Origin of the sequence: Microvirga sp. VF16 (assembly GCF_016864375.1) — a bacterium.
Taxonomy (GTDB): Bacteria; Pseudomonadota; Alphaproteobacteria; order Rhizobiales; family Beijerinckiaceae; genus Microvirga.
Map to the genome: position 1 here is coordinate 689,664 of NZ_CP069355.1, position 230,686 is coordinate 920,349.

Below are 230,686 nucleotides of genomic sequence, written 5' to 3' on the forward strand. Positions count from 1 at the left end.
TTGCCGCTGCTCGTATGGTTCATGAGCAGGCCGAGATGCGGGTTCTGGTAGACGATGCCGATATGATGGGCACGCAGCATGCGCCGGTGGAAACGGTCGAGCGTAAAGAGGTCTCGATCTTCCTGCCCGGGCAGCGCCAGAGTATAAGTGCCGGTGTCCGGCGTGTCTTCCAGGTTCATCATGCGCAGCAGCGTCGACTTGCCCGAGCCGGATTCGCCGACGATGCCGAGCACCTCGCCCGGATAGACGGTGACGTCGACGCCGCCGAGCGCCTTGACATTCCCGAAGGTCTTGGTGATGCCGCGCATGGTCAGCATCGGCTTTGTCAGCATGAGGCGCGGCGGCTGGCGCTTGATGCCGGCCGGATTGTCCAGATTAAGCGCGCTCATCAGTCATCCTTCCGTTTTTGTACCAGGTGTCGCCCATCTCCACCGGCTCGCCTTCCGCCTTGCGAATATGCTTGGCGGCAAAATTGCTGTCGGAGAGTTCGAATTTCGAGGAACCGTCCTCTTGCGGCAGTTCGTTCATGAAGAAGCCGGTCACATGGCTGCGGTAACAGGTCTTGTCCTGGTGATCCTCGACCCGGTAGGGCACGTCGTCGAAGACCAGAGGCTCGACCTTCGTGTGCGGGGGAACCGCGTAAAGCCGCTTCTCGCGGCCGGCGGACAGAATGGTCAGGTGGTCCGCCTGGTTGAGCTTTTTGACGTCCCAGCGGGGGATCGGTGACGGCGAGATGACATAGCGGCCGTTAACGAGGCTAGGATATTCTGTGTATTGCATGATGCGCCCTGCCTTGACGAGTTGTTCGTAAAGCACGAGCCACATCTGACCGTAATCGGCGTCGCCATGCATTTCGCGCGCGACCGAGATATCCGACTGGACGGTGCGCAAAGGTTCGGGATCGGGCACCTGCAGCACGAGCACCTGATCATCACGGAGTTTTTCCTCCGGAATGCGGTGGCGCGACTGGATGATCGTTGCCTTCGTCGTATCTTCCGTCTCGACGGCACCGCCGACACGGCCGAAGAACTTGCGGATGCTGCAGGCATTGACGGAATCGTCCGCCCCCTGGTCGATGACCTTGATGACTGCAGTCGGCTTCAGGAGGGTTAGAGTCACCTGCAATCCGCCGGTCCCCCAGCCGCGTGCCATCGGAACCTCGCGGCTGGCATAGGGCACCTGATAGCCCGGAATGGCGATGGCCTTCAAAATGCGGCGGCGCAGTTCACGCTTGGCCGATTCATCGAGGAAGCCGTAGTTGAAGGCCGCCCAGGGCCTGGTCAGTTCCTGAAGTTTCACAGCGCGGCCTCCTGTTCCTTGGTTGAATGCTGATTTCCATCTTCGGCTTGTGAAGGCGCGGCTTTACGATCAGCCTTGACCCGCCGATAAGAATCGAGGGCAGACTGGAACGTCACATAGTGCGGAAGCTTGAAGTGGTTGCAGAAGCCGGAGCTTTCGACTGGCTCGGTGTGATAGAGGATGAATTCCTCCGTTGATGCGGCACCAGGATTGGGTTGGCTTGACGTGATGTCCAGCGTGGCTGCGGCAATCACTTTCACCTCGTTCCAGCCGAAGGTGGCCGAAAAGCCGAGTTCCAGGTTCTTTGATTTGGAAATGATCTCCACCTGGCTGACGCGGACTCGGCCGGCACTGAAGATCGTGCCGCGCGGATGGCGTAAGCGAACAGGAGCCTCGGCAAGTCGCAATTCGTTGACGGTTGGGTGAACGTCGCCATAACCGCGCATCGTCGCATAGCCGAGCGCCAGCGTGCCGCCGGTGTCTGCCCTCGCCAGGCTTTGGAGCTTGTGTGCCCGCGGCACGGGGAAGAGTAGCGGCTCACGGGTCAAGTCCGGTATTTCTTCCGGTTCGACCGCCTTTATTGGATGATCCGGGACTAAACCTTGCGCTTTCTGCCAGGCAATTATGGATGGTTGTGTAGCCGGCGCAGGCTTTGCGGCCGCGACCACCGGCTCGGGCGTATAGTCCTGACCCGTCAGCACACCGACCTGCAAGAGGCGATGCGAGTAATCCAGCGTCGGACCCAGGATCTGGCCGCCCGGAATGTCCTTGAACGCCGCGGAGATACGCCGAACCGTAAAGAGATCGGCTTGAGCGACGGGCTCGGCGATGGCGATGCGCGGCTGCGTGGTTCGGTAGGCGCGCAGGAGCAACACCGCTTCGTAGAGATCGCCGCCGGCCTGCGCCAGTGCGAGTGCGGCGAGATCCGGCTCGTAGAGCGAGGCCTCGCCCATGAGGCGGTCGACGAGATAGGGAAGGCTGTTGCGAATGCCTTCGACACGATCCCGACTGATCGTGCCGAGATCGCTGCGGAACAGGCGCTCTGCCTGCTCGATGGCGTGTTCGCCGCCACGCGTTGCCACATAGGCCATCAGAGCACCTCGATTTTTGTAGAACGGGGAAGGCCGACGATGCGGTCGCCGTCGACGAGATAGACATCGAAGCCGAGCGGATAGCGGATCGCTTGCTCGCGCATGTGCCAGAAGGATGGATCGATGCCGTTGAGCGCGATCGTTACACTGTCCTTGATGCCGGGGCCGGTCAGTCGCAGCCTTTGGCCGAAGCCGAGGCAAGCAGGAGCCAACAAGGTGGTAGACTCATCGGGATGGGCGAGTGTGCCGATGCACAAAGGCGCCAACCCTGCAACCTTGTCTGCGGTGTCGATCGCTGCGAACACATATTCGGCCTCACCGATCGAGACCGCCCGGGCGCCGCTGCGCTTCAAAGTCGCCTCGAAATCTACATCGTCCGCGATGTGGAAAGAGCATTCGCGGTCGAGCAGGCTCTCCGCAATGACTGCCAATCCGCCGGCGGGTAGCGTTCGCACAAGGCCGGGACGGGAGAGCGCCCACATGAGCTCGTCGAACGCGGCATTGGTGCGGCTGTCGTCGACTGTGGGAAGAGCGAGGGTCATCAGAAGGTCTCCATCTGCACGCGGGTCGCCTCGACTTTCCTCAGCCGTTCCCGGTCGCTATCGCGCTGATGCGCATGTTCGGTATCGAGAAACTCAAGGATGGTGTCGGTGCGATGCCCGGCGGCAATTGCCGCATCGATGACGGCCATGGCCATGGCATGCTCGAGATCACGACCGACAACCGCTCCAAATCCGTCGACGCCGCGATCCGGCACCTGGATATGCGCTTCGGCGACAAGGACCTCGCCGAGGTGAAATGCCGTACCTTTCACCGTGTCCTGGTAAGGCAGCATCGCAAGGCCGGTCCGGTTGGTGATGACGCTCACGTCTCCCAACTCATCCAAAATCCGCTCTGCCAGAGCCTTTGTCTCCGCCGGCCGGCTGGCGGCCAGTATGTCGAGCGCTTGCCCGTGATCGTATTGCCCGATGACAGGGCAAACGGTTCGCTTTTCAGTCATAGTCGTTTCTCTTTCCATGTGCCGCGATCGAGTTTGGTTTTGGACCGCGCAGCGGCTCTCCAATCGCCCGAAACATTCGAATATCTATAATAATATTCGAATGTCATGTCCACCATCTATCCTCGATTGCAGCCAATTTCAGCAAGGTTGTTGAGTTTCGGTCGCCCTTCACGCGACATCCCTTCCCGCGTTCAACTCGACAAGCCGGCGGGCGCGCTCAAGGGACGCGGGCTGCTCGTCGGCAAATCTGTCTGCCTCGATTTCCATGATCAGCATCGTGTCCGGAAGGAATTGTAGCTCCGAGAAAATTGCCTCCCACGGAATGTCGCCCCAGCCGATGGGCAGATGAAGATCGCCCAGGCCGTAAGCGGTCGCCTCAGCCGGCCGGTAAACCGTCATGCTCCTCGGCAAACCATAGCTGTCATGAACGTGGAGATGACCGGTCACAGGCGCGACCGCGCGCAGTTCATCGCGGAAGTTCAGCTTTTTGAGCGTCGACTGGAGATAGGCATGGGAAAAGTCGAGCACGGCAACGACATGAGGCGATCCAACCGAGCGGACGGTCGCCGCAAGCTCGGTCGGCGTCTGCACGTATTGGCCCTCGGCCGTCGCGAAGATGGTCTCAAGTCCAATGCGGACGCCGTAGCGCTCGGCCACGACAGCCATTTCAGCCAGTGCTTCGCGTTCCATGCTGTCGTAGTCCGAGACGGCCTCACCGGGAGCGGGACGCGCGTGCCCGCCGTGTTGGACGAGCAGCCCTGCACCGAGCTGGTCGCACAATTCGAGATTGGCCCGCATGACAGCTTTCTGGATATCGAGATGCTCGCGATCCATGAAGTTCGAAACCAGAGGTCCGTGCAAAGATAGTTTCTTGAAATCGTAACCCTGGACGATCTTGGCGATGCGGGCGGAGCGGTCCTTCATGATCTTTCCGCCGGACACCACTTCAAGGCTGTAGCCGGCAATTTCGCAGGCGTCCGCGCCGGTATCAGCGACCTCACGAAGAGACAGGTCGAAGTGGTTGAGGTCACCCGTGCCAACCCGGCCGTAAAAGCCGATCGCGGTGATATTGGAACTCATTGTCTTGTCCTTTTTGCAAGTTCGTTCAGGAACAGAGGGTCAGCAGCGCGAACACGCTCGGTCGCCGCTGACCCGAGCCGACCGTTGCTGTGAACTTCGTCAGTCGTTCTCCACGGCATCGCGCGCCCAGTCTCCCAGGACCGAGATGGACACCGTGGTGATCAGGATGATGAAGCCTGGGATCAGGGCGACCCAGGGCGCCTTGAAGAGCTGGTCTTTGCCGATGCCAATCAGGAGACCGAGCGAAACGTCCGGAGGCTGAATGCCGACGCCCAAAAAGCTGAGCGTCGTCTCCGTCAGGATCGTCTGCGGGAAATTGATCGACATGTTGACGAGGAGCACCGCCATGGCATTCGGCAGGACCGACCGCATCACGATTCTCAGCGCCGAGGCGCCCAGCACCTGTTGAGCCTGTATGTAAGGCTGATTCTTGGCGGCAAGCGCGATAGCACGCGCCAGACGCGCGTATCGGTCCCACCCATGAAAGATCATGATCGCCACGAACACGGTAAAATTCGCGCTCGGCAGAACGGTGATGAGTGCGAGTATCAGGATCAACGTCGGTATCGTCGCCTGGAAATCGATGAGCGTCCCGATGATGGTATCAACAACGCCCCCGACCCAAGCCGAAACCAATCCAAGAGCTGTTCCGACCACCGCTCCGCCAATCGTGCCGATCAGGGCAATCGTCATCGAGACCTGGATGCCGCGCAGAACCAGCGCGAGCATGTCACGGCCCAAAGCGTCGGTCCCGAGAGGATACTGCCACGTACCGCCCATGAAGACCGGCGGGGTATAGCGGTTTAGCAGGTTGAGCTCCGAAATATCCCTTGGCGAGAGCCAGGAAGCGGCAAGCACCAGGACTACCAGCACGACAAGAATGCCAAAGCAGCCGACGATAAAGGGAGAAAAGCTCTGTCGTAGGGTCATCAAATCAACTCTCGCTTTCGCGATTTCCAAATGCTGCTGCGGCGGCTCGATAGGCGGCGCATGTCCCGTATCCTCGGATCGATGAGGCCATAGGAGAGATCGGCCAGCAGGTTGCCGACGATCATGGTCGCGCCGGTGATGATCAGGATTGCTTGTACAACCGCGAAGTCGCGCGCGCTCACGCTTGCGACCAGCAAAGACCCGGCCCCCTGCCAGCCGAAGACGTTTTCGATCACAGCGGCGTAGCTGACAAAATTCCCGAACTCCAATGCGGTAATGGTGATCAGGGGCAAAAGCGCATTCGGCAGTGCATGGACCCGGTGAATGATCCCTTCGGTGAACCCGCTGGCTCTGGCGGTCTCGATCATCGGGCGGGCCATCACCTCGACCATGGCCGACCGCGTAAAACGCGCGTAGGTCGCAATGCCCACTGTGGACAGAGTCACGACCGGCATGATGTAGGAGGTCCAGTCTACGTAGCCGATCGGTGCCAGCCATCCGAGTTTGACGGAGAACAGATACATCGCAAGGACACCCAGCAGGAATGGCGGAATTGCTAGGCCGATCACCGAGAGGATGATGGCGAATCTGTCGATGAAACGCCCTCGGTGCATCGCGGAGACAATGCCGAGAGGCACACCCACGGCGATGGACAGCAGGATCGTTGGAAAGACCAGCGACAGCGTCAGAGGAATTCGATCCAGCACCAGACGCAGTGCCGACTCTCCCGAACGATAGGAAAGACCGAAATCCAGGTGCAGCAGCCCGTTGAGATAGATCAGAAACTGCTGCCATAGCGGCAGATTGAGACCCCACTTTTCGCGGAAGACGTCGATGGCGGCTTGGCTTGTGTCGGGTCCCAGCAGGATAACGGCCGGGTCTCCGCTTGCAGCGAGCGCAAAGAAGGCGAAGGCAATGAGAAGAAGGATCGTGATGCACGCGCGCCCTAGTCGAACGACATACCAGTTCATTGCGTGACCTCCAGCTGTTTTCGCTGGACCAGCAGAGCCTCGGGAAGGCTTGGGAGTGAGACGATCAAGTTCTTGGTGTAGCTTTCGGTCGGGTTGCGAAAGAGTTCGCTTGTCTCGCCTTGCTCCACCACCGCTCCGTGCCGCATGACGACCACCCGATCACAAATGTGCTGGATGACCGAGAGATCATGGCTGATGAACAGGATGGCGAGCGAGTATCTGTCGCGGAGGTCGAGCAGCAGATCCAGGATTTTGGCCTGGATGGAGACATCGAGGGCTGACACGCTTTCATCGCAAATCAACACGCGCGGCCGTACCGTCAGAGCTCGTGCGATTGTCGCCCTTTGCCGCTGGCCGCCAGAAAGACTGCCGGGCTTGCGCAGGAACAGCTTCTCATCGAGGTGGGTTTCGAGGAGCCTTGCCCGGGCGACCTCTTTGCGTTCATCCCTGTTTCCCAGTCGATGGATATCCAGCGGCTGGCGGACTTGATGGATGATCCTGCCCAGTGGATCGAGCGCGCCGCGTGGATCCTGAAAAATATACTGAATTTCCCGCCGCCACGAAGGTTCGGGCTTGCTCCAGTCGACCGTCTGTCCATTGAGGAAAATGCGCCCTGCGGAAGGCGTCACGAGGCCGACAGCGGCTTTGGCCAGCGTGCTTTTGCCGGAGCCGCTCTCGCCGACGAGCCCGACAACCTCGCCCTGTCGGACTTCCGCCGTGATGTCTTGGACGGCATGGAACACGCTTCCATCCGCCTTCTTATATCGAACGGATATATTCTCGAGACGCAGTGCTGGCTGACTGACGTCAGAGATGACACATGGGCTCGACAGGTGTGAAGTTGGGAGCGCCAACTCGGAACTGAGCCACCGCGGGCGCGGCATGGATGCCAGTAGCTGCCTGGTGTAATCGGCACGTGGGGCTGTGAGAACGGTGTCGGCGGAGCCATTCTCTACGATTGCCCCGTTTCTCATGACGATGATGTGGTTGCACAACTGATAGGCCACCGCCAGGTCGTGCGTGACGAATATGATCGCCATGCCTCGTTCCGAGGCAATTGACTTCAGGCGAAGAAGGATACCGGCTTGAACAGTGACGTCGAGTGCGGTCGTGGGCTCATCGGCAATGAGGAGACGAGGTTCACGTGCCAAGGCGCAAGCGATTGCCACCCGTTGGCATTGTCCGCCGGACATTTGATGGGGATAGGCATCCAGGATTTTTTTCGGGTCGTCGAAACCCGCTATCGCCAGCAGCGGCTGGGGATCGGCCTTGGTCCGCAGACCAAGATGCCGCCTGACCGACATCAGCGGATCCAGAGCGCTCATGGGATCCTGGAAGATCATGGCCACGCCATGCCCGCGGAGCTTCGCCAGCGCTCGACGATCAGCAAGCCGATATGGCCGCCCCTCGAAGCTCATCTGTCCCTCGACCAGCGCTGCCGGCGGCAGCAGACCGGCGATGGCTCGGCACATGATGCTCTTGCCCGATCCGCTTTCCCCCACGATACCAAGGATTTCACCGGGCATGAGATCGAAAGCGATGTCATGCAACGCGAAGTCGCTCTGCCGCGCGGAAAATTTAACATTCACCCCCTGAACTGAAAGCAGGGGGTGAGCGCGATGTTCTTTGTCCGGATACACCTGCATGTTACTTGAAGCTCACGCCCGTTGTCGTGAGGTCCAGGTATTCCGTCGGCAGGGCCTTATAGGTCAGACGATCCTTGCGGATCCCGATGAAGTGAGCGGCGGTGTAAAGGTTGGCCGAATTCGGATCCTTTTCAAACTTGTCCAGCATCTGCGCAAAGACCTGCCGGCGATGAGCCGTGTCGATCGATGTCGCGAGGTCCTGGCCGAGCGCGACCATGTCAGGCGAGACAGTGAAGAATTTTTGCGCTGCGAACGACCCGCTCGGTCCGAGTCGACGCCAGAATTGACCCAGCGGATCGGGATAGTAGGCGCTTGAAGACGCGTCGATGATAGCTCTATCGGGTGTATCGGCGAGAACCTGCGTCCCGTTTTCCTTGAACTCCAGCTTGATGTTTAGTCCAACAGCCTTCCACATCGACTGAACGACTTGTGCGGTTTCGCCTTGCTTCGTGTAGTAGTTGTGCTGGGTGCGCCAGACGATCTCTTGGCCATGATAGCCGGCTTCCTTGAGAAGCTGCTTGGCCGTCTCTGGATTGTATTCGTCGATCGGACGGTCCTGCAGATACATATCACCGAAGGTTTTCACCTGCCAGCCATGCGGGACATCCGTGCGCCCGTCGTATAGGCTCTTGACCAGCGTCTCGCGGTCGATCGCGAGATTCATGGCACGGCGAATGCGCGGATCGGAGATCGGACTGTCGATGCTGTCGTAAATCAGGCCGCGGATGGTCTCGATTGGACCACCTGCGACCGCGCCGTTCGGGTTACTTTCGATCTGTGCGAATTCGTCGGTGCCGACTTCCGTGATCATGTCGAACTGGCCCGACAAGAGACCGGCGACACGCGTCGACAGCTCAGGAACCGTGACAAATGTTACCTTGTCTGCAGCCGCCTTCGCATCGCCCCAGTAGTTATCGAACTTTCTGAGGACGGTTTTTCCGCCGAGGTCATGGCTGACGAGCGAGTAAGGCCCCGAGCCCGCGTCGAGCTTGGTGAAATCATTATATGTCGGAGCCTGCTTCAAGGCGGTCTCCGAGATGATCTGGGCAGGGTAGGTCGCAAACCGGTAAAGCGCGATCGGGTCGGCCGTCTTCGTGTGGATCCGCACTGTCATGTCGTCGACGGCTTCGATGCTTTCGATGCCGCCGAGAAATTCTTTGGACTGCGTAGGCACGCTCTTGTCGCGTCCCAGGCGTATGTCCGAGAAGGTCGCCAGCACATCGTTGGCGTCGAAGGTATCGCCGTTGTGGAAGCTCACTCCCGGCCGCAGTTTGAATTCGATGGTCTTGGGATCGATGATCTGCCATTCGGTCGCAAGTGCCGGAACGACTTTGCCGCCCTTGCGGTAGTCGAATTTGACGAGCGTGTCATAGAGAGAAAGCATCATTCGCAGGTTCGGATTTGAATTCTCCGTCACCGGGTCCAGATTGTCCGGGTTCTTCGGAACTGCGATCGTCAGGTCATGCGCAAACACTTGAGCGTTGCCGGGCAGAACGGCGGTACCGGCGCTCAGTGCCGCCGCCAGCATTGTGATCTTGGTTTTCCTTAAGGTCTGAGTCACTCGGGCTCTCCTGGATCCTGGGTTCAGCAGTGTTGCAAGCGTCTTGCAGCGTAGGTGTCCGACCTGGTGCTGCACGCTGTCTCATTTGAGGCAGGCGGAACATGCCAAAGATATGTGACATTCGAATGACATCATGATATTCGAATATCATTACTGGCGCGATTGCTCATATTGTCGGGCGGCAATATGCGCTGAAGGCTGGATTGACGAAGGCCCGCGTGGGGAAGGCAGGAGATGACAGCCATCCACCGGTTAGTAATGACACGTTGAGGTACATTCCGACACCTCAGGGGCTGCTTTTTGGTTCATCGGAGTTGTCAAGGAAATCAAACCGTTTATATACTTATTCGAATATGTTGGTCGTTGGTCGACCGCTCACGAAGGATGGAATGACCCGACAATGCCAAACAAAATTATGCATGGTCAGTGGCAAGAAGTTGAGGAGGAGCTCGCTGCTGATATCGCGACTGGCCGGTTCGCCAAGGGAGCACCCCTTCCTAAAGAGGCGGAACTGATGAAACGGTTTGGCGTCGGGCGCCATAGCGTCAGACGTGCGATAGCGCAGCTTCAGAGTCGCGGGCTTGTCCAGATCGAGCATGGGAAAGGGACGTTCGTCGATGACGGGCGACTGAACTATAGACTGTCCGAGCGCACGCGATTTTCCCAAAACCTTTTGGAGCAGGGGCGTGAGCCCTTTGGGAAAGCGATCAAAGAGCGGGTAATCGTGGCTCCTCGCCGGGTCGCTGAAGCTCTGAGGCTTCCCCCCGAGGAACGGGTCTACCACATCGTTCGCGTTGAATACGCGGACGAGGAGCCGATCAATTTTTCGAACGCGTTCTTTCCAGTCAGACGTTTCCCCGGTTTTGACAAAGCAAGACGCGAAGGCCGACCGGTTAGTGCCATTCTGGCTCACTACGGCGTCACGGATTACATCCGCCTCCGCACCGATTTTATCGTCCGGCTCCCGACTAAAGAGGAAGCGCGTCAGCTAGGGCAGTCTGAGGCACAACCTGTCCTGCATCAGAAAAAAGTTGACGTGGATATGAAGGGCACGCCGGTCTCTTACTCGGAGTCAGTCTGGGCCGGCGAGCGAGTGCAGTTCTCGATCGATAACACGAGTCAGTTGCTTAACTCGTTGGCCCAGAACTCGTCTTAGTTCATGATTACATCTACGCCTACCGCTTCATGGGACTAGAACAAGAGCTGTTCCACGAGACAAACTAAATTCGAACAAAGCCTGAACCTTCATCTCGGACACGCAGGATCGGCTGCCGGGAAGTCGCGAACTTCCTGGCGACGGCCGAAACACTCATCCCCGCCACGAGATCGTCGCGCATCCGGTTTCTGTTTTTCCTTTAGGGTTGTCGCTAGGCACTTTGGCGTGAAATTCCCGATTTTGGAGCAGTCGTGGGCATTTTGACCTGAGACTCTGGGAGCGCGGAGTCTCACGTTAACTCTGATGTTCGTTGTCAAAGGCTTTGAACGCAACAATGCGCTCCCTGCAACGATCCGGGCACTCAACGATAGAGCGATTGCGCAGGGCCGGAGGCAGAGCCGTCAAGACGACGGTTGAGCAAACTCTGATGCGCGGGTTGATCACCGCATTTCCGTGTGTTCGTCCGGGGCTGCCTCGATCTGCCAGCGGGCGTCGATGATCCATCATCGGCCACACAGTTAACCCGAGGGTTCCCCACCGAGGCCCTGCCTCCGGTGCTGCGCAAAAGCAGATGTCAATCCAAGCTGATTGGGTCCTCCACGACGACCGTGAATGTGGTTGGCGCTAGGCGGCCGAGCGCGGGTTCACCTCGCGGCCGATCGCCCAGAGAAAGGCCGCCATTTCTCGCGCGATCGCGGTGGTGACCACGGTCTGGCGCTTGCCGGCCGCCATCAGCCGACGATAGCGGGCGCACAGCCGCACCTGCGCCTTCCAGGCGATCGCCCGCACGATTGCCGGCAAGCCCTCTTGGCGCTTCTGTAGCACTCGGCTCATCCGCGCCGGAAAGCGATAGGTCCAGGCGCCCTCGATCAGCACCCGCCGCACTCTCGGGTTACCAGCCTTGGTAAGGCTGCCCCGCCGCACCCGCTCGCCGGTCGAGCTCTCGCACGGCACCAGGCCGAGATAGGCCATCAGTTGCCGTGGGCTCTCGAAGCGGCGCACATCGCCGATCTCGGCCACAAAGGTCACCGCGGTCAGAAGCGCTACCCCGCGCAGGGCCTGATACGCCTCGACTACCGGCGCCATCGACCAGGTCGCGACCACCTCAGCGACTTGCTGCGTCAGGCGCTCGAGGCGGGCCTCGGCGTCTTCGATCGCCTGCCGGTACTCGCGCAGAACCAGATACTGGGCCGGATGCTCAAAGATGAGTTCGGACAGCCATCGTGCATGCGCCCGGGTCCAAGGCTGACGGCCAGGGAAGACCCGCCCATGGCGCAACAGAAACGACTGCAGGTGCTGGCGCTTCTCGCGCAGATCTTCCATCGCGGCCTCCCGCGCCCGCACCAGCTCACGCACGGCCTCATGGCCTGGATCCGGCACCCAGATGGCGGTCAGTTCACCGGCCCGATGCAGTCGGGCCAGGCTCAACGCATCGCGCCGATTGGTCTTGACGCGCTCGCCTGGGCGTTTCGGGATGAGCGAGGGCGCGATGACCGCGCACTCATGACCGAGCGCGGAGATCTGGCGCTGCAGGCCATAGCCGGTCGGACCGGCCTCGTAGCAGAACAGCAGCTCACCGTGCCGGCTCGCCAGTTTGTGGACCAGGCGCCGCACGGCCTCGGGTGTGTTGCCAATGTCGCCGAGAAAGCGGACCTCGCCTTGGCGACCGTCTTCGGCCACAGCGACGGAGATCTTCAGCTTGGAGATGGGATATTCGGCCCGCTGCGGAGCCCTCCACTGGTTGATGGGGGCGGCGCGTCTGGCTGATAGTACAACGAGAGCGGTTGAGAACGACTTCGGGTCTCAGTAGAGGAAGCGCAGCATGAAGCACTACGTGGGTCTGGATGTTTCGGTCAAAGAGACATCCGTGTGCATTGTCGACGAGGCAGGGAAGATCTGTCGCGAGTTGAAGGCCACCAGCCATCCGGAGGACCTTCTCCAGATCCTGCAAGATCCTGCCTGGCGGATGGAGCGGATCGGCCTTGAGGCAGGCCCGCTCTCCCAATGGCTCTTCGATGGGCTCGCCAGGGCAGGCTTACCCGTCGTGTGTATCGAGACCCGGCACACTAAGGCCTTCCTCAAGGCCCAGGTCAACAAGACCGACCGGAACGATGCCCGCGGCATCGCCCAGATGATGCGGGTCAATCTGTTCCGACCTGTTCACGTCAAGACGCTGGCGAGCCAGAAGCGCCGTGCGCTGCTGACCGCCCGTAAGCTCCTGCAGGAAAAGGCCATTGCCATCGAGAATGATTTACGCGGTCTGCTCCGCAACTTTGGCCTCAAGGTCGGAGTTGTCGGTGCGCTCAAGTTCGAGGGGCGTATTCACGAACTCGTGGCAGGCATGCCGGATCTGGCCGAGATCACCAAGCCGCTTCTTGATGCTCGCCGGACCCTGCGCGAGCACTTTGCGAGCCTGCACCGCAAGCTTCTGGAGATTGTGCGTGGCGACGAGGTCTGCCGCCGACTTATGACCGTCCCTGGGGTAGGGCCTGTGGTCGCTCTGGCCTTTGTCGCCACCATCGACATCCCAGCCCGGTTTCGGAATTCCAAAGCGGTGGGACCTGCTCTGGGCCTCACGCCCGTGCAGCATCAGTCCGGCGAAAGCAAGCGCGTTGGCAGGATTTCGCTGTGTGGTGATGGCATGATGCGAACGCTGCTGTTTGAAGCCGCTCAGACGCTGCTCACGCGGGTGACGAAATGGTCGTGGCTGAAAGCATGGGCGATGAACGTGGCCAAGCGGCGCGGCGCGAGAAAAGCAATCATTGCGCTGGCCCGGCGCCTGGCTGTCATCCTGCATCGCGTGTGGAGCGACGGAACCGAGTTCCGTTGGGCTAAGGCAGCATCGGCCGCCTAATACACGATCACGATTCGAGAAAGTCTCGGAACTTCGCCCGCTGGCGGAGCGGCGTCCCTCGCGGGACGACGAATGAAGTGAGTTCGCTGGATACCTGGTGTCCTTCGCAAGGTGCGAGAGAACGCCTTCGAGATTGTTCCACTTCATTCTTCTGATCCCATTATGGAAGGGCGTTGATGCCGATTCCGGAAAGAAGCGAGAGCCTGCAGGGACCACTGCACCGATCGACGCGATGGATCTAAAGACGCTTGACTGGAACCAGCCGAATAAAGAAGGTATCCAGACCGACAAACACTTTGCTATTCTGCTGCATGGCTCGTCCCCTGTGCGGGAGGCTCGGCGCCGGCCCATCCGGCGCAACCCTCGCAATCGCACAGCTTGGGACGAGCCACCTCCGCCAGCAACGAACATACGGTCTGCCAATGTAAGGCGGCTTCGGGAATTCCCTTCCCCTGCTCCATGCCGGCTAAGGCGATGCACTGCTTGGCGTTTTCGCGCGATCAGAAGCGCCAATCAACTGCTGACCTGCCAGGCTTAGCCCACTCCAAAATTAGACAACGTTTGTAAGCCGGAATCTCACGCTAACGGCCCAGAGCCAACGAGAATCTCAGGTTAAGTGCCCAAACATTTGTCTTGCAGTACATGCTAAGCCACTGAAATTATTAGATCGTCTGTCTCGCGCCAAAATGCTCAGTGACACCGGCCCATCATGAGGACGGACTATGAAGCGTTCACGGTTTTCGGAAGGACAGATCATCGGGATCCTGCGGGAGCAGGAAGCTGGCGCCAAGGCAGCCGACCTGTGCCCCTGTCATTGACCTGAACGATTCCGTCTTCCAGAACACCCGCCGTGAGCCATTTGCGGATCAGGCGGAGGATACGCGGATCGCCGACGCGGTGCTCCACGAACCGGAGGAGCCATGCTTGGTCCACCGTGTCGAACGACAGCGTCAGTTGATACCCCCTTCCACAACCCGGCGGATCGGGATTCGATTGAGATCGAGGTCACTGATTCGCGGCACTCGCTCTTCGGCCGTCGGTTCCTGCTGGTCTCGGTGAGCGCGCGCCGGAGTGACGGCCACGCTCTCGTCGCTTATCCGTTAATTACCTCCTGCCCTACCTTCTCAGCACAGCAGAAGCGGCATCGATCTCAGCCAGGCTCCTCTCATCTAACTTCTCCGAACGTCGCGCATTCCCGAAAGCGTAAGTGGGGCAGATTACTTTCAATTACCCACATCTCCGGGGTGTCGGCCGCTCCAGCTTGCAAGACGTGGCTTGGGCGTGATTCCTTGTTGGGCACCCGTTCAGATGGAGGGGTGCCATGGATCCGATGCTCGAGGGTGCCGCGTGGCTCGATGAGGAATTGGCCGGATCGACCTTTGCCGATGCCCGGCTGCACCAGCGGCTGCGGCGGCTCCTGGAGCAGCTCGGCGGGGCGATGGGAGCAAGCCTGCCGCTGGCCTGCCAGGACTGGGCCGCCACCAAGGCCGCTTATCGCTTCTTCGACAACGATCGCGTCAGCGAGGCTCAGATCCTGGCCGGCCACTTCGCCGCAACCGCCAGCCGCCTGGCCGTGACTGAGGGGCCGATCCTCATCCTTCATGACACCACTGAGTTCGTCTATCACCGGGTCCGGCCCGAGCCGATCGGCCTGACCGGGCAATATCCCTGCCGTAACACCAGTTACGATCGCCGCCAGTTCTATAGCGTCTGCGGTCTTCTGATGCACTCAAGCCTCGGTGTCACGCCGGACGGGCTGCCGCTGGGACTGTGCGCGATCAAGTTCTGGACCCGCGCCAGCTTCAAAGGCACGAGCACCCTCAAGCGGCATATCAACCCGACGCGGGTGCCGATCGAGCAGAAAGAGAGCCTCCGTTGGCTCGAGAACATGCGCCAGGCATCCGTACTTGCTGCCGATCCGGCGCGGTGCATCCACATCGGCGATCGCGAGGGCGACATCTATGAGCTGTTCGTCACGGCGCACGAACTCGGCACGCACTTTCTCGTGCGCAGCAGCGTCGACCGGCGGGCGGATGACGGCACCCGAACGATCATCGCAGCCATGGACGAGGTGCCGGGCTTAGGCGAGCACTGGATCGAGGTGCGCGACGACAAGGGCAAGAGCAGCCGGGCCCACCTTACCATCAAGTACCAGCGCCTTCATGTGTTGCCGCCCCTCGCCAAGCAGAAGCGCTATCCTGCTCTCGAACTCACCGTGATCTGCACTGATGAGCGAGGGACGCCCGAGAACCGCCCGCCGATCCACTGGCGCCTCATTACTGATCTGCCCGTCACGTGCGTTGACGAGGCGGTCGAGAAGATCGGCTGGTACGCCCTGCGCTGGAAGATCGAGCTCTTTCACAAGATCCTGAAATCGGGCTGCCGCGCCGAGGATGCGAAACTCCGCTCGGCCGAGCGGCTGGTCAATCTGCTGGCGCTGTTCTGCATCCTGGCATGGCGGGTGTTCTGGCTGACGATGCTCAACCGGACGGCACCCACGGCATCCCCACGCCTGGTATTCACCCCGCTCGAGATCCGCCTGCTCGATCAGCTGGTCAAGGACAAGGCGTCGTCACCGGCGCCAACACTGTCCCACTATCTGACCAAGATCGCCCAGCTCGGCGGCTATCTCGCGCGCGCCAAGGATCCGCCGCCCGGCAGCATGGTCCTGTGGCGCGGCCTCTCGCGCCTCACCGATCTCGGGCTCGGCGCCTCCCTCGGCATGAGGCTTGTGGGTAATTGAAAGGGCAGATTAGGGGGCAAGGGATCCCTGCAGACCGGCCTTCGTGATCCAATCGATGGATGATCGTGCCGACTGGTAGTTCCGGCTCTCCACCTGAGCCGATGGGAACCCTCCCGGCCCTGACGTTTCCCCATAGCCGTAAGCGATCATCACAAACAGCACGGCGGCCAGGGCAACCACCAGCCCCATGAAGATGAGGACCATAGCAGTGCGGGTGGTGGGACTGTCCTCGTGCATGATGTGTCTCCTTGGGATGCTAGCGGATAACACCTGAACGTCAGCAGACCAGATTGCGGGCGGGCCTCAGGTCGCCCGAGCCACAAGAATGGCCAGCGGCGGGATCTTCGGCTGACCCGGGTTCAGGCCGAGCCGGTCCCCAAGATAGGTGAAGAACGACAGCCGGAGCTTGCGGCAGGTCTTCGAAAGCCCAAGCATCACATCCCGTGCGACACGGCCATCCACACTCATGGTGCCACCGGAGACCTTCCGCTTGATCACCCAGGCGCGCAGGTCGTTCTCGGAGGCATTGGTGTGCAGCGGGATCTCGGGCCGCGCGAGCACCCGCAGCAATTCGTTCTTCCTCCGCGCCAGACGGGCCAGCAATTCGTCGAGTTCCTTGTAGCCCGTGCGCTGGCCAAAGATCCGGTTGAACTGTCGCCTGAACGACGCCTCAGCGCCCGGTGCGGGGCTCTGCTTCCACAGCTTCAGACCGCGGTAAAAACACCAGATGGTCTCGCGCACCAATTCCACTGCCTTGGCCTGCTTCGGTGACGCCGGCATCAGCTTCTGCAGGTGGCGCTCCGCGTGGATCCAACACAGCGCGTGCTGGGCAATGCGGAACTGCCCGGCATCGTCGGAGACCACGACCGTGTTGTCCATCAGCCCGTGATGGCGGATCGCACCCCAGGTGGCGGCTTCGTTCAGCGTCTGCAGCAAGGGCCGATCGAAAATGTTGATCGAGCACCGTGCAAGATGCTCCAGCCAGTCCAGATCCGAGCGAAACACTTGGCCCTGGAGCTTGGTCAACCGGGCGACCACGGCAGCCTCGACCGGCTGCCGGCGCAGATAGTCGAGCGCGGCCTCGTTGACGACATAGTCCTCGCAATCACCTCGCAGCAGCGACAGGAAGTTCAAGCGCGATTTCGACCGCCCGGTGCGAAAGACGCAAAACCGCTCGCCGCCGATCTGGGTGGTGACACCCGGGCGGCGGGCATGCCGTGCACCGGTGTCGTCAACCGTGATGTACGGCGAGGAAGTCAGGCCCGTCTGCAGGACCGCGCGGTCCTCCTGTTCGAACAGCTCCAGATCGGTGGTCAGCAGACGCACCACCTCCCGCTTGGAGATCGACAGGCCGATGCCGTTCAGCAGATCGGTCAGGCGCTCGGTGGTGACCTGACCTTGCGTGTGCAGGGCGAGGCAGAACCGGCGCACGCCGGGCCCATACCCGCCAGTGACGCCAACTGGCAATGGCGCGATGATGGTCTGGCCTTCGGGCGTCACCCAGCGTTCCCGCTTGTAGCGCACGACCTCCGCGGTCAGGATTAGATCCCGCTGCACCACCGTCTTGTAGCCTTTGAAGCGCGAGCCAGGTGGCACCTCGACCTGCAGCGTGACCTCGCGGGTGACCCGATCCCGTTTGGCGCCGCGGCCTGGACGCCGTCCCGAACCCGTGGGCCGCGGCTCGGTGGCTTTCTCCATACCGGACGGTTTGAACGGCGGGCGTGGCGGCAGGTGCTTGAGCCTTGCGATCTCATCCTTCAGGGCCTGGTTGTCGCGGCGCAGGTTGCTGTTGTCGAGGCGCAGCTGCTCGACTTCTTGCTCCAGTCGATCGATCTTGCCGGCCAGATCCGAGACCAACTGGCGCAGGGCCGTCGAGGACAGAGGCTTGCTGGACCTACCGGGCGGCGATGTCATGCCGGGATTGAATCATGAATGCCCGTTTGGAGGAATCCCTGCCCCCCAAAATGCCCCGGTTACCGAAAGCTACGCTTCGTCCGGACGGCTAAGCTGTTGATATAGTTACCTGTGATTGCAGAAGATGTAGCTAAACAGGAATTGACTACGACGTGCCCTTAGAATGCGCGCTGTTTTGGCGGGCGGCATCATGAGCAGCTTCGTTTGGGATCTGCTCACGGAGGCTTGTGTCGGCCTCTCCTTGTCAGCCGAGGCGCTAAATCCCTTGTTTCTAAAGCATTTTCACCCGCTCTGGGGAAGCCTTTCACTCTCCAGCTGGTTAACAAAATGGCTTGAGAAACGTTTTCAAACGATCGGTTGCTCATGATAACTGAAAGTGTACAGAGGCGTTTTATGACAGGCCTATATTCCTTATATTCTCGTTCCCCATCCGGTAGCTGGGAGTTCGGTTGAACATCTCAACCACAGAAGACGTGGGTGAGGTAATTATCTGTTGAATCAAGCGCCAAGATCGTGAGGGCATTTCTGTCGACATCATTTGATGCTATATTAGATGCCCTAATGATGGAGGCACTGGCGTGAGGACAACGATTGCCCTGGACGACGAACTTGTCGCAAAGGCGCAGGCATTTACGGGCTTGCAGGAGAAATCGGCCCTGGTTCGCGAAGCATTGAAGGCTCTGATTGAGCGGGAGAGTGCCCGACGGCTCGCTCGCCTCGGCGGCACCGAGCCTGACCTTAAGCCTATTCCGCGCCGACGGACGGATGCTCAGTGATCATCGTCGATACCTCGGTGTGGATCGACCATCTGAAGAGCAGCGATCCCGTGTTGGCAGATCTCCTCGGAAAGGGGCGGGTACTGGCGCATTCCTTTGTCACAGGTGAGCTTGCCCTCGGCGGTCTTCGCCAGCGCAGGACCGTGCTTGAGTCCCTACGCGATCTGCCCCAGGCCACCGTTGCCAGCGATGATGAGGTCATGATGCTGATTGAGCGGGAGCAACTCTACGGACTTGGGATTGGCTTTGTCGATGCGCACCTTTTGGCAGCGGTGAGACTTACCCTTGGGGCCCTGCTCTGGACCCGGGATCGGCGGCTGCGGCAGGCAGCTATGCGCCTGGGACTTTCCGCAGACTTCACTTAACCAGCGAAGAACGATGGCCCCCTCCCCTTCCAGGAAGCGCCTGATTGGCTACGCCCGCGTGTCCACCGAGGATCAGGTGCACGATGCCCAACTCGATGAACTGCGCGCTGCCGGTTGTGCCGAGATCCACCAGGAGCATCGCTCCGGGGCAAATCGAGCTCGGCCGGTGCTGGCGCGGTTGCTGCGTGAGATCAGGCCGGGGGAGGTGTTGGTCGTCGTGCGCCTCGATCGCCTGGCCCGTTCGGTGAGCCACCTCCTTGAGGTGATCGAGATGCTGGAAGCTAGGAATGCCCATTTCCGCTCTCTCCGGGATCCGATCGACACCTCGACGCCGCAAGGCATGTTCTCGCTGCAGGTGCTCGGCGCAGTCGCGCAGCTGGAGCGCTCTCTCATTTCAGAGCGCACGAAGGCAGGGATCAAGGCTGCCAAGGCGCGAGGCAAGAAGCCGGGCAATCCGGGGATGCGTGAACGTCAGCCCGAGGCCATCCGCAAGATCGCCCTCGCCCGGGAGAGGGTCTACCTTGATGAGTTGATCGCGGGCGCGGATCAATGGATGCCGATGGTTCGGCGCATGCGCCCTCAGCACCCTTGGGAGGATGTTGTGCGCGTGCTCGCCGACAGCGGGCAAGCGTGGTCCGTGGCCCGGCTGCGCCGGGCGGTCGGCAAGCTCGTGTCGCAGCACATGGCGGACCCTACCCTTCTCCGCCCTGCTCCGCGCAAGAACCCTGAGGACCGTCTCATGACGCTGATTGCCGGCATCGCCATGACCGACCCGAGCCTCTCGCTGCGGGATATTGGCGCGCAGCTGGAGCGCATGCGGGAGCGGACCCCGCGCGGGGGCCTCACATGGTCAGCCTCCTCGGTGAAGAAGCAACTCGACCGAGCGCGCAAGGCTGGGCTGGCCTAGCCGGCGTCGCTGCAGCGTGTGGTCTAACCGCTCCAGTGGCCAGCAAAATTCACCGGGTAATCGAGGCCAAGAGGGTCGAGGATCGCCTGACTATTATCGACTGGGCAGAAAGGGAGCCACCGCGAGCGGGATGCTCAACTTAGCCTCCCCTCCCCACTCGTTGACATGGACCCGGCACTTCGATGCTCTCCGACATCAAGTGCATAGGTTGATGCTGTAAATAAAGTCGTCGAAAGCTATCCGGCTGCATCCGTAATGGTCCCCGTGGGTGGCGGACCAGATCACTCCGCGTCTGTAGCGGTAGGGCGCTCATTTGGTGAACAAAGGGGGCCGGGGAAAGGGCGATCATCTATTGGGGGACACTTCTGCTCCTCATAGCAGCATAGCTAATACGAGACGCGTTATCAGGTGCGCAGTCGAAGGTTTGTCGCGGCAAACTTTCTGGATAGCGTCTCTAATAGAACTCGATTAGCTTTACCCCTGCCCTACCCCGGCTCCGGGTCATCGGGTAGCAGAGCCGATTGCAGACTATCTGGATCTCGTGTCTGTCGTTGTCTGTCGCGACGTGATCAAGCGGCACTTGCACGGGACCATGAATCCAGAACGAGTTTCTGGAAAGTGGCTCGAAGCAAGTTTGTTTACGAAAGCGCGTTCAACAAGCTGCTCTCAAAATCCTCGTGGAGATGACGACTCGGCCCTCGTCGGATCAAGGAAGCTGAGACGCGCCAGGTGGAGATCGTTTCGCTTTTTGGCAGTCACGCCTTCAATCATGTGGACGTCGGGAAAACGAGTGGCTTCCAGAATGGCGTTCCGGCTTTACAAGCCCGGATTAATTGCCGCGATAGACGTCACATCCTTGGATTGTGAACACCTCGCCACCATCCTTCAGAAAGCGCGAACCATAAAAGTCTCGATCTCCGCTTACGTGGATCGCGGCATGCCGGGTTGGCCCTCAATCCGTACAATCGCCTAGGACCAGATATCGGGATCTGAGTGCTTATCCGGTCAAGACGAACATGTCCGCTGCGGTAAAGGAAGGCTTTCATGATCCTGGAACCTGCCTTCAGGCGTACTTAAGAGTGATGGCTTGGTTCGCTTGTCGAGATAGAGGTCAGATATGTAGGCGATGCGGACCATTAGACGAGATTGCAATTAGCCTTCAGTTACAATCTATCAGATAAGCAGGGCCCGCGCCACGCCACACGCACGAAGTTCGATGCTTGGACGAAAGTTTGCCGTAGCAAACTGCCAATGTTGTGCCACCTATTTGGGTTCGTGAGTGATGCTATTCGTGCGAACTGATCATCTAAATAAAAAATTGACCCCGAGAGTAAGCAACGAGCGTTGCGAGCGGGTTGGTCTTCCATCTGACCTTCTGACGTCGCTTCTCCACGGCAGACTCTTCTGAAGGCGGCGCAAGTTTGCCGCGGCAAACTTTTCAACCCATGTTACATGACTGACGTTACACCGATCAGGGCCGTTGCGTGGCCGAGGCCCTCGTGCGCTGATCAAATCCAACGTCCGATGGTGAGCTAAACACGATGGATCCGAAAAGAGGCGACGAAGACAAGCTTCCCGCGCAAACTCTTTGGACTCTGTTACTTTTGTGAAGGTTCGTCGCGCGGGCGGATTTGATCCTCGTCAAATAGGTTGGATTGAATTTTCGGCGGCCGGGGTAACCCATTCTTAGGGAGCCTATCGTCTTGGGACCGCCATATGCACACGGGTGCAGTTTAGCACTTGATGCTTCTGCGAGTTCGTCATTATTAATCGCTTTCGGGTAGTGACGAAAGTTTGCTGCGGCAAACTTTGGGAGATGAATTCCGGTCGCATTCCGTAGCTAGCTGCCTCATAGGTCGTTGCATAGAAATCGACATCTGACAGGTGCACGCCGGTAGCTTCGCGAAAATAGCAGGCCTTCTGTGCCATGCTCATATTTGTTCTGGCTGGGATAACATTGCCGCCAAATCGTGCGGAGATAACCAACATTTCACAGCCAGGATCAGCTCCCCCGATCGACAAACTCGGTGGAAGAATCGAGCCAGGGGACGAGGACAAGCTCCGTACCGCGATAAAGGGAAAGAAGGGCGAGGTGGCCTATCCTCAGGCCACGGAGGGAACTTGCTCACGGGCCTGCCGACAGGGACGAATCGGGACCGCGAAGTTCTCGTCCACTCGCTGGCAGTCGCCGAATGAGTCACGGCCCGTGCCCTTGCCTGCCTCGTCAGTTTGCCGCGGCAAACCCAAGCAGAAGGTACTAGCGGCTTCCTTGCTTCGTTCATCGACGATCGGGGTGATGACCGAGAGACCGGCTCCGGGAACGCTTTGATTGGAGCCGCCTCGAACCTCTGAAAATGAACGAGTGGGCTGTTGCCTCTCTCACCAGCGCTCGTCGCGAGGGGATGCAATAGCTGACAAACGAGGAAGGCCAACACGTCGGCGTTAAGCGCGCAGTTCCGGAAAAAAGCCTTGATGTCGAGCGCCAGCCGCAGGCCAGTCAGAACCCATCAGCGCAGCCATCTCAAGAAAAGCTCCAAACCTGATGTCGGGGGAGGGGGCGCCAGCCCTGACACCTTTAAATCTTTCCCTTGAGCAGCTTGAGACTGCACTGCGGTGTTCCTCAATAGGACCAGCGCTTAGAATGGACTGACCTGCGGACTACAATCGCCTTGCAGATCCTGTTCGACCGATGCACATGGAGTACCTCACTGAAGACTATGCAAGGGCGGCTCCAGTCGCTCACGGTCATTTGCCCATGGAGGAGGATGGGCTAAGCCGACGACGCTGTTCTCGTAGAGAGGCACGAACACAAGCATCGTGAACTTGCGCGCCGAGCTCCGCGAGAATTAGAATGTTTTGCAAGGAACGATTTTCGTCAGCTGGTTTCGTTGGGCCTCACCAGCGCTGAAGGGGCGTTATTCATGCAGGGCCTCTTCCGAACGCTGCTTGGCAGGAAGAATTCAATACCTGAGGAGTGGACGGTCGAGCTGGTCACAAATGTTATGTCCCATGTGATCAGTTGAAATCGCGAATGCATTCTCGCGAGTTCACTTTCGTACAATAATGATATGGACCGTTTACCCTAATCGCTGGATAATCCCACTACCCTTTACGAGTTCCATCTCGTGCGCGATCTCAAATTAGAGACCGAGACAGTTGCTCTCCTTTCCTGAAAACGTTCAGGCGGCCCTTGTACGGCTCATTCTTCAGGTCGCAAAACCGAGCGGCGTGACCTCACGCTCAACAGCCGCTGAAATTTGTCCTGGCAAACAAAGGAGTTTCAATCACTCTTGGCATTAACACTCTGTTAACACTAAAAGAATTGCTCCGGCAGCTCGAATCGGCGTAGCTTGCTATCTGCGGAAAAATGCGCAATCTGCTCTCAATTCCGCAGATGCGAACAAAGGGGAAAACAGCGTGCCTAGTACACAGAGCGCCGAGAGTTCAAAGCCGAGAGAACTTCGCACCGTCGTCCAGGCTCATGCCGCTGATCTCTCCAAGCAATTACAGCTCCATATTCAGAGCTCGTTTCCGCCCTCGTCTGAGAAGACGATCCGCAACTTTTCCCCGTCAGAGGTCGCTAAACTGTTAGGCATCCATGAGGGGTATCTTCGCCAGGTCGCTTCAGAGGGGAGGGGGCCTGTCCCTCTGACAGTGAATGGCCGCCGTTCTTATTCGGTTCAGGACATTCACGAGCTCCGGAAAGTCCTAGACCAAGGCTCGCGTGGCTCGCGTCGTTATCTTCCCCATCGGACTGAAAGCGAACACTTGCAGGTCATCTCAGTGATGAACTTCAAAGGTGGCAGCGGAAAGACGACAACGACCGCGCACCTAGCCCAATTTCTTGGCCTCCGCGGCTACCGTGTATTGGCCATCGACCTCGACCCGCAGGCAAGTTTGACAGCGCTGTTTGGCACTCAACCTGAACTTGACGTCGGGCCTAACGAAACGCTTTACGGTGCGCTCCGGTATGACAATGAGCGCCGGCCGATCTCCACGATCGTGCAGGCCTCTTACATTCCTGATCTCCATTTCATCCCAGGCAATCTGGAGCTCATGGAGTTCGAGCATGACACGCCTCGCGCGCTCATGACTCGCAAAGCCGGCGACACTCTTTTCTTCGCCCGCATCGGCCAAGCGCTCGCGGAGGTGCAGGATCTCTATGATGTGGTTGTGATCGACTGCCCGCCGCAGCTCGGCTACCTGACGCTCTCTGCGCTCAGCGCCGCGACGGGCGTGATTATCACCGTGCATCCGCAAATGCTTGACGTCATGTCGATGAATCAATTCCTCATCATGACGGGCGATCTTCTCGACGAAATTGGAAAGGCTGGCGGATCGGGCAGCTTTGATTTCATGAACTATCTCATCACTCGGTTCGAGCCTGGAGACGGACCACAGAACCAGATGGTCGCGTTCCTGCGATCCATCTTCGGATCAGCTGTGCTCAACCATCCGATGCTCAAGAGTACGGCGGTGTCAGACGCCGGCATCACGAACCAGACCTTATTTGAAGTAGACCGCCAGCAGTTCACTCGCGCGACATACGATCGCGCCATCGAGTCCGTCACGAGCGTAAATGCCGAAATTGAGGCGCTCATAAATAAGGCCTGGGGGAGGGCCGCAGCATGAGAAAGGGAATATTGATTGCAAGGTCCGCACCCGAAGACGCTCCGATTGAGCAGCCGGCCGGTGACGCCGAAGCCCGCTCTCCTAGAAACCGTCTGCGGCCGCTCCTAAATGCGCCAGGTCTGGTCACCGATTCGTCTGCGCGTCCTGTCGGTGCGCTGGGCCAATCGCTCAACGAGTTTCAGGCCAAGGCACAGCGCGCGGAAGAAATCGAGCAGAAGCTCGCGCAAGGGCAGACCGTTGTCGACCTCGATCCAACACTGATCGATCCCTCGTTTGTCTCCGATCGCTTGCCAAGTACCGATGAGGCCCAACAGCGTCTCGTCGAGGCAATCCGCGAGAACGGTCAGCACATCCCCATTCTCGTGCGGCCGCATCCTGAGAAGGAGGGCCGGTATCAGGTTGCATTCGGACACCGGCGCCTGCGAGCGGTAAAGGAACTCGGGCGCCAGGTTCGTGCGATTGTCCGTAATCTGACCGACGAAGAACTCGTCATTGCACAGGGCCAAGAAAACAACGAACGAGAGGACTTGTCGTTCATCGAGCGAGCGCTTTTTGCACATCATCTCGAACGCAAAGGCTTCAGCCGCCTAACGATCACAGCAGCGTTGTCGGTTCATAAGACGGACCTCTCGACGATGCTATCGATCGTTGCGCGAATTCCTTCGTCTCTGATCGACGCAATTGGCCCTGCTCCCAAGACCGGACGGCGCTCCTGGATGGTACTTGCAGATGCGCTGAAAGGAAAAGCGGAGATCAAGAAAGCGGAAACAGCCGCCGCATCTGACAGCCTCATGACGCTTGACAGTGATGCCCGCTTTGCCGCTGTCGCGAAGGCTCTCACTGTACCTAAAGCAGTAGGCGGTCCCATCACTGTTAAGGACTCTAAGGGCCGGCAATTCGCACGCGCTGAGCGCACCAGTTCCGCCACCGTGTTGAAGATCGACGAAAAGGTCGTTCCGGCATTTGGTCAGTATCTGCTCGACAGGCTACCAGAGCTTCTAGCGGCCTTCGAATTGCAGCGGGAAGGGACTGCCAGTTAACAGGAGCACGGTTTTCTGGGGGGATCTGGTCTGATTCTGGCTCAATCTTGCATTTTGATTCCGCTACAACTTCATACTCAGCGCCAGCGTAAACGGGAGGCGGATGTCAAGACGTTTAATTAGGCGGAGTTGGAGTAGTTGCGGGGCGCCGAGCGTGCTCCTGAGAGCGAACCTGCGCTTGCGAGGATAGGCTGGGACACTCTTGAGCGCTCCGTGGCGCAACTGCGTTTGGACATGACGCGGTCCACAGCTGATGGGCCATCTTGCGATTTGGGGCATGATCCCTGGCATGAGTTTCTGATCACCGCAGTCACCGCAACCTCTTGTACATTGATCGGGACATTTTAAACTGATCGTTTGAAGACGCCGCTTGAGCCGTTTTGACGGCCTCCAGCAGAGGGAACGGCCTCACCAGTGGCGGCGAAAACACCTTAAAAATTAATGTTTTGGCAGTTTCCTCTAGCAATGCGAGGCTTTCAGTGGCCTTCCTAATTAAGACGCTGATGAGCGGCCATCATCTATACCAGAACCACGCAGCGAACTGCCTCATACCACAGCGAAGCAAACTGCCACTTGAGTTCATTTGTATGCACGAAACGTTGCAATTACAAAGTGTTAGTGTAATGGGGATCTAGTTGCACTGGGGTAACTGGGGCATTTTGGGGGGCAGGGATTCCTCCAAACGGGCATTCATGATTCAATCCCGGCATGACATCGCCGCCCGGTAGGTCCAGCAAGCCTCTGTCCTCGACGGCCCTGCGCCAGTTGGTCTCGGATCTGGCCGGCAAGATCGATCGACTGGAGCAAGAAGTCGAGCAGCTGCGCCTCGACAACAGCAACCTGCGCCGCGACAACCAGGCCCTGAAGGATGAGATCGCAAGGCTCAAGCACCTGCCGCCACGCCCGCCGTTCAAACCGTCCGGTATGGAGAAAGCCACCGAGCCGCGGCCCACGGGTTCGGGACGGCGTCCAGGCCGCGGCGCCAAACGGGATCGGGTCACCCGCGAGGTCACGCTGCAGGTCGAGGTGCCACCTGGCTCGCGCTTCAAAGGCTACAAGACGGTGGTGCAGCGGGATCTAATCCTGACCGCGGAGGTCGTGCGCTACAAGCGGGAACGCTGGGTGACGCCCGAAGGCCAGACCATCATCGCGCCATTGCCAGTTGGCGTCACTGGCGGGTATGGGCCCGGCGTGCGCCGGTTCTGCCTCGCCCTGCACACGCAAGGTCAGGTCACCACCGAGCGCCTGACCGATCTGCTGAACGGCATCGGCCTGTCGATCTCCAAGCGGGAGGTGGTGCGTCTGCTGACCACCGATCTGGAGCTGTTCGAACAGGAGGACCGCGCGGTCCTGCAGACGGGCCTGACTTCCTCGCCGTACATCACGGTTGACGACACCGGTGCACGGCATGCCCGCCGCCCGGGTGTCACCACCCAGATCGGCGGCGAGCGCTTTTGCGTCTTCCGCACCAGCCGATCGAAATCGCGCCTGAACTTCCTGTCGCTGCTGCGGGCCGGTCATGAGGACTATGTCGTCAACGAGGCCGCGCTGGACTATCTGCGCGCACAATCTGTCGAGGCTGCCGTGGTCGCTCGGTTGTCCAAGCTCCAGGGCCAAGTGTTCCGCTCGGATCTGGAATGGCTGGAACAGTTGGCGCGGTGCTCAATCAACATCTTCGACCGGCCCTTGCTCCAGACGCTGAACGAAGCCGCCACCTGGGGGGCGATCCGGCATCACGGACTGATGGACAACACCGTCGTTGTCTCCGACGATGCCGGCCAGTTCCGCGTTGCCCAGCACGCCCTGTGCTGGGTTCACGCCGAGCGCCACCTGCAAAAGCTGATGCCGGCCTCGCCCAAGCAGGCCAAAGCGGTGGAATTGGTCCGCGAGACCATCTGGTGCTTCTATCGTAGCCTGAAGCTGTGGAAGCAGAGCCCCACAGCGGGCGCCGAGGCGTTATTCCGGCGCCAGTTCAACCGGATCTTTAATCAGCGCACGGGCTACAAGGAACTCGACGAACTGCTCGCCCGCCTGGCGCGGCGCAAGAGCGAACTGCTGCGGGTGCTTGAGCGTCCGGAAATCCCACTGCACACCAATGCGTCCGAGAACGATCTGCGGGCCTGGGTGACCAAGCGCAAGGTCTCCGGCGGCACGATGAGCGTGGATGGCCGACTGGCACGGGATGTGATGCTGGGGCTCTCGAAAACCTGCCGGAAGCTTGGACTGTCCTTCTTCGACTATCTCGGGGATCGACTTGGGCTGAATGGGGCTCAGCCAAAGATCCCACCCCTCGCCAATCTCGTAATCCGGTCCGCCTGAGGCCCCGGCCCCCCAAATTGCCCCGATTACGCACTGGGAGTAAGCGGGGCATTTGGAGCGAGGGGCCTCCTTTTAGAAATCCATCTGGCAGTCCAGGTGTGACTTCGCCTCTGGGGGGGTTGAACGGTGGCGTCAAGTTAGCTAGCGGCGGCGATAGGGGGATCTGTGACAGGTCAAAAGAGCTAAAGGCCACGCTTAGAAATGTTGGAGCTTGCTCGAAATTTGGCGAGACGGTACCAATATAGCGGTGTAACAACCCTGGAACCCCGTCTTGGCGTGGCGCTTTACCAGGCCGAGGAGACCCTAATGGCCGTTTCGAAGCGGAAAGAGACGTTCACAAAGGCTGCCCCGGCTGGAACGCCGAAGGGCAAGCTTGTCGCGCGTCCGCCGCGGCTGGTTCAGGGGGATGTGGATTACAATGAACTCATCAAAGAGTTCATGAAGCAGTATCCCAAGACCCGGGCCTATCTTGCCAAATAGGGTCGAGCCGCGCTGGCTCCCGCTGGAAGTCGTCGTCGCTCTCAACAGACAGGAAGTCGCCGAGACGGGCGAGCCCCACATCTTGCTCAGTGAGGGCGCCCTTGAGGCTGCGCTAATGAAGCCGCGGAACCTCTGGCATTACGAGGGCGACGACAACATGGTGGTCCTTGCCTCGTCGCTGCTGTTCGGGATCGCCCGTAATCACCCCTTCGCGCAGGGCAACAAGCGTACGGCCCTCGGTGCAGCGTTCCTGTTCCTAGCGGTCAACGGCTACCACCTGATCGCCCCGGATACGGAGAAGTTCGGCGCCATCATCGTTGACGTGCTGACCGGCGAAGTGTCAGAGCAGGACTTCGTCGAGATCCTAGCCGAGCACGGCGTCAACCCGATCGGGTAGTCGCGCAGCTCAGGCGGCGCGGGTATCGGGATCTCTCGTTGCCGGCCACCTGAGCTTCGACAATGCGGAGCGGGTGACTTGCGATGATGACTAGATCCGCCGCCTTTTGAGGGCCAAACAGATCTTCCCCGCGGTGGCTGCGAGGGCTCTTGAAGTCCCCATGCTCCAGCGATCAGCATTTGCAATCGCACCCGCCAAAGCCAGGAAGCCCAAGGACGAGGCCATCGTAACGGTGGACGCGCCGCCTGCAATCTCTGCACCAGGACATTAAAGCCGTCGCTCAAGCCTTTATAAGATCCAGGTGGGAGCACGAGGCTGGGAGCGAGAGCCCGAGCGGTCAAGAGACAGTTCCGTGAGGAGGCCCAGGCAGCCAGTGCTGTCCTTGACGAGCATCATATGCGCCTTCACCGTCCAAGTCAGCTCAGCCCCACTAGACTTTCAGGGCCGCACAGCCAGCCCATACCGCTCAAAGAGGATGCTTAACTGTTCATCGCTGCGTCAGCCCTGACAATGCATGCAGCGCTGCCGTCACCCGCACACGATCGGCGTCGGTGAGGGGCAGGATGGGCCGCGGCGGAAGGGCTTCGCACAATGAGAGGATGTTGGCGGCGGCATACACCACGCGGATGCTGCCGAACTTCTTGAACAAGTCCCACAACGGCTGGAAGTGGCTGTCGATGCGGCGCACCTCGGCCACATCTCCGGCCTGTGCAGCCCGAACCAGCCTGAGGGCGGGGTCCGGGAGCAGGCCGCCAATGACACTATACCAGGCGTCCGCGCCGGCAAGCAGCCCATCGGCCGCGCCCCAGTCGCCGCTGTAGCCGATGGCGAAGTCGCCAGGGCTGTCCTGCCGCAGACGGTCCAACTCCGCCTTGAACTCCATGTCCTTCGGCAGCGGCATCTTCACCGCCCTGATGTTCGGGACCGCAGCGAGGCGCACCAGGAGGGCATCGCTGAATGTGAAATGGGTCGTCCCGGGATTGTTGTAGATGCACAGCGGCAGGTCGGTGGCCGCCGCCACAGCGGCGAAGTGCTGGTAAGCCTCTTCCTCGGTCAGAGGCGTGTAGGAGACGGGCGCCAGCAGCAGCGCATCGGCGCCTTCGGATGCCGCATCCCGCGCCAGGGTCTCCGCCTCGTCCGTCCGCAGCGCCCCCACGCCGACGATGAGAGGGGTTCTGCCTCCGATGCTGCCGACCGCAGCCGCGATGGCCTGCCGCCGCTCCTCCCGGGTGAGATACATGTAGCCGCCGGTGCTGCCGAGCAGGCCGATCGAGTCGACCCTCGCCGCATGGAGCCGCTCCAGCAGGCGACCCAGGGCGTCCGTGTCGACCCTGCCGTTGGCGTCGGTCGGCGTGATCGGGAAGGCGGACAATCCTTGAAATGGTGTCATATGAGACCTCAGGCGAGTTGGTTCAGGAGCGGGACAGCAGCAGGCGCAGGCCGGCGATGCCGAAGAAGGCCGCCAGGGTTCCCTCGATCCAGCGTCGCGCCCTGCCGTAGAGCTTGACCATCGGCCTGGTCGAGAACATCACCGCGTAGCCGCAGAAGATGGTGACGCTGAGGGTGGCGCAGCCGCTCAGGATGAGCGCCACCGTGGGCCCGGTCGCTCCCGGGCCGAGACCAAGGGTCATGAGGGCGATCCAGGCCAGCACCGACTTCGGGTTCGTCAGGTGGAGCAGAAGCCCGCGGCGGTAGAGCAGGGCGGACCTCAATTCCTTCTCGTGATCGGCGGACGGGGAGCCGGTGCCATCGGGTGTCAGGGCTGACCGGGCCGCCCTGACGGCAAGGTAGAGCAGATAGACACCGCCCAGGACCTTGAGGATCACCAGCACATGCGCATAGCGTGCCAGGAGCGCGGAGATGCCGGTTGCCGCCAGCACACCCCAGAACAGAGAGCCCGTGACGACACCCGCCGCGAGAACCAGGGCGGCCGTACGGCCCTGGCGCATGGCCATGCTCATGATCGCCATGTTGCTGGGGCCGGGACTGGCTGCCGCGATCACGTACGCGGTGTAGACGAGACCGATCTGGTGCAGATCCGTAGTCATGGCATCCCCACCGGAATGAGTTTCACGACGTCACGGTCCAAGGGCCGTTCGCTCTCGGCCAGGCCGGCGGCAACGCCATGGCGATCGGCCTCCGAGCGGTTCTGGCTCATCTTGCGCTTGCCCTCGAGGCGCGTGATCGGCAGGCGCACCCCGACGATGCCGCGCAACTGCGAGCCGATGAAGTCGGCCGGCGCGTCGCTGACCGCCCAGGGAAAAGCCCGCGGCTCCTCGTGCAGCCGCGTCAGCCGGGTCACCACGTCGAGCAGCCGCTCGGGATCCTCGAAGAACTCGACCGGACCATAGGCATGAACCGCGACGTAGTTCCAGGTCGGCACGACCTTGCCGGTTTCCTGCTTCGTTGCATACCAAGAGGGCGTGATGTAAGCGTCCGGTCCCATGAAGATCGCCATGGCCTCGCCGATGGGAGGGGTCTTCCATTGCGGATTGGCCTTGGCGACGTGCCCGTAGAGGACGCCATGCTCTCCCTCCGTCTCGTCGAGGACGAAGGGTAGGGGCGTGGCGATCAGGCCGTGCTGGGTCGCGCTGACCAGGTTGGACAGCCGCGATGCCCGCATGGTGGCATGCAGGCTGGCGGGATCGTCGTCGCGGAAGGCGGGTGGAATGTACACGGCGGGTCTCCTTGCCTGCACAGAGGAGTGCCTGCAATCTGGCCCGCAGGGAATAGCCAGTTCGAGAGCAATTTGGTGGGCCAGTTATCCGAAGACATGACCGTCACGCGCCAGATCTGCGAGGCGATCAAGGACCAGATCCGGCGGGGCGTTCATGGACCGGGAGCCCGCTTGCCCTCGACGCGGGCGCTCGCCGCCGAATGGGGTGTGTCGCGCACCACGGTCACCGCCGCCTACGGGCAACTCATCGCCGAAGGATATCTCGAGACCCGGCAGGGCGCACGGGCAACCGTGGTGCAAGGACCGAGCCCCACTGCACCGCCGCCGCAGACCTTCCGGCCGGCAACGGCCCGCCTCTCGGCTTTCGGCCAGAGGGTGCTTGACCTTCCGGCACCGGCCCCCCGGGTCCCAGGCCGCCTCGTGGCCGACTTCCGGTACGGCGACGTGGCGGCCGCCGATTTCCCGACGCTGGCATGGAGGAAGGCCATCAATGCCGCTATCCTGCGCCGCCCGGCGCGTCTGGGCTACGGCGATCCGGCCGGGTCGTCCGAGCTGCGGGCCGCGCTTCAAGGCTATCTTTGGCGGGCCCGGGGCCTGCGCTGCGATCCCGACCAGATCGTGGTCGTGAACGGGTCGCAGCAGGGGCTCGACCTGTGCGCCCGGCTGCTGCTCGATCCGGGAGACGGGGTTCTGGTGGAGAACCCGGGCTACGGAGCGGCCCGCGAGATCTTCAGCGCTGTCGGCGCCATGCCGCTGCCGGTCGACGTGGACGGCGAGGGGATGCGGACGGAGGATCTCGGCGAGGCGCGGCTGGCCTATGTCACGCCGTCCCATCAATTTCCGCTCGGCGGCGTGATGTCGGCGACCCGCCGGCGGGAACTGCTCTCATGGGCGCGCCGGAGCGGCGCCTACGTGATCGAGGACGATTACGACAGCGAGTACCGCTACGACATCGCGCCGCTCCCGGCGTTGCAGGCGCTAGATGGGGCCGAGACCGTCCTCTATCTCGGCACCGTCTCAAAGACGCTCTCGCCGACCCTCCGCCTCGGCTACCTCGTCGTGCCGCCGGGGCTGCGGGACGCGTTGGTCAGGGCGAAACGGCTGTCGGACCGGCACTCACCCGCCCTCGAACAGGACGCGCTGGCCGATCTCATCGTGAGCGGCGCCTACGAGCGGCATGTGCGCAGCGCCCGGCGCAGGAACCGCGAGCGCCGGGCAGTGCTGCTGGCATCCCTGTCGACGAGGTTGAGGGACGACGTCACCGTTGTCGGTGCTGACGCGGGCCTGCACGTTGTCGTGTGGCTGAACTGCTTACCCAGGGAACGGGAGGACGAGCTTCTCGCCAGGGCCGCCGCCGCGGGCCTCGGTCTGTACCCAGTCAGTCCCCTCTATGATCCGGCAGTTCCTGCGAGCCATCCGGGCATCGTCGGTCTGGTGATGGGCTACGCCAGTCTCAGTGAGCGAGAGATCGAACAAGGAGTCGATCGCCTGGCAAGCGTGCTTGAGGCACTGGCCCAGCCCAATCCCTTGAAACTGGATGTTTCCAGAGAGCGTGTCCGAAGCCATGCAAGGCCCAAGCCGAGATAACGACCCGAAGGGTGTCGCCACCGGAGCAACGGGAGCCGTAAGTGAACGGACCCTGCCTCCGGTACCCCCAAGTCCGAGCCAAGGCTGCAACGCTTCGCTTCCTACCCCTTTTGACTGCACTGATGCACGATTCCTTCAACTCTGAAGACGTTTCGCTGCAATCCGTCAATAGAACCTATCAAATTGCAATTTTCAGTCCTGACAAGGCTGGTACGCTTCTTTCGACCACCGTAGGATCCTGATCTTGCCGAAAGTCGGGGCTGGCTTCTCGGCATTCAAGGCCGTCGGATCACCCTCGCAGAATGAAGCTGAGCCAAGATGAAACGGCAACCCAAACGTTGGGCCGTTGGTTCTCGTGTTGCGGAGCGGTAAGTTTGCCGTTGCTCAATAATGAGACCCAATATTCATGTACCAATCACTCTGCCTGTAAGGGAGATATCTAGTGCCCGAAAAAATTGCGATTGTCGGTTGCGGCTTGGTCGGAAGTGGGTGGGCCATCGTCTTCGCCCGTGCTGGTTGTGAAGTAATGCTTTTTGATGCGCAAGACGGCGCAGGCGCCCGCGCCAAGCAGGATATATCGCGCAGACTGGATGACCTTGCGCGTTTCCAACTGGTTCAGGATCCGTCGACCACCCTCGCGCGGATCCACTTAGGAAACAGTCTCGCCGATAGCCTTGCGGAGGCATCCTATGTGCAGGAGAGCGTGTTTGAACGCGTCGACGTCAAGCGCGCCTTGTTCGCCGAAATGGAGCCACTGATAGCCTCCGGCACGATCGTTGGGAGTTCATCGTCCGGGATTCCTGCCTCAGCCTATACTGACCATGTGGGTTTTCGCGAACGTTGTCTTGTCGCCCATCCGGTCAATCCGCCTTATCTAGCACCGATCGTAGAACTCGTCCCAGCTCCATGGACCGCAAAAGAGACCATAATCTGGACACGCAGCCTAATGGAAAAGGTTGGACAGACGCCCGTGGAAATGACACGCGAAGTCGAAGGGTTCATTTTAAACCGACTGCAAGGTGTCCTTCTGCGAGAGGCTTGGTCCCTTGTCGAGGACGGTCTTGCGACCGTAGATGACGTGGACAAGACGATTTCCGAGGGACTTGGACTGCGCTGGAGTTTCATAGGACCGTTTGAAACCATCGATCTCAACGCACCTCAGGGCGTGGCCGACTATGCTGAGCGATTAGGTTCACTATATCAGCGCATTGCAGCCTCCCGGTCTCACGATCAGCCATGGAGCCCAAACCTCATCGCACAGGTGGAGCAGCAACGCCGAAGCGTGCTACCGGCGTCCGATCTGTCCGAAAGAATGGCTTGGCGCGACCGTCGACTAATGGCCTTGGCCCGTCATAAGCGCGATATCGAACAGCAGGAACGCGGGGATCGGACATGAACGCGAAGCTCCTAACCAGCGATGCTCTGTCCGGGTATAATGACCTGCAGAATGAATGGATGATGGTGAGCATGAAACCACAGTGGAACACAGCGGAATAGTGGCCACGAACCACGCAAACCAGAAGGGCGATGCAAATGGGCGTATCAACTGTTTAACGCGTGTGATAGCTCATTCCGACCTCACTCAACCAGGATCAAATGAGTTGTCAGTCTCGTCAGATCGACCGGCGCGTCCAGCAGAGTCAGTGCTTGGCTTTCGCAAAATGAGTGAGCCATGATAAGTGAGGACAGGGAGAGGATCGGGCGGCCGCCCACTTCAAAAATCGAAACACCTCTCTCCCAGGACCGCCCGCTACACGGCATCACCTGCCTACTAGCAGCAATGGCGGTCTTCTCATGCTCAGATGCGGCATCCAAACTCATGACGGAAACTATGTCAGCCGTTGAGGTGGCTTGGCTGCGTTATTGCGTTTTCAGCATTCTGATGCTGGGAATGGTGGCGTTCGCCCACCGGAGGCATGTCTTACGCTCAAAGCGTCCGAGCCTCCAGGTCCTCCGAGGTTTGGGACTCTTGGGCTCATCAGTCTTTTTTATCGTGGGGCTAGCATACATGCCGATGGCTGAAGCCACAGCAATCTCGTTCGTGTCGCCCATGATTGTGACCGCGCTCTCAATTCCCATCTTGGGCGAGGTGGTTGGGTGGAGGCGATGGAGTGCTGTCGGCATAGGCCTCCTTGGCGTTCTCATCGTTGTTCAGCCAGGAGCAGGGGCGTTCGATCCGGCAGCGATATTCCCACTTCTGTCGGCCCTCAGCTGGGCGATTGCTATGGTAGTTACGCGGAAGATGAGCAACTCCGACAGCCCCTTAGTCTCCCTTCTTTATGCGGCATTGGTGGGGTTGCTGGTGACGTCAGTTCTCGTGCCCTTCACATGGGAAGCGCCTGGGTGGTACGAAATAAGTCTCGGGTTTGTGACGGGTGGAGCTTTTACTGTCGCACAGTGGCTCGTTGTGTTGGCTTTCCAGCAAGCGCGCGCTTCCGTGTTAGCCCCGCTTTCTTATAGTCAACTCGTTTGGTCCGGATTGTTCGGCTATGTGATCTTCAGCAACGTGCCGGATGGTTGGACCCTTTTTGGGACGGCAATCATCATGGGAAGTGGCCTCTACACTGCTCATCGCGAGCGGGCTGTCAAGATAATGCCTTCTTCTGCCCAACGGTAGGCTATCGTGCGGCCTAGACTGTCCAAAGTCGGCAGCCTGGGACCGGCCGCACTCTCAATGAAAAAGCGTTCACACGCTGGCTGCCATTGACGCGTTATCTTCCCTGATCCTGCGCTGAGCCGCTTAGAGGAAGGCTGAGCGAAGATACCACAGCGCAGCGACGTACCTAGTGAGAGGCCCGACGGCCCATACGATGTCTCCGTCTAAGCCAAGCTGCGCAACGATACGGCCTAAAGCTCTTCGGGCAGGTGCTCGCCACCGGCGTCGGGCTTATCAACGGCGCAGTTGCGAAACCTGTGTTACAAAGACTCCGTTTGTTCGGAGGAAGAGTTGAGTAGTTTGTCTCTGCTCCTAATAGATAGGCTGCCATGGTCGTCCGAGGCTGAACGGACCGCCGGCAGTTCATCTCCGTTAAGCAACCAGGTTCTTCAAGGACAAGTTCCCGAGATCACGTTCGCCACAGAGCGCCATCGTCGTGTCGAGCTCGCGCCTTATGATCTCCAGCGATTGAAGGACACCCTGCCTGCCGGCGGCACCGAGGCCATACAGATATGGTCTTCCAATAAAGGTGCCTTTTGCGCCGAGGCATAGTGCCTTCAAGACGTCTTGCCCCGATCGGATTCCGCCGTCAAGGTGCACCTCGATCCTATCGCCGACCGCGTCTACGATGCGGGGCAACATGCTGATCGATGATGGTGCTCCGTCCAACTGCCTGCCCCCGTGGTTTGAGACGACGATGGCATCCGCACCCGTGCGGACGGCCATTCGTGCATCCTCTTCGTCTAAAATACCTTTGAGAATGAGTGTGCCGTCCCAGCGCTTCTTCACCCATTCGATGTCGCTCCAGGACAGGGTTGGGTCGAGTGTGTCACTGGTCCAAGCGGCAAGCGCGTCTAAACCATTGACCCCGCGCGCGTGGCCAACGATGTTCCGAAACGTTCTTCGCCTCGTACCGAGCATCTTCAAGCACCAAATAGGGCAGCGTGCCATCTGGAGGATGTGATTTAACGTGAAGCGGGGAGGGGCCGAAAGGCCATTGCGGATATCCTTATGACGCTGTCCCATGATTTGCAGGTCCAACGTGAGCACCAGAGCGGAGCAACCTGCTGCCTTGGCGCGATCGATGAGATTTAGGGCAAAGTCGCGGTCGCGATTAATATAGAGCTGAAACCAGAACGGCTTGCGTGTCACTGACGCAACATCCTCAATGGAACAGATGCTGACAGTGGAGAGAGTAAAGGGGACGCCAAATTCCTCAGCAGCTTGGGCAGCAAGCATTTCGCCGTCAGCGTGTTGCATCCCGGCTAAGCCAGTTGGCGCCAAAGCGACTGGCATCGATACAGGCTGGCCAGCCATCTGACTTGCCAATGATCGATCCTCTATGTTGGCGAGGACGCGCTGGCGTAGCTTGATTCTGGCGAAGTCCTCTTCGTTCGCTCGATAAGTGCTTTCCGTCCAAGATCCTGAATCGGCATATTGGAAGAACATCCTGGGCACGCGCTTCTCTGCACGGCTTTTGAGGTCCGCTATCGTGAGTGGTGAATGCAATGTTTCTACTTTCCCGACGTTAGGTGCAGCGGTACATCGGATACGGGATTTGATCGACGTGAGAGCACCGCCGGGACTTACCGGCATGGTCCGAACCTGGTCTCGATGCGTCTAGCCGCTCAATCAATGATTGCAGCTATCAACGCAAGATAGTTCGAATAAACTCGCTCAACCGTTCAGTTTCAGGATAATCGAATATGCGCTCAGGCGGCCCTGATTCCAAAATCCTTCCATCTGAAAAAAAGTGGACCACATCAGCGAGCTTCCGTGCAAAACCCATTTCATGGGTCACTACAATTAATGTCATACCCGCATCCGCGAGCGATCGAATGGTCTCCAAGATGCCAGCCACCAACTCGGGGTCGAGCGCAGACGTTGGCTCGTCGAACAAGATCAGCTTTGGGTGCATAGCCAACGCGCGCGCGATTGCGACCCGCTGCTTTTGGCCTCCAGATAACTGAGCAGGGTAATAGTCGGCTTTATCCTTGAGTCCGACCTCTCCAAGTAGACGAAGCGCATCTTCGATGGCTTCGCTCCGAGCACGCCGCTGCACCCAGATCGGTCCTTCAATGACGTTCTCCAACGCGGTTCGGTGGGCAAACAAATTGAAATGTTGGAATACCATCGGCATGTCGCTGCGTGCCGAACGCAGGAGTTTATCAGGTGCCGTGAAATGCCCTCCCGTGCGATCCTGGCACATGGTCTGACCGTTAAAGATTATCTCCCCGGACGTGGGCCTCTCCAAGAAATTTACGCAACGCACCAACGTCGATTTGCCGCCGCCACTGGGACCAATCAGAAAGATCACCTGGCCAGCTTGTACTGTCAGATCAATACCCTTCAACACCTCCAAGCTGCCGAACGATTTGTGGAGATTTCGAATTTGTAACAAGGGGGTGCTCACGCAGTCACCTCGCGGGCTTTAGCCAGTTTCGGAGTGTCTGCTTTTCGTCGCAGGTATTTTGGCGTTAGTGCTTGTTCAATCCGAAGCACAGCTCGTGAAGCAGCGAAGCTCAGAACGAAGTAGATCATCGCTACCATCAGATAAACTTCCATGGTCCGGAATGTGTTCGAAATGACGATTGTCCCATGGCGCAGCAGCTCGTTCACAGCAATGAAGGATACCAACGATGAATCCTTCAGAAGAGAAACGAAGTACCCGCCGACAGTAGGGACGGCGATGCGAAGGGCCTGAGGAAGGATGACACGCCTATAGACAAGCGCTCGAGACATCCCGATGGACTCACCCGCTTCTCTTTGCCCGGGGTCAATCGAAAGGATGGTGGAACGAAAGACCTCCGAAAGATAAGCGCCAAGATTAAGGCTTAGCCCGAGAACGCCAGCCCAAAACGCAGGCAGAGATATGCCAACCGAAGGCAACGAGAAGTATATCACGAGTAGTTGTACGATCAGAGGTACGTCACGCCAGATTTCGACGTAGGCCGCCAGAAGCCAATTGAGTGGACCCTTGCTGCTTATACGGCCAATAGCAACGGCGAGCCCAAGGCAGATACCGCAAGCCATACTCGTAATGCTCAACTGGAGGGTGACGATCGCACCCTCCAGCAGAAACGGCAAATGCCGCGGTATGAGAATAAAGAAAAACTCATACATGCTGAAGTTCTCGGCTTACTTGGTGAGTTTGGCTTGATTGTCGGCCCAAACGCCATGCTTCGCGAGGATCGCCTGACGAGTGCCGTCAGCATTCATGGCGGCGATTGCTTTGTTAACCGCAGCCAGCAGGTCGGGGCATTCCTTACGGACGCCCACCGAAACCCCTCCGAGGACATACGGAGCTTTTGCCTCTGCTTCGACCCATTCCGGCTTAGCACGATAGTAAAGTGTACCGTCCAGAACGCGAAGATCACTCATCGCTTTCTGCTGCGCCTGCACCGTGGCTTGGTCCATCACAACCGCATCCACCTGCTTGTTTCTCAAAGCGACGAATGGTGCGCCGAAGTCGTTAAAGTCGCGCACTTCGCGCGCCTTGCCTTCAGTTACGAGGTTATGAGCGTTCAGCGAGTCTAGCGTACCTAGGGTGGAGCCAAGAACCTTTCCCTTTAGATCTTGGACGGTCTTGATGTCAGAAGTGTTATTCACTACCACCACATCATGCAGCAGAAAGTACGGGTCCGAAAAAGTGATGTTTGCGCCCTGTATCCGCTCCTGCGTCGCCGACATGCCAGACAAAATGACGTCCCAGCGGCCCGCTTTCAGTCCGGGGATGAGGGTGGACCACTCCGTGGTGATAAACTTTTGATTTTGCACACCGCTGCGCTTGGCGATTTCTCTAAGGATCTCCCACTCGAATCCTTCGAATGACTTATCTTCATTCTGCCAAAGGAAGGGGCGAACGCCGAGGTTGGCTGTGCCGGCAGTGAGCGTGCCGGCCTTTTGGATTTGAGCAAGGCATCCGTCAGCGGCGAGTGCCGCCGATGACGTCACTCCGATAAAAACTGATGCGATGGCGGCAAGTGACTTGATGTTCATTTGTATGTTCCTCTGGTGCGCTGTCTTCGTTTGTAGTGACGTCGAAAGACTTTACTCAGGTACGCGTTTCGCACTGGGCTTCCACAGTTCTTCCTTGACTGGAAAGTGACAGCGATGTGGCTCGCGTCCTGGCTTTACTCCCCGTCTCGTTGTACTCTTTTAGGTGAAAAGAAGTGCGTTCCGCATCCGACATGTTAACGACATGGGCTTGCGGGTTTTGACCTTTATTTCTGCTCACGACGCTGTATTTGTGCGTTTGTAGAGCGGGAACTGACGCCTAATTCTAGTGATGAATCTCAAAAACCTTGGGGTCTGTTTTGTGAAGGATCTCCGCGCCATTCTCGGTTATGAGAATGTTGTACCCAAAACTCATGGTGAGCCCATTATACTGTGCGATCGAGGGTTCCAATGAAACAACCATACCCGGCTGGAATACTTCCTCGTTACCGATCAAGATGTCAGGGCGCGCAGCGAAGGTAGGCGGGTAAGACAAACCCATGCCAAATCCAGCGCGAGCAGGGATGTAATCCGCATAGCGCCCTCTGATTTCGCGGCTAAGACGATCAACCTCTCCAATTGGAGCGCCAGGCTTGATGAGCTCGAAGGGACGCCAAAAGGACTCTTCGACAATTCCCCTGATTTTCCAGAGGTGATCCGAAGCTTTGCCGACAACGACCGTTCGGCAAAGATTGCTGTTGTAGCGATTGTAGGATCCCGTGAATTCGAAGAGCACAGGTTCTTGTGCCTGGATTACTCTGGTGGTTGGCACAGCATGAAACATTCCACTGCGGTAGCCTGACCCGATGATAAATGGAAGCGTCGGATACTCGGAGCCGGCGGCAGACATTTTCGCTTGCACGGCGCCGAGCACGACTGCTTCTGTAATACCTGGTCTCAGTGTTTCCGCGAGCGCCTCGAAGCCAAGGTCCGCAAAGCCTGCTGCCTTGCGCATGTAGGCAACCTCGGCGGACGACTTGATCGTCCGAAGCCTCAGAACGTCTTCCGTCACGTCGATGAATTCAACGTCTGGCAACGCATCGTTTAGTGCCTTGTAAACTTCCGGCTTCAGGTACCAGCCGCCCATTTCCAATCCAATCCGAGCACCCTTTGGCAGGCCATAAGTGTGGAGCATGTCGACGGCCATCCGCGTTGGGTCGTCCCCATGCTTCCAGATCACCACGTTGGAGATCCAGCATTGGACCTGGGCGAGCACCATTTCACATTTGTGCGTCAGCAAAGTCGGTTCTGCATCGCCAGACTTGAACAAGATCATCTGTTGGAAGTAGGTCCCCAGCGGGTCAAAACCTGTGAAATAGTTCATGCTTTCGGGACTTGTCCCGATGAAAAAGTGGACTCCGCGGTCTTCCAGCACATTTTCCAGCCGTGTAAGTCGCTCCTTGTACTCTACAATGTCGAATGCGTACTGTGCTCCTGCTTTGCCGGGAGCGTTAAAGCTGCTTGTGCTTTCCACTTAAAGTTCCTTTCTATACTGCGAGCGCGTCCCTATCGATGGCAGGGCGAAGGCTAAAATGCGGGAAGATGAGGGGGCACAAGCCGTCGCAAATGCGTCTCGAGAAGCCGGCAGATATTCAGAACGCGGCGATCATTGTGCCGTGCTCCAACGACTTGGAGTCCAACTGGTAGGCCGGTGGCGTCTAGCCCCGAAGGGAGAGAGGCAGCGGGCTGCTGCGTAAGATTGAATGGATAGGTGAATGGTGTCCAAGCTGCCCATTTCTTTATGGATGGGTTGGGCACAACGCGGCCCACCGGAAACGGTGGAATCGGCATCGTTGGCGTCAGCAGGAATTCATGCTCCAAGTGAAAGGCTGCCATGTGTGCTGCTAGTCGACTTCGATCCGTCTCGGCTGCCTGATACTCGGCTAATGTAATCTTTAGCCCACGTTCTGCCATTTCGCGGAAGCCTGGGTCTAGCAATTCGGCTTGTCGTTCATCGAGCGTCCGAAGAATCCGAGCCGCGCCTGCGCACCAGAGTGTCTCGATCGTGTCGATCGGGTCGCGAAATCCTGGATCTACCCTTGTCACGATTGCTCCAAGAGCGCGAGCATGCTCGACCGCCGCATCAGTCACCTGCCGGATATCGTCGGCAACGTCGACGTAACCCAGATCAGGACTATATGCGATACGACGGCCTTCGAGGTCGTCTGTCTCAGGTACTATGGCATCAGGGAAATCTGGCCCTGAGAACCCGTCCCGCGGATCTCTGCCAGCAATGACTGACATCATGAGCTCGGCGTCTGCAACGGTTCTCGTCATTGGACCGAGGTGCGAGAGTGTCGTCATGGCGCTTTCAGGCCACTGTGCGACGTAGCCAAAGGTCGGCTTGAAGCCGAATACGCCTGTAAAGCTCGCCGGGATACGTATCGACCCGCCGGCGTCACTGCCCTGATGAAGCAGACCTAGGTTAAGAGCGGCGGCCACACCGGCGCCTCCCGACGAACCGCCAGGCGTAAGTTCGTGGTCCCACGGATTCCTTGTGATGCCGAAGAGCGGACTGTCGGTGACCCCCTTCCAGCCAAATTCAGGAGAGGTTGTTTTCCCAAGAATGATAGCGCCCGCATTACGAAGCCGTGCTGTAACGGGGGCATCGACATTCCATGGCCCGTCGGGGGAGGTCGTTGCAGAGCCTCGGCGCGTCGGCATTCCGATGGTAAGGGTCAGATCCTTGATCGTCGCTGGGATACCATCGAGCGCACCCGCTGGTGTGCTCTTGAACCATCGCTCTTCGGAAAGGCGTGCGGCGTGGAGTGCGCCCTCATGGTCAACGCAGCAGAACGCGTTCAAACTCGGATTTGTCGCGTCAATCCGCTTAAGACAATCGGTCACGATCTCGATCGGGGAGATTTGGCGCCGACGTAGCCGATCCAGCGCTTCCCGAGCGGTCATGTCACCAAGGGAACTGGGCGATTGAGGAAACAATTTGTTCTCCCGAACCTGCGCCATTTCCTACTGACGCGCGAGATCAGGTTATTTGAGCGGAAATCGACCGGTCAAACGCATTGTCTTTGTGGACTTGACAAAAAATTTTTGTCATCATGCTGAGCCGTGAACGTACTATGAGTTCACTGCCTTTCTCGCCTGAACCCGGGAAGGGAGAAGTGGATGATCCACCTGAACCGCCGCAACTGCCACCGCAGTGGTTAGCCTGGGCTTTGCGGCCAAGTTCGAACAGAAGTCGGTCCGCAGCCCTGGTCAAAGCCCCGGCAAGGGATCGTACAGTGGCAAGCTCTCTAATCCGTCTGGGGTAATGTAAATGGTGAACTACCCGCCAATGCAAGCGCTCCGCGCTCTCGACTCTTTTGCAAAGACAGGCTCGATCTACAAGACGGCTGAGGAACTCAATCTCACTAGAAGCGCAGTTTCATACCAACTTCGGCAGATTGAGGAGCGTTTGAAGTTTAGGCTTTTTGACCGTGAGAACAACATGCTCGTGCTAACACCGCAGGGCTTAGCCTATGCGTTGGATGTACGCAAAGCATTAGACACTCTATCGGTTGCAGCCATAAGGAACAGCAGCCTGAGCTTACGCGGTACACTCAACATATCCTGTACGCCAGGTTTCGGGGGCGGTTGGCTTTCGGGTTGCATAGCCGGGTTCTTAGATCAGCAGCGAGATATTCAAATCAACGTTAGGACGCCGAAGACTCTTGCGGACGTCAGCGACCCTGAAACCGACCTGTTCATAAGCTACGGTGACGGTCGGTGGGAAAACATGGAAGTCATCATGCTTATGGAGGTTTGGGTGACTCCTGTTTGTAGCCCCATCCTGCTAAACAAATTCTCGCTTGCACAGCCTGCCGACCTGCGCAAAGTTCATTTGCTGGATGTGAACGATCGCCAGCACGACTGGGAGCATTGGCTTACTGCTGCTGGTGAAGGTTCGCTGCTAGCATACGCCCGAGTAAAGTTCTCAGACTGGCACTTTGCCTACTCGGCGGCACTTTATGCTCAAGGGGTGGCCTTAGGCGATATTTTCACTTGCAGTGCAGCGCTTGAGCAGGGTCTTCTCGTACAACCCTTCGAGTTGACCGTGAAGTCACAGAGCTCGTACTACCTGGTTATTCCCAAGGCTAATACAGAATCGCCGGCTGTGGTTGCATTTGTTAATTGGCTTCAGAATGAGTTGACGCGCAACAACCAGCATCTATCCGCTCCCAGCCTCCTATTCCAGCGTGGTTTGGCTCATCCTAAGAGCTGAAGGTCCGGTATGTTCACCGATCCCAATTGATACTGGTCAGAAGGCGAAAGCTTGTAGGATCGTTGAGGTGCTCACGGGACCAAGGAACGTAGGGTATGGTGGGTTGTAATCGCTAAGCGCGACAGACGCCGCGCCTATCATCAGCGCAACGTTGCTGCGATTGTGGCGACGGAAACCACAGTTGCGCCTTTCGCGGCTTATCTAGCAATGCGGGCGAGCTGCCAGGTCGCGGTGCCCCACTGTATGGGAGCGGCACCAGTAACATGCATAATCGCCAACCGCCCGTGTCACACCACAAGTTCAAAACGACGATAGACCCAATGTTCTTGATGGCGAGGAAGCAACCCCGCCGCTGGCAGCACGGTCGGAGCGGATAAGCCCTTGATCCCTAGATTATCTTTCCAGGGTTGAGTATTCCGTTGGGGTCGAGTGTGCGCTTGATTGAACGCATCAAGTTAATTTCTGCGACGTTGCGGGAGTAGGACAAGTAAGCTCGTTTAAGGGTACCAATTCCATGCTCGGCGGAAATCGACCCTTGATACTTTCTAACTCCATCATACACAATGTCGGCTATCCAGCCCTTGAGGTGATTGTCGATGGTACCAGCCGAAACGCACAGGTGTATATTGCCATCAGCCACATGGCCAAAGGCAGAGATGTGAATGTCCGGGAGATTTTCATTAAGTGCAGCGGACACTTCTGTGACGTATCGATCGTGAACTGTCATTGGGAGGCTCACGTCAAACTCGATGAGGTCTGGAAACTCGGTCAATGCGAGACCTTCGCGGATAAGCCAAAAGCGGTCTCGCTCTGCCTCTGATTTGGCAATCAAGGCGTCCGAGATTACTTCTTCTTCAAGCATTCTTCCAAGAAGCTCCTCCATACAGGTGGTCTCACCAGATTGCTCAATGATGACAGCGAATGGACAATCGGTTTCAAACGTCCTTACCCCTATCGCACGGGAGCTAAAGCGGAAGAACGGTCCCCACATTAACTCGAAAGCAGACAGTCCGGTCACTCCCTTTCGAGCTTGGCTAAGCAGTGTGAGGACCGCGTCAAAGCCATCCAAGGCGCAAAGCGCCGTAACTTGATGAGTGGGCAATGGTTCGAGCTTGATGACAGCCCGTGTAATGATACCCAACGTTCCTTCAGAGCCAATGAAAAGCTGCTTCAAGTCATAGCCGCAATTATTCTTCTCCATTCGATTCAGCGACGACACGACGGTGCCGTCGGCCAGTACCGCCTCCAGCCCAAGTACGTTGTTACGGGTCATGCCACTGCTGATTACACGGATACCGCCCGCGTTCGTGGCAAGATTGCCTCCAATGTGACATGAGCCTCGGGCACCAAGATCGATGGGTAGACGAAATCCATGCACTTCCGCCGCCTGCTGAGCGACTTCTAGCACTGTACCGCACATCACCGTCATCGTGCCTGCGACCGTATCGATCTCCTGAATACCGGTAAGAAGCTCCATCGCGATCACGATAGATTGATCGTCTGGATTGGCTCCACCAGCAAGGCCCGTCAGTCCACCTTGAACAACCACCGGATTCCGAAAGCTGTTGCAGAGACGTAAAGTGGTCGAGACTTCTTCTACCGTGCGCGGCCGGATATACGCCATCGGCAGCTGCCTGCCGGTGCGACTGGCGTCACTTCGGGCCTTTTCCGGGATATGCTCTCCAGTCAGAACAACGTCGTCACCCAGAAGGTTTCGTAGCGATTCCAATAGCTTCATACGATCTCATCCATGACCGGGTCAGTTTGATTTTCTTGGGTGAAATAACAGCCATTGCTGGACGGCGGTTTGCTGCGCCTGTGAACGACGCTCACCCATTGCAAGGCCAGTGCGTCGTCGGCCAAGGATTTAGGACAAGACTGACGATTGATGATGTTGTTCGAGGACTGTGGAAGCAAGAGATGGCAAGCTTCTGTGACACTGGCGCTTCTTACATGGCCATGGTTTAATCCGAACAGCGTGTGCTCTCGAACGCCAATCAATGTGCAGTCGGTGGTCGCGCGTCGGCCATAGCCAGATCTTGGTCCGGACGGCGCAGCCTAAATAGGCGCACACACCACCGGCCTAGTGTTTCTGCGAAACTATCGATGGAATCCGGTTCACCTTGAAGCCTGCTCTCGGTGGATTCGTACGAATCGTTAACGTCGACCCATGAGAACGCTCCCGCCATGATGACACGATAATCGGTGCTTCTTCCCATCGGTTCATCTCTCCTAGCTGGTGCGATCTAGCCTACGCCCAACGATTGTCCGAAGCGTTCCGCCGGCCTGTCCTGGAAGGCGCAACCCCAAATCAATCGATCTAGTAAGTCATCTGGCGCGGGTTCTCACGATATTCTTGGCATCATCTTCCTAAAGCTTTCACCAAAACTGTTGCACATCTCTTCCTGCGCCGTCAGACAAAGAGTTGCCCGTCAGCAGCTCGGTTGATTGCGCGTCGAGCGGCTCTTTCCGCCGCTCGACGCGCTCCACTCGGTCCTGTGAAACTCAAGAGATCGCGTAAAGGCTGTCGACAAGTACCGTCGATTTATGCGGTGGTATGATCGTCGACGCTTCAGTGCATGCCTTTCTCAAGTTACACATTATAGAATACATCTATGCTTTAGCAGTCAGTAGCCAAGGTCAAGGTTGACTTCGCGGACCATGTGTTCACCGGAAAAGAACTGCGCAACATTCTGCGTGCCCCACGCGATATTCCGCTCAAGAACATCGTCCGCATTGGCGGCCTGGTCATCTGAGACAATGACATTCGGCAATTGATGGATCCCCAAGCGCGGCAAAAAACCGATAGGGAACGATCGTCCATACTGATAGATCGGCCAAACGTCGGAGGCGTACCCGCGCAAACGTCCCGACTTGAGAGCGTCGTACAACGGCCTTTCCTGAACAATGCTTCCGCGGGAGATATTGATAAGATACGCGGTAGGCTTCATTGCATCCAATTCGTCTTGGCCCCAGAACTGATCAGTTTCCGGAGTATTCGGCGCCGCGAGGACCACATAATCGGATTGAGCGATCACGGAGTGAAGGTCATCCATTCCGTACATCTCGTCAACGTACTCGGATGCCTTGTCTTTGTTACGACGGATACCGAGAACTCGCATGTCAAAGCCTTTGGCATGCTTGGCAATCCGCTCACCGATATTGCCGACGCCAATCAAACCCATTGTGCGGTTGTGCAGCATTCCGGAGCGATGTTCGTCGGCATAGAGCGGGAAGAGCCGATCCCCTTGCCGCATAACGTTGTGCTTCTTGATTGTCTGCTTGGCCAACGCCAGGACAAACATCATAGCCTGTTCGGCAACAGCAACTCCGTTTGCGCCGCGGATGTTTGCTAGTTTAACGCCGCGCTCCTTGAACAGCGACGTTGCGCCCATCATGCGCAGATCGTCAACACCTGAGTGCAGCCAGGAGAACACCTTCAGGTTCTTCGCAATGTCCAAGATCCCATCGGGAACGCTGAAGGCGATAATTGCGTCAGCATCGGCGGCGAGATGCTTCGTGTGAGCGTAGGAACAGTCGAATCGGGAGAGATAGTCACCTTTAGGGGCCACCACTTCAGTTCCGCGTGGTAGCGCGCTCTTTATAGATGCAATCTCGTCGTCAGTTGCGTACCACAGGCATAAAACTTTCATGGCCTTCACTTTCTCGATGTTCCTGACTGCGGTCGAGGTCACGCCGCTCAAGTAATATATCCACAAGGCCCGACCTCTTTCATGCGAAAATGCGGTCAGTCGTGGGTAAAATCTGCGTTCTGCTGATGCACGGCAACATATTTCACCATATGCCAGGCTAAGGCGTCGAAAGAAACGCTAGTTCGAGAGAGTTCGCTTAGCAGCGTCGACATCTGGTCAAGCTTCCCGCGGCAGGATGTCTGGTGATCGATGCTTTGCTAAAACCCGTGTGGCGTCCGCGGCAAGAACAAGTATCTGTTTGGAGCCCAGACCCCGCCTCTCGCTACCCGTGCGATTAATGCGCCTACAGAGTCGGAACCCTCGCTGCGGTTTAAAGAGTTAGCAGCAGATTTGGCACTCTCCTTCGAAGGTCGCCAGCAATCGCATAACACTGAATGCTGCAGCCTCCAGCTGCCAGAAAAGGCAGTGCCACGCGGGCCGCTTTTCCCAGTAGGGCTATCACACCGCTTAGCGAGCAGCCCCGACGCTGCGGCAATTTGGCAAAGAGCCACCTCGAGAAAGGTAACTTTGATTTCTTGAACACAGAGATTTCCGCCAGCGGGCGCATGTCCTAGGCTCAGGACGTCTCCGGTAGCGTACTGCCTTCGGGCGGCAGTCGTCGCATGAGTATCGATGCCCAGGCGTTTGCGGGTTTCATGCTCGAATGAGTGGATCGTCAAATGGGTCCCGGGTCAACTCACAAGTCCACTTTGTTGGTGCTTGCGAAACGCGCTCGAATGGCGATCTCTCCAGCTAGAAAAGAATCGGCTCAGGCTCGCTGTGCAGCAAATTGTTGACCACACTGAGGCCTCGGGTGAGCTCTTCCTCGGTGACAGCTCCAATTGCAACGCGCACTGCGGGGTGACTTTCTGAGATTGCAAACAGCGCGCCGCGGGCCAATGCCACCCCTTGCTTGCGCGCATGTGATACAAACTCGTCTTCCGGAAACCGGCTCCCCAAAGGCAACCAGATGTGGAGGCTCCCGTGGTTCGAACAGTAATCGACGCCTTTCAGCGCAGCTGCAACAAGTTTGTGCCGCTTGAGGAGTGCCGCACGTTGCCAGTGGACCAATTCCGTGCATGTCCCATCCTCAACCCAGCGCGCTGCGATCTCCGCGACCAAGGGTGTAGCAGTCCAGTTTGTCACTATCTGGCGATTCTCCACGGCGGGGAAAAGGCGCTCAGGTGCTACGAGGTAACCAACGCGCAAGCCGGACATGACGGGTTTGGTGAAACTCGTGATATAGATGGTACGCTCAGGTGCAAGAGAGTGAAAAGTCGGAGGTCTCTTCTCAACAAGCGGGCCGAGGGCGTCGTCCTCAATGATCTGCAGGTCGTATTTGCGGGCTATGTCGACAAGTTCGGTCCGGCGGCGCTCGTTGGAGATATAGGCAGTTGGGCCGAGGGCGCTTGGCATCATAAAGAGAGCACGAATCGCCTTTTGTTGGCAAAGACTCTCAAGGGCCTCAGGAACAATCCCGTCGCCATCGATTGGCACGCCCTGTACTTGCAATCCTAAATATGAGGCCAATGGCAACAGAACATGAAGCCCTGTTGCTTCCGTCGCTATCGTCATGCCAGGTTGGCATACCGTCATAAATGCGATTGTGAGGGCGGGTGTGCCACCGTTGGTTAAATGAATATTCCTCTCGTTCGTGTCGACGCCGCAGAACCGCAACCAACTCGTAGCAATTGCGCGATGGCGGGCGAACATTGCGCTAGGGCGAGAACCAAACACAGCGCTGGCCGGCAAATCAACCGCTAGCTGCCCGAGAGCCGATTTCATCCGTTCGAGATGCAATGCGTTCGACACAGGCTTCAGGATTGAGAGGTCAATCAGTCCAGGGGGGCGTTCGGGCATGAACGGTGTGATGGGTTCAGAGTTGGCGTTCGTTGTTCTGATAAACGTGCCGCGCCCAGTTTCTCCACTTACGAGTCCGCGACGGGTAAGTTCTTCGTAGGCCCGAGACACGGTCGGCAGTGAAACGCCTAGCTTGTAGGCAAGTTGCCTTTGGGGTGGCAGCTGCTCGCCCGGCTTCAGGGCTCCAGAAGAGACCGCTTGCGCAATATGGTCAGCAATCGACAAAAAGTAAGGCGGTTTAAGACCTTCCTTTGATATTGCCCAGATTGTCATGCACCAAGTCCCGCTGGCATTTGCCGATTACCCCGAGAGATCAAGCAAAAATTGTAGGCTTTGTATAGCTTATCCGCCGACCAGGCGGTATCGCTTTATATTGCTATTATACAATTTAAGCAATTGACACCATTATTTGCGATTGTCATGTTCGCCACAGGCAAGTGGAGTAAGCGCTGCTTGCTTAGACCGTGGCGGTACCTTGCGCGGCAGTTGCGCCTTAGGCGCATAGGCGGTGGCGAGACAAGCTGCTCAGACGACTTTTAGCAACGCGTGCCAAGTAACGCGGTCTCAAGATCAAACCTAAGGGAACAGCAATGAAACGGAAAACTGCCTCTTTACTCAACGATCCCCGCCGGACGCGCGCTGCGCTGGTCATGGCCTTGGCTGTGATAGCAGCCGGTTCCGCCGCTGCAGAGACCTTGGACGTCAACCAGCAGGTCTCGATCGCGGTCGCCGGTGAGCCGCCTTACACAGAATTGAAGCCCGATGGTACGTTGAGCGGCGCTGGGCCCGATATTGATCGCCGGTCACTTGAACTCTCGGGCCTCAAAAACTTCAAGGGCGAACTCATTCCGTACGGTGCGCAGATACCAGCCGTGCAGGCAAAGCGCGTGAAAGTTCTTTCATCAGGCTCTCTCAACATTCGCCCCGAGAGATGCACTCAAGTCAATTTCGCAGAGCCTGCCATCTGCACGTCACAAGCCTTCCTCATCCGCTCTGACATGGCCGGCAAGTTCAAGAGCTACAAGGACTTTGCAGCTCTGGGCCTTAAGCTGGGAGCTGGCGCAGGGACCTTGCAAGCGAAAGATGCAATGGCGGCAGGTGTAAAGAAAGAGAACGTGATCCCGTATCCAGATACGGTCAGCGCGGTCAAGATGCTGCAGGACAAACGGATCGACGCCATTGCCCTCAACGATGCGGGTGTCATCGATATGAAAAAGCGCTCTGGTGATGAAACCTTACAGGTAGTTATGCCGATCGAGAATACTCCGATCGATTGCGCTGCTGCAGCCTTCAACAAAGATGACACTGCGCTCCGCGACGCCTACAATGCTGGGTATAAGAAACTCAAGGATAGTGGCGAGTACGAAAAGATCATGGCCAAGTACGGCCTCGAAAGCAACTACAAGCTCCTTGCTAGCGCCAAGTCGGCCGCCGAAATGTGCTCTCCCCAATAAGACGCTAAGCAATCAAGCCCGGTGACGAATGTTGCCGGGCGATGACGCCAACGCGGGAAGGAGACAGCGCGATGGGACTGCACGTTGCACCAAGGGGCCCCGGCTGCCCGCCGATCATTGAATTCAGGAATGTCGAGAAACGTTATGGCTCACTCACGGTGCTGGATCGGCTTTCATTCTCGGTAATGCCCGGAGAACACCTTGCTTTGATTGGCCCATCGGGCTCCGGAAAGACGACGATTCTTCGAATATTGATGACATTGGAGTCGGTGACTGCCGGAGACGTGATCGTCAATGGGGTTTGCCTTAACCACGAGCAGAAAAACGGCAGACAAGTGCCTTCCTCGGAAGCGCATCTACGGAAGATGCGCGCCGACTTCGGGATGGTATTCCAGCATTTTAATCTCTTCCCGCACAAGACCGCTCTTCAGAACGTCGCGCTTGCTCCTGTACTGACCCGGCGTTTGTCAAAAGCGGACGCCAAAGACCGCGCTCTGCAACTGCTCGAGAAGGTCGGGCTCGCCAGCAAAGCGGACGAGTATCCCTCGCGCTTGTCAGGCGGCCAGAAACAACGTGTCGCGATCGCGCGCGCTCTCGCACTTCAGCCGAAGATCTTGCTTCTGGACGAAATTACCTCAGCCCTGGATCCCGAACTCGTTGAGGAGGTGCTTAACGTCATCACCGACCTTCGGAATGAAACAGACATGACGATGCTGCTTGTCACGCACGAGATGGGCTTCGCCAAAGACTTCGCGGATCGGGTGCTGTTCTTCGAACGTGGCAAGATCGTTGAGGAAGGCCCACCGGGTGAAATCTTCCAGTCGCCTCATCACGAGCGTACCAAGATGTTCCTCCGCAAGGTCATTGCCGCAGGGCACCGTGTCTGAATTGTGCTCGCTTACCTGCGAGCAGGGGTGATCAAGTGCAGAACGTTGAATCCTCTCTAGACTTTGGCTGGTTCATCCTGACTGGAGCTCTGGCTACCGTACAACTCACCGTCTTCAGCTGCATTTTGGCGTTGATGGTGGCATTGCTGACCGGCATAGCTCTTACGAACCAGAGTCTTTTCGTTCGGGCCGCAGCTCGGACTTATGTCGAGTTCTTCCGCGGCACGTCGGTTTTCGTCCAACTGTTCGCCGCCTACTTTGTTCTTCCATTTGTGGGCATCTCGCTGACCCCGATCCAGGCCGGTGTGCTGGCCCTCGGTCTAAACGGAGGGGCTTACGGTGCAGAAGTGGTCCGAGCTGCAATTAACGCGGTCGGTCGAGATCAGCGGGAAGCGACGATTGCATTGAACCTGACACGCTGGCAGGCACTGTGGTGGGTTGTTCTACCACAAGCAGTTGTGTTGATGCTGCCAAGCTTCGGAAATCTGGCAATTGAAATCATGAAGGGAACAGCGGTTGCGTCTCTCATAACAGTCTCAGAACTGACCTTTCAAGCGCAGACGGTGCGGTCCCAAACAGGAGATACCGCAGTGCCCTTCCTTCTTATCATGGCCACTTATCTTGTGATCGCATCCGTGTTGATGAGCTTCGTACGCTGGCTCGAGAGACGCTTCGGACGCGGCATTGTTAACCCGGGCATGTGAGGTCAACAATGGATTGGAGTTGGGAATTCGTCGCCGAGATAACACCAAGCCTGTTGCAAGGCTTGGTCGTAACCGTGCAGATAACCTTGCTGTCGTCGGTAGTCGCATTAGTGATCGGATTGTTCTTCGCAATCGCCAAGATGTCTCCGATCTTTGTGCTGCGCCAGTCTACGATCCTAGTAACGGAAGCGATCAGAAGAACACCGCTGCTGGTGCAGCTTTACTTTCTCTTCTATGTCTTGCCTGACCTCGGGATCGTTTTGTCTCCCCTCGTCGCCGGCACGATCGGCCTCGGGCTGCACTACGGCACGTACGTGTCTGAAGTCTACCGCGCGGGAATTCAGAACGTTCCAGCAGGTCAGTGGGAGGCTGCGCGAGCGTGCAATCTGACAGTGTGGCAGACCTGGACACAGATCGTGTTGCCGCAAGCCATTCCCCCAATGATTCCGCCTCTCGGGAACTACGTCATCGCGATGTTCAAGGAAACACCGATCCTATCGGCGATCACCGTGCTCGATCTTATGGGTGAAGCGCTTGCTCAAGCTAACTTCAGCTACCGCTATCTCGAACCCATCACTCTGGTCGCCTTTGGCTTCTTGACGGTCAGCCTGTGCTCAGCGGCCATTATCAAACTCCTAGAAGCCCGTTTGAACCTTCGTGCTGCTTGAGCACTAGAATAAGAGGATAGCATGACGACACCAACGCTACGCTTCGATGTTGCTGAGTACAAAGCCCGACTCGACGCTACCTGCGAAGCAATGGAACGCGAGCAGGTCGACCTCCTGATCGTCACAGACCCCGCGAGTATGGCATGGCTCACCGGCTATGATGGATGGTCGTTCTATGTGCACCAATGTGTACTCATTCGGCAGAACGAAGAGCCGGTATGGTTCGGCCGGGAGATGGATGGGAACGGCGCTCGCAGGACCGTCTACATGGACGAGAGCCGCATCAGGTCCTATGCGGATCATTATGTCCAGTCGTCGCAGTATCACCCGATGACTGAGCTGGGGGCGCTGATCACAGACCTTGGCTGGTCGACTGGAGTCATTGGAATTGAGAAGGACAACTACTACTTCACTCACGCTGCTTTCGAAGCTTTGGCCTCCACGTTGCCCAATGCCAGGTTCAAAGACACAACGCGTCTCGTAAAATGGCAAAGGATCGTGAAATCGCCCCGCGAGATCGAGTACATGCGGGGTGCCGGAAAGATCGTAAGTGCTATGCACCAGCGTGTAGCTGAGGTGCTTCGGCCTGGCGTCAAGCAATCCGACGTGGTTGCGGAGATTTATCATTCAGCCATCCGGGGAGTAGAAGGGGTTTGGGGTGACTACCCTGCGGCGGTCCCCATGATTGGGGCGGGTATTGATGCCTCCGCTCCCCACCTGACTTGGTCGGACCGGGAGCTCCGTGCCGGCGAGAGCATTTTCTTTGAGCTCGCTGGCGTTCATAAGCGCTATCATAGCCCTCTTTCGCGGACATTCTACCTTGGTAAACCGGACCAGAAGTTCCTTGATGCCGAAAAGGCCGTGATTGAGGGAACTGCGGCCGGCCTAGAGAAAGCCGTTGCCGGGAATGCCTGTGAGGACGTGGCACGAGCCTACTACAGTGTGATTGAAACCTACGGCCTTAAGAAGCCAAGTCGCTGCGGCTATTCGATCGGTCTTGCCTATCCGCCGGACTGGGGCGAGCACTCTGCCAGCTTCCGCCTGGGTGACCGCACGGAGTTGCGCCCAGGCATGACCTTCCACTTCATGTCTGGACTGTGGTTCGGAGACTGGGGTCTCGAGATCACTGAGAGCATTCTCATCACTGACAAGCAACCCGAATGCTTGGCGAATACTCCGCGTGAACTGATTGTGATCGATTGATGAGCGCGACGAACGAACCTGATCGTGGAAGCGGCGTTGGCTGCTTCGACTTGCCGGACGGGAGCGAGGAAAAAATCCTCGCCCTCCGCCACTACATGCATGAAAATCCCGAACTCTCGAATGAAGAGTACGGAACGCAGGCAAAAATCGCAGAGTGCCTCGCAAGCGCAGGGTTAGGCAGCCCTGATGTCTTTCACAAGACAGGCTTGTTCATCGATGTGATTGGTGAGGGAACCGGTATCCCGCTTAATGTTGTCGTTCGCGGCGACATCGACGCCCTGCCGATCGACGAGGCACGCCCTGACCTCCCTTATAGATCCCGGATCGCCGGCAAGATGCATGCATGTGGCCACGATGCCCATGCATCGGCTGCCTTCGGTGTTGTACTAGCGGCCCTTGCGCACCGTGCCCACTTTGCAGGCAAGGTGCGTGTCATCTTTCAGCCTGCTGAGGAGGCGGAGCCTCTCGGCGGTCGATCCGTTGCTGAACAGGGTCTTCTCGACGGATTCGATTGCGCAGTCGGTATGCATGTTAATCCGGAGATCCCCTCAGGAACCTTTTCCGTACTGACCGGGGCCGTCACGAAATCTTCCGATGAGTTCCAAGTCGTCTTCAAAGGCAAGAAGAGCCACGCAGCTTGGCCGGAGTTAGGTGTTGATGCGATTGCCATAGCGGCCACGTTCGTCAGTGAAGTCCAGAGGTTGATATCTCGAGAGAGCCATGCGGACGAAGCTCCGGTAATCTCCATTGGCCGCTTCCATGGTGGTGAGGCTACTAACATCGTCTGCGATCGGGTGGTGCTCGATGGCACGCTACGCACCCGTTCACCTGACGCACGTCAACGGCTACGCACACGGCTTGCGGAACTTGCGCAGCACATTGCGGCAATGCATCGCGGTGAGGCAGAGTTAAAATTGCTCCCTGGGGAACCCGCGGTTGTCAACGATCCGGCCATCAGTCAGATGGCGAGGGACGCGATCGCTGAGATCTATGGGACATGCTCGCTTGTTTCTACGAGGGCTCTCGCGGGAGCTGACGACTTTGGGTTTTACGCAGAGAAGATCCCGTCGGTCTACTTCTGGGTTGGCTGTCACAATGAGCTCACGGGCAATAGAACCCACGTCCATACTCCCGAGTTCGGGGTCTCGGATGACGACGTGCTTCGCGCAGCGCGCGCCGCGTGGGCGATCGTCCGGACCCTACAACGTTCAGAAAACAAGGGTAAGTTGTCATGAGCTCTCCGGTTATCAAGCACGTGGAAGCGGAACTCGATGGTGGGATGTCAGAACAGATTGTCATTGGTCTGATTGCCCTTTCGACTGATGTGGTTACGGAGTATGAACTTCGGAAGATGTTGCCGCAGGATGGGGTTAGCATATCCTCAACCCGGATCGAGACGCAGAATCCAATTACAATTGAGAATTTGCGCGGACATGCACATGAGATCGCGGAGGCTGCCGAGTTGTTCGTTCCGCGAGAGTCAGTGAATGTTTTTGCCTACGGCTGCACCTCCGGATCTGCTTTGATTTCGCAAGAGGCACTCGAAGCGCAACTGCATCGTACGGCACCCGGAGCCAAACTTACCTCTCCAATGACGGGAGCCTACAAGGCCTTCAGACAGCTTGGAATTCAGCGAATTTCGATGCTGACCCCATATCCGGACGAAGTCACTACCGCAATGGTCGATTGCCTGAGCGCGGCGGGCATTTCTGTGGCGTCGTGCGCATCGTTCCATATTGAAAATGACTATGAGATCATTAATGTCTCGCCGGAAAGCATCATAGCGGCAGGTGAGGCAATCAACTCGGCTGACATTGAAGCTGTCTTTATCCCTTGCACCGGTCTCCGGACTTCCACAATCATCGAACCCCTTGAGGCCCGGATTGGAAAGCCGGTCATCACGGCGCACCAAGCAATGCTGTGGGATGCTCTCAGACTCGCCGGCTACATGCAGCCTCTGGAAGGTCTTGGGAGACTCCTGAAGGTTTGAACGCTCGCGTAAGCTCGCAAGCTATTCCGGGGATACATACATGCCCGAACTTGACCGGATTGATGGACGAATCCTTCAGATCGTTCAGAAGAACAACCGCCTGACGTCTGAAGAAATGGCCTGCAGCGTCAATCTATCATCCTCCGCCTGTCAGCGCCGGCTCAAACGCCTCCGAGCCAACGGCGTCATTGAAGCGGATGTTTCGGTTATATCTCCGAAGGCGCTCGGTCGACCTGTAACCATGATCGTGCTGGTTTCGCTAGAGCGGGAGCGCGCCGATATCGTGGACCGATTTAAGAATGCGATCCGCGCCACGCGCGAAGTAATGTTGGGCTTCTATGTAACTGGCGATGCGGACTTCATCTTGGTTGTGACATCAAAAAGTATGGAGGACTACGAACAGTTCACACGTCGCTTTTTCTATGAAAATCCCGATATCAAGGGCTTTAAAACGATGGTCGCCATGGATCGTGTGAAGGCAGGGTATGAGTTCCCTATCGACCTCGACGACCCTGTTTTTGGACGTTCCGGATTGTGATCTCGTCTTAGCATTGGCGCTTTCATCAGAAGCGGCCGTTCCGACCCTTGGTGTGCGGGATACATTCCGTCTTGTGGTGCTGGATGTCGCTGAAGTACCGTGGGATCGGGGGCTTACGAGGGGCGCTGTGCACAGCCCAGCGCTTGTCAGCTGCTGCGAATGGGACGCCGTAAGATCACTATCGTTGTGGGTGACCGGTCGTCATCGGGTTGATGGTCGCCATAGTGCTCGGCGGTCCGATTGTCGGAGAGGCGCTACAGTCTTATGGCGAACAGGTTCTAATCTCTGGAACATTCGCCCAGCGATGCGATGCGGGCCAATCTGGGGCTTACGAAGTGAGGCGGTTCAGAGAAGCAATCCTTACTGCCGCTGCTGGCCTTCCTAGCCGTTCTTATGCATCGGAAGAGTGATGAGGGCTGGCGAGTGTAGCTTAAGCACTTGAAGCAGCGTAGGATTTGGTTGCTGAAGCCGATCCTGCTCTCCGTTCGAGGCTGCCACACCCGCCATGCCGAACGATACACCTGCCACCTTCCCGTTTCCAGCCGTGTCCCGCAAGAAGATCACCGCTGCTTTCGACGGCGGACGCTTGTCGTCCGACGGCGGCGTCATGCTCCTGGCCCAGGCCGAGCGCCGGCTTGGCATCGCCGCGCGGCTGGCGCGTTTCATTCCGGATCGGCGCGATCCAGGCCGCGTGACACACGCGATCCCAGACATGCTCCGCGCCCGCATCTTCGCCATCGCGTGCGGCTACGAGGACTGCAACGACTTCGGCCCGCTGCGCGCCGATTCGGCGTTCAAGCTCGCCTGCGGGCACCTGCCGGAGACTGGATCGGATCTCGCCTCGCAGCCGACCCTCTCATGCCTGGAGAATGCCCCGAACCTGCGCGACGCGATCCGCCTGACCTACGCCCTGATCGATCAGTGGATGGACAGCTACACCATCCCGCCCGGCGGCGTGGTGCTAGTTATTGACGACACCTGCGACGTGGTGCATGGGCATCAGCAGCTGTCGCTGGTCAACGCTCATTATGATGAGCGCTGCTTTCTGCCGATCCATGTCTACGACAGCGCCACCGGCCGACCGGTTGCCATCGTGCTGCGGCCGGGCAAGACGCCCTCGGGTGTCGAGGTGCGGGCGCCTCTGCGTCGCCTCGTGCGCCGCATCCGCACGCGCTGGCCTCTCACGCAAATCACCCTCTGCGGCGACAGTCACTATGCCCGCCCTGAAGCGATGGAGTTCTGCGAGCAGAACGGCCTCAGTTATCTGTTCGGGCTGGCCGGCAGCCGGCCGCTCACCAGCAAGGTGCAGGATGTGGCCGATGCGGTGCGCACCCACAGGGCGCTGGAAGACCGTGAGGTTGTGCGCGGCTTTGCCGAGACAAAGCCCCGGGCCAAGAGCTGGTCGTGCGAGCGCCGGGTGATCGCCCGCATCGAGGCCACCCGCCTGGGGCTCGACATCTGCTTTGTGGTCACCAACCTGACCGGCACCAGCCCACGGGTGGTCTACGAGAGCCTGTATTGTGCCCGCGGCCAGGCCGAGAACTGGATCAAGTTCCACAAGGCGCAACTCGCTTCCAACCGGACCTCGTGCCGGCGCGCGGGGGCCAACCAGGTCCGCCTGGTGCTGCATACGGCCGCCTACTGGCTGATGCTGTCCGTGCGGGAGGCGATCCCGGCTGCACGCGATCTCGCCCGGGCGGGGTTCGCGACGCTGCGCCTTCGCCTCCTCAAGATCGCCGTACGGGTGTGGGAAACGGCAAGCCGCATCTGCTTGGCCTACGCATCCTGCTGTCCCGAAGCCGACCTCTTCCGCGCCATAGCGGCGGCTCTCCTGCCCAGCCCGAGAGCAGCCTCGCCCTGAGAGACGGGGACACCATCGCCCCGATCATCCCAGCCGATCCCTGCCAACGCGTTCCCCACGTTCCAGAACTCGCCGCGGTGAAAGAGACGCAACAGATTAGCTCGTCTCGCCGCAGATCAGGTCAATCAAGTAAGCCTTGGTGAATAGGAACGGCTAGTCCCAGTCATGTCTGCACGACTGCGCGCGCCTGAGGAAGTGCTCGTCCAACTCGGAGTGTTTGTGTGCAACACTGCTGCTCGCACGGATGGCCATTGGAGAACTGCTCGAATGTTTCTCGGACGCAACGTAACAGAATTATTTCGGTAACTCGAGAAGCCGGCTCACCTCATTTGAGCCCGCTCCAACGCCTCGGGGGAGGTATTTATCCGGCAACCAGATGCTTTCGCTGACGTCAGCCACTCGATGTTCCCATTTGACATCGTCCTTAAGGATCTGAGGCTTCATAGCATGGGTGATCTGCTATGCACTCCAACCAGATCGGCATAGAAGATCTAGCGACCAGAAGGTTCGCTGAACACTGGATCCTCAACATCAATAGGAAACTCAAAGCCTACTTTCACCCGATCCATCACGACCATGGTCTTGAAGCCCTTGATATCGTGGTTTTCGTAGAAGAACCGGCGCGTAAACTGCTCATAATCCTCAAGGCTTTTTGCCGTCACGATCAACAGAAAATCGGCGTCGCCCGTTACGTAAAAGCCAATCATGACCTCCCGAGTTGATCGAATGGCGCTCTTGAAACGATCGACGATATCGGCGCGCTCGCGCTCTAGCGATACCAGCACGATCATGGTCACGCTGCGGCCGACCTTCTTGGGAGACACAATCGCGACGTCCGCTTCGATCACTCCTTCGGTCCGAAGCCGCTTGAGGCGTCGCTGGCATGCCGTGGGGGAGAGATTGACGAGACCGCCAAGCTCCTCTGACGTGACACGGTTGTTCCGTTGGATGATCTCAAGAATAGCCGCATCGATGCGGTCAAGGCTTGGCATGCATGTTTCCTGCGTTGTCCGTTGGGATTTTGCACAATACCTCGCCCTTAGCCAATAAGAATGCAGCCAAACCTACCCTGTTGGACATTAGATTTCAGCAATCCAGCAGGCGCCGCTCTGGTCGCCTAAACCCTCGGAGACACAATGAAAGGTCTAGCTGCAGCCACCTTACGCCGACTTCAGCGGCCCGATCTTCTTGAGCGACGCGCCTTCGTTGGCGGCGAGTGGATCGGGTGTGAAACAACGCTACCGGTCGTCGATCCAGCAACGGGCGAGCACCTTGTGAATGTCACGGCTTGCTCCACGGACGTTTTGGAGCATGCCGTGGCGTCAGCTCAGGATGCATTCTTGCGCTGGCGTGACGAGACGCCGATGGCTCGAGGCGCGATCCTCCATGCTTGGGCAACTTTGATGCGAACTCATGCTGAGGACCTTGCTGCCATCATGACTTGCGAGCAGGGCAAGCCCTTGAGCGAGGCCCGTGGGGAGATCGTGTATGCGGCAGCCTTCCTAGACTGGTTCGCCGCGGAAGGCGAGAGAGCTTATGGCGAGACGATCCCGAGCCATCTGGCCGGAAGTCGTCTCTCGGTTCAAATGCAGCCCATCGGTGTGACGGCTGCGATCACGCCCTGGAACTTCCCAAGCGCCATGATCACCCGCAAAGCAGGAGCTGCTCTGGCGGCAGGCTGCTCGATGATCGTCAAGCCAGCGCCAGAGACGCCTCTGTCTGCCCTGGCGTTGGCGAAGCTCGGCCAGGAGGCCGGTATCCCGGCCGGCGTTCTGCAGGTCGTGACCGGCGAGGCGGCACCGCTGGCTCGGCGCTTGCTTGAACACACCCACGTGAGAGCTTTCTCCTTCACCGGATCGACGGAAGTCGGGCGGATCCTGCTGACTCAGGCGGCCCAGACTGTGAAGAAGGCATCGCTCGAGTTGGGTGGCCACGCCCCCTTCATCCTGTTCGATGATGCTCCCCTCAGCCACGCCGTGACGGGATGCATCGGGGCCAAGTTCGCGACATCTGGTCAGGATTGCCTAGCGGCCAACCGGATCTATGTGCAGCGTTCGATCTACGATGCCTTTGTCACGGAGTTCGCCGAGGCGACGGAGCGTCTGAAAGTAGGTCATGGTCTCCAGCCTGGGGTCGACATCGGGCCGATGACCCGCGGGTCTGTTGCTGAAAAGTGCCGGCAGCATATTTCCCAGGCTTTGTCGGCAGGGGCGCGGGTCGTCGCCGGTGGTCAGGACAGTCCGCTTGGCGGCAACTTCGTCACGCCAACCGTTCTGGCGGATGTCACTGATGACATGCTGATTGCCCGTGAGGAAACCTTCGGGCCTGTTGCGGCCATCCTGCCCTTCGAGAGCGAAGTCGAGGTCATCGGCCGGGCCAATGATACCGAGATGGGCTTGGCTGCCTACGTTTACACGACGGACCTGGGACGGGCGATGCGCCTCACCAACCGGCTGGAGTACGGCATGGTTGCCGTCAATACGCCCAAGTTTACCGGCGCTCCGATCCCATTCGGGGGCTGGAAGCAGTCGGGTCTAGGTCGCGAGGGCTCTCGCCACGGCATCCTTGAGTACCTTGAGCCGAAATACGTTTGCATCGGCAACTTGGCCGCTTGAATTTGGGAGAATAAATATGACGATCAACGTTTCTGAGATCAGCCAGCTGGACAAGGCCAGCGTGCTCCATCCCTTCACCCAACTGAAGGATTTCGCGACAGGCAAGGCAGGTAACCCGACGATTGTCGAGACCGGAAAGGGTATTCGTATTAAGGATGCCACGGGGCGGGAGTACATCGATGGCTTCGCCGGTCTCTACTGCGTCAACGTCGGCTATGGCCGTACGGAGATTGCTGAGGCCATCTCGCGGCAGGCGTATCGCCTGGCCTATTACCACTCCTATGCCGCCCACACGACGGACGAATTGGCCATTCTGTCCGACCGTCTGGTTCGTATGGCACCTGGCAAGATGAGCAAGATTTTCTACGGAATGTCAGGCTCCGATGCCAACGAGACGAATGCGAAGATCGTCTGGTACTACAATAACCTGCGCGGTCAGCCCAAGAAGAAGAAGATCATCTCCCGCGAGCGCGGGTACCATGGCTGCAGTGTGGTCTCCGGATCGATGACGGGCATGAGCTTCTACCATGACTACATGGATCTCCCCGTGTCAGGCATCATCCACACCGGTGTCCCGCACCATTACTGGGGCGCGGAGTCCGGTGAAACCGAGCTGGAGTTCTCTCAGCGCCGAGCGAGAGAACTGGAGGAACTGATCCTGCGGGAGGGACCGGAGACGATAGGCGCCTTCATCGGCGAGCCTGTTCTTGGCACCGGCGGCATTACCCCGCCACCCGAGGGGTATTGGCCAGCCATTCAACAGGTTCTGAAGAAGTACGATATCCTGCTGATCGCCGACGAGGTGATCACGGGATTCGGCCGGGTCGGATCGATGTTCGGCTCGGACCACTACGGCATCGAGCCTGACCTGATCACCGTCGCAAAGGGTCTGACGTCCGCGTACTTCCCTTTGTCGGGCGCCATCGTCGGCGAGAAGGTCTATAAGGTCCTTGAGGAAGGCGCAGACCGCGTTGGTGCTTTCTCCCATGGCTACACCTATTCCGGTCATCCGATCGGCGCGGCTGCTGCGAACGCCGTCTTGGACTTGGTCGAGAGGGAGAACCTGCCTGGCAATGCGCGTGAGGTTGGCAGTTACTTCCAGGAGCGCCTCAAAGCAGTCTTCGCCCAGCTCCCGATCGTCGGCGAGGTCCGCGGCGTAGGTCTCATGGGAGCGATCGAGTTCGTGGCAGATCGGGAGAGGAAGGCTCGCTTCGACGCGAGCTTGAAGGTTGGTGCCCGGGTTTCCAAAGCTGCCCGCGATCGCGGCCTGATCGCCCGCGCGATGCCTCATGGCGACATCCTCGGATTTGCGCCGCCGTTGGTCGCGACCAAAGGCGAGGTTGACGAGATCGTGGGCATCGCCGAGGCGGCCGTGCGCCAAGTCATGGACGAGCTATCACGCGAACGCGCGGCTATCTAATTCGTACTTGATACGAGCGCAGATGAAGGCTGGTACTTCACTCCGCCCCGTCTGCGCTCTCCCCATCATGCGATTTCTTAGCGGCTCATCTGGCCGAACCATGGCCGAGATGCTCAAACGCCGCTCGGTGGAGATCACACGTGAGTGCTGCATTGCGGATTGAGGATGACACCCCGGGTTCAGTGGCGGTTCTCGGTAACCGCTGCTACGGGGTACCGGCCCCACACCTAGCGGATAGCGCCTCTGATCCCGACGACCGCTTCGCTAGCTCGCTTTGTGAAACAACAAACTCGGGAGGCGCATGGATCATCCCTTCGTCGACGACTGCCAATCGCGCTGGAGCGATCCTCACTGTTGACTTGAGTGCCATCGAGAGAAATTACAGGTTACTTCGCCAGCGGGCCCAGCAAGCCGTCTGCGCCGCTGTCGTCAAGGCCGATGCCTATGGCCTGGGTGCCGGGATGGTTGCCCAAGCTTTGGCTAGGGGCGGTTGCCGGCACTTCTTTGTCGCTCATCTGGAGGAGGGAATGGTGCTCCGCCGGATCCTCGGATCTGGCGCAAGGATTGCGGTCCTCCACGGCCCGCTGGCCGGAACGGAAACCGACTTCATCGCCAATGATCTTGTGCCGGTTCTGAGCAGCCTCGACCAGGTCAGCCGGTGGGCTATCACTGCTATGGTCGCTGGCTCCAGGCTGCCCGCCGTCCTGCAGGTCGACACAGGTATGGCCCGGTTCGGCTTAAGCGACGCTGATGTCCGTAGCCTCTCCTCCAATCATGAGCAGCTAGATGCTCTCAACATATGGTTGGTGATGAGCCACTTGGCTTGTGCCGATGAACCCGATCATCCGGCAAATGCCAGACAGCTTGCCTTGTTTCGGCAGATGGGGAGGCTTCTGCCGTGCCGCCGGATGAGCCTGGCGGCCTCGTCTGCAATCTTCTTAGGGTCCGACTACCACTTCGATCTCGTGCGTCCAGGGGCCGCCCTCTACGGCATCGCCCCTCAGGCCGGTCGACCGAATCCTATGCGGCCGGTCGTTCGCCTGCAAGGCAAAGTGGTTCAGATCCGGGAGGTGCCGGCCAACACCCCGGTCGGCTATGGCCACACGGCCAGGACCGATGCTCCCTCAAGGCTTGTGACCGTGGCTGTCGGCTATGCCGATGGTTTTCTGCGTAGCCTGTCCAGCCGTGGCGGCGCCTGGTTCAACGGCAACCATCTGCCGCTGATCGGGCGCGTCTCGATGGACAGCATCATCCTCGATGCCACCACGCTTCCGGAGGGTTCGCTACTCCCGGGAGCGCTGGTCGACCTGATTGGTCCCGACCAGGATCTCGATGCTCTCGCCCGGGCCGCCAGCACGATCGGCTACGAGCTGCTCACGAGCCTAGGCTCCCGCTACCACCGTCAGTACCTTCATTCCTGAGGATCACACCATGCGCATTCTCGTTCTCGGCAGCGGCGTCGTTGGCGTCACGTCCGCCTACTATCTCGCCAAGCAGGGCCACGAGGTGACAGTGGTCGACCGCCAGCCCGCCGCCGGCATGGAAACGAGCTTTGCCAATGCCGGCCAGGTCTCGCCCGGCTACTCGGCGCCGTGGGCGGCTCCAGGCATTCCGGTCAAGGCGATGAAGTGGCTGATGATGAAGCACCGGCCGCTGGTGCTGTGGCCGCGCACCGAACTGCGCCTGTGGGCCTGGCTTGCCCACATGCTGGCCAACTGCACCGAGGAAGCCTACCGGCGCAATAAAAGCCGGATGGTTGCTCTCGCCGAGTACAGCCGGGACTGCCTGCGCGAGCTGCGGCAGGAAACCGGCATCACCTATGATCATCGGGAGCAGGGACTACTTCAGCTCTTTCGCACGCAACAGCAGCTCGACGGGATCGGGGAGGATACGGCGGTTCTCGAGGCCTATGGTGTGCCCTATGAAATCTTGGACCCCGAAGGATGCGTGGGCGTTGAGCCGGCTCTAGGCTTGGTGAAGAGCAAGGTCGCGGGCGGGTTGCGTCTTCTCGGCGACGAGACCGGGGATGCTCACCTGTTCACGCAGCGGCTGGCGGCCATTGCGGAGCAGCTGGGCGTGCACTTCCGGTATGGCACGTCCGTCGAGAGGCTGCTCACGGACGGCGACTCCACTGTCGGCGTGCAGATCAATGGCGGCGAGGTGCTCACGGCCGACAGCTATGTGGCGGCCATGGGCAGCTACACGCCGCAGCTGGTGAAGCCCTTGGGCATCCACCTGCCCGTCTACCCGGTGAAAGGCTACTCGCTGACCATGCCCATCGTGAACGCAGATGCGGCGCCGGTCTCGACCGTGATGGACGAGACCTACAAGGTCGGCATCACGCGCTTAGGGAACCGGATCCGGGTCGGCGGGACGGCGGAGCTGGCCGGGTTCAGCCAGCGCCTGCGGGGGCCGCGGCGGGCGACGCTGGAGCACTCGGTCACAGATCTGTTCCCGCAGGGCGGCGACGTCATGCAGGCCAGCTTCTGGACTGGGTTGCGACCGATGACGCCGGACGGCACGCCAGTGGTGGGCGCGACACGGTACCAGAACCTGTTCACGAACACGGGGCACGGCACTCTCGGCTGGACGATGGCCTGCGGTTCCGGGCGCGTGCTTGCCGACCTGATCTCCGGTCGGGTGCCCGAGGTCGCGCACAAGGATCTCACAGCTGATCGCTACAGAGACGAGTGGCGTTTCAGTTTTGCGTAGAGGCTCCATCAGTAGTCTCGAATACCCATCAAGGTCGGCTCATCTAACGTGCAAGGTGATCTCCGGCCGCGTAGATGAAGGCAGAACAGCAGTGGAAAAATTGTACAACGATGCGCGTGTTGCGCTGGCTGGCCTGGTCAAGGATGGCATGACCATCATGGCCGGGGGCTTCGGTCTCTGCGGCATTCCGGAGGCGCTGATCGAGGCGATTCGTGATTCGGGGGCGAAGGACCTGACCTTCATCTCCAACAATGCGGGCGTGGATGGGGTCGGCCTCGGCCGCCTGCTGGAAACCCGCCAGATCCGCAAGATGATCTCGTCCTATGTGGGTGAGAACAAGCTCTTCGCCCAGCAGTACCTCTCGGGCGAGCTTGAGCTTGAGTTCAACCCGCAGGGCACGCTGGCCGAGCGCATCCGCGCCGGCGGCGCCGGCATTCCGGCCTTCTACACCAAGACCGGCGTGGGCACCCTCATCGCCGAGGGCAAGGAAGTGCGCGAGTTCAACGGCGAGAAATACGTCATGGAAACCGGCCTCTTCGCCGATATTTCCATCGTCCATGCCTGGAAGGGCGACACCGAAGGTAATCTCGTCTACCGGAAGACCGCCCGCAACTTCAATCCGATGATGGCGACCGCCTCACGGATGACCGTCGCCGAGGTCGAGCATCTGGTGCCGGCCGGCGAGATCGACCCGGATTGCATGCACACGCCGGGCATCTTCGTGAAGCGCATCGTTCATGTGCCGAACCCGGTCAAACACATCGAGCAACGCACGACCCGCAAGCGCGCCGAAGCCGCGGTGCCCGCGGGAGCAGGAGAGGAAGTCTGATGGCCTGGACCCGTGAACAGATGGCCGCCCGCGCGGCCAAGGAGCTGCGCGACGGCTTCTACGTGAATCTCGGCATCGGCATCCCGACGCTGGTCTCCAACTTCATCCCCAAGGGCATGCGCGTTCAGCTCCAGTCCGAAAACGGCATGCTGGGCATGGGCCCGTTCCCCTATGAGGGCGAGGAGGACGCGGACCTGATCAATGCCGGCAAGCAGACGATCACCGAGCTGCCGACCACGAGCTATTTCTCCTCGGCCGATTCCTTCGGCATGATCCGCGGCGGCCATATCGACCTGTCGATCCTGGGCGCCATGCAGGTGGCCCAGAACGGCGACCTCGCCAACTGGATGATCCCCGGCAAGATGGTGAAGGGCATGGGCGGCGCCATGGACCTGGTGGCGGGCGTCAAGCGCGTCGTGGTGGTCATGGAGCACGTAGCGAAGGCCAAGGACGGCTCCGAGGATCCGAAGCTTCTGAAGGAGTGCAACCTGCCGCTGACCGGCACCGGTGTGGTCGATCTGGTGATCACCGATCTCGGCGTCTTCTCCGTCGACAAGAAGGGTGGCTCCGGCATGACCCTGATCAAGCTGGCTGAGGGCGTGACGGTGGACGAGATCAAGGCCAAGACGGCGGCGGACTTCAAGGTCGCGGTGAACGGCGGCTAGTCCGATGCGGCTTGATGGAGGCTGAGAATGGTTCAGCAGGAAGCGTTCAACTCTGGCGGTCGACAGCCAGTGACAAGCGACGTCGACGAGTTCAAGCAGGAGATCCTTCTCACCTACGTTCAACTTGCCGTCATGCCGGATGAGGATGATCGCTCGAAAACATCGATATTAGCCAGGTTTGGTGCGCTCGAGATTCGTATGACAGAAATCACCCAACTGACGAACAGGTCACCTGGCATTCCGCCGTTTTGGCTTGAGGTCTACTCACACACCACTGGGAGAGTAATTGATAGCTGCGGCTGCTTTGACTTTGATAAAACCGAATGGGCTATTGCAAACGGCGTTATTCGTGAAGCAAGGCGGAATGCGAGCTAGGCCCTTCAGAGTAAAGCAGTCGTAGATTGGATGACGCAAACGTTCCGCACCAAAGTCTTGCATCCCAAACATGAACATCTTGAGTCGCTGATCGGTGGCACTCGGTTGAAACAGGACAATGAGCTATGAGCATCACGTTTGAAGCTGGCAACAGGTCCGTGGACCTGCCGGTCAAAGAAGGCACAATCGGCCCGAGTGTCCTCGACATCTCCAAGCTCTACGGTCAGACCGGGATGTTCACCTACGACCCGGGCTTCACCTCCACTGCGGCCACCGAGTCGAAGATCACCTATATCGACGGCGACAAGGGCATCCTGCTCTACCGCGGCTATCCGATTGATCAGCTTGCCGAGCACGGCGACTTTCTTGAGACCTGCTACCTGCTCCTCTATGGAGAGCTGCCGACCGCCGCTCAGAAGGCCGATTTCGACTATCGCGTCACGCGCCACACCATGGTGCACGACCAGATGAACCGGTTCTTCACCGGCTTCCGCCGTGATGCGCACCCGATGGCGATCATGGTCGCCTGCGTCGGGGCGCTTTCGGCCTTCTACCACGACTCCACGGACATCTCGGACCCGCACCAGCGCATGATCGCGTCCATGCGCATGATCGCCAAGATGCCCACACTCGCGGCGATGGCCTACAAGTATTCCATCGGCCAGCCCTTCGTGTATCCGCAGAACGATCTGGACTACACCTCCAACTTCCTGAAGATGTGCTTCGCGGTGCCGGCCGAGGAGTACAAGGTCAACCCGGTGCTCTCGCGGGCGCTTGACCGGATCTTCATCCTGCACGCCGACCACGAGCAGAACGCCTCGACTTCGACGGTGCGTCTCGCGGGCTCGTCGGGTGCGAACCCCTTCGCCTGCATCGCGGCTGGCATCGCCTGCCTGTGGGGCCCCGCTCACGGCGGCGCTAACGAGGCGGCCCTGAAGATGCTGGAGGAGATCGGCACGCCCGACCGCATTCCGGAATACATCGCCAAGGCGAAAGACAAGAACGATCCGTTCCGCCTCATGGGCTTCGGCCACCGGGTCTACAAGAACTACGACCCGCGCGCGCGCATCATGCAGAAGACCACCCATGAGGTGCTGAACGAGCTCGGCATCAAGGACGATCCGCTCCTCGACGTGGCCGTGGAGCTTGAGCAGATCGCCCTGAAGGACGATTACTTCATCGAGAAGAAGCTCTACCCGAACATCGACTTCTATTCGGGCATCACGCTGAAGGCGATGGGCTTCCCCACCTCCATGTTCACTGTGCTGTTCGCGCTTGCCCGCACGGTCGGCTGGATCGCCCAGTGGAGCGAGATGATCGAGGATCCGTCCCAGCGCATCGGCCGTCCGCGCCAGCTCTACACGGGCGAAGCAGAGCGTCCGTACATTCTTGAGGCTCACCGTGGTCGGTTAGCTCCACAAGGCCTGTGAGGAGGGCCCATCACACAAGCCATCAAGGTCTGCGCCTTAGATAATGAGAAGGTCAAGTGTCGGGCGGAGTGAAGAACCTGTCCGGCGGCATGGGTCAGTCTGGCCGGAGCACCCAACCTACGGCTACTGCTCCCTCTGACTTTCATTATCACGACCGAGGTCTGCACCGACTATTATGATCATGGTGGCGCTTCCCCGGTGAAGCTGGAAAGCTAAGTCAAGAACGCCCTCGTTTACATCGTCTTCCCAGTAAGATGACGTAGGTTGAGTGTCCTCTCACAAATCTCCCATCTAAGGACGACAGCAACCTTGGCCGTCGATCGATCATGGCGCAATAGCACCAAGGACCTTACAGGGAAGCCATACAGCGCACTTTTTCAGTACTTCAGGACAAATTTTAACTAAATCCCGCGCCCTTACTTCGTTTTTGCGGGAAATCGAATCCTGCCAGTCGCTAACTATGAGCCAGCACGAAGGAGTTCCCTATGCGCGTTGGAGTTCCGAAGGAAGTTAAGACTCACGAGTACCGTGTCGGAGTCACACCAGGGGCGGTCCGGGAGTACATTGCCGCCGGACACACGGTCTTGGCCGAGACTCATGCGGGTGCGGGCATCGGCGCTGAAGACGAGACTTACCGCAAAGCTGGGGCCGTGGTCGTCGACACAGCGGCCGAGGTCTTCGCCCAGGCAGATATGATCGTGAAGGTCAAGGAGCCGCAACCCAGCGAATGGGTCCAGTTGCGCGAGGGCCAGATCCTCTTCACCTACCTCCATTTGGCTCCGGATCCGGAACAGACGAAAGGTCTGTTGGCCTCCGGCTGCACCGCCATCGCCTATGAAACGGTAACCGATGCCAGAGGTGGGCTGCCGCTGCTCGCTCCAATGAGCGAGGTAGCGGGCCGACTGTCCATTGAGGCAGCTGGTGCTGCCCTCAAGCGATCGGCCGGTGGACGCGGACTGCTCCTTGGCGGTGTCCCGGGTGTGCAGCCCGCTCGGGTCGTCGTCATCGGCGGCGGAGTAGTCGGCACCCATGCCGCCCGCATGGCGGCCGGATTGGGAGCAGAGGTGACGGTCCTTGATCGCTCGCTTCCCCGTCTGCGGGAGTTGGACGAGCAGTTTGCAGGGCGTGTCCGCACCCGCTTCTCCACGCTGGAGGCTCTCGAGCAGGAGGTGTTCGAGGCGGACGTCGTGATCGGCGCCGTCCTGGTGCCGGGTGTGAGTGCTCCCAAACTGGTCACCCGTGAGATGCTCCAGCACATGCGCCGCGGCTCGGTGATTGTGGATGTCGCGATTGATCAGGGCGGGTGCTTCGAGACTTCCCATGCCACGACCCACGCCGATCCAACGTATGAGGTTGATGGCGTTGTGCATTACTGCGTCGCCAACATGCCCGGTGCCGTTCCGCTCACCTCAAGCCATGCGCTCAACAACGCGACGCTCCCCTTTGGCTTGGAGCTGGCGAACAAAGGTGTCAAGGCCGTGGTCGAGAACCGCCACCTGCGGGACGGGCTCAACATCCACCGCGGACGGCTGACCTACAAGGCTGTTGCCGACAGCCTGGCGATCGCCTTTTCGCCAGCAGAAGAAGCGATCGCTGCATAACCTGAGTAGGGAGCGAACGCGTGGGTAGCGTTTACCCTTGCCCAGTCGAGGATCGGGAGAGAACGGGAAATTGGCGCTCGTCAGAGCCTTAAGACTGCGGAGGGATTCGGGCATGAGCATGCCTGAAAATTCTTTCACAATGTTTTCGATCGCAGGCAATGTGCTTGCGCCGGTCTTCCTGTCGGCAGCGCCGGCAGCGAAGAAGGTGGCTTTCGTCCCTGCCACCTCGTCTCCGTCTGACACGGAGATTTCTTTTGGGATGGTCCTCCCTTACCTGGGCTCGCTCGGCATCGCCGTAGCGAGCCCCTTTTATTCGGAGCGGTGGCACGCATTGCGAATTGCAAATCAAAATGAGGGGCCGCGACGAGGGGGAGCGGCGTCGCCACAGAGGTCCAGGTTGCTACCGTCGTAATGCTTTTTTAAGTCCCCCAAAAAGTAAGACTCAGATAGTTTACGGGTCCTACCATGTCCTTTCCTTTATCCCATCGCACCAACCAATTGCTATCGGCGTTACACCCAGCAGACTTAGCGTGCCTTGAGCCATACCTCGAGCAGGTCGAGCTGAAGAAGGGGGCCGTAGTTTATAAAACCGACGAGCGCATGCCGTTCGCCTACTTCCCGCACAACGGTATTGTCTCGCTGACAAGTGTTCTACCTGAAGGCAAGAGCATCGAGATGGCAGTATTCGGGTATGAGGGCATGTTTGGATTAGCCAGTGCGCTCACCACCCGCCTGTCGATCGGGCGATTTGTTGTGCAAATCCCAGGCATTGCCTCACGCATCGACACCGATGTCCTGCATCGTGCGTTCGAGGAACGACCGCAACTTCGGGAGTGCTTCTTGCGCTACGTGGAGGTTTTGCTGGCGGAGACCCTACAAGCCATGGCCTGCAACACTGCTCACAGTGTAGAGGCTCGCTGCTGCCGCCTACTCCTTACCGTGCTTGATCGAGTCGACCAGGCGACCTTGCCAGTTACGCACGAGCATTTGTCCCGAATGCTGGGAGTGCAACGATCGTCCGTCAGTCTTGTCACGAGCGGGCTTCAGTCAGCCGGTCTGATCCATCAGCGCCGCGGTGCAATCACGGTGACCGATCGCTCTGGCCTTGAGCAGACCGCGTGCGGATGTTACGAGATCGCACGTCAGCGCTCAAAACAACTTTCATACCCGCAGAACCGTGAGGCGTATTGTGCGCAGAACCGATGACGACGATCTTCTGCATGTCGACGAGGATGCGTGGATCCGAAGTGAGCCGTCCCGAGGGCTCCGCTTGCTTGGTCTCATTTCAGCGTTGATCACCATAGCCACTGCGATGGCTCTGATCATCTGATTGCGTGAGCAGAGTGACACAGCTGGCGTGTCTGCAAGGACCTTCAGACCTGATGCGGAGGAGGTTTCCTTGTGCCAGCTCCATCAATCGACTGAGGTCTGAAGCCCCAGAATTTCGCTCACGGCGGTGTGGATCCGAATCTACAGGCGATCTCCGTGAGATTACACGAAGGATGGAGCGTGCATGAGCGAAGTTGAATGATAGGCTGGCGCTTGACGAACAGACCAGCCGTTCCACATAGACACCGTCCTCATAGAAACCTTTATTTCAAGCTGTCTATGCTCAATCGAATTGCAGAACTTAGCGCACAAGCTATCATCGATGTTTGCTTGACTGCCTCTGCCGTTTCAGCTGCTCTCACCGCTCTCTACCTATGTTCTCAACTGCCTTAGCAGGACTGAATCAGGCTAGCATCACTGTCGCTGCGAACGTAGCGGAGATGCACTCGTGCATGAAGAGAAGCAACTGTCTGTTGCACTGCCTCCTATGCCCTTGAGTGAGCAAGAGCGGATAGCACCGTCAGCCCAGATAGGTTTATCAATTTCGCAGATATTCAAGAAAGTTGCTCTTTTGGCCGACAGCAGCTTGGCGAACATGCATCCAGTGCAGCCCTTTCATGTTGCATTCTGCATTGCAAAGAGGCGCGATGCCGCCGATATCAGAAGCGGCTGAATTCTACGCGGCACCGCTCTTTTCCTCCCGGCGCTGCCGCATCGGCCGTTCCCTCTGGAAGGTTTTGACTTTTGTCGAACCTTAACTTCACGCCGGGCCTTTGGGCCCGGCTTTTTCGTTGTTTGACAATCCCTGTGTGACCAAGCTCGACCATAAGGTTGGCGGCTCAACATTGCTTGATCGTCCCATATCGTGCAGAGCACGCCGATGGGCTGTCATGGGGCCAATCCGCAGGACTCCTTAGCGACATGTCTGATCTCTCGCATGCGATGAAGGGGCGCTCACCGGCCCGGCAGGCTGTGGCTTCCCTAACAGGGCCAAGGGTGCTGAACTGCGGCTCAGTCCTCATGGCGTGGTCTGTCGCTCGATGGTTATGCCGGCGGCTGATAACCGTCTGGTTGGAGGTTCATGTGCGGATTCCGATGAAGTCGGCCAGTTGTTCCGACGCGATGTCGGCCATGCATTCCGAATTCATGCCGGTCATGATTCCGATCTGAAGTCGGCCACCTGAGGATATTCCCTGGGTCCTTGTGTTGCACCGTGAGTGACGCTCCCGCGGAGGTCAAGCCGCCTCGTCGAGCGCGCGGGCCTTGCGCAGGCTCTCGCCCGTCAAACTCAGTCGATAGGCGTTGTGGACAACCCGGTCGAGAATGGCATCCGCCAGCGTCGGGCTGCCGATCATCTCGTACCACTTCTCCACCGGCACCTGGCTCGTGATCAGCAGCGAGCCGGAATCGTACCGGTCCTCCACGATCTCCATCAGATCCCGCTGCTGTTCCGGCATCAGCGGCTCCGGTCCCCAATCATCCAGAACCAGCAACTTCGCCCTCGCCAGCGTCCGCAGCAGACGGGCATAACGTCCTTCCGTGCGCGCCAGTGCGAGAGCCGCAAACAGCCGCGGCACACGGTGGTAGAGCACCGACAGATCCTCGCGGCACGCCTTGTGGCCGAGGGCGCAGGCGAGCCAACTCTTGCCGACCCCACACGGGCCGGTGATCAGCAGATTGCGCCTCTCGCGGATCCAATCGCATGACGACAGCTTGAGGAACAACGCCCGGTCGAGCGAGCGCGGCGCGCGGAAGTCGACATCCTCGACGCTGGCAGGATGGCGCAGCCGGGCGGCTCTGGCGCGGGTCTCGAAGCGCTTCTGCTGCCGCAGCGTCACCTCATGGTCCAGGATCAGGCCAAGCCATTCGGCATGACCGAGCGCCGTTGCTTCGGGAGTGTCGCTGAGCGCCTTGAAGCCCTTGGCCATGCCATGCAGGCCGAGCTCGTGCAGCAACTCGAGAGTGGGATGGGTCAACATGCTTGTCGTCTCCTTCAGTGGAAGTAGCCCGGTCCGCGGATGTTGCGGTGGGTGATGGCAGGACGGTCAGAGGAAGCAGGCTCAGGGCTCTTGGGGGCATCGAGCAGCGAGACGATGCCCTTGTAGGAGAAGGCCCGGATCGCCAGGGCTTGGGCGGATGCCGCCTCCACCCGCTCCTTGGGGAGGCCGCGCATGTGGCGCAGCACACCAATGCAGGTACGGTAGGCCTGCTCGGGATGACGGCGGGCCGCTAGGATGGCGCCGATCAGCATCTCGGTGTTCGAGCCGAACGAAGCGGCCCAGGAGCGGAAGCGCTCCGGCGACCAGGAGGCGTAATGCCGATGCGAGGCCGGCATGTGCTCGGGCTTGGTGCCATGCGCCTGTCCGCCATAGCGCCGACTGTGGACGGCCACCCGCTCGCCCTTGTGGAAGGCCTCGACCGTGCGCTGCGTCAGGCGCACGTCCACCTGCTCGCCGATGAGGCCGAAGGGCACGGAATAAAAGAAGCCATCGATTTCGATGTGATAGTCCAGCCCGACGCGGGCGAACTGCCACTGCGCAAACACGTAGTCTTCCGCCGGCAGGGCTGCGAGGGTGGGTCGCTCGATGCTCTCGAAGAGCTCGCGCCGGCTGATGCCGAGACGACGCATGGGCGCATTGTTCATGCGCTCCACCGCTTCCGCGATGGCGGCATTGGCCTCGGCGAGCGAGAAGAAGGTGCGGTTGCGCAGACGGCCGAGAATGTAAAACTGGGCAAAGCGCACGCCCACCTCCACCTTGCTCTTGTCCCGAGGCTTGCGGCTGCGGGCGGGCAGGACGCCGACGTCGTAGTGGGCTGCGAGCTTGCCGTAGCTGCGATTGAGCTCGGGATCGTAGAACGAGGCCTTGTGCACGCCGCTCTTGAGGTTGTCCGGCACGATGAGCTTGGGCACGCCGCCAACGAAGCGGAACATCCGCACATGCGCCTCGATCCAGTCCGGCAATTGCTGCGTCCAGGTCGCCTCGGCGTAGGTGAAGTTGGAGGCGCCGAGCACCGCCACGAAGATCTCGGCCTGGCGCACCTCGCCGGTGGCAGGATCGACGATGGGCAGCTTCTTGCCCGAGTAGTCGACGAACACCTTGTCGCCGGCCACGTGGTTCTGGCGCATGGTCGGTGACAGGCGGCGCTCGAACTCGCGCATCAGGTCGCAGAAGCGCGAGTAGCCGTAGCCATCGGGATACGCTGCCCTGTACTCCTCATGCAGGATGGTCATCGTGACGCCCGGGCGCTTCATCTCCCTGGCGAGAGCAGCCCAGTCCGGTTCGGGGCGTCGGCGCAGGCCGGTCTTGACGCCGCTCCTGGCGAACAGGCGCTGCTCGAGGAGGGTGTCGGTGAGATCTGCCGGCACGGGCCAGGTCAGCCCGGCCGCCTTGGCCCGTTTGAGGGTGTCCTGGACAGTGGAGCGGGCGGCTCCAACGGATCGTCCGATGGATCGGTCGCTCTCGCCGCTGGCATGCAGGCGCAGGATGTGACGTATGGCTCTCATGGTCAGCCTTCTCTTTGCCGGCATGGCCGCTCCTTGTTCGTAACAATGGAGCCTTCATGCCTGATTGGCGGACCTTGGGAACATCCCCTCGACGCTGTCTCAGCCCCTGGCCGGACAATGATCGGAATGGTGGCCGGATTTATCTCGGAACGGTGGCCGGAGAATGATCGGAATCGCGGCCGGCTTCATCTCGGAATCCCTGGCCGGATGAAATCGGAATCTGCAGTTCATGTCCCTCCAGGCCCATTACTCACTCGTTCATCCCAACACGGGGCCGATTCAGCCCTTCCACTTGTGAAGCCAGAACTTCAGGTCTGACTGTAGCCGAAGATCGACTTGGTCTCGAGGAACTCCTCCAGCCCGAACACCCCACGCTCCCGCCCATTGCCCGACTGCTTGTACCCCCCGAAGGGCGCCGCCGGGTCACTGGATGCTCCGTTCAGGTGGACCATGCCGGCGCGCATCTGGCGGGCAATCCTGCGAGCGCGCTCAGGGTCTGCCGAGGTCACATAGCTCGACAAGCCAAAAGAAGTGTCGTTGGCCATCTCGATTACCTCACTCTCACTTTCATAGGGCAGGATCGAGAGAACAGGCCCGAATATCTCCTCCTGTGCAATCGCCATCCGATTGTGAACGTCGGCAAACACGGTCGGGCGAACATAGTAGCCGCGGTCCAGGTGAGCCGGGCGGCCGGGCCCGCCAGCAATGAGCGTTGCTCCCTCCCGAAGGCCGGAGACAATCAGGTTCTGAACCCGTGTGAACTGTGCCTTGTTCGCGACAGGGCCAAGGGCTGTTGTTGGGGAGCGCGGCTGATCCACCACAAGATCTTCGGCAATCCTCTTGGCGATCCTGGCTGCTTCCTGCTGCCGACCAGCTGGGACGAGCAGGCGGGTTGGCGCATTGCAGGACTGGCCGCTGTTGGCAAAGCAGGCATACGCCCCATGGCTCACAGCCGCCGCGAAACTTGTGTCATCGAGAAGGATGTTGGGCGACTTACCACCGAGCTCCTGGTGTACCCGCTTCACGGTGCCTGCCGCAGCCTGAGCCACGAGGATGCCGGCCTGCGTTGAGCCGGTGAAGGACACCATGTCGACACCAGGATGGGATGCGAGGGCCTGACCGACCGTGGCTCCATCGCCCTGAACGAGGTTGAACACGCCGGATGGCACACCAGCCTCATGCAGGATTTCCGCAAAGATCGATGCCGAGGCAGGCGCACCCTCACTGGGCTTCAGGATCATCGTGCAGCCCGCAGCAAGGGCAGGGCCAACCTTGCAGGCAATCTGGAGAAGGGGCCAGTTCCACGGTGTGATCAGCCCGCAGACCCCGATAGGCTCCCGCGTGATCAGGGTCGAACCGTGCAGAGTGTCGAACGAATAGGTTTCCAGCGCCTTGATGCTCTGTTGCAGATGAAGGAGGCCGGCCGGCGCCTGGCGCTCGCGGGCAAGGGTGAGGGGAGCCCCCATCTCCAGCATGACCGCTTCGACGAGATCGTCCATGCGCCGCTGGTAGCCGTCGACGATGGCTCGCAGCAGATCGAGCCGCTCCTGTCGGGTGGTTTGGGCATACGCCTTGAACGCTTGCCGTGCTGAGCGAACAGCGCGGCCGACATCACCCCCATCACCGGGGGCAAAGGTTGCAAAGACTGTCTCAGTCGCAGGGTTGATGAGGTCAAAAAGTCGTAACTTCGCAGGCGAGACCCACCGACCGCCGATATAGAGCTGATGAAGATAGTGCACAGCCCCTGGCCCTCTCGTCTCGCCGACGCAATCCCAATGCCTTGAACCTAATCAGGGATCGACCCACCGCGATCTCAGCTTGCGGTGAATCCCAGGTAATGCTTGAGGTCGGCGTACATCATGCTCGGTAGCATGCACCTTTAGGCCCGCCAAGCTGATTTCGCTTGCAGCTCCCACATGAATTGCGCCTCACTGTGTGCAGTCGATCATGTGCATGGTCTCAGAACCTGATAGACTTTGCCAATTGATGAGGGCCGCCAAGTCATTCCAAAGATTGGCCCTCGATAATATGGTTTGTAAGATGTCGAATGCCGCTCGCAACAATGGGGTCTCAACAATGAGTTGTCTTTCTGAAGCTGACCAGGATCGCATCCTTGCCGCAGTTGACGAAGCTTTTGAGACGCAGATTGCTTTTCTGTCAGACCTTGTGCGCTGTGTCTCGCTCCGAGGGCAGGAGGCGGACGTCCAGTCACGGGTCGAAGCGGCGCTTCTGGAGCGAGGATACGACGTTTCTCGGCAGACGATCGATCCTACGCTGATTGGCCGGCATCCGGCGTTTTCCCCGGCAACGGTCAGCTATGAGAACTCATGGAATGTAATCGCAGTCCAGAACCCGGCGATCACCGAGGGACGATCGCTCATCCTGAACGCCCATGTGGACATTGTGCCCACGGGTGATCCCAAGCGGTGGCAGGACCCGCCTTTCGAGGCCACGCGGGATGACGACTGGCTCTATGGCCGCGGCTCTGGCGACATGAAGGCAGGTTTATCGGCCGCAATCTTTGCTCTCGATGCCATCAGGGCGGCTGGGCTTGAACTGACGGCCCCTGTCCAGATCCACTCAGTGGTCGAGGAGGAGATCACCGGCAACGGCGCCGCCATGGCGGTGGCGAGCGGCCTCACCGCCGATGTGGTGCTGATCCCGGAACCGACGGATGAGAAGCTTGTTCGGGCTAATTCCGGCGTCATCAAGTTCGCCATCACGCTCCACGGCACTCCCGCCCACCCGCGCGAGGTCAGTGGCGGCGTGAGCGCAATTGAGGCGGCTATGCGGCTCATCGAGCATCTGCGCCAGCTTGAGGCACGTTGGAACGAGGAGGGAGCAATACAGCCGTTCTTTCACAACGTGGAGAACCCTGCTGCGCTGACCATTGGGACGATCAATGGCGGCGAGTGGATTGCATCGGTTCCTTCGTGCTGCCGCTTCGAGGGCCGGATTGGCTTTTATCCCGGCGATGACCCGCACGAGCGGGTGAGGGAACTCGAGGCATTTGTCGCAAGGATTGCGGTCGATGACCCCTTAATCCAGCGCTGCCCGGCACCCATCGTGGAGTGGGTCGGAGTTGTGCATGCGGGATATACGCTTGCACCTGGTTCCGACGCGGAGGGCATCCTTGCTGAGGCGCATGCCGCCGCCCATGCACCCAACGGACCGGCCTTAAATTCTTATGTCATGGCCTGCTACCTGGATGCTGCTGTCTATGCCGTCCACGCGGGGATTCCTTCACTGGTTTATGGGCCTATTGCGGAGAACATTCACGCCATCGACGAGCGGGTTTCTCTTGCCTCGTTGCGGCGTGTGACAAAGACGATCGCTCTGTTCGCCGCGACCTGGTGTGGCGTTCGCTCCGTCGCGGATGCATCGCATTTGCCTGCTTCGCATCACGATTGACTAGTAAAGAATAGCACACTGGTGCAACAATCATTCAGATTGGCAGATGACCTCAGGCCTAGTGGTATAGCTCCTCCGAGTCCTTGGGGCCACATCTCAGCACCGCCGGATCTTCGCCGAAACGTACCATACGCTGCGTGGTGGATGAATTCTGCCTTGAACGTGCTTTTAGCTCGCCGGTGGTACGCACCCTAGCTGCTGCCAGAACTGACGAAGGAAATGATCGACAGCTTCCCACTGACAAGACATCAGAATGACGTGCCGTTTGGTTCAGCTGGCGCCCGGCGCCTATGATCTTTACCTCGCCGATACCATCGTGGCCAGCGTTGTCAGGAACGGCTCACGCCAGCCGTACCTCAAGGTGAAGGACATGGGGCTGCAGAAGGGCTCGGAGCACGATGTCTTCGGCGGCCCCTCGCAGCGCTACTGCCCGGCGGGCGTCTATGAATGGGTCGAGGGCGAGGGTGGGGTGCGCTACCAGATCAACGCCCAGAACTGCGTCCACTGCAAAACCTGTGACATCAAGGACCCGAACCAGAACATCAACTGGGTGACGCCCGAGGGCGGCGGCGGGCCGAACTACGTCAATATCTGAGCGAGGAGTGTCGCGGTGGCTCAATGGAAGTGGGTTTACAGCTTTGGGGACGGTCGTGACGAGGATGAAGAACCTGCTGGGCGGCAAGGGAGCCAATCTCACCGAGATGTCCAATCTGGGCCTGCCGGTGCCCCCGGGGTTTACCATCACGACGGAAGTCTGCACCTTTCACCAAGACTATGAAACTGGTTCACTTGTCGCGCTTGCAATTCGCCAATCACGCTGCTGCCGCGCACCCGCATGGTCATCATAACTAATCCGGTCCCTTTCATAAAAAGAATCCCTTCCGCGCCCGGCATCTTTCTGACTACTGTGCTGAGGATCGTCGGCTACTATCGGGATGCAACGAAAGCGAGGCCAACCCGTAGTCCGAATTCCGGCATAACAAAGGGGAGGAACACGCGGTGCGAACGTCTAGGCTCAACTGGCTGGTATGGCAGGCGTTGTTGCGCAAATTGCTCTTCGAGAGGAGTTCCTTTCCTTGGGCAGATCTATCCCGCGCGCCGCGTGAGCGGCGTTCCGGGGGCAGTGAAGCGGTTCAAGATGGCCGCCCTGATCGGCATTCGGCAGGTTGGCGTTCGAAGTTGGCGCGACATCACGAGTTCGCCCAATAACTTGAGGCAGCGCATCTTATGCTAGACTAGACTTCGTCAGTAGTGGCCGTAACAGTTTTGCCAAATAGCGTGAGCAATAAAGCTTCAGAAATCAAACAACAAAGAGGGAAAATGATATGGGAATCACAAGACGGTATCTTATGAAATCGGGAGTAGCTGCCGGCGCTGCGCTCGCGGTTCCCTCAGCGCTTTGGGCGCAAGCGGCGCCCTCGGGAGGTAATACCGTTCGAATGGTGATGGAAGATATCCAAATCTTCGATCCGGTTCTCTCCACATCGACTAGTTCACAAAATCATGCGATGGCGATCTATGACACGCTGTTCGCGCTGGACGCTAACCTTGTACCACAACCACAAATGGTGGGTAGCTGGGGTGTCTCCGAGGACAAGAAGACCTACACATTTGAACTCCGTGACGGCCTGTCCTGGCATGACGGTACGCCGGTCACTGCGGCTGACTGTGTCGCCTCGATTCGCCGTTGGGGTCAAACTGTCTCGAAGGGGCAGCTGTTGCTGGAGCGCGCCAGCCATATCTCCGCAACAAGCGGAAAAAGTTTTACGATCGCGCTCAAGGAGCCACTTGGTCTGGTCCTCGACATTTTGGCGTCTCCTGGGCAGCCGCTGTTCATGATGCGCGAGCAGGACGCGATCCTTCCCGCAACCGAGCAGGTGACCACGAACATCGGTTCGGGTCCATTCAAATTCAATGCGGCTCTTACCAGACCCGGCGCGCGCTTTGTTTACGACCGCAACGAAGCGTACGTACCCCGCGACGAGCCAGCTAGCGGCTACGCAGGCGGCAAGATTGTGAGAGTCAAGCAGGCCATCTGGGAGAACATAAAGGATCCCCAAACCGCGCTGGCGGCTCTGCAGGCAGGCGAGGTGGATTTCTGGCTGCAGCCGGTGGCAGATCTCTTCTCCGTCATCGAAAGCAATCCGAACCTTGTACTTGACGCGATGGGGCGCAACGGTTCGGACTGGTTTGCTCGGATTAACTGTCTGCAGCCGCCGTTCGACAATGTCAAGATGCGCCAGGCACTGCTGCACCTGATCGACCAGAACGCGTTCCTGGGCCTGTTATCTCCCAACCGGACCTTCGGTAGGGCCGTTACTTCGATGTTCGGAGTCGGATCAAACTACTCGAATGACATCAATACCGAATGGTTCAAGAACGGCGGGAACTTCGAGGCAGCGAAGAAACTGATCGCAGAGGCCGGATATGCAAATGAGAAGGTTGTTATCCTTGACCCGACGGACTGGCCGGAAGGCGACTTGGCCTCCCAACTCCTTGCCAGTGTTCTGCGGAAAGCCGGTATTAATGCCGAACTCGCTCCTATGACCTGGGGTGAACTGTCGAAGAGAAGAGCGAAGAAGGGTCCCATCAACGAAGGCGGCTGGAGCATCTTCATCACGTCGGGTACCGACTTCACTATGGGTGATCCACTTGGGCCTTCCGCTTTCCGTTTGAACGGAGAGAAGGCGTGGTATGGTTGGCCGCAGGACGATAAATACGAAGCACTACGCGCCAAATGGCCGGATGTTGAGACGCAAGAGAAACGCATGGAACTCGCCCGAGAGATGCAGCGCATCTGGTGGGACTACGTCCCGCAAGTTTTCCTTTGCCAGACTACGGCGCCCTCGGCACGTAACAAATCGCTGGTGGATATGATCAATTCCCCTGCGCCAGAAGTGGCCATGTGGAACATGCGGAAAGTCTCCACCTAATGGCGTCCTACATCCTTCGTCGGATGATATCGGCCATCGCCGTCATGGCGATGGTCGGGGTCTTCGTCTTCCTTCTGATCCGGCTGGCGCCGGGCGATCCGGCCGCGGTCATGGCGGGGCGGGATGCGACTGAAGAAATGATTGTGAGTATTCGCGAGCGGCTCGGCCTGAACGAGCCGCTGCCGGTTCAATTCCTCCTCTGGCTCTCGGGGATGTTTCGCGGCGATTTTGGGATCTCGATTTTTTCCGGTCGCCCCGTCCTTGAACTTCTCGTGCAGCGGCTTGGGCCGACGATTTCGCTAGCACTCCTGACCCTAGCCCTGTCGGTGACGGCGGGCGTGTCCTTCGGCATCCTCGCCGCCTGGCGCGCTGGCGGGCTGGTCGACCGGCTGCTCCAGATCTTCTCAGCCTTCGGCTATTCGGTTCCGGTTTTCGTTATCGGCTACTTCCTCGTCTACCTGCTGGCCATCAATACCGGATGGTTTCCAGTCCAAGGATACGTGCCGATCGGTGCGGGGCTCGGCCGCTGGTTCGGGCATCTAGCCCTGCCGACGTTGACGCTGAGCATACCCTATATTGCATTCGTCGCCCGGATAACGCGGGCGAGCATGCTTGAGGTACTGACCGAAGACTACATGCGAACCGCGGCCGCCAAGGGCGCCTCGTCCTACGCGATGCTCTTTCACCATGCATTAAAAAATGCCGGGGTGCCGATTCTGACTGTGATCGGTCTCAGCTTTGCCTACCTGATCGGCGGGGTTGTGCTCACCGAGACCGTCTTCAACATTCCCGGCGTTGGGCGTCTGGTAGTCGATGCGATCAACAACAAGGACTATCCGATCATACAGAGTGTGCTGATCCTCACCTCGGGGCTATACGTACTCATCAACCTCGCGGTCGACCTCGCCTATACCTTAATTGACCCCCGCATCCGGTACTGACATGACGCTTCTCTCATCTACAGCCGCTGCGCCAGCGCGCCGGGTGCCTGTACCTAGCCTCGCCCGACTCGGGCGGCGTCATCCGTTGGTGCTGATCGGCGGCGGCCTGCTCGTGCTCCTCGTTCTCCTGGCGCTCGCCGCCCCGATCTACGCCGGCGATCCCTTGAACATAGATCCCTTCGTGCGCCTGCAGCGACCCTCCGCCGAACACTGGTTCGGGACCGATAACCTCGGCCGGGACGTCTTTGCACGCACGATCTATGGCGCGCGTATCTCGCTCATGGTGGGGCTGATCTCTGCGCTCCTGGCCATCGGTGCCGGGCTCCTGATCGGTGTCGTCGCTGGCTATATCCGCAGCTTCGACAACCTCATCATGCGGGCCATGGACGCGTTAATGTCGATCCCGACGATCCTGCTGGCCATTGCGCTCATCTCGCTGACGGGACCTGGGATAGGGATTCTCATCGTCGCCGTGGCGCTGCCGCAAACGCCAAGCGTGACCAGGCTGGTGCGCTCGGTGGTCTTGAGCGTACGCGAGCGTCCTTACGTGGAGGCCGCGATCTGCGGTGGCGCGCGCCTGCCGAAGATCCTATGGCGCCATGTCCTTCCGAGCACTGTCCCGCCGCTCATGGTCCAGAGCGCCATTGTATGCGCGGATGCAATCATGATCGAGGCCGGGCTGAGCTTCCTCGGTGTCGGTGTGCCACCGGAGATCCCAAGCTGGGGCAATATGATTTCGGGTTCACGCCTCTATCTCGCCACCGCACCGCTGACGATCTTCGCTCCGGGGATCCTTCTCGCGGCCACAGTGCTCGCGGTCAATCTTCTCGGCGATGGGCTGCGCGATCTCTTCGATCCGCGTGCGAAGCGGAGGCGCTAAGATGCTGATGCAGAATCTCAAAGAGGATAGAAACATTAAGACTGACGTGCTTCTGGATGTGATGGACCTCGAGACCCATTTCTTCGGCGAGGAGAGCATCACCCGAGCACTCGGCGGGATCAGCTTCCGGGTCCGGAAAGGCGAAACGCTCGGCGTGGTCGGAGAGTCCGGCTGCGGCAAGAGCGTAACCGCGCTCTCCATCCTGCGGCTACTGCCGAAGCTCACTGCCCGGACCGTCGGTGGCGAAGTCCGTTTTCACGGTCGTAATCTCCTCGATCTTTCCGAGCGTGAGATGCGCAAGATCCGCGGCGACAAGATCGCAATGATCTTCCAGGACCCGATGACCAGTCTGAACCCGGTCTACACGGTCGGCCGGCAGATTGCCGAGGCGGTGCAGATCCATACCGGGGCCTCCCGCGCTGACGCCATGACCCGGGCCGAAGAGATGCTGCGCCTCGTCCGGATCGCCGATCCAGAGCGTCGGGTGAAAAACTACCCGCATGAGATGTCGGGCGGCATGCGCCAGCGCGCGATGATTGCCATGGCGCTGGCCTGCTCGCCGGAGCTTCTGATCGCAGACGAGCCCACAACCGCGCTCGACGTCACCATCCAGGCGCAGATTCTGCGGTTAATTGTAGAACTGAAGGAACGCACCGGAACAGCAGTGATGTTCATCACCCATGACCTCGGCGTCGTCGCGGAGACCTGCCAGCGGGTGATCGTGATGTATGCCGGCCGGATCGTAGAGGAGGCCAGCGTGACCGATCTCTTCACGCGGCCCGCACATCCCTACACGAAAGCGCTTATGCGCTCGGTCCCGGACCGGCGGCGCGGGAAGGAGCGCCGCCTGCCGGAGATCCCCGGCATCGTGCCGAGCCTGCGCGAACCCCTGGTCGGCTGCAGCTTCGCGGCGCGCTGTCCCTTCGTCACCGACATCTGCCGCGAGAAGACGCCAGTTCTGGACCAGGTTGGACAGGAACATGCTGCCGCCTGCTGGCGCTCAATGGAGGTCATGGGCGCATGAAAGGTCCCCTGTTGAAAGTCGAGAACCTAGTCAAACACTATCCGCTCGGGGGAGGGATCTTCAATAATAATTCCCTGGTCGTGCGGGCGGTTCAGGATGTGTCCTTCTCCGTCGAGCGCGGCGAGACGCTCTGCATCGTTGGAGAATCCGGCTGCGGCAAGTCGACCGTGGCGCGGCTGCTGATGCGGCTCGTGGAGCCGACCGAGGGCCGGGTGCTGCTCGAAGGCATCGATATCGCGAGCCTGAACAAGCACGCATTGCGGGATGGGCGCCGGCGCATGCAGATGGTGTTCCAGGATCCCTATTCCTCACTTAATCCGCGGCTCACCGCCGGCCAGATCATCACCGAGCCGGTCGAGAACTTCGAGCGGATGACCCGCAAGAAGCGCGAGGCTCTTGCCGCCGACCTGCTGAAGAAGGTTGGGTTGGCCCCCGAGATCATGCACCGGCTCCCCTCCGAGCTCTCCGGCGGTCAGCGCCAGCGGCTCGGGATTGCACGCGCGCTGTCCCTGAATCCCGCGATCATCATCGCCGACGAAGCAGTCTCGGCGCTCGATGTCTCGGTGCAGGCGCAGATCCTCAACCTGCTGATGGACCTCCAGGAGGAACTGGGGATCGCCTTCCTCTTCATCTCCCATGACCTCGGGGTGGTGGAGCATATCGGCCATCGGGTGGCCGTCATGTATCTCGGCCGCATCGTGGAGCTTGCAAGCGCCGAGGCGCTCTTCGCGAATCCTGTCCACCCCTATACCGAGGCGTTGATCGCAGCCGCCCCAGTCCCCGATCCGACCCAGGCCCGGGTCGAGGCCCCGGTCGAGGGCGAGGTGCCCAGTCCGGTCAAGCCGCCCTCAGGCTGCGCCTTCCACCCGCGGTGCCCGCTCGCCGAGGAGCGTTGCAGCCTCGAGGTGCCGGCCTTGATTCCAATTCCGGATGGGCGGGTTGTTGCCTGCCATGTTCGTGCGCCAGCGACAGGTGTAGACAGTCAGGTAGCCCAAGCGGTCGACACCCATGCGTCTGCCCCATATCCCAAGAATGTGACGGACTAGGCATGTCGAGTGAAAGTGAGCATCGGCCAACAACAATGGTGGCAAATGTTTCTGCAGCCACCACCGGTAATGAACCAGCAGCATCTCGCGGATCCAATGCTCTGCTCTTTGACTGTATGGAATTGGTATTGCAGCAAATCAAAATTGCGCGTGAGTAAGTAGGTGAGCTTTGAAACCTTAACTATTGCGGAGCTTTAGCATACTAAGGCTGTACAGCAAATTTAGTTTAGATTCAGTGCCGTTGCCCAAGCGCTCGGAGCTTTTAGACATGACATTAATGCCCTATTCTACCGACGTAGATATCAAAGATCGTTTTCGCGTTGCCGGCGTTGTGCTGCCGCCCGATCGTGTTGCAGGGGCTTGTGCCATTGCTCAGGATCTTGTGTCCGCTCTCCACTGGTTACGGCAGCCGCGTACTGCAGCCGATGAAATTGCACTTGTCTTCACCCTTCAAAAAGATGTCGCCAATGATCTCGTCCCGTCCCCTTAACCAAATGTCCATTGCGGACGCTGGCAAGGCGTTGCGTGCTGGTGAGATCACCGCACGGCAACTAACCGAAGACTCGCTCAATCAGGTGGCTGCACTCGATCATTCGGTCAATGCCTTCGTCCTCGTCAGTGTTGATCGTGCCCTGAAAGACGCGGAAAAGGCAGATGCCGATTTTGCCAACGGTATCGATCGTGGACCGATGCAGGGCATCCCCTATGCCCTAAAGGATATCTACGCCACAGCAGGAATCCGTACTACCTGCCATTCCAATCTTTTCCGAGATTACGTTCCGTCAACTGATAGTGCCGTTGCGGAACGGCTCTCGGATGGCGGCGGCGTACTCGTCGGAAAGGTCGCCACCTACGAATTCTCAATCGGGGGGCCGAGTTTCGACCTGCCATTTCCGCCTGCTCGCAATCCCTGGAATTTGGATCACATCACCGGCGGCTCTTCTTCCGGCTCGGCGGCCGCGGTCGCGGCCGGTATGGTGCGAATGGCCATGGGTTCTGACACAGGTGGTTCGATCCGTGGCCCGGCCGGCTATTGCGGCGTCGTCGGTCTGAAGCCGACATACGGTCGAGTCTCAAGGCGCGGCGTTTTTCCTCTCGCTTATTCGTTCGACCATTGCGGGCCGCTATCCCGCTCCGTAAAGGATGCGGCGCTAGCCTTGCAGGTTATCGCCGGTTATGATCCGCTCGACCCCGCCTCGGCTGGCGTGTCGGTGCCTGATTTCAGCGCCAAATTGGAACACGAACTCATCGGACTACGCATCGCCTATACCCGTGACTTTTACATTCGGCACCCCCTCTGTACGGCCGACGCCACCAAAGCACTGGACGCAGCAGCCCAGCAACTTGCCTCACTTGGCGCTGTTGTCGAAGAGGTGGATATGCCACCGTATGAACAATTCAGCGCCTGTAAGAACACGATTGTGCTCGCCGAAGCTTACGCCATACATGAGAACGACCTCAATACTCGGCCCTATTCCTATGGCCGCAAGGCTTACCAACTATTGGTGTCAGGAGCCGTGCTTACGGCAGCGGATCTCGTGCAAGCATTCCGGCTGCGCCGCGAGTTGTCGGCATTCCTCAATCAGAATGTCTTGAAGAGCTTTGATGCCTTACTCGCGCCGAACACGCTGGGCACGGCTACTCGTTTCTCCGATCTAGGTCCGGATGACGAGGATCTGGGAGCCGTGCTCGCGGGCCCATTTAACGTAACGGGAAATCCAGCCTTGGCGCTGCCGATAGGTTTTAACGATGTTGGTCTGCCGCTCAGCGCACAAATCGTCGGCCGTCCATTCGAAGAATCCACGGTGCTCCAGATTGGTGCGGCCTACGAGGCTACAGCTGGTGTTGCTGAGCGCCACCCGACTTTAGCGCGTGACGTGCCAGTTGAATTAGCCTCCACGAGTGATGGGAAGAATTCAGAGTCTTTGCTTGGTATCTGCTCAAGCCCACTCTAAAAGGTCGCTAGAATAGCCGGATTGGTTTCCCATCTACCCGCGGCGGCATTCAGCGTCGGGTACTTTGAAGCAGAAGGAGTTAGGGTCGGACGCGGCAAGCAGCCGGGGTCGCCGGCGAGGTTGTTATAATGCTGTCCCGTGAACCGGTGTAGCCGGTGCTGATCGCCACCAAGATGTTCGGTGCGCTGCTTGCTCTTACCGTTCGGGCGCTAGGTGCCGTTGATCGAGTGCGACTTCGCCCGGTGTTCTCTTGAAAAAGGACATAGGTGCCAAGACGTGGTGCTCAGCGCTCGTTCATCATTGTGCCCGTAACGCGGCGAAGTCACTCGGATCAGCTCATTGCATGTTGTCATACGTACCTGCCTCATCATCGCCCCGCAGCTCGTCCGAACTCGGGAATAAATCAGATGAGGCAAAGATCAGGGAGCAGTTCAGGCGACTCAATGCGAAGGAATGGCAGCAGTCATGTGATTGCCCAACTGTTTGCGCGAGAAGTAGATCCATCTCGCCGTCTGTATCACGTTGTCAACTTCAAGGTGCTACGGCGTATGGAGACGTAGCCATGCTGGTAAGGGATCTCCCCTAAAATTAGGTTCGGTTTCTGACAAAGACGATTATCAGCGACCGATATCAGGGCGATGATGTCAAGCCTTCCGTGTCATCATAAGCCTAACGGCGTGCGAATAACTTTTATCACTCGCTCTGGTTCGGCTAGCCGCATAAACTTGGGCCAGAAAACGAGCCGGCAATCCAACGTCAGTAGGCCCGAAGGTTGGCAACATATGTACGGTGACCTGCGCGGCGCATTAAAGGAGAGTGATACAGATGCTCATCGGATACGTAAGTGACGAGAACTTCGTCGCGATCAGCGACGTAAATGTGGAGATCATCGGCGCCGACGGATCGGTCGTGGCTCGATCGCGTGCGTCGGGGGCCATCCACGCGGACGTCCAACCCGGTCGGTACATGGTGTATCTGAGCTGTCCCGGATATGGCAGCAAACACAGTGAAATTGACGTGTCGCCCGATTGTCCGGCCCAGCTACGACTGCTGCGGGACACCCCGCTCGGCTATGCGTGGCCGAAGTGGGTTCGTGCGGGCGGCGAGGTCGAAGTTCGAGTGCACTCCCGAGCCGAATACCGTGTCGAGTTGTGGCGCTACGGTTGGGAGAAGCGGCTCGTCCGTTCGCTTGGCCACGGTGCTCACCCGCCTGACGCGACACGCCAGGTGGTGCCAGACGGTGATTACACGCAAACCGGCGTCGGCTGGTGCGACCCGATGCGCATCGCAGCGCCTGCCGAGTCCGGCCTGTACTTCTTTCACGTGCACAACGCCTCAGGCGAGACCGCAGCGTTTCCCCTCATCGTCGCGCCCGCCGTCCCCGCCGCGCCGATCGCGGTGCTCACGTCGTCGTTGACCTGGAACGCCTACAACAATTTCGGCGGCCGCAGCAACTACATCCACTCCGTCGCCCTTCCCGCGACACCTCCGGTCAACCGGCGCCAAGACCTCCCGCGATACCACCACACGGACGCAAGTCAGAAATACGAGTGGCTGGGGGACGACTACGCGCCGCTGTCCTTCGACCGTCCGGAACCGCTTAACGTCGTTCCCCTCGATGCACGGATCACCGATCCGATCGAGGGCCGCGAGCCAAACCATCTCGCTGCTGCCGAGTGGCGGCTGCTCGGATGGCTGGAGCGCGAGGGGTTCGCCGCTGACGTGTATTCCGACGTTCAACTGCATACGGGTACTCTCGACCTCGATGCGTACCGGGTTCTCGTACTCAGCACGCATCCGGAGTATTGGACCAGGACGATGTACGACCGGGTGTTGGCCTGGGTCGAACGCGGCGGCCGCCTCGTCTACCTTGGCGGGAACGGCGTCGAGTGTGAGGTAGAACTCCCGGACGAGCGCACGATGATCGTGCGGAACGGCGACAGCCGGACCTTCGAGTCCGACCCCGACGCGATGGGGAGTCGGTTCTTCGGTGTGAGCCAGGTCCGAGAGGAGAGACTGCTTGGCATCAGAACATCAACCACTGGCTTTTTCACCGCCGCGCCGTACCGCGTTATCGACGCCGCGCACTGGGTTTTCGAGGGCACCGGGCTGTCCGACGGCGACCTGTTCGGGGAACGATGCCTGCACACCCGATGCCCGGGCGGTGCATCTGGCCACGAGATGGATACGATGACTAAGAGCTCACCACCGGGCACTACACTTCTCGCTAAGGGAGCAAACGCGGGACTGGTGCCGCTGGTAGGCGGTGGTGTTGCTCCGATCAACTCGGGCGCGGAGATGGTCCACTACAGGACGGCGGACGGAGGCGAGGTCTTCTCTGTGGGCTCCATCAACTATCCGAGCGCGCTCCCCGTCGACGACGCCATCTCCCGCATCACCGCCAACGTATTGCGCCGCTTCGCGGCGTGATGCGAACCGAACTAAGAGATCCCATGGGGGTGGATAGCGATCTGCTCTCTGGCAGAGTGAGGTTGCGATATCCACACACGTTGGAGGTAACCCATGTCAGTTAACCCCGGATACGAGCCGACCGCTATTCGCACCAATCTTGGCGCAATCTTTGTCTCGATGGAACTCTTATGTTCAAATGCAAGCGGCATGGCCACGACTGTTCATCCCGCCAGTCATGGCTGGTCCTGCATAGTGTAGCTAATGCGCAATGTAGGAGACAGGACCTCAAGACGACGGTTTGCAAACTCTTATACGCGGGTTGGATACCGCATTTCCGTGTGTACGCCTGGGGCTGCTTCTATCTTAGTACGGGCATCGACGTAGTCGGCCACTCAGTTCCATCGAAGATTCCCCGACCGGGGCCCTGCCTCCAATATTGAGCATCAGCAGATGATCGATCTTGTCTCCTCTTTCGAATGCGCGCGATATGCGGTGCTTGGCTAAGCGTGGTGAGCTGGTTGCACTTCCTGACCGATAGCCCACAGGAAGGCCGCCATTTCTCTAGCGATCGCGGTGATCGCGATGGCCTTGTGCTTCCCCGCGAGGATCATTGTTCGATAGCGAGAGCAGAGGCGGAGCTGACCTTTCCACGCTATTTCGCGAACGGTTCTCGGGAGGCCTTCCAACTGCGCTTGCTTGGTGCGACTGACCCGCGCAGGGAAGCGGTAAGCCCATGCGCCTTCGACCAGCATGCGACGGGCCCGAGAGTTCCCGGCCTTCGTGATCCCACCACGCTTGACATGTTCACCTGTCGAGCTCTCTGACGGAACGAGGCCAAGAAAGGCCATCAGCTGGCGGGGGTTTTCGAAGCGGCGGATATCGCCAATTTCGGCAACAAAGACGACGGCGGCAATCAACGACACGCCCCGTAACGCCTGATAGGCTTCGACGACAGGAGCCATCGTCCAGGATCTGACAGTCTCCGAGATCAGATCGGTCAGACGCCTTAAGCGCACCTCGGCATCCTCGATCGCCTGGCAGTATTCCTGGAGCACGATGAAGTGCGCCGGATGCTCGAACTTCAGAGTCGATATCCACCGCCTATGCGCCAGCGACCAGGATGAGCGGCCCGAATAGATGCGGCCATGTCGAAGGAGGAACGACTGAAGCTGCTGACGCGCCCGCTTTTGAGCCTCCTGGGCTGCTTCTCGGGCCCGCACCAGATCGCGCATCGCCTCATGCCCGCGGTCCGGCACCCAAACCGCTGTCAGCTCACCCGCACGATGTAACCGTGCCAAGCTGACCGCATCGCGCCGGTTGGTCTTCACTCGATCTCCGGGACGCTTGGGAATGAGTGCCGGTGCCACCACCACACAATCATGGCCCATCTCGGTGAGCTGACGATAGAGTTCGTAACCTGTCGGCCCTGCCTCGTAGCAGAAGTGGAGCTTTGCTCCTCGCTTGGCCAGCTTGTGCACGATGGATGACACCGAGGCCGGATCTGAGGGTATGTCCCCGAAAAACCTTACCTCGCCACCCCGCTCGCCATCCGCGACGGCTACAGAAATCTTGAGTTTCGAGACGTCCAGACCGATGAAAAGTCTGCTATGCTGATCCACGGTTCATCCTCGCTAAGCTTGGGGCTCGGCTTCGGCCACTCCGAAGCAACCCCCGATCTCAGCTTACGGCGAGGGTGAGCCGCCTTCACCCCGAGAACATACGGTCTCAGTCGTTCTGTCTGGCTGATCACCTCCCTGTCCCCAGGGGCCGGCGAGAGAATGTCCAAGCATAGCGTGCGCGGGGGCGATGTCGCCGGCCTGCTTATGCGGTTTACGCAGCTACAGGAGAAAGCGCAGGCTCGAACCGGACAGATGTTTCCGATCGTCTCCATTCAGGAGGCGGGTCTTGATGGGTTCTGGATCCATCGCGTGCTGGAGAGCGAAGGGATCGAAAGTCACGTCGTTGATCCCGCCTCGATTGCCACCTCACGCAGGCGGCGACGGGCCAAGATCGACAAGATCGACGGCGAGGCCCTGGTCCGGACGCTGCTGGCCTACAAGCGCGGCGAACCGCGCGTGTGTGCCATGGTCAAAGCGCCGACACCTGAGGAGGAGGATCAGCGCCGCATCGGCCGGGAGCGCAAGACGCTCATCGCCGAGCGGGTTCAGCATGTCAACCGGATCAAGGGTCTGCTATTCGCGCAGGGGATTGGCGACCGAGGATCAGCCGCACGATCGGCTCGTCGGCGAGCGAGCGGTGGTTCCAGGCCTGCCAGTCGGTCTGCACCTTGCGCCAGACCCGGCTGACGGTGTCCTTGCTGACCGCCCCACCGAACAGGGCGGCGAGCGCCCTGCGCACCCGCCGGGTGTTGGTGCCCGACAGATAAGCGGATGCGATCAGCGCATCGGCGGCCTTGGTGCGCCGCTGATAAGCCCGAAGGGCCCCGCTGCGCCACTCGGTGGTGGTGCCATCCTCAGCATGCAGACGCGCTCGTGGCACCGAAATCTCGGTCTGACCGAAGGTGCCGGTGAGGCTGCGGGGCCGGCTGCCATGGCGATAGCCGGGAGTTGCTGCGGCTGGCGCAGTGGCCCCGTTGCGGCCATAGCGCGGCCGACCGAGAGCGGCATCAAGCTCGGCTTGGATCAGGGCTTCGATCCAGGTGTCGAAAAGCCGGGCCTCAGGCTGGCCGGTCGGGTGCACAGGATGGGACTTGCTGGTAAGGTCCGTCATGGCGTGGTCTCCCGCGGGACCGCGGCGCTCCAACGCCCAAATCCCGCTGTGTGGGTTGTGACACCCGGAGACTACGCCACCCTCTCAAAAGTCTACCACCTCTCGGGCGGCACCCTCAATGTCCTGAACAGGATTCTAGGGGACTACGCCAAGGTGGCTGACATGTCGACGTTCGTTGCAACGAAAAGCGACCGACACTCTACCGATCTCGCGATGCTACGTGGCGCGCGTTTGGTCACGGCGTCGGAGACCGAGGAAGGGCAGCACTGGGCCGAGGCGAAGATCAAGCGGATGACCGGAGGCGACGAAATCACGGCCTGCTGCTGCAACCGAAGAGTACTTTTCGGAGCAGGATACCCTAAGTGATTGGCTGGACGCGAAATGCATTGTCGACAAGACGAACGTGCATCGCAAGGCCACCAGCCAGGAGCTGTTCATGTCCTGGGCTCTCTTCTGTCGCGAGACGAATGAGCCGCCGGGCATGATCCGCACCTTTTCCGAGACGATGCGCAAGCGTGGTTTCCAGCCGAGCAATACCGTTCCTGCCCAGAATGGTAGCAGCCGGAGGGTGCGCGGCTTCGTCGGGGTCGAGTTGCGGCCTCAGCCGCAGCGTCACTACGAGCAGGATTAGCGAAAGCAAGGCCAGAGGCGCGAAATGCCGCGCCTCTCCTCCCTTCACAGATCAAGGTCTAAGATATGACTGATACCGAGGTTCTCCTAGTGCGGGTGCCGTACCGCGTGCATGGGCTGCCCCCGCGCTGCCGCATCCCCCAAACGATCACGCTCCAGGCGCAGGTGCCCGTGGCAATCAGGTGCGTGGATCCTGATTAGGCTGAGATCAGTGTCACGGTGCGCTGGCCGGCCGGGCATGAGCCTGCGGTCATGCATTGGCGGTTCTTCGAGAATGCTTTCTGGCGGCCAGTCCTCTCTCCTGCGGGAGACGCCATCCTTGAGCCACAGGCATTCCAGAGACTGCTCGCTCAGAGAGGACTCGACTGGAGCGACTACCCGTTCCGCGGCGAGTACCGGCACTTTGGACTGCCGGCAGCACCCTTCGGACTTCCGGAAAATCTGTCGCAGAGGTGGCAGGTTAAAGTGGACGAGCAGGCCGACGCAGTCACGCGGGCGCAGGCGTACGCAGCGAATGATATGATCATAGTTGGTGGTGTGTTCTACCGCCGTTCGCTCCTGCCGATGTGGGCCCTGCGCAGCGTGCCCCGCAACGGTCAGCACCAAGAGGTCGCTCTTGTCATGCCCGATCTCATGCCTGACCGGATCTGCCTTTTCTCCCTAAACCGGTGTCAGGAGGCTATCACTTTCGCTGAGCAGATCGCCCATCGATTGCCCTTGGAGAGCGGAGCCATTCAAGGCCACCTGTGGCCTGTGGTAACACAAGAGGTCCAAATCACATCTCATCGGAACGATCCGGTTCCCGACGATTACGCGTTCAGCTTCGTCAGGATCCATGAGGTCATTGATCGTGCTCTCCAGGGCATTCGATTTGGTGATATTCCGAGGGGCCTTCTGGCTGCGCACACGAAGTTGGAGGAGGCCAAGAACCTGCTGATCCAACCTTCGTCATCCATAGGCCGCCGGAGAGCAATCGGCGCAGCCGTCAATGCAGTGAATGCGATTTCCGCGTGCACCATTCTTCCATCAGCGCCGTCTCAAGCTCGTCTGGAACGGGCACTTCACATGGTTCGGGTGCAGCAGTGGCGCATTGCCTTCAAGAATGATCAGGCTGACACCAAGGCTTTTGCCGATATGTAAACTAGCCGACCGAGTAGATGGGCGGGTATTGGCGTTCGCCTCAATCTCCCCCAACAACAGGCGAGATGTTCGCGGTGAGAGATCAAGGGACACGTTCATCGATCATAGTTGGATGGCGAAGGTTCAAGAGGGCCTTAAATACCCAGCCTCGATACTGAGTGAGGCACTTTTGGCGGGCAATGATTCCCTCAGGAGACTTCTCCTGCTTCAATCCGGGCCTAACCTCGCCCAGTGGTTCCGCCAAACCCCTGAACATCTGCCGCAAGCCCGGGCTGTCGTTCTTCAGCTATCTCGGGGACCGGCTCGGACTGAACGGAGATCAGCCGACAATCCCACCGCTCGCCACCCTCGACATCCGTCAGCCTCAGGTATGCCCCCCGAACTTCCCCGCTTGTGCCCTTTTAAACGAGCGCGTCCCATCAGGACAGGGAGTGCCAACTCAAGGCCTAATCTAGTCATAATTAATAGAGCCAGATCCATAATCGCCTTGGGTTTGTGTTGGACTCACTTGTGTATAGCGTAAAGATTGCCAATCGAACCAGTTGTAGAAGATTTCGACAAGCAAACGGCCGGTCTGCCACCAGCATGGTCGGAAGCTATATAACGCCTGTGTCGCATGATCGATGATCCACCTTATTTTGACTGTCATCAAACACCGGAGAGATCGAGATGAAAACCAGACTCATGAGTTACCTTTATGGAGCTGCGGCACTCACCCTATCCATGTCTGCAGTCCCTGCAATGGCGCAGGTCCGCCAAGTCGTGTTGGCATCTAGCGGTGGCGTCTACGAAAAGATCATTCGTGAACACTGGCTCAACCCGTTCGAAGTGGCTACTGGCATTAAGGTCGTCGTCGTGCCGTCCGACAACACCGCCGAAACCCGGGCCAAAGTGCAAGCAATGATTGTTTCCGGAAATGTCACTTGGGACATTTTTCTTGAAGGGGAAATGGACGCAGAGGCGTCAAGCCATTTAAACCGTGTCGAGAACATCGATGACTTTTGCCTGCAGTTCAAGGATCGGGCCGATCTGCTACCCGGCACCTGCAAAGCATCAGGGGTACTTTTTGGCCGTGGCGCGACGCTGATAACCTACAACAAAGAGCGCTTTCCTAATGGCGGACCGACCACTTGGAAGGAGTTCTGGGACACCAAAGCCTACCCCGGCGTCCGAACGATGCCAGCACAGGCAGACGCTTGGCGACAGTTGACCGTGGCCCTTTTAGCCGATGGCGTGCCAGTACAAGATCTCTACCCACTGGACGTCGATCGCGCCTTCAAAAAGCTTGACGAATTGCGCCCTAGCGTGGGGCTGTGGTGGAAGTCAGGCGACCAGACGACCCAAGGCTTCCGCAATGGAGAGTATGATACAGGCTTCATGTGGTTGACCCGGACCATGGCGCTCAAGAATGAGGGGCAGCCGATTGTCTGGTCCTATGATGGAGCGCTTCTAGTGGGTGATCGCTACGCCGTCGTAAAGGGGGCCCCCCACAAAGCGGAAGCACTTGCATTGCTGAAGTTCTTCCTTGATTCGCCAGAGATCCAGGGCAAGATTTCCGAGGCACTGGCTATCTCACCGCCGAGCATTGGAGCGTACCAGTACATGAGCGCGGAAGCTCGAGCCAACATGCCGTCCGCCGAGCAGATTAAATCCAAAATGGTGATTCCGGACGCAGAGTGGATCAATGTTAACAAGGCAATGCTGATCGCTCGCTGGAACGCTTGGATCCAAAATTAGGTAAGCCCCAACAAGCGAAACCACAGGGCTGCCGAATTAGGCAGCCCGACGGGCTAGGGAACCTTGCGTTCAATATGATCTGCCCTGCCATTGAATAATGCTAAGATTACCTTATGCGCTGATTGGAAGTATCATGAGCCTGCTGATAACGTATTGCTAGGTTCGCAGGAGTGATGTGCTGCCGAGCAAAGCACCGATCTGGATACGGTTCGCACAGGCTCGGATGCCCAGTGGTCAGACAGTCCCTTGGTGAGCCGGAGAAGGGTCATAAGCTGCGGCCGCCCCCAATATCCGGCCCATTGTTCGCAATGGAGGGAGGGTCAAAAATTCATTTCAGGCCGCTCGCACAGGCGTAGATAGCTTCATGTGGGAAGGCGGCTCAGGTGACTGTTGCGACCAATGCTTTGACATTGCCGTTTAAAGTCAGGTTAAGAGACATGAATTGGGTTCGAGCCCTTAGAGCCTAAACGCCCACCCCCGGCTCGACTGCTCCAGCCGATTCAGCCGCGAAGTCTAAACAAGCCAAGGCGAGATACGCGGGAACAGTATTTGAAGTTATGATCCGGTCATAATCAATAAAGCCAGACCCATAATCGGCCCAGGTTTGTACTAGGCTCGGTTGTGTCTAGCATAACAGAATAGGGCGGCAGAGACCGCTCAAAGAGGTGAAATGATCCTTTGTTACATTTCAATCCGCAATTAAGCCAGATATCAGCAGGGATACAATGAAGGGTGAAAGTGTCACAGTTCGCAACATCGCAAAGCGTTATGGATCAGTAACCGCGGTCAATGAGGTGTCCGTCGAGGTGAAGGCGGGAGAGTTTCTCTCGCTCCTAGGGCCTTCGGGATCCGGCAAAACGACACTTCTGATGATGATTGCGGGCTTCGAGTTGCCAACCTCGGGCCTAATCCAGATTGGCACAACCGATGTGACGCACGTTGCACCTAACAAGCGCAACGTGGGCATGGTTTTCCAAAAATATGCCCTGTTCCCCCACATGTCAGTGAAAGACAATCTCGCCTTTCCCCTGCGTATGCGCAGGGTTGATCGCGCGCAGATTGAGCGTAGGGTTGCAGAAGCACTCGCCATGGTCCAGCTCGACGCCTATGGCAGCCGGATGCCCACCCAATTGTCAGGTGGGCAGCAGCAGCGTGTTGCCGTCGCGCGGGCGTTGGTCTTCGAGCCCCCAGTGCTCTTAATGGACGAACCTCTTGGCGCGCTCGACAAGAAACTCCGCGAGCAGTTGCAGATCGAGATCAAGACACTTCAGCAGCGTCTTGGCGTCACTGTGATCTATGTGACACATGATCAAGAGGAGGCACTAACCATGTCGGACCGCATTGCGGTCATGAACAACGGCCAGATCGCCCAGATCGGCAGCCCGGCCAGCCTGTATAGCGAGCCAGCCTCCCCGTTTGTCGCCGAATTCATCGGTAAGATGAACTTCCTGCCGGTGGAATATCTCGGCGCTACCAAGACTGGCCACGAGATCAGGGTCACCGAAGCCTCGATCGTCAGCGTGGACCGCTCGCTGAACCCACACGCCCAGGCTCTCTCTGGTAGGCAGTCGGTGCAGGCTGCGATCCGACCGGAAAACATCTCTGTTGCCACACGTGGCTCCGGTGGTCCGCAGGCCATCGCTGGCACGATCGACACCTCGATCTATCTCGGTACGCACCAGATTCTTTTGGTCAATATCGACGGGCTCAGCGGCCCTCCGCTGCATATTCAGGCGCCGACAAGCCGGAATCTGTCGACACTTCGGCGCGGCGAACCGGTCGACGTAGTCTTCCAATCGGACTCTATTCACCTGTTTTCCGATAGGGGCGATGGCCAATGAGAAGCCTTGAGGCCGGACCCGCGAGTTCAATGATCCCCGCAAGACCTACTATGGCGAACCGTTTCAGGCGCAGGTTCGTGAACGCCGGAACTGGAGGAAAATACCCCCCCCTATTGGCGGCCGTCCTGCTGCTGCCACTCGTTCTGCTCTTATTCTTTGGCTTTCTTTACCCGGTCGGACGCATGTTGGTCGGTAGCCTTTTCAACCCCAACTTCACCCTCGATAACTATGTCCGTCTTTTCACGGAGCCCCTCTATCTGACGGTTCTTCTGCGCACGCTCTGGATCGCACTTGCGACTACGGTCGGCGCCTTCTTGCTTGGATACCCGGTCGCTTATGGGATGGCTCGCGCGGGCAATAAGCTCGCGTTTTGGATTGCAGCCTGCGTTCTGATCCCTTTGTGGACCTCGGTTCTAGTGCGGTCCTATGCTTGGATTATTCTGTTTCAGCGAAAGGGCATAATCAACAACCTCCTGATCGAGACTGGAATCCTCGAGCAGCCGCTTCGACTCATCCATACCCAAGGCGCCGTAATAATTGCAATGACGCACGTGCTGATGCCTTTCATGATCCTGCCTATTTACAGCGCGCTGCGGACCATTCCGAAGGAACTGCCCCAGGCAGCAGCGAACCTTGGCGCCGGCGCCCAAACGACTTTTCTAAAGGTGATATTGCCGCTCAGCCTTCCCGGTGTTTTTGCGGGCACGCTGATGACCTTCATTCTCGCGCTCGGTTTCTATGTCACGCCGGCTCTCGTGGGTGGCCCCCAGACACTGATGATGGCGACCCTGATCGGACAGCAGACGACTGAGATGCTCGACTGGCCGTTCGCAGGGGCACTCGCAACGGTTCTTCTTGCGGTCACCTTGATCCTCACCTTCATGTTCCGCAGGTTCCTGTCCGCTAATGGAAAATTCGGTAATGTCTAAGACCCATTCCCTCAGTAGGATGCGCCCGCTTCGTCTCCGAGTGCTGGGGAACATCGTAGCGGGCATCCTGGTTGCGTTGATCCTCTTCTTTTTGGTTCTGCCGACGCTGATTGTCATACCAATCTCATTCGGCAATGCCTCCTATATCGAATTCCCACCATCGGGACTGACGCTGCGGTGGTATGCCCAGTTCTTCAGCGACCCAGACTGGATTGCGGCGGCACTTTTTAGCCTACGGATAGCTTTTTTCACAACCATTTCAGCGACAATCGTAGGAACGCTCGCGGCAGTTGGCCTCGCCCGGGGCGACTTGCCGGGAAAGTCTCTCGTGCTTGGCTTGGCGCTCAGTCCCCTGATCGTACCTCATATCATCATAGCGATCGCGCTTTATCTAGTCTTCGCGCCGCTTCGCCTAACGGGGAACTTCTTCGGGTTTCTGATAGCGCATACGATGCTTACAGTTCCCTATGTGGTGATTTCAGTATCTGCATCACTACAGCGCTTTGATCCACTCCTCGAAATGGCCGCCCTAAATTGCGGCGCCGGACGCGGTCGTGCTTTCTTCGAAATCGTCCTGCCGCAGATTGCCCCTGGTGTTACCACGGGCGCGGTCTTCGCCTTCGTTTCCTCATTCGATGAGGCAACTGTCGCCTTCTTCATCTCCGGCATCGAAGGCAAGACGATAACCAGGAAGTTGTTTGAGGACATCGACTTCAATCTAACTCCCGTAATTGCAGTCGTCTCCACGATCATCGTTGCCGTCTCCATTCTGCTAATGGGCACGATACGGTTGGCACAAAACAGAGCGAACACTGACTAGAAACAGCATAAGTGAGTAGAAGAGCATGCCCCAAAAGGATTTGTCGACTGGCGTCAGCCGGAGACGTTTTTTACAAGCAACCGGCGGACTTGCGGCTGGGGCCCTCATGGCTCCGATGTTGCCGAGCCGAGCTTTTGCGGACAGCCTTGACGGCTTGGTAGCAAAGGCCAAGGCCGCAGGTGAGGACCGAGTGGTCATGGGCGGCGGCACCGGAGCCTATGTCGACACGGTCGCCAAGTACTTCTACAAGCCGTTTACCGAGGCTACCGGAATCAAGGTTGACGTGGTCGGCGGATCTTATGGTGAGCGTATCGCCAAGCTAACGGCTATGAAGCGAGTCGGTGCCGTCGAGTGGGATCTGATTGCCATGTCGATCGATGCATTGACGCCGGACGTGACCCCGCTCCTTCGTGACCTCGGCCAGTGCGAGGCTGTTCCCAACGTCGCTGCAAACGGCGTGTCCGGCTCCTGCCTAGGCAAAGCCGTGATGTTCGACATCGGGGGTGGCGTTCTCACCTATGACACGCGGGCATTCCCGAATGGCGGGCCCAAGAACTGGGCGGAATTCTGGGATGTCAAGCGCTTCCCTGGACCGCGCGCGTTGCCGAACTTCGGGACACCGTGGTGGGTTATGGTTGCCGCGCTCCTGGCGGACGGCGTTCCGCGCGACAAGCTGTTCCCGCTTGATATGGATCGGGCATTCAAGAAACTTGATGAGATTAAGCCTCACATTGCAGTCTGGTGGAACAGCGGCGATCAGAGCCAGCAGATGTTTCGTAGCGGCGAAGTTGTGATGGCAATGATGTTTTCAGGCCGCGCCGCTCGCCTTCGCGACGACGGCCTGCCGCTGAATGTGGTGTGGGATGGTGCACCGCTTGATGCGGCAGTCTGGGCGCCAGTTGACGGAGGTCCACATCCAAACGCAGCGCTCGCGCTTCTGAATTTCGTCTACACTCGCCCTGAGGTTCACGTCCAGTATATGGATGCATCAAAAGGGGCGACCGCGATGCGGTCAGCTATCGACCTTATGGAGCCTACCAAGAGGGCGGAACTCGCCGTGAGCCCCCAGAACTGGTCCAGCGTGGTTCGTATAGACCCAACTTGGCTTGCCGCGAACAGCGCGGACGCCCGTAAGAGGTGGACCACCTGGATCGCTAGTTAGTCCACGATCGACGCTGGAGCCTGGGCTCCGGCGTCGCTTTCGCTTCTACGAATGACGCGGGCAATCCCTGGGTTGTTAGTGGCGTAAGTCACGAAACCAAAGGCAATACCGTCATCGTACTAACCGTGCATCCTAGCCCACGCGAAAGCACACCGCCTAGCTGCAGAGTCCCGATGGCTCAGGTCACTTTAAGAACGGGTTCTGACTGTCGCCATTGGAATCGGCTTCCGAGAACTGTCCATTGGCGCTCCTCGCCGGCTACGCAGAACATCGAACGTACAGGGGAAATATAGTTATGAACGCAGGCGCTCCTAAATCCGCTGATCTGATCATCAAAGGTGGATGTTGTGTAACAAGCGATCCTGACCAACCTGTACTTGCATCTGGCTCGATCGCGATTAAGGGGGGAGTTATCGCGGCAATCGATTCCGACGATGTAGTTGCGGGGGAGTACATAGCCCGGGATATAGTAGATGCAAGGGGCGCAATTGTTCACGCCGGTTTCATCGAACCGCACGTGCATCTGACCTCTGCTGGTTTCCATGGCCTTAGCCTCGACGCCCTAGCGCAGTCCGGTCCAACCTATAGTGATTTGAAATCCGCAACAGACGATGAAGTCACAGCCGCGCTGGCGGCTGCTTTCTCAGTGGCCATGTTGCGTAAGGGGTTTACCTGTTTTGCCGAGGCGGGAACCGTATTTGAAACGGATGCAATGGCCGAGGCTGTTACCGAGTGTGGGGTACGCGCTCTTGTGGCAGCACCGTATGCCTGGGACGAATTGTCCGTAATGAGGGCTTCCGCACCTGGGCTGCTCGGAGGTGGGATCCTCGATCGGGCGCCTGCCAGTTTCGAGCGGTCGATCGACGCCTGCGCGAAAGAGCTCAAACGTAATGCTAACCCGAAGGCGCTCGTGCGGGGATTTGTGTGCATCTATGGCGAAGGCAGCGCCAGTGACGAGCTGACTTCAGCGGCTAAGAAGTTAGCCAGGGAGCACAGAGTCATCTTTAATGAACATCTGGGCTATCTTTCGGCCAGCTACATCGCGGAACAGGAAAAGTTCGGCATGAGCGGAGTGCGTCGCCTCCAACGGCTCGATGTTCTGGATAATCTGACGACGCTGACTCATCTCAATGCGATTTCGGCAGCGGATGCCGACATTCTGGTGACAGAGGGAGTCAATGCGATCTGGTGCCCCCTCAACGTGCTGCAACGAGCACTTTTCCTGAACAACGAAAGTCAGCATATTGGGTTGCTCCGTCGCGGCGTACCGGTCGGGCTCGCAGTCGACACCTTTCTCAGTTTCCCACCAGGTGCGCAGGCGATTGCCGCCAGTCTCCTGTCAGGAACTCTCCGCCAGCCGTTGAGCGGTGCCGACATCCTGAGCATGCAAACCCTGGACGCTGCACGCTGCCTTGGCCTTGATGAAGAAGTTGGCAGCCTTGTTGTCGGAAAGCGGGCTGACATTGTCATACGGGCACCGGGGGACATTACCCAAACTCCGGTCGGGCCGGCGGACAATCTAATGGGCATGTCGGGAGGCTCAATCCCCGTGGATACCGTAGTTATCGACGGTCGGATCGTGATGCGAGACGGCCAGACGACGCTGGTCGATGAACGGGCCACTCTCGACCAAGCGATCGCACAAAGAACGCGTCTGCTGCAACGTGCGGGATTTTGAGCCAATGCTAGACCTCTCGCACTTTGCCCATGGTCAAGCTAGATCGGACCTTCAGCGGATCATTAAGGATGCTGTCAGCTGGCGGCGAGACTTCCATCAGCACCCCGAACTGCTCTACGCCGTTGTCCGCACTGCCGGAAAAGTCGCGGAGCGGCTGCGAGCGTTCGGTTGCGACCAAGTCGTCGAAGGCATCGGACAAACCGGAGTTGTCGGAATTATCAATGGACAGTCCAGCACTGGAGGGCCGACAATCGCCATCCGAGCGGACATGGACGCACTGCCGATCACGGAACAGACCGGAGCCGCTTATCAATCGCTCGAACCGGGGATGATGCACGCTTGCGGGCATGACGGACACACGTCCATTTTATTGGGAGCAGCCCGCTACCTCGCACAGACGCGGAACTTCAGCGGCCGACTCGTCCTGATCTTCCAGCCTGCGGAAGAAGGCGGAAAAGGTGCGCAAGCCATGGTAAACGAAGGGCTGATGGAGCGCTTCGGCATCGAGGAGGTTTACGCGCTACACAACATGCCTGGATTGCCTGTTGGACAGTTTGCCATCACGGCTGGGCCCATCATGGCGGCATCGGACCGCTTCAAAATTACTGTCAACGGACGCGGCGGTCACGCTGCGAGCCCCCATTTGACCATTGACCCCCTCGTTATATCCGCTTACCTGGTCACATCCCTTCAGACGATTGTTTCGAGAAGCATCGATCCGCTGGACAATGCAGTAGTGACGGTCGGCACCATCAACGGTGGGCAAGCACCCAATGTGATTGCAGATCAGGTTGTGCTTCGTGGAACCGTGAGATCGCTGAACGAGCGGACACGCAAACATTGTCAGGATCAACTCGTTCAGATCTGCGACCGGCTGACCCAAGCTTTCGGTGGCCGTGCCACGGTCGATTACGATCTTGGGCATCCGGTCACGCTGAACCATACGGATGCCACCCGGATCCTGGCCGATGCAGCCCGGTGTGTTGTCGGCGCTGATGCAGTCGACGATGCCGTCGCACCCTTTATGGGCTCCGAAGATTTTGCCTTCATGCTCCACGCCCGGCCCGGCGCATATATTTTCATGGGGAACGGCGACAGCGCACCCCTTCACCATTCGGGCTATGACTTCAACGATGAGGCCATGGGCTATGGCATCGGCCTCTGGATTGCTCTGGTCGAGGCGCGGCTTGGGCGCTCATAGGAATATAGGGTAGGGTTGCCGAACGGCAGTCACGGCCAGGCGTCTGCTTGCCAACAAGTTGTGCAGAAGGTAAATTGCTCTGCAAATAGGCGGACGGCGGCTGAGCAAGGAATACGGTGTGACTGCTATTCTCGATCAAGTGACGGTTGGTAGGTCTTTTGCTCGACTACTGCGCCATCCCAGTGGTGTGCCGGATGCGGTGCGGATTGTACCACCCACTAACCTTGGCGAGGGCTATGAAGATGCATTCCCTACAAATGACGATGTGCTGATCACATCAAAGCAGATCACGGCCCGCAAGACTTTCGAAGATCAGGAGCCTGGACTTGGACGACTAGTTTTCTTGTTTCATCTCCAGGGCCATCGTGCGGTTGACGTTCCTGGTTCAGGGCGCCAAGATCTCTACGTGCCAACGTTTGTCACTTATTATCACCCTGAGGGCTTACCTCGAACAAGCACTTGGTCGGAAGGGGATACCGAGACTTCCATACTGCTCGGGTTTTGGCCCCAAAGACCACCTAAGCCTGTCGAGAGAGCGCTTCAGGCACGCTCTGACGTGCAAACACTGATCCCACAGCGCGATGACCCTTCGTTCTGGCTTGAATTCCCGCTGACGGTGGATATGGAGCGCGCAGCGAGGCAGATTGCGTCGCCCAGCATTCATCCTTCGGTTATGCAGGAGTATCTTTCAGCCAAAGCCAACGAACTGCTTTGCTTGGGCATTGACGCAATTGTTACATCGTTTTCCAAAGGGAAAGACAGATTCGCTGAGGAAAAGTCGAAGCTCGATTTTGTAGTGAGGATTATTGAAGAGAATTTCCGGACGACACCGACAGTAGGATTCCTGGCAGAGCAAGTGAATGCTGACCCAGCTATCCTCTCGAGCTTGTTCCTTGAACGTTTCGGCTGCACGATTGCTGAGTATTGTGCTCGTAAGCGGATGGAAATGGCTAGTCGGCTTCTTTCAACTACCGATATGCCTCTGAAGCAGGTCGCCTACGAGGTTGGATATAATCACGTCTCCAACTTCAATCTGGCATTCCGTAGGACCTTCGGGGTGACGCCGATGCACACAAGACGCCGTGAACCCGGTGCTGGGCCCACAAGCTCGCAGGCGGTCTGAAGGCGCTATAACGGAAGCAAAATAGGCTTGGTCATCCAAGACTGTCGCGCCATGGCTCGCCAATAGCGGACCTCCATTGAACCTATTGAGTAGCGGCGCTGACACACATCCACTCCTGCTGAACGGCAGCGGATGATTTCCCGCCCGATCAAAATCCGACGAGCCAAACTAACCTCTTGTCTATGACCTGATCCTTCGACGCCATCGGGTCAGCGTACCTTCACGTCATTGATCCGGTAAAACCTTGTGGCTCTGCTCGAGGACGAGCTCGCAGAAAAGTCCTGGATCATAAAAATAGCCATGTGCTCAATAATGCGCCGATGTCGCTTGTCCCAGTCGAGGAGGTCTATCTTAACCCAGCATTTCGATAGAGGTTAAACGGGTTCCGCCTTGACTGAGAAAGCCATAATTACTTGCGCGGTGACGGGTTCCGCCCACACCCCGACAATGTCTCCCTATCTGCCGATCAGCGCCAAACAGATTGAAGACGAGGCAGTAGCTGCCGCTAAAGCAGGTGCGGCAGTTGTTCACTTGCACGCCCGCAACCCCGAAAACGGCCAAGCTTCTTACGACCCTGATCTATTTGCCGCATTCGTACCAAACATCCGGTCGAGATCTAACGTCGTGATCAATATTTCGACAGGCGGGAGCGGAGCGATCGACCAACGCATGGCTGCGGCATTAGCCGTTAAGCCAGAGATGGCGTCGTTGAACATGGGCTCGCTTTCGCCCTATGGGCGGGAGCAGATCCTTGGCAAATTCGCCGAGTGGAAACATGATTGGGAAGTCGAGCAATTCCGAGCTGCACGCCACCGGACTTATTCCAACACCGAAGATGGGATCGAAACCATTCTCCGCAGCGTTGGTGGCCAAGGCACGCGGTTCGAATGTGAATGCTACGATGTCAGTCACCTCTATAACTTGGCGTATTTTGCCGATAAGGGACTGATCGAGCCGCCGTTTATTATTCAGACAATCTTCGGGTTCTCTGGAGGGATCGGACTGCATTTCGAGAATGTGGTCCATATGCAGACCATCGCGCGCCGCTTGTTTGGCGAAGATTATTACTGGTCGATCATCGCGCCGGGCCGAAACCAGTTCAAGTACTGCGCGATGGCCGCCATGATGGGCGGCAACGTTCGCGTTGGTCTCGAAGACAATCTTTACCTCGAGAAGGGGCAGCTTGCCAAAAGCAATGCTGAGCAGGTGCGTCGCATGCGCGAAATCCTGTCCTTGCTATCCATTGACATCTGCACGCCGGATGAAGTGCGCACAAAATTTAAACTCAATGAAATGGCAGTCTAGTGATGCTGAAACAAAACCGAACGGCAAACTATAGCCTTGAACAGGTGCTCGACGAACTGGAGCGCGACTATATTGCGAGCCATCCCAAAAGTGCGGCGCACGTCAAAAGGGCCGCGGAGGTCCTTCCAGGTGGCAGCACACGGACTGTGTTGCATTTTGATCCTTTCCCGCTTGTGATCGCTCGCGCGTCCGGAAGCCAACTTGTTGACCTTGATGGCCATACCTATACCGACTTCGCGAACGACTTTACTGCCGCGTTCTATGGCCATAGCGATCCCGTAGTCGTCAACGCATTAATCGATGCGATCAAGAACGGCCTCAGTTTTGGCGGCCTGAACGTCTATGAAGAGAAGCTAGCAAGGGAAATCTGTTCGCGTTTCGATTCAATTGACCGTGTACGGTTCTGTAACTCGGGCACTGAAGCCAATTTGATCGCCTTGCAGCTAGCCAAGCAGGCGACCGGGCGATCCAAAATCCTGGCCTTCACTGGCGGCTATCACGGTAGCATGTTGAGCTTCCTCGGTGGGAAGAACATCAACTACGGGACTAGCGATTTCGTGTTCGCGGACTTCAACTCAGAGGAGTCGGTCGAGGCGGCCGTTGCGGGAGTTCTGCATGATCTTGCAGCAATCGTGGTTGAGCCCATGATCGGCAGTGGCGGGGGTATCTTGGCGGAGGTCAAATTCCTTAGCTTCCTGCGGAACTTTTCGCAGAAGCACGGCGCGCTTCTGATTTTCGACGAGGTGCAGACGGCTCGCATGGCACGTGGTGGATTGCAGGAGATATTCGGGATCCGCCCTGACCTGACAACATTGGGCAAATTCCTCGGAGGAGGCGGAAGTTTCGGTGCCTTCGGCGGGGCCGCAGCATTTATGGACCTGTTTGATGCAACGCGCCAAGGAGCGATCCCTCATGGGGGAACCTTCAACAACAACATAATGTCCATGGCCGCCGGTTATGCTGGCTACAGCAGAGTTGGTACACCTGAAGCCATCGCGGTGGCGAACAACCGAGCAGCAGGTTTAAGGCAGAGCCTGACCCAAGTCGCGGAAAGTGCGGGTGTGCCGATCCAACTCGGAGGATATGGCACGATTATTTCTATTCACTTCCAGTCCAGCCTGCTTACTCGGCCTGCCGACATCAGAACCAACGCACAACAAAGGAAGCTCGTCCATTTGGAGTTGCTAAGGCGACACGTTTACGCGGCGCGCCGGGGAACGATCAATCTGTCGCTCGCAAATAGTGACGAAGACGTTGACCATTACGTTCGGGCCTTTGCTGATATCTGTGAAGCACATTCACCGCTTTTGCAGAACTAGGGCTCGGAAGTGTTAGGGAGTTACAGATGAGTCAAGCGCCGTACCCATCCGACCGGGCAATTTCCGGGCCTTGGACTGACGAACAGCTGCGTGACATGCCATTACGTGGCTTCCAAAAGGCTCTCGGCGTTGTGTATGACGAGATTGCCCCCGACAGGATCACGGCACATGTTGTGTTGACTGAGATACACCGAAATTCAGTCGGCGGCCTGCATGGTGGTGTCTTGATGGCCTTCGCAGACTGTCTCGGAGCAGTGGGTGCTCTTCAGCATCTCAAGTCTGGAGAGACGACGGCAACTTTAGAATCGAAGACAAACTTTGTGGGTAGCGGAACCGGCAACGAAATGCGTGCAGAGTGCACGCCCATTCATGTAGGTAGGCGTACGTCGGTATGGATGACAAAGGTGACAAACGAGCGCGGCAAACTGTTGTCCGTTACAACGCAAACACAAATCCATCTAAGTTCACGCACTGTCACTCCAGAACAAATGACACTACAAACTTGAAGACCCGGTTAGCCGGTCGTTCGGGCAGCTTGTCACATTGACTGGATAGTTGAGCGATCTCGCATAGCAGATCAGATAATGCAATTCGAGTCATCCGGTGTGACCAGTCCTCACTGGATGCCTCAGATGAATAGTTGGCGCTGTCGCAATTTTTGGCTGCGAACAGAAAGATCCGAGCGCGGTTCGTATTCGTTTATGCGGCGAGCCGCTCAAATCGCTCGGCGAGGACAATTGCTGGGTGCAGGCGTACGTCTGTCCCTTTCGCATCATGTGCACTATCTCGATGCCGACCGGAATTTTGCGAATGCTACTCACTGACTTGACCCACATCATCGGGCGAACCCGCCCCCTACATCGGGCCGTTGCTTGCGGCGTCTCCGATGCCGGATCCCAGACGGGTTCGGCTGGAGGTGCCCGTGGAGGGTGAAGTCCCTAGCCAACGATCCCCTTCTGGTTATACGTTTCACCCGCGCTGCCCGCTTGTCGTCGAGCGTCGCCGAATCGAAGTGTCACCTTTGGTGCCGATGGCAGATGGGCGCATCGTGACCTGCCATGTACCCACTCCAGCCGCAGATAGATCCGACCAGTAGCCGCGAGGACCAAGCATCCGATAGGTCCCATGGCTAAACACAGGCTCTTCACAACTACGCTCAGGGCTCGTTAATTGAGGTAGAAGACGACGGCAGCCGCGATGCAGATGACCGAGAAGGTGTGGGCGCAGCGGTCATAGCGGGTCGCGATCCGGCGCCAGTCCTTGAACCTGGCAAGCATCTTTTCGACCTTGTGAGGTTGCCGATACAGTGGCTTGTCATAGGCAATTGGCACCTTGCGGCTCTTGGCTGGCTGAACGCAGGGCGACGAGAGCCCGCCGGAACCAGTTGCTGTCGCAGTCCTGATCTGTAGTCAGCGTTGCGCCAGTCGGCAGCGCCTCCAGGATGACCCGCGCGCCCTTGTGATCGCTCATCTGACCCTCAGATAACAGCAGGATGATCGGCCGCCCCACCTCATCGCAGACAGCGTGGAGCTTGGAGTTCAGGCCGCCTTTCGTGCGCCCGATACGACGGGGAACATCTCCTTTTGAGCAGGCTCGCCGCAGTCCGGTGTGCCTTCAGGTGGGTGGCATCGATCATGATCCGCTCGGGCTTGGGACCCTCACCCGCCAGAGCCGCGAAGATCCGGTCAAACACACCCAGCCTGCTCCAGCGCATGAACCGGTTGTAGAGCGTCTCGTGCGGCCCAAACTCCTTGGGGCGTCTTTCCACTGTAGGCCGTTGCGGATCACGTACACGATCCGGCTCACCACGCGCCGGTCATCTACCCGTGGAACCCCATGAGCCAGCGGGAAGAATGGAGAAATCCGCGCCATCTAGCGCTCGCTCAGCAGAAACAGATCTCCCATTCAGAGCCCCCTTCGAGAAGGCTCTGAATCATAACTCAGCTCAAATTAATAGTTCCCGATCCTAGGCCTGCATAGTTGGTCATCACCTCCTCCTGCTCTGTTGGGGAAATCAGACTGTCGCCTGATTGGCGTCTGCGCTGCATGCTAAGAGGGGATTTGCCCCTGATCATAAACCTTCGTCCCACGGCATAACGATCAGTGGTCGCACACCTCGCTCGCCCCAACTATGTGTGTCGGACAAACAACTAGAGGGGGCTTCCGTGCGGATGGTACATGGGGCGATGTCCGCCTATGTCAGGCGAACGCAGGTGCACGTCGAGGGGAGCAACGATCCTCAATGGAGCGAGGATCGCGCCAACTCGATTGTAGGTGCGAACGCTCTTATGACTGAGGGCAAGACATTCACAGACGGATCCTTGATCATCGGCTCGCCAGCGAGGGTTGTGAGCTCACTCAATGCCGATGCCGTTCAGCGTCTCCGTTCGAGTGCAGCACGTTTTGTCAACAACAGCCTTCGATACACAACCGAGCTTGTTCGTATCGAATAAGATTCTCCCGAGAGACTGTGATCGGAAATGAAGGATCTGAATTCAACTGGAGTGCAGCCAATGGATAAGGTTTACAGCGACGCGCGCTCGGCGCTGGCTGGCCTGGTCAAGGATGGCATGACCATCATGGCCGGGGGCTTCGGTCTCTGCGGCATTCCGGAGGCGCTGATCGAGGCGATTCGTGATTCGGGGGCGAAGGACCTGACCTTCATCTCCAACAATGCGGGCGTGGATGGGGTCGGCCTCGGCCGCCTGCTGGAAACCCGCCAGATCCGCAAGATGATCTCGTCCTATGTGGGTGAGAACAAGCTCTTCGCCCAGCAGTACCTCTCGGGCGAGCTTGAGCTTGAGTTCAACCCGCAGGGCACGCTGGCCGAGCGCATCCGCGCCGGCGGCGCCGGCATTCCGGCCTTCTACACCAAGACCGGTGTGGGCACCCTCATCGCAGAGGGCAAGGAAGTGCGCGAGTTCAACGGCGAGAAATACGTCATGGAGACCGGGCTGTTTGCCGACATCTCGGTGGTTCATGCCTGGAAGGGCGATACGGAAGGCAACCTCGTCTACCGGAAGACCGCCCGCAACTTCAATCCGATGATGGCCACCGCCTCGCGCATGACCATCGCCGAAGTCGAGCATCTGGTGCCGGCCGGCGAGATCGACCCGGATTGCATGCACACGCCGGGCATCTTCGTGAAGCGCATGGTGCATGTGCCGAACCCGGTCAAACATATCGAGCAACGCACGACCCGCAAACGCGCCGAGGCGGCTGTGCCGGCGGGAGCAGGGGAGGAAGTCTGATGGCCTGGACTCGTGAACAGATGGCCGCCCGTGCGGCCAAGGAACTGCGCGACGGCTTCTACGTGAATCTCGGCATCGGCATTCCGACGCTCGTGTCCAACTTCATTCCCAAGGGCATGCGCGTGCAGCTCCAGTCGGAGAACGGCATGCTGGGCATGGGGCCGTTCCCCTTCGAGGGCGAAGAGGACGCGGATCTCATCAACGCCGGCAAGCAGACGATCACCGAGCTGCCGACCACGAGCTATTTCTCGTCTGCTGATTCCTTCGGCATGATCCGCGGCGGTCATATCGACCTGTCGATCCTCGGCGCCATGCAGGTGGCCCAGAACGGCGATCTCGCCAACTGGATGATCCCCGGCAAGATGGTGAAGGGCATGGGCGGTGCCATGGACCTCGTGGCAGGCGTCAAGCGCGTGGTCGTGGTCATGGAGCATGTGGCGAAGGCTAAGGACGGCTCGGAGGATCCGAAGCTCCTGACAGAGTGCAATCTGCCGCTCACCGGCACCGGGGTGGTCGATCTGGTGATCACCGATCTCGGCGTCTTCTCCATCGACAAGAAGGGCGGCTCCGGCATGACCCTGATCGAGCTCGCCGACGGCGTCTCGGTCGAGGAGATCAAAGCCAAGACGGCAGCGGACTTCAAGGTTGCCCTGAACGGCGGCCAGTCCAAGGCGGGCTGAGCCGGATGTGCAGACTCGAAACGGTCACTCGACCAAAATAGCCGTACAGCCAAATCCCGGCCTTCCGCAACTCCTGGATGAGAGAACTACCATGAGTCGTATGCCTCCTCTTGATCCGGCCGACGTCAGCAATCCAATGCTCCAATGTTGCAATCACGAGCGGCAGCAATTAGTGAGCTCCCGGTTAAGTTGGCTCGACAACCTCTTTGGGCGGGTCCCCTCCGAGTACGTGAACTCCTACTCACCCAAATCCCTGACAGATCTCGCTGCGGTCGCCTTCGAGCATCTCAAGGCCTCCCGCACCACGGAAGGTGCGGATATCCACCTTCACGACGTGGAGATCGAGCGCGAGGGGCGCCGCCAGGACGTGACGGTGCTCGAGATCGTCAACGACAACATGCCCTTCCTGCTCGACTCGACCCTCGCCGAGATCGTCGACCAGGGATACGACCCGCTGCTCGTCGCCCATCCGATCCTGGCCGTGGAGCGGGACGCCGGCGGCGCCCTGGTCCGTCTCGTGGGCGAGGCCACAGCGGCCCTGCGGCTGGGCGTGAAGCGCGAAAGCTTCCTTCATATCCATCTGCCGCGCATCGACGATCCGGAGGCCCGCACCCGCCTGGTCGAATCCATGCGCCGGGTTCACAGCGACGTGGCGCTGGCCGTGCATGACTGGCCGGGCATGCGCGCCCGCGTGACCGAGATCGTGCACACCTACCGCCTCAATCCGCCGCCGCTGCCGGAGGACGAGGTGAAGGAGGCCATCGCCTTCCTCGACTGGATCGCCCGCGACAACTTCACGTTCTTAGGACTGCGCGAGTACCGCCTGCCGTCCGGCGACACGGCCGCCGATCCGGTGGAGGGCTCGGGGCTCGGCCTCCTGCGCGATCCGTCCGTGCGCGTGCTGCGGCGCGGCCGCGAGCTGGTTTCCATGTCGCCGGAGATCCGCGCCTTCCTAGCGCGTCCGCAGGCCCTCATCATCACCAAGGCGAATGTGAAATCCCGCGTCCACCGCCGGGCGCATCTCGATTACATCGGGATCAAGCTTTTCGACGGCAACGGCCATCTGCAAGGCGAGCTCCGCATCGTCGGCCTGTTTACTGCTAGCGCTTACACCAACACCACCGGCGAGGTGCCGTATCTCCGCCACAAGGTGGCGAAGGTCACCAGCCGCGCTGGCTTCGACCCGGCGAGCTATGCCGGTCGCGCGCTTCTCAACGTGCTCGAGAATTACCCGCGCGACGAGCTGTTCCAGATCGACGAGGACACGCTCTACCATTTCGCCATCGACATCATGAATCTGTCGGAGCGACCTCGGGTGCGGGCGCTCGCGCGCGCCGACGAGTTCGACCGCTTCGTGTCCGTGCTCGTGTTCGTGCCCAAGGACCGCTATGACACCCAGGCGCGCACGCGCATCGGCCAGTTCCTCGCCAGCATCTACGGAGGCCGCGTCTCCGCCTCCTATCCGTCCTATCCGGAAGGGCCGCTCGCGCGCACCCACTACATCATCGGCCGCGACGAGGGGCAGACCCCGCAGGTGTCGCGCGAGACCCTGGAGAAGGGCATCTCGTCCATCGTGCGCACCTGGAGCGATGCCCTGCGCGACGCGCTCGACGCCTCCGTCGGCGGCGCCCGGGCGCGGGCGCTCGCATCCCGCTACGGCGAGGCGTTCAGCGCCGCCTATCGCGAGGCCTTCGGGGCCGAGCAGGTGATCCAGGACATCAGCCTGCTGGAGCAGCTCTCGGAGGCACGGCCCCGGGCGGTCGATCTCTACCGCCGCGAGGGTGACGGTGAGACCCGTGTGAACCTGAAGGTCTTCTCGCTCAACGTCGCGCTGCCCCTGTCGGATCGCGTGCCGCTCCTGGAGAACCTCGGCTTCAGCGTGGTGAACGAGCGAACCTACCGTGTGGCGTTTACGGGCTCCGACCGGGTGTGGCTGCATGACATGACCCTGGAGCGCGCCGCGGGCGGGACGATCCAGATCGACGAGATCCAGGCGCTGATCGAGGCGGCGCTGCTCGCGCTGTTCAGGGGGCTGGCGGAATCCGACGGCTTCAACCGCCTGGTGCTCGAGGCTGGCCTCGGCTGGCACGACGTCGCCATGATCCGCGCGTTCGGCCGCTATCTGCGTCAGATCCAGGTCACCTACGCGCAGGATTACATCGCCGAAACGCTGGCGCGCCACGGCGCCATCGTGGCCGATCTCGTCAAACTCTTCTATGCCCGCTTCGATCCGCGGCACGAGAAGGGTCGCGAGGCCGGCGAGGCTTCAATCCGCGAGCGGATCGAGGAGCAGCTGAAGCAGGTCATCAGCCTCGACGATGATCGGATCCTGCGCCGCTTCGTCAACCTGATCGATGCGGCGACACGCACCAACTTCTTCCAGCTTGAAGACAACGGCCTGCCGCGCCAGACCATCGCGTTCAAGTTCGAATGCGCCAAGGTCGAAGGTCTGCCGCTGCCCCGGCCTCTCTACGAGATCTTCGTCTACTCGCCCCGGGTCGAGGGCGTGCATCTGCGCTTCGGCAAGGTGGCGCGCGGCGGCCTGCGCTGGTCCGACCGGCCGCAGGATTTCCGCACCGAGGTGCTCGGCCTCGTCAAGGCGCAGCAGGTCAAGAACGCCGTGATCGTGCCGGTGGGCGCCAAGGGCGGCTTCGTGCCCAAGCTCCTGCCGCCGGCGAGCGACCGGCAGGCCTGGCTGGCGGAAGGAACCGAGAGCTACCGCATCTTCGTGCGCACGATGCTGCAGCTCACCGACAACATCGTCGGCGACAGCATCGTCCCGCCGCCGGATACGGTGCGCCACGACGGCGACGATCCCTACCTCGTGGTCGCGGCCGACAAGGGCACGGCCACCTTCTCCGACACGGCGAACGCGCTCTCCATCGAGAAGGGCCACTGGCTCGGCGATGCCTTCGCATCGGGCGGCAGCCAGGGCTACGACCACAAGAAGATGGGCATCACGGCCCGCGGCGCCTGGGAGGCAGTAAAGCGCCACTTCCGCGAGATCGACATCGACATCCAGACCACCCCCGTGACGGTGGCGGCCGTGGGCGACATGTCGGGCGACGTGTTCGGCAACGGCATGCTGCTGTCCCGTGCCCTCAAGCTCGTGGCCGCCTTCGACCATCGCGACATCTTCCTCGATCCGAACCCGGATCCGGAAGCGACGTATCGGGAGCGCGAGCGTCTGTTCAATTTAGCCAGATCCAGCTGGCAGGATTACGACAAGGCGTTGATCTCGGCGGGCGGCGGCGTGTTCTCGCGCAGCGCGAAATCGATCCCTCTCTCGGCCGAGGTACGCGCGATGCTCGACCTCGACAAGCCGGAAGCCACGCCGGCGGAGGTGATGAACGCCATCCTGAAAGCCCGCGTCGATCTGCTCTGGTTCGGCGGCATCGGCACCTATGTGCGCGCCTCGTCCGAGACCGACGAGCAGGTGGGCGACCGCGCCAACGATGCGATCCGCATCACCGGTCCCGACCTGCGCGCCAAGGTGATCGGCGAAGGCGCCAATCTCGGTATGACCCAGCGCGGCCGCATCGAGGCGGCGCAGAAGGGCGTTCGCCTCAACACGGATGCCATCGACAACTCGGCGGGCGTGAACACCTCCGACGTGGAGGTGAACATCAAGATCGCGCTCACCACGCCGGAGCGGGACGGACGCCTCTCGGACGAGCAGCGCAATGTCTTGCTCGCGGAGATGACCGAGGACGTTGCGGCCCTCGTGCTGCGCAACAACTACCTGCAGACCCTGGCGCTGTCGCTCTCCGAGCAGCGGGGCCTCGCCGATCTCGGCTTTGCCCGCCGGCTCATGCACATGCTGGAGGCGCAAGGCCGCCTCAACCGCGCGGTGGAATACCTGCCCGACGACTCGACGCTCACCGAGCGTGCCCGCCGGGGCGAGGCGCTCACGCGGCCGGAGCTCGCGATCCTGCTGGCCTATGCCAAGCTCTCCCTGCACGATGCCCTGCTCGACAGCGCCGTGCCGGACGATCCGTATCTCGGCAAGGAGCTGGAGCGCTACTTCCCGGCCGAGATGCGCGAGCGCTTCCCGGATGCGATCGCGGGCCATCGCCTGCGGCGCGAGATCATCGCCACGCAGCTTGCCAACGCGATCATCAACCGGGGCGGGCCGACCATGGTGGCGCGCCTCGTCGACCAGACCGGCGCGGATGCCCCCACCATCGCGGCGGCCTATGCGGCCACCCGCGACTCCTTCGGCCTCACCGAGATGAACCTCGCCATCGACGCCCTCGACGGCGTCGTGCCGGGCGGGGTTCAGCTGCGCCTCTACGGCGAACTGCAGGACCTGCTCATGAACCGGATCGTCTGGTTCATCCGCAACGTGGATTTCACCAACCACTCCCTGGACCAGATCATCGGCACCTACCGGGCCGGCATTGCGGAAGTCGAGCAGAGCCTCGAGAATGCGCTCTCGCCCGAAGCCAAGGCGGTGTGGGATGCGCGCATGAAGGCGCTGGCGGATGAGGGCGTTCGCGAGGAGCTGGCGCGGCGCATCGCGTCGCTCCCCGATCTCGTGGCGGCGCCCGACATCGTGCAGACGGCGCAGAAGACGGACAAGCCCGTCGCCGACATCGCTTGCACCCACTTCGCGCTGGAGGCCTCCTTCCGCCTCGGCGCGCTCATCGGCGCGGCCCAGCAGATCACCGTCAGCGACTATTTCGACCGCCTGGCGCTCGACCGCGCCATCGACAGCATCGCCTATGCCCATCGCGGCCTGACCGCCGAGGTTGCGTCGCAGGACGTGTCCGGCATCGAGGCGGTGCGCGCCTGGAGCGAGAAGCGCGGTGCCGACGTCAACCGCATCAGAAGCGCGGTCGACGGCATCGTCACCTCCGGCCTGACCCTGTCGAAGATCACCGTGGCGGCAAGCCTGCTCGGCGATCTTGCTAGAACAAACTGACCCTGCCTACGGATACCTTGGAAGTTCAGTTTAAACCGTTGGGCTGGTTCTCGGGATCGTGGTGCAGGGGATTGATTGATCCGCTGAACGCAATGAAAGCGGGTTCATGATAATCTGTCCGCTTGGCTTAATGAGGGGGCTGGACAATCGGGTGGGGCCATCCGAAGGGGCAAGACAGCCGACCGCTTTGACTCCGATCTGAGCGATGCGGAGTGAGCGATCTTGGCCCCGCTCCTCTCCCCCAACCACCCGCCGTGGGCCCCCGCAAACACGACATGCGGCTTGTGCTGTACATCCTGCGCTGCGGTGATCCCTGGCATCTGCTACCCCATGAGTATTCGCGATGGCTAAGCGTGTACGATCACCTTCGGCGGAGGTGTCAACGAGGCACCTATCTCGGGCACAAATCAGACCAAAGCTAGTGTTAGCTCGATCCATGGGCCAGCAGAGCTTATTCATAAGAATTTATCACCGCATCATAATACACGGGCTGTTTTCATGCAGTCCTTCATTACCCAATATCGATGTCACGGCGAGATCAAACAGCCGCTCGTGGCCCGATCGCTGGTGTGCAGTGTAGAATATTTGGCGAGATGATGACATGCATTCACAAGTATACTTGGCGCAGACGGGGCTGTTGAACTCATTGGGCATGAGGGGGCAGCTAACAACACCCGAATATCGAATGATTGTATTCGAGGTTGCCAGAACTTGCTCCGTCGGCTCCCACATCATCTATAATTTATAGGAAACCACGGACCCTGCCTGCGCAACCTTGGCTGCCTTTCCGAAATAGGAGATCTTGTCGTGGAGTCGAATTGCCCATCGAAGGTTGTTGCACCCTGGAGGATCGGGGTGGATGTTGGTGGAACCTTTACAGACCTTGTCCTCATCGATGCGGACGGATTTCTCCTTCCTATCAAATCCCCTTCCAATCCTGCTAACCCGGCACTGGGGGTGCTGCGGGCGGTAGATAGATGTGCCGAGCAACTCGGAATGACTGCGGAACAGTTACTTCAGGGTTGCTCTAGCTTTGTGCATGGTACAACGGTCGCCACAAACATACTTTTAGAAAGAAACGGTGCAAACGTTGGGCTGCTTGTGACCAGCGGGTTCAGAGACACATTGGAGATACGTCGCGGCTATCGCGAGCTACCTTGGGATCACCGTTCGCCCTGGCAAGATGTAATTGTTCCGAGAAAACTGCGAATAGCTGTAGAGGAGCGCCTGAGATCCGATGGATCCGTGGTCACGCCATTGGATGAGCGCACCATTTATGAGGCTGCCAGGATTTTTGAGCAAAACCACATCCAATCTATCGCCATCTGCTTCCTTCACTCTTATAGGAATCCTGCACACGAAGATCGATGCGGTGAGATCCTAGAGCGGGTTCTGCCGAGAACCTTCATTTCGAAGTCGAGTAGTCTAGCCCCGATCTTAGGGGAGTTTGAACGTACCTCGACTGCCGTCGCTAACGCATACATAGCCCCAAAAGTCATACCTTATCTAACGCAGTTGAATAGTGAGTTGCGCAGACGAGGACTTGATAACGAGATGTTACTGGTCCAAAGCAACGGCGGGGCCGTTCCCGTGAAGCAGATTACAGAACAACCGATCACTTTGGCCTTGTCAGGGCCTGCTGCTGGCCTTGCATCGCTAAAACTGTATAGTCAAATTCACAAAGCCGACAATCTTATTTCTATCGAGATCGGCGGGACAAGCTGTGACGTTACTATGATAAATGGCGGTCGAGTCGCGGAGGTGGAGGCTCTAAAGGTCGACGACACACTTGTGGCCCTTCCAAGCGTCGACATCCATACCATCGGGACCGGAGGTGGGACGGTGTGTGGAGTTGACAACGGCGGCTTTTTGTTCGCTGGACCAGAGGGCGCTGGCGCGCGGCCTGGACCCGCCTGTTATGGCTTGGGAGGTACGCGCCCCACAGTTACTGATGCTCAGCTTGTCTTGGGTAGACTGCATTCAGGCCAGTATGCCGGCGGTGCCCTCCAACTCGATGCAGCGCTGGCAACTAAGGCAATCGACGATGGCATCGGTTCTCCGCTGGGATTGAATACAATAGCAGCTGCATCCGCTGCGATTCAGTTGGTGGAGCAGAATATCCGACAGGCCGTAGAGAAGGTCAGCTTGGTACGCGGATTTGATCCAGCAAACTTCTCGCTAGTCGGCGTTGGCGGTGCGGGGCCGCTCCACGTTGCGGAGGTAGCACGTAGACTGGGTATCCGTACTGCGCTGGTGCCCCGGCTCGCAGGAGTGTTTTGTGCGCTGGGGATGTGTACCGCGGGCGTTCGCTACGATTTCGTCAGGGTTGTAGGAACAGCGTTGGATGACACGTTGATCATATCACTGCTTGATGGCTTTAACGATTTAGAGCGGCAAGCTAGGTCAAAGCTATCCGAAAGCGGGATGGAATTCACTGATATTGAAGTTATGCGAAGTGTCTCTATGAGATACGAGGGGCAACAATCCGTTATCAAGGTTCCATTCGATCAAGCCGACGTTGCTTGCGTAACCAGATACTTCGAAACCCTCTATGAAAAGCAGTACGCATCCATCCAACGCGACGCAAGAGTCGAAATCGTTTACCAACATGTAACGGCGATCGGCGGTCTTCCAAGCTCGGGTTTGAAGGCGCGATCAGCAAGACAAGGGCACGCGGCACAGGCATCGAGCCGGCGGCAAGTATACGTATCAGGTGCCCTCCCCGGAGTGTACGATGTGCCGGTTCTGAAAGGTGCTGACCTAGAGACAGGACATTTTTTCGACGGCCCTGCAGTTATCGATGAGAGCACAACAACGATCGTCATTGGTGAAGGTGATCGCATCGAAGTTGACCGATACGGCGACTACATAATTCGTGTTAATGCACCGGAGCGACTCTAATATGACTGACGTTGTCTTCATAACATTGCTACAGAATCGCCTCGACAACATTTCTCAGCAGATGGGTTGGGTAATGCAGCGAACAGCGCGCAGCCCCATCTTCAGCGACGCTCATGACTTCTCGTGTTTCATCGCGGATGTGAATGGAAATCTAGTTTCGGTGGCGGATGGACTCCCAATCCACACCGGCGGTGGCGGGTTTGCCGTCGAGGCGGTCGTCAAGAGCGTCGGTGGAATAGCATGCATTAGCCCGGGTGACGTATTTATTTCAAGTGACCCATATGAGGGAGGTGGCAACCACCTTCCGGATTGGACAATTGTAAGTCCAGTATTCTTCGATGACATGCTAATCGCGTTTACATGCAATAGGGCACATCAGTCAGACATCGGTGGGGGCGCGGCTGGTACATACAATTCAAAGGCAACCGAGATATTCCACGAGGGTATCCGCATACCGCCAATAAGGATCGCTACACAGGGCAACATCAATGAAGACTTAGTCAAGCTTCTGAAATTGAACTCACGTTGTCCCGCGCTCATTGAGGGCGATCTACGGGCGATGATCGGTTCTACGAAGATCGGTGCGAAACGTATTATCGAGCTTGCACACGAGGTCGGTGTCGACAAACTCGTTAAAGCATTTAACTCCGTATTGGACCATGCTGAGAAGCGAATGAGAGTTGCGATAGCAACGCTTCAGGCAGGCACCTACACCGGCATTGATGCTTCGGACACGGATTGTTTTACGGAAACTTCTGTTCCAGTAGTCGCCAGAATTGAAGTGAAAGGTGAGGCGATTTGGGTAGATCTTTCGGAAAGTGCCGATCAGATCAGAGGGTTTAAGAACAGCTCACTAGCAAATACGTATTCTGCTGTTTATGTTGCAATATTGTCGTTCTTAGGTTGTGACGTGCCGAGGAATGCCGGTGCCTTCAGGCCCATTAACATCATTACGCGCGAGGGCAGTGTTGTGCACGCTCGTTTTCCCGCTCCCCTAACGTCGTGCACTGGCTATCCAGCCACAGAAATTATCAATGCCGTTTGGCAAGCGCTCGGACAAGCCAGGCCAGACCTTTCCTGTGCTGGCTGGGGAAAGGCAAGTCACGGCATCTGTTCCGGAGTGGGCAAGGGTGGAGACACCTTTGTACTTTATCACATGCTCGCGCACGCTGGGACCGGGGCGGTTAGGGGGCGTGACGGCTTCCCATCTTTAGGAACGGTTGTAACTCTGGGTGGAATCCAAATTCCAAATGTGGAGGCCGTGGAAAGCAAGTATCCTGTATTCGTAAAACGACAGGAAATGCGCTGCGACGCTGCAGGAGCTGGTGAATATCGTGGGGGGACCGGGGTCCACTACGAAGTCATGATCGAAATGGACGCTGAACACTCCTTTCGGGGCGAGGGAGACCGCACCCCAAGTGGGTTTGGGGCAGTGGGCGGCGCGACAGGCGATAAAGCAAATGTAACAATCATTGGTATCGACGGAACGGCTGAGCAAGCGCCGCAATATGGCGTCGTCAACTTGCCTCCCATTGAACTTCACATCACGTCGTCTGCGGGTGGCGGATGGGGCAATCCTTATGCGAGGCCTCCTGAACGGGTCCTTCGCGATGTAGAGGACGAAATTGTAAGTACTTTTGCGGCGCGCTGTACTTACGGCGTCGCCATTGATGGTTCTACGATGGAGATTGATTGGGCCGAAACAGCTCGGTTGCGACAGCAGGCTGCACCCATGATCGGCCAAATCTTATAGCGAGCCTCAACCCTCATCTTTATCTTGACGTCGTCCACTCTTTGCTTTCGGCATTTCTTCGGCACGCTCATTCAGAGTACCGAGAGTGCCGCATAAAGAAAACAAGCGCTGTCATAATTATCCAAGAATACAACGAACTACATTCCTACTAGCGTATGGGTTTGTTGATCAAAGATTTTTGGACTTGGCCATAGCTTAGCGTTCGACGTCGGATGGCGCCGATGATCAAATCACCGAGTGGAGAGGAGAAGCGAAGATGAAGACAAAGTTTTCGTTGGGGGTCTTAGGTCTTGTGTCGGTTTTGATGTGCGCGCCAGTAACCTCTGCTGCCGCCGAGAGTCGTGAGGTTGTACTAGCAATTGATGGTGGCGCATACGAAAGGGTCATGCGCGAAAACTGGCTAAAGCCCTTTGCGCAGGCTACAGGAATCAAGGTCGTTGTGGTGTCGACTGCGAATCCCAACGAGCGGCGTGCCCAAGTACAGGCCATGGAGAAGTCCGGCAACGTGACGTGGGACATATTCGCCGAGAGCGATGTGGATGCCGATTCTCCATCCCATTCCGAGCGCGCTGCGAATATCGACGAGTTTTGCAAGCAGTTCACAAGTCGGTCCGACTTGCTGCCTGGAGCCTGCAAAGCCTCTGGAGTTCTAGCTGTCCGCGGTATGGGAGCGATAGTCTACAATAAAGAGCACTTCCCCAACGGTGGGCCGACCACTTGGAAGGAATTTTGGGACACTAAGGCTTTCCCTGGCGTCCGCGCCATGCCCGCTCGGACCGATGCGTGGAGGCAACTAATGCCGGCCCTGATGGCGGACGGCGCATCGGCGAACGCAATCTTCCCAATGGACGTCGACCGAGGCTTTAGGAAACTTGACGAGTTGCGACCGCATGTGGGGCTGTGGTGGACAACAAGCGACCAGGCGGTACAAGGCTTTCGCAATGGTGACTATGATGCTGGATTCATGTGGATGGTTCTGGTTCCTGGCCTCATAAAGGAAGGACAGCCGATTGCGTGGTCCTACAATGGTGCGATCGTCGTCGGCGATCGCTATGCCGTTGTGAAGAACGCGCCTCACAAGGCCGAAGCGCTTGAATTGCTGAAATTTCTGCTGGATACGCCGACAGTCCAAGGAAAGATCTGCGAGGCTTTATTCTGCACTCCGCCCAGCACTGATGCACTGGCGTATATCAGTGAGGAAGCGCGGGCGATTATGCCGTCAGCTGAGCAAGTTAAATCGGTGATGGCAACTCCGGACGGAGCGTGGCTTAACACCAACCAGCCGATGCTTGTCGAGCGCTGGAACAAGTGGATTCAGAAATAAGCGAGCCGGGACTCTTTCGCCGTCAGGCAAAGATAATCTAGATCTCAGTGATGGCGAAGGACGCTCATACTCTTGGTGCCACTAAGGGTTGCCCGACACGATGGTAACGGGGCGAAGCAGCAGCCCCGACTGACATCCCGGGTCGTGGCTGATCAGCCACGACCCACGGCCAGCAACCTTTCAAGTTCTACTTACACCTCGTCATCGCATTGTTTTGAACAAGTGGCTCTATTGATCTTCACGCGACAGGTGTAACATAGGACGGTGTCCGTCATCGTGAGGAGGTGCGCGATGGAAGACAACGTTTGGCGGCCGACGCATTTGACGTCGGAGCAGATGGAGGAGCGTCGCCTGGTGGCCGCGACGCTGCTGCGGCAGGGGCGGCTCTCTCAAGCAGACATCGCCCGGCATGTGGGGGTCAGCCGCGCCAGTGTCTGCCGCTGGGCCGCCACCCTGGCCCAAGAGGGCCCGCGCGGCCTGGAAGCGCGCCCCATCCCGGGACCCTCGCCCCGCCTCGATGAGAAGGCTTGGGCTCGGCTGGGCCGGCTGCTGGATCGGGGTGCGGTGGCGGCGGGCTTTGCCACCGAGCGCTGGACCCTTGGCCGCATCGCCGCCGTGATCGAGCGCGAGTTCGGGGTGCATTATCATCCGCGCTACCTGGAGCGACCACTGAAGGCGCACGGCTTCAGCGTACAGCGCCCGGCCACACGGGCGAGGGAGCGCGACGAGCTGGTGATTGCGGTCTGGCCCAAGCGCGACTGGGTGGCGTTGAAAAAAAGGCCCAGCGCGAGCACCGCACGCTTCTTCTCTGGGACGAGACCGGCCACAGCTTCCGGATCCGGCCGGGCACGACCTGGGCGCGACGCGGGCTGACCCCCGTGCTCCAGCGGGTGAGCAAGCGACGTGAGGTGTCGAGCATCGTGGCGATCACGCCGGACGGGCGGCTGTATGCGCGTCATTTCCGCACCTCCATCTCGAGCCGCTGTGTCATTCAGGCTCTGCGCTCTGTCCGCTGCAAGATCGGCACGCCGCTGCTGGTGGTCTGGGATCGGCTCAACGCGCACCGCTCACGGGCGACTACGGACTTCATCGCTTCGCACGCACAGGACTTTGCGGTGGCCTATCTGCCAGCCTATGCCCCGGAGTTGAATCCGGAAGAGCAGTGCAATGCCTTCGTCAAGCGCGCCATGGCAAACGCTCTGCCCGGATCAGTCGATGACCTGCATCGGCTCGCCCGTCGCGAGTTCGGCCGCCTCAAACGTCACCCCGAGATGATCGTCCGCTTCTTCCGCCATGCAGGCCTCTCCATTACCGGCATCCCGTGAAGATCATTAAGAGGCTGGTGAGCAATTTTATTGCTCGATCTAAGTCTTTGATTGACCATAGGTTTGGAGCTGGGCCGCGGCTGCGGACGCGGGCTGTTTGATGATCAGGAGCCCCACCATGGATGCCTGTTCCTACGCCAGCGATCTCACTGATGCCGAATGGGCGCTGCTCGCGCCTCTCGTCCCCCGCAGCCATCCAGCGGGACGGCGGCAGACCTATCCGTTGCGGCGCATCCTCGATGCGATCTTCTATTTGCTGCGCACCGGAGCCCAGTGGCGGCTGCTGCCGCACGAATATCCGCCGCGCTACGCCGTCTTCTACCACTATACCCAGTGGCGCGAGGACGGCACCTGGGAGCAGGTCACGCGCGTGCTGCGCGAGAGGTATCGCTGTCGGATTGGCCGCAATCCGCAGCCGACAGCCGCGATCATCGACAGCCAGTCCGTCAAGACCACCGAGATGGGCGGACCACGTGGTTATGATGGTGGCAAAAAGATCAAGGGCCGCAAGCGCCATCTTCTCGTTGATACGCAAGGCAATCTGTTGAAGAACAAGGTGCAGCCCGCGGACCTCCACGATCGCGCCGGAGCCGAACTCCTGTTGGAGGGTCTGAAGCATCTGTTTCCGGCCATTGAGCTGATGTGGGCCGACACCGCTTATCGAGGTTTGCGGGACTGGCTCCAGAAAGCCCTGGGCTGGAGATTATCCATCCCGCAGCATTGGTGGAGCGGCGGAACCTGGATGCGGATTGACGCAGAGCCGCCGACGCGTCCGAGCGGCTTTCAAGTACTCGCACGCCGATGGGTGGTGGAGCGGACCATTGGTTGGCTGACCACCAACCGACGGCTGGCGAAGGACTATGAGCGCCTGGTCGAGACCGGTGAGATGCTGCTCTATCTCGCCATGAGCCGCATCCTGCTGCGTCGCCTCCCGCGAAAGGAAAGATAATTGCTCACCAGCCTCTAAGACCGCGATTGATTGCCTCCTACGTGAGGGTGCACAAAGTATCATGTGGGTCGAGTAGCTGATTGGCCCTGAGGCGGGTCTTGGGCTAGCTATTGTCGAAATCGGGTTGACTGCCTCTGCCACTTCGGATGCGCTCGCGACCCTCTAGTTGTGCTCTCAACTGCCACAGGCATGACTGAGTCAGGTCCAACCGATCATCCACTAACTTTGCTTTCGGACCATGTGGTTTGATGGGATACTCATGCTTGACGGATCGCGACAGGTTTTTTCGATCTCGCCGCGTTCACAATGCGGAAAGAATGCAATGTGGCGTCGCAATCCGTAGCAATCGGGGGATCAAGCCGCGCAGATTGGAGGCGGGATAGATGCAGTTGCAGGTAAGTGAGGTTACTGATGGTCCGTAGATCCAAACGAAACCTTCCTAAATTCTGTGGGAGCTTTTCCGATTGCTGACAGACAGCGACGGCGCGTTCGTATGCGGAAATGTCTACCGAAGTGACGACAAGTCCACGCTTTCGACTGCGGGAGAATAGACATGGGTCGGTAGCAGTGCTTGTCTCCTGCTCCGGAACCATGCCCCTGTCGGTATCAGGTCGCCATATATGGCGAGCGAATCAGTCACATAAATCTTGCTTCCGAAGCCGTTGGTGCCATCGACATGCTGCCTTTGTTGGGCGCACGTCAGCCTGACGTCGGGCGCACAGGGCAAGGCACAACCGAAATCGCCACGGGTGGCCCGTCTCCTGACGAAAATGTTGCTCACTTTGCTGGCGCCATCACCCAACAGCTCTCGGCGGATATATCCGCATTGTTCCTTTCCCTAGCAAAGGGCAATCTGAACATATCCATATGGGAGGGTGCCGTGACCACAGCCGCACGACGAAAGGCCGACAGAGAGCGCAAAAAAGCAGAGCGTGATGCCCACAAGGCCGCCGGCGTGCCTGATTCCGTCGTCTTGGATCGGGCAATCGTCGATGGTAAGCGGGCAGCTGATGCCGTTCAGGGCCGATAATTCCACGGCATGAGAGCGTCGATCTCGCGGTTGGGCCATCCGTTGGCGATGCGCTCAAGCGTCTGGGTCAGCCAGGCGTGCGGATCGACGGTGTTCATTTTGGCCGTGGCCAGAAGGCTGGCAATGGCAGCCCATGTGCGCCCGCCACCATCGGAGCCTGCAAACAGACTGTTCTTCCTTGTGATCGTCTGCGGCCGGATCGCGCGTTCAACGGTGTTGGAATCCAACTCGACGCGTCCGTCCGATAAGAACTGCTCAAGAGAGACACGCCGCGTGAGAGCATAGCGGATCACCTCGGCCAGCTTCGACTTGCGCGACAGCTTGGGCAGTTCCTTCTCCCAGAATTTGAACAACGTGCTCACGACCGCAGCCGATTCCGCCTGGCGAGCCTGCATTCGTGTACCTGCATCCTTGCCACGAACGCTGTCCTCCACAGCCCAGAGCGCCGCCATCTGCTCCAGCGTCTGCGCCGCCACCATGGAAGCATCCGAGACGTGCAGCTCGTAGAATTTCCTGCGCACATGCGACCAGCAGGCGGCCAGCTGCACGCCTTCATTGGCTCCCTCAGGCCGGGCCAGTCGATGATAGGCCGTGTAGCCGTCCACCTGCAGGATGCCGCGATAGCCTTCGAGATGACGGACCACGCACTCGCCGGCCCGGCTGTCCTCGAAGCGGTAGACCACGATCGGCGGATCGCTGCCGCCAAACGGCCGATCATCGCGCTTATGTAGAACTCTACATAAGCGCGATTGGACTAACCCGCTCCGCAATGGCGGAGCGGCAAGGACGGTATGGCCGGCGGCGCAATCCTGATGCCGTCGTTTGCCGTGGTGGTCATGTGTTCAACAGGCGCCCCAACTGCGCGAGGATCGGCTGTTTGCAGCCCATTCCATCGGACAGAGGAGCTTGTCATGACCCAACTTCGCAAGCGCATGAGCGAGGATATGCAGGTGCGCAATCTTTCGCTCAATACCCAGCTCTCGTATCTGCAGCAGGTGTCGCTGTTTGCGCGTCACTTCGGCAAGTCGCCGGACTTGCTCGGGCGAGAGGAGATTCGGACCTATCAGGTCTATCTGACCAACGAGAAGAAGCTGTCGCCCGGCTCGATCCACACCGCCATTGCGGCGCTGCGCTTTCTCTACAGGGTGACGCTCGCGAGAGACTGGGCGCCGGAGGAGGTCCTGCCGTTTCCCAAGAAGCCACAGAAACTGCCGGTCATCCTCAGTCCGGAGGAAGTGCAGCACTTTCTCGGCTGTGTGCTCGAGCTCAAACACCACGCCATCCTGACGACCTGCTATGCTGCCGGTTTGCGCATCTCTGAAGCGGTTCAGCTGAAGCCCACGGACATCGACAGCCAGAGAATGGTCATCCGTGTCGAGCAGGGCAAAGGCCAGACGGATCGCTATGTCATGCTGTCGCCCAAGCTTCTGGAGATCTTGCGCGACTATTGGAAGGTGCGCCGGCCAAAAGCGTGGCTTTACCCCGGCGATCGCGCCGGCGAACCGATCACCAGGGGCGCGGTGGGGCAAGCCTGCGCGAAAGCGCACGAACTCTCCGGCTTGTCCAAACCAGTGACGCCGCATAGCTTGCGGCACGCCTTCGCCGTCCATCTCCTGGAGGCCGGCGCCGACGTGCGCACCATTCAACTGCTGCTCGGTCACCGCAGCCTGGCGACCACCGCCCACTACCTGCGCATCGCCACCAACAAGGTCTGTGCCACGTCGAGCCCGTTCGAGCTTTTGCCCCGTCCCGCGCCCACCCTGCCGCCCGCCAAGCCCGAGTACTTCTGAGCTCGGCCGATGGCCCGTTCGGGGCCGGAAGTGGCGGACATCTTCCGTCGCTACGGCGAGGCCTACGCCCAGCACGCATCGCTGTCGACCGCTCAGCGCCGCGTCATGACGGCGATCGAACTGTGCCGGACCGCCGCGCTCGGGGGGCACGTCGAAGCGTGCGATCAATGCGGCCACAGGCGGATCGCCTTCAACAGCTGCCGCGACAGGCATTGTCCCCGCTGCCAATCCCTGGCCCGTGCGCAATGGCTGGAGGATCGTCGCGCCGAGCTTCTCGACACCCAGTACTTTCACGTCGTCTTCACGCTGCCGGAGCCCATGGCCGCCATCGCCTATCAGAACAAGGCGCTCGTCTACGGCCTTCTCTTCCGCGCCACCGCCGAGACGCTGCGCACCATCGCCGCCGACCCCAAGCATTTGGGCGCCGAGATCGGCTTCTTCGTCGTTCTGCACACCTGGGGGCAAAATTTGCTGCACCATCCCCACCTGCACTGCGTCGTCCCGGGTGGCGGGATCTCGCCGGACGGCACGCGATGGATCGCCTGCAAGCCCGGCTTCTTCCTGCCCGTCCGGGCTCTCTCGCGCCTGTTCCGGCGATTGTTCCTGGAGCATCTCGAGAAAGCCTTCGACGCCGGCCAACTGCAGTTCTTCTCTGGCTTACAGGCCTTGAGCGAGCGCGACGCCTTCCGGCGCTATTTGGCGCCGCTGCGAAAGGCAGAATGGGTCGTCTATGCCAAGCCGCCCTTCGCCGGACCCGAGCAGGTTCTCGACTACGTCGCCCGCTACACGCACCGCGTCGCCATCTCCAACAACCGCATCATTGACATCGAGGACGGCGCGGTGCGTTTCCGCTGGTGTCGCTTTGCCCCTAAAGGCGAGATAAGGAATTCAACAAAATCAATGGCAATCCTTTGCTGCAAAATGCGAGATTTTGCCTTTAAGATCGAGATTTATCCCCCTTAATGTGAGACAGTAAGGCGCGGCGATCAGGCTGGAAGTTGAGCGGCAATCTGGGTGAGAGGTGACGCCGCTGCCGCTCCGCAAGGAGGGCCGAGGCCCGACTGAAGGGGCGGCAGCGGCGACGGCGCGATCCGTCAGGACCGCACCGTCTGGCTGTCGTGGCCGACCGGATAAGGAGTGGGGTTCTTCACGACCAAATGAGGAACCCAGCCTTTGCCCGGCCGCCACATCACCGACTGCCAGATGAGACTCTACATGAAGCTTCGTCAGACCGACACCACCCTGATCGCCGCTGCCAAGGCCGGCTTCAGTCCCTCCACCGCCTCTCGCATCAACAAGGACCCGCGTCTTCCTTCCCAGAAGAAGGCTCCCCGCGGGCGCCGGCGCCCCGATCCGCTCGCGGGTGTCTGGGACAGCGAGATTGTCCCGCTGCTCCAGGCCGCCCCGAGCCTGCGGCCCGTGGCCCTCTTCGAAGAGATCGTCCGCCGCCATCCCGACCTCGGCTCCGGCATCCGCCGCACCCTCGAGCGCCGGGTTCGTTCCTGGCGCGCCCTGCACGGCCCTGAGCAGGAGGTCATCTTCCGCCAGGTGCACGAGCCCGGACGCATGGGCCTGTCCGACTTCACCGACATGGCCGATCTGGCCATCACGGTAGCCGGCCAGCCCCTCGATCACCGGCTCTATCACTTCCGGCTCGCCTATTCCGGCTTCGAGCATGCCCATGTGGTGCTCGGCGGCGAAAGCTATGTTGCGCTCGCCGAGGGGCTGCAGAACGCCCTCTGGGCCTTGGGTGGCGCTCCACGCGAACACCGCAGCGACAGCCTCTCGGCGGCCTTCCGCAATCTCGATCGCGACGCCCGCGAGGACCTGACCCGGCGCTACGATGCCCTGTGCAGCCATTACGGCATGGAGCCGAGCCGCAACAATACCGGCATCGCCCACGAGAACGGCTCCATCGAGAGCGTGCACGGCCACCTCAAGAAGGTCATCGCGGATGCCCTGCTGCTGCGCGGCGCGCGCGACTTTGCCGATCTGTCCGCCTACCGCCGCTTCGTCGACGAGGTGGTCGGGCGCCGCAATGCCCGCAACACTCCGCGCATCGCGGTCGAGCGCGCGGCGCTCCACGAGCTGCCGGACCGGCGCACCGCCGATTACGAGGACGCGATCGTCACGGTGACCTCGACCAGCGGCTTCGTCCTGCGCAAGGTGTTCTACAGCGTGCCCTCGCGCCTGATCGGCCACCGGCTGCGGGTGCGCCTGTATGACGATCGCCTCGAGGTCTATCTCGGCGGCACGCATCAGTTCACGCTGCCGCGCGGGCGGGCCCATCCCAACGGAAAGCACGGGCATGTGGTCGATTACCGCCATGTGATCCACTCGCTGCGGCGCAAGCCCATGGCCCTGATGGGGCTGGTCTACCGCGATCAGCTCTTTCCCCGCCAAGCCTATGCCCGGGCTTTTGAAGCGATGATGGGTAAGGTTCCCATCCGCACCGCCTGCCGCACCATGGTCGATCTGCTCGCCCTGGCGCATGAGCGCGCCTGCGAGGCCGAACTCGCCGCGCGCCTCGACGAGGACTTGCAGGCCGGCCGGCTGCCGGATCTCAAGCGCTTGCGCGCCCTCTTCAGTCCGGATGCCGGCGCCGTGCCCGACATCACGGTCTCCTATGCGCCGCTCAGTGCCTACGAGGAACTCGCCCGCGTGGATCAGGGAGAGGTCGCATGACGAGCCCTGATGCCATCGATGTCGGTCGCCTGACCCTGGCGCTCAACGACCTGCGGCTGCCGGCGATCAAGACGATCTGGCCGGACTTCGCGGCCCGTGCCGACAAGGAAGGCTGGCCGGCGGCCCGCTTCCTGGCGGCTCTGGCCGAGCACGAGATGGCCGAGCGGGCCAGCCGGCGCATCCAGCGCCATCTCGACGAGGCCCGTCTTCCGCCCGGCAAAACCCTCGACAGCTTCGACTTCTCCGCGGTGCCGATGATCAGCAAGGCCCAGGTGATGGCGCTGGCGGCCGGCGACAGCTGGCTCGAGAAGGGCGCCAATCTGTTGATGTTCGGCCCGCCGGGCGGGGGCAAATCGCACCTGGCGGCAGCCCTGGGTCTGGCCCTGGTCGAGAACGGCTGGCGGGTGCTGTTCACCCGCACCACCGATCTTGTGCAGAAGCTGCAGAGCGCGCGGCGGGATCTGCAGCTCGAGGCGGCGATTGCCAAACTCGACAAGTACCACCTGCTGATCCTCGACGACCTCGCCTATGTCAGCAAGGATCAGGCCGAAACCAGCGTCATCTTTGAACTCATCGGCGCCCGCTACGAGCGGCGCTCGCTCTTGATTACGGCCAATCAGCCCTTTGGCGCCTGGAATTCGGTCTTTCCGGATCAAGCGATGACGCTCGCCGCGGTGGATCGCTTGGTGCACCACGCCACCATCTTCGAGATGAATGTCGAGAGCTATCGCCGCAGAGCCGCCATCGAGCGTAAACGCGGACCAGGACGTCCGCCGACGCGCGCGACAATCAAGGCCTCATCCTGATTGACGCTCACAGCGACAATCAAGAAAGAACTTGCATCCATGTCGTGGCGCGACAATCATCGTCCTGCCGCGACAGCAAATCACTACCGTGATCGCCGCGCTCCTCAATCCAGATCGTCGCGCAATAAGACAGCGTTTACAGGGGTGTGCGGCTGGCTGCGATGCAGATGGATCGGAACCTGACAGAGTTCGCCAAGGTCGCCTTGCTCCGGACCTGTCACAAGGAAGCCCGTTTGCTCGCCACCGTCGATCGTATCGCGCCAGATACAGCACCGCGTTCACACGCAGGGATCAAAGAGCCGTGAACAAACCTGATCGGCATCTCGCCTTTAAGGGCAAAGAATGTCGCTTTTCGACACCCAACGCGACGAATCTCAAAGTTAAAGGCAAAGTGACACCTGGCAGCAGAAGATGTGGTGCGTGCCCAAGATTGATGGCGAGTATGTGGCGCGCATGGAGGACGTGCTCGACCTCTATGCTGAGGTGCCGGATCCGCAGCACCCGGTGGTGTGCTTTGATGAAAGCCCCGTCCAACTCATCGGCGAGACGCGTCAGCCGCTCCCGGCCACGCCCGGGCAGGTCGAGCGGGTTGATTACGAGTATCGCCGCTGCGGCACGGTGAACCTGTTCGTGATGGTGGATGCGCATCGACCCTGGCGCAAAGTGAACGTCACGGATCGCCGGACGGCCAAGGACTTTGCTGTGTGCATGCGCGAACTTGTGGATGTCGACTTTCCGCAGGCCGAGCGGATCCGGGTGGTGATGGACAATCTGTCGACGCACACGCCTGGCTCCCTCTATGAGGCTTTCCCGCCTGACGAGACGCATCGCCTCCTGGGACGGCTGGAGTTCCACTTCACCCCCAAGCACGCAAGCTGGCTAAACATGGTCGAAATCGAGATCGGGGTGCTCAAGGGCCAGTGCCTGGATCGGCGGATCGATGATCGCGCCCGGCTGGAGCAGGAGATCGCCGCCTGGGAGCGCGAGCGCAATGCCGCCGGCGCACGCATCACCTGGATGTTCACGACCGAGAAGGCCCGCACCAAGATGGGCCGCGCCTATCCCAAGACCGCTCCGAAAGAGCCACCCGCCAAACCGTCAAAATCACTGTGACAAGGATCTAGTGTTGTGACTCTAACGCTTGTTTCGCACGGGCGACCTTTTCCAGGATCGCCGAGGCCGGGGCTGTCCAGACAAAGGGTCGAGGGTCGGCATTGTGGCGCTCCAGGTAGTCCATGATCGCGCTCTCCAGATCGGGCACGCTCGTGAAGGCGCCGCGCCGGATGCGCTCCTGCGTGATCAGGGCAAAGAAGCGCTCGACCTGGTTGAGCCACGAAGCCGAGGTCGGGGTGAAGTGCAGATGAAAGCGCGGATGCTTCGAAAGCCAAGCCCTCACCCTCGGGTGCTTGTGCGTCGCGTAATTGTCCACAATCAGGTGCAGGTCGAGGCGCTTGTCGGTGTTGCGATGGATGACGCGCAGGAAGCGGAGAAACTCCTGATGGCGATGGCGCTTCATGCAGGTGCCCAGCACCGTGCCGGTCGCCACATCGAGAGCAGCAAACAGGGTCGTGGTGCCATGGCGTTTGTAGTCGTGGGTCATCGTGCCGGCACGACCCTTCTTGAGCGGCAGGCCGGGCTGGGTGCGGTCGAGCGCCTGGATCTGAGATTTCTCATCAACCGCCAGAACCAGGGCTTTGTCCGGCGGATCGAGATAGAGGCCGACCACGTCCTGGACCTTCTCGACAAAGTGCTTGTCGGTGGAGAGCTTGAACGTCTTGATCAGATGTGGCTTGAGGCCGTGCGCGTGCCAGATCCGCTGCACGCTGGTGTGGGACAGGCCTGTGACAGCCGCCATGGAGCGCACGCTCCAGTGCGTCGCGCGCGGCGGTTTCTCATGCAGGGTCAGATGGAGGACGCGCTGGATCACCGCTGCCGTGAGGGGCTTGCGCCCCGGCGGGCGGGTGGCGTCCTTGAGAAGCCCCTCCACGCCCGCCTGCGCATAGCGGCGGCGCCAGCGCCGCACCGTCAGCGTGCTCGTGCCAACGCGGGCGGCCACCTCGGTGGTGCGCAAGCCTTCGCCCGTCAGCAGAACAATCCGAGCCCGCCAGACAACCTTCTGGGGGGTATTGCGGTCGCGGACCAGGGTCTCCAGGCGATCCCGATCAGCGGCGGAAACCTCAATGCGTTCGATCTTGCCCATCAGAGCAACATCGCACGTCAGACCAGATTTCGGAATCACCCGTCAGTGACAGAACACTAGGTTCTCTGTGGCAGGCCGCCATGCCGGGAATGCCCTACGCTGACGTTAAGAGCACTATGTCATTAATTGCAACACTCACTAGAGCCGCATCCTTCAAGACCTTTTAGAGCATGATCTAATGTTCAGCTAGCCATCGCAGAAAGTGGAAAATTTCACTTGCATGGCATTGCGCAATCGGTATGGTTCATTTCGTTAATGACATAATTCAATACGCGCGGAGGAGACTTCAATGAACCGTTGGATGACTGCGATTGCCGCTGCCGCCATTGGCGCAGCAACATTGTTCGGCCCGGCTTCGACGCCGGCTCGAGCCGAAGATCCCTCCCTGGTGCTTAACCGCATCAAGGAAAGTGGAAAGCTGAAGTTCCCGGTCATGACCGCCGAGGAGCCTGGCTACGTTAAAGACCCGCGCACCGGCGAATGGGGTGGCTTCTTCGTCGACTGGGGCAAGGACATTGCCAACCTGCTCGGCGTTAAGATCGAGTACGTCGAGACGACCTGGGGCAATCTTGCCGCCGACTTCCAGGCCGGCAAAGTGGACCTCGCGGTGGCCCTGAACCCCAACCCGCGCCGCGGCCTCGTCGTCGACTACGTGCCTGGCTCCATCGTCGACGGCATCTGGGCGCTGATTGCCCGTCCGGGCTACGCGCCGAAGACCTGGCGCGAGATGGACACCAAGGAATCCCGCATCGCCGTTCAGAAGGGCGGCACCATGCAGGTCATCGCCGAGTCGGTCATTCCCAACGCCACCATCGTCGTTGTGCCCACGCGTGACCAAGCCATCCTCGAGCTTCAATCGGGCAAGGTCGACGCCATCATCCTCGCCGATCAGGATGCTGCCCTGCTTGACTCAAAGGGTCTCGGCAAAGCCGTTGTGCCTATGCCGGTATTGAAGAATCCCTCCACCATCGGCATCCGCCGAGAGGCAGGCAACGAAGGCTACGCAAACTTCCTGGCCAACTGGATGTCGCAGCAGAACTCGCTGGGTCTCGCCTGCTCGCGCATCACCCGCTACATGCTCGAGCGCGGCATCGACATGAAGGTGGTTCCCCAGTCTGGCAAGTACTGCTGACCGCCATGCGTACGAACCGTCTCTTCACTGTCATTGACTCCCACACCGCCGGGCATCCTACCCGCGTGGTCACGGCAGGTATCCCTCCGCTGCCTGGGCAATCCGTCCGCGAGCAGCGGGATTACTTCCGCGAGCACCATGACGAGTTGAGGGGGCTGTTGCTTCACGAACCGCGCGGGCATGCCGCCATGGCGGCGGCGGTGCCCGTGCCTTCCCGGGAGGCGGATCGGGGGCTGTTCTTCGTCTTCTCGTACAGCTATGCCGACATGTGCGGCCACGCCACGATCGGCTATGTCGCCAGTCTTGCGGCCATGGGCGCGCTGCCGTCGAATTTCGAGCAGAACGGCATGTCCATTGAGACCCCGGCCGGCATCGTCCATGTGACCGGCACATTCGAGGCTGACCGTCTTACATCCGTCGTGCTGCGCAACGTTCCCTCCTTCGTGACCGAGGCTGACATCACCGTCGAGGCCGAGGGCCTCGGCACGGTCACCTGCGATATCGCCTATGGTGGGATCGTGTATGCGCTGGTGGATGCAAGCCAGGTCGATCTTCCCTTCGACATCGGCCACGCCAACCAATGGTGCCGTGCGGGTGTGGCCATCAAGGAAGCGCTCAACGGCCGCAGCAAAGCTCCCTCGCAGGTCAGCAGCGTGCTGTTCCACCAGGCCATTGAGGGCGGATCCCGCCATCTGGTGATCTTGGCCGGCAACAAGTTCGACCGCTCGCCCTGCGGCACCGGCACCTCCGCGCGTCTGGCCCAGCTCCACGTCCGTGGAGAGTTGGCGGAGGGCGCGCCCTACCGGGCCGAGAACATTCTCGGCGTCCCTTTCGCGGCCAAGGTCGTCGGCGTGTCTGAGGGTAAGGACGGCCAGCCTGCCGTGATCCCGGAGATCCGCGGCATGGCTCATGTCAGTGCATTTTCCACTCTGGTGCTGGAAGCGGACGATCCGCTGCCGGCTGGTTTCCTTCCCGGCTGAGGGAGAACGCCATGAAATTCGACCTGTCACTCGTCCTACAAAATTGGGACCTGCTGGCCTTTGGCCTGCTCGTCACCCTGAAATACACCGTCTATACCTGCGCGATCGGCCTCGTGATCGGCCTCTTCGTGGCGCTGCTTCAGCTCACGCCCTGGGGCCCAGTGCGCTGGATCGGCCGCATCTGGGTGGAGTTCTTCCGCAACATACCGCTGCTGGTGCTGCTGCTGTGGACCTATTATGCCATGCCGATTTTCCTTCAGATCCAGATCAGCAAGGAAACGGCGGGAATCCTCGGGCTCGGATTCTATGCCAGCGGCTTCTATGCTGAGATCCTGCGCGCTGGTGTCCAATCCATTGACCGTGGCCAAACCGACGCCGCTGTGGTGCTGGGTATGAGCTATCTCCAGCGCATGAGGCGGATCATCCTGCCGCAAGCCTTGCGCCGCATGGTGCCGCCGTTGATGGGCCAGACGATCATGCAGCTCAAGAACACCACGCTGCTCTCCGTGCTGACCATCCCCGACCTGTTGTACCAAGCGGGCTACATCTCCAGCACCACCTATCGGCCGATGGAGGTCTACACCGTGATCGGCATTCTCTTCATCCTCATCCTGTTCCCCCTAAGCGCCCTTTCGCGCCGGTTTGAGCGCAAGGAGGCCGCGTGATGACCGCAACATCCAAAGACGTCGTCCTGAGCGTACGCGGAATCGAGAAGTCCTTCGGTACCCAGCATGTGCTGCGCGGCGTCGACCTCGACGTGCATCGCGGCGAGGTGGTCTGCCTGATCGGCGCCAGCGGCTCGGGCAAGACCTCGCTGCTGCGCTGCATGAACCTGTTGCTGGAGCCCGATCAGGGCGAGGTCGTCATCGAGGGTGCGCCCCTGTTCCGCCACACCAAGGCCGGGCGGCTGAAGCTGTCCAGCGCGCAGGTCAGCGCCGTGCGCATCAAGACCGGCATGGTGTTCCAGAATTTCAATCTGTTCCCCCACCGCACCGCGCTGGAGAACATCATCGAAGCCCCAATGGTGGTGAAGAAAGAGCCGCGCGCCGAGGCTGAGGCACGAGCGCGCGAACTCCTCGCCCGCATGGGCCTTCCCGCCGCCGGGCACAAATACCCATCACAACTGTCCGGAGGCCAGCAGCAGCGCGTTGCCATCGCTCGCGCGCTCGCCATGCAGCCCACCATCATGCTGTTCGACGAGCCGACCTCGGCGCTGGATCCGGAACTGGTGGGCGAAGTGCTCGCCGCCATCCGCCAGCTCGCGGCTGAGGGCATGACGATGGTCATCGTCACCCACGAGATTGGCTTCGCCTATGAGTTGGCCGATCGGGTGGTCTTCATGGACCAAGGCGTGGTGGCTGCCAGTGGCCCTCCGCGCGAACTCCTGCTGTCGGGTGCCAACCCGAGGCTTGCGGCCTTCGTCAGCCGCTTCACGGAGCAGGCCCGTCTTCTCAGTCCCCTCGTGGCTGCGGCCACGCACATCCCTCCAACCACGTCTCTTGCACAAGGATAGAAAATCATGGCCAATGTAAACTGGAGTGGCATCTTCCCCGTTCTCGTGACCCCCTTCGATGCCGATGGCTCGATCAACGAGACCCGGTACAAGGAACTCATCGATGATGCCATTGCCAACGGCGCACAGGGCGTGGTGGCAGCCGGAAGCACCGGCGAGTTCTATGCCCTCACCAAGGATGAGCGCGCCCGCCTCTACAAGCTGACTGTCAACCATGCAGCGGGCCGCGTGCCCGTGCTGGCGGGCGTTGCCGACCTGCGGGTCGAGGATGTCCTGGAAGCGTGCCAGTCCGCCGTCGCCGCAGGCTGCGCAGGCGGAATGATCCTGCCGCCGATCTACGCCATGCCGAGCCCGCGTGAGATCATTGCCTTCTTCGAGTACATCTCCCGCAATACCCCGCTGCCGCTGATGCTCTACAATAGCCCGCGCCGCGCCGGCGTCGACATCACCCCAGCGCTGGTGGAGCAACTCTCGGCCCTACCGACCGTAGTTGCCATCAAGGACAGCTCGGGTGCCATCACCCAAGTGAGCGAACTCGTGCAGCGCGTCGGTGACAAGCTCCGTGTATTCGTCGGCTACGAGACCATGATCGTGCCAGCCCGCGCCGTTGGCGCCCACGGTGTCATCGCCATGGCACACCAGATTGCAGGCCCCCTGATCCGCGACTACTGGGACAAGGCACTCACCGGAGACAAGGCAGTCGAGGACCTCGGCCGTGATGTATTCGCCTTCTACCGCTGCTTCCAGTCTGGCGCCTATTACGCAGCCATCAAGGAGACCATGAGCCAACTCGGCCGCGATGCCGGTGGCCCACGCTTGCCGCTGCTGCCACTCGCAGACGAGCAGAAAGCCGCGATCTCCAAGATCATCGCCGATGCAGGCCTTGTCCGTTGGGCCAAGGGCTGAGCCAAGGTCGGACCTATGCGCTCCAAGCTCATAATCCAAGGAATTGACGCTCATACGGAGGGATGTCCCATTCGGGTCATCACCTCCGGCGCGGGCTATCTTCCCGGCAAGACGATGGTGGAAAAGCGCGCCGCGTTGATGGCTCGCGACGAGTTCCGTCGACTCGTGATCTTCGAGCCGCGCGGCAGCTTCAACATGTGCGCTGCCGTGTTGGTGGAGCCTACAAGCGAGGGCGCCGACATTGGCATGCTGATCATGGAGCCGGATACCTATCCGCCCATGTGCGGCCACTGTGCCATTGGCGTCGCCACCGTTGCGGTGGAGACCGGCCTCGTTCCGTCGCAGGAAGGGGACAACATCGTCAAGCTCGACACGCCAGCGGGCGTCGTGCCCGCTCGGGTCCGGGTCGAGCGCGGCCGAACCGTTTCGGTCACCTTGGAGATGCCGACGTCGTTCCTCTACCAGGACGACGTCGTGATCGAGACGCCGAACCGCGGCTCGATCACGGGTGCGATCGCCTTCGGCGGCGATTTCTACTTCATCGCCGACGCGGGCCAGTTCGGCCTTTCTCTGAAGTCCGAGGAAGCCTGGGCCATCGTCGAAGCCGCCAACGAGATCCGCGCAGGCCTCTCGGCCGTCTCGGTGCAGCACCCGGAACAGGCGCACATCAATGAAATCTACCAGATCGAACTGACCGCGCCACCGCTCACTCCGGAGGGTGATGGCCGCAACGTGGTCATCTGCCCGCCACAGGTCATTGATCGCTCGCCCTGCGGCACCGGCACGGCCTCGCGCATGGCCTATCTCGCTGCCACCGGCAAGCTCAAGGTGGGTGACACATTCGCCCACGAGGGCATCCTCTCCACGCGCATGATCGGCACGGTCGTTTCCGAGGTCGAGATGACCGGCGGCTACAAGGCCATCAAATGCACGGTTGCGGGCCGCGCCTACATCACCGGCTCGTTCCAGTACTACCTCGACCCAGAGGACCCATTCCCGGCGGGCTTCCGTCTCACGGGCGTCTGAGTGCACCGTCCCCAATCCAAGGAATAAGACATGTATACCAAACTAGCTCTCCTCATCGACGGCGAATGGATCGAAGAAACCAATGCGGGGAGTGAACCCGTTCTCAATCCCGCCACGGAACAGTCCCTCGGTACACTGCCCCATGCCGGAAAGGCCGAGCTCGACCGCGCACTCGCGGCGGCAAACCGAGCCTTCGAGAGCTGGAAGCGCACCTCGCCTTACGAGCGTGGCCAGATCCTGCGCCGCGCAGCCGACCTGATGCGCGAGCGGCTCGACCACATTGCCACCGTGCTGACGCTGGAGGAGGGCAAGACTCTCGCGGAAGCGAAGGGCGAGATCACCGCTGCGGCCGAGTTCTTCGACTGGTTCGCCGAAGAGGGGCGGCGCAGCTACGGTCGCGTCATCCCGGCGCGCCTGCCCGACATGCGCCAGACCGTCACCCAGGAGCCGGTTGGCCCCGTCGCCTGCTTCACGCCGTGGAACTTCCCGGCCGTGACGCCGGCGCGCAAGATCGCCCCAGCTCTTGCCGCCGGATGCACCTGCATCATCAAGCCCGCCGAGGAAACGCCGGGCACCACGCTGGAGATGGCACGCGCGCTCACCGACGCCGGTCTGCCCAAGGGCGTGCTGAATGTGGTCTTCGGCGTTCCAGCGGAAGTCTCCGAATATCTCCTGCGCTCCCCAGTGATCCGCAAGATCTCGTTCACCGGATCGACCCCGGTGGGGCGTCACCTCGCTCGCCTGGCAGGCGAGACCCTGACGCTCGCTACCATGGAACTCGGCGGCCACGCGCCGGTGATCGTGGCGAAGGACGCCGACATCCGGCGCGCGGCGGAACTCTCCATGTCGATCAAGCTGCGCAACACTGGCCAGGTCTGCACCTCGCCGACCCGCTTCTTCGTGGAACGTCCGGCCTACGAGGAGTACCTTGAGCACGCTCGCGCCTTCGTCGGGAAGCAGGTGGTAGGCGACGGACTCCAAGCGGGCACCACCGTCGGTCCCGTTGCAAACGCGCGCCGCGTCGCGGCCATGGATGACCTGATCTCCGATGCCTTGTCCCACAAGGCCCGGCTCATCGCTGGCGGTGAACGCCTGAAGGCACCAGGCCTGATGTACGGACCGACCATCCTGGCGGACATGCCCGACCAAGCGAAGGCCATGACGCACGAACCGTTCGGCCCGCTTGCGCTGGTACAGCCCGTCGACGACATTGAGCAAGCCCTCACACGGGCGAACTCGCTTCCCTACGGTCTTGCCGGCTATGCCTTCACCCGCTCCGCTGCGACCGCCAATCGCATCTCGGAGGAATTGGCTGTAGGGGTCATCGGCATCAACCAAATGGTGGTCACGATCCCCGAAACACCGTTTGGCGGCATTGGCGACAGCGGCTGGGGCCGCGAAGGCGGCATAGAGGGACTGGAAGCCTACACAGTCAAGAAATATGTCGGTCACCTTCAGATCTAACGGTATCTATTGATCCGGACCGAAAACTGAAAAGAACGCTGACGACGGTGCACCCCGTCGTCAGCGTTCTTTTTGGAGCATACCATGCTGCCGCTCAGCGTGTATCTACAAGCTCTACTCTGACGACGCCTTCGACCTTAAAGAATTAAAGTAAAGGAGGTCAAACTGTTGCCACTGGCGCTCGGCGGCGGAAATGGCACTCTTGCTCTTGTCCGGATTTACCGCTGCCAGCTCGGCGCAAATCCCTTCGACGACACATATACTTGGAAGCAAGGACGGGAAATAGGACGCTCCCTCCGAGGGAACGACAAGCACTTGATCGGCAAGGTTCGCGATCGGGGAACCAAGTGCATCCGAAATCAAGTATACCTTGGCATGTTTCGCGCGAGCCTCGCGGGCAGCAGCGAGGGCCGTCTTATAAATGCGCCAGAAGGTGATCGGGATAACGATATCCTCGGAGGTCAAGTCTCCAAGAGCATTGGCTATCGCGACAGCATCGTCAATCAATTCGCATCGGTACCCTGCGATTCCAGCGTTATGACAGAGGAGCCGGCCTGCGGCGGCATAGCTTCCCGAGGCAACGACAAGCCGGCGATTGGCACCCGCAATCGCTTGCGCAAAACGCCTGACGACATCCCGGTTAATAGTCTTCCGGATCGAAGCCAAATTTTCGATCTGTCGGTTAAGCGTTTCATCGAAAGGCTGTTCGCTCGCTTGGGCATCGTGAACTCCCACCAACTCCGGGGCAGTCAACAGCCCAAGGAAGCGTGCCCGGATCTCTTGACGCCACTCAGGCCACCCGGAAAAGCCCAAGCTTTGAGCAGCGCGCGTTACGGTTGCGCCATTGACGCCCACAGCGGCCGCAAAATCGGTCGCGGACGCGTACGAGGCGAGTTCAGGATTGGCGATGGCTACATCAAGAACGTGTTGAATGGCTCTCGAGAAAGTGTGTCCATGCCCAAGCTCCCGCAACCACTCCTCAACTGACTGCACCAGACCACTCTCCGTTTTTTGCAGAATTTTTTGCAGAATGCCCTTTTTTGGCTACACTTCTGCAAATAACTATGCAAGTCTCTCTGCCACGCCTAGGTAACTACATGAAAATCTTAGCAGAGTCTCTCCATGGAGACTTCTGCGTAGCCACGCTTGCCCACGTTCATCGGCGTCTGCCGACGTGCCACCCAAGGTTTCGCTAATGTCTAGCTACTTGTTCAAGAACGCCCGCATTGTGGACGGCAGTGCGACCGAGCCAACTGAGCCAATGCAAGTGCTCGTCGAGCACGGCCACATCCGTGAAGTCAGCAGGGAGGTCACCGCCTCGGCCGAGGAGATCATCGATCTCTCGGGAAAGGTATTGATGCCTGGCCTGATTGATTGCCATGTTCATACCATCGCTGTGTTGGCTTCGCTGGCTCGGAATGCCGAGCTACCCGACTCTCTAGTCACTGCCCGGGCTTCGCTGGTTATGCGAGGCATGCTCATGAGGGGCTTCACGACTGTCCGAGACGTTGGTGGGGCCGATATCGGTTTGAAGCGGTCTGTCGAAGAGGGAATTTTCCTAGCGCCACGCCTGATCATCTCGGGCAAGGCCTTGAGTCAAACCGGCGGACATTGCGATTTTCGGGGTCGTTATGATACCCGCCCTCCGATCCGCTCAGGGTTTCCTCTTGGAGCTCTCGGCAGGCTTTGCGATGGCGTCCCAGAAGTTCGGCGGGCGGCACGCGAGGAGATCAAGGGTGGTGCCGATTTCGTAAAGATCATGGCGAGCGGTGGCGCCGGTTCCCCCACTGATCCCATTCACTTCTTCGGCTTCTCCCGCGAGGAACTGAGCGCCATCGTGGAAGAGGCGCAGAGCGCCGGAACCTACGTCTCGGCTCATCTCTATACGGATCCCGCCATCCGCCGTTGCGTCGAGGCTGGCGTGCACTCATTGGAACATTGCAATCTCATCGAGCCGGAAACGGCCAGGTTTGCAGCAAGCCAGGGCGCCGTTGCCGTTCCGACCCTCGTCACCTACGAAGCACTGGCGAAAGAGGGTGCCGGCTACGGTTATCCGGCCGAAGCGGTCGCCAAGGTTGAGGATGTCCGGGTCGCGGGCATGAAGTCGCTGGCCATCATGAAGGAAGCCGGACTGCCTATGGCATACGGCTCGGACCTTCTTGCCGAAATGCACCGCCATCAATCCGAGGAATTCGTCATTCGCGGGAGGGTTCTACCCGCCCATGAAGTCATTGCTTCCGCCACTTCAGTAGCTGCCAAACTCTGCCGACTGGAAGGCAAGATCGGAACCATCGCCCCTGGTGCATTCGCCGACCTGATCGTCGTCGACGGTAACCCGCTCGATGACCTGTCGCTCCTTACCCATCAGGGCAGACACATGCCGCTCATCATGCGCGAAGGAGTGATCGTCAAGAGAGAAAGTCTGAACTGACGCTGGAACAAACCGATCCTGGCACCGAAACCAACCAATCAAAAAGAGGGAAATCACTATGATGAATCGCAGACAACTCCTTGCCACAATGGCAAGCAGCGCGCTCCTAGCCTCTGCTCACGAGAGCTTCGCCCAAGCAGCCCCGACTTTCCGCATCGGTGCTCTCAATTCCATCACGGGAGCGGGGCAAGCCTACGGAACGGGCATGCAGAAGATGATTCTGGCTGCCGTGGAGGAGGTCAACGCAGCCGGCGGCGCCGCAGGGCGGAAGATCGAAGTGGTGGCTGATGACGATCAAAGCCAGCCTCAAGCCGCTGTCCTTGCGGCGAAGAAACTCATCGAGATCAACAAGGTCCAGGCACTTGTCGGCTCCTGGTCCTCGGGCGTGGCACTTGCGACGATTCCTTTGGCGAATGATGCCAACATCCTGCTGATGACCACTGGTGGCGCTCCGGAGATCACAAGTCCCAAGGTTAACGCGAAGGGACTCGTTTACCGCTTCAACGCAACGAGCGAGGGGTTTGGCCGTGCCTTTGCCGAGGTTTGCGCGAGGGAGGGCTTCAAGCACCCAGCCACGATGGCCTTCAACAATGCGTCCGGCATCGGCACTGTGGAAGGATTCCGCAAGGCCTGGGAAGCGAAAGGCGGCAAGGTCGTCGAGGCGGTCGTCTACGAGCCGAACCAGCCCAGTTATCGTTCGGAATTGCAGAGGGTGCTCGCAGCCAAGCCCGACGTGATCGTGACTGGATCCTATCTGGCCGACACCACTATCATTCTGCGCGAGTGGTTCCAGACAGGCGACACGCAGAAGTGGATCATTGCCGGATGGGCGGCAAATCCCGACCTGATCAAGGCCGTCGGGCCAGAAGTCAGTGAAGGCATATTCTCCGTGGATTCGGTTTCCAACGAGGCCTCGACCGCGTTCAAGAGCTTCGATGCCGCCTATCGCAAGGCAATGAACCAACCGGGGAGCACCAACGTCTATGCTGCGATAGCATGGGACATGGTCATCGTTCTCGCCCTCGCGATGGAAGCCGCGGGGCCAAACGCCGACATGGCAGCAATCAATGCAAAGATTAAAGAGATCACCAATGCACCCGGAAAGCAGGTCTCGAGCTTCGCCGAGGGCAAGGAAGCGCTAAAGAGCGGGAAGGTGAACTTCGATGGCGCTTCATCCGCGCTCGAGTTCAACGCGGCTGGCGACGTTACCCCTGACTTCGGTCTCTCAGTGATCTCCAAGGGCGAGATTAGCCGGAAGTACATCGTCAAGATCTGAGTACTGAGCGGGAAGGTGCGGCGGCCTCGGCTGCCCACCTTCACCGATGGAGTTAGCATGACAGCATTTGCTGAACTTTTCATTGGCGGCCTCATGTCAGGCCTTGTCGTTGGTCTGGCCGCGCTTGGCATCACGCTGGTGTTCGGCATTGCGCGGTTCGCCAATGCGTCTGCTGGCGACGCGATGACGGCGGGAGCCTACGTGGCGTTGTCGGCTTCGGGTTTAACCGGGTCAATCATCATGGGTGGCCTAGTCAGTGTTCTCGCAGGCGCTGCTATCGGCGTGGCTTCGTATGCTTTGGTTTTTCGGAAGTTGGCCGGAAGGTCCTCGGTAACTGCCCTTCTTGCGTCCATAGGTGTCGCCTTCATCATCCGTGCTGTCGTCGGTGTGATTTTCGGACATCAACAACAGGTGTTCCAACTTCCGCTCGTGCGACCGTTCCGCGTCTTCGACATTCGGATCCAGCCTAATGACCTCAACCTCGCCATCGTGGCAGCCACAACATTGGCGGTTGTATTCCTCATCCTGTATGCGACGCCCATCGGCCGGCGCATGCGCGCTGTGGCTGACAATCCAGGGCTGGCTCAAATTTCCGGCATATCCCCGACCCGGGTGATGGTTGCGCTTTGGGCTTTGGCTGGCTCGGTCTCGGCGGTCGCAGGCGTAATGTCTGGGATCAAGACCGTGGTTACCCCGGAAATGGGCTGGGAAATGTTGCTGCCCGCTTTCGCCGCGGTGATCCTGGGGGGTATCGGGCATCCGGTCGGAGCTGTGCTTGGTGGGATCCTCCTCGGGACACTCCAAGAGATTGCCACTCCTTTTGTTGGTTTCACATACAAGATTGCAATTGCCTTTGCCGTACTCCTGGTCGTGCTGCTCCTGCGCCCGGTTGGCTTGCTCGGCCGAGTTGAGGGAGTTCGCTGATGGAAGCCTACCTGGTCGCGATCGCGATTATCACAGCGATCTACGTCCTTCTTGCCATGGGCTTGAACCTGCAATACGGCCTGACCGGGCTCATCAACTTCGGTCATGTCGGCTTCTTTTGCATCGGTGCCTACACTGCGGCCCTCTTGGGCCAAGTCGGGATCCCATGGCCTATCGCGTTTCTAGCAGGGGCTGCCCTCGCGGCGCTGGCCGCTTGGCCGCTGGGATTGGTCAGTCTCAAGTTGCGTGAGGATTATTTTGGCATCGTCTCGCTCGGGTTCTCCGAAGTCCTTAGGATCATCGTAACGAGTGAACGGTGGTTGACGAACGGCGTTCAAGGCATTCCCAACATCCCGAAGCTGATGGGCTTCATCGGGACCGGAATGGCTCAGGCACTTGCGGTTCTGGCACTGCTCGTCGGTCTCAACGTGCTAGCGGTCTTTGCAATGCGATGCATCGTTCGCTCCCCCTTCGGACGCATGATCGAGGCGATCCGCGACAACGAGGAGGCCGTAAAGGCACTCGGCAAGGATCCCGCCCGGTTCAAGATCCAGGTGTTGATGCTCGGATCAGCGCTCGCTGGCCTCGCCGGAGGAGTCTATGCGCATTACATCGGATTCATATCGCCTGAGCAATTCATCCCGTTTGTCACGTTCACCATCTGGATGGCGATCATCATCGGTGGTGTGGGACGTGTCTCCGGAGCCCTGGCCGGTACGCTGATCCTCATGACATTCATGGAAGGATCCCGTTTCCTGCGCGACGTCCTGCCATTCATTTCCGAGGTTGAAATGACCAGCATCCGTCTCGGGGTCATCGGACTCGCGCTGGTGCTCTTCACGCTCTACCGCCCACAAGGTCTGATGGGAGATTTCACGAAGCGATGATCCTTGCAATCGAAGGTCTCACAAAGGTCTACGGCGCGCTGCGAGTAGTAGACAACGTATCCTTTACCGTGCCGAGTGGCGACGTTGTCGGAGTGATCGGTCCGAACGGAGCGGGGAAATCCACCTTGTTCTCGTTGGTGACCGGCTTCCTGAACGCCGCTGAAGGCCAGGTGCGCCTGGACGGTAAGCCAATTGGACATCTGTCCTCGGTCGAGCGGGCTCGCAGCGGCATGGTGCGAACGTTCCAAGTGCCTCGGGAATTCAGCCATCTCACCGTCAGGCAGAACCTCATGGCGGCTGCGCCAAAGCAAAGCGGTGAGAGTCTCGTCGACCTGTTCTTCCGTCCAGGGCGTATTCGGGAGGAGGAAGACATCATCTCCCGGAAGGTCGACACCATGCTCGACTTTCTTCGGCTGGCACACGTCGCCCATACGCCAGCGGGTCGCCTTTCAGGGGGGCAAAAGAAGCTGGTGGAACTTGGGCGCGCGCTCATGACGGGGGCCCGTCTGATCCTGCTGGACGAACCCTTTGCAGGTGTCAATCCAGTGCTGATCGAAGAGATCGTGGAGCGCGTTCGAGAGCTTAACGCCAAGGGGATCGGCTTTCTTATCATCGAGCATGATCTCGGTGCGCTCACACGCCTTGTTTCGACCCTTCACGTTATGGACCGTGGGCGCCTCATCGCCTCAGGCGTGCCCGCCGAAGTATTGGCGAACAAGCAGGTACGTGAAGCATATCTAGGAGGTACATCATGACGGTTCTGTCCATTGAGAGCCTCAAAGGTGGCTATAGCGAGGTCGACATCCTGAATGGGATCAACCTGATATTGAAGGAAGGTGAGATCCTGACGGTTGCCGGAACCAATGGAGCTGGCAAGTCGACCCTTGCGAAAGCGGTTGTGGGCCTTCTGCCGCGTGTCAGCGGATCGGTTCGACTTCATGGAAAGGACATCACGTCACTAGCACCCGAAAAGCGTGCGCAACACGGTATTGGCTACGTTCCGCAGGTCGCCAATGTGTTTCCATCGCTCACAATCACTGAGAATCTCGAAGTTGTGCAAGGTGTACAGGATCGCAAAGCGCGGATTGCGGAGATGTTCCGGCTCTTCCCAGCCTTGGCTGAACGCAAGCGGTCTCGGGCCGGGCGACTCTCGGGTGGCGAACGGCAACAGTTGGCTTATGCGCGGGCATTGATGACACGGCCCAGGGTCGTTGTATTGGATGAGCCAACGGCGGCGCTTTCACCTGTCCTGGTAGCGGACAGCTTTTCCCGCATCGCGAGTTTGGCGTCCGATGGAACAAGCGTGCTTCTGATTGAGCAGCGAGCCCGTCAAGCGTTGGCGATCTCTGATCAGGGAGCCATCATGGATGGTGGAAAAGTCGCTATGGAAGGGCCCGCAGTCGAATTGTTGAACAATGATCAAGCTGCTGACCTTTATCTCGGACACTACTCCACTTAACCGGCTTCTGGCCTTCCCTGGTGGATGCCTTCAGTCGAGTGATTTCCTCTTAACCAATTCAACAGACGTGTCGGCGATGTCTCAGCAGCCTCGGTGAGACATTCGGTCGTATAAGACGCACCACGTCACCACTCTCTTCTTGCAGCGGTTTCGCAAGATCGGTATATGTCATTCAGAATAATGACATGGTTCATTACAAGCGAACACAGGATGCGTCGGTCCAATCGACGTATGCCTAGTGAAGGATCCAGGCATACCCCATGCGTACGAACCGTCTCTTCACTGTCATTGACTCCCACACCGCCGGGCATCCTACCCGCGTGGTCACGGCAGGTATCCCTCCGCTGCCTGGGCAATCCGTCCGCGAGCAGCGGGATTACTTCCGCGAGCACCATGACGAGTTGAGGGGGCTGTTGCTTCACGAACCGCGCGGGCATGCCGCCATGGCGGCGGCGGTGCCCGTGCCTTCCCGGGAGGCGGATCGGGGGCTGTTCTTCGTCTTCTCGTACAGCTATGCCGACATGTGCGGCCACGCCACGATCGGCTATGTCGCCAGTCTTGCGGCCATGGGCGCGCTGCCGTCGAATTTCGAGCAGAACGGCATGTCCATTGAGACCCCGGCCGGCATCGTCCATGTGACCGGCACATTCGAGGCTGACCGTCTTACATCCGTCGTGCTGCGCAACGTTCCCTCCTTCGTGACCGAGGCTGACATCACCGTCGAGGCCGAGGGCCTCGGCACGGTCACCTGCGATATCGCCTATGGTGGGATCGTGTATGCGCTGGTGGATGCAAGCCAGGTCGATCTTCCCTTCGACATCGGCCACGCCAACCAATGGTGCCGTGCGGGTGTGGCCATCAAGGAAGCGCTCAACGGCCGCAGCAAAGCTCCCTCGCAGGTCAGCAGCGTGCTGTTCCACCAGGCCATTGAGGGCGGATCCCGCCATCTGGTGATCTTGGCCGGCAACAAGTTCGACCGCTCGCCCTGCGGCACCGGCACCTCCGCGCGTCTGGCCCAGCTCCACGTCCGTGGAGAGTTGGCGGAGGGCGCGCCCTACCGGGCCGAGAACATTCTCGGCGTCCCTTTCGCGGCCAAGGTCGTCGGCGTGTCTGAGGGTAAGGACGGCCAGCCTGCCGTGATCCCGGAGATCCGCGGCATGGCTCATGTCAGTGCATTTTCCACTCTGGTGCTGGAAGCGGACGATCCGCTGCCGGCTGGTTTCCTTCCCGGCTGAGGGAGAACGCCATGAAATTCGACCTGTCCTCGCACGCATACTCCGGACACAGAACAACTCCATGCGATGGCTCGGCCAAGTCGGCCGCCCGTACGGCCTCGTGTAGGCAGGAGACTCTCAATGGCTGAACCCCATAAGATCGCCGTCATCGGCGGCGGCGTGATCGGCGTAAGTTGCGCCCTCATGCTGGCACGGGAAGGGCACCGCGTCACCGTCATCGAAGAGGGACGCATCGGTCATGGTTGCTCTTGGGGCAATGGGGCCCAATACAATGTCGGTACGTCGCTACCCATGGCGTATCCAGGCGTGATGCGGCAGGCACTTCGCTGGCTTGCCGACGCGAAAGGCCCAGTGCGTCTCGCTCCGCGCGATCTGCCCCGGAACATCCCGTGGCTTGTCCGATTTCTTCGCACCGGCCAGCCCAAGGCGTGGGAGGCAGCTTATACGGCTCTGCATGCTCTCAATGCCCCTTGTGCAGCCCTCTACCGCGATATGCTCGGTGACATCGGCTGGGAAAGGGTCTTTCGGCCGAGCGGAGCGCTGCATGTCTACAGGGACCCAGCACCTGGGGCTCTGGACGAGCGAATTGCCTATCTACGTGCCATTCACAACGCGGCTTTCGAGAAGGTCAATGCCGAAGAGATACGCGAGTTGGAGCCCAACCTCTCCACGGGCTACCAACGCGGCATCTTCTTTCCCGGGAGCGGCTTCATCGACTCCCCACTGAAACTGGTGGAGACCCTCATGGAGCGGGCCACTGCCTCGGGCGCAACGACCCTGGAAGCGCGGGTTCGATCCATCGAACCCGGCACCGACGCAGTGACGCTGCACACAAGCGCCGGCCCGCAACGCTACGATGCGGTGGTCATAGCCGCCGGCATTGCCAGCCGTGAACTGGCAAAGCCTTTGGGGATCTCGCTATCCTTGGCCAGCGAGCGAGGCTATCATATCGCGTTGCCAGGCATTTCCGGCCTCATCAACCGTCCTGTAACCGATACCGGCTCGGCCTTCGTTGCCACACCCCTTGCACAGGAATTGCGCATCGTCGGCATCGCTGAGTTCGATACGGCTAACGCGTTGCCAGACGATAGGCAAAGTGAAAAGCTGCTCACCGGTGCCCGCTCCATGATACCGAATTTGCATGTCGAGAGTGTACGACGCTGGATGGGTGTGCGGCCTTCGACACCTGACAGCCTGCCGATCATCGGCGCACATCCCAGGCATCCGTGTGTCCTGTTCGCCACTGGTCACGGGCACATGGGCCTCAGCGGTGCGCCTATGACCGCTGCCCTAGTTTCCGATCTCGTCGCCGGTCGAGCGCCCCGGGTATCCTGTATCCCTTATAGGGTAAGGTGAAGCCGTTCGCGTAGTCCGACGCGGTCAAAAACTAATGCCTTGCACCAGCGGGTGGCAATTGGTATGGATCATTCGAGCAATGATATAAGTCGATCAGATCTGGGGAGAAGCTTGCGATTGGGCCATCTATGTCCTTGAGATGGCAATTACGATCCTGGAAACTCCTTCGATCGCATAGGCGACAGACGCCAAGGCCTCAGGAGTTGCTCCGCACTACTTCATACCGGTTCGGTCAAGGAGTATGTCGGCTACCATCAGGCGTATCGGCACAACGCGAGACGAGCTTGGTAAATGGAACATCGGTCGATGGACTCGGATAAGGTGAAGTTTTCCGGGTGGCTGCCAAGACAGTTGTCACCTGAGGGGCCGCGTTATTTGGCTCTGGTGGATGCCCTGCAACAGGATGTCAACGAAGGTCTCCTGCAAGACGGCTCCCGGCTTCCCGCGCATCGGGAACTGGCCCAGCAGTTGGGATTATCCGTCGGAACCGTCGCCAAAGCCTATCAGGAAGCTGAGCAGCGCGGCATCATCAGCGGCCGTGTGGGCCATGGCACCTTTGTGCGTCGCCCCGCCCTGAGCCGCAACCAGGCGTCGGTCCCGCGAGAGCCATTGAACATGGCGTTGAACGTGCCGGCACAAGGACACGAGACCGAGATCCTATCGGAACTGTTGGCTGATATTTCGAACACGCGCGATCTTGCACCGCTTCTGAACTACCATCCTCATGGCGGTATCATGCGGCATCGCGAGGTCATCGCTGCATCCATCTTCGGCTCGTCCACAGCGGACGCGACACGGTTATTCTTATGTAACGGCGCGCAGCATGCGATCGACATCGCGTTGCGCCTCGTAGCAAAGCCTGGTGATAGCATCCTCGTAGAAAGCCTCACCTATTCTGGCTTCAAGGCTATTGCCGCGGCTAACAACCTCACACTTATTCCTGTGGCCATGGATGGCGAGGGCGCTGATCCTGACGCTCTCGAGACTGCGTGCCGGACTTCAGGTGCCAAGGTGTTCTACTGCATGCCGACCTTGCAAAGCCCAACGGCTCGCACCATGAGTCCTACCCGTCGGCGCCGCATCGCCGAATTGGCCGAACGCTACGACCTGACGATCATCGAGGACGATGTCTATGGCTTCTTCCTGCCCGAACGGGATGTTTCACTTACGGAGCTCATCCCCGACCGTAGCTTCTACATTACCTCCTATTCGAAGTGCGTCGCGCCGGGCTTCCGCCTTGGAACATTAACGGTGCCATCCGCCTTCAAGGGGCAGACCGAGCTCCTCCTTCACGCCTCGGCTTGGTTCGTGGCTCCCATGCTCAGTGAAATGGCAGTGCGGCTTTACGATAGTGGAAAATTGGACGACTTGATACGCGAGCGTCGGCACCAGGCACTCGACCGCTATCGTGTGTTTTCCGGCGTTTTTCCCACGGCAGAGAAGCTGAGGTTTCCGCCATTTTTCGGTTGGCTGCCACTGCCCGTGGAATGGTCGGCAGCCGGTCTCGCTTCCGCGACGCGTCGGCACAACATTATCGTCACGCCCCCCATCGCATCCACAGTGGACGACGCAGACCCAGGCGCGATCCGCGTCTGCTTGGGTGGGGCGAAGGACCTGACCGAACTCTCGCACGCCTTGTACACGCTCAACGAGATTATTGCCCGCCCGCCCATGAACGTGTTCTCAGTTGCCTAGCTTGTGAAGCAAGCTCACCAGTCGCGGAGTGATGGAGCGATTGGACTCCTGAAGCTTGGGTGAGGTTGAACCGCGTCCAGGCTCCTTGCATCCTTGGCAAGGGATTAACGAAGAGCGTTAATCTCGAATAAGAACTCTACAAGGAAGCCAGGCTTCTCGAAACTGCACGTGCGCAAAGGTTGGGCGCAATCCTGCGGTGAACGATCCCGCTCGACATCCACATTGCTGGACATCGCTGGCACGGCCAAGAGCTGCTGACTGGCGATTGAATGTCCCATTCCCGTCAATGAAGTATGCCGGATCCCGCTCCGGTGTTGCCAACAGACCAATCCACATGGCGAACGAAGATTCGATTGCGTGAGAGGTACCCGGCAACGGCCAAGCAGTTCAACGTTGAGGATTCGGGCTGGATCCAGCATTGGGCATGGGCAGACGGATACGTTCGCGCTGCTCGGCAGAAATGGAAGGGCGGACTTGACGCGCCCAAGACTTCACCTCCAGACGGACGCCAGTGTACCGGGCATGAGCATCCTCATGGGCTTTGCGATGGCCAGCACCGCCACTTGCCGCACCCACCGAACATGATTCGAGCTGTGATCGGCGGGGCGGCAGCTCAAGAGAATGGTCATGGTGTTCATTATCAGCGAGGCCCCATAGCTACGGTCTCATACGAACTTCCGGCACATGAAAGTGCTTCGTTCTCAGGCACTTACGGGCATCCGGATGCTCGCGATGGACCCCCAAAGAGACGAGAAAATCTGTCTTGCGCTGGCTCCCGAAAATAATATAGTGCATTCATAAAATGACATACGCCATTAAGGGAAGAGGACTATGTCGCGGCACGCGTCGCCGGTCATCCAGTCTAATCCGGCTTTTACGGAGGAAGAATTCCGTGAGCGAATGGTCTGGGCCCGGCATGCTCTCAACCAAGCCGGGCTTGACGCCGCGTCTTAACCGAGGATGGGCGGGAATGCCTGATTGGAGGTGACCATTATCTGAAGGCATTAAGTTCTGCTTTCACACGACATTTCCGTTGCCATAAGCGGCCGGAAAACCAACCCCCGACGTGCCGCGCGTCAAAGGTTCTCATCGTCGCGACACCAAGATTGAGATTGAGAGCCATCATCGCAAAAACAGAGGGAATAAGAAGTTGAAATCCACAACTATGAAATTTGCACTTAGTGCGTCGCTCCTGGTATCGGGGATTCCAGCTATTGCGCAAGCGCAGCAGGTTTCCGCTAACCTCAAGGGCACAGGCGAGATTGTTGTCACTACCGGTGGCGGTGGTGCCTTCGATGAGGCGAGGCAGAAGGCGTGGTTTGAGCCCTTCACGCGCGACACTGGTATCAAGGTAGTCTTGGTCAACGCATCAAATGCAAAGCTTTTGACCTCGTTAAAGGTCGGTCAGCCTGAGGCTGACATGACCTTCATCAGCGGAGGGGAGGTTCCGACTTGGATAGAAAAAGGCTACGTAGAAAAAATTGACTACAGCTTTTATTCAAAAGAGACTCTTGCTGGTATTCCCCAGGATTCGAGGGGTGAATTTTCCGTTCGCTCCCACAGCTACTCTGTCGTTCCTACCTACAGCACAAAGAAGTACCCAGAAGGTACCAAACATCCAGAAAACTGGGTCGATATCTATGACTCCGTAAAGTTTCCCGGGAAGAGGGCCCTTCCAAACTGCGGGAATACAATGTACGGCGGACTGCTCGAAGGAGCGCTCATGGGCGATGGCGTTCCCCCAGAGAAACTATATCCCCTCGACTTTGATCGTGCCTTCGCAAAGCTCAAGGCGATTGCGCCCAATGTTGGGCGCTGGTGGGGATGGGATGAGGGTGGTTTGGCCACGCAGAGTCTCATCGACGGTGAAGCCGATATGGGAGCCGCGTGGAACGGTCGGATTGCCAATGCGAAAAAGGAAGGCGCTCCGGTTGCTCTGTCCTGGAATCAATCCCTGGTCCAGTACGATGACTGGGTAATCGTGAAGAACGCCGTCAATAAGGTGAATGCGGCCAAGTTCCTTGCGTATATTGGCCGCCCCGAGGCGCAAGCCGCTTTTGCGCAAGCGATTCCTTACGGCCCTGCGAACAGAGACGCATTCAAGCTTCTTCCGAAGGAATTGGCCGAGAACCTGCCTGGTGGTCCAGGGGTTGCTGAGAAACAGGTGACGCAAGACTACGCGTGGTGGACAAAGCCCAGAGCGGATGGACGTACCAACCTAGACTTTGCGATCGAGCGCTGCCGTGCAATCTTAGCACGGTAATTAAGAGTGCCGCTGCGGAGGAACACATCCGGCAGCGGCACTATTCAACTATGGTGCTTTTTACCGGCAAACTCAACGAAGCGGATCCGTGGAAACCAAGCCGCTTCATAGTACCGAGGCGCTCTGCTCTTGTCCTTACCGCTTAGCGTCACGTCGATGACGTCGCGAGCATCGCTGACTGACTGAAACCGCGTCGAGATCCGACAGACTAAACATTGTACCCTGTTCCGGATACCGCACGGACCGGAGCCGGCGCTTTCGAGTGAACCGGATTTTTTCGAAGAGGCTCTGTTGAGTATCGAGATGAGCGAGTTTAGTTGCTCCCTCAGCGTACGATACAGCCATCAACGCGAGAAGGGGCACCGTACTCGCGTTTGCCGTTGAGAAAAGGCTCATCTGATCATTAGGGGCGCAGGGAAGGCGCGAAATCACATGACTACACTGCGGGCAACAGGAAGGACCACTGGTCGGGTGATTGGGACGGTGACGGGGAGGCCGAATCTCTTGAACTCCCTTTTAGCAAATCGTTGGATCCGTGGTGGCATCGTTGCCGGCCCGCTTGTCGTGCTTTTGGTTGGATTTCTCGTCATTCCTTTAATGATTATTGCCTGGGGCAGCGTTGAAGGGAGCAAGCTGACATTTACGCATTACGCACGAATATTCTCCGACGATATAAACCTAGAGATTCTGCTTCATACCCTGAAGGTTGGATTAATCGTAACGGTTGTGGCGTTGGCGGCAGGTTATCCGGTTGCATACCTACTGACCAAGATCCAATCGCGTGCATTATCGGTCGTAACCGTTTTCATTCTTGTCCCACTGTTTACCGCCTTCCTCATCCGAACCTACGCATGGATGATCATCCTTGGCCGCCAAGGGATCATTAACAACATGCTCATCGGCCTCGGGATTATCAATGAACCCCTGCCGCTCCTCAATACCACCTTCGCCGTCATCATCGGCATGGTGCATGTCTTCATTCCGATGGCGATCTTCACGATGTATTCGTCAATGGCGCGGATCAGTCACGATTTAGCCCTCGCAGCTCAAATTCTCGGCGCGAAGCCGGTCCAAGCATTCCTCCGGGTCTATTTCCCGATGAGCCTTCCCGGGGTGTTCTCCGCCGGCATTCTGATCTTCATTGTGTCGATCGGGTTCTATATCACACCTTCACTGCTCGGTGGCCCAACCGATGCTATGATATCGCAGTTGATCGTCGAGCAGATGACAACCCTTCTGAACTTCGAGCTTAGCTATGCTTCGTCGATCGTCCTCTTGCTAGTGACAATCTTCACGCTCTTCCTCGCTAGCCTTTTCATCCCCCTCGAGATGATCTGGTCCACGGCAACGGTTCAACCTGCGAACCAGAAGTCGAACTTGTGGGCGAGACTTCTCTCCAACATCAAGCGGACCTTGCAACCGCTTTTGACCGGCAGCGAAACACTCATTCACGCGTTGACGAAGCCGCTTCTGACCCGATCAGCACGCTGGCTGTGGGCCTATACGGTCATTGTCCTCGTCTTCCTCACCGCTCCCTTACTCGTCGTAGTCATTCTATCGTTCAGTTCATCTCCCTTCGTCGTCTTCCCACCCCCAGGGTTCTCTTTGCAATGGTGGCAAAAGCTGGCGCAGGCAACCGATTGGCATGCATCATTCCTCTTCTCGCTTAAACTCGGACTGGTCTCTGCACTGTTCGCTACGCTCATCGGCACAATGGGTGCCTTCTGGCTGGTACGTACGACACTGCCCATCAAAAGGCCGCTGTTCCTGTTCTCGCTATCCCCCCTTATGGTCCCGGCCGTCATTATCGCGACGTCGCTCTATATATTCGAGGCACGCATCGGAGTGCTCGGTAGCTTCACGGGACTGGTGATCGGACATGTTCTCCTGTCCGTGCCATATGTTATTGTCGTGATGGCTGCTGCCTTGCGCGGGTTTGACCGGTCGTTGGAAAGCGCGGCCGCTGTTCACGGCGCGCGCCCCTTGCAAGTTCTTCACCTCGTGACGTTGCCCGTCCTCAAGCCGGCGCTTCTGACCGGGGGGCTGCTCGCGTTCCTAACATCCTTCGATGAGCTGCTCATTAGCTTGTTCATGCTTGGACGCCAGACACCGCCGCTGCCAGTCAAATTCTGGGATGATATCAAATACCAGATCAACCCGCTGCTGAGCACTGCCTCGACTCTGATCGTTATCCTCGTGCTCGTGACAATCGTGACAGCTCAGTGGATCAGGCTACGTCATGAGAAACGTGCTTCGATCAGTGCCAGCTAACAAATGAATGGAGGCAAAGATGTCCACTAGCCTTGAGATGAAAAAGATCCAGAAGTTCTACGGGTCGCTCCAAGTGGTGCGAGACTTCGACCTGTACGTCAAACCCGGTGAGTTCTTGACCTTTCTTGGCCCGTCGGGATCAGGCAAGACCACTGCGCTGAAGATGATTGCCGGATTCGAGGCACCGAGCGGCGGCGACATGTTACTTGGCAGTCGATCAATTGTCGATGTGCCACCCTATGAACGCGGCATCGGCATGGTGTTCCAGAACTATGCACTCTTTCCGCATATGACCGTCGCTGAGAACGTCGCCTTTCCTCTTACGGTGCGTAAGGCTGTGCGCTCCGAGATCGAAACGAAAGTCTTGCGCGCTTTGCAGCTCGTAAAGATGGCCGACTACCGTGATCGCTATCCGAGCCAGCTTTCCGGCGGGCAGCAGCAGCGCATTGCCCTCGCCCGCGCCATTGTCTTCGACCCTAGCCTCCTTCTTATGGACGAACCACTCGGTGCTCTCGACCGCAACCTGCGTGAACACATGAAGATCGAGATTATGCGGATCCAGAAGGAGTTGAACATCACTGTTATCTTTGTCACTCACGATCAGGACGAAGCACTCGTCATGTCGGATCGAATAGCGGTGATCAACGAAGGGAGAATCGTTCAGGTTGCCGATAGTAAGAACCTCTATAATAGCCCGCAGGACCGCTTCGTCGCGTCTTTTGTTGGTGAGTCCAACCTTCTGCCTTGTCGTGTCAATCGTATCGAGAATGGTACTGGTGACGTAACCATTGCAGGCAGTTCTACAGGTGTGGCTCGTGTAAGCGGACAATCCCATGGCGAGACTGGTTGGCTTTTCATACGACCAGAGCACATAGATATCAGCCCACGCGGCGCAACACCCAGCGCGCAGAATGTGCTAGATGGTGTCGTCGAGGAGGCGCTTTTCCTGGGGGAGATGACGCGGTACACGGTACGCTGCGGAGATCACACTGTAACTGTCAAGCAACAAAATCGAGGACAGAGTCAGTTTGTAGGAAAAGCCCCGGTCAGTGTTTCCTGGAGCGCCGATCGCTGCACGGTTCTGAATTAGCGTGGATCAATCAAACTGGGCAACGATGGCCTCGGTGGGGTTGAGAAGCACGTATAGGATTGTACCCACCGCCTTTGGCAGCTTGGGTGCGAGATGAGATCAGCCATGCAAGGTCTCCCCGCGAAACTTTCAACAAACAGAATTTGCTTAGCAGCAAATGTCCATCGATGTAGCACGAGAGCAGAATATGAATGATCAAATACCTTTTGCGGCTTTCTCCGAAGCCGAGCACAGGGCTCGTATCGCCAAGGCCCGTGAGCGCCTTGCCGCAGCAGGGTTAGACGGATGTATCATCGTCGCGCCAGAGAATCTCTTTTATCTAGTGGGATATGACTCCGTTTGTGCGAGTATTTGCCCGCAAGCCCTTATCCTTAGCGTTCATGATGACCGAGATCCGACATTGTTGGTCCGCAACTTGGATCTACCTTTGGTCAAGGAAACATCGTGGCTGAAAAATGTACGGACTTATCAGCTTTTTGTAGACGATGTTGCCACAGTAGTAGCGGAGATCGCTCACGATTATGGCATCGCGAATGGCCGCTTGGGGCTCGATATGCAGTCGCCTGCCGTAACCGGAAGCTATACCAATGCCTTGGCACAAGCTTTGGGTGGAGCAAAGTTCGATGACGTGAGTCAGCTCCTCAACTGGATCCAGCTTGTAAAGTCGCCGGCGGAAATTGACTTCATGCGTGAAGCTGCCCGCTATGCAAACCTGGGTCTGGAAGCCGCGCGCAGGACCTTGCAGCCAGGGATCAGCGAGATCGCGTTGTGTGCGGCTGTCGAGAATGCCGCTAGGCAAGCGGGGAGCGACTATCCGGCGCTTCCGATAGAATGTGCAAGCGGCTCGCGCTCGGCCGCCGGCCATGCTACTCCGATGCCGAAGATTATTGGTTCCGGCGAACTCGTGCACCTTGAATTCGCGGGTGTGGCCCGGCGTTACCACAGCGTATCCATGATAACCATGGCCACTGGCGAGCCTGGCGTCGGAGCACGAAAGCTCTACGATGTTGGGCGCGAATCCCTAGTGGCGGGGCTAGAGAAATGCCGTCCCGGAGCGCAGGTCGCCGATATCGATATTGCCGCGCGCAAGCCCATCGAGCGAGCCGGCCTTGATGAAGCCGCGCAGATGCGCTTCGGCGTCGGAATCGGCCTTGCCTATCCTCCGATTTGGTTGAGTGCACTTCAACTTGATCGGTTCTCGGATGGGATCTTGGCTCCCGGTATGACCTTCTACGTTCATTCCTGGCTATCACTCCCGCAAGATAGGCTTGGCGTGATGCTGGGTGGAACCTACCTGGTTACCGACACCGGCATCGAAACGCTTTCGGGAGCAGGGCCCGAGGAACTTTACATAGCTTGACGCTGTCCGGGGAATGATGTTGGGGCGTGTGCCTTTCGCTGGCACACGCCGTCGCGGCCTCGGAAACGAGTGCCCCAATTCGCCCGAATGGAATCAAAGGTAACATTGTGCCCTATTCAACGCGAGACTTATGAACGGACACCTCCGGTTTAGTCGATTGTTATCGAGAACCCCCACCAGTCCTCATCTCCGAGCGCCGACTATTTCTCTGAGGCGCCGCCGAACGAAACATCTACTGGAACCACTATAGAGGAAGACCTCGATGGGTATGATCGAGCTTGAGGGACACCGCTATCTCGATGGACACGAGTCCGATCCACGCAAGATCGGCTGGATGCTTGGCGCTCCCCCCTCAGCCGATAAGCGCATAACTTTCGAAGGGGGCAAGTTTCGCGAGTTCCCACAGATCCGCTGGTCGTTTTCGCACATGCGTGAGCTCATGCCGACGGTGACTGTTTGGCGCGGGCAAGGCATGCCTTCGCTGTTCGATCGTCGAGATATGTCCGCCGAGATCGATGCGCTCACGTTCGTCGACGCAAGTGGGCAGACCAGACGCTTCGGTGATGCTCTGCTCGATACTTATACCGATGGGATCGTGGTACTTCATCGCGGAAGGATCGTGTATGAGCGCTACCTTGGCGCCCTTGAGCCGCACATGCCCCACGAATGCCAGTCTTGCACGAAATCCTATACTGGCACGCTGGCCGCGCTACTCACGGATGAGGGAGTGGTCGACCAGTCGAAGTTGGTCTCGCACTATCTGCCCGAGTTGAAGGATACGGCGTGGGAGGACGCCACGCTGCGTCAGGTGATGGATATGCAGGTTGGTTTGGCTTTCGACGAGGGTTATGCTGACGACCAATCCGACATCTCGAGGTACAGATGGGCCTTCGGTCGGCTGCCACGACCGACCGGTTATGATGGACCAGGCACGTCATGCGATTACCTGCGCACCATCCGCAAGGGTAGTGCGCACGGGGAGTTCGTCTACCAGAGCTTGAACACACAGGTAATTGCTTGGATTATGATGCGTGTGACTGGCCAGTCGTTCGCACAGTTACTACAGGAGCGCCTGTGGGCACCACTCGGCTGTGAAGAAGACGGATACCTTGAAATCGACCCGGGTGGAATGCCTCTGGCTGAAGGGGGGCTGGGCGCTACGCTGCGGGACTTTGCGCGCTTTGGTGAGTTGATGCGCCGCCAAGGCGAATGGCATGGAAAGCAACTCATTCCCGCTTCCTTCGTTCGTGACGTGCAGAGTGGTTGCGGTCCCGCAGAGACTGGGACAGGCTACTCGTATCGCAGCCAGTGGTGGGTGTCGCACGACGAACTGGGCTCATTCCAAGCTCGAGGAATCCACGGCCAACGGCTTTATGTTGCGCCAAACGCGGAGATGGTGGTTGCGATCTTCGCCTCGCACCCGCTGGCGTTGGATGGCGGCGACCCGATCACCGTGCCACAGCTATTAGCCTTGGGACGAGTGCTACGCGCATAGGCTTCATCGGAATTAGCTTGGATCGTTCCAGCCTACTTGCCCAGCATTCATGACACCACCTGGTGAGCCGTTCGACGGCTTGTCAGCATTCTTGCGAGGAGATCAGGTCCGTTGCCTACGCTGCCCAGACTCCCGCCACCACTTTCAAAACATATTCCCTTGAGAATCACATCATGTGCGTCTTCATCCTCGATAGAGTCGTCGTCGGCACGGCGGAACTGGCCGGTTTCAGCCAGCGCTTGCGCGGACCGCGGCCGATGACCCCGAACGGTACGCCTGTGGTTGGCAGAACCCGATACGGGAACCTATGCACGAACCCAGGACACGGCACCCCTGATTGGACGATGGCTTGTGGCTCCAGGTGTGTCCCGGCTGACCTGATATCCGATCAGGTGCCGGAGGTCCCGTACAAGGATCTGGCTGCCGATCGCTACAGGTGCGAATTGCGCTTCCAAGCCGCATGACTTCGTTGTGGCCCGCAGTCGAGAAGCCGGCCGAGAGACGTGTTCGAATACCGGGGTCTCGGCCAAGTCCAGATTTGCAACAATAGCGCTCTCACCAAAGGAGACCCACGGTGGATGATTTGAATTTCGCGTCTGGGCAGGCCAATCGCACAACAGCACTGTGGGTCTACACCTTCGGGGACGGCAAGGCCGAGGGCCAGGCGGGGATGAAGAACCTGCTCGGCGGCAAGGGGGCCAATCTGGCCGAGATGTCCAACTTAGGCCTGCCAGTGCCGCCGGGCTTCACCATCACGACGGAGGTCTGCACCTATTACTACGACCACGGCCGCGCCTATCCCGAGGAGCTGACAAGCCAGGTCGCCAATGCCCTGGATTTCGTCGGCAAGCTGACCGGCCGCACCTTCGGCGATGCCGCCAATCCGCTGCTCGTCTCGGTCCGCTCCGGCGCCCGGGCCTCCATGCCCGGCATGATGGACACGGTGCTCAATCTCGGCCTCAACGACGTCACCGTCGCGGCGCTGGCCAAGGGCGCGGGCGACGAGCGCTTCGCCTATGACTCCTACCGTCGCTTCATCACCATGTATTCCAACGTGGTGCTCGACATCGAGCATCACCACTTCGAAGAGATCCTCGACGAGTACAAGGACCGCAAGGGTTACTCGCTCGACACCGACATGACCGCCGCGGACTGGAAAGCCATTCTCCCGCGCTACAAGGCGCTGGTCGAGAAGGAGCTCGGCAAGCCCTTCCCGCAGGAGCCGCACGAGCAGCTCTGGGGCGCCATCGGCGCCGTGTTCGGCTCCTGGATGAACAACCGCGCCATCAAGTACCGTGAGCTGCACGCCATTCCGGCGAGCTGGGGCACGGCGGTGAACGTGCAGGCCATGGTCTTCGGCAACATGGGGGAGACCTCCGCCACTGGCGTGGCGTTCACCCGCAATCCCTCGACAGGCGAGAAGGAGCTCTACGGCGAGTTCCTGATCAATGCTCAGGGTGAGGACGTGGTGGCGGGCATCCGCACGCCGCAGGACATCACCGAGAAAGCACGCGTCGCCTCGGGCTCCGACAAGCCTTCGATGGAAAGCGCGATGCCGGACGCCTATGGCGAGCTGGTGCGCATCTACGGCATTCTCGAAAAGCATTACCGTGACATGCAGGACATGGAATTCACGGTCGAAACGGGCAAGCTCTGGATGCTCCAGACCCGCAACGGCAAGCGCACGGCGAAAGCCGCCTTGCGCATCGCCGTGGAGCTCGCCTCCGAGGGCCTGATCACGCAGGAGGAGGCGATCACCCGCGTCGAGCCGGCGGCCCTCGACCAATTGCTGCATCCCACCATCGATCCCAAGGCCGAGCGCAAGATCCTCGCCAGCGGCCTGCCGGCCTCGCCGGGTGCTGCGTCCGGCGAGATCGTGTTCAACTCGGACGATGCGGAAGCGGCCAAGAAGGCCGGTCACAAGGTCATTCTGGTGCGCGTCGAGACTTCGCCTGAGGACATCCACGGCATGCACGCGGCGGAAGGCATTCTGACCACCCGCGGTGGCATGACCTCGCACGCCGCCGTGGTGGCCCGCGGCATGGGCAAACCCTGCGTCTCGGGCGCCGGATCGATCCGCGTCGATTATGCCAAGCAGACGCTGACGGTGGCGGGGCAGACACTGAAGAAGGGTGATGTGCTGACCATTGACGGTTCCAACGGCCAGGTGCTGCTGGGCCAAGTGGAGATGCTGCAGCCGGAGCTGTCGGGCGAGTTCGCCACCCTCATGGGCTGGGCCGACAAGGTGCGCCACATGAAGGTGCGCGCCAATGCGGAAACGCCGCTCGATGCCAAGACCGCGCGCAACTTCGGCGCGGAGGGTATCGGGCTCTGCCGCACGGAGCACATGTTCTTCGAGGCCGACCGCATCGTCGCCGTGCGCGAGATGATCCTCTCCGACGACGAGGCTGGCCGCCGGGCGGCGCTTGCCAAGCTGCTGCCGATGCAACGCCAGGACTTCGCCGAGCTGTTTTCGATCATGAGCGGTCTGCCCGTCACGATCCGCCTGCTCGATCCGCCGCTGCACGAGTTCCTGCCGCATTCGGAAGAGGAGATGGAGGAGGTGGCAAGGGCCATGAACGCCTCCGTCGACAAGCTCAAGCACCGCGCCCGCGAGCTGCACGAGTTCAACCCGATGCTCGGCTTCCGCGGCTGCCGTCTGGCGGTCGCTTACCCCGAGATCGCCGAGATGCAGGCACGCGCCATCTTCGAGGCGGCGGTGGAAGCCGGCAAGACGACAGGCCAGCCGGTGGTGCCGGAGGTGATGGTGCCGCTCGTGATGACGAAGCCCGAGCTCGACCTCGTGAAGGGGCGCATCGTCGCCATGGCGGAAGCAGTGGCGAAGGAATCCGGCGTCACCGTCGAGTATCAGGTCGGCACGATGATCGAATTGCCGCGCGCGGCGCTTCGTGCGGCCGAGATCGCTCAATCGGCGGAGTTCTTCTCGTTTGGCACCAACGATCTGACGCAGACGACGCTCGGCATCTCGCGCGACGATGCGGCCTCGTTCCTCGGTCCGTATACGCAGAAAGGGCTGCTGCCCGCCGATCCGTTCGTGACCATCGATCAGGAGGGGGTCGGCGAGCTGGTGAAGCTTGCCGTCGAGCGCGGCGAGAAGACGAGGCCCAACATCAAGCTCGGGATCTGCGGCGAGCATGGCGGCGATCCGGCGTCGACCCACTTCTGCGAAGCGACCGGGCTCGACTACGTGTCCTGCTCGCCCTACCGCGTGCCGATCGCGCGCCTTGCGGCCGCGCAGGTGGCGCTCGGCAGCAAGGCCGCGAGCCAGGCTTAACGGCCAAGAGGCTCAGGAGCGTCGCCATGTCATCATCCTCGCGCCAGTCTTCCCGTCGCGCTAACCGGCTGCTGTCAGCCCTGCAGCCGGACGACTTCGCGCATCTTGAGCCACACCTCGAGTGGGTCGAACTGAAGAAGGATACCGTGCTCTACGAGACCAACGAGGGCATGCCGTTCGTGTACTTTCCGCATGAGGCCGTTGTCTCGCTCATGACGGCTCTCCCCGATGGCAGAACCGTCGAAACGGCGGTGCTCGGGTGGGAGGCAATGGTTGGCTCGGCCAGCACGCTTGTGACACGCCAGTCTCTGGGGCGCTATGTTGTTCAGACCCCAGGCAGCGCCTCCCGCATTGACGCTGGCGTCCTGCATCGTGCGTTCGAGGAGCGACTAAGCCTGCGGGATCCTCTTCTGCGCTACGAAGCGGCCCTGCTGGCGGAGGCTCTTCAAACGATGGCCTGCACCATCGCCCACGACGTTGAGGCGCGCTGCTGCCGCTGGCTCCTGACCATGCGGGATCGCGCCGATCAGGCGAGCTTGCCGTTCACGCACGAGCACCTGTCCCGCATGTTAGGGGTCCAGCGGTCGACGGTCAGTCTGGTCACGTGTGGGCTCCAGTCAACGGGATTGATCCGGCAGCGCCGCGGGGCCATCACCGTGACGGACGGCTCCGGCCTCGAACAGATCGCCTGCGGGTGTTACGCGGTCGCGCGTCAGCGGTCATGGCAACTCTAACCCCCACAAAGCTGGGAGACGCATGATGCACCCAGAGGATGACGATGACCTTCTGCATCTCGATGAACATCAGTGGGTCCGCCGCCGACCATCCATCGGATTCCGCTTGCTTTACCTGGCTATGGCTATGGCCGGCATAACCGGTGCGATTTACCTGATCGGTTGATGACTTTCGCCGGAGTGACAGACTAGGCCTGCTTTGAAGAACGTTGGAGCTTGAGTCACATGGGCAATGAAGCTTGCTGTTTCATCTTAAAGGATGATCCCAGGTCAATCATGCTCGCTCTCGCAAGACGCCCTTGTCTCGCATGAGAGTGTTTCTGCCGCTTCTATATTCCATGAGAAATAATCTTCTAAAACCCGGCTGGAAAACGGAAACTCGTTTCCTTGAGCAACGAGGATTGGTCGAGTTAGAAGCATGTCTGCGCACCAAGGTTGATTCTGCTACGTGCTTTCCGCCCGCGGACGCGGTCACTGGCGGATCCATCGGCCCGTCTCGCATTGCGCACCTCGATCAAAGACCGGTCGGAGTGGTGCCTGGACGGGATCGTCTTCACAAGATGTGCTCGCGGGAGCGCGTGAGACAGGAGCGATATTCAAGGTGGGTCGCAGGCGAAGAGATTCGATTGAACGCTTACCCATCAAGAGATGTCATGTTGAACCGAATTGCAAATAATCGGCCACGAACGGTCATTGATCTTTTTCTGGTAGCCCCTGCCGCATCATCTGCGTGGACGGCGGTCTATTTATGCTCTCAGCTGCCATAGGTTATGACAGCGGCGTGCAGGCAGCCCATGGCGGATTGAAGTATCATGTAGATTGAAATGGTAGTCTTGCGGGGGAGGCGCTCTTGTCCACATTGACAATCGGTATAGATCCACCTCCGCGGCGGCAAAACTGATCGGAACCGAACCTCTGGAAGAAACGGAAGCCGATGAAACGTACAGCGAGCACGGCCGACACAATGGGTAGCAGCGCGGGTGAAGACGCAGCTCCCGTGGCGCCAACGACGTTCGCGCCGCTCAGGAACCCGACCTTTCGCTCCATCTGGCTTGCGATGCAGGTCTCCAATCTCGGGTGGCTGATGCAGACGGTTGCCATCAGCTGGCTGATGGCGACGATCTCGACGTCCGATCTGATGGTGGCGCTGGTGCAGGCTTCATCGACCCTGCCGGTGTTCATGTTGTCTGTCTTCGTCGGGGCGGTCGCCGACAACTACAGCCGTCGCAAGATCATGCTCGCCGGCTGGGGCCTGATGACGATCGCATCGGCGATGCTGGCCATTTTCGTGGCGCTGGGCCTTGTCAGCCCGTGGATGATCCTCGGCTTCAGTTTCCTGATCGCATCTGGCGCCGCTCTCAACGATCCCGCCTGGCAAGCCTCGGTGGGCGACATCGTGAGCCGACGGGATGTTCCCGCGGCCGTGACCCTTCTGTCCGTTGGCTTCAACACGGTCCGCACCATTGGCCCGGCGCTCGGCGGCCTCGTGGTGGCCTCGTTTGGCCTTCTGACAGCCCTCATTGTCACCTCACTCAGCTACCTGGTCCCTCTGGGCACCATCTGGCGCTGCCAGTGGAAGATTCGCTCGTCGCCGCTCCCGCGCGAGTCTATGCGCACGGCCATCTATGACGGGCTGCGCTTTACCGCGCTGTCCGCAGAGATCAAGGCGGCGATCGCCCGCGGAACCCTGTTTGGCCTGGCCAGCATCGCCATCCTCGCGCTGCTGCCCCTGGTGGTCCGCGACCGACTGGCAGGAGGACCCGTCGCGTTCGGCGTTGCGATGGCCGGCTTTGGGACGGGCGCGTTCCTGGCCGGCATCGCCAACAGTGTGTTCAGACGGATCTTGTCACAAGAGAGGCTGATGACGCTGGCCTGCCTCGCCTGTGCAGCGTGCTCCCTCTCCCTTGCCCTGACGTCCTCGGTGACTGTTGCGGCTGTTGCTCTTGCCTTGGGCGGCGCGGGGTGGGTCAGCGCCTGGTCCGGGCTAGGCGTGAGCGTGCAGCTGGCGAGCCCGCGCTGGGTCGTGGGGCGCACCATCTCGATCTACTACGCTTTGGTCGATGGCGGTCTTGCAGCCGGCAGTTGGTTGTGGGGCATGGTGGCTCAGAACCATTCCCTGACCTGGGCGCTGGAGGGTTCCGCAGGGGCTCTGGTGCTTGTGGCGGCAGCCGGCGTTCTGTTCCCGCTGCGGGAGCACCGTGGCTCCGGGTCTGATCCTCTGGATGCTTTCGACGCCCCGGCGGTGGCCCTCGACCTGAAGCCGAGAAGCGGACCCATCGTCGTCAAGGTCGAGTATCTGATCCCCGACACCCATGTTGCGCCGTTCCTGGATCTCATGCGGGAACGCCGGCACGTGCACAGCCGCGTCGGCGCCCGGCGCTGGACCCTCCAGCGCAACCTTCAGGAGCCATTGCGTTGGACAGAAACTTTCCAGACGCCGACCTGGACCGACTACCTGCGCCTCAATCATCGCCTCACCACGGCCGACAAGGAACTGGACGAGCGCGTCCTCCAGTTGCACGCGGGGGAGGAGCCGCCTCACATGACGCTGTCGATCGAGCGGCCGACGAGCTTGGCCCGCAAACGCGAGCCGGCCCCGTATTTGTCCCGCCACTAACCTGGTCACGGTCTGGGTCGCGCGCGTCCGCCTGCGCCTGCAGAAGTGCATCCGCGCTTTCTTGGGCTGTGGGACAGTCATTTCAATTCATAGCTGCTGCCAGCATATTGTGGTCAATCCGGATTGTACTCTGCTGCCGCTCCTCATTGCGCAATCCTTCGTGACGGCTGCCGATGTACCTCGTCGGCTGCCAGGCAGCGTCATCGCTCCAGCTCGCAATTATGGTCGGTCTCGGGCTGCGAGCATCGACGTCGATTCCCCAGGAGGCCCGCTGAGATTAACACCGCACATGGACCCCGGATGAACGAACAGAAGGGCGTCGCGCTCGGAACACGAGGAGCGAGGCGACGAGCCTGGGTTCAAGAGTTGGATTTCTCTATCGATCCCGTGATTGAGATTGTTCTTGCTGTCCTTTGACCGCAGACAGTGCGTTTGTTCTGCTCGAGCCAAATGATCGCAAGCGACGAGACGCGTAATTCGCGACAGAGCTGGATCGAAGAGGCTCGCTCTACTCGGGCACGGAGGTGGTACTCCCGCATCGTACAATTGGCGTTTCGCCAATGCCGTCCAGCTGAGGCACAAGCGCAAATCGCGCGATTTGGTCAAGCAGGACGACCGGGAAAGCTCCACGGGACATCTGTATTCCGTGTTCTACCCGACACAGTACAAAAGCCGGAGAATTAATTTAATGTCGTAAACGATTACATGTGCGACACGGGATTTCCTCGCGCGATCCTTAATGCTAATGGCCTTGCGCGACTCGCATCGACCCGCGTGGGTCGCTCCTCCCAAACGTGGGCTTCGGGCAACGGCAGCTTATTTTGAGCTGATTGTGAACACGTGGCGGGTTGTCTCTACGGCCTCAATGTTGCGCAGGTACGCATGAGCCATCATTCCACAATCGATGCACCGGCCATCACCATTCCCCATTTACAGCAATGGGCGCGGGATGGCCGACGGTTGGTGATGACCACAGCCTACGATGCCGTCACGGCACGCTTGGCTGATCCTGTCGTGGACATGATCCTGGTCGGCGACAGCGTCGGCAATGTGTGTCTGGGCTTCGACAACACGCTGCCGGTCAGCATGGCGATGATGAACCATCATCTCGAAGCCGTCGCTCGCACCAGGCCTCGTGCCTTGCTCGTGGCCGACATGCCGTACCTGAGCTATCACCTCAGCCTCGACGACACCTTGTGCAATGCCGGTGGCTTTCTCCAGCGCGGTGCTGCCGCCGTGAAGCTCGAGGGCGGGGAAAAGCGTGCCGAGACGATCCGGGCGCTCGTGGAGTGCGAGATCCCGGTCATGGGCCATCTCGGCCTCACCCCGCAGAGCGTGCATGCCATGGGCGGCTTCAAGGTGCAGGGCAGGGCAGCCGAGGACGCTGTGCAGATCCTGGAGGACGCTCACCGGCTCGAGGAGGCGGGCTGCTTTGCGCTCGTGCTCGAGGGCATCCCGTCCGAGTTGGCAGCCCGGGTCACCGAGATCCTGAGCATTCCAACCATTGGCATCGGGGCGGGGCCTCATTGCTCGGGCCAGGTGCTCGTCCTGCATGACGTGCTCGGCCTGACACAGGGGCATCAGCCCAAGTTCGTGCGCACCTATGTCGATGGCTTTGGTGTCCTGCAGCAGGCTCTGACCCATTGGGCCGAGGACGTGCGCCGCGGTGTCTTCCCATCACCCGCCGAGTCCTATGCCCTCCCGGCCGCGGCGCATGCGGCGGTCTCCGCTTGGGCATCGGACCTCTCCACCCGCTCATGAGGCCCTTCATGCTAACCTTCCGCATGATCAAATCGCTGACCCAGTGCCTGCGCGGCTACCGCAGGTCAGGACTGCGGGTGGGGTTCGTGCCCACCATGGGTTTCCTGCATGCGGGCCATCGCGCGCTCATCGACGAGAGCGTTGCCCGCTGCGACATCACGGTGGTCAGCATCTTTGTCAATCCAACACAGTTTGGGCCCAATGAGGATCTCGACCGCTACCCGCGTGCGCTCGAGCAGGATCACGACCTCTGCCGCAAGGCCGGGGTGAGCATGATCTTCATGCCGGATGCCGGCGAGATCTACCCGCCGGGCTTCCAGACCCATGTCGAACCCGGCCCTGTGGCCGAGCCGCTGTGCGGCGCAGTCCGCCCCGGGCATTTTCAGGGCGTGGCGACCGTGGTCGCCAAGCTGTTCAACATCGTGCAGCCGGATGTGGCCTTCTTCGGCCAGAAGGATTTTCAGCAATGCGCCGTGATCCGGCAGATGGTGCGCGACCTCAACCTGCCTGTCGAGATCGTCACGGTGCCGACCGTGCGCGAGCCCGACGGCCTCGCCATGAGCAGCCGCAACAGCTACCTGAACCCGGTTGACCGCGAGCGCGCCGGTTGTCTCAGCCGGGGTCTGCTCGCCGCCCAGGCAGCGTACGGGGAGGGGGAGCAGGACAGCCAGCGGCTGCTGGAAATCGCCCGGTCGCACATCACCGAGGTCGATCAGCTGCAGTACCTCGAGCTGCGGGATGCCAGGACCTTGGCGGCTGTTCAGGGCCTGGTCGAGCAGCCCGCCGCTTTGTGTGTCGCGGCCACTGTCGGCCCCACGCGCCTGATCGACAACGTGCTTCTGACCCCGCCGCCAAGGGCTCTGTCCGATCGTGAGCTGGAGCTGGTCTCGCATGTGATGGATCGCCAGGCTTCGCCCGCTGCAGAGGGGCCCCGACCGTCATGACGATAGCGTCGGACACCGAAGCCCTGGTTTGGGCGCTGAGCACCCGTTTGATCGCCAGTGCGTCAGCAACGGATACCCTGCTGGCCTGGTGCGAGGAGCATGGCCTCTCCCACGGGCCGATCACCGTCGATGTCCGTCAGCGCTTCGCACCTGCCATCGTGCCGGATGAGGTCATGGCCGCGTTAGGTCCTACTGCACCTGAGGCCGTTCACTACCGGCAGGTTCGTCTAATGCGGGGCTCTCTTGCCCTCGCGGCCGCGGAGAACTGGTTCGTGCCGCAACGCCTGACAGCGGCCATGAACGAGACTCTGAACCAGACGTCCATCCCATTCGGGACCGTCATCGCGCCGCTCCACCCTGTCCGCCGCACGCAGGTTGCCAATGCCTGGCCGCTCGTTGCTGAACCCGTCGAGGAGCTGCCCTGGTTCAGCGGTTCAGCCGACGAGCCGCGCCCCGAGATCATCCTGGAGCACAAGGCCATGATCCTGACGGACTCCGGGACATCGCTCGCGCTCGTGAATGAGCTCTTCTTTGCGGAGCTTGTCTCGTTTGCGTCCCCGCCATTGCCCTGCGAGGGGCCACAGCGCGTGAGGCTTGAGCGATGACGGCCCAACCTGACATGACCTCGCAAGCCCTGCACGATCCCAGCCTGCTCGAGGAGGTCGAGTTTCTGGATCATCGGATCCGGTTTGGCCCAACGCATTCCGGATGGGTGTCTTTTGTCGCGCGTCAGGGACACCGTCCGACCATCTTTCTCGCACCCGACCGCGAAACCCTCCTCGTGGAATCGCGAAAGCTGATCAAGCGCCGGAGCGAGGAGAAGGGCTGAGATGGAGGATCACCTTCCACCGCCGGCATTCGGTAGCACGACGGAGCTCTCCGGCTGCTGGATGGGCCGAGTTCGGGCACCGGAGATGGAGCAGCCTTTGTGGTACAGTCCAAATATTCCGTTTGGCTATCGCTCGGCTCGTGACGCGGCTGCTGCCAGAACCAATGAGTGCAACGATCGACAACTTCCCACTGACAAAACACCTGAATGACGTACCGTTTGATCCAGCTGGCGCCCGGCGCCTATGACCTCTTTCTCAATGAGATTATCGTGGCCAGCGTCGTCAGAAGCGGCTTGCGCCAGCCTTATAAGTGGACCGCCGAACTTCTCGAGGATCTGCCGCGGAGTAAGCGGCCCTTACCGTTTCGGGACATCGAGCACAGTTTCCCATCCTTAGAGGAACTCTGTGCCTGGCTCGGCCACCCGCCCGTGAAAACCAACAACCGCCATACCACCTCCTTGAGCGCGTCCGTGTAGCGAGGTCCGCAGATCCGGTTTGTGCCGCAGACCTGACAAGTGGCACTGGGTGACAGGTCTGGTGGAGGCTCAGAGTGGAGGTTCGACTGGCCGGGCGAGCCGCGTGCTTTGCTCAGGATCGCCTCCAGGTGCTCCTTCTCTGCTGTCTCATTGGGCCCTCTCGATTCCCCTTCTCGGCGACAAGGTGGGCATCCGGCGCCGGGCCGCAGCAGCGGTGGGCGTCCTTGGCGTGATGCTCGTGGTTCAGCGCGGCAGTTCGATCCACAGAGCTCGTCATGTACTGCAGACTGCAGATTTTGACCTTGCGGCGGTCCTCACCAAAGCATCGCCACCAGCAGAAGCATCCCATGCAGATCATAGCAGCGATGCTGCTGAGGTCAGGTACACAATTATTCACATAAGATAGTTACCCATCAGGCTTAGTCATGCGACCGAAGAGAACGTGAGTTGACATAGTGTCGTGATGTCGTAGACGGGAAGTCCCGTTGCCCGACGAATAGCCGGCGCCACTAGTGGGAATAGTGTACACTCGAATAGAACTGCCGCAATCTCCGGATGGTCGGCGCGAAGCCGCGCCACACACGTGGACACTTCAGCTTCAACGTCAGCCGGTTCAGTCCACAATGCCGGACGTTTCATCTCATTCTTCCATAAGATACCTCCTTCGATCCCGCCAACAACGATGCGTTTGCGCTCGGTTGGATCGTCGATACCCAGCATCTCGTCGTCGAGGCACGTCGAGTCTGCGGCAATTACAGCGATTTTCGCCCAGCTTGGATACTGCCGGAGAAGAAGTGGTAAGAGGATCAGACTGGTCGCGACTACAGGGACGCTGACTGCGGCGGCGATTGCCGCCTGGTGCCGTACGGAATACCCACAGTTTGCACTGATCGCGATTGCTCCGCGCTCCACTAAACGATGTGCCGCCGCAACATAGGCTGGCTCAAGCGCCGGATCGCCTTGTATGACGTTGTCGGCCCACGCCCCCGTCACAGTTTCCGCGATGATCGGAAAATCCAGACGTTCCTTGAACGCGTCGATGTCGCTTTCCGCTGGCGATTCACCGGCGACCAGTCCTCTTTCAAGATTCAGGATTCCAAGTGAGCGTGGAGATGTAACCAAGGTTCAATCCTCGAATAATGAGCTGCGACTTCGAAATAGCCAAAACTTTGGAACAAAGAAGCAAAGCGTTCATGCCGAAAATCAACGCTTACTGAAACGCGTGCCTCATAAACGGAGCCGATGCGGAGCACCTGTTCTCGAATTGGCACAGCCGGAGCGTTGGGTCGCACCCGTGCCAACCCTCAAAATTAGAAAGGTCTCTAGTGAAGCTGCGGCAGTTGCTGCGGTGCACGCGAGGTCAACAACTTCGCTCCGTCTTCAGTAATTAGCACAGTCTCTTCATGGAGAAGGATTTTCCCCGGTTCGTACTCAAGCCCTGGTTCAATGCAGAGGACCATACCGGGCTGGAGTACTGTGTCATCCTCAAGTTTCACGGACGGCGGTTCCGTGATACGCAGCCCAAGGCCATGGCCCATTCGACCGTTACTGTTGAGATCACGGTCGCCTGACGATAAAAACTTCGCCATCTGTTCGAAGACGTGACCGGCAGTGACCCCGGGTCTCGCCGCCCTGATGCCCACTTCGTTCGCTTCCCAGACCCGTTCCTGCGCAATCAGGAGAGCGCTAGTAGCCTTTCCCACTTGGAAGTTTCGATCGAAATCACAGTAGTAGCCGTCGAACACCGTTCCAGTGTCAATGAACAGGATGTCGCCGTCCGCCAACGGACGATCGCTTGGGCTTGCGGTGATCTCTACCGGGCCGCCCGGACCAGCTCTGCATATTACAACCGGAGTTTGGTCGGCACCCTCGCTCAACAGGCGCATTGTGAATTGGCGCCGTATTTCCCTCTCACTGGTTCCTAACGAAACAAAATCTGGAACCTGTGCGTACACGCTTCCTGCGATATCAATCGCGCGCTGGATTTTTGAAACTTCAGCGGGGCTCTTGATCATCCTCAATTGCCAAAGGACCGAGGTTCCATCGACAATCTCGACGCCGGAAAGGCCATGGCTGATGGCATTCAGCTGCATAACCGGCATCATCAGTCTCATTTCAGACCCAAGTTCGGCACCAACCCGGCCATAACGGCGCTTCAAGTTGGAAATCGCTTGGGTCACTAGAGATGTCCCCTCGTCGTGCGGTCGGGGTGAAGGCCAGGTCCGTACGTCTGTTATCCAGGTCTGCCGGACTACGCTTTCTCCAATCCCGGGCACGATGGCTATAGGCTCGCCGCTCGCCGGCACCAAGAGAAACCAAGGTCTTGTATAGCTCTCCCAAAAGGTCGAATCGATGCCGACGAAATAGCGAATATTGTCCATCGATGTCAGCAGCAGGCCGTCCAGTGCGGTTTCAGCCATCAAAGCTTGCGCTCGAGAAACCCGTGTTCGAAATTCCTCAATCCCGAAGCCGTGAACGATATCCAGATGCATTATCTTCAACCTCTCGCAGTGCAGCTCTGAGTTTGGATGACCTTCTATGCGGCCCCAGTGAGAACGTTCCAGAGCCTACTCTTCAACCTAGCTATGTTTGTTGCAAAACAGCACAGGACGTGCAGCAAGCGTTTCAAATAATATTACACATCACCAGTTTTGTTTGCAGCTCGACGCTTCAATCAGAGGCGGAACAGCCCGGGATGACACGCTCGATCTTCGCGGCAATGCTTCACGCCCGCGGAGTGGAAAAGCCGAGCTGCGCAGCCGCAGTGGTTATTCAGGGTCAATCTCTAGTCGGCAGACTGCGCACGAAAACAGTTGCTACCCCTCTAGGTTAGGACAAATGCCACAGGGTTTCCCAACGAGTCCCTAGACCTAGCTGCTGCAAATATGGGTCTCTTATGCGGTATGCATTTCATCAAACCCACCTTTTTGGAGCAAATTTCCGTTAGACCTGATCAATGCTGAATTATGGCTGCTGACACTGGCTGATATGTCATAGCGGTTGCCTTGTAGCGACGTCGGGTTAACTGAAACCCACGTCGGTAAAAATCAACAGAGGGAAAAGCAATGAAAACGAACATTCTCAAGTTGCTTGCCGTTGCAGGCGCCACGTTGGCCCTTTCTGCGACCGTCTCGGTCGCTGGCCCACTGCTTGACCGTATCAAGGGCGGTAAAACTATCCGCGTGGGCTATACGGTTGCGCCACCGCTGTCCTCTGTCGGCAAGGACAACCAGCCAGATGGCGTCATCAACGATTTCGTCTTAGGTGTCCTGAAAAGGATGGGGTACACGAACATCGAAAGCGTGGTGATGGACTGGGGTGGCCTCATCCCCGCGCTTCAAGCTGACCGCATCGATATCATCACAGCCGGTATGTATATCACTAAAGAGCGCTGCAAGAACGTCCTGTTCTCCAACCCCATGATGATGCTGCCGGACGTCTTTGTCGTAAAAAAGGGAAATCCGAAAGGTATTCAGACCTACGAGGACATCGCGAAAACGGATGCGGTCTTCGTTCAGCCCGCCGGCTACGCACCAATTGAAAGCGCAAAACAAGTGGGCGTCCCTTCCGATCGGATGTTGATCGTTCCCTCGAATACCCAAGCGTTGGCTGCCCTTCGCGCTGGTCGTGCTGACGTCTATGCAGCCTCGTATATCGAGTCCGAAGGCATGCTGAAGACTGCGAACGAAACGGGTTTCGAGATCACTGAGCCCAACGAAAAGTCGCCAAAAAGCTGGGTATCATACGCCTTTCGGAAGAGCGATGCCGATTTTGTGAAGGCGTTCGACGAGGCTCAGAAGTCCTATATCGGCACGCCCGACATGATGAAGGATTTGGCTCCCTTCGAGTACAGGAAGGCGTATCTTCCTGGTGAGCAAACTGCTGTGGACCTCTGCAAGTAACGAGAACCTGACGATCAGTGGCGGGCTGACCAGCCCGCCATATCGATTAGCGGGGAGATTGCCGATGCCGTTGTGGGATCTTGCTTTCGAATATTGGCCCCAGTTGTTATCAGGGACCATCGTAACCGTAGAGCAGTTTTTGCTCGCTTCCGTTCTTACAATTGTAATTTCGGTCATATTCGGTCTTGGAAGATTGTCCGACAATCTCATCGCGAGAGGCGCGTCTATAGGGTACATCGAGTTCTTTCGCGGAACTTCGCTTCTTGTTCAGCTTTACTGGATATTTTACGTTCTGCCAGTTTTCGGCATATCGTTAGACAAGTTCTCAGCGGGTTTCGTAGCGATTGCTCTGAATTCCGGCGCCTATGGTGCCGAACTGGTGCGAGGGGGAATCAAATCGGTTCCGAAAGGGCAGTGGGAGGCAGCCTTTGCTCTTTCAATGTCGCCGCTGAAGCGCATGTTTCGCATTATCTTACCTCAAGCGATGGTCATGATCCTGCCGTCCTGGGGAAATCTCCTGATCGAGGTGCTTAAAGCGACCGCGCTTGTTTCTCTGATCGCGGTCGCGGACCTCATGTATGAATCACAAGCGATCAATCTCAACACGTATCTGTCCGCGCAAGCTTTCGGAACTGCTTTGATCATTTATTACGTCTTAGCACGGTTCATCTTAACGCCGGCAGTTCGATTGCTCGAAAGCAAATTGCGTCTCAAACTCTCAAGGCACTGACATGGACGTTCAATGGAATTGGGAGTTCACATGGCAGATATTGCCAAGGTTGCTGCATGCGACGCTGTATACGTTAGCTGCTGCTGGCATCGGCTATGGGATCGCCTTAGTGCTAGGGCTGGTTTTTGCGCTTCTGCAGCGCACCAGTTTTAAACCTTTGACGCTGATCGTACGGGAGATTATCGAGTTCATTCGTTCGACACCCCTGCTTCTTCAGATCTTTTTCATTTTCTTTGTCGCGCCGCAGATTGGAATCCGTCTGTCACCTTGGGTATCGGGTATGATCGCGCTCGGTCTGTACTATTCGGCCTACCTTTCTGAGGTTTATCGAGGTGGATTGGATGCGGTTCCCGCCGGGCAATGGGAAGCCTGCAAAGCGATAAGTCTCTCTAACCGCGATACATATGTGCGGATCATTATCCCTCAGGCATTGCCACCAGCCTTGGCTGGCATGGGCAACTACCTGATCGCGATCTTCAAAGACACACCCATGCTGTCGGCAATCGGCATCGCGGAACTGATGCACACGGCGAACTCCATAGGCTCCGAAAACTATCGTTTTCTCGAACCATACACGATTGTCGGATTGATTTTCCTGGTGGTCTCGCTGCCACTGGCCGGACTGCTCCGCTGGTTTGAGGGCTGGGCCCGCACTAAGTTAGGGATGTAACAATGATGATTCAAAATTCCTTCCTGTTAGATGTGCGTGGCGATGACGAGCCCATTAGGCAGACAATAATGGCTACACAAGACCGCTATCCGTTGGAACTGAAGGGCCACGACAAGCCTATGGTTCGTTTTGCACACGTCACCAAAAGATACGGTTCGCTCACCGTCCTGGATGACCTTAACCTCGATGTGGCAGAAGGCGAGATGGTATCGATCATCGGACCCTCCGGCTCCGGTAAAACGACCGTGTTGCGAACGCTGATGACGCTCGAAACGATCAACGAAGGTATCATCTACGTGGACGGGAAGCCGCTGACACATATGCCCAAGGGCGGAACGTTGGTTCCTGCCGATTCGCGCTACCAGAGGCACATGCGAACAAACATCGGCATGTGCTTTCAGAACTTCAATCTATTCCCTCACATGACAGCCCTTCAGAATTGCATGGAGGGGCCGGTTCAAGTCCTCGGTCTATCCAAAGCTGAAGCCCGCGAGCGAGCTGAAGATCTTCTCGCGATGGTCGGCATGATCGACAAAAAGGATCAGCATCCATCCCGTCTGTCGGGCGGGCAGCAACAGCGGGTCGCGATCGCCCGCGCTTTGGCCATGCGCCCGAAAGTCATGCTTTTCGACGAGGTTACCTCCGCCTTAGACCCTGAAGTGATCGGTGAAGTCACCAACGTCATTCGAAAGCTTGTATCTGAGTTTCGCCTCACCATGCTCATGGTGACCCATCAGATGGGATTTGCCCGCGATATTTCAGACAGGGTCTGCTTCTTTTATGGCGGCAAGATCGAGGAACAAGGTCCTCCGGACGAGTTGATGGGTAATCCAAAGCGCGAACGCACTCAGAGGTTCCTGTCCGCTGTCAAAGAGGCAGACTAACGCTTGGGCTGCAGATTCTTGGCGGAATTAGCCAATAGTGAGATCCTAGGCTGTGCTTGGCACCTTAATACGGTCGAGCAACCGCTATCTCGCTGCAGGAGAGGGAAGCAATAGGATTCCAGTGCTCGCATATCCTCTGTTGCCCGGAGCGGAACGCCCCGCTCCCATAACCTGATGAGCGTACTGCCCAAGCGCCTCGGCGCGAGCATTGAGCTTGTTTGTATAATAGGTCCGAGGGCTGCCTGAATAACATCACCCAGCCGCGCAAGCTGCTATAGAATGCTGCGGAAGAGGGGATAGGGAGCGTCTGAACGTAAGCACTCGGCGTGCACCCTCTTGTGAGAGCGACGTTTGCACGTGACGTTCTGACCTTAAGGCTAGCTTTAAGGTCAGAACGATGAAGATCGAAGTTCTCGGCACGGAGCGCCGACGGCGCTGGAGCCTGCAGGACAAACTCCGGATCGTGGAAGAGACGATGCAGCCGGGCGTGACGGTGACCGAAGTTGCCCGCCGCCATGGTCTCGCGCCCAGCGTCGTCTTCACCTGGCGCCGACTGGCCCGGGAAGGACGACTTGGCGACGTCAGTCCCGTCTTCATGCCCGTCGAGATCGCGCCCGTCCCAGCGCAGACCCCGCCGGCGGCATCCCCACCGCGGCGCCCAGGCCTGATCGAGATCGTCCTGGGCCGCGGACGACGCATTCGCGTGGACCGTGATGTCGATGCCGAGGCGCTCCGGCGCGTTCTGCAGGTCGTGGAGAGCCTGCCATGATCCCGGTGCCGACTGGCGTGCGCGTGTGGCTGGCCGCCGGCCATACCGACATGCGCAAGGGCTTTGGTGGCCTCTCCCTGCTCGTGCAGGAGACGCTCAAACGCGATCCGCATTCGGGCAACCTGTTTGTCTTCCGTGGACGCAGAGGCGATCTGATCAAAGTCCTCTGGTACGATGGACAGGGCCTGTGCCTGTTCTCCAAACGCATCGATCGTGGCCGCTTTCTGTGGCCCTCACCGGCGGATGGCACGGTGTCGATCTCCACCGCGCAGTTGGGCTATCTGCTCGAGGGCATCGACTGGCGCAATCCCCAGCAAACCTGGCGCCCGACTGCTGCCGGATGAGCCACAAAGCCTTGCCACGCAACAGGTTCGTGGCACACTGGAGACGTGGCAAATCACCCTGATCCGCTTCCCGCCAGTCTGGCTGACGCTCACGCGATGATCCGCGCCGAGCGCGCCGCCCGCCTGGCCGCTGAAGCCCGGGCGGGTGATCTGGAGGTCGCTCGCGCTGCGTTGGAGCTCGCCCGGCTTGAAGTCACGCAAGCCCACGCCGCCCGCTATGCCCTGGAGCTGGAGATCGAACGCCTCAAGCTGCAGATCGCCAAGTTGCGCCGCCAGCACTTCGGCACCTCATCGGAACGCAGTGCCCGCCTTGACCAGTTGATGCTTGCGCTCGAAGACCTGGAGGAGAGCGCCGCCCATTTGGATGCCGAAGCGGAGGCGAAGGATGCCGCGGCGCCGGATGCGCCCAAGTGGACAGTCGAGGAGTTGAAGCGGGCCAAGCCCGCCCGCCGACCCTTGCCTGAGCACCTGCCGCGCCGGCGCATGGTCCTTCCTGGCCCGACCGCCTGCGCCTGCTGTGGCGGTGGCTTGCGCAAGCTCGGAGAGGTAGTGACCGAGACCCTGGAGCGCATCCCGGCGCGGTGGGTTGTGGTGGAGACGGTACGCGAGAAGTTCAGCTGTGCGGCCTGCGAGACGATCACCGAGACGCCGGCGCCCTTCCATGCCATTCCGCGTGGCCGCGCCGGTCCCCACCTGCTGGCTGAGATTACCGTCGGCAAGTTCGGGCTGCATCTGCCGCTGACCCGCCAGAGCGCGGTGTTCGCCCAGGAAGGTGTCGATCTGGATGTCTCGACCCTGTGCGACTGGATGGGTGCAGTCGCGGTTGCAACCCAGCCTTTGAGCGCGCTGATCGCCGAGCATGTGATGAAGGCCGAGCGGTTGCATGCCGACGACACGCCGGTGCCGGTGCTGGCCAAGGGCAAGACGAAGACCGGCCGGCTCTGGACCGTGGTGCGCGATGATCGTCCCTTTGCCGGGACCGATCCGCCGGCTGCGGTGTATTTCTACTCGCCCGATCGTAAGGGTGAGCATCCGCAGTCGTTCCTGAAGAGCTATAGCGGCCTTCTGCAGGCGGATGCCTATTCCGGCTTCGGACAGTTGTATGAACCTGGTCGTGTGACCGGCACGGCGACTGAGGCAGCGTGCTGGGCGCACGCGCGCCGCAAATTCTTTGAACTGGCTGAGTTGAGGAAGGGGCCAATCGCAATCGAGGCCGTGAAGCGCATCGACGTCCTGTTTGCCATCGAGCGCGAGATCAACGGCCGACCGCCTGACGAGCGACGCTCTGTCCGTGCTGCTCAATCCAAGCCCCTGGCGGATGATCTGGAGAGCTGGTTGCGGGCGCAGCGTGGACGGCTGTCGCCCAAGAGCGAGACGGCCAAAGCCATCGACTACATGCTCCGGCGTTGGTCTTCGTTCGCGCTCTTCCTTGAGGATGGGCGGGTCTGCCTGTCGAACAATGCGGCCGAGCGGGCAATCCGCGGCATTGCGGTCGGGCGACGGAATTGGACGTTCGCCGGCTCGGATGTGGGCGGGCATCGGGCGGCAGCCCTGTATACGCTGATCGAGACCTGCAAGCTCAATGATGTCGACCCACGGGCCTGGCTGGCCGACGTGCTGGCGCGCTTGCCGGAGCATCCGGCCAAACGCCTCGACGAGCTCCTGCCCTGGAACTGGAAAGCCCCGAGCCACCAGCAAGCCGCGGCCTGAGGCTCAGGGCTTTCGTGTGAACAACTCCTTGAAGAGCTCTTCGGCTTTCTGCAAGCCTTCATCGGTGAGGACCACGGACTTGGTCTTGTTGGCTGGATCGCAGATCAGGCCCTTCTGATACAGCCGATCGGTCACATCCCAATCAAAACTCTTCCAGGCCCGGCGCTCATCGTGCAGCGTCAGCCACATCAGGGCGAGAACCGCCTCGTCGATCTTGTCATGATCGATCTCCATGGCGCTACTCTACCACACCGCGGCCGAAGATTCCGTGGTCGTCGCCGGATGCGTACGTCTGAACCCAGGTCCGCACGACCGACTTTCCGTTGGCTGAATTCATCTTGATGATCATGCAGATCTCGGCGCCTTCTCGGCCGTCAACCCGAAATAGGTCTTGATGGTCGCTGGGGCGGACCACGGGACCGGTCCGGTGCTTCTGGACGCGCCCTGCTGAAAGAGATGTCTGCGAGAGCGCGGCACCTGAGGGAAAGGCTCACGCTTTTTGGTGCAGCCAGGGGCTAGGCCAGCATAGGGTTGCATATGCCGATCGCGAGCTCGACCGATGCCCAACAATAGGGGGTGGTTGCTCCGCAACGAACTTGGCCACGTATGACAAATGATAGTCGAGTTCCGACTTTTGATGGACGGAGCGGCGCTACGCAATCGCGTGATCCCGGACAGGAAAGAATCTGCCGATATCGCTCGTCCCCGAACTTCAATATGAGATCAGCTCCAACCTATGGCGCGTTGCGCGGGCGTTTGGCAGCTGCTTTGGGCCCGCAGCACTCTGAAGATCAATAGGACAATCAGCATATGCATCGAAGCAGCGATGGGCACCCCGCTGGCTCTGTATCCCCGAGAAACAATCCGGAATCCACCTATGTCCGAGGGATCGCCGGAGCCATCCCATTCTGAAGTCGTAAAATTCGCCAAGTCTGTTTCAAATCCGATTAGGATTTGCAATAAAGATCACGAATTTAGAAAGCTTATGAAATTCAAGCGGGACAGAGGGGAACACAATGGATGACCTGGACCGTCGCATCCTCAACGCATTGCAAGTCAATAACCGGCTTTCCTTCGCTGAACTCGCTGACCTCGTCGGTTCGTCAGCCGCTTCGTGTATGCGTCGCGTGAATAAGCTCCGTGCCGACGGCGTCATCCTGGCAGACATTTCGTTGGTCGATCCTAAGGCTATCGGGAAATCACTTACCGTCGTCGTCACTGTCGAACTTGAGCGTGAGCGTCTTGACCTGGTCGACGACTTCAAGCGTGCCATGCGCGCGGCTAAGGAAGTTACCCAATGCTACATGGTCACTGGGGACGCCGATTTTGTGCTGATTGTGGCAGTCGAAGATGTCGAGGCGTTTGACGTCTTCGTCAAGACGAAACTCTACACCAACCCAAATGTCCGAAAGTTTCGGAGTATGATCACCCTGGACCGCGTCAAGTTCGAGCCAAGAGTCCTGGTTTAGAAACTCCGACCTGAACCATCCTCGTCACTCCGACCCATTTTTTGAAGCACTTGTTGCGCCGCTGGTACCAGATTGATCATTTTCGCGTAAGTGAATCTGCGATCAATGAGATGCAGTCGATCCTGTGTCACGGCGGGGCGTCGAGCCAAGATCTTCCTGCCCGGGGTAGAAGCAATTTCAGCTTTCTGACTCGGTACTTCCGTCGCGGATTGCAGCCTCTTGAGCGGCCCTCGAGGCAAAGACCGCGCAATGAGTAGACTTAGTGGTCATGATCCGAAGCCATCGCAGGCGTCGAGAGGAGGCCACGAAAGTTGGCCAGGTCGGTCCTTTCCGAGCCGGCCTGACGTAATAACGGATTGGAGGATGAAAAATTATGACACTTGCAGCGACAGAGCACTCTTCTGCACTTCCAGTTGTCGACAAGAGCCACGAGGACCGACGCAAGTATCCTCACGGGGTTGCGTTCATGGACGGACAATACCTGCCGATGTCCGAGGCCAAGGTATCCGTGCTGGACTGGGGCTTCCTGCACTCAGACGCGACTTATGACACAGTGCATGTATGGGATGGCCGCTTCTTCAGGCTGGATCTGCACCTCGACCGCTTTTTTCGAGGCGTCGAACGTCTACGTATGAAGCTGCCTTACGATCGCTCCGAGATTGAGACCATCCTAAGCAATTGCGTTGCATTGTCGGGACACAAAGCGGCGTACGTTGAAGTGATCTGCACCCGAGGCACGTCTCCAACATTTAGCCGCGACCCGCGGCAGTCTGAGAACCGCTTCATTGCATTTGCCGTGCCCTTCGGGTCGGTGGCCAATAAGGAGCAGTTGGAAAGGGGACTGCATATCGCCATTAGCGACACCGTGCGCATCCCTCCCAAGTCGATCGACCCGACGATCAAGAACTATCACTGGCTCGATCTGGTAAAGGGTCTTTTCGATGCTTACGATCAGGGAGCCGAGACGGCGCTGATCTTGGATACCAACGGGCACATTGCCGAGGGACCCGGCTTCAACGTGTTCTTGGTCAAGGACAAGCAGTTGAAAACGCCTGCGTTCAGCGTGCTGCCAGGCATAACGCGTCAGACCGTTTTCGATCTCTGCGACGAACTTGGCCTCTCGGCGACGGCGGCTGACGTGACCTGTGATGAGCTCAAAGGGGCTGATGAAGTCTTCATCACCTCCACGGCTGGCGGCATCATGCCAGTAACGCGCATCGACAGCACGTCGATTGCTGACGGACAGGTCGGAAGCATTACCCGCCAGCTCATGGATCTTTACTGGAAGAAACACGCGGATCCGGCTTGGTCGACGCCAGTATCCTACCCCTGAGTTCGCTTGTGGATGGCCGGCTTCCATTGCCCGTCCTATGATTGTAGGACGGGTGGGCGGAGACTGGCCTCTATGACACCGAGCGGCTACGGCACATGAGCGCTTCTTTGAACGGTCATGTGAAGTCACAGATGACGATCAGTGGTGAGCCCTTGGCGTTTTATTCGAGGAGAAGACTTTGCCGGAGGGCGTCATGGAAGCAGTTCCGAACCTGAGGCAGGGGCCAACACGCAGTCCCCTGCACCATACAGAGACAGTACGCGCCAAGCCACAGGCCAGCGAACTTGCGTAAGACGGAGCCACGGACATGACTAAGACAAACCCTCTGGTCGCTCACTTGGCTGAAGAGCTCACCGGCCTCAAGTCCGCCGGGCTATACAAGTCCGAGCGTGTCATCACCTCAACGCAATCGTCCGAGATCGAGGTCGCAGACGGCAATAGGGTGTTGAACTTCTGCGCCAATAACTACCTCGGTCTCGCCGACAACGACGAGCTGCGCGCAGCCGCCAAGGCAGCACTCGATCGCTATGGCTACGGCATGGCGTCGGTGCGCTTCATCTGCGGCACGCAGGAAGAGCACAAGCAGCTCGAAGCACGTATCTCGTCCTTCCTTGGGATGGAGGACACGATCCTCTATTCGTCTTGCTTCGACGCCAATGCAGGCCTGTTCGAAACGCTACTCAGTGAGGAGGATGCAATAATCTCCGACGCCCTGAACCATGCGTCGATCATTGATGGCGTACGGTTGTCCAAGGCGAAGCGCTTCCGCTACGCGAACAATGACATGGCGGCACTCGAGGAGGAGCTGAGGAAGGCCGAGGGCAGTCGGTTCAAACTAATCGCGACCGATGGCGTGTTTTCAATGGATGGCATTATCGCCAACCTTGCAGGCGTTTGCGATCTCGCCGAACAGTACGGGGCAATGGTTATGGTTGACGATAGCCATGCGGTTGGCTTCGTCGGTCGCCACGGTCGCGGTTCTGCCGAGTACTGCGGTGTTGAAGGTCGCGTCGACATAATCACCGGAACACTCGGCAAAGCGCTCGGCGGCGCTTCAGGCGGCTACACTTCAGGCAAGCGAGAGGTGGTGGATTGGCTGCGTCAACGCTCACGCCCCTATCTGTTTTCCAACACTCTGATGCCGGCCATCGCTGGCGCGTCGCTGAAGGTGTTCGACCTCGTCGAACAGGGCGGTGCCCTGCGTGAGAGGCTGTACGCCAATGCGGAACGCTTTCGATCGCAGATGACGAGAGCAGGCTTTACGCTGGCGGGAGCGGGCCACCCAATTGTCCCCGTGATGTTGGGTGAGGCGAGTCTCGCCCAACAGATGGCCGAGAAGATGCTCCAGCGCGGCATCTATGTGATCGGGTTCTCCTTCCCTGTTGTGCCAAAGGGGCAAGCCCGCATCCGAACGCAAATGTCCGCGGCACATTCAAGTGCCGATATCGATCGTACTGTCGATGCCTTCACTGAGGTGGGCAAGGAACTGGGTGTCATCTGACACCCAGTGCGAGCAGTCTCGCGCAACTCGAGAGCAGGGCACCGCTTTAAGCCGCGTTCTATGCACCTTGATCGGTATACATCGTGTTGTTGAATTGGAAGGTTTTCTGTAAACAAGTGTTATCATTTTCCATTCCTCGGCTAGCTTCGTGAAGACCAAAGAAATATCTTCTGTAGTAATATCCGTATGACTGCGATAAAATCATAAGGATATCCTGTGATGTCCGCATCAAGCACTGTTTTTAGCAGGAATGATGGAAAAAATACTTTAGTAGCATCTTAAACTACTTGCGTGCTTGTTCAGTTCGTGCAAACGTCTACGTGTCCATTCAAGGCAATGCGGGAGAGTCTAACCTGCGGTGACGCGGATTAGCGCCGACGGAGCAACCCCCCGGAATCTCTCAGGCTCAAGGACTGTATTGCTGGACAATCTGGAGAGAGGCGGCGGTGCTGCCCACCGAAGGGGATACCGATCACCGGCACGGTGCTCGGTTAAGCTCTCAGGTACCCGAGACAGATGGGGATCAGTAAGCCGGCGTAGCCGCGGCTTAGATGTTCCACTGCTATCGGGAGTACTTATATGTCTCATATCACGGTTATCGGCGCCGGCATTGCTGGTATCACGACTGCTTATGCGCTTTTACAGCGCGGATATGACGTCACGGTCATCGAGCGTCATCCGTATTCCGCAATGGAGACATCTTTTGCAAATGGCGGACAATTATCAGCCAGCAACGCAGAAGTGTGGAACCACAGTTCAACCATCCTAAAAGGCCTGCGCTGGATGTTGCAGAAGGATGCACCCCTTCTGTTCAACCCCAAGCCAAGCTGGCACAAGCTTTCCTGGGTAGCCGAATTTATCGCGCAAATTCCGCACTATAGGCGGCATACCGTCGATTCGACGAGGCTCGCCATCCAAGCGCGTCAGCACCTGTTCGACGTCGCCGAGCGGGAAGGTATCGAGTTCGATCATGAGCGCCGCGGAATCCTTCATATCTATCACGATCGCGCTGGTTTTGATCACGCCGCCTCGGTCAATGAGTTGTTGAATGAAGGTGGCCTTGATCGGCGCGCCGTGACTCCCGAAGAAATCAAGGCCATCGAACCGACACTGCATGGTGATTTCTACGGCGGGTTCTTCACACCGTCGGACTCTACCGGAGACATCCATAAATTCACCCAAGGATTGGCTGCCGCCTGTGCCCGTCGGGGAGCACGGTTCATCTATGACGCGGCTGTTACGGGAATTGTCCATACCGCCAGTGGCATTGATGTTGAATATCTGCCGCAAAGTCCGGTGCAGGCATATACGCGGGGTACAGCAGTCGATCGTGTGTCGACCGACGGCATCGTGATCTGCGCTGGGACTGCCAGCCGGCAGCTTGCAGCTCTCCTCGGGGACCGGGTCAATATCTACCCGGTAAAGGGCTACTCGATTACTGTCTCGCTTGATTCGAGCGCGAGTCAGAATAATGCGCCTTGGGTGAGCCTACTGGATGATAAGGCCAAAATTGTCACGAGCCGTTTGGGGACTGATCGCTTGCGCGTTGCCGGCACTGCAGAATTCAATGGTTACAACAAGGACATCCGAGCCGATCGGATCCAGCCTTTGGTTGATTGGACGCGGGGGCTGTTTCCAGAGATCGAAATGTCGAAGGTCATCCCATGGTGCGGCTTGCGCCCGATGATGCCCAACATGCTGCCAATCACGAAGGCCAGCCGCCGGCCTAACGTCTTTTATAACACTGGGCATGGACATCTTGGTTGGACGCTATCGGCCGCTACCGCCGAGATTGTGGCAGAGATGATCGGGCAGAAAATCCGACCGGATCGCGTCGTGAACGCTGCGTGACAGTCTGGCATCAGGCAAGGTGGCTCTCTTGTGAAAAGGTCTGACGCCACGACTGCCTGAATCGCTTGGATGAACTAGGTCTGACAGGAGGTCGGAGCGGAAGCTCCGATCTCGCCGACGGAATGATGCTCACATCACGTCTTCGCATCGCCAGCAACGCCTCCATAAGGATTTGAAATGCAGAGTGAATTTTTCGAAACCGCTGGCATGCGTATTGCACCTTCCTTGTACCACTTTATCGAGCGGGAGGCGATTGCCGGCACGGCGCTGTCGACTGCCGCGTTCTGGAGCGGACTGGCCGGCCTTGTGAGGGAGTTCGCCCCGCGCGACCGCGAACTGCTCGCGGTCCGAGACAGGCTCCAGGTGCAAATCGACGAATATCATCGCGCCCGCAAAGGCCAGCCTTTCGATCAGGCCAGTTACGAGCAGTTCCTGCGCGACATCGGCTATGTGCTGCCGGAGCCCGAGGACTTTTCGGTTCAGACGCAGCATGTGGACGACGAGATCGCCCGCATTGCCGGCCCTCAGCTTGTGGTGCCGGTGTCGAATGCCCGCTATGCGCTCAACGCCGCCAATGCCCGTTGGGGCAGCCTCTACGATGCCCTCTACGGCACCGATGCGATCCCGGAGGATGAGGGTGCCACCCGCTCGGGCGGCTACAACAAGGCCCGCGGCGCCAAGGTCGTGGCCCGCGCCCGCGAGGTGCTCGATCAGGCGGCCCCCCTGGCGGGCGGCAGCCACAGGGATGCCGCTTCCTATACGATCCAGGGCACGGCCCTCATCGTCACGCTTCGGGACGGCACCGAGACGGGCCTTGCCGACCCGGCCCAGCTCGTCGGCTATCAGGGCGAGGCGGCAAGCCCCTCATCCGTGCTGCTGCGCCACAACAACCTGCATCTCGACATCCGGATCGACCGCTCGCATGCCATCGGCGCCGAAGACCCGGCGGGCATCGCCGATGTGGTGATGGAATCGGCCGTCTCCACCATCATGGACCTAGAGGACTCGGTCGCGGCGGTCGACGCCGATGACAAGGTCGAGGTCTACCGCACCTGGCTCGGGCTGATGAAGGGCGACCTCGTCGAGAGTTTCGAAAAGGGCGGGCGCGTCGTCGACCGCAAGCTCAATCCCGATCGGGCTTATACGAGCGTGAACGGCGGCGAGATCCGCCTCCACGGGCGCAGCCTCATGCTGGTGCGCAATGTGGGTCACCACATGTTCACCGATGCGGTGCTCGACGAGGCCGGCGAGGAGATCCCGGAGACCATCCTCGACGCGGCCGTGACCTCGCTCGTCGCCATCCACGACCTCAAGGGTGCGGGATCGCTGCGCAACAGCCGCGCGGGCTCGGTGTATATCGTGAAGCCCAAGATGCACGGGCCGGACGAGGTGGCGTTTGCCAATGACCTCTTCGCTGCCGTCGAGGATATGCTGGATCTTCCTCGCAACACCCTCAAGATGGGCATCATGGACGAGGAGCGGCGCACCACCGTCAACCTCAAGGCCTGCATCAAGGCGGCATCCGAGCGCATCGTGTTCATCAACACCGGCTTCCTCGACCGCACGGGCGACGAGATCCATACCTCGATGGAAGCCGGTCCCATGATCCGCAAGAACGACATGAAGTCGACTGCGTGGATCAAGGCCTACGAGGACAACAACGTGGATGTGGGCATGCTCTGCGGCCTGCCCGGCAAGGCGCAGATCGGCAAGGGCATGTGGGCCGCGCCTGACAAGATGGCCGACATGCTGGCTCAAAAGATCGGCCACCCGCAGGCCGGCGCCACCACCGCCTGGGTGCCGTCGCCGACCGCCGCGACGCTCCATGCGCTGCATTATCATCAGGTGAGCGTGCCGGCACGGCAGGAAGAGCTGAAGACGCGTTCGCGCGCAAAGCTCTCCGATATCCTGACCATTCCGGTGTCGCAGTCCAATTGGGCGCCGGATGCGGTGCAGCAGGAGCTCGACAACAACTGCCAGGGCATTCTGGGCTACGTCGTGCGCTGGATCGACCAGGGCGTCGGCTGCTCCAAGGTGCCGGACATCCATGACGTGGGTCTCATGGAGGACCGGGCGACGCTGCGCATCTCCAGCCAGCACCTCGCCAACTGGCTGCGCCACGGCATCGTCAGCGAGGATCAGGTGATGCAGACCCTGCGCCGCATGGCCGAGGTGGTGGACCGGCAGAATGCGGGCGATCCGCTCTACCGGCCGATGGCACCAGGCTTCGACGGTTCTGCATTCCGGGCGGCCTGCGATCTCGTGTTCAAAGGCGCGGAGCAGCCCAACGGCTACACCGAATACGTGTTGCATGAGCGCCGTCGCGAGGCGAAGGCCGCAGGCGCGCTGGACCGCATCGACGAGAGCGGCGTTGCAATGTCTCAGGGCAGAAGGGCATGGAGTTCGCTTGCAAAGATGTCGTCTTGAGCGACCTCTTGCATCGAAGGCTCCGTCAGCAGTAGTTTTGCTCGCATACTTTCTTTGCGGCGAGCTACGCATGTGGCTGAGCACTCCCGAGATGTATGATGTGAGCGCATTCGTACCGAAGGAGGTGGCGAAGGTTCGCCCTGCTTACGGCCGCCGCATTTGCCGGTTTACGATGACAATCGAGAGTGTTCTTCTTCTCGCTCGCACATACAACAGGGGCATGCAAGCGCCGCAGCTCTCACATGAGGCATACTGTATTGCAAATAGGCGCCCTGCAGCCGATATTGCTAGTGGCTGATTTCAACACGGCATTGCTTTCTTCCTCCCGGCGCTGCCGTGTCGGCCGTTCCCTCTGGAAGGTTTTGGCTTATTTGTCAGACCTCTACTTTAGCCGGGCTTCGAGCCCGGCTTTTTTATTTGCATAGCCTAGCTGCGAGCGTGTGTTAGCAGACAGCTTGATAGCAGGAACTTCATATATAACTGTGGCTCCACCGGTTGGTCCGATGGAGCATCGATGAACAAGGTGAGGAATACATGTTCCCGATTCGGTAAGGTGCTTTGGTTTGCGCCTCATGGGTCAGCTCGCCGCCAATTTAATGTGGTCGGACCTTCAGGAAGGCTAGATGCGCGATCGGCATACCGCGTGACGACTTCACGTTGACCCGCGCCTGCTCCATCAGCTGAGAAGTTATCCAAGCGATAATGACGGAGTAACGCCTTGCTGCCGCGCTGGCTCATCCCTCGCAGCGGCGCTGTGCTGTCAGATCAGGGCGATGACAGCTTCGATCTCGACCTTCGCGCCTTTCGGCAGCGCCTTTACCTCGTAGCAGGCACGAGCGGGGTAAGGAGTTGAGAAGAAGCTGGCATAGATGCGGTTGACCTCTGTGAAGTCGCCGAGATCAGTGAGCAGGACGGTTGTCTTCACCGTCTTGGACAATTCGGTGCCGGCGGCCTTTGCAATTGCCTCAAGGTTTTTTAGGCACTGCTCGGCCTGTTCGACCGCGTTTGCCGAATTGAAATCGCCTGTGGCTGGATCGATCGGCAACTGTCCGGAGACGAAGAGTAGATCGCCGACCTTGATGGCCTGGGAATAGGGACCGACTGCGCCCGGCGCATCTGTCGTTGAAACCTGTTCGATCAAAAGATCCTCCTTCGTTCGATGTTGCTGTTGTGGGTCAGGCGTGGCGGCTGTTTGCATGGGTTCCATGCCAGATACTAAATAGTCGGCCCTGAACAATGCAGTTTGTTCAGGCGGCAATTGGGTTCCAGAGATCGCGGGAAGTATCCGATTGCGCGGATGATCCCATGAGAACCGCCATGAGCCAGGCGACACAAAGCTTGAGCCAGTTCAGGATCAGCCGCAGATTGTGCCCGGAGGCCACCAGTAGCGCATTGATCGCATCGCCGGCGGCTCCGAGCAGGTGATTGCGTCCCAGCCGCCCGTCCGCCTTCATGTGCCCGATCATCGGCTCAATCGCCGACCGGCGTCTCAGCTCCCGTCTGATCGTTGGCGTGAGCCCTCGCCGCTGACGGGCGATGAACACGCGCTCCTTGTGCACATAGTCGTGCCCGCGATAGCCCTGGTCGACGTAAATGCGTGCGGGCTCTACGCCGGTCAGTGCCACGACCTGATCCATCGTCCTGCGGAGCGTGTGACCGTCATACGGGTTGCCCTCCAGCGATTTGGACGCGAGCACGAAGCCTTCGCGGTTCGTCACCGCCACAGCCACCTTGGAGCCGAACTCGTACGGGCGATGCGCCTTGCCTTTGGCGATGCACACCACCTCGGGCGCATGCAGGCTGTACACCTTGTTCTTGCTCGTGCGCTCCTGCACCAGGAGGCGCTCCGTCAGCCCCAGCAGAGGAGCAAACCGGATCGAGAGCTCCACATCACCGGCGACTTGGCGGACCACATCGCGGTAGACCCGCCCGAGATAGGTCTTCAGCCGCTTCAGTTCGCGGCGCATCCGCCGCATCTGACGGGCATGGGCGTAGCGGCCGACCTGCACGGCCGCTCGTTTGGCCAATCGCGTGTGGGCCTGACGGAGCGTGAGACCGCACTTCTTGGCCTGCCGCACCAGAGCCAATAGGGCTTTGAATACAGTTTGGCGTCAGTGGGATGGGTGATCGCCTTGGGCTGCACGGTCGTATCGACACTGATCCGCTCCAGGCTCGACGACCGCACGGCGCCGCTCTCCAGCCCGGCCTGGATGGTGGCGGCCAGCAGCGTCTCCAGTCCTTCTGGGCCAAGCCGTTTGCGCCAGCGGGTGAGCGAGCTCGGATCGCACGGCAGCTCATGCTGGAAATACTCACAGCCACAGAACCACTGTTCGCGGTAGGGATGCCTGTTGCCAGGCACCCCCCGCACAGATCCGAACGTGCCCCATTCAGGCATTCGGCTCCCACCTCGGGTGTGTGCCGGCAAAGCGCTGGTCGGGCCAGGGATGAAGGATATGGGGCATCGGCAGCCATGCGTCGGCAATCTGCATCATCCGTTGCCAGTTCATCCCGTCTTTCTGGCTCCGTCGGCGCAGCGTTTGTCGCCACGCTACAGTCACCCGGTGACGGAACTTCTGTAACGATCGCATGTTGGTGGGCACCGCATGATAGGCGAAATAACCCGTCATCACGGACTTCAGCCACTTCCCTTGCTCGGGAATGGAAGCGTGCATGTGCTTCCGCAGCTGGTCCTTGATCGCGCGCAATCTGTCTCGCATCCGGTCCGCCCTGGTCCGGCGATGGAGCTGAAAGCGCCCCTGCCGTGACCGGCCGCAGATGAACACAAACCCGAGAAACTGGAACGTCTCCGGCTTGCCAAGGCCCCGTCGCTGCCGGCGCTCGCTCGCATAGCGACCGAACTCCAGCAGCCGGGTCTTGTCCCCATGAAGCTCGAGTCCAAACTGCTCGAGCCTTTCACGCATCGCGTCCCGGAATCGCCGCGCGTCGCCTTCGTGCTCGAAGCCGACGATCACATCATCGGCATAGCGCACGATGATGACCTTGCCGTTGGCCTGTCGCCGTCGCCACTGCTCGGCCCAGAGATCGAAGACGTAGTGCAGGTAGACATTGGCGAGCAGAGGCGAGGCCCCTGATCCCTGAGGTGTCCCCATGTCACTCACGCTCCATTCTCCCTCATCCAGAACGCCCGCCGTGAGCCACTTGAGCACCAGGCGGATGATGCGCTCGTCGCCGACCCGATGCCTCAGGAACCGGAGCAACCACATTCGGTCGATCCTGTCGAAGAAACTCCGGATATCGGCGTCGAGAATCCAGTTCACGCGCATGGCATTGATGCCAACCGACAGCGCATCGAGCGCATGGTGCTGACTGCGCCCTGGCCGGAACCCATACGAGAACCCGAGGAAATCCTCCTCGTAGATCGCGTTGAGCACTCTGACCACGGCGCGCTGGACGATCTTATCCTCCAGAGCGGTTACGCCTAGCGGTCGCTGTCGGCCATCCGGCTTCGGAATGAACCGCCGCCGAACCGGCTTCGCCCGGTAGCTGCCACGATGGACCCGGCGATGCAGATCCTGAAGATTGGCCTCCAGGTTTGCCTCGTAGTCCTGCCATGTCAGGCCATCCACCCCGGGCGCAGCCTGACGCTCAAGCGCCTGGAACGCCTCCCGGAGCAGATCAACGGTGACATGGTGCATCAACGCGGTGAACTTCTCCTTCTTCCGCAGCCTTGCGGCCTGCCGGACACGGTCCAGCCCCGGTGACACGCTGGCCCGGCTCTGTGTCCGGTGCGTGCGTGGATGGCCCGTGTTCCCCTCGGTCCTCGCCCTTGGCTCCGCCCCCTCCGCCGCCGGTGTCCCAGCTTTGTTCGGGGACCTCGTTGCTACTATAGCGAGGTCAGACTTCTCCGGTTCGTGCATCATCGGCTTCGGCTCCTCGCCTTCCCGATGCGGGCCGTCGGCTGATACGCACACCGACGGTCAAGCCGGAGATCTCCCGGTTCCCGCGCAAAGAGCGTGCGTGCATGCCAGGGTCTGCGACCACGCCGGATTCCCGCAGCCCTTGCGGTAACGGGCTGTGGGATGTTGCCTTCCACGTACTGGAGCGTGTCGGCATCCGGGATAAGAACCCTATCGTGGCTCAATGGCTGGCCTGCACGTGCCCCTGCCGACGCTTCGACGACAGCCTCGCGGCTGCCTTCGCACGGCTCGGGGTCGATGTGGGTCGCTACTCCTTCATCGCGGTGGACTTGCACCACCTGCTCTTTGCCGGTCTCCCGGCGCTCCCAGTACGGGTTCTCGATCCAGCGCTGCACTACCGCCTCATCGGACAGGTTGAAGGTGTGCTGGAGATACGACAGCCCGACCATCAACCGCGTGGGTTTAGCGGGCCGTCCGAGTGGGCGATAGAAGCGGCCGAACTCCTGGTCAAAGCCGTCCCAGTCGATCAGACTGGCCAGGCGAAAGAGCTCGTGACGCTGATCCAGGATCTGATCGAGACGGCTGCGGTAGAGATCGCCGGAGCTCGGCATCGTCGGCTTGGGTCCCATGGCAAAACACCGGTTTTGAGTGGGGCACTTCCCAGATGCCGGCATTCTACAATGCTTTGCGAAGACAAAGAATCCTTCAACCTCAATCAGTTGTGGGTTGTTCAGGGCCGACTAAATATAATGGAAATCGTTGGAGTAACCGCGTGGAAACTTGTGGACTGGGCGTTCTCCAGGTTCGACATGCTCGACTGCTGATGCAAACAGGACGTTTTGGCCTCGCTAGGGGGTAGCTCTGTCATTGTGGCCCACCTCACCCCCTGTATTACCTACGCAGCTGTGCGGCCTTACTGACGGGTTAGCAGTACACGTTCATCCCCCAGCTCAGACTTAACTAGATTCACCCAATAGCCGATGCCGTATGGGATCGCCTCATCGTCGAAATCGTAGGCTGGATTATGAACCGGAGCCGAACTGCCATTGCCGAGGAACACTAACGCGCCCGGGCGTGCTTTGAGCATGTAGGCGAAATCTTCCGAACCCATTACAGGTTTGATCTGGTCATCAACGGCTCTGCCAACACTCCGCGCGGCCTGGATTGCAGACTTTGTGGCTTCGGCATCGTTGAAAGTCACAGGAACCGACCTGCGGTATCTGAAGTCAATTTCGGCACCGTGAGCCATTGCAATGCATCGAGCTACCTCCTCAATGCGGCGCTCGGCGAAATCGCGCAATGCCGGCGAGAGTGTCCGGACGGTTCCCGCCATCTCAGCTTGGTCTGCAATAACATTGTATGCGAAGGACGCACTCTGCTTGGTCACAGATACAACCAGCGCATCAAGCGGGTCGGTACTGCGAGACACCAGAGTCTGTAGACCTAAAACGATCTGGGCTGCGGTTGGGACCGGGTCAACCGTCAGATGTGGAGCCGCCGCATGGCCGCCTTTGCCCCGCACCACGATGTCGAAGTCGTCCTGTGACGCCATCAGGGATCCTGCGCGTAAACCGAATTCGCCGACCGCGATTCCAGGCCAGTTGTGCATTCCGTAGACGCGCTCGATGTTGAAGCGGTCGAGAAAGCCGTCTTCGACCATCTTAAATCCACCGGACGGCAGTTCGACTTCCTCAGCGGGCTGGAAGATGAGGGCAACAGAGCCCTTGAAGTCGCGGTTGCTCGCCAGATATTTCGCTGCTCCCAGTAACATCGCGGTGTGGCCGTCGTGACCACAGGCATGCATTTTGCCGTCGAATTGCGAAGACCAGGGTTTGCCGGTGCTTTCCTGGATCGGAAGTGCATCCATGTCTGCCCGCAAGCCGATGGTCGGACCCAACCCGCCTTGGCCCTGGATGATCGCGACGATACCGGTTTCGGCAATTCTGGTTTCGATGTGATTTACACCGAATGATGCAAGCTTCTCGGTTACGAATCGGGCTGTTTCATAAACTGCGAAATCCAATTCGGGATTCCGGTGCAGGTGTCTGCGCCAGTCGGTAACTTCAGCTTGAAGGTGCCGGAAGTGTTCGACCTGAAGCATCATCGCGTCTCCATTCACCCCAAAACAACATGATTACTTGCGATATCTCGTCCGCACGCGGGGTCGCGAAGGCAAACCACTCTCCACGACCAATCTGACCACGATGCAGAAACCTTGGCAGGCTACACAGCAACAGGAACCTGCCAGAACAGAGTGACCTTTGCGTTGCAAACAGACGTTTAATTTGAAACAAATCGCGCATCATCTTTGGAAAGACGAGATTTTTTGTCGGCCTCATAGGCCTCTAATGGGTGTTTGAGATACCGCAACCTTCGCGCCGATCGTAGGCAATAAGTAACGAAGGATCAAACTGGAGCTGCATGTTACATGCTGGACGATCTAGATCGGCGCCTCGTCGCCGTCCTCCAAAAGAACAACCGTCTATCGTTTGCCGAGTTGGCAGAGATCGTTGGCTCTTCAGCGGCGTCGTGTATGCGTCGCGTCAACAAGCTTCGTGCAGACGGCGCAATAGTCGCCGACATATCGCTGGTTGATCCAAAGGCCCTGGGGAAGTCACTTACTGTTGTTATGAACGTAGAACTCGACCGAGAGCGTTTGGACCTCGTCGATGAATTCAAGCGCGCTATGCGAGCCGCGAAGGAGGTCACTCAGTGCTATATGGTGACCGGTGATGCTGATTTCGTTCTGATCGTAGCAGTTGAAGACGTGGAAGCATTCGACGTATTTGTTAAGACCAAGCTGTACACCAATCCGAACGTCCGTAAATTCAGAAGTATGATTGCACTCGATCGTGTGAAGTTCGAGCCCCGCGTCTTGGTATAAGTTTGTCTCAGAACCCGTCCCGAAAATGGTTGAGTGGTCAAGACCGCTATGATTCCAGAAGGGTGCTGAAGCCTGATCTGGAACCGCAATGTGGACCCCGACCACCCGGCGGCAGTATAGCCGCGACGGCTTGCGCTACGAAACCGATTTGACCAATGCAGAATGGGCTTTGATCAAGCCGCTTCTGCCTGAACCGCACGCCCGCGGCCGCCCTCGGCGCTGGTCCTGGCGCGAGATCCTCAACGGCATCTTCCACGTGCTGCGCAGTGGCATCGCTTGGCGGATGACATAGCGAAACTCCCGAGACGCGGCTCTGTTGACATTCCTCGTCCCCCAGTATTAAGTATCGAAAATCGAGAATAATGCCGAAAACCGGAGTTTCAAATGTCCGATAGGATCGTTCCACCCCAAGGAACCCCCGCCGGCGACGAAGAGATAATTGTCAACATCGCCCGCGGAATGCCCCCGATCACGCCCGCCTCCGGTCGCGACCGCGGTGTGGGGCCATTCCCTAGAATGGTGCTTCGCGGTGCAACGGTCATTGACGGCACCGGAAATCCTCCAATAGGCCCTATGGACATCGTGGTCGAGAACGGGCGCATAACCGAGATCGTGTGCGTCGGTTATCCTAAGCTGCCAATCGACCCCGAGCGCCGCCCACCTCAGGGGGATTTCGAGATTGACTGCCACGGGAAATGGGTAACTCCAGGGTTTATCGATTCCCATGTACACATCGGTCACTTTGTCCACGCAGCGAATGGAGAGCAGGCACCGGCCGAATACCACTATAAACTTTGGTTGGCACACGGCATCACGACCGTCCGTGATGTGTGGGCGGCAAATGGGCTGGGCTGGACGCTGCAGCAGAAAGCTGCCTCTGAGGCTAACGAGATCGTCGCGCCGCGCATCTTGGCCTATGCTGGCTTTCCATCGAGCGACGAGTACCTGAACATCATTCACACGCCGGAAGAAGGGCGCGCCTGGTTGAGAGGAATCGCGGAAAGAGGCGCAGACGGGGTCAAGTTCTACGCCGCCTCGCCTGCAATCCTCAAAGCCGCCCTTCAAGAGGCGAAGGAGCTTGGGCTGCGCTCTGCCTGCCATCATCCACAAATGGCACTGTCAAGGTTGAACGCCCTGCAGACAGCCAGCTGGGGGCTCACGAGCACGGAACATTTTTACGGCGTACCCGAGGCCATGTTCGAACGAACCAGCATTCAGCCATACCCGGCCAACTATGATTTTATGGACGAATACTGGCGCTACAGCACCAGCAGCCAGAACTTCATTCACGCGGCTGAACCCGGCAGCGCAAAATGGAACGAAACGCTCGATCGCTTCCTCGAACTCGACCACACGTTCGTCCCCACTCTTGCCATCTTGGAGGCAAACCGTGACTTGATGCGGGCGAGACGCGCTGACTGGCACGACAAATACACCCACAAAAACCTGTGGGACTTTTTTGAGCCGCAGCGCCAAAACCATGGCTCGTACTGGTTTCAGTGGTCGACACGGAACGAAGTCGAGTGGAAGGAACATTTCCGTCGTTGGTCCAGGTTCGTATACGACTATGCAAAGAAAGGCGGCCGCGTTTGCCCGGCTAGTGACGCGGGATTCCTTTACCAGATCGACGGCTTCTGCTTCATCCGCGAACTCGAATGGTTCCAGGAGGCTGGGTTCCACCCTCTTGAGATCATCCGCGCTGCGACGCTTCATGCCTCAGAGCTTATGGGACTGGCCGACGACATCGGCACTGTCGAGGTCGGAAAATGCGCCGACCTGCTGGTTCATCAAGAGAACCCGCTCGAGGATCTTAAATTCCTTTACGGAACAGGCGCGCTACGCCTTAATGACACGACGGGTCGGTCAGAATGGCGGCGCGGCCTCCAGTACACAATCCGAAACGGGATAGTCTACGATACGGCCGAACTGCTGGCGGATGTGCGTGAGATGGTGGCGCAGAGTTGGGCTGGCGCGAACATTGATACCTTGCTCGGTCAGGACAACGCATGAACGTCAATGCCAAGCAATCGTACCCGCAAATTTTTCTGCTGACGGGTTTTCTCGGAAGCGGAAAGACTTCGCTCATCCTTGACCACCTGCAAGACTCGGAGACCGCCAACACCGGCGTCATTGTCAACGAGGTAGGGCAGATCGACGTAGACGGTGCGCTCATCACGACTGGGCGAACTGGGCTTCCCATCGCTACACTCGACAACGGCTGCGTATGCTGTTCACTCAACAGCGACCTGCCAAACGCCATCCTGGCTCTACTCGCGGAGAGGGAAGCGGTGGGAGGGCAACCGTTCGAGCGCATCATCATTGAAACAAGCGGCCTGTCGAAGCCTTCTCCAATTCTGCGATCGCTCCTCGATATTAGAATGCCTCTCCGCACGACAGTGTTATCGACCTATGATAGCCAACAAGGGCCTGATGCGGCGGCCCGTTTCGAGGAGGCCGTCGCCCAGCTGGCAGCCGCACAGACTATCGTCGTCACCAAAGTTGATCGCGTTGATGAGCCTGCATCGCTTCGAGCCAGCGAAGCCGCCGCCTATCTAAATCCGCTTGCGACGGTAGTGAACGAGCGCGACCGCTCGCAACGAGCCCGGCTTGCCTTTGCCAATATTCTAAGGCCAGTTCGATCGAGTTTCCCCATTGTTGCGCGCCAGGATCCCCATAACTTCCAACATACCAGGGTAAAGGTTTTCCTGATCAAATTTGAAGAGCTCCAATGGGAGCAATTTTCCGAGTGGATTGAGAATCTGGTCGGATACTGCGGTGATCGCCTGTTGCGGACGAAGGGATTCGTTCGGATGGAAGGGCGTCAGATCCTCATTCAGGGAGTTGGAGGGACATTTGATCCTCCGCGCGAGATCGCCGATGGATTGGAGCGGGAGGACGGACTGGTCGTTATCACGCGCGACATAACGCGAGAGGACTTCTCCACGATAGAGCCCCCGCTGAAGCTGCGTGTGCATGGATTGTAAGCGGGCATGAGATAATGAAGCACATTCTTCAGTTGATTGCCAAGCGGATAGCCTTCGGCGCCGTGACGCTCTTCATCATTTCCCTCATCCTGTTCGTTGGCGTCGAGTTGCTGCCCGGCGATGCCGCGCAATCCATACTCGGTCGGAATGCCACTCCCGAAAATGTTGCCGCCTTGAGGGAGGAGCTTGGCCTAAACCTGCCTCCCGTTGAACGCTATCTTAGTTGGCTTGGCGGAATTCTGTCGGGCGACCTTGGCCGATCAATAGTTACGAAGCGCGAGATTTCTGATCTTATCGGCACTCGCATCTGGAACACGTTATTTCTGGCAGGCTTTGCTGCCTCAATCGCCGTGCCGTTGGCGCTCGGCCTCGGAGTGCTGGCTGCAATTTACCGGAACTCGATCTTCGATCGCACGGTAAACGTGGCGGCGTTGATATCGATCTCGGTTCCCGAGTTCTTTCTCTGCTATGTCTTCATATTGTGGCTGAGTGTCAGTCTGGGTATCTTCCCAAGCATTTCCAAAATTACACCGGACCTCGACCTCTTTGAGCGGACCTACCGCACAATTTTGCCCGCGGTGGCGCTGACAGTGGGTGTGCTCGCGTACATGATGCGCATGACTCGCGCAACGATAACGAACCTTTTAGCGCGCCCCTATATCCAAATGGCCCGCCTTAAGGGCGCCTCGCCGGGTAGCATCATCATCCGGCATGCGCTTCCCAACGCGTTAGCACCGATCATCAATGTTGTGGCCCTGAGCTTGGCTTATCTGGTCGTCGGCGTGGTAGTGGTGGAGGTCATCTTCCTCTATCCCGGAGTCGGACAACTGCTCGTGGACTCCGTCGCCCGCCGCGACGTGACGGTGGTACAGACCTGCAGCATGTTCTTTGCGCTGGTCTACGTTCTCCTCAACCTGTTCGCCGACATTCTGGCGATTGTCTCTAACCCGCGCCTTCTTCATCCGCGCTGATGTCAGAGGAAATGAGCATGACCGTGAAGGCGATCGCGAGGATGAACCAGCCAAGCCGTTTCGTGTTCTGGCTTGCGTTTCTTGTTACTGCGGCGTTCCTAGCTTTTCTCGCCGTCGGCACGTCGGCGCAAGGTGGTATACCGGCGGCCTTTGGAGTCTTCGTGTTGGCCGTCGCGCAACTCCCGCTTCTCGCACTCATTTTTCTCCGGGCGGGCACGACTTCGACCGCGCCTGCAATCCTGGTCGCGACGCTGATCTATGCGGCCGGCGCGGCAATCTTGGGGGGTCGCTTCACGGCATTCGCCGGCTCCTGCGTCCTCGGGTTGATCGCCCTTCAGACGATCGTGTTCCTCGCCGTCCGTTATAGGCGGTCACTTGCAAAGGCACCGCCCTCTGCGCTGTTCGGCTTGACCGTCACGGCTGCCTATCTAATGGTCGCGGCGCTGGCGCCAATCTTGGCGCCGTACCATGAGACGAGCGTTGTCGGGGTCAAATACGCGCCGTGGAGCTCCGAATTCCTGCTTGGGACAGACAACGTGGGTCGCGACATGCTGAGCCGACTGATCTACGCGACACGTAACACCCTCTTAATCGCCGCCGCAGCGACCGCACTGGGTTTCCTGGCGGGTACTGTGACTGGATTACTGGCCGCCACAGTCGGTGGGTGGGTCGATAATGCGTTGAGCCGCGTCGTTGACATCATGATGGCCATTCCGCAATTGATCTTTGCGCTGCTGATCTTGACGATCGTCGGCACGTCAATCACGTCGCTGGTCGTAGTGATTGCAGTGGTCGACGCCACTCGCGTTTTCCGACTTGTGCGCTCGGTGTCCATGAACGTGCTGGCGCTCGACTTCGTGGAGGCCGCGTGGCTGCGCGGCGAAGGGCTCTACTGGATAATGCGGCGGGAGGTTCTGCCCAATATCATGGAGCCACTGATCGTAGAGCTCGGCATCCGCTTTTGCTTCGTTATTCTTTTCATTAGCAGCCTATCCTTCCTGGGTCTGGGTATCCAGCCTCCAACCGCCGACTGGGGTAGCATGGTGCGGGAAAACGCCGGCCTGATCATCTATGGCGACATCACGCCGCTTTTGCCGGCAGCCGCCATCGCCGTGCTCACCGTCTCAATCAACCTTGCGATGGACTGGTTCCTCCAAAAGTCGAGTGGATTGAAAGAATGAGCGAGAATTTTTCTGCCGGCACTCCGCTGCTGGAGATTGCCGGACTGCGCGTCGAGGTGATGGCGGAGCAAGGCTGGCGCGAAGTGGTCCACGGAGTCGACTTGATACTGCGGCGCGGCGAGGTACTTGGTCTGATCGGGGAGTCGGGTGCCGGCAAGTCGACGATTGGCCTTGCAGCGCTCGGCTTTGCTCGTAACGGCAGCCGCTTTTCGGCCGGTTCGATCCGCCTCGACGGTGAAGAGCTGATAGGCGCTTCTGAAAGACGGTTGCGCGCTTTGCGCGGTGCGCGCGTTGCCTATGTTGCGCAGAGTGCCGCCGCGTCGTTCAACCCAGCCCACAACCTGATCGACCAGTATGCCGAGATTCCCGTCGCACAGGGGCTGAAAACGCGACGGCAGGCTGAAGCCGACGCCCGCGAGATTTATGGCACCCTTTCACTTCCGGATCCGGATGGCATCGGCTACCGCTATCCGCATCAGGTTTCTGGCGGTCAGCTTCAGCGCGCAATGATTGCGATGGCAATGGCTTGCCAGCCAGAACTCATCGTATTCGACGAACCCACCACCGCACTGGACGTAACCACGCAGGTCGAGGTTCTGACGGCGATCAAAGTTATCGTCGAGAAGTTTGGCACCGCCGCGCTCTACATCACACATGACCTTGCCGTCGTTGCCCAGATGGCGGACCGTATCATGGTTCTACGAAACGGACGCAAGGTGGAGGAGGGCGAGACGCGGCGGTTGCTCGCCGCACCGCGCGAACCGTACACGAAGGATCTTCTTGGCCTGAGGGCTCCCAGTCGTAAGGCGATCCCACCAATAGCGGACGAGGAGCCCCTCCTGCGGATTGAAAATGTGAGCGCCGCCTATGGCAACTGCAAGGTTCTGCACGACGTGTCGGTCTCAGTCGGCCGCAAGCGCACTATTGCAGTTGTCGGCGAGTCGGGCAGCGGCAAGAGCACGCTCGCGCGTGTGATCACTGGTCTCCTCCCCCCATCGCAGGGTCGGATCGTTTTCGACCGCAAGCCGCTGCCGCCGCTAGCGCGACGGCGATCCCGCTCGCAGCTCAAGCGTATCCAGATGATCAACCAGTCGCCTGACATTGCGCTCAATCCACGGCAGCGCGTCGACGAAATCCTGTCCCGACCTCTGGAATTTTATCTTGGCCTGCGTGGAAAGGAACGCCAAAAGCGCATTAATGACCTGCTGCGCATGATCGAACTCGACGAGAGCTATGCGCTTCGCCTCCCGGACGAGCTTTCGGGCGGCGAGAAGCAGCGCGTGTGCATTGCGCGGGCGCTTGCTGCCGAACCCGAGCTTATCATATGCGACGAGGTGACGTCAGCGCTCGACCAGCTCGTCGCGCAGGAAATTCTCAGGCTGCTGCAACGCTTGCAGGACGAACTTTCGGTGTCGTTCCTGTTCATCACACATGACCTGATAACGGTCAAAGCGATCGCTGACGAGATCGTGGTCATGCAGGGCGGGCGGGTGATCGAACAGGGCGACCGCGAGACGGTTCTTGCGCCGCCGCACCATCCCTATACCAACCTTCTGCTGTCGTCCGTGCCGCAGATGGACCCGAACTGGCTGACGCAACTGCTCGCCAACCGAGGAAGCGCATCCGACTAGTATTTGCAACAGCAAATGCCGGCGGCTCCACCCAGAGGCTGTTGGCATGAATTTCAGGAGATGGCTCTTCGTTACGGCGTGCTTGAGCGGGGGCATTGCGACGAATGTCCAACCATTCCGAATTCGAGGGTGGCGATTACCAATCACGAGTCGCAGCTTATTGCCACCTCTTGGGATTATGCGACGCGGCCCACTGATCGACACTGCCAAACCGCTTACAACGCCTGGCTATTGACAAGTGTCCTTTAGAGAGTAGTCTCGATAATAGGGACAAATACCGAAAAACGGTACGCGAGTGATAATCAGTCTCACCACGGGAACAGGAGGAAGAAATGGATAAGTTGCACGAACTCGAACTGGATGCACGTCTTGGGAGGCTCGACCGACGCTCCTTTCTGAAGGCGGCATCCGCCTTGGGCGTGACCACCGCCCTGTCGCTACCGACCGCGAACCGCGTCTTCGCTCAGACGTCGAAAAAGGGCGGTCACTTCCGTCTCGGTACGTATGGTGGCTCCCCGACGGACACCTATGACCCGGGTACCTACACCGGCAGTCTGCGAAACGTCACGTTCGCTGTCTGCAACTATCTCATGGAGATCGACAGCCGAGGAGAAGCGGTTCCGGAGCTCGCGGAGAGCATCGAGACCGTGGATGGTGGCCTTCGTTTCATCATCAAGCTCCGCAAAGGCATTGAATTCCACAATGGCAAGGCGTTCGGCCCTGAGGACGTGATCGCTTCCTACAATCACCACCGCGGGAAGGGTTCGACCTCGGCGGTCAAGGGTCTTATGGCGCAGATTGCCGAGATAAAGGCAGACGGCCCAAGCACGGTCGTCCTCACCCTCTCGGCTCCCAACGCCGGCTTTCCCCCAATCCTGTCGGACTATCACTTGCCAATCTTTGCTGCCGACGGCGATCGCATCGACACGTCGAAGATGATTGGAACAGGCGGCTACATCATCTCGTCCTTCGACCCAGGCGTCCGTGCGACCCTGAAGCGCAACCCGAACTACTGGCGCGAAGGTCATGGCAATTTTGACTCCGCCGAAGTTCTGTGGATGGAGGACGTCGTTGCCCGCACAAACGCGCTTGTCTCAGGCGAGGTCGACGCAATTGAGGCTCCCGATCGGAGCACCGTCCACCTTCTGGCGAAGCGCAAAGGGATCAAGATCCTCGAAGTGACCGGCACAGAGTACTATTCAATGCTGATGTTCACAGACGTCGAGCCCTTCACCGACAACAACGTCAGGCTTGCGCTTAAACACGCGGTCGACCGCGAGGCAATTGTAAAGTCAGTATTGAACGGCTACGGCAAAGTCGGGAACGACAACCCGATTACGCCTGCGTATCGGTACTACAACGACCAGTTGGCGCAGCGTGTCTACGATCCCGACAAGGCGAAGTTCCTCCTGAAGCAGGCCGGCCATCACAGCCTCAATGTTGAGCTTTCAACCTCGGATGCGGCCTTTACCGGCGCAGTGGATGCTGCCGTGCTGTTCAAGGAGCAGGCTGCACCCGCCGGCATCAACGTGAGCATCAAGCGCGAGCCGAATGACGGATACTGGACGAACGTGTGGCAAAAGAAGCCGTTCGTCATGGGGTACATGGGCGGTCGCGCGACCGCTGACTGGATGTTCTCAACCTCGTTCGCGTCTGACGCGTCGTGGAACGACACCCACTGGAAGGACGAGCGCTTTGACTTCCTCCTGAAGCAGGCCCGTAGCGAGTTGGATGATGCCAAGCGCAAGGAAATTTACTTCGAGATGCAGCAGATCGTTCACGACAAAAGCGGCACGATCATCCATTCGCTTCCCAGTATAGTCGACGCGGTCACTGATCGGGTGCAGCACCGCTCCCTTGCCAGCAACTGGCCCCTCGACGGGAACCGCTGCATCGATCGCTGGTGGTTTGCCTGAGAGTTTGCTTAGAAGATCTTCTAAGAAGGGGCGTGGCCGATCGCTGCGCCCTTTCCCATTGTGCGCCGCTTTCCCACACTCCACCCCATTGCGCTCTCAGACTAGCGAACTGATCCAAACATAGTTTTTAAAGCAGACAACCATTCCAGTTCTGTAGGCCTCCGGTGCGGGTCACTGGATCACACCGGAGGGTTAGTGCACCAGCGAAACTGGCCGTCGATAGTCGATGAAAGTTCGGTACAGAAAAGGAGTAGCTATCCTCCTTGGCCCTGAGTCCTGCGGAGGCGTTCGTGAGGGCGACTTCGAAGCATTGACAGGACAACCGCAGGCCAGCCGTTGAGCCGCGAAATAGGAAATCTGGAGTGCCGACGCTGTTATCCTTAGCAAGGCAAAACGTTGGGCGGCATCTATCGCGAGCCACCCAACGGCTCGACGAGGTCGGAGACCCTGAGCATGCGGGGAACTTCTTCGCACAGGAACTGGGAAATCTTGTCGTCGCCTGAAGACGAACAGTCGTCGAGCCGGCTGGGGAAAAGCGAATGCCATAAGCCTAGCGTCACAGCCGACGAGAAGTCGGATGTCCGCGTAGTGTACGCTGGGCAGCGCGTGAATCAGGAGGGTTAAAGTCCCTTCGGTGCTCGAATGAGGAGGACCGTATCCGAAGACGGGGGTAATGCCTCGTTGGCCCCTTGCGAGAGCAATGGGAGGACAGGGTGTCCGGAGCGATCCGGAATCTGAAGGGTTTGAGGAGAAGTATCGGGCTGTAATCGAAGGGGCTACCCTACCGATGAACAGGTCGGCCAAAGATGGGGCAAGGTCGAGCCCGCACTATGGGGGCGAAGGCGTTACTCATTCACCCATCGTACCAAGGTGTTTGCTGGCGGCACGATACGGAAGATTCATGTGTGACCCCAGGAGGTCTGTCTGTGTCCCGGCAACAACCGGGTAAGTAACCCTATAAGCGCAAGCGAAGTGGGAAGCGATGCCCAGGCAGAAGTCGGAGAACGTAATAGTACCTGAAGCGCGAGACGAACAACTCGCGTGACCAGCGATGGCGAACCGGGAGTGGTTCGGGGAAGGACGTTCGTGAACGGAAAGAGGCGAAAAAGTCGAGATAGATGAGCAAGAAGTGTGAAGATGGACAGTTCCCTTTGTGAAAAACCCGAACGTCACGCTTCGAGGAGACTATCAGACCATCTTGTCCTCGAAGATCGAAAGCAGAAGGTCCACTCTCTGGTGGACAAGGTGTACTCACGCAAGAACTTGCGTCTGGCGTGGGAGCGCGTTCGCGCCAATCATGGAGCAAGCGGCGCGGATGGGGTGACCATCGAGGAGTTCGAAGCGAAACTGGATGAGAATCTGGACCGGCTTCATCAAGAGCTTCGCGAGGACACCTATCAGCCGCGAGCCGTGCGACGACTGGAGATTCCGAAAAGAGGAGCCCCCGGCAAGACCAGGCCGCTCGGCATACCATCTGTCTATGACAGGGTGTGTCAGCAGGCACTGGTCAACCGCCTGGAGCCAATCTTTGAACGTGTCTTCGATCCGAGCAGTTTTGGGTATCGTAAAGGTCGCAAGACCGCCGATGCTCTGACAAAGATCTGGCGCGAGGTGGAGAACGGAAACGAGTGGATCGTGGACGCGGATCTGAAAGACTTTTTCGGGTCTGTGGATCACGAAAAGCTCCTGACCCTGATCGGAAAGCAGATCGCCGACGGCCGAGTGCTGAAGTTGATTCAGCAGATGCTGAAAGCAGGCTATGAAGAACGGGGACAGAAGTTTGCGACTCCATCGGGAACCCCGCAAGGGAGTGTTGCATCGCCGTTGCTCAGTAATATCCTGCTAACTCCCTTCGACAAGGAGATGAGGCGGCATGGATATCAACTGACGCGGTGGGCAGACGACTGGGTGGTGACCTGCCGAACTCGATCCGAGGCGAAGCACGCCTTGGCGCGAGCAGTGAAGATTCTCGGGCAACTCGGCGTAACGATCAATCAGGCGAAGACCCGGATTGTTCACATTGCGCATGGCTTCGAGTTTCTCGGATTTAAAATCCAACGCGGGAAAGGCAAATTCCGTCTAGCCCACGACCGGATCAAATCCAAACTGAACCAGCATGGTCTCTATGCCATTCCCACACAGAAGTCGGTCGACCGATTCAAGGATCAGATCAGGGCTTCAACGCAAAGGAAGATACCTCTGCGTATGGGAGAATTGATCAAGACGATCAACCCGATCATCCGAGGATGGGGAAACTACTACTGTCGCTCCAACGTCAGGAAGCGCTTCCATCAGTTGGATCGGTGGATAATCCGAAGGCTGTGGTCGCATCGCGCCAAGCGATGGCGAAACGCATGCTGGAAAGAGTATCCCATCAGAAGGCTGCGGGACGAGTTCAAGCTGGTCAGCCTTGTCTGGCTGATACCTTCTCTTCAGATCGCGAAAGCCCGTTCATGAAAGCCGGGTACGGGAAAACTGTACGCCCGGTTTGTGCGGCGGACGGAGGCGAGCCCTTTGATGGGCGCCTCCTCCGACCCAACATCAATGAACGGCCTAAACAAAAGCGACGGGTCCACCCCATCGCTCGCGGAACGTCTGGAGGGAGTGGGTAGATAAGCATGCGTCGTCTGTGAAGAATCCCGATCCCATTGGAACGATTGGGATATTGGTCGTATCGCCAGCTTCGGATTTGCAGGATTGCGGGGCGACAGCGGTGGATTTCCTGCGTTTTCCGTTGCCGCTCCGGCCCGGGATCTGATTCAATCAGGAGCACTCCACCCGGCCGGAGTTGCGCCATGTCGACGCCGAAAGACGAGCGCCAGAAGGATCTGTTCCGCCCCGCCCTGGGCAGCATCATTGACCTGAAGCATCCGCTGGTGCTGCTGGCCCAGCGCATCGACTGGGCCTTCCTCGAGCGCCGCTTGGGTAGCGTCTACCGGCCAGGACCCGGTCAGCCGCCCTTGCCGGTGCGGCTGATCGCCGGGCTGATGATCCTCAAGCACATGGAGAGCTTGTCCGACGAGGCGCTGTGCGCCCGCTTCCTCGACAGCCCCTACGTGCAGTTCTTCTGCGGTGAGGTCAGCTTCCGCCATGATCTGCCGTTTGACCGCTCATCCTTGACGCGGTGGCGCCAGCGATTGGGCGAGGAGCATTTCACGGCCCTCCTGCAGGAAAGCCTCGCGGTGGCGTACCAAACTGGAGCTCTCGCGACCAAGGATCTCGAGCGGGTCGCCGTCGACACCACGGTTCAGCCCAAGGCGGTGGCTTACCCCACCGATGCCCGCCTGATGCACCGGGCTCTGATCAAACTCGTGGACCTCGCCAGGAGGTGTGGCGTCAGACTGCGTCAGAGTTATCGAAGAGTGGCCAAACACGCCCTGATCCGGATCGGCCGGTATCAGCATGCGCATCAGTTCAAGCGGGCGAACCGCGAGCTGCGGTTCCTGCGTGCACGGCTCGGGCGGGTGATCCGGGACGTGCGCCGCAAGATCCACGGCAATGCGGCTCTGGAGGAGCGCTTCGGCCCGCTGCTGGCCTTGGCGGTCAGGGTTCGGCAGCAGACCCAGCGCCAGCGCGGGCCCAAGGTCTACGCGCTGCATGCGCCGGAGGTGGAGTGCATCGGCAAGGGCAAGGCCCGCACGCCCTATGAGTTAATGGCATGGACCACGCCCGCTCCCGGCAGCACCCTGCAGACACGGGCTGGGCAAGTGGAGCAGAAACCATGTCACAGACCATTGCTACCATCGGCATCGACCTGGGCAAGCACACCTTCCACCTCATCGGATTTGATCCGCGTGGCGCCATCGTTCTGCGCCAGAAGCGGTCAAGGACCCAATTGGAGCAGACCTTGGCCAACTGCCCACCCTGCCTGATCGGCATGGAGGCCTGCTCAGGAGCGCACCATCTCGGACGGCGGTTGGCGCAATGGGGGCATGACGTCCGGCTCCTGCCGGCTCAGTACGTCAAACCCTTTCTCAAGGGCCACAAAAACGATTATCGTGATGCCGAGGCGATTGCTGAAGCAGTGCAGCGCCCCACCATGCGGTTTGTGCCGCTCAAGAGCCCCGAGCAGCTCGACCTGCAGGCGCTGCACCGGGTGCGCAGCCGTCTCGTGACCCAGCAAACCGCCATCATCAACCAGATCCGCGGCTTCCTGCTTGAGCGTGGTGTCCCGGTCCGGCAGGGCGTCGCACCCTTGCGAGCGGCCCTTCCCGAGATCCTGGCGACCCGATGCGATGTTCTTTCCCCCCGAATGGTGCGGCTGATCGAGGACCTCATCGGAGACTGGCGCAGCCTCGATGATCGGATTGCCGCAATCACGACAGACATTACCCGGCTGGTCAAAGAGGACGAGCACTGTCAGCGGCTTGTCAGCGCTCCGGGTGTCGGACCGCTGATCGCCAGCGCCATGGTCGCGGCAATCGGAACCGGTGAAGCCTTTGCCAAAGGGCGCGATTTTGCGGCCTGGCTCGGCCTCGTACCCAAGCAGCTTTCCACGGGGAACCGTACCATTCTCGGGGGCATCACCAAACGCGGCAATCGTTACCTGCGGACCCTGTTCATCCAAGGGGCCGGAGCCGTGCTGCTGAAGCAGCAGAGCTGGTCGCGGCACGGGTTCGGTGAGTGGCTTGAAGCAGCCACGAAACGTCTGCATCGGAATGTGCTGGTGGTAGCTCTGGCCGCCAAGCTGGCGCGGATTGCCTGGAGCCTGCTGGTTCATCGTCGTCGCTTCGCCCCCGGCTTGGTCGCAGAGGCAGCCTAAGAAGCAGCAGCTTCTCTGAAATGAGACGTCCCCCCACGGTTTGCGAGACGGAAGAGAGATGAATGGATGAACGGCCCTGCCGGCACTTCTGAAGCCTGATTGTCACCCACGGCCGCTTGAGGCCGGTGAGTTATTGAGGACAGGAGTGCGCGGATCTCCATGATGGCTCGGAGCACCAGCTCCATAGAGAAGCCGAATAGATTGGCGCAGACCACTTCATCCAAATGTCAAATTCCGGCTTGCAACGCGGGCGTGGTCCATAGATCGGTGCAAGGTCAGCATCGCCACTCCGGTGACACAGCCCAAGGGCGGTCAGTTCGTGCTGCATGCCCGGGCCTTGCACGGCAATCCGTATGACGGTCACACGCTCGCGGCTGCGGTGGCCGATGTGGCGACGATGACCGGGGTTGAGGTCAAACGCACCCATGTCGACAAGGGCTATCGCGGACACAATCACCCGAACCGCTTTCAGGTCTGGATCTCAGGCCAGGTGCGCCGGACCACGGCCGCTCTCAAGCGCGAAATGAAGCGGCGGGCCGCGATCGAGCCGGTGATTGGGCATCTGAAAGCCGAGCACAGGATGGGCCGCAATTATCTGAAGGGCCGTGAGGGCGACCGCATCAATGCCGTGCTGGCGGCGGTCGGGTACAACTTCTCACTCCTGCTGCGGTGGCTGGCAGCACTTTTGTGTGCCCTTGTCCTGGTGCTGGTTGGATCCGGTCCATCGCCTCGACGGGCGTGAGTCACGCCACCAGACAATTCTTCACGGACGACGCATGCGGCAGGCACTCCGCCGCATCATTCCGTATCGTGCTATCAAAAGATCACCTCGCGGCCGAGAGCTGCATCAACCACTATGGATGTTTTCCAGGCTGCCGATGCTGAGATCATGCAGGCCCGCGCCTCTGATCTGCAAGAGTTTGGCAAGTCGCTGTGCTGTGTCTCCGATGGCCTCGCAATGGGCTTCGAAGTTATTCTCGATGACCTGCCGATATGGGCCGGTCAGTCCGACCGCATAGATGACGGGCGTGCGCGGGAGGTGAACCGGAAACGCGATGGTGCCCAGCCCTGAAACGTGCTCAGCGAGATCCAAAGCATAGCCGCGCTTGCGGACGGCCTCTAGTTCCTCGGTCAATGTTTGTGGATCTGTCTTCGTGTGTTCGGTGAACTGGTCGAGCTGCTGGGAAAAAATGGGCTTGAGTATTTCTGGGGTCTGGAAGGCCATGATGGCTTTGCCGGTGGCCGTGGCATGGATGGGCATGGCTACACCTGGCATCACATAGGTTCGCACCGGCGTATCGGGAGCCGCGCAGGTGACGGAGCGGACCTCCTTGCCGTCGAACTTCGAGATGAAGGCTGACTGGCCAGTCCTGTCAGCCAGAAGCTGGAGCGGCCTTTGCGCCAGCGTGACGAGCCAGCCCGTATCGGGTGAGGTGTGGAGCAGCTTCAATATTCGCTCCCCCAGCTTGAACGTGCGATTGCGACCGTTCTGCGTTGCGATCATCCCGCTGTTGATGAGAACGTTCAACAAACGGTTTACCGTGGTTTTCGGTAGATCAAGGACCATTTCCAGTTCAGCCGCAGTCAGGCCCTCTGCAAACGGAGCAACAGCCTCCATTATGGCAATGTATCTCTCGAGGGGGCTATCTTTAGGAACAAAGCTGTTCATTCTACAATCTACAATGCGGGATGTGAAATGCGGTCGATCTTCTGCCTCTCTCTGTTTTCACCATGATGGTCAAGTTTGGCAAGGCCAAACTTTAGGTCACCTTTCGGCGTCGGGAATCTCCGAAATACGTCGGGAACGGCTGCGTCCAAAGCGCAGCCGTTCCCGCAGATTCCTGCTCAGTATTCTTTGTTTTCGCCAACATCTGCTGCCGAAGTCGGCAAGCCATAAGCGGTCAAGACCTTAGCGATAACGCCGTTCTTGCGGTATGCGTCGAGTGACGCGTTCATAGCTTCGGAGAAGGACTTGTTGTCACGCGACATCAGGAAGGCCGTCTGGGTGGCCAGGGTCGTGGCTTTCACGCGTGGGTCGGGCTGGAATAGCTTGATCTGGATTTTCTGGCCCTTGTTGAGATCGACGGCGGCGCCGAACCCTTCGACGCCAGCGTCGATCCGGCCCGCTTGTACGTCCTGGGCAAGGTTCAGGGAAGAGGGATAGGTCTTAGTGTCGTAGAGCTTTTCGAGATCTCGCACCCAGGAATAGCCTTCGACAGTACCGACTTTCTTGCCCTTGAGGGCATCCACTGTGTCGTAGCCTTCCTTAGATACAACCGCCACTTGGTCAAGGTAAACAGCATTACTCAGAGCGACAACCTTCGCGCGGGCCGCTGTGCGGTAGAAGCCACCTATCCCGGCGTCGGCGCGGCCCGACTGCACAGCGGAAACCGCCGCCGGGTAGCTGAAGACTTCGTACTCGACCTTTAGGCAGTTTTCGTTCGCGAAGGTTTGCAGAATATCGCCGTCAATGCCTGACACACCCTCCTTCTCGAGCGAGTAGGGTGGTGTATTGGTCAGGGCGACGGTCAGCGTGCCGGTCTTTACCGTTTTAAAGCTGTGCTTCGGGGTGCACTCCTGCGCGGCAACGCCGTGGGCGGCGAAGGCAGTGGACAGTACTGCAAGCGATACCAAGGTTTTGAATTTCATCATTTTTCCGCCTCTGGATGGGATGTCTGGTTGGTAGATTGGTTGCAAAATACAAGAGGTTGTTCGGATCCGATATCCGAACTGCTGGTCTGGCCTTGTCGGCAGGTGCCGGAGGAGGCACATGGCCCCTTGTCAGCGCTGTCACTGTACCGTTTTTCGGTACTTATCTTTATAATCGGGACTCTGGGGCGGAACATTCCGGTTAGTCAAGAGGCTGAAACTGCCAATATGTGTCCGGTACCCTTGTCTGGGGCGCTTCTCCACGACGTCTCATCTAAGACATCCTACCGACGCTGCGGCGTGCTGCACCTGCGCACAGCGGAGGCTCGGTGATCCAGGACACTCCGACGCGGCTGCCACGTGTGCTGCGAAAACCAGCACCCACTTGACATCAATGCTGATTTAGAACCACATTGTGGTAACAATCCCAATAATCGGAACCAAAGACATGGCTCAGCCGCTCCCGCGCGTTACTTATTCGAACATTGGTGTCGATTTCTCACCCGTTCATGATTTCCTTGACACCCTCATTCCGGATTTCGAGGCCAAGATCCTTGCCCAGACTTGGAGCACACCGTTTGCGACCGGTCCCGCACGACAGGTCCAGAGCCCAATCGACCCATCGATTTCCCTAGGGACATTCCCGGATTCAACGACCGAGGATGTGAAGGCTGCTATCGCCTCGGCACGTGCGGGTGCAAAGATCTGGAATGCTTCCTCGCTGAACGAACGCCTCGACTTCGCCACCCGTTGGAAGGCTGCTCTTGCCGAAGATAAATATCGTCTTGGCCTAGCTGCTCTCTACGAGGTGGCGAAATCCCGCCTCGAGGCCATTGGTGAAGCTGAGGAGGCCGTGGATTTTCTCGACTATTATCCGTCCGAACTGCGGAGCAACAACGGATTTGTGCGGGAGATGAACCAGCTTGTGGAGCATGAAACGGCCACTAGCGTTCTGCGCCCCTACGGCGTGTTTGCCGTCGTCGCACCTTTTAACTTCCCGATCGCCCTGTCGATCAACATGATCACTGGCGCATTACTCGGCGGTAACGCCGTTGTCTTCAAGCCCTCGCCGGACTGCCAGCTCACCGGCCTCTTGATCGCGGAAACGCTGCGCAAGGCTGGACTACCGGAAGGTGTCTTCAACATCGTTCTCGGCGGTGCCGAAGTCGGCCACGCTCTGACTACGGACAAGAGCATTGATGGTGTTGCCTTCACCGGCTCACACAAGACGGGCATGGGCATTTTCCGCCACATGGCTGTCCAGCCTTGGATGAAGCCGGTGATCGTCGAAATGGGTGGAAAAAACCCGGCCTATGTCACCGCGAACGCGGATCTTGATCGCGCGGCTCAGGGCGTCGTGCGCTCCGCCTTTGGCCTTCAGGGGCAGAAGTGTTCCGCATGCTCGGTAGTCTATGTCGACAATGCGGTGAAGGACGATTTTATCGAACGTTGTGTTGCCTTTGCACAAACCCTTTCCATTGGCGATCCCCGCGAGCGCACGACATTCATGGGCCCTCTTTACGGACCGGCGAGTGTCGAGCGGTTTGACGCCTCAGTGGCCCAATCCCGGTCGGAAGGTACCGTGCATTTCGGCGGCAACCATTTGGAAGACAAACCTACGAACTATGTTGTACCGGCTATCGTGGAGATGAAGGGTCCGTGCAGTCTCACGCGCGATGAACTGTTCATGCCCTTTGTCGTCATCCGGGGCGTCGACGATCTTAAATCCGGTCTCGCTGAAGGAAACGACGTCGCTTACGGCCTATGTGCCGGTATTTTCACGCGCAACGAGGAGGAACTGCGCTTCTTCCTTGATAACGCTCAGGCCGGCGTTCTCTATGCCAACCGCGCTAGCGGCGCCACCACCGGTGCCTGGCCGGGCGGACAGCCGTTCTGTGGTTGGAAGGGTACTGGCGTCAGCGGAAAAGGTGGGCTCGGCGCTTATTACCTGCCCCAGTTTATGCGCGAGCAAAGCCAAACCATCATGACGAAGTGAACGCTTGGCACGAGGTCGCTGTGACCTCGTGCCGCCCGCTCTCCTAGGAACTCGCTATCATGTCCACCTACCCCGCTTCCTGCCCTCGCTCCGAAGAACTCTATTCGCGCGCCCGCAAGGTCATGCCCGGCGGCAACACCCGCACCACCGTCTTCATGGACCCGTTTCCAATCTATGCCGAGCGCGGCGAAGGATGCCGGATGTGGGATGTGGACGGAAACGTGTACTACGACTGCATCAACAACTTCACCGCCATGATCCATGGCTATGCCCAGCCCGAAGCCATCGCAGCCGTGCAGGACCAGCTTCCGCACGGCACGGCATTCGGAGCGCCGACGCAAAGTGAGATCGAACTGGCCGAGCTGCTGGTGGAACGGCTGCCGTCCGTGGAGCAGATTCGCTTCGCTAACTCCGGAACGGAAGGCGTGATGATGGCGATCAAGGCTGCTCGCGCTTTCACTAACCGCCCCAAGATAGTCAAGATCGAAGGCGCCTATCATGGCTCCTATGATTTCGCCGAGGTTAGCCTCGACAGCTCCCCGGAGAACTGGAGCGACATGCCGGCATCGATCGCTTATGCGAAAGGAACGCCGCAGGGCGTGCTGTTCGATGTCGTTGTCGTGCCCTTCAATGATATCGAAGCGCTCAAGGCCGTATTCAGCGTTCATGGAAGCGATATTGCCGGCATCTTGATCGATCCCATGCCGAACCGTGCTGGCCTAATTCCTGCCCGCCGTGATTATCTGGAAGCGCTCGTGGAGACCGCCCACGCCGCGGGCGCACTCGTCATCTTCGATGAGGTGATCTCCTTCCGCCTTGGCTACGCTGGCGCCCAGGGCCTGTGGAACATCGCACCGGACCTGACCGTGCTTGGCAAGATCATCGGCGGCGGCTTCCCTGTTGGCGCCATCGCTGGACGCGCCGAGATCATGGCCGTATTCGATCCGACGCGCGGCAAACCCGCCCTTCCGCACGGCGGTACGTTCACGGCGAACCCGATCACGATGCGAGCTGGCTTGGCGGCGATGCAGGCTCTGACGGCGGACGCCTTCACCCACCTAGACCATCTCGGTGCGATGGTGCGGGGCGGCACCAACGACGCATTCGAGCGCCACGGTCTCGCTGGCCGCTGCGTGGGGCTCGGATCGCTGTTCAAAATCCACTTCACCGGCAACAATATCGTGGACTACCGGTCGGTCTATCCCTCCGCCGCCGAACGCCAAAAGCTAAATCTCCTGCACCGGGGCCTGCTCGATCGTGGGGTACTCTCCGCAAGCTACGGCCTTTTTGCCCTCTCGACTCCCATGACCGATGCGGATGCATCGGCCATCCTCACTGCCATTGACGACACACTGAAACAGATTGCGTCTTTGTCGTGACGGATCGCACTTTTCGAGGCCTTGCGGGATGGAGTTGGGCTTCACCCCCCTTACCGCTCGTGCGAAATACAAGGAATCAAAATGACCACCTCACCCCATGTCGTCGTGATCGGAGCCGGAACGCTCGGGATGTGCACGGCGATCAACCTTGTCCAGCAGGGCGCGCGTGTGACCGTCATCGATGCGAACGCCATCGCTTCCGGATCCAGCGGTCGGTCGGTCGGCGTAGTCGGGACGCAGTTCACTGATCCATTCGAGATCCTGCTGCGTGTTCATGCAATGCGCCAGTTCGACAGCTTCGAAAGCGCCGGCCTGCGCTTCAACCGGATCGGGTATCTGCGTCTCGCTCGCACCGAGGCCCAGATGGCCTTATTCCACGAATCCGTGAAGATGCAGGCCGAGGCGGGATTCCGCTCTCGGGTATATCAGCAGGACGAGTTAACGACGTTAGTGCCACACATGGATCCGACTGGTCTGGCCGGCGCCATCTTCGGCCCTGACAACGGATTTATCGATCCGCACGAGCTCTGCATGCTGCTAGCTGAAAAGGTGCGGGAAGCGGGCGGTTCCGTGCGCCAATTCTGTAAAGTGGAAAGTGCGACCCGAAAGGCAGGTGGTTACCGACTGGAGACCAGCAAAGGACCAGTCGATTGCGACATGGTGGTCAACGCAGCCGGCGCTTGGGCTCCGCAGGTCGCGGCGATCTTCGGCCAGACCCTTCATATTCACCCGGAGCGTCACGAAGCGGTGACGATCCTGCTTGATCGCCCACTCGACTACACCATGCCCATGGTGATGGATCTCGTGAACGGCGAGGGCACCGGCCTCAATTTCCGGCACGAAAAGCCCAGTGAACTTATCGCCGAAGTGCATAAGGTGTCCTCGCCCCTGCCGGAGAACCCCGACTTCTATAACGAGCAATGCGAGGAGGAATCGAAGGTTCTTTTGGCCGAACTGCTGCTAGAGCGGGTCCCCGACCTACCGGGCGCTCGGCTCGGTCGAGGCTGGGCAGGTCTTTATCCCATGACCCACGACCATCGCCCCTTCGTCGGACCGGTCGACAGCTCGGAGCCGACGCTGATCACAGCCGCCGGAGCCTGTGGATACGGCATTCAGCTCGCGCCGGTGATCGGTCAGGTGGCGGCGGACTGGGCCCTCCATGGCGCGCCAATCTCGGTGCCCGAGAGCGAGCGCCTCGCGCCGACCGCAGACCGCAATGTGCCTTTGGTCTGACCGAAACATTCGCTTGGGCGAGAAGGAACCGGCAGCACGTCGGTCATAAGAACAGCCGCGATGTCGGCATTAGGCGAAAGAACATGCAGGAAGCTGATTTTATTGTCCGCCTTAAGGACATCAACGTGCAATATGGATCCTACCATGCTGTCAAGAACGTCACGTTGGATATCGCCAGGGGCGAGGTCGTGGCGATCGTTGGGCCGAGTGGAGCAGGTAAGAGTACGTTCCTACGCACGATCAACATGCTCGAACAGCCTTCCTCCGGAATTCTCCAAGTTGGAAGCTTCCGCTTCGCCCTAGACCACGCGCTCACCGGCGAGCAGCTGCTGAAGCTACGACGGTCAACAGGCATGGTGTTCCAGTCGTTCAACCTCTTCCCGCACATGACCGTGCGGAAGAACATCTCGCTCCCCCAGATGCGTGTCCTGGGACGTTCGCAGGCGGAAGCCGATGCGCGGACAGCCCAGCTCCTCGAACGTGTGCACCTTTCCGATAAGGCGGATTCTTATCCTGCCCGGCTGTCCGGCGGACAGCAGCAGCGCATCGCCATCGCCAGAGCATTGGCGCTCGATCCAGACGTGATGCTATTTGACGAGCCGACTTCCGCACTCGATCCGGAACTGGGACTTGAGGTGCTGGCGGTGATGCGCGAGTTAGCCGATGAGGGGATGACGATGATCGTCGTAACCCATGAAATCGCCTTTGCGGCCGAAGTGGCCGACCGAATCATCGTCATGGCCGACGGCGAGGTCATCGAGCAGGGCGTTCCCGCGGAGGTCATCCGCAATCCCACCTCATCCCGCACCAAGAAATTCTTCCGGGCCGTTGTGGAACGCCACTGATGATGGAGCTTCTTCTTAACCTGCTCAAGGGACTTCCAGCAACCGTCGGGTTGACGATCGGGGCGTTCGCGATCGGAACCGTTCTCGGCATTCCGCTGGTTCTGATGCGGCGCTCCTCGTCGCGGCTACTGCGCTGGTCAGCCCGCATCTACATCGATATCGCCCGAGGCATTCCTCCTGTTGTCTGGCTATTCATCATTTTCTTCGGCCTAGGAACAGAGTTCATCCGCCTTACATCCCTCCAGGCAGCGGTCATCGGCCTCGGCCTAGTTTCCTCTGCATATCTGGCGGAAATCTATCGCGGCGGCTTCATGTCATTGCCGCGCGGACAGGAGGAAGCGGCGGTTGCCTTGGGGATGCCCCGTCTCGACGTACTACGTTTCGTATCTGCGCCCCAGGTCTTGCGTGTTACAATCCCGCCGATGGCAACCTTCTTCGTCAGCCTGCTGAAAGACGGCACCGTCGCCTCCACGATCGGCGTACGCGACATCATGATGTTCACCTCCCAAGCAGCGCAAGCGTCCTCCGGCGGCTTCGCACCATTTCTTATGGCGGCCACGCTCTACATCGTGATGTCGATCCCGGTGGCATTCTTTTCGCGTGTCATGGATGAGAAGTTGCGTCGGAGGATATCGAAATGACGGAGACCTTCGCGAATTGGACCGAGTGGGCCCCGCAGCTCTTTGTCGGCCTTACCGTCAGTTTGCAATTGACTGGCCTTGCGCTTCTTTTCGGGCTGCCGTTGGGACTAGTGTTGGCGCTTCTGTCCATGTCAAAGCTGCGCGCAAGCCGCTACACCGCTATCCTTATTGTCGAGATCGGTCGTGGCGCACCCGCGCTGGTGGTGCTGCAGATGGTCTACTATGGGCTGCCCTCAGTGGGCATTAGTACCGGCGCCTTCACCGCCGCCGCTGTCGCGCTCGCACTGACGACAGGAGCTTACACGAGTGAGATCCTGCGTGCAGGCCTCAACGCCGTTCCGGCACGCGAGATTGAAGCTGGAATGGCACTTGGCATGACGCGTGCAGATGTTTCCCGATTTGTGGTCATTCCGCAGGGGGTGCTGTTTGCCGTGCCGTCACTGATGGGCTTCGCAATTCTAATCTTTCAGGCAACCGCACTGGCCTTTACAATTTCGGTTCCTGAGCTGTTAGCCCGCGCCTATCGCATTGGTGCAGACACCTACCTCTATCTCGATGTGCTCTTGCTCGTTGGACTCTTCTACCTAGCGGTCACCATCCCCTGCGGCTGGCTCGTCGAATGGACAGAACGGCGGCTAGGAAAGCATCTCGGCTGACTTCACTTAACTGGTCTATTGCGGGGAATGTCTGCACGCCGATGAGGCACGCAATCGCAACATTCTGGACAAAGTGGTTTACGAGGTGCGGGGGGATTTATTCGACGAGAGCTAAATCACGAACCTTGAAAGTCTGCATATCGCAAAGGCGCTGGAATATGATGGGTTCTCTATGGGCTATGTTTGAAGCGTGGAAAGAGCTTAGGCGCAATAACACGCTTGACTTTACAGGCTCAGCCCTAGGCCTCGGAATTTGCTTTGAACTTAACCCTGACCTAGTGCCTGCGCAGCTTCGTACGAAGTCTTGAATGGTCAGTTTGATATGCCTCAGCGCTGTTGCATCTATGGTACTGACCCACGATACCTCTCAGCCACTCTGCTCTTGTGGAGAACACTTCATCCCGAGGCGCAAAGGTGAGTTGCAGGCTAGCCCAAGCAGCCTGAACTACGCTTTGCATAGTTGGAGAAACTGATCTGTAACACGGTCTACGATTCCGTTTCATTCGTCCATCATCTCCAAGGGCCTTTATAGATCGAGGATGTGCATACGGAACTATCGCACCCAACCAATGGTCATTGGACGACTTCAATTCTACCTAATTTATGCTTTTCCCAATTTGGAAGTTCGCGCAGTGCCGATGAACAGAGTATGGATATTGATGAAGGAGCGCAGAGCCACGAGCCCGTCGACGGGTAGAAACCAAGCGCAGTGTTGAGGTCAAAACGAACGAATGCGGATGGCATAAGACCTGAGCCAACTCGGACTACGACATCGCCAATTATTTCCCAGGAAGCCGTTTGGCCGGACGAGTCTCATCGCAACGCACGTCTCACCTCGTTCTGAACGCGCAACAAGGCAGGTAGATACCGAAGTGCAAGGCCATTGCTGGTGTGGTTTAATGCTGGGATACCAAGATTTAACGCCGCTACCACTTTGCCGCGCGCGTTGAGAAGCGGAACTGCAATGGAGCACAGGCCTAGCTCAACCTCTTGATTGATTACGGCGAAGCCTTGGGTGCGGACGCATGTCAACTCAAGCATCAGAGCCTCTGGGTCGGTGATTGTGTGAGGCGTGCGGGCAGGAAGATTAGTGCGAGTCACAATCGTTCTTGCCTCGCTTTCGGCCATAGCGGCTAACAACACGCGGCCCATTGACGTGCAGTAGGCAGGCAGGCGCGAGCCAGCCATGAGGCTGATTGACATCACCTTCTTCTGTGCGGCGCGAGCTACATAGACGATTTCGTCCCCATCCAAGATTGAGGCTGAGGAGCTCTCCCCGAGTTCCGCCGACAAACGGTCGAGCCAAGGCTGCACAATTTGCGGAAGAGGCATAGTGGCAAGGCACGCGGTTCCAAGTCGCAGAACACGCGCGGTTAGCGTGAAAAACTTTCCGTCGTAGTCGGCATAGCCCGCCTGCGCGAGCGTCAGGAGACAGCGTCGCGACGTTGCCCGATCAACGCCTGAGCTTGCGGCAACCTCGGAGATGGTTTGGCGTGGGCGGTCGGCGGTGAATGTTTCGATCACCTGAAGGCCTTTTGCCAAGCCTCCCATCGTGTCGCGTTTGTGGACGGTCATGACAATCCTTTTGTGCGATATCGCAACAAATACTGCATAGCGCACAAAATACTTTGTCGTCGACTCGCGTCATGTTTATTTCTGCATTGCGCCGGGGGCTGATCTCGTCCTCTGGCAGAGAGGAACCCTTCCGATGGACAAGACAATCGGAGATCTCGCCGATGCAGTGGCGAGGATTGGTGATGATGCAACAGTGATGATCGGTGGTTTCGGCGGCGCAGGCTCGCCGATTGAACTGATCCACGCGCTGATTGATCGCTTCCGCGCGACCGGTTGCCCGAAGAATTTGACGATCGTGAACAACAACGCAGGCAATGGCCATGTTGGTCTCGCCGCACTTATCGAACACGGAATGGTGCGGAAGTTGATCTGCTCGTTTCCGCGCTCGTCCGACCCGCGCGTCTTTACAGAGAAATATCTGGCGGGTGAGATCGAACTCGAATTGGTGCCGCAAGGCACGCTTGCGGAGCGCATCCGCGCCGGCGGGGCCGGCATCCCCGCCTTCTACACGCCTACAGCCTTTGGAACTGACCTAGCCAAGGGCAAGGCGATCACGGAATTCGATGGCCGTCCTTACGTGCAGGAAAATTGGCTGAAGGCCGATTTTGGGCTGGTCAAAGCCCACGTTGGAGATCGCCACGGCAATCTGACCTACAGCAAGGCTGCGCGGAACTTTAATCCGTTGATGTGCATGGCAGCTGCGACAACGATCGTGCAGGTTAGCCACATCGTGGAGCCCGGCGACATTGATCCCGAGCACGTCGTCACCCCTGGCATCTTCGTGCAGGGTCTCGTTGAGGTGTCCAACCCGCAGCAGGAAGAAGTCCTAAATCGCGCCGGAGCGCACTATCCATGACCATCAAGCTTTCCAATGCGCAGATCGCTTGGCGCGCCGCACAGGACATCGCGGACGGCGCCTATGTTAACCTCGGCATCGGTTTCCCCGAGATGGTTGCTCAGTACCAGCCTCCCGGGCGACAAGCGATCTTTCATACGGAGAACGGCATCCTGAACTTCGGCGAGGCTCCGGCGGAAGGGAAAGAGGACTGGGATCTGATCAACGCCGGCAAGAAGGCTGTCACGATGAACCCCGGTGCTGCTTTCTTCCATCATGCTGACAGTTTTGCCATGGTGCGCGGCGGTCACTTGGATGTAGCGATACTTGGCGCCTATCAGGTGGCCGAGAATGGAGATCTTGCGAACTGGAGCACTGGGCCCAGAGGCGTTCCAGCTGTTGGGGGAGCGATGGACCTCGTTCACGGGGCGAAGCGCGTGGCCGTCATCACGGATCATGTGACGAAGGATGGCCAGCCGAAGCTCGTGAAATGCTGCACCCTTCCTCTGACTGGTGTCGGCTGCGTCACCCGCGTCTATACCAGCTTGGCGGTCTTGGACATCAAGGACGGGCACTTCATTCTGCGCGAGAAGTTGCCCACACTTTCTTTTGAGGTGCTCCAAACCCAGACTGGCGCCGAGCTTTTCAGCGACGGCCCGGTGGTCGACCTGATCGTTCCGGAGTTGTCGAATGACTGAGGTTTATATCTGCGACTTTATCCGTACCCCCATTGGCCGCTTCGGCGGTGCGCTCTCGTCAGTGCGTGCCGATGACCTCGGAGCCGCTCCTTTACGTACACTGATGATGCGCAATCAGAGCGTGGAATGGGACGCCGTCGATGACGTGATTTTCGGCTGCGCAAACCAGGCGGGCGAGGACAATCGGAATATCGCTCGTATGTCGACCCTAGTGGCGGGGCTTCCGGCGGGCGTGCCAGGCACGACGATCAACCGGCTGTGCGGATCCGGAATGGATGCAGTGATCACGGCCGCGCGGGCCATCAAGGCTGGCGAGGCCAGCCTGATGATCGCAGGCGGTGTAGAAAGCATGTCACGGGCGCCGTTTGTTATGCCCAAGGCCGAAGCTGCCTTTTCACGACATGCTGAGATCCACGACACGACTATCGGCTGGCGTTCTGTGAATCCGTTGATGAAGCAGCAATACGGCGTGGATTCCATGCCAGAGACCGGCGAGAACGTGGCCGAGGAGTTCCGCATAAGCCGTGAGGATCAGGATGCGTTTGCACTGCGGTCTCAGGTCAAGGCGGCAGCGGCGCAAGAGAGCGGGCGGTTTGCGCGAGAAATCACCTCCGTGACCATTCCCAGCCGCAAGGGTGAACCGGTTATAGTTGATCGTGATGAACACCCTCGCGCGACAACGCTGGAGGCATTGGCAAAACTGCCCACGCCCTTCCGTAAGGGAGGAACGGTGACAGCCGGCAATGCTTCCGGCATTAACGACGGTGCGGCGGCGTTGATCCTCGCCTCAGACAAGGCGGCGGCAAAACACGGCTTGAACCCAATCGCCCGCATCCTCGGTGGAGCTACAGCCGGTGTTCCGCCGCGGATCATGGGTATCGGCCCAGCGCCGGCCTCGAAAAAGTTGATGGCCCGGCTTGGGTTCACGACGGCGGATTTCGATGTCATTGAATTGAATGAGGCCTTTGCCAGCCAAGGTCTCGCCACCTTGCGCGACCTTGATATCGCGGACGCCGACCCACGAGTGAATCCCAACGGTGGCGCTATCGCGCTCGGGCACCCTCTTGGCATGTCCGGTGCACGCATCAGCGGGACAGCGGCGTTGGAACTGGCGAGCAAGAGAGGCAAGCGGGCCCTTGCTACCATGTGTATTGGTGTAGGGCAGGGCATCGCAATTGCACTGGAGCGGGTGTGAGCTGCTCTTAGGAGGATAGACGAATGAAGCTTCTTGTGTGTGTGAAGCGGGTTGTGGACTACAACGTGAAGATCCGGGTGAAGCCGGACGGCTCCGGCGTGGAGCTTGCCAACATCAAGATGTCCATGAACCCCTTCGACGAGATCGCCGTCGAGGAGGCCGTGCGTCTCAAGGAGCAGGGCAAGGCCACCGAGATCGTCGCCGTCTCCATCGGCCCGCAACAGGCCGGCGAGACCATCCGCACCGCGCTCGCCATGGGCGCTGACCGTGGCATCCTGGTCAAGACCGACGCTGCCGTGGAGCCGCTGGCCGTCGCCAAGATCCTGGCCAAGGTGGTCGAGCAGGAAAAGCCCGATCTCGTCATCATGGGCAAGCAGGCCATCGACGACGATTCCAACCAGACCGGCCAGATGCTCGCAGCTCTCCTCGGCTGGCCGCAGGGTACGTTTGCGTTCAAGGTCAATGTGGGCGAGGGCTCCATCGACGTCACGCGCGAGGTCGACGGCGGCCTGCAGACCGTGGGCCTGAAGCTGCCCGCCATCGTCACCACGGACCTGCGGCTCAACGAGCCGCGCTATGCGTCGCTGCCCAACATCATGAAGGCCAAGAAGAAGCCGCTCGACGAGACGAGCCCTGAGATGCTCGGCGTCGACGTCAGCCCCCGCCTGAAGGTCCTCAAGACCGCCGAGCCGGGTGGCCGCAAGGCCGGAGTGAAGGTCGGCTCGGTGGCTGAACTGGTTTCGAAGCTCAAAGTCGAAGCCGGTGTGCTCTAAGGGAGAAGACCAACAATGACCACCTTGCTGTTTGCCGAGCACGACAACGCTCACCTGAAGGACGCCACCCACAAGGCGCTTTCCGCCGCCAAGGCCCTTGGCGGCCCGGTCCATGTGCTGGTCGCCGGCTCCAACGCCCGCGCCGCCGCCGAGGCCGCGTCCAAGCTCGCCGGCGTGGAGAAGGTGCTGCTGGCCGACGCCGCTCCTTACGAGCACCAGCTCGCCGAGCCGACCGCGGCGCTGATCGTCTCGCTGGCCGGCTCCTACGATGCCCTGGTGGCGCCCGCCACCAGCAAGGGCAAGAACATCATGCCGCGCGTGGCGGCGCTCCTCGACGTGATGCAGGTGTCGGACATCACCAAGGTGGTGGCGCCCGACACCTTCGAGCGCCCGATCTATGCTGGCAACGCCATCCAGACCGTGCAGGCCACCGACGCCAAGAAGGTGATCACCGTGCGCACCGCCGCCTTCCCGGCAGCCGCTGAGGGCGGCTCTGCCGCCATCGAGACGGTGAACGCGGCAGAGGATTCGGGTCTGTCGACCTTCAAGGGCGAGGAGATCGCCCAGAACGACCGGCCGGAGCTGACCTCGGCCCGGATCATCATCTCCGGCGGCCGCTCGCTCGGCTCAGCCGACGCCTTCAAGCAGTACATCGAGCCAATCGCCGACAAGCTGGGGGCCGCCATGGGCGCAAGCCGTGCGGCCGTCGATGCGGGCTATGCGCCCAACGACTGGCAGGTAGGCCAGACCGGCAAGGTGGTGGCGCCCGACCTCTACATCGCGGTGGGCATTTCAGGCGCCATTCAGCACCTGGCCGGTATGAAGGACTCCAAGGTGATCGTGGCGATCAACAAGGATGAGGAGGCCCCGATCTTCCAGGTGGCCGATTACGGCCTCGTCGGCGACCTCTTCCAGATCCTCCCGGAACTAAAGGAGGAGTTGACCAAGGCCGCACCCGGGCAGGCGGCTTAAGGCTGGGCGGAGAACACTCATGTCCGATCTGCCCGCCCGTGAATCGATGGAATTCGACGTCGTTGTCGTGGGCGCGGGGCCGGCCGGGCTGGCGACGGCCATTCGGCTTAAGCAGCAGGCGGCCGAGGCGGGCTCGGACATCTCCGTGGTGGTGGTCGAAAAGGGCTCCGAGGTCGGCGCGCATATCCTGTCCGGTGCCGTGATCGACCCGATCGGCCTCAACGGCCTCCTGCCGGACTGGCGCTCCGATCCGGACCGGCCCCTCAAGACGGAGGTCACGGCCGACGAGTTCATGTATCTCGGCCATGCCGGCGGCGTGAAGCTGCCCAACGTGTTCATGCCCAAGCTCATGAACAACCACGGCAACTACATCGGCTCGCTCGGCAATGTCGCCCGCTATCTCGGCCGCAAGGCTGAAGAAGTCGGCGTCGAGATCTACCCGGGCTTCCCGGCGGCGGAAGTGCTGGTCGAGGACGGCACGGTGGTGGGCATCGCCACCGGTGACATGGGCATCAGCCGCAATGGCGAGCCGAACGCCAACTTCACCCGCGGCATGGAGCTGCGCGCCAAATATACGATTTTCGGCGAAGGCGCCCGCGGCTCGCTGACCAAGCAGATGGTCGAGCGCTTCGGCCTCAATGCCGGCCGGGATCACCAGAAATACGGCATCGGCATCAAGGAGCTGTGGCAGGTCAAGCCGGAGAAGTTTCGGCCTGGCCTGGTGCGCCATTCCATGGGCTGGCCGCTGCCCAACAATGCCGGCGGCGGCTCCTGGCTCTACCATTTCGACGACAATCTGGTGTCGGTCGGCTTCGTGGTGCATCTCAACTACAAGAACCCGACCCTGTCGCCCTTCGACGAATTCCAGCGCTTCAAGACGCACCCGATGGTGCGCGAGGTGTTCGAGGGCGCAAAGCGCATTGGCTATGGCGCGCGCGCCATCATGGAGGGCGGCTGGCAGTCGGTGCCGCGCCTGAGCTTCCCGGGCGGCTGCCTCGTGGGCGACTCGGCGGGCTTCGTCAACGTGCCGCGCATCAAGGGCAGCCACAATGCCATCCTGTCGGGCATGCTCTGCGCCGACCACGTGTTCGCGGCCCTGCAGGCGGGCAGGGCGCATGACGAGGTCGCGTCCTACGAGGAATCCTGGCGCTCCTCGCCCATCGGCTACGACCTCAAGCGCGTGCGCAACGTGAAGCCGCTCTGGTCCAAATACGGCACCACGGCCGGCGTGGCGCTCGGCGGCCTCGACATGTGGCTCACCGAGATCTTCGGCTGGTCGCCCTTCGGCACTATGAGCCACGGCAAGCCCGACCACGAGTGCCTGCTGCCGCTCTCCCAGGTGAAGCCGATCAAGTACGACAAGCCCGACGGGGTGCTCACCTTCGACAAGCTGTCCTCGGTGTTCCTATCCAATACCAACCACGAGGAGGATCAGCCGGTCCATCTCAAGGTCAAGGACATGAGCCTGCAGAAGGGCTCGGAGCACGATGTCTTTGGCGGGCCTTCGCAGCGCTACTGTCCGGCAGGCGTCTATGAATGGGTCGAGGGCGAGGGTGGGGTGCGCTACCAGATCAACGCCCAGAACTGCGTCCACTGCAAAACCTGTGACATCAAGGACCCGAACCAGAACATCAACTGGGTGACGCCCGAGGGCGGCGGTGGGCCGAACTACGTCAATATGTGAGAACCAAAACAATGTCTGATCGGAACTGTGTCTATACCTTCGAGGACGGTAAGGCCGAGGGCCAGGCGGGGATGAAGAACCTGCTGGGCGGCAAGGGGGCCAATCTGGCCGAGATGTCCAACTTAGGCCTGCCCGTGCCTCCGGGCTTCACCATCACGACGGAAGTCTGCATGGCGGCCGACCCGTTCGTCACCATCGGTCAGGAAGGGGTAGGCGAGCTGGTGAAGCTCGCAGTGGAGCGCGGCAAGAAAACGAGGCCGAACATAAAGCTCAGAATCTGCGGCGAACATGGCGGCGATCCGGCGTCGATCCACTTCTGCGAAGCGACGGGTCTCGATTACGTGTCCTGCTCGCCCTACCGCGTGCCGATCGCGCGCCTTGCGGCCGCCCAGGCGGCGCTCGGGGCCAAAGCCGCGAGCCAGGCATAGATACACGGCCTCTCTTAATTGGTACCACGCGCTTTCTGTCCACCTCCTGGCCAGTAAGATGCACTTACGCCAAGTTGGTCCGCCACTGAATCTCACATTCAAGGGAGTTTAGAGTCACGGCAGGTGTTGGGCTGTGTGGCGCGTCAAGAGCAAGGAGCAAAACGGCCAAGCTACATAACGCACATTTGCAACAAATTCTGTGAGTTTTTGATCTAAATTATGCACCGCCAAACCATTTTTGCTGAAAAAGAAACTCAATAGCCATCTATCAATGACTCCGCACCAAGGAGGCCATTATGCGCGTCGGAGTGCCAAAGGAAGTCAAGACGCACGAGTATCGCGTCGGGCTTACGCCAGGCGCGGTCCGGGAGTACATCGCCGCCGGGCACGCGGTCCTGGTTGAGACCCGTGCCGGTGCCGGGATCGGCGTAGACGACGAAACCTATCGCAGGGCCGGGGCCGTGGTCGTCGATACGGCGGCCGAGGTCTTCGCCCAAGCCGATATGGTCGTGAAGGTTAAGGAGCCGCAACCCAGCGAGTGGGTCCAGCTGCGTGAGGGTCAGATTCTATTCACCTACCTCCATTTGGCTCCGGATCCGGATCAGACGAAGGGCCTGCTGGCCTCCGGTTGCACGGCCATTGCCTATGAAACAGTAACGGACGCCAAAGGTGGGCTGCCGCTGCTCGCCCCGATGAGCGAGGTGGCGGGCCGACTGTCCATTGAGGCGGCTGGCGCTGCCCTCAAGCGCTCGGCCGGCGGGCGCGGCCTGCTCCTTGGCGGTGTTCCGGGCGTGCAACCGGCCCGGGTCGCTGTCATCGGCGGCGGAGTGGTCGGGACTCACGCCGCCCGCATGGCTGTTGGGTTGGGATCAGAGGTGACGGTCCTTGATCGATCGCTTCCACGGCTGCGGGAGCTTGATGAGCAATTTGCGGGCCGGATCCGCACCCGCTTCTCGACGCTGGAGGCTCTCGAGCAGGAGGTGTTTGCGGCAGACGTCGTCATCGGCGCTGTCCTGGTGCCGGGCGCGAGTGCTCCAAAACTGGTCACCCGCGAGATGCTGCAGCACATGCGACGCGGCTCTGTCATTGTCGATGTGGCGATTGATCAGGGTGGGTGCTTCGAGACCTCCCATGCCACGACCCACGCTGACCCGACCTATGAGGTCGACGGTGTGGTGCATTACTGTGTCGCTAACATGCCCGGTGCCGTTCCTCTCACGTCGAGTCACGCCCTGAACAACGCAACCCTGCCGTTTGGCCTGGAGCTGGCGAACAAAGGCGTCACGGCCGCGATCGAGAACCGTCACCTGCGGGATGGGCTTAACATCCACTGCGGACGGCTGACCTACAAGGCTGTTGCTGACAGCCTAGGTCTCACCTTTACGCCGGCTGAAGAAGTTATTGCTGCATGATTTGAGTAGGGGTCGAATGATGGGGCAGCGTCGATCCTTGCTCAGTTAAGGATCTGGAGAGAACGGGAAATCGCTGCTTGTCAGATACAAAGGTTGGGGAGGGGATCGGGCATGAGCATGTCTGAAAAATCTTTTATATTCTTGATGATCTCAGGCGATGTGGTTGCGCCGGTCTCCCTGTCGGCAGCACCGGCAGTGAAGGAGGTGGCTTTCGTCCCTGCCACCTCGTCTCCGTCTGGCACGGAGAACTCTCTTGGGACGGTCCTCCCGCACTTGGGCTCGCTCGGCATCGCCGCAGCGAGCCCCTTTTCTTCGGAGCAGTGGCACGCCATTGCGAAGTGCAATTTGGAATGAGAGGCCGCAACGAGGGGGAGCGGCGTCGCCACAGAATACCAGTTTGGTACCATGATAGTGCTATTGTAAGTCTCGCAGAGAGTAAGACTCAGATATGTCACGGGTCCTACCATGTCCTTTCCTTCATCCCATCGCACGAACCAGTTGCTATCGGCATTACACCCGGCAGAATTAGCGTGTCTTGAGCCACACCTTGAGCGGGTCGAGCTGAAGAAAGGGGGTGTACTCTATGAAACCGACGAGAGCATGCCGTTCGTCTATTTCCCGCACGACGCCATTGTCTCGCTGACGAGTGTTCTACCCGAAGGCAAAAGCGTCGAGATGGCAATATTCGGGCGTGAGGGCATGTTTGGATTGGTCAGTGCGCTGACCACCCGCCGATCCATCGGGCGCTTTGTTGTGCAGATTCCAGGCATTGCATCGCGCATCTATACTGACGTCCTGCATCGCGAGTTCGAGGAGCGGCCGAACCTTCGGGACTGCTTCTTGCGCTATGCGGAGGTTCTGCTGGCGGAGACCCTACAAGTCGTGGCCTGCAACACTGCTCACAGCGTAGAGGCTCGCTGCTGCCGCTTACTCCTTAGGGTGCTTGATCGAGTCGATCAGGCGACCTTGCCAATCACGCACGAGCATTTGTCCCGAATGCTCGGAGTGCAACGATCGACCGTCAGTCTTGTCACGAGCGGGCTTCAGTCAGCCGGTCTGATCCATCAGCGCCGCGGTGCAATCACGGTCACCGATCGCTCCGGCCTTGAACGAGCCGTGTGCGGATGTTACGAGATCGCACGTCAGCGCTCAAAACAACTTTCATACCCGCAGAACCGTGAGGCGCATTGTGCGCAGAACCGATGACGACGATCTTCTGCATGTCGACGAGGCCGCGTGGATCCGAAGTGAGCCATCCCGAGGGCTCCGCTTGCTTGGTCTGATTTCAACGTTGATCGCCATCGCCACTGCGATGGCGCTGATCATCTGATCGCTTGAGCAGAGTGACACAGCTGGCGTATTGAAAGGACCTTCGGACCTGATGCGGATGGAAGTTTCCTTGTGCCAACTTCATCAATTGGCCGAGGTCTGAAGCCCCTGGATTTCGCTTACGGCGGAGTGGATTCGGATCTACAGGCTCTCTCCGGGGAATTCCACAACGAGTGATACCTGCATGAGTCAAGTTGAATGACAGGCTGGCGCTTGACGAACTGATCAGCCGTTCCACATAGACACCGTCCTTGTAGAAACTTTCATTTCAAGCTGTCTATGTTCAATCGAATTTCAGAACTTAGCGCACAAGCTATCATCGATGTTTGCTTGACTGCCTCTGCCACTTCAGCTGCTCTCACGGCTCTCTACCTGTGTTCTCAGCTGCCTTAGCAGGACTGAAGCGGGCTGGGATCACGTCACTCGCAATGGAGTGGAGCAGGAGAAATGCAGTTTTGCATTCTCAGAAGCCCGTCTGCTGCACTGCCTCCTATACCCTTGAGTGAGCGAGGACGCTTAGCATCGTCAGCCCTGACAGGGTTACCTTTTCCGAAGATAATCAAGAATTTGCTCTTTTGGCCCACAGAAGCATCGCGAACATGCACTCAGTGCAGCCCCTTCATGTTGCATTCTGCATTGCAACGAGGCGTGATGCAGCCGATATCAGAAGCGGCTGAATTCTACGCGGCACCGCTCTTTTCCTCCCGGCTATGCCGCATCGGCCGTTCCCTCTGGAAGGTTTTGACTTTTGTCGAACCTTAACTTCACGCCGGGCCTTTGGCCCGGCTTTTTTGTTGTTTGACAATCCCTGTGTGACCAAGCTCGACCATAAGGTTGGCGGCTCAACATTGCTTGATCGTCCTACATCGTGCAGAGCACGCCGATGGGCTGTCATGTGGACCGATCGGGAGGACTGCTCAGCGGCACGTCTGATCTCCCGCATTCTATGAACTGGCGCTCACCGGCCCGACAGGCTGTGGCTTCCCTAACATGGCCAAGTGTGCCGAATTGCGGCACAGTCCTAAGGGTGTGGGCCTGCAGCTCGATGGGTATGCCGGCGGCTCATAACCGTCTGGTTGGAGGTTCATGTCCCTCCAAGCCCACCACTCACTCGTTCATTCCAACACGGGGCCAACCCGCTCGTCCTGTGGTGCGGTCAGAAGGTCAAGTCTGATTGTATCCGAAGATCGACTTGATCTCGAGGAACTCCTCCAGCCCGAACACCCCGCGCTCCCGCCGGTTGCCCGACTGCTTGTACCCCCCAAATGGCGCCGCTGGGTCACTGGACGCGCCGTTCAGGTGGACCATGCCAGCGCGCATCTGACGGGCAATCCTGCGAGCGTGCTCAGGGTCTGCCGAGGTCACATAGCTCGATAAGCCAAAAGAAGTGTCGTTGGCCTTCTCGATGGCCTCACTCTCACTTTCGTAGGGCAGGATCGAGAGAACAGGCCCGAATATCTCCTCCTGTGCAATCGCCATCCGATTGTGAACGTCCGCAAAGACAGTGGGGCGAACATAATAGCCACGGTGCAGGTGAGCCGGGCGGCCGAGCCCGCCTGCAATGAGCGTTGCGCCCTCCCGAAGACCAGAAGCAATCAGGTTCTGAACCCGCGTGAACTGCGCCTTGTTCGCGACAGGGCCAAGGGCCGTTGCCGGGGAGCCCGGCTGATCCACCACAAGGTCCTCGGCAACCCTTTTGG

179 protein-coding genes, 15 pseudogenes and 1 riboswitch (2 of these 195 only partly in view) are annotated in these 230,686 nt (G+C 59.2%); of the genes and pseudogenes, 147 read left to right on the plus strand and 47 right to left on the minus strand.

The annotated features are described in order from the left end of the window. The 10 genes from JO965_RS28755 to JO965_RS28800 form a co-directional block, all read right to left on the minus strand. Positions 1 to 389, minus strand: partial view of an ATP-binding cassette domain-containing protein gene (locus JO965_RS28755; protein WP_203445452.1) — the 5' end (the start) only. The gene continues 439 nt to the left of window position 1, outside the view; only the first 389 of its 828 coding nucleotides appear in the window; it begins with the start codon at positions 387 to 389; its stop codon lies off the left edge, out of view. Then, positions 376 to 1,299: an alpha-D-ribose 1-methylphosphonate 5-phosphate C-P-lyase PhnJ gene (locus JO965_RS28760; RefSeq protein WP_203445453.1), complete on the minus strand. Its 924-nt coding sequence runs from the start codon at positions 1,297 to 1,299 to the stop codon at positions 376 to 378. Before JO965_RS28760 ends, JO965_RS28755 begins: the two co-directional genes overlap by 14 nt. Beyond that, complete coding sequence (locus JO965_RS28765) at positions 1,296 to 2,390, minus strand: carbon-phosphorus lyase complex subunit PhnI (RefSeq protein WP_203445454.1); 1,095 nt, start codon at positions 2,388 to 2,390, stop codon at positions 1,296 to 1,298. The genes JO965_RS28760 and JO965_RS28765 overlap by 4 nt, the downstream gene beginning before the upstream one ends. Next, the gene (gene phnH, locus JO965_RS28770; protein ID WP_203445455.1) at positions 2,390 to 2,932 is read right to left on the minus strand and encodes a phosphonate C-P lyase system protein PhnH; all 543 of its coding nucleotides are present in this window, start codon (positions 2,930 to 2,932) and stop codon (positions 2,390 to 2,392) included. Before phnH ends, JO965_RS28765 begins: the two co-directional genes overlap by 1 nt. Further along, positions 2,932 to 3,390, minus strand: a complete 459-nt coding sequence (locus JO965_RS28775; RefSeq protein ID WP_203445456.1) for a phosphonate C-P lyase system protein PhnG — start codon at positions 3,388 to 3,390, stop codon at positions 2,932 to 2,934. Before JO965_RS28775 ends, phnH begins: the two co-directional genes overlap by 1 nt. A 168-nt stretch (positions 3,391 to 3,558) precedes the next feature. After that, the gene (locus JO965_RS28780) at positions 3,559 to 4,470 is read right to left on the minus strand and encodes a sugar phosphate isomerase/epimerase (RefSeq protein WP_203445457.1); all 912 of its coding nucleotides are present in this window, start codon (positions 4,468 to 4,470) and stop codon (positions 3,559 to 3,561) included. Positions 4,471 to 4,569: 99 nt separating this feature from the next. Further along, positions 4,570 to 5,400: an ABC transporter permease gene (locus JO965_RS28785; protein WP_203445458.1), complete on the minus strand. Its 831-nt coding sequence runs from the start codon at positions 5,398 to 5,400 to the stop codon at positions 4,570 to 4,572. Further along, positions 5,400 to 6,371 (minus strand): ABC transporter permease, encoded by a 972-nt coding sequence (locus JO965_RS28790; RefSeq protein WP_203445459.1) that lies wholly within the window; start codon positions 6,369 to 6,371, stop codon positions 5,400 to 5,402. Before JO965_RS28790 ends, JO965_RS28785 begins: the two co-directional genes overlap by 1 nt. Beyond that, positions 6,368 to 7,921, minus strand: a complete 1,554-nt coding sequence (locus JO965_RS28795) for an ABC transporter ATP-binding protein (protein ID WP_203445460.1) — start codon at positions 7,919 to 7,921, stop codon at positions 6,368 to 6,370. The genes JO965_RS28790 and JO965_RS28795 overlap by 4 nt, the downstream gene beginning before the upstream one ends. A 97-nt stretch (positions 7,922 to 8,018) precedes the next feature. After that, positions 8,019 to 9,578, minus strand: a complete 1,560-nt coding sequence (locus tag JO965_RS28800; RefSeq protein ID WP_203445461.1) for an ABC transporter substrate-binding protein — start codon at positions 9,576 to 9,578, stop codon at positions 8,019 to 8,021. A gap of 400 nt (positions 9,579 to 9,978) precedes the next feature. On the opposite strand from JO965_RS28800, the gene phnF reads away from it, so the two are divergent. Then, positions 9,979 to 10,734, plus strand: a complete 756-nt coding sequence (gene phnF / locus JO965_RS28805) for a phosphonate metabolism transcriptional regulator PhnF (RefSeq protein ID WP_203445462.1) — start codon at positions 9,979 to 9,981, stop codon at positions 10,732 to 10,734. Between the two features lie 624 nt (positions 10,735 to 11,358). Here the strand turns inward: phnF and JO965_RS28810 are convergent. Continuing rightward, positions 11,359 to 12,441 (minus strand): IS110 family transposase, encoded by a 1,083-nt coding sequence (locus tag JO965_RS28810; protein WP_203445534.1) that lies wholly within the window; start codon positions 12,439 to 12,441, stop codon positions 11,359 to 11,361. Between the two features lie 115 nt (positions 12,442 to 12,556). On the opposite strand from JO965_RS28810, the gene JO965_RS28815 reads away from it, so the two are divergent. Beyond that, positions 12,557 to 13,588, plus strand: coding sequence for an IS110 family transposase (locus tag JO965_RS28815; RefSeq protein ID WP_203444360.1), 1,032 nt, complete (start codon positions 12,557 to 12,559; stop codon positions 13,586 to 13,588). 1,321 nt (positions 13,589 to 14,909) lie between these two features. Then, positions 14,910 to 16,331 carry an IS4 family transposase gene (locus JO965_RS28820; protein WP_203444361.1) on the plus strand — a complete coding sequence of 474 codons (1,422 nt, stop codon included), beginning with the start codon at positions 14,910 to 14,912 and terminating at the stop codon, positions 16,329 to 16,331. A gap of 9 nt (positions 16,332 to 16,340) precedes the next feature. Here the strand turns inward: JO965_RS28820 and JO965_RS28825 are convergent, their stop codons facing one another. Beyond that, positions 16,341 to 16,568 carry a hypothetical protein gene (locus tag JO965_RS28825; protein ID WP_203444362.1) on the minus strand — a complete coding sequence of 76 codons (228 nt, stop codon included), beginning with the start codon at positions 16,566 to 16,568 and terminating at the stop codon, positions 16,341 to 16,343. A gap of 66 nt (positions 16,569 to 16,634) precedes the next feature. Further along, positions 16,635 to 18,245 carry a transposase gene (locus JO965_RS28830; RefSeq protein ID WP_203444363.1) on the minus strand — a complete coding sequence of 537 codons (1,611 nt, stop codon included), beginning with the start codon at positions 18,243 to 18,245 and terminating at the stop codon, positions 16,635 to 16,637. A 578-nt stretch (positions 18,246 to 18,823) separates the two neighbouring features. Between JO965_RS28830 and JO965_RS28835 the strand changes: the two genes are divergently transcribed. From JO965_RS28835 to JO965_RS28870, 8 genes are all read left to right on the plus strand, one after another. Further along, entirely contained in the window at positions 18,824 to 19,021 is a 198-nt protein-coding gene (locus JO965_RS28835; RefSeq protein WP_203444364.1) for a type II toxin-antitoxin system VapB family antitoxin, read from the plus strand. Beyond that, complete coding sequence (locus JO965_RS28840) at positions 19,018 to 19,386, plus strand: type II toxin-antitoxin system VapC family toxin (RefSeq protein ID WP_203444365.1); 369 nt, start codon at positions 19,018 to 19,020, stop codon at positions 19,384 to 19,386. Before JO965_RS28835 ends, JO965_RS28840 begins: the two co-directional genes overlap by 4 nt. A 13-nt stretch (positions 19,387 to 19,399) precedes the next feature. Beyond that, positions 19,400 to 20,293 (plus strand): recombinase family protein, encoded by an 894-nt coding sequence (locus JO965_RS28845; RefSeq protein ID WP_203444366.1) that lies wholly within the window; start codon positions 19,400 to 19,402, stop codon positions 20,291 to 20,293. 3,417 nt (positions 20,294 to 23,710) lie between these two features. Beyond that, positions 23,711 to 24,925 (plus strand): plasmid partitioning protein RepA, encoded by a 1,215-nt coding sequence (gene repA / locus JO965_RS28850; protein ID WP_203444367.1) that lies wholly within the window; start codon positions 23,711 to 23,713, stop codon positions 24,923 to 24,925. Continuing rightward, complete coding sequence (repB, locus tag JO965_RS28855; protein ID WP_203444368.1) at positions 24,922 to 25,965, plus strand: plasmid partitioning protein RepB; 1,044 nt, start codon at positions 24,922 to 24,924, stop codon at positions 25,963 to 25,965. Before repA ends, repB begins: the two co-directional genes overlap by 4 nt. A 708-nt stretch (positions 25,966 to 26,673) precedes the next feature. Further along, positions 26,674 to 28,284 (plus strand): transposase, encoded by a 1,611-nt coding sequence (locus JO965_RS28860; RefSeq protein ID WP_203444369.1) that lies wholly within the window; start codon positions 26,674 to 26,676, stop codon positions 28,282 to 28,284. Positions 28,285 to 28,590: 306 nt separating this feature from the next. After that, positions 28,591 to 28,764 carry a hypothetical protein gene (locus JO965_RS28865; protein WP_203444370.1) on the plus strand — a complete coding sequence of 58 codons (174 nt, stop codon included), beginning with the start codon at positions 28,591 to 28,593 and terminating at the stop codon, positions 28,762 to 28,764. Next, the gene (locus tag JO965_RS28870) at positions 28,754 to 29,161 is read left to right on the plus strand and encodes a type II toxin-antitoxin system death-on-curing family toxin (protein WP_203444371.1); all 408 of its coding nucleotides are present in this window, start codon (positions 28,754 to 28,756) and stop codon (positions 29,159 to 29,161) included. The genes JO965_RS28865 and JO965_RS28870 overlap by 11 nt, the downstream gene beginning before the upstream one ends. Positions 29,162 to 29,648: 487 nt before the next feature. Here JO965_RS28870 and JO965_RS28875 read toward each other — a convergent pair whose 3' ends face one another. The 3 genes from JO965_RS28875 to JO965_RS28885 are packed head-to-tail and all read right to left on the minus strand — an operon-like array spanning position 29,649 to position 31,838. Next, a complete protein-coding gene (locus tag JO965_RS28875; protein WP_203444372.1) occupies positions 29,649 to 30,551 on the minus strand; it encodes a dihydrodipicolinate synthase family protein in 903 nt (300 codons plus the stop codon). A gap of 22 nt (positions 30,552 to 30,573) precedes the next feature. Further along, positions 30,574 to 31,209 carry a LysE family translocator gene (locus JO965_RS28880; RefSeq protein ID WP_203444373.1) on the minus strand — a complete coding sequence of 212 codons (636 nt, stop codon included), beginning with the start codon at positions 31,207 to 31,209 and terminating at the stop codon, positions 30,574 to 30,576. Beyond that, positions 31,206 to 31,838, minus strand: coding sequence for an FMN-binding negative transcriptional regulator (locus JO965_RS28885; protein ID WP_203444374.1), 633 nt, complete (start codon positions 31,836 to 31,838; stop codon positions 31,206 to 31,208). Before JO965_RS28885 ends, JO965_RS28880 begins: the two co-directional genes overlap by 4 nt. A gap of 96 nt (positions 31,839 to 31,934) precedes the next feature. Here JO965_RS28885 and JO965_RS28890 point away from each other — a divergent pair, with 96 nt between their 5' ends. The 3 genes from JO965_RS28890 to JO965_RS28900 all read left to right on the plus strand — a co-directional run bounded on the left by JO965_RS28890 (position 31,935) and on the right by JO965_RS28900 (position 36,042). Next, positions 31,935 to 33,425 (plus strand): PLP-dependent aminotransferase family protein, encoded by a 1,491-nt coding sequence (locus tag JO965_RS28890; protein ID WP_203445535.1) that lies wholly within the window; start codon positions 31,935 to 31,937, stop codon positions 33,423 to 33,425. A gap of 442 nt (positions 33,426 to 33,867) precedes the next feature. Next, positions 33,868 to 34,821, plus strand: coding sequence for a 3-hydroxyacyl-CoA dehydrogenase (locus tag JO965_RS28895; RefSeq protein WP_203444375.1), 954 nt, complete (start codon positions 33,868 to 33,870; stop codon positions 34,819 to 34,821). Positions 34,822 to 35,097: 276 nt separating this feature from the next. Beyond that, positions 35,098 to 36,042: a DMT family transporter gene (locus JO965_RS28900; RefSeq protein ID WP_203444376.1), complete on the plus strand. Its 945-nt coding sequence runs from the start codon at positions 35,098 to 35,100 to the stop codon at positions 36,040 to 36,042. Between the two features lie 411 nt (positions 36,043 to 36,453). Here the strand turns inward: JO965_RS28900 and JO965_RS28905 are convergent, their stop codons facing one another. The 6 genes from JO965_RS28905 to JO965_RS28930 all read right to left on the minus strand — a co-directional run bounded on the left by JO965_RS28905 (position 36,454) and on the right by JO965_RS28930 (position 43,041). Beyond that, positions 36,454 to 37,530 (minus strand): alpha-hydroxy acid oxidase, encoded by a 1,077-nt coding sequence (locus JO965_RS28905; RefSeq protein WP_246777054.1) that lies wholly within the window; start codon positions 37,528 to 37,530, stop codon positions 36,454 to 36,456. A 199-nt stretch (positions 37,531 to 37,729) separates the two neighbouring features. Then, entirely contained in the window at positions 37,730 to 38,494 is a 765-nt protein-coding gene (locus JO965_RS28910) for an amino acid ABC transporter ATP-binding protein (protein WP_305846600.1), read from the minus strand. Then, entirely contained in the window at positions 38,491 to 39,204 is a 714-nt protein-coding gene (locus JO965_RS28915; protein ID WP_203444378.1) for an amino acid ABC transporter permease, read from the minus strand. Before JO965_RS28915 ends, JO965_RS28910 begins: the two co-directional genes overlap by 4 nt. 15 nt (positions 39,205 to 39,219) lie before the next feature. Then, complete coding sequence (locus JO965_RS28920; RefSeq protein ID WP_203444379.1) at positions 39,220 to 40,080, minus strand: ABC transporter substrate-binding protein; 861 nt, start codon at positions 40,078 to 40,080, stop codon at positions 39,220 to 39,222. A 283-nt stretch (positions 40,081 to 40,363) separates the two neighbouring features. Continuing rightward, on the minus strand, positions 40,364 to 41,551 hold the full coding sequence (locus JO965_RS28925) for a Xaa-Pro peptidase family protein (RefSeq protein ID WP_203444380.1): 1,188 nt from the start codon (positions 41,549 to 41,551) through the stop codon (positions 40,364 to 40,366). A 53-nt stretch (positions 41,552 to 41,604) separates the two neighbouring features. Then, positions 41,605 to 43,041, minus strand: coding sequence for an amidase (locus tag JO965_RS28930; RefSeq protein WP_203444381.1), 1,437 nt, complete (start codon positions 43,039 to 43,041; stop codon positions 41,605 to 41,607). Between the two features lie 310 nt (positions 43,042 to 43,351). Between JO965_RS28930 and JO965_RS28935 the strand changes: the two genes are divergently transcribed. Beyond that, positions 43,352 to 44,296: a LysR substrate-binding domain-containing protein gene (locus JO965_RS28935; RefSeq protein WP_203444382.1), complete on the plus strand. Its 945-nt coding sequence runs from the start codon at positions 43,352 to 43,354 to the stop codon at positions 44,294 to 44,296. A 388-nt stretch (positions 44,297 to 44,684) separates the two neighbouring features. Here the strand turns inward: JO965_RS28935 and JO965_RS28940 are convergent, their stop codons facing one another. From JO965_RS28940 to JO965_RS28950, 3 genes are all read right to left on the minus strand, one after another. After that, complete coding sequence (locus tag JO965_RS28940; protein ID WP_203444383.1) at positions 44,685 to 46,034, minus strand: FAD-binding oxidoreductase; 1,350 nt, start codon at positions 46,032 to 46,034, stop codon at positions 44,685 to 44,687. Positions 46,035 to 46,923: 889 nt separating this feature from the next. Continuing rightward, positions 46,924 to 47,991 carry an NAD(P)-dependent oxidoreductase gene (locus JO965_RS28945; protein ID WP_246777055.1) on the minus strand — a complete coding sequence of 356 codons (1,068 nt, stop codon included), beginning with the start codon at positions 47,989 to 47,991 and terminating at the stop codon, positions 46,924 to 46,926. A 750-nt stretch (positions 47,992 to 48,741) separates the two neighbouring features. Continuing rightward, the gene (locus JO965_RS28950) at positions 48,742 to 50,121 is read right to left on the minus strand and encodes a PLP-dependent aminotransferase family protein (protein WP_203444384.1); all 1,380 of its coding nucleotides are present in this window, start codon (positions 50,119 to 50,121) and stop codon (positions 48,742 to 48,744) included. Between the two features lie 317 nt (positions 50,122 to 50,438). On the opposite strand from JO965_RS28950, the gene ehuB (JO965_RS28955) reads away from it, so the two are divergent. The 9 genes from ehuB (JO965_RS28955) (at position 50,439) to JO965_RS28995 (ending at position 59,153) form a co-directional block, all read left to right on the plus strand. Next, positions 50,439 to 51,302, plus strand: coding sequence for an ectoine/hydroxyectoine ABC transporter substrate-binding protein EhuB (gene ehuB, locus JO965_RS28955; RefSeq protein WP_203444385.1), 864 nt, complete (start codon positions 50,439 to 50,441; stop codon positions 51,300 to 51,302). A 71-nt stretch (positions 51,303 to 51,373) separates the two neighbouring features. Beyond that, positions 51,374 to 52,189, plus strand: coding sequence for an ectoine/hydroxyectoine ABC transporter ATP-binding protein EhuA (gene ehuA, locus JO965_RS28960; protein ID WP_203444386.1), 816 nt, complete (start codon positions 51,374 to 51,376; stop codon positions 52,187 to 52,189). Positions 52,190 to 52,224: 35 nt separating this feature from the next. Next, positions 52,225 to 52,893 carry an ectoine/hydroxyectoine ABC transporter permease subunit EhuC gene (ehuC, locus tag JO965_RS28965; protein ID WP_203444387.1) on the plus strand — a complete coding sequence of 223 codons (669 nt, stop codon included), beginning with the start codon at positions 52,225 to 52,227 and terminating at the stop codon, positions 52,891 to 52,893. Between the two features lie 8 nt (positions 52,894 to 52,901). Then, complete coding sequence (gene ehuD, locus JO965_RS28970; RefSeq protein ID WP_203444388.1) at positions 52,902 to 53,561, plus strand: ectoine/hydroxyectoine ABC transporter permease subunit EhuD; 660 nt, start codon at positions 52,902 to 52,904, stop codon at positions 53,559 to 53,561. A gap of 21 nt (positions 53,562 to 53,582) precedes the next feature. Next, positions 53,583 to 54,764, plus strand: a complete 1,182-nt coding sequence (locus tag JO965_RS28975) for a M24 family metallopeptidase (RefSeq protein WP_203444389.1) — start codon at positions 53,583 to 53,585, stop codon at positions 54,762 to 54,764. Beyond that, complete coding sequence (locus JO965_RS28980) at positions 54,764 to 55,999, plus strand: M20 family metallopeptidase (protein WP_203444390.1); 1,236 nt, start codon at positions 54,764 to 54,766, stop codon at positions 55,997 to 55,999. The genes JO965_RS28975 and JO965_RS28980 overlap by 1 nt, the downstream gene beginning before the upstream one ends. After that, entirely contained in the window at positions 55,996 to 56,754 is a 759-nt protein-coding gene (locus tag JO965_RS28985) for an Asp/Glu racemase (protein WP_203444391.1), read from the plus strand. The genes JO965_RS28980 and JO965_RS28985 overlap by 4 nt, the downstream gene beginning before the upstream one ends. Positions 56,755 to 56,794: 40 nt before the next feature. Further along, positions 56,795 to 57,292 (plus strand): Lrp/AsnC family transcriptional regulator, encoded by a 498-nt coding sequence (locus JO965_RS28990; RefSeq protein WP_203444392.1) that lies wholly within the window; start codon positions 56,795 to 56,797, stop codon positions 57,290 to 57,292. A 505-nt stretch (positions 57,293 to 57,797) separates the two neighbouring features. Then, positions 57,798 to 59,153, plus strand: coding sequence for an IS1380 family transposase (locus tag JO965_RS28995; protein WP_203444393.1), 1,356 nt, complete (start codon positions 57,798 to 57,800; stop codon positions 59,151 to 59,153). A gap of 491 nt (positions 59,154 to 59,644) precedes the next feature. Here JO965_RS28995 and JO965_RS29000 read toward each other — a convergent pair whose 3' ends face one another. Next, positions 59,645 to 60,145 (minus strand): Lrp/AsnC family transcriptional regulator, encoded by a 501-nt coding sequence (locus JO965_RS29000; RefSeq protein WP_203444394.1) that lies wholly within the window; start codon positions 60,143 to 60,145, stop codon positions 59,645 to 59,647. Between the two features lie 144 nt (positions 60,146 to 60,289). Between JO965_RS29000 and JO965_RS29005 the strand changes: the two genes are divergently transcribed. The 11 genes from JO965_RS29005 (at position 60,290) to JO965_RS29055 (ending at position 72,802) form a co-directional block, all read left to right on the plus strand. Then, positions 60,290 to 61,768, plus strand: a complete 1,479-nt coding sequence (locus JO965_RS29005) for an NAD-dependent succinate-semialdehyde dehydrogenase (RefSeq protein WP_203444395.1) — start codon at positions 60,290 to 60,292, stop codon at positions 61,766 to 61,768. Positions 61,769 to 61,784: 16 nt separating this feature from the next. Beyond that, entirely contained in the window at positions 61,785 to 63,188 is a 1,404-nt protein-coding gene (locus JO965_RS29010; protein WP_203444396.1) for an aspartate aminotransferase family protein, read from the plus strand. Positions 63,189 to 63,370: 182 nt separating this feature from the next. Beyond that, positions 63,371 to 64,609, plus strand: coding sequence for an alanine racemase (gene alr / locus JO965_RS29015; RefSeq protein WP_371826954.1), 1,239 nt, complete (start codon positions 63,371 to 63,373; stop codon positions 64,607 to 64,609). Between the two features lie 10 nt (positions 64,610 to 64,619). Continuing rightward, positions 64,620 to 65,900 carry a D-amino acid dehydrogenase gene (locus JO965_RS29020; protein WP_203444397.1) on the plus strand — a complete coding sequence of 427 codons (1,281 nt, stop codon included), beginning with the start codon at positions 64,620 to 64,622 and terminating at the stop codon, positions 65,898 to 65,900. Positions 65,901 to 65,991: 91 nt separating this feature from the next. Beyond that, positions 65,992 to 66,729, plus strand: a complete 738-nt coding sequence (locus JO965_RS29025) for a CoA transferase subunit A (RefSeq protein ID WP_203444398.1) — start codon at positions 65,992 to 65,994, stop codon at positions 66,727 to 66,729. Next, positions 66,729 to 67,394, plus strand: a complete 666-nt coding sequence (locus tag JO965_RS29030) for a 3-oxoacid CoA-transferase subunit B (protein ID WP_203444399.1) — start codon at positions 66,729 to 66,731, stop codon at positions 67,392 to 67,394. Before JO965_RS29025 ends, JO965_RS29030 begins: the two co-directional genes overlap by 1 nt. A 27-nt stretch (positions 67,395 to 67,421) precedes the next feature. After that, positions 67,422 to 67,769: a hypothetical protein gene (locus JO965_RS29035; protein WP_203444400.1), complete on the plus strand. Its 348-nt coding sequence runs from the start codon at positions 67,422 to 67,424 to the stop codon at positions 67,767 to 67,769. 125 nt (positions 67,770 to 67,894) lie between these two features. After that, positions 67,895 to 69,199, plus strand: coding sequence for a citrate synthase (gltA, locus tag JO965_RS29040; RefSeq protein ID WP_203444401.1), 1,305 nt, complete (start codon positions 67,895 to 67,897; stop codon positions 69,197 to 69,199). A gap of 485 nt (positions 69,200 to 69,684) precedes the next feature. Beyond that, the gene (gene ald / locus JO965_RS29045) at positions 69,685 to 70,800 is read left to right on the plus strand and encodes an alanine dehydrogenase (protein WP_203444402.1); all 1,116 of its coding nucleotides are present in this window, start codon (positions 69,685 to 69,687) and stop codon (positions 70,798 to 70,800) included. Positions 70,801 to 71,265: 465 nt separating this feature from the next. Further along, a complete protein-coding gene (locus tag JO965_RS29050; RefSeq protein WP_203444403.1) occupies positions 71,266 to 72,006 on the plus strand; it encodes a Crp/Fnr family transcriptional regulator in 741 nt (246 codons plus the stop codon). Between the two features lie 571 nt (positions 72,007 to 72,577). Next, a complete protein-coding gene (locus JO965_RS29055) occupies positions 72,578 to 72,802 on the plus strand; it encodes a hypothetical protein (protein ID WP_203444404.1) in 225 nt (74 codons plus the stop codon). 562 nt (positions 72,803 to 73,364) lie between these two features. On the opposite strand, the gene istB (JO965_RS29060) is transcribed toward JO965_RS29055, so the two are convergent. From istB (JO965_RS29060) to JO965_RS29070, 3 genes are all read right to left on the minus strand, one after another. Beyond that, positions 73,365 to 74,108, minus strand: a complete 744-nt coding sequence (gene istB / locus JO965_RS29060; RefSeq protein WP_203444405.1) for an IS21-like element helper ATPase IstB — start codon at positions 74,106 to 74,108, stop codon at positions 73,365 to 73,367. A 14-nt stretch (positions 74,109 to 74,122) separates the two neighbouring features. After that, positions 74,123 to 75,658 carry an IS21 family transposase gene (istA, locus tag JO965_RS29065; protein ID WP_203444406.1) on the minus strand — a complete coding sequence of 512 codons (1,536 nt, stop codon included), beginning with the start codon at positions 75,656 to 75,658 and terminating at the stop codon, positions 74,123 to 74,125. A 284-nt stretch (positions 75,659 to 75,942) separates the two neighbouring features. Then, positions 75,943 to 77,373, minus strand: coding sequence for an aldehyde dehydrogenase family protein (locus tag JO965_RS29070; RefSeq protein WP_203444407.1), 1,431 nt, complete (start codon positions 77,371 to 77,373; stop codon positions 75,943 to 75,945). 337 nt (positions 77,374 to 77,710) lie between these two features. On the opposite strand from JO965_RS29070, the gene JO965_RS29075 reads away from it, so the two are divergent. The 11 genes and pseudogenes from JO965_RS29075 to JO965_RS29125 all read left to right on the plus strand — a co-directional run bounded on the left by JO965_RS29075 (position 77,711) and on the right by JO965_RS29125 (position 90,254). Continuing rightward, positions 77,711 to 79,045, plus strand: coding sequence for an ArgE/DapE family deacylase (locus JO965_RS29075; protein ID WP_203444408.1), 1,335 nt, complete (start codon positions 77,711 to 77,713; stop codon positions 79,043 to 79,045). 349 nt (positions 79,046 to 79,394) lie between these two features. Next, a pseudogene (locus tag JO965_RS29080) lies at positions 79,395 to 79,640 on the plus strand (4Fe-4S dicluster domain-containing protein); the annotation flags it as partial. 15 nt (positions 79,641 to 79,655) lie between these two features. Beyond that, positions 79,656 to 79,821, plus strand: a pseudogene (locus tag JO965_RS49530) (PEP/pyruvate-binding domain-containing protein); the annotation flags it as partial. A 663-nt stretch (positions 79,822 to 80,484) separates the two neighbouring features. After that, complete coding sequence (locus JO965_RS29090; protein ID WP_246776939.1) at positions 80,485 to 81,978, plus strand: ABC transporter substrate-binding protein; 1,494 nt, start codon at positions 80,485 to 80,487, stop codon at positions 81,976 to 81,978. Continuing rightward, complete coding sequence (locus JO965_RS29095; RefSeq protein ID WP_203444410.1) at positions 81,978 to 82,919, plus strand: ABC transporter permease; 942 nt, start codon at positions 81,978 to 81,980, stop codon at positions 82,917 to 82,919. The genes JO965_RS29090 and JO965_RS29095 overlap by 1 nt, the downstream gene beginning before the upstream one ends. A 1-nt stretch (position 82,920) precedes the next feature. Then, positions 82,921 to 83,799, plus strand: coding sequence for an ABC transporter permease (locus JO965_RS29100; RefSeq protein ID WP_203444411.1), 879 nt, complete (start codon positions 82,921 to 82,923; stop codon positions 83,797 to 83,799). Positions 83,800 to 83,806: 7 nt separating this feature from the next. Next, on the plus strand, positions 83,807 to 84,823 hold the full coding sequence (locus JO965_RS29105) for an ABC transporter ATP-binding protein (protein ID WP_203445539.1): 1,017 nt from the start codon (positions 83,807 to 83,809) through the stop codon (positions 84,821 to 84,823). Next, on the plus strand, positions 84,820 to 85,869 hold the full coding sequence (locus JO965_RS29110; RefSeq protein WP_203444412.1) for an ABC transporter ATP-binding protein: 1,050 nt from the start codon (positions 84,820 to 84,822) through the stop codon (positions 85,867 to 85,869). Before JO965_RS29105 ends, JO965_RS29110 begins: the two co-directional genes overlap by 4 nt. 268 nt (positions 85,870 to 86,137) lie before the next feature. Beyond that, entirely contained in the window at positions 86,138 to 86,359 is a 222-nt protein-coding gene (locus JO965_RS29115) for a hypothetical protein (protein WP_203444413.1), read from the plus strand. After that, on the plus strand, positions 86,337 to 87,824 hold the full coding sequence (locus JO965_RS29120) for an amidase (protein ID WP_246776940.1): 1,488 nt from the start codon (positions 86,337 to 86,339) through the stop codon (positions 87,822 to 87,824). Before JO965_RS29115 ends, JO965_RS29120 begins: the two co-directional genes overlap by 23 nt. An 825-nt stretch (positions 87,825 to 88,649) precedes the next feature. Further along, entirely contained in the window at positions 88,650 to 90,254 is a 1,605-nt protein-coding gene (locus JO965_RS29125; RefSeq protein ID WP_203444414.1) for a N,N-dimethylformamidase beta subunit family domain-containing protein, read from the plus strand. Between the two features lie 482 nt (positions 90,255 to 90,736). Here JO965_RS29125 and JO965_RS29130 read toward each other — a convergent pair whose 3' ends face one another. Next, positions 90,737 to 91,855 (minus strand): IS110 family transposase, encoded by a 1,119-nt coding sequence (locus JO965_RS29130; protein WP_203444415.1) that lies wholly within the window; start codon positions 91,853 to 91,855, stop codon positions 90,737 to 90,739. 105 nt (positions 91,856 to 91,960) lie between these two features. Here JO965_RS29130 and JO965_RS29135 point away from each other — a divergent pair. Then, positions 91,961 to 92,485, plus strand: a pseudogene (locus tag JO965_RS29135) (transposase); the annotation flags it as partial. On the opposite strand, the pseudogene JO965_RS29140 reads toward JO965_RS29135, so the two are convergent. Beyond that, positions 92,454 to 92,966, minus strand: a pseudogene (locus JO965_RS29140) (transposase); the annotation flags it as partial. The pseudogenes JO965_RS29135 and JO965_RS29140 overlap by 32 nt on opposite strands. Between JO965_RS29140 and JO965_RS48250 the strand changes: the two are divergent. The 15 genes and pseudogenes from JO965_RS48250 to JO965_RS49540 all read left to right on the plus strand — a co-directional run bounded on the left by JO965_RS48250 (position 92,940) and on the right by JO965_RS49540 (position 108,357). Then, on the plus strand, positions 92,940 to 93,332 hold the full coding sequence (locus tag JO965_RS48250; RefSeq protein WP_246776941.1) for a hypothetical protein: 393 nt from the start codon (positions 92,940 to 92,942) through the stop codon (positions 93,330 to 93,332). The pseudogene JO965_RS29140 and the gene JO965_RS48250 overlap by 27 nt on opposite strands. A 70-nt stretch (positions 93,333 to 93,402) precedes the next feature. Further along, complete coding sequence (locus JO965_RS29150) at positions 93,403 to 93,597, plus strand: hypothetical protein (protein ID WP_203444416.1); 195 nt, start codon at positions 93,403 to 93,405, stop codon at positions 93,595 to 93,597. Between the two features lie 251 nt (positions 93,598 to 93,848). Beyond that, positions 93,849 to 94,736, plus strand: coding sequence for a hypothetical protein (locus JO965_RS29155; RefSeq protein WP_203444417.1), 888 nt, complete (start codon positions 93,849 to 93,851; stop codon positions 94,734 to 94,736). 669 nt (positions 94,737 to 95,405) lie between these two features. Continuing rightward, on the plus strand, positions 95,406 to 96,473 hold the full coding sequence (locus tag JO965_RS29160) for an ABC transporter substrate-binding protein (protein WP_203444418.1): 1,068 nt from the start codon (positions 95,406 to 95,408) through the stop codon (positions 96,471 to 96,473). Positions 96,474 to 97,198: 725 nt separating this feature from the next. Continuing rightward, positions 97,199 to 98,314, plus strand: coding sequence for an ABC transporter ATP-binding protein (locus JO965_RS29165; RefSeq protein ID WP_203444419.1), 1,116 nt, complete (start codon positions 97,199 to 97,201; stop codon positions 98,312 to 98,314). A gap of 50 nt (positions 98,315 to 98,364) precedes the next feature. Beyond that, entirely contained in the window at positions 98,365 to 99,243 is an 879-nt protein-coding gene (locus JO965_RS29170) for an ABC transporter permease (RefSeq protein WP_203444420.1), read from the plus strand. After that, positions 99,236 to 100,063 (plus strand): ABC transporter permease, encoded by an 828-nt coding sequence (locus tag JO965_RS29175; protein ID WP_371826903.1) that lies wholly within the window; start codon positions 99,236 to 99,238, stop codon positions 100,061 to 100,063. Before JO965_RS29170 ends, JO965_RS29175 begins: the two co-directional genes overlap by 8 nt. Positions 100,064 to 100,088: 25 nt before the next feature. Then, positions 100,089 to 100,163: pseudogene (locus JO965_RS49535) on the plus strand (hypothetical protein); the annotation flags it as partial. Positions 100,164 to 100,169: 6 nt separating this feature from the next. Beyond that, the gene (locus tag JO965_RS29180; RefSeq protein ID WP_246776943.1) at positions 100,170 to 101,225 is read left to right on the plus strand and encodes an ABC transporter substrate-binding protein; all 1,056 of its coding nucleotides are present in this window, start codon (positions 100,170 to 100,172) and stop codon (positions 101,223 to 101,225) included. Between the two features lie 295 nt (positions 101,226 to 101,520). Further along, positions 101,521 to 102,903: an amidohydrolase family protein gene (locus tag JO965_RS29185; protein ID WP_203444423.1), complete on the plus strand. Its 1,383-nt coding sequence runs from the start codon at positions 101,521 to 101,523 to the stop codon at positions 102,901 to 102,903. Positions 102,904 to 102,907: 4 nt separating this feature from the next. Beyond that, on the plus strand, positions 102,908 to 104,104 hold the full coding sequence (locus tag JO965_RS29190) for a M20 aminoacylase family protein (RefSeq protein ID WP_203444424.1): 1,197 nt from the start codon (positions 102,908 to 102,910) through the stop codon (positions 104,102 to 104,104). A 118-nt stretch (positions 104,105 to 104,222) separates the two neighbouring features. Then, positions 104,223 to 105,227: an AraC family transcriptional regulator gene (locus JO965_RS29195; RefSeq protein ID WP_203444425.1), complete on the plus strand. Its 1,005-nt coding sequence runs from the start codon at positions 104,223 to 104,225 to the stop codon at positions 105,225 to 105,227. Positions 105,228 to 105,674: 447 nt separating this feature from the next. Beyond that, the gene (locus JO965_RS29200; RefSeq protein WP_246777058.1) at positions 105,675 to 106,532 is read left to right on the plus strand and encodes a 3-keto-5-aminohexanoate cleavage protein; all 858 of its coding nucleotides are present in this window, start codon (positions 105,675 to 105,677) and stop codon (positions 106,530 to 106,532) included. Positions 106,533 to 106,534: 2 nt separating this feature from the next. Continuing rightward, a complete protein-coding gene (locus JO965_RS29205; protein ID WP_203444427.1) occupies positions 106,535 to 107,851 on the plus strand; it encodes an aspartate aminotransferase family protein in 1,317 nt (438 codons plus the stop codon). A 95-nt stretch (positions 107,852 to 107,946) separates the two neighbouring features. Next, positions 107,947 to 108,357, plus strand: a complete 411-nt coding sequence (locus tag JO965_RS49540) for a PaaI family thioesterase (RefSeq protein ID WP_371826955.1) — start codon at positions 107,947 to 107,949, stop codon at positions 108,355 to 108,357. Positions 108,358 to 109,017: 660 nt separating this feature from the next. Here JO965_RS49540 and JO965_RS29215 read toward each other — a convergent pair. After that, positions 109,018 to 109,723 (minus strand): annotated as a pseudogene (locus JO965_RS29215) (IS5 family transposase). 641 nt (positions 109,724 to 110,364) lie between these two features. Between JO965_RS29215 and JO965_RS29220 the strand changes: the two are divergent. The 11 genes from JO965_RS29220 to JO965_RS29270 all read left to right on the plus strand — a co-directional run bounded on the left by JO965_RS29220 (position 110,365) and on the right by JO965_RS29270 (position 125,988). Then, a complete protein-coding gene (locus tag JO965_RS29220; RefSeq protein ID WP_203444429.1) occupies positions 110,365 to 111,102 on the plus strand; it encodes a CoA transferase subunit A in 738 nt (245 codons plus the stop codon). Further along, a complete protein-coding gene (locus JO965_RS29225; protein ID WP_203444430.1) occupies positions 111,102 to 111,782 on the plus strand; it encodes a 3-oxoacid CoA-transferase subunit B in 681 nt (226 codons plus the stop codon). The genes JO965_RS29220 and JO965_RS29225 overlap by 1 nt, the downstream gene beginning before the upstream one ends. A 136-nt stretch (positions 111,783 to 111,918) precedes the next feature. Beyond that, positions 111,919 to 116,706 (plus strand): NAD-glutamate dehydrogenase, encoded by a 4,788-nt coding sequence (locus tag JO965_RS29230; protein ID WP_371826956.1) that lies wholly within the window; start codon positions 111,919 to 111,921, stop codon positions 116,704 to 116,706. 275 nt (positions 116,707 to 116,981) lie between these two features. Next, the gene (locus JO965_RS49545; RefSeq protein ID WP_203444431.1) at positions 116,982 to 117,128 is read left to right on the plus strand and encodes a hypothetical protein; all 147 of its coding nucleotides are present in this window, start codon (positions 116,982 to 116,984) and stop codon (positions 117,126 to 117,128) included. A gap of 433 nt (positions 117,129 to 117,561) precedes the next feature. Then, positions 117,562 to 119,607 carry a hydantoinase/oxoprolinase family protein gene (locus tag JO965_RS29240; protein ID WP_203444432.1) on the plus strand — a complete coding sequence of 682 codons (2,046 nt, stop codon included), beginning with the start codon at positions 117,562 to 117,564 and terminating at the stop codon, positions 119,605 to 119,607. Between the two features lies 1 nt (position 119,608). Next, positions 119,609 to 121,360 (plus strand): hydantoinase B/oxoprolinase family protein, encoded by a 1,752-nt coding sequence (locus tag JO965_RS29245; protein ID WP_246776945.1) that lies wholly within the window; start codon positions 119,609 to 119,611, stop codon positions 121,358 to 121,360. 256 nt (positions 121,361 to 121,616) lie between these two features. Beyond that, positions 121,617 to 122,684 carry an extracellular solute-binding protein gene (locus JO965_RS29250; RefSeq protein WP_203444434.1) on the plus strand — a complete coding sequence of 356 codons (1,068 nt, stop codon included), beginning with the start codon at positions 121,617 to 121,619 and terminating at the stop codon, positions 122,682 to 122,684. Positions 122,685 to 122,975: 291 nt separating this feature from the next. Then, positions 122,976 to 123,557 carry a winged helix-turn-helix domain-containing protein gene (locus tag JO965_RS29255; RefSeq protein ID WP_203444435.1) on the plus strand — a complete coding sequence of 194 codons (582 nt, stop codon included), beginning with the start codon at positions 122,976 to 122,978 and terminating at the stop codon, positions 123,555 to 123,557. Continuing rightward, positions 123,521 to 124,009, plus strand: coding sequence for a transposase (locus JO965_RS29260; protein ID WP_246777059.1), 489 nt, complete (start codon positions 123,521 to 123,523; stop codon positions 124,007 to 124,009). The genes JO965_RS29255 and JO965_RS29260 overlap by 37 nt, the downstream gene beginning before the upstream one ends. 118 nt (positions 124,010 to 124,127) lie before the next feature. Next, positions 124,128 to 124,958 (plus strand): IS5 family transposase, encoded by an 831-nt coding sequence (locus tag JO965_RS29265; protein ID WP_203444436.1) that lies wholly within the window; start codon positions 124,128 to 124,130, stop codon positions 124,956 to 124,958. Between the two features lie 676 nt (positions 124,959 to 125,634). Then, positions 125,635 to 125,988: a hypothetical protein gene (locus JO965_RS29270; protein WP_203444437.1), complete on the plus strand. Its 354-nt coding sequence runs from the start codon at positions 125,635 to 125,637 to the stop codon at positions 125,986 to 125,988. On the opposite strand, the pseudogene JO965_RS29275 reads toward JO965_RS29270, so the two are convergent. Beyond that, positions 125,976 to 126,716 (minus strand): annotated as a pseudogene (locus tag JO965_RS29275) (IS66 family transposase); the annotation flags it as partial. The gene JO965_RS29270 and the pseudogene JO965_RS29275 overlap by 13 nt on opposite strands. 183 nt (positions 126,717 to 126,899) lie before the next feature. Between JO965_RS29275 and JO965_RS29280 the strand changes: the two are divergent. From JO965_RS29280 to JO965_RS29300, 5 genes and pseudogenes are all read left to right on the plus strand, one after another. Next, complete coding sequence (locus tag JO965_RS29280; RefSeq protein WP_203444438.1) at positions 126,900 to 127,778, plus strand: tyrosine-type recombinase/integrase; 879 nt, start codon at positions 126,900 to 126,902, stop codon at positions 127,776 to 127,778. 9 nt (positions 127,779 to 127,787) lie between these two features. Then, a pseudogene (locus JO965_RS29285) lies at positions 127,788 to 128,633 on the plus strand (IS91 family transposase); the annotation flags it as partial. Between the two features lie 348 nt (positions 128,634 to 128,981). Continuing rightward, positions 128,982 to 130,463, plus strand: a complete 1,482-nt coding sequence (gene istA / locus JO965_RS29290) for an IS21 family transposase (protein ID WP_246776946.1) — start codon at positions 128,982 to 128,984, stop codon at positions 130,461 to 130,463. Next, a complete protein-coding gene (gene istB, locus JO965_RS29295; protein WP_203444440.1) occupies positions 130,460 to 131,269 on the plus strand; it encodes an IS21-like element helper ATPase IstB in 810 nt (269 codons plus the stop codon). The genes istA (JO965_RS29290) and istB (JO965_RS29295) overlap by 4 nt, the downstream gene beginning before the upstream one ends. A gap of 399 nt (positions 131,270 to 131,668) precedes the next feature. Continuing rightward, positions 131,669 to 132,382 (plus strand): annotated as a pseudogene (locus tag JO965_RS29300) (IS630 family transposase); the annotation flags it as partial. 7 nt (positions 132,383 to 132,389) lie between these two features. Here the strand turns inward: JO965_RS29300 and JO965_RS29305 are convergent. Beyond that, complete coding sequence (locus tag JO965_RS29305; RefSeq protein ID WP_203444441.1) at positions 132,390 to 133,469, minus strand: IS630 family transposase; 1,080 nt, start codon at positions 133,467 to 133,469, stop codon at positions 132,390 to 132,392. A gap of 289 nt (positions 133,470 to 133,758) precedes the next feature. On the opposite strand from JO965_RS29305, the gene JO965_RS29310 reads away from it, so the two are divergent. From JO965_RS29310 to JO965_RS29340, 7 genes are read left to right on the plus strand one after another with little or no spacing between them, the layout of a single operon-like run. Then, entirely contained in the window at positions 133,759 to 134,601 is an 843-nt protein-coding gene (locus tag JO965_RS29310) for a transporter substrate-binding domain-containing protein (protein WP_203444442.1), read from the plus strand. A 5-nt stretch (positions 134,602 to 134,606) separates the two neighbouring features. Further along, positions 134,607 to 135,581 carry a proline racemase family protein gene (locus JO965_RS29315; protein ID WP_203444443.1) on the plus strand — a complete coding sequence of 325 codons (975 nt, stop codon included), beginning with the start codon at positions 134,607 to 134,609 and terminating at the stop codon, positions 135,579 to 135,581. 11 nt (positions 135,582 to 135,592) lie between these two features. After that, entirely contained in the window at positions 135,593 to 136,246 is a 654-nt protein-coding gene (locus JO965_RS29320; RefSeq protein WP_203444444.1) for an amino acid ABC transporter permease, read from the plus strand. Then, complete coding sequence (locus tag JO965_RS29325) at positions 136,246 to 137,094, plus strand: amino acid ABC transporter ATP-binding protein (RefSeq protein WP_203444445.1); 849 nt, start codon at positions 136,246 to 136,248, stop codon at positions 137,092 to 137,094. Before JO965_RS29320 ends, JO965_RS29325 begins: the two co-directional genes overlap by 1 nt. Positions 137,095 to 137,100: 6 nt before the next feature. Beyond that, positions 137,101 to 138,000, plus strand: a complete 900-nt coding sequence (locus JO965_RS29330) for a dihydrodipicolinate synthase family protein (RefSeq protein WP_203444446.1) — start codon at positions 137,101 to 137,103, stop codon at positions 137,998 to 138,000. Between the two features lie 15 nt (positions 138,001 to 138,015). Continuing rightward, positions 138,016 to 139,026, plus strand: coding sequence for a proline racemase family protein (locus JO965_RS29335; protein WP_203444447.1), 1,011 nt, complete (start codon positions 138,016 to 138,018; stop codon positions 139,024 to 139,026). A gap of 30 nt (positions 139,027 to 139,056) precedes the next feature. After that, entirely contained in the window at positions 139,057 to 140,490 is a 1,434-nt protein-coding gene (locus tag JO965_RS29340) for an NAD-dependent succinate-semialdehyde dehydrogenase (RefSeq protein ID WP_203444448.1), read from the plus strand. Between the two features lie 114 nt (positions 140,491 to 140,604). Here JO965_RS29340 and JO965_RS29345 read toward each other — a convergent pair whose 3' ends face one another. Then, positions 140,605 to 141,483 (minus strand): MurR/RpiR family transcriptional regulator, encoded by an 879-nt coding sequence (locus JO965_RS29345; protein ID WP_203444449.1) that lies wholly within the window; start codon positions 141,481 to 141,483, stop codon positions 140,605 to 140,607. Positions 141,484 to 141,685: 202 nt separating this feature from the next. Here JO965_RS29345 and JO965_RS29350 point away from each other — a divergent pair, with 202 nt between their 5' ends. The 23 genes and pseudogenes from JO965_RS29350 (at position 141,686) to JO965_RS29455 (ending at position 170,889) form a co-directional block, all read left to right on the plus strand. Then, on the plus strand, positions 141,686 to 142,921 hold the full coding sequence (locus JO965_RS29350) for an amidohydrolase family protein (protein WP_203444450.1): 1,236 nt from the start codon (positions 141,686 to 141,688) through the stop codon (positions 142,919 to 142,921). A gap of 58 nt (positions 142,922 to 142,979) precedes the next feature. Continuing rightward, the gene (locus JO965_RS29355) at positions 142,980 to 144,197 is read left to right on the plus strand and encodes an ABC transporter substrate-binding protein (protein WP_203444451.1); all 1,218 of its coding nucleotides are present in this window, start codon (positions 142,980 to 142,982) and stop codon (positions 144,195 to 144,197) included. Positions 144,198 to 144,254: 57 nt separating this feature from the next. Then, positions 144,255 to 145,121: a branched-chain amino acid ABC transporter permease gene (locus JO965_RS29360; protein WP_203444452.1), complete on the plus strand. Its 867-nt coding sequence runs from the start codon at positions 144,255 to 144,257 to the stop codon at positions 145,119 to 145,121. Then, positions 145,121 to 146,008, plus strand: coding sequence for a branched-chain amino acid ABC transporter permease (locus JO965_RS29365; RefSeq protein WP_203444453.1), 888 nt, complete (start codon positions 145,121 to 145,123; stop codon positions 146,006 to 146,008). The genes JO965_RS29360 and JO965_RS29365 overlap by 1 nt, the downstream gene beginning before the upstream one ends. Further along, positions 146,005 to 146,763, plus strand: a complete 759-nt coding sequence (locus tag JO965_RS29370; RefSeq protein ID WP_203444454.1) for an ABC transporter ATP-binding protein — start codon at positions 146,005 to 146,007, stop codon at positions 146,761 to 146,763. The genes JO965_RS29365 and JO965_RS29370 overlap by 4 nt, the downstream gene beginning before the upstream one ends. After that, the gene (locus JO965_RS29375) at positions 146,760 to 147,467 is read left to right on the plus strand and encodes an ABC transporter ATP-binding protein (protein ID WP_203444455.1); all 708 of its coding nucleotides are present in this window, start codon (positions 146,760 to 146,762) and stop codon (positions 147,465 to 147,467) included. The genes JO965_RS29370 and JO965_RS29375 overlap by 4 nt, the downstream gene beginning before the upstream one ends. Before the next feature lie 260 nt (positions 147,468 to 147,727). Next, complete coding sequence (locus JO965_RS29380; protein ID WP_203444443.1) at positions 147,728 to 148,702, plus strand: proline racemase family protein; 975 nt, start codon at positions 147,728 to 147,730, stop codon at positions 148,700 to 148,702. Between the two features lie 120 nt (positions 148,703 to 148,822). After that, positions 148,823 to 150,058 carry an FAD-binding oxidoreductase gene (locus JO965_RS29385; protein ID WP_203444456.1) on the plus strand — a complete coding sequence of 412 codons (1,236 nt, stop codon included), beginning with the start codon at positions 148,823 to 148,825 and terminating at the stop codon, positions 150,056 to 150,058. 306 nt (positions 150,059 to 150,364) lie between these two features. After that, positions 150,365 to 151,753, plus strand: a complete 1,389-nt coding sequence (locus JO965_RS29390; protein WP_203444457.1) for a PLP-dependent aminotransferase family protein — start codon at positions 150,365 to 150,367, stop codon at positions 151,751 to 151,753. A 1,066-nt stretch (positions 151,754 to 152,819) separates the two neighbouring features. After that, positions 152,820 to 154,016 (plus strand): ABC transporter substrate-binding protein, encoded by a 1,197-nt coding sequence (locus JO965_RS29395; protein ID WP_246776947.1) that lies wholly within the window; start codon positions 152,820 to 152,822, stop codon positions 154,014 to 154,016. A gap of 504 nt (positions 154,017 to 154,520) precedes the next feature. Then, on the plus strand, positions 154,521 to 156,287 hold the full coding sequence (locus JO965_RS29400) for an ABC transporter permease subunit (protein WP_246776948.1): 1,767 nt from the start codon (positions 154,521 to 154,523) through the stop codon (positions 156,285 to 156,287). A 19-nt stretch (positions 156,288 to 156,306) separates the two neighbouring features. Beyond that, a complete protein-coding gene (locus tag JO965_RS29405) occupies positions 156,307 to 157,377 on the plus strand; it encodes an ABC transporter ATP-binding protein (RefSeq protein ID WP_203444459.1) in 1,071 nt (356 codons plus the stop codon). 157 nt (positions 157,378 to 157,534) lie between these two features. Then, a complete protein-coding gene (locus JO965_RS29410; RefSeq protein WP_203444460.1) occupies positions 157,535 to 158,737 on the plus strand; it encodes a Xaa-Pro peptidase family protein in 1,203 nt (400 codons plus the stop codon). Between the two features lie 262 nt (positions 158,738 to 158,999). After that, positions 159,000 to 160,232: a serine hydrolase gene (locus tag JO965_RS29415; RefSeq protein ID WP_203444461.1), complete on the plus strand. Its 1,233-nt coding sequence runs from the start codon at positions 159,000 to 159,002 to the stop codon at positions 160,230 to 160,232. Between the two features lie 191 nt (positions 160,233 to 160,423). Further along, positions 160,424 to 160,696 (plus strand): annotated as a pseudogene (locus JO965_RS48265) (D-amino acid dehydrogenase); the annotation flags it as partial. A 206-nt stretch (positions 160,697 to 160,902) separates the two neighbouring features. Beyond that, positions 160,903 to 163,527: a pyruvate, phosphate dikinase gene (gene ppdK / locus JO965_RS29420; RefSeq protein ID WP_246777060.1), complete on the plus strand. Its 2,625-nt coding sequence runs from the start codon at positions 160,903 to 160,905 to the stop codon at positions 163,525 to 163,527. 26 nt (positions 163,528 to 163,553) lie between these two features. After that, complete coding sequence (locus tag JO965_RS29425; RefSeq protein WP_203444462.1) at positions 163,554 to 164,261, plus strand: Crp/Fnr family transcriptional regulator; 708 nt, start codon at positions 163,554 to 163,556, stop codon at positions 164,259 to 164,261. Between the two features lie 964 nt (positions 164,262 to 165,225). Continuing rightward, the gene (locus JO965_RS29430; RefSeq protein WP_203445544.1) at positions 165,226 to 166,878 is read left to right on the plus strand and encodes an MFS transporter; all 1,653 of its coding nucleotides are present in this window, start codon (positions 165,226 to 165,228) and stop codon (positions 166,876 to 166,878) included. Positions 166,879 to 167,760: 882 nt separating this feature from the next. Continuing rightward, positions 167,761 to 168,639 (plus strand): 3-methyl-2-oxobutanoate hydroxymethyltransferase, encoded by an 879-nt coding sequence (panB, locus tag JO965_RS29435; RefSeq protein ID WP_203444463.1) that lies wholly within the window; start codon positions 167,761 to 167,763, stop codon positions 168,637 to 168,639. Positions 168,640 to 168,647: 8 nt separating this feature from the next. After that, on the plus strand, positions 168,648 to 169,583 hold the full coding sequence (gene panC / locus JO965_RS29440; protein WP_203444464.1) for a pantoate--beta-alanine ligase: 936 nt from the start codon (positions 168,648 to 168,650) through the stop codon (positions 169,581 to 169,583). Beyond that, positions 169,580 to 170,188 (plus strand): hypothetical protein, encoded by a 609-nt coding sequence (locus JO965_RS29445; RefSeq protein WP_203444465.1) that lies wholly within the window; start codon positions 169,580 to 169,582, stop codon positions 170,186 to 170,188. Before panC ends, JO965_RS29445 begins: the two co-directional genes overlap by 4 nt. Next, a complete protein-coding gene (locus JO965_RS29450) occupies positions 170,185 to 170,412 on the plus strand; it encodes a hypothetical protein (protein WP_203444466.1) in 228 nt (75 codons plus the stop codon). Before JO965_RS29445 ends, JO965_RS29450 begins: the two co-directional genes overlap by 4 nt. Positions 170,413 to 170,619: 207 nt before the next feature. Continuing rightward, complete coding sequence (locus tag JO965_RS29455) at positions 170,620 to 170,889, plus strand: hypothetical protein (RefSeq protein ID WP_203444467.1); 270 nt, start codon at positions 170,620 to 170,622, stop codon at positions 170,887 to 170,889. Between the two features lie 423 nt (positions 170,890 to 171,312). On the opposite strand, the gene JO965_RS29460 is transcribed toward JO965_RS29455, so the two are convergent. Continuing rightward, positions 171,313 to 172,011 (minus strand): hypothetical protein, encoded by a 699-nt coding sequence (locus JO965_RS29460; protein WP_203444468.1) that lies wholly within the window; start codon positions 172,009 to 172,011, stop codon positions 171,313 to 171,315. 200 nt (positions 172,012 to 172,211) lie between these two features. Further along, complete coding sequence (locus JO965_RS29465) at positions 172,212 to 173,381, minus strand: Xaa-Pro peptidase family protein (protein ID WP_203444469.1); 1,170 nt, start codon at positions 173,379 to 173,381, stop codon at positions 172,212 to 172,214. A 573-nt stretch (positions 173,382 to 173,954) separates the two neighbouring features. On the opposite strand from JO965_RS29465, the gene ehuB (JO965_RS29470) reads away from it, so the two are divergent. The 7 genes from ehuB (JO965_RS29470) (at position 173,955) to JO965_RS29500 (ending at position 179,898) form a co-directional block, all read left to right on the plus strand. Then, a complete protein-coding gene (gene ehuB / locus JO965_RS29470) occupies positions 173,955 to 174,791 on the plus strand; it encodes an ectoine/hydroxyectoine ABC transporter substrate-binding protein EhuB (protein WP_203444470.1) in 837 nt (278 codons plus the stop codon). A gap of 64 nt (positions 174,792 to 174,855) precedes the next feature. Then, entirely contained in the window at positions 174,856 to 175,521 is a 666-nt protein-coding gene (gene ehuC / locus JO965_RS29475) for an ectoine/hydroxyectoine ABC transporter permease subunit EhuC (RefSeq protein ID WP_203445545.1), read from the plus strand. 1 nt (position 175,522) lies between these two features. Further along, a complete protein-coding gene (ehuD, locus tag JO965_RS29480; protein ID WP_203444471.1) occupies positions 175,523 to 176,191 on the plus strand; it encodes an ectoine/hydroxyectoine ABC transporter permease subunit EhuD in 669 nt (222 codons plus the stop codon). 68 nt (positions 176,192 to 176,259) lie between these two features. After that, the gene (gene ehuA / locus JO965_RS29485; protein ID WP_305846607.1) at positions 176,260 to 177,075 is read left to right on the plus strand and encodes an ectoine/hydroxyectoine ABC transporter ATP-binding protein EhuA; all 816 of its coding nucleotides are present in this window, start codon (positions 176,260 to 176,262) and stop codon (positions 177,073 to 177,075) included. 397 nt (positions 177,076 to 177,472) lie between these two features. Then, a complete protein-coding gene (locus JO965_RS49550; protein ID WP_203444472.1) occupies positions 177,473 to 177,844 on the plus strand; it encodes a transposase in 372 nt (123 codons plus the stop codon). Beyond that, entirely contained in the window at positions 177,841 to 178,188 is a 348-nt protein-coding gene (tnpB, locus tag JO965_RS29495; protein ID WP_203444473.1) for an IS66 family insertion sequence element accessory protein TnpB, read from the plus strand. The genes JO965_RS49550 and tnpB overlap by 4 nt, the downstream gene beginning before the upstream one ends. A gap of 96 nt (positions 178,189 to 178,284) precedes the next feature. Continuing rightward, positions 178,285 to 179,898, plus strand: coding sequence for an IS66 family transposase (locus tag JO965_RS29500; protein WP_203445547.1), 1,614 nt, complete (start codon positions 178,285 to 178,287; stop codon positions 179,896 to 179,898). 3 nt (positions 179,899 to 179,901) lie between these two features. On the opposite strand, the gene JO965_RS29505 is transcribed toward JO965_RS29500, so the two are convergent. After that, positions 179,902 to 180,132 carry a DUF6429 family protein gene (locus tag JO965_RS29505; protein ID WP_203444474.1) on the minus strand — a complete coding sequence of 77 codons (231 nt, stop codon included), beginning with the start codon at positions 180,130 to 180,132 and terminating at the stop codon, positions 179,902 to 179,904. A gap of 782 nt (positions 180,133 to 180,914) precedes the next feature. Between JO965_RS29505 and JO965_RS29510 the strand changes: the two genes are divergently transcribed. From JO965_RS29510 to JO965_RS29530, 5 genes are all read left to right on the plus strand, one after another. Beyond that, positions 180,915 to 181,367: an Lrp/AsnC family transcriptional regulator gene (locus JO965_RS29510; protein WP_203444475.1), complete on the plus strand. Its 453-nt coding sequence runs from the start codon at positions 180,915 to 180,917 to the stop codon at positions 181,365 to 181,367. Between the two features lie 373 nt (positions 181,368 to 181,740). Then, positions 181,741 to 182,700 carry an aminotransferase class IV gene (locus tag JO965_RS29515; protein WP_203444476.1) on the plus strand — a complete coding sequence of 320 codons (960 nt, stop codon included), beginning with the start codon at positions 181,741 to 181,743 and terminating at the stop codon, positions 182,698 to 182,700. A 307-nt stretch (positions 182,701 to 183,007) separates the two neighbouring features. After that, complete coding sequence (locus JO965_RS29520; protein ID WP_203444477.1) at positions 183,008 to 184,201, plus strand: glycine C-acetyltransferase; 1,194 nt, start codon at positions 183,008 to 183,010, stop codon at positions 184,199 to 184,201. Between the two features lie 329 nt (positions 184,202 to 184,530). Beyond that, positions 184,531 to 184,627, plus strand: a riboswitch (glycine riboswitch). A gap of 153 nt (positions 184,628 to 184,780) precedes the next feature. Further along, positions 184,781 to 186,052 (plus strand): D-amino acid dehydrogenase, encoded by a 1,272-nt coding sequence (locus JO965_RS29525; protein ID WP_203444478.1) that lies wholly within the window; start codon positions 184,781 to 184,783, stop codon positions 186,050 to 186,052. 207 nt (positions 186,053 to 186,259) lie between these two features. Further along, positions 186,260 to 188,479, plus strand: a complete 2,220-nt coding sequence (locus JO965_RS29530) for a malate synthase G (protein WP_246776949.1) — start codon at positions 186,260 to 186,262, stop codon at positions 188,477 to 188,479. 760 nt (positions 188,480 to 189,239) lie between these two features. Here JO965_RS29530 and JO965_RS29535 read toward each other — a convergent pair. The 5 genes and pseudogenes from JO965_RS29535 to JO965_RS29555 all read right to left on the minus strand — a co-directional run bounded on the left by JO965_RS29535 (position 189,240) and on the right by JO965_RS29555 (position 194,458). Next, complete coding sequence (locus JO965_RS29535) at positions 189,240 to 189,620, minus strand: RidA family protein (RefSeq protein ID WP_203444480.1); 381 nt, start codon at positions 189,618 to 189,620, stop codon at positions 189,240 to 189,242. A gap of 106 nt (positions 189,621 to 189,726) precedes the next feature. Further along, a pseudogene (locus JO965_RS29540) lies at positions 189,727 to 190,808 on the minus strand (IS5 family transposase); the annotation flags it as partial. A gap of 58 nt (positions 190,809 to 190,866) precedes the next feature. Beyond that, the gene (gene ltrA, locus JO965_RS29545; protein ID WP_203444482.1) at positions 190,867 to 192,360 is read right to left on the minus strand and encodes a group II intron reverse transcriptase/maturase; all 1,494 of its coding nucleotides are present in this window, start codon (positions 192,358 to 192,360) and stop codon (positions 190,867 to 190,869) included. Continuing rightward, the gene (locus JO965_RS49555; protein WP_203444483.1) at positions 192,357 to 192,986 is read right to left on the minus strand and encodes a transposase; all 630 of its coding nucleotides are present in this window, start codon (positions 192,984 to 192,986) and stop codon (positions 192,357 to 192,359) included. Before JO965_RS49555 ends, ltrA (JO965_RS29545) begins: the two co-directional genes overlap by 4 nt. 284 nt (positions 192,987 to 193,270) lie before the next feature. After that, positions 193,271 to 194,458 carry a M20 aminoacylase family protein gene (locus tag JO965_RS29555; RefSeq protein WP_203445548.1) on the minus strand — a complete coding sequence of 396 codons (1,188 nt, stop codon included), beginning with the start codon at positions 194,456 to 194,458 and terminating at the stop codon, positions 193,271 to 193,273. A 327-nt stretch (positions 194,459 to 194,785) separates the two neighbouring features. Between JO965_RS29555 and JO965_RS29560 the strand changes: the two genes are divergently transcribed. From JO965_RS29560 to JO965_RS29615, 12 genes and pseudogenes are all read left to right on the plus strand, one after another. After that, positions 194,786 to 195,241, plus strand: coding sequence for an Lrp/AsnC family transcriptional regulator (locus tag JO965_RS29560; protein WP_203444484.1), 456 nt, complete (start codon positions 194,786 to 194,788; stop codon positions 195,239 to 195,241). A gap of 88 nt (positions 195,242 to 195,329) precedes the next feature. Continuing rightward, a pseudogene (locus tag JO965_RS29565) lies at positions 195,330 to 195,527 on the plus strand (transposase); the annotation flags it as partial. A 98-nt stretch (positions 195,528 to 195,625) separates the two neighbouring features. Beyond that, positions 195,626 to 197,251: an amidohydrolase family protein gene (locus JO965_RS29570; RefSeq protein WP_203444485.1), complete on the plus strand. Its 1,626-nt coding sequence runs from the start codon at positions 195,626 to 195,628 to the stop codon at positions 197,249 to 197,251. After that, positions 197,248 to 198,225 (plus strand): GTP-binding protein, encoded by a 978-nt coding sequence (locus JO965_RS29575; protein ID WP_203444486.1) that lies wholly within the window; start codon positions 197,248 to 197,250, stop codon positions 198,223 to 198,225. The genes JO965_RS29570 and JO965_RS29575 overlap by 4 nt, the downstream gene beginning before the upstream one ends. A gap of 14 nt (positions 198,226 to 198,239) precedes the next feature. After that, positions 198,240 to 199,196: an ABC transporter permease gene (locus JO965_RS29580; protein ID WP_203444487.1), complete on the plus strand. Its 957-nt coding sequence runs from the start codon at positions 198,240 to 198,242 to the stop codon at positions 199,194 to 199,196. Between the two features lie 431 nt (positions 199,197 to 199,627). Beyond that, positions 199,628 to 200,377: an ABC transporter permease gene (locus JO965_RS29585; RefSeq protein WP_203445549.1), complete on the plus strand. Its 750-nt coding sequence runs from the start codon at positions 199,628 to 199,630 to the stop codon at positions 200,375 to 200,377. After that, positions 200,374 to 202,008, plus strand: a complete 1,635-nt coding sequence (locus JO965_RS29590; protein WP_203444488.1) for an ABC transporter ATP-binding protein — start codon at positions 200,374 to 200,376, stop codon at positions 202,006 to 202,008. The genes JO965_RS29585 and JO965_RS29590 overlap by 4 nt, the downstream gene beginning before the upstream one ends. A gap of 332 nt (positions 202,009 to 202,340) precedes the next feature. Continuing rightward, a complete protein-coding gene (locus JO965_RS29595) occupies positions 202,341 to 203,924 on the plus strand; it encodes an ABC transporter substrate-binding protein (protein WP_203444489.1) in 1,584 nt (527 codons plus the stop codon). 1,137 nt (positions 203,925 to 205,061) lie between these two features. Further along, positions 205,062 to 206,381, plus strand: a complete 1,320-nt coding sequence (gene ltrA / locus JO965_RS29600; protein ID WP_203444490.1) for a group II intron reverse transcriptase/maturase — start codon at positions 205,062 to 205,064, stop codon at positions 206,379 to 206,381. Between the two features lie 338 nt (positions 206,382 to 206,719). Further along, positions 206,720 to 207,574 (plus strand): annotated as a pseudogene (locus JO965_RS29605) (IS5 family transposase); the annotation flags it as partial. A 71-nt stretch (positions 207,575 to 207,645) separates the two neighbouring features. Continuing rightward, the gene (locus tag JO965_RS29610; RefSeq protein ID WP_203445482.1) at positions 207,646 to 208,686 is read left to right on the plus strand and encodes an IS110 family transposase; all 1,041 of its coding nucleotides are present in this window, start codon (positions 207,646 to 207,648) and stop codon (positions 208,684 to 208,686) included. Between the two features lie 268 nt (positions 208,687 to 208,954). Then, positions 208,955 to 209,428: pseudogene (locus JO965_RS29615) on the plus strand (transposase); the annotation flags it as partial. Between the two features lie 105 nt (positions 209,429 to 209,533). Here the strand turns inward: JO965_RS29615 and JO965_RS29620 are convergent. Then, complete coding sequence (locus tag JO965_RS29620; protein WP_203444491.1) at positions 209,534 to 210,355, minus strand: IclR family transcriptional regulator; 822 nt, start codon at positions 210,353 to 210,355, stop codon at positions 209,534 to 209,536. A gap of 176 nt (positions 210,356 to 210,531) precedes the next feature. Further along, complete coding sequence (locus JO965_RS29625; protein WP_203444492.1) at positions 210,532 to 211,338, minus strand: ABC transporter substrate-binding protein; 807 nt, start codon at positions 211,336 to 211,338, stop codon at positions 210,532 to 210,534. Between the two features lie 661 nt (positions 211,339 to 211,999). Here JO965_RS29625 and JO965_RS29630 point away from each other — a divergent pair. From JO965_RS29630 to JO965_RS29655, 6 genes are all read left to right on the plus strand, one after another. Next, positions 212,000 to 213,331 (plus strand): aldehyde dehydrogenase family protein, encoded by a 1,332-nt coding sequence (locus tag JO965_RS29630; protein ID WP_371826904.1) that lies wholly within the window; start codon positions 212,000 to 212,002, stop codon positions 213,329 to 213,331. Positions 213,332 to 213,390: 59 nt separating this feature from the next. Beyond that, positions 213,391 to 214,710 (plus strand): aspartate aminotransferase family protein, encoded by a 1,320-nt coding sequence (locus JO965_RS29635; RefSeq protein WP_203444494.1) that lies wholly within the window; start codon positions 213,391 to 213,393, stop codon positions 214,708 to 214,710. A gap of 81 nt (positions 214,711 to 214,791) precedes the next feature. Next, a complete protein-coding gene (locus JO965_RS29640) occupies positions 214,792 to 215,943 on the plus strand; it encodes an FAD-binding oxidoreductase (RefSeq protein WP_203444495.1) in 1,152 nt (383 codons plus the stop codon). An 83-nt stretch (positions 215,944 to 216,026) separates the two neighbouring features. Further along, complete coding sequence (locus tag JO965_RS29645) at positions 216,027 to 216,788, plus strand: amino acid ABC transporter ATP-binding protein (protein WP_305846601.1); 762 nt, start codon at positions 216,027 to 216,029, stop codon at positions 216,786 to 216,788. Further along, positions 216,788 to 217,429: an amino acid ABC transporter permease gene (locus JO965_RS29650; protein WP_203444496.1), complete on the plus strand. Its 642-nt coding sequence runs from the start codon at positions 216,788 to 216,790 to the stop codon at positions 217,427 to 217,429. Before JO965_RS29645 ends, JO965_RS29650 begins: the two co-directional genes overlap by 1 nt. Beyond that, the gene (locus JO965_RS29655) at positions 217,426 to 218,085 is read left to right on the plus strand and encodes an amino acid ABC transporter permease (protein ID WP_203444497.1); all 660 of its coding nucleotides are present in this window, start codon (positions 217,426 to 217,428) and stop codon (positions 218,083 to 218,085) included. The genes JO965_RS29650 and JO965_RS29655 overlap by 4 nt, the downstream gene beginning before the upstream one ends. Positions 218,086 to 218,898: 813 nt before the next feature. Here the strand turns inward: JO965_RS29655 and JO965_RS29660 are convergent. Next, positions 218,899 to 219,660, minus strand: a complete 762-nt coding sequence (locus JO965_RS29660; RefSeq protein ID WP_203444498.1) for an IclR family transcriptional regulator C-terminal domain-containing protein — start codon at positions 219,658 to 219,660, stop codon at positions 218,899 to 218,901. Positions 219,661 to 219,793: 133 nt separating this feature from the next. Here JO965_RS29660 and JO965_RS29665 point away from each other — a divergent pair, with 133 nt between their 5' ends. The 9 genes and pseudogenes from JO965_RS29665 to JO965_RS29705 all read left to right on the plus strand — a co-directional run bounded on the left by JO965_RS29665 (position 219,794) and on the right by JO965_RS29705 (position 228,863). Then, entirely contained in the window at positions 219,794 to 220,516 is a 723-nt protein-coding gene (locus JO965_RS29665; RefSeq protein ID WP_203444499.1) for a 3-oxoacid CoA-transferase subunit A, read from the plus strand. Further along, positions 220,513 to 221,193, plus strand: coding sequence for a 3-oxoacid CoA-transferase subunit B (locus JO965_RS29670; RefSeq protein WP_203444500.1), 681 nt, complete (start codon positions 220,513 to 220,515; stop codon positions 221,191 to 221,193). The genes JO965_RS29665 and JO965_RS29670 overlap by 4 nt, the downstream gene beginning before the upstream one ends. After that, positions 221,186 to 222,388, plus strand: a complete 1,203-nt coding sequence (gene pcaF, locus JO965_RS29675; RefSeq protein ID WP_203444501.1) for a 3-oxoadipyl-CoA thiolase — start codon at positions 221,186 to 221,188, stop codon at positions 222,386 to 222,388. The genes JO965_RS29670 and pcaF overlap by 8 nt, the downstream gene beginning before the upstream one ends. Positions 222,389 to 222,411: 23 nt before the next feature. Continuing rightward, positions 222,412 to 223,161 (plus strand): electron transfer flavoprotein subunit beta/FixA family protein, encoded by a 750-nt coding sequence (locus JO965_RS29680; RefSeq protein ID WP_203444502.1) that lies wholly within the window; start codon positions 222,412 to 222,414, stop codon positions 223,159 to 223,161. Positions 223,162 to 223,176: 15 nt separating this feature from the next. Continuing rightward, complete coding sequence (locus tag JO965_RS29685; RefSeq protein WP_203444503.1) at positions 223,177 to 224,133, plus strand: electron transfer flavoprotein subunit alpha/FixB family protein; 957 nt, start codon at positions 223,177 to 223,179, stop codon at positions 224,131 to 224,133. Between the two features lie 19 nt (positions 224,134 to 224,152). Further along, complete coding sequence (locus JO965_RS29690; RefSeq protein WP_203444504.1) at positions 224,153 to 225,817, plus strand: electron transfer flavoprotein-ubiquinone oxidoreductase; 1,665 nt, start codon at positions 224,153 to 224,155, stop codon at positions 225,815 to 225,817. A 173-nt stretch (positions 225,818 to 225,990) separates the two neighbouring features. Continuing rightward, a pseudogene (locus tag JO965_RS48285) lies at positions 225,991 to 226,245 on the plus strand (putative PEP-binding protein); the annotation flags it as partial. 296 nt (positions 226,246 to 226,541) lie between these two features. Further along, positions 226,542 to 227,657, plus strand: coding sequence for an alanine dehydrogenase (gene ald / locus JO965_RS29700; RefSeq protein ID WP_203444506.1), 1,116 nt, complete (start codon positions 226,542 to 226,544; stop codon positions 227,655 to 227,657). 465 nt (positions 227,658 to 228,122) lie between these two features. After that, positions 228,123 to 228,863, plus strand: a complete 741-nt coding sequence (locus tag JO965_RS29705) for a Crp/Fnr family transcriptional regulator (protein ID WP_203444507.1) — start codon at positions 228,123 to 228,125, stop codon at positions 228,861 to 228,863. A gap of 1,287 nt (positions 228,864 to 230,150) precedes the next feature. Here JO965_RS29705 and JO965_RS29710 read toward each other — a convergent pair. Continuing rightward, positions 230,151 to 230,686 carry the end of an aldehyde dehydrogenase family protein gene (locus tag JO965_RS29710; RefSeq protein WP_203444508.1) on the minus strand. Its footprint extends 895 nt past the window's final position, so 536 of the gene's 1,431 nt are visible here — the last part of the coding sequence; its start codon lies beyond the right edge, outside the window; the stop codon is at positions 230,151 to 230,153.

What these genes read in the sequence shown, in the direction of transcription:
- JO965_RS29510 (WP_203444475.1), top strand. Translation starts at nt 180,915, where the DNA reads ATGGATGACCTGGACCGTCGCATCCTCAACGCATTGCAAGTCAATAAC.
- JO965_RS29520 (WP_203444477.1), top strand. Translation starts at nt 183,008, where the DNA reads ATGACTAAGACAAACCCTCTGGTCGCTCACTTGGCTGAAGAGCTCACC.
- JO965_RS29175 (WP_371826903.1), top strand. Translation starts at nt 99,236, where the DNA reads ATGTCTAAGACCCATTCCCTCAGTAGGATGCGCCCGCTTCGTCTCCGA.
- pcaF (WP_203444501.1), top strand. Translation starts at nt 221,186, where the DNA reads ATGACTGAGGTTTATATCTGCGACTTTATCCGTACCCCCATTGGCCGC.
- JO965_RS29250 (WP_203444434.1), top strand. Translation starts at nt 121,617, where the DNA reads ATGAAGACAAAGTTTTCGTTGGGGGTCTTAGGTCTTGTGTCGGTTTTG.
- JO965_RS28775 (WP_203445456.1), bottom strand. Translation starts at nt 3,390, where the DNA reads ATGACTGAAAAGCGAACCGTTTGCCCTGTCATCGGGCAATACGATCAC.
- JO965_RS29315 (WP_203444443.1), top strand. Translation starts at nt 134,607, where the DNA reads ATGCGTACGAACCGTCTCTTCACTGTCATTGACTCCCACACCGCCGGG.
- JO965_RS49545 (WP_203444431.1), top strand. Translation starts at nt 116,982, where the DNA reads ATGCGGCTTGTGCTGTACATCCTGCGCTGCGGTGATCCCTGGCATCTG.
- JO965_RS29580 (WP_203444487.1), top strand. Translation starts at nt 198,240, where the DNA reads ATGAAGCACATTCTTCAGTTGATTGCCAAGCGGATAGCCTTCGGCGCC.
- JO965_RS28905 (WP_246777054.1), bottom strand. Translation starts at nt 37,530, where the DNA reads ATGTTCTTCCAATATGCCGATTCAGGATCTTGGACGGAAAGCACTTAT.
- JO965_RS29230 (WP_371826956.1), top strand. Translation starts at nt 111,919, where the DNA reads ATGCTCCAATGTTGCAATCACGAGCGGCAGCAATTAGTGAGCTCCCGG.
- JO965_RS29020 (WP_203444397.1), top strand. Translation starts at nt 64,620, where the DNA reads ATGCGCATTCTCGTTCTCGGCAGCGGCGTCGTTGGCGTCACGTCCGCC.
- JO965_RS29090 (WP_246776939.1), top strand. Translation starts at nt 80,485, where the DNA reads ATGGTGATGGAAGATATCCAAATCTTCGATCCGGTTCTCTCCACATCG.
- JO965_RS29555 (WP_203445548.1), bottom strand. Translation starts at nt 194,458, where the DNA reads ATGCTTCAGGTCGAACACTTCCGGCACCTTCAAGCTGAAGTTACCGAC.
- JO965_RS29595 (WP_203444489.1), top strand. Translation starts at nt 202,341, where the DNA reads ATGGATAAGTTGCACGAACTCGAACTGGATGCACGTCTTGGGAGGCTC.
- JO965_RS29035 (WP_203444400.1), top strand. Translation starts at nt 67,422, where the DNA reads ATGGTTCAGCAGGAAGCGTTCAACTCTGGCGGTCGACAGCCAGTGACA.
- ehuD (WP_203444388.1), top strand. Translation starts at nt 52,902, where the DNA reads ATGGATTGGAGTTGGGAATTCGTCGCCGAGATAACACCAAGCCTGTTG.
- panB (WP_203444463.1), top strand. Translation starts at nt 167,761, where the DNA reads ATGAGCCATCATTCCACAATCGATGCACCGGCCATCACCATTCCCCAT.
- JO965_RS29415 (WP_203444461.1), top strand. Translation starts at nt 159,000, where the DNA reads ATGGGTATGATCGAGCTTGAGGGACACCGCTATCTCGATGGACACGAG.
- istA (WP_246776946.1), top strand. Translation starts at nt 128,982, where the DNA reads ATGAGACTCTACATGAAGCTTCGTCAGACCGACACCACCCTGATCGCC.
- JO965_RS29325 (WP_203444445.1), top strand. Translation starts at nt 136,246, where the DNA reads ATGACCGCAACATCCAAAGACGTCGTCCTGAGCGTACGCGGAATCGAG.
- phnH (WP_203445455.1), bottom strand. Translation starts at nt 2,932, where the DNA reads ATGACCCTCGCTCTTCCCACAGTCGACGACAGCCGCACCAATGCCGCG.
- JO965_RS28845 (WP_203444366.1), top strand. Translation starts at nt 19,400, where the DNA reads ATGGCCCCCTCCCCTTCCAGGAAGCGCCTGATTGGCTACGCCCGCGTG.
- JO965_RS29155 (WP_203444417.1), top strand. Translation starts at nt 93,849, where the DNA reads ATGCATTGGCGGTTCTTCGAGAATGCTTTCTGGCGGCCAGTCCTCTCT.
- JO965_RS29030 (WP_203444399.1), top strand. Translation starts at nt 66,729, where the DNA reads ATGGCCTGGACCCGTGAACAGATGGCCGCCCGCGCGGCCAAGGAGCTG.
- JO965_RS29655 (WP_203444497.1), top strand. Translation starts at nt 217,426, where the DNA reads ATGACGGAGACCTTCGCGAATTGGACCGAGTGGGCCCCGCAGCTCTTT.
- JO965_RS28765 (WP_203445454.1), bottom strand. Translation starts at nt 2,390, where the DNA reads ATGGCCTATGTGGCAACGCGTGGCGGCGAACACGCCATCGAGCAGGCA.
- JO965_RS28995 (WP_203444393.1), top strand. Translation starts at nt 57,798, where the DNA reads ATGCCGAACGATACACCTGCCACCTTCCCGTTTCCAGCCGTGTCCCGC.
- JO965_RS28990 (WP_203444392.1), top strand. Translation starts at nt 56,795, where the DNA reads ATGCCCGAACTTGACCGGATTGATGGACGAATCCTTCAGATCGTTCAG.
- JO965_RS29390 (WP_203444457.1), top strand. Translation starts at nt 150,365, where the DNA reads ATGGACTCGGATAAGGTGAAGTTTTCCGGGTGGCTGCCAAGACAGTTG.
- JO965_RS29560 (WP_203444484.1), top strand. Translation starts at nt 194,786, where the DNA reads ATGCTGGACGATCTAGATCGGCGCCTCGTCGCCGTCCTCCAAAAGAAC.
- JO965_RS28935 (WP_203444382.1), top strand. Translation starts at nt 43,352, where the DNA reads ATGGTGAACTACCCGCCAATGCAAGCGCTCCGCGCTCTCGACTCTTTT.
- JO965_RS28900 (WP_203444376.1), top strand. Translation starts at nt 35,098, where the DNA reads ATGATAAGTGAGGACAGGGAGAGGATCGGGCGGCCGCCCACTTCAAAA.
- JO965_RS29645 (WP_305846601.1), top strand. Translation starts at nt 216,027, where the DNA reads ATGCAGGAAGCTGATTTTATTGTCCGCCTTAAGGACATCAACGTGCAA.
- istB (WP_203444405.1), bottom strand. Translation starts at nt 74,108, where the DNA reads ATGTTGACCCATCCCACTCTCGAGTTGCTGCACGAGCTCGGCCTGCAT.
- JO965_RS28785 (WP_203445458.1), bottom strand. Translation starts at nt 5,400, where the DNA reads ATGACCCTACGACAGAGCTTTTCTCCCTTTATCGTCGGCTGCTTTGGC.
- JO965_RS28985 (WP_203444391.1), top strand. Translation starts at nt 55,996, where the DNA reads ATGAGCTCTCCGGTTATCAAGCACGTGGAAGCGGAACTCGATGGTGGG.
- JO965_RS29465 (WP_203444469.1), bottom strand. Translation starts at nt 173,381, where the DNA reads ATGCATCTGGATATCGTTCACGGCTTCGGGATTGAGGAATTTCGAACA.
- JO965_RS28915 (WP_203444378.1), bottom strand. Translation starts at nt 39,204, where the DNA reads ATGTATGAGTTTTTCTTTATTCTCATACCGCGGCATTTGCCGTTTCTG.
- ehuD (WP_203444471.1), top strand. Translation starts at nt 175,523, where the DNA reads ATGGACGTTCAATGGAATTGGGAGTTCACATGGCAGATATTGCCAAGG.
- JO965_RS29120 (WP_246776940.1), top strand. Translation starts at nt 86,337, where the DNA reads ATGATCTCGTCCCGTCCCCTTAACCAAATGTCCATTGCGGACGCTGGC.
- gltA (WP_203444401.1), top strand. Translation starts at nt 67,895, where the DNA reads ATGAGCATCACGTTTGAAGCTGGCAACAGGTCCGTGGACCTGCCGGTC.
- JO965_RS29270 (WP_203444437.1), top strand. Translation starts at nt 125,635, where the DNA reads ATGCTGCCTTTGTTGGGCGCACGTCAGCCTGACGTCGGGCGCACAGGG.
- JO965_RS28825 (WP_203444362.1), bottom strand. Translation starts at nt 16,568, where the DNA reads ATGCACGAGGACAGTCCCACCACCCGCACTGCTATGGTCCTCATCTTC.
- JO965_RS28920 (WP_203444379.1), bottom strand. Translation starts at nt 40,080, where the DNA reads ATGAACATCAAGTCACTTGCCGCCATCGCATCAGTTTTTATCGGAGTG.
- JO965_RS29705 (WP_203444507.1), top strand. Translation starts at nt 228,123, where the DNA reads ATGTCCTTTCCTTCATCCCATCGCACGAACCAGTTGCTATCGGCATTA.
- JO965_RS29180 (WP_246776943.1), top strand. Translation starts at nt 100,170, where the DNA reads ATGGCTCCGATGTTGCCGAGCCGAGCTTTTGCGGACAGCCTTGACGGC.
- JO965_RS29380 (WP_203444443.1), top strand. Translation starts at nt 147,728, where the DNA reads ATGCGTACGAACCGTCTCTTCACTGTCATTGACTCCCACACCGCCGGG.
- ltrA (WP_203444482.1), bottom strand. Translation starts at nt 192,360, where the DNA reads ATGATGCACGAACCGGAGAAGTCTGACCTCGCTATAGTAGCAACGAGG.
- JO965_RS28820 (WP_203444361.1), top strand. Translation starts at nt 14,910, where the DNA reads ATGGATCCGATGCTCGAGGGTGCCGCGTGGCTCGATGAGGAATTGGCC.
- JO965_RS29685 (WP_203444503.1), top strand. Translation starts at nt 223,177, where the DNA reads ATGACCACCTTGCTGTTTGCCGAGCACGACAACGCTCACCTGAAGGAC.
- ald (WP_203444402.1), top strand. Translation starts at nt 69,685, where the DNA reads ATGCGCGTTGGAGTTCCGAAGGAAGTTAAGACTCACGAGTACCGTGTC.
- JO965_RS29670 (WP_203444500.1), top strand. Translation starts at nt 220,513, where the DNA reads ATGACCATCAAGCTTTCCAATGCGCAGATCGCTTGGCGCGCCGCACAG.
- JO965_RS29220 (WP_203444429.1), top strand. Translation starts at nt 110,365, where the DNA reads ATGGATAAGGTTTACAGCGACGCGCGCTCGGCGCTGGCTGGCCTGGTC.
- JO965_RS29570 (WP_203444485.1), top strand. Translation starts at nt 195,626, where the DNA reads ATGTCCGATAGGATCGTTCCACCCCAAGGAACCCCCGCCGGCGACGAA.
- JO965_RS29500 (WP_203445547.1), top strand. Translation starts at nt 178,285, where the DNA reads ATGATCCGCGCCGAGCGCGCCGCCCGCCTGGCCGCTGAAGCCCGGGCG.
- JO965_RS29385 (WP_203444456.1), top strand. Translation starts at nt 148,823, where the DNA reads ATGGCTGAACCCCATAAGATCGCCGTCATCGGCGGCGGCGTGATCGGC.
- JO965_RS28865 (WP_203444370.1), top strand. Translation starts at nt 28,591, where the DNA reads ATGGCCGTTTCGAAGCGGAAAGAGACGTTCACAAAGGCTGCCCCGGCT.
- ehuC (WP_203445545.1), top strand. Translation starts at nt 174,856, where the DNA reads ATGCCGTTGTGGGATCTTGCTTTCGAATATTGGCCCCAGTTGTTATCA.
- JO965_RS29320 (WP_203444444.1), top strand. Translation starts at nt 135,593, where the DNA reads ATGAAATTCGACCTGTCACTCGTCCTACAAAATTGGGACCTGCTGGCC.
- JO965_RS29660 (WP_203444498.1), bottom strand. Translation starts at nt 219,660, where the DNA reads ATGACCGTCCACAAACGCGACACGATGGGAGGCTTGGCAAAAGGCCTT.
- ald (WP_203444506.1), top strand. Translation starts at nt 226,542, where the DNA reads ATGCGCGTCGGAGTGCCAAAGGAAGTCAAGACGCACGAGTATCGCGTC.
- JO965_RS28980 (WP_203444390.1), top strand. Translation starts at nt 54,764, where the DNA reads ATGAGCGCGACGAACGAACCTGATCGTGGAAGCGGCGTTGGCTGCTTC.
- JO965_RS29205 (WP_203444427.1), top strand. Translation starts at nt 106,535, where the DNA reads ATGCTGAAACAAAACCGAACGGCAAACTATAGCCTTGAACAGGTGCTC.
- ltrA (WP_203444490.1), top strand. Translation starts at nt 205,062, where the DNA reads ATGGACAGTTCCCTTTGTGAAAAACCCGAACGTCACGCTTCGAGGAGA.
- JO965_RS29110 (WP_203444412.1), top strand. Translation starts at nt 84,820, where the DNA reads ATGAAAGGTCCCCTGTTGAAAGTCGAGAACCTAGTCAAACACTATCCG.
- JO965_RS29635 (WP_203444494.1), top strand. Translation starts at nt 213,391, where the DNA reads ATGTCCACCTACCCCGCTTCCTGCCCTCGCTCCGAAGAACTCTATTCG.
- JO965_RS29425 (WP_203444462.1), top strand. Translation starts at nt 163,554, where the DNA reads ATGTCATCATCCTCGCGCCAGTCTTCCCGTCGCGCTAACCGGCTGCTG.
- JO965_RS29450 (WP_203444466.1), top strand. Translation starts at nt 170,185, where the DNA reads ATGACGGCCCAACCTGACATGACCTCGCAAGCCCTGCACGATCCCAGC.
- JO965_RS29095 (WP_203444410.1), top strand. Translation starts at nt 81,978, where the DNA reads ATGGCGTCCTACATCCTTCGTCGGATGATATCGGCCATCGCCGTCATG.
- JO965_RS29165 (WP_203444419.1), top strand. Translation starts at nt 97,199, where the DNA reads ATGAAGGGTGAAAGTGTCACAGTTCGCAACATCGCAAAGCGTTATGGA.
- JO965_RS29590 (WP_203444488.1), top strand. Translation starts at nt 200,374, where the DNA reads ATGAGCGAGAATTTTTCTGCCGGCACTCCGCTGCTGGAGATTGCCGGA.
- JO965_RS28830 (WP_203444363.1), bottom strand. Translation starts at nt 18,245, where the DNA reads ATGACATCGCCGCCCGGTAGGTCCAGCAAGCCTCTGTCCTCGACGGCC.
- JO965_RS29170 (WP_203444420.1), top strand. Translation starts at nt 98,365, where the DNA reads ATGGCGAACCGTTTCAGGCGCAGGTTCGTGAACGCCGGAACTGGAGGA.
- ehuB (WP_203444385.1), top strand. Translation starts at nt 50,439, where the DNA reads ATGAAACGGAAAACTGCCTCTTTACTCAACGATCCCCGCCGGACGCGC.
- JO965_RS29530 (WP_246776949.1), top strand. Translation starts at nt 186,260, where the DNA reads ATGCGTATTGCACCTTCCTTGTACCACTTTATCGAGCGGGAGGCGATT.
- istA (WP_203444406.1), bottom strand. Translation starts at nt 75,658, where the DNA reads ATGCCGGCAAAGAGAAGGCTGACCATGAGAGCCATACGTCACATCCTG.
- JO965_RS29375 (WP_203444455.1), top strand. Translation starts at nt 146,760, where the DNA reads ATGACGGTTCTGTCCATTGAGAGCCTCAAAGGTGGCTATAGCGAGGTC.
- JO965_RS29665 (WP_203444499.1), top strand. Translation starts at nt 219,794, where the DNA reads ATGGACAAGACAATCGGAGATCTCGCCGATGCAGTGGCGAGGATTGGT.
- JO965_RS29515 (WP_203444476.1), top strand. Translation starts at nt 181,741, where the DNA reads ATGACACTTGCAGCGACAGAGCACTCTTCTGCACTTCCAGTTGTCGAC.
- JO965_RS28880 (WP_203444373.1), bottom strand. Translation starts at nt 31,209, where the DNA reads ATGACTACGGATCTGCACCAGATCGGTCTCGTCTACACCGCGTACGTG.
- JO965_RS29365 (WP_203444453.1), top strand. Translation starts at nt 145,121, where the DNA reads ATGGAAGCCTACCTGGTCGCGATCGCGATTATCACAGCGATCTACGTC.
- JO965_RS29245 (WP_246776945.1), top strand. Translation starts at nt 119,609, where the DNA reads ATGACTGACGTTGTCTTCATAACATTGCTACAGAATCGCCTCGACAAC.
- JO965_RS28950 (WP_203444384.1), bottom strand. Translation starts at nt 50,121, where the DNA reads ATGACAATCTGGGCAATATCAAAGGAAGGTCTTAAACCGCCTTACTTT.
- JO965_RS29185 (WP_203444423.1), top strand. Translation starts at nt 101,521, where the DNA reads ATGAACGCAGGCGCTCCTAAATCCGCTGATCTGATCATCAAAGGTGGA.
- JO965_RS29355 (WP_203444451.1), top strand. Translation starts at nt 142,980, where the DNA reads ATGATGAATCGCAGACAACTCCTTGCCACAATGGCAAGCAGCGCGCTC.
- tnpB (WP_203444473.1), top strand. Translation starts at nt 177,841, where the DNA reads ATGATCCCGGTGCCGACTGGCGTGCGCGTGTGGCTGGCCGCCGGCCAT.
- JO965_RS29360 (WP_203444452.1), top strand. Translation starts at nt 144,255, where the DNA reads ATGACAGCATTTGCTGAACTTTTCATTGGCGGCCTCATGTCAGGCCTT.
- ehuA (WP_203444386.1), top strand. Translation starts at nt 51,374, where the DNA reads ATGGGACTGCACGTTGCACCAAGGGGCCCCGGCTGCCCGCCGATCATT.
- JO965_RS29690 (WP_203444504.1), top strand. Translation starts at nt 224,153, where the DNA reads ATGTCCGATCTGCCCGCCCGTGAATCGATGGAATTCGACGTCGTTGTC.
- JO965_RS29455 (WP_203444467.1), top strand. Translation starts at nt 170,620, where the DNA reads ATGACGTACCGTTTGATCCAGCTGGCGCCCGGCGCCTATGACCTCTTT.
- ehuA (WP_305846607.1), top strand. Translation starts at nt 176,260, where the DNA reads ATGGCTACACAAGACCGCTATCCGTTGGAACTGAAGGGCCACGACAAG.
- JO965_RS29310 (WP_203444442.1), top strand. Translation starts at nt 133,759, where the DNA reads ATGAACCGTTGGATGACTGCGATTGCCGCTGCCGCCATTGGCGCAGCA.
- JO965_RS28890 (WP_203445535.1), top strand. Translation starts at nt 31,935, where the DNA reads ATGACCGTCACGCGCCAGATCTGCGAGGCGATCAAGGACCAGATCCGG.
- JO965_RS49550 (WP_203444472.1), top strand. Translation starts at nt 177,473, where the DNA reads ATGAAGATCGAAGTTCTCGGCACGGAGCGCCGACGGCGCTGGAGCCTG.
- JO965_RS29305 (WP_203444441.1), bottom strand. Translation starts at nt 133,469, where the DNA reads ATGGGCAAGATCGAACGCATTGAGGTTTCCGCCGCTGATCGGGATCGC.
- JO965_RS29640 (WP_203444495.1), top strand. Translation starts at nt 214,792, where the DNA reads ATGACCACCTCACCCCATGTCGTCGTGATCGGAGCCGGAACGCTCGGG.
- JO965_RS29190 (WP_203444424.1), top strand. Translation starts at nt 102,908, where the DNA reads ATGCTAGACCTCTCGCACTTTGCCCATGGTCAAGCTAGATCGGACCTT.
- JO965_RS29445 (WP_203444465.1), top strand. Translation starts at nt 169,580, where the DNA reads ATGACGATAGCGTCGGACACCGAAGCCCTGGTTTGGGCGCTGAGCACC.
- istB (WP_203444440.1), top strand. Translation starts at nt 130,460, where the DNA reads ATGACGAGCCCTGATGCCATCGATGTCGGTCGCCTGACCCTGGCGCTC.
- JO965_RS29430 (WP_203445544.1), top strand. Translation starts at nt 165,226, where the DNA reads ATGGGTAGCAGCGCGGGTGAAGACGCAGCTCCCGTGGCGCCAACGACG.
- JO965_RS29010 (WP_203444396.1), top strand. Translation starts at nt 61,785, where the DNA reads ATGACGATCAACGTTTCTGAGATCAGCCAGCTGGACAAGGCCAGCGTG.
- JO965_RS29505 (WP_203444474.1), bottom strand. Translation starts at nt 180,132, where the DNA reads ATGGAGATCGATCATGACAAGATCGACGAGGCGGTTCTCGCCCTGATG.
- ehuB (WP_203444470.1), top strand. Translation starts at nt 173,955, where the DNA reads ATGAAAACGAACATTCTCAAGTTGCTTGCCGTTGCAGGCGCCACGTTG.
- JO965_RS29585 (WP_203445549.1), top strand. Translation starts at nt 199,628, where the DNA reads ATGGTCGCGGCGCTGGCGCCAATCTTGGCGCCGTACCATGAGACGAGC.
- JO965_RS29410 (WP_203444460.1), top strand. Translation starts at nt 157,535, where the DNA reads ATGTCCATCGATGTAGCACGAGAGCAGAATATGAATGATCAAATACCT.
- JO965_RS29370 (WP_203444454.1), top strand. Translation starts at nt 146,005, where the DNA reads ATGATCCTTGCAATCGAAGGTCTCACAAAGGTCTACGGCGCGCTGCGA.
- JO965_RS29575 (WP_203444486.1), top strand. Translation starts at nt 197,248, where the DNA reads ATGAACGTCAATGCCAAGCAATCGTACCCGCAAATTTTTCTGCTGACG.
- JO965_RS29265 (WP_203444436.1), top strand. Translation starts at nt 124,128, where the DNA reads ATGGATGCCTGTTCCTACGCCAGCGATCTCACTGATGCCGAATGGGCG.
- JO965_RS29620 (WP_203444491.1), bottom strand. Translation starts at nt 210,355, where the DNA reads ATGAACAGCTTTGTTCCTAAAGATAGCCCCCTCGAGAGATACATTGCC.
- JO965_RS29335 (WP_203444447.1), top strand. Translation starts at nt 138,016, where the DNA reads ATGCGCTCCAAGCTCATAATCCAAGGAATTGACGCTCATACGGAGGGA.
- JO965_RS28975 (WP_203444389.1), top strand. Translation starts at nt 53,583, where the DNA reads ATGACGACACCAACGCTACGCTTCGATGTTGCTGAGTACAAAGCCCGA.
- JO965_RS28940 (WP_203444383.1), bottom strand. Translation starts at nt 46,034, where the DNA reads ATGAAGCTATTGGAATCGCTACGAAACCTTCTGGGTGACGACGTTGTT.
- repB (WP_203444368.1), top strand. Translation starts at nt 24,922, where the DNA reads ATGAGAAAGGGAATATTGATTGCAAGGTCCGCACCCGAAGACGCTCCG.
- JO965_RS29075 (WP_203444408.1), top strand. Translation starts at nt 77,711, where the DNA reads ATGAGTTGTCTTTCTGAAGCTGACCAGGATCGCATCCTTGCCGCAGTT.
- phnF (WP_203445462.1), top strand. Translation starts at nt 9,979, where the DNA reads ATGCCAAACAAAATTATGCATGGTCAGTGGCAAGAAGTTGAGGAGGAG.
- JO965_RS28860 (WP_203444369.1), top strand. Translation starts at nt 26,674, where the DNA reads ATGACATCGCCGCCCGGTAGGTCCAGCAAGCCTCTGTCCTCGACGGCC.
- JO965_RS29005 (WP_203444395.1), top strand. Translation starts at nt 60,290, where the DNA reads ATGAAAGGTCTAGCTGCAGCCACCTTACGCCGACTTCAGCGGCCCGAT.
- JO965_RS29200 (WP_246777058.1), top strand. Translation starts at nt 105,675, where the DNA reads ATGTCTCCCTATCTGCCGATCAGCGCCAAACAGATTGAAGACGAGGCA.
- JO965_RS29680 (WP_203444502.1), top strand. Translation starts at nt 222,412, where the DNA reads ATGAAGCTTCTTGTGTGTGTGAAGCGGGTTGTGGACTACAACGTGAAG.
- JO965_RS29160 (WP_203444418.1), top strand. Translation starts at nt 95,406, where the DNA reads ATGAAAACCAGACTCATGAGTTACCTTTATGGAGCTGCGGCACTCACC.
- JO965_RS48250 (WP_246776941.1), top strand. Translation starts at nt 92,940, where the DNA reads ATGGGACTTGCTGGTAAGGTCCGTCATGGCGTGGTCTCCCGCGGGACC.
- JO965_RS29125 (WP_203444414.1), top strand. Translation starts at nt 88,650, where the DNA reads ATGCTCATCGGATACGTAAGTGACGAGAACTTCGTCGCGATCAGCGAC.
- JO965_RS29525 (WP_203444478.1), top strand. Translation starts at nt 184,781, where the DNA reads ATGTCTCATATCACGGTTATCGGCGCCGGCATTGCTGGTATCACGACT.
- JO965_RS28780 (WP_203445457.1), bottom strand. Translation starts at nt 4,470, where the DNA reads ATGAGTTCCAATATCACCGCGATCGGCTTTTACGGCCGGGTTGGCACG.
- JO965_RS29150 (WP_203444416.1), top strand. Translation starts at nt 93,403, where the DNA reads ATGTCCTGGGCTCTCTTCTGTCGCGAGACGAATGAGCCGCCGGGCATG.
- JO965_RS29100 (WP_203444411.1), top strand. Translation starts at nt 82,921, where the DNA reads ATGACGCTTCTCTCATCTACAGCCGCTGCGCCAGCGCGCCGGGTGCCT.
- JO965_RS29105 (WP_203445539.1), top strand. Translation starts at nt 83,807, where the DNA reads ATGCAGAATCTCAAAGAGGATAGAAACATTAAGACTGACGTGCTTCTG.
- JO965_RS29650 (WP_203444496.1), top strand. Translation starts at nt 216,788, where the DNA reads ATGATGGAGCTTCTTCTTAACCTGCTCAAGGGACTTCCAGCAACCGTC.
- JO965_RS29340 (WP_203444448.1), top strand. Translation starts at nt 139,057, where the DNA reads ATGTATACCAAACTAGCTCTCCTCATCGACGGCGAATGGATCGAAGAA.
- JO965_RS29625 (WP_203444492.1), bottom strand. Translation starts at nt 211,338, where the DNA reads ATGATGAAATTCAAAACCTTGGTATCGCTTGCAGTACTGTCCACTGCC.
- JO965_RS29280 (WP_203444438.1), top strand. Translation starts at nt 126,900, where the DNA reads ATGACCCAACTTCGCAAGCGCATGAGCGAGGATATGCAGGTGCGCAAT.
- JO965_RS28815 (WP_203444360.1), top strand. Translation starts at nt 12,557, where the DNA reads ATGAAGCACTACGTGGGTCTGGATGTTTCGGTCAAAGAGACATCCGTG.
- JO965_RS28790 (WP_203445459.1), bottom strand. Translation starts at nt 6,371, where the DNA reads ATGAACTGGTATGTCGTTCGACTAGGGCGCGCGTGCATCACGATCCTT.
- JO965_RS29225 (WP_203444430.1), top strand. Translation starts at nt 111,102, where the DNA reads ATGGCCTGGACTCGTGAACAGATGGCCGCCCGTGCGGCCAAGGAACTG.
- JO965_RS29050 (WP_203444403.1), top strand. Translation starts at nt 71,266, where the DNA reads ATGTCCTTTCCTTTATCCCATCGCACCAACCAATTGCTATCGGCGTTA.
- JO965_RS49555 (WP_203444483.1), bottom strand. Translation starts at nt 192,986, where the DNA reads ATGGGACCCAAGCCGACGATGCCGAGCTCCGGCGATCTCTACCGCAGC.
- JO965_RS29405 (WP_203444459.1), top strand. Translation starts at nt 156,307, where the DNA reads ATGTCCACTAGCCTTGAGATGAAAAAGATCCAGAAGTTCTACGGGTCG.
- JO965_RS29115 (WP_203444413.1), top strand. Translation starts at nt 86,138, where the DNA reads ATGACATTAATGCCCTATTCTACCGACGTAGATATCAAAGATCGTTTT.
- JO965_RS28875 (WP_203444372.1), bottom strand. Translation starts at nt 30,551, where the DNA reads ATGACACCATTTCAAGGATTGTCCGCCTTCCCGATCACGCCGACCGAC.
- JO965_RS29000 (WP_203444394.1), bottom strand. Translation starts at nt 60,145, where the DNA reads ATGCCAAGCCTTGACCGCATCGATGCGGCTATTCTTGAGATCATCCAA.
- ppdK (WP_246777060.1), top strand. Translation starts at nt 160,903, where the DNA reads ATGAAGAACCTGCTCGGCGGCAAGGGGGCCAATCTGGCCGAGATGTCC.
- JO965_RS29610 (WP_203445482.1), top strand. Translation starts at nt 207,646, where the DNA reads ATGTCACAGACCATTGCTACCATCGGCATCGACCTGGGCAAGCACACC.
- JO965_RS28930 (WP_203444381.1), bottom strand. Translation starts at nt 43,041, where the DNA reads ATGGCGCAGGTTCGGGAGAACAAATTGTTTCCTCAATCGCCCAGTTCC.
- JO965_RS29255 (WP_203444435.1), top strand. Translation starts at nt 122,976, where the DNA reads ATGGAAGACAACGTTTGGCGGCCGACGCATTTGACGTCGGAGCAGATG.
- JO965_RS29350 (WP_203444450.1), top strand. Translation starts at nt 141,686, where the DNA reads ATGTCTAGCTACTTGTTCAAGAACGCCCGCATTGTGGACGGCAGTGCG.
- JO965_RS29330 (WP_203444446.1), top strand. Translation starts at nt 137,101, where the DNA reads ATGGCCAATGTAAACTGGAGTGGCATCTTCCCCGTTCTCGTGACCCCC.
- panC (WP_203444464.1), top strand. Translation starts at nt 168,648, where the DNA reads ATGCTAACCTTCCGCATGATCAAATCGCTGACCCAGTGCCTGCGCGGC.
- JO965_RS49540 (WP_371826955.1), top strand. Translation starts at nt 107,947, where the DNA reads ATGCCATTACGTGGCTTCCAAAAGGCTCTCGGCGTTGTGTATGACGAG.